215 protein-coding genes, 3 tRNA genes and 5 pseudogenes (2 of these 223 running past the window's edge) are annotated in these 223706 nt (G+C 64.8%); 105 read left to right on the forward strand and 118 right to left on the reverse strand.

Going from position 1 to position 223706, the window contains the following annotated elements:
* Positions 1–951 carry the 3' portion of a hypothetical protein gene (locus tag ACXMDY_RS12170; RefSeq protein ID WP_259702631.1) on the forward strand. Its footprint begins 117 nt before the window's first position, so the window shows 951 of its 1068 coding nt (coding positions 118–1068); the start codon falls outside the window, past its left edge; the stop codon is at positions 949–951.
* On the opposite strand, the gene ACXMDY_RS12175 is transcribed toward ACXMDY_RS12170, so the two are convergent.
* From ACXMDY_RS12175 to ACXMDY_RS12220, 10 genes are all read right to left on the reverse strand, one after another.
* Positions 943–2157: a hypothetical protein gene (locus tag ACXMDY_RS12175; RefSeq protein WP_259702632.1), complete on the reverse strand. Its 1215-nt coding sequence runs from the start codon at positions 2155–2157 to the stop codon at positions 943–945. The genes ACXMDY_RS12170 and ACXMDY_RS12175 overlap by 9 nt on opposite strands.
* Positions 2158–2541: 384 nt before the next feature.
* The gene (locus ACXMDY_RS12180) at positions 2542–4104 is read right to left on the reverse strand and encodes an asparagine synthase-related protein (protein ID WP_259702633.1); all 1563 of its coding nucleotides are present in this window, start codon (positions 4102–4104) and stop codon (positions 2542–2544) included.
* A 41-nt stretch (positions 4105–4145) separates the two neighbouring features.
* A complete protein-coding gene (locus ACXMDY_RS12185) occupies positions 4146–4466 on the reverse strand; it encodes a lasso peptide biosynthesis protein (protein WP_259702634.1) in 321 nt (106 codons plus the stop codon).
* 83 nt (positions 4467–4549) lie between these two features.
* On the reverse strand, positions 4550–4870 hold the full coding sequence (locus ACXMDY_RS12190; RefSeq protein WP_259702635.1) for a PqqD family protein: 321 nt from the start codon (positions 4868–4870) through the stop codon (positions 4550–4552).
* 6 nt (positions 4871–4876) lie between these two features.
* Complete coding sequence (locus tag ACXMDY_RS12195) at positions 4877–5869, reverse strand: phosphoenolpyruvate carboxykinase (ATP) (protein ID WP_259702679.1); 993 nt, start codon at positions 5867–5869, stop codon at positions 4877–4879.
* On the reverse strand, positions 5829–7058 hold the full coding sequence (locus ACXMDY_RS12200) for a nucleotidyltransferase family protein (protein WP_457767630.1): 1230 nt from the start codon (positions 7056–7058) through the stop codon (positions 5829–5831). The genes ACXMDY_RS12195 and ACXMDY_RS12200 overlap by 41 nt, the downstream gene beginning before the upstream one ends.
* A 5-nt stretch (positions 7059–7063) precedes the next feature.
* Entirely contained in the window at positions 7064–8608 is a 1545-nt protein-coding gene (locus tag ACXMDY_RS12205; RefSeq protein ID WP_259702637.1) for an ATP-binding cassette domain-containing protein, read from the reverse strand.
* Positions 8609–8743: 135 nt separating this feature from the next.
* Positions 8744–9802 (reverse strand): threonine synthase, encoded by a 1059-nt coding sequence (thrC, locus tag ACXMDY_RS12210; RefSeq protein WP_259702638.1) that lies wholly within the window; start codon positions 9800–9802, stop codon positions 8744–8746.
* 140 nt (positions 9803–9942) lie between these two features.
* Entirely contained in the window at positions 9943–10527 is a 585-nt protein-coding gene (locus tag ACXMDY_RS12215) for an alpha/beta hydrolase (protein WP_259702639.1), read from the reverse strand.
* A gap of 33 nt (positions 10528–10560) precedes the next feature.
* The gene (locus ACXMDY_RS12220) at positions 10561–12486 is read right to left on the reverse strand and encodes an ABC1 kinase family protein (protein WP_259702672.1); all 1926 of its coding nucleotides are present in this window, start codon (positions 12484–12486) and stop codon (positions 10561–10563) included.
* A 76-nt stretch (positions 12487–12562) separates the two neighbouring features.
* On the opposite strand from ACXMDY_RS12220, the gene recN reads away from it, so the two are divergent.
* Complete coding sequence (recN, locus tag ACXMDY_RS12225; protein WP_259702673.1) at positions 12563–14251, forward strand: DNA repair protein RecN; 1689 nt, start codon at positions 12563–12565, stop codon at positions 14249–14251.
* 50 nt (positions 14252–14301) lie between these two features.
* Positions 14302–17292, forward strand: a complete 2991-nt coding sequence (gene uvrA, locus ACXMDY_RS12230) for an excinuclease ABC subunit UvrA (protein WP_259702640.1) — start codon at positions 14302–14304, stop codon at positions 17290–17292.
* A 9-nt stretch (positions 17293–17301) separates the two neighbouring features.
* On the opposite strand, the gene ACXMDY_RS12235 is transcribed toward uvrA, so the two are convergent.
* Positions 17302–17787 carry a hypothetical protein gene (locus ACXMDY_RS12235; RefSeq protein ID WP_259702641.1) on the reverse strand — a complete coding sequence of 162 codons (486 nt, stop codon included), beginning with the start codon at positions 17785–17787 and terminating at the stop codon, positions 17302–17304.
* Between the two features lie 121 nt (positions 17788–17908).
* Here ACXMDY_RS12235 and ACXMDY_RS12240 point away from each other — a divergent pair, with 121 nt between their 5' ends.
* On the forward strand, positions 17909–19453 hold the full coding sequence (locus tag ACXMDY_RS12240; RefSeq protein WP_259702642.1) for an alpha/beta hydrolase family protein: 1545 nt from the start codon (positions 17909–17911) through the stop codon (positions 19451–19453).
* Positions 19454–19501: 48 nt separating this feature from the next.
* Here ACXMDY_RS12240 and ACXMDY_RS12245 read toward each other — a convergent pair whose 3' ends face one another.
* Together ACXMDY_RS12245 and purT are read right to left on the reverse strand one after the other, a co-directional pair.
* Complete coding sequence (locus ACXMDY_RS12245) at positions 19502–20491, reverse strand: LCP family protein (protein WP_259702643.1); 990 nt, start codon at positions 20489–20491, stop codon at positions 19502–19504.
* A gap of 55 nt (positions 20492–20546) precedes the next feature.
* Positions 20547–21734, reverse strand: coding sequence for a formate-dependent phosphoribosylglycinamide formyltransferase (gene purT / locus ACXMDY_RS12250; protein ID WP_259702644.1), 1188 nt, complete (start codon positions 21732–21734; stop codon positions 20547–20549).
* An 89-nt stretch (positions 21735–21823) separates the two neighbouring features.
* Between purT and ACXMDY_RS12255 the strand changes: the two genes are divergently transcribed.
* On the forward strand, positions 21824–21997 hold the full coding sequence (locus ACXMDY_RS12255; protein WP_259702645.1) for a cytochrome B6: 174 nt from the start codon (positions 21824–21826) through the stop codon (positions 21995–21997).
* Positions 21998–22008: 11 nt separating this feature from the next.
* On the opposite strand, the gene ACXMDY_RS12260 is transcribed toward ACXMDY_RS12255, so the two are convergent.
* From ACXMDY_RS12260 to ACXMDY_RS12270, 3 genes are read right to left on the reverse strand one after another with little or no spacing between them, the layout of a single operon-like run.
* Positions 22009–22251 carry a hypothetical protein gene (locus ACXMDY_RS12260; RefSeq protein ID WP_259702646.1) on the reverse strand — a complete coding sequence of 81 codons (243 nt, stop codon included), beginning with the start codon at positions 22249–22251 and terminating at the stop codon, positions 22009–22011.
* Between the two features lie 38 nt (positions 22252–22289).
* Positions 22290–23381, reverse strand: a complete 1092-nt coding sequence (mraY, locus tag ACXMDY_RS12265; RefSeq protein ID WP_399242211.1) for a phospho-N-acetylmuramoyl-pentapeptide-transferase — start codon at positions 23379–23381, stop codon at positions 22290–22292.
* Between the two features lie 6 nt (positions 23382–23387).
* Positions 23388–23639, reverse strand: a complete 252-nt coding sequence (locus ACXMDY_RS12270; protein ID WP_259702647.1) for a DUF3134 domain-containing protein — start codon at positions 23637–23639, stop codon at positions 23388–23390.
* 83 nt (positions 23640–23722) lie between these two features.
* On the opposite strand from ACXMDY_RS12270, the gene ACXMDY_RS12275 reads away from it, so the two are divergent.
* Both ACXMDY_RS12275 and ACXMDY_RS12280 read left to right on the forward strand, forming a co-directional pair.
* Positions 23723–23959 (forward strand): hypothetical protein, encoded by a 237-nt coding sequence (locus ACXMDY_RS12275; protein ID WP_259702648.1) that lies wholly within the window; start codon positions 23723–23725, stop codon positions 23957–23959.
* A 4-nt stretch (positions 23960–23963) separates the two neighbouring features.
* A complete protein-coding gene (locus tag ACXMDY_RS12280) occupies positions 23964–25193 on the forward strand; it encodes an argininosuccinate synthase (RefSeq protein ID WP_259702675.1) in 1230 nt (409 codons plus the stop codon).
* Here ACXMDY_RS12280 and ACXMDY_RS12285 read toward each other — a convergent pair.
* The 4 genes from ACXMDY_RS12285 to ACXMDY_RS12300 all read right to left on the reverse strand — a co-directional run bounded on the left by ACXMDY_RS12285 (position 25190) and on the right by ACXMDY_RS12300 (position 28114).
* A complete protein-coding gene (locus ACXMDY_RS12285) occupies positions 25190–26155 on the reverse strand; it encodes a RodZ family helix-turn-helix domain-containing protein (protein ID WP_259728361.1) in 966 nt (321 codons plus the stop codon). The two genes, ACXMDY_RS12280 and ACXMDY_RS12285, sit on opposite strands and share 4 nt — an antisense overlap.
* A 114-nt stretch (positions 26156–26269) precedes the next feature.
* The gene (gene rpsF, locus ACXMDY_RS12290; protein ID WP_259702650.1) at positions 26270–26638 is read right to left on the reverse strand and encodes a 30S ribosomal protein S6; all 369 of its coding nucleotides are present in this window, start codon (positions 26636–26638) and stop codon (positions 26270–26272) included.
* Between the two features lie 94 nt (positions 26639–26732).
* On the reverse strand, positions 26733–27197 hold the full coding sequence (locus tag ACXMDY_RS12295) for a Tic20 family protein (RefSeq protein WP_259702651.1): 465 nt from the start codon (positions 27195–27197) through the stop codon (positions 26733–26735).
* Positions 27198–27220: 23 nt separating this feature from the next.
* Positions 27221–28114, reverse strand: coding sequence for a shikimate dehydrogenase (locus tag ACXMDY_RS12300; RefSeq protein ID WP_259702652.1), 894 nt, complete (start codon positions 28112–28114; stop codon positions 27221–27223).
* A 145-nt stretch (positions 28115–28259) separates the two neighbouring features.
* Here ACXMDY_RS12300 and dnaK point away from each other — a divergent pair, with 145 nt between their 5' ends.
* The gene (gene dnaK, locus ACXMDY_RS12305) at positions 28260–30176 is read left to right on the forward strand and encodes a molecular chaperone DnaK (RefSeq protein ID WP_259702653.1); all 1917 of its coding nucleotides are present in this window, start codon (positions 28260–28262) and stop codon (positions 30174–30176) included.
* 74 nt (positions 30177–30250) lie between these two features.
* Here the strand turns inward: dnaK and ACXMDY_RS12310 are convergent, their stop codons facing one another.
* Both ACXMDY_RS12310 and psbQ read right to left on the reverse strand, forming a co-directional pair.
* Entirely contained in the window at positions 30251–31306 is a 1056-nt protein-coding gene (locus tag ACXMDY_RS12310; protein WP_259702654.1) for an NAD(P)/FAD-dependent oxidoreductase, read from the reverse strand.
* Between the two features lie 65 nt (positions 31307–31371).
* A complete protein-coding gene (psbQ, locus tag ACXMDY_RS12315; protein ID WP_259702655.1) occupies positions 31372–31851 on the reverse strand; it encodes a photosystem II protein PsbQ in 480 nt (159 codons plus the stop codon).
* 93 nt (positions 31852–31944) lie between these two features.
* Here psbQ and purU point away from each other — a divergent pair, with 93 nt between their 5' ends.
* Together purU and ACXMDY_RS12325 are read left to right on the forward strand one after the other, a co-directional pair.
* Positions 31945–32799 (forward strand): formyltetrahydrofolate deformylase, encoded by an 855-nt coding sequence (gene purU / locus ACXMDY_RS12320; RefSeq protein WP_259702656.1) that lies wholly within the window; start codon positions 31945–31947, stop codon positions 32797–32799.
* Between the two features lie 31 nt (positions 32800–32830).
* Positions 32831–34099: an O-antigen ligase family protein gene (locus ACXMDY_RS12325; protein WP_259702676.1), complete on the forward strand. Its 1269-nt coding sequence runs from the start codon at positions 32831–32833 to the stop codon at positions 34097–34099.
* Here ACXMDY_RS12325 and ACXMDY_RS12330 read toward each other — a convergent pair.
* Positions 34080–35672, reverse strand: coding sequence for a B12-binding domain-containing radical SAM protein (locus ACXMDY_RS12330; protein WP_259702677.1), 1593 nt, complete (start codon positions 35670–35672; stop codon positions 34080–34082). The two genes, ACXMDY_RS12325 and ACXMDY_RS12330, sit on opposite strands and share 20 nt — an antisense overlap.
* Before the next feature lie 126 nt (positions 35673–35798).
* Here ACXMDY_RS12330 and ACXMDY_RS12335 point away from each other — a divergent pair, with 126 nt between their 5' ends.
* The 5 genes from ACXMDY_RS12335 to ACXMDY_RS12355 all read left to right on the forward strand — a co-directional run bounded on the left by ACXMDY_RS12335 (position 35799) and on the right by ACXMDY_RS12355 (position 41069).
* A complete protein-coding gene (locus ACXMDY_RS12335) occupies positions 35799–36725 on the forward strand; it encodes an integron integrase (protein WP_259702657.1) in 927 nt (308 codons plus the stop codon).
* A gap of 299 nt (positions 36726–37024) precedes the next feature.
* Positions 37025–37639 (forward strand): PIN domain-containing protein, encoded by a 615-nt coding sequence (locus ACXMDY_RS12340; protein WP_259702658.1) that lies wholly within the window; start codon positions 37025–37027, stop codon positions 37637–37639.
* Positions 37640–38006: 367 nt separating this feature from the next.
* Positions 38007–38249: a type II toxin-antitoxin system RelE/ParE family toxin gene (locus ACXMDY_RS12345; RefSeq protein WP_399244288.1), complete on the forward strand. Its 243-nt coding sequence runs from the start codon at positions 38007–38009 to the stop codon at positions 38247–38249.
* A 37-nt stretch (positions 38250–38286) separates the two neighbouring features.
* Positions 38287–39321, forward strand: a complete 1035-nt coding sequence (locus tag ACXMDY_RS12350) for an IS5 family transposase (protein WP_457767360.1) — start codon at positions 38287–38289, stop codon at positions 39319–39321.
* 1472 nt (positions 39322–40793) lie between these two features.
* Positions 40794–41069, forward strand: coding sequence for an HNH endonuclease (locus tag ACXMDY_RS12355; protein WP_457767664.1), 276 nt, complete (start codon positions 40794–40796; stop codon positions 41067–41069).
* A gap of 177 nt (positions 41070–41246) precedes the next feature.
* Here the strand turns inward: ACXMDY_RS12355 and ACXMDY_RS12360 are convergent.
* A pseudogene (locus tag ACXMDY_RS12360) lies at positions 41247–42835 on the reverse strand (IS3 family transposase).
* Between the two features lie 33 nt (positions 42836–42868).
* Here ACXMDY_RS12360 and ACXMDY_RS12365 point away from each other — a divergent pair.
* The 5 genes from ACXMDY_RS12365 (at position 42869) to ACXMDY_RS12385 (ending at position 46619) form a co-directional block, all read left to right on the forward strand.
* On the forward strand, positions 42869–43756 hold the full coding sequence (locus ACXMDY_RS12365) for a hypothetical protein (RefSeq protein WP_457767665.1): 888 nt from the start codon (positions 42869–42871) through the stop codon (positions 43754–43756).
* Between the two features lie 1016 nt (positions 43757–44772).
* Positions 44773–45327: a cold-shock protein gene (locus ACXMDY_RS12370; RefSeq protein ID WP_457767631.1), complete on the forward strand. Its 555-nt coding sequence runs from the start codon at positions 44773–44775 to the stop codon at positions 45325–45327.
* 312 nt (positions 45328–45639) lie between these two features.
* Positions 45640–45966 carry a hypothetical protein gene (locus ACXMDY_RS12375; RefSeq protein ID WP_457767632.1) on the forward strand — a complete coding sequence of 109 codons (327 nt, stop codon included), beginning with the start codon at positions 45640–45642 and terminating at the stop codon, positions 45964–45966.
* 189 nt (positions 45967–46155) lie between these two features.
* On the forward strand, positions 46156–46356 hold the full coding sequence (locus ACXMDY_RS12380) for a hypothetical protein (protein WP_457767633.1): 201 nt from the start codon (positions 46156–46158) through the stop codon (positions 46354–46356).
* Positions 46353–46619 (forward strand): ParE family toxin-like protein, encoded by a 267-nt coding sequence (locus ACXMDY_RS12385; protein WP_457767634.1) that lies wholly within the window; start codon positions 46353–46355, stop codon positions 46617–46619. Before ACXMDY_RS12380 ends, ACXMDY_RS12385 begins: the two co-directional genes overlap by 4 nt.
* A 236-nt stretch (positions 46620–46855) precedes the next feature.
* Here ACXMDY_RS12385 and ACXMDY_RS12390 read toward each other — a convergent pair.
* A pseudogene (locus tag ACXMDY_RS12390) lies at positions 46856–48444 on the reverse strand (IS3 family transposase).
* A 219-nt stretch (positions 48445–48663) separates the two neighbouring features.
* Here ACXMDY_RS12390 and ACXMDY_RS12395 point away from each other — a divergent pair.
* Positions 48664–49698: an IS5 family transposase gene (locus ACXMDY_RS12395; RefSeq protein ID WP_457767360.1), complete on the forward strand. Its 1035-nt coding sequence runs from the start codon at positions 48664–48666 to the stop codon at positions 49696–49698.
* 186 nt (positions 49699–49884) lie between these two features.
* Positions 49885–51105, forward strand: a complete 1221-nt coding sequence (locus ACXMDY_RS12400; protein WP_457767635.1) for a hypothetical protein — start codon at positions 49885–49887, stop codon at positions 51103–51105.
* 885 nt (positions 51106–51990) lie between these two features.
* Here ACXMDY_RS12400 and ACXMDY_RS12405 read toward each other — a convergent pair.
* Both ACXMDY_RS12405 and ACXMDY_RS12410 read right to left on the reverse strand, forming a co-directional pair.
* Positions 51991–53025 carry an IS5 family transposase gene (locus ACXMDY_RS12405; RefSeq protein ID WP_457767360.1) on the reverse strand — a complete coding sequence of 345 codons (1035 nt, stop codon included), beginning with the start codon at positions 53023–53025 and terminating at the stop codon, positions 51991–51993.
* Positions 53026–53131: 106 nt separating this feature from the next.
* Positions 53132–53794, reverse strand: a complete 663-nt coding sequence (locus tag ACXMDY_RS12410) for a hypothetical protein (RefSeq protein ID WP_457767636.1) — start codon at positions 53792–53794, stop codon at positions 53132–53134.
* Positions 53795–54142: 348 nt separating this feature from the next.
* Here ACXMDY_RS12410 and ACXMDY_RS12415 point away from each other — a divergent pair, with 348 nt between their 5' ends.
* The 5 genes from ACXMDY_RS12415 to ACXMDY_RS12435 all read left to right on the forward strand — a co-directional run bounded on the left by ACXMDY_RS12415 (position 54143) and on the right by ACXMDY_RS12435 (position 56520).
* Positions 54143–54370, forward strand: a complete 228-nt coding sequence (locus ACXMDY_RS12415) for an addiction module protein (protein ID WP_259702705.1) — start codon at positions 54143–54145, stop codon at positions 54368–54370.
* Entirely contained in the window at positions 54367–54669 is a 303-nt protein-coding gene (locus ACXMDY_RS12420) for a type II toxin-antitoxin system RelE/ParE family toxin (RefSeq protein WP_399236118.1), read from the forward strand. The genes ACXMDY_RS12415 and ACXMDY_RS12420 overlap by 4 nt, the downstream gene beginning before the upstream one ends.
* Positions 54670–54814: 145 nt before the next feature.
* Positions 54815–55069: a type II toxin-antitoxin system HicA family toxin gene (locus ACXMDY_RS12425; RefSeq protein WP_259702704.1), complete on the forward strand. Its 255-nt coding sequence runs from the start codon at positions 54815–54817 to the stop codon at positions 55067–55069.
* Positions 55066–55401 carry a type II toxin-antitoxin system HicB family antitoxin gene (locus ACXMDY_RS12430; RefSeq protein WP_259702703.1) on the forward strand — a complete coding sequence of 112 codons (336 nt, stop codon included), beginning with the start codon at positions 55066–55068 and terminating at the stop codon, positions 55399–55401. Before ACXMDY_RS12425 ends, ACXMDY_RS12430 begins: the two co-directional genes overlap by 4 nt.
* Before the next feature lie 645 nt (positions 55402–56046).
* Positions 56047–56520 carry a VOC family protein gene (locus tag ACXMDY_RS12435; RefSeq protein WP_259702702.1) on the forward strand — a complete coding sequence of 158 codons (474 nt, stop codon included), beginning with the start codon at positions 56047–56049 and terminating at the stop codon, positions 56518–56520.
* A 32-nt stretch (positions 56521–56552) separates the two neighbouring features.
* Here ACXMDY_RS12435 and ACXMDY_RS12440 read toward each other — a convergent pair whose 3' ends face one another.
* The gene (locus tag ACXMDY_RS12440; protein ID WP_259702701.1) at positions 56553–56999 is read right to left on the reverse strand and encodes a hypothetical protein; all 447 of its coding nucleotides are present in this window, start codon (positions 56997–56999) and stop codon (positions 56553–56555) included.
* Between the two features lie 109 nt (positions 57000–57108).
* On the reverse strand, positions 57109–59766 hold the full coding sequence (acnB, locus tag ACXMDY_RS12445; RefSeq protein WP_259702700.1) for a bifunctional aconitate hydratase 2/2-methylisocitrate dehydratase: 2658 nt from the start codon (positions 59764–59766) through the stop codon (positions 57109–57111).
* A 104-nt stretch (positions 59767–59870) separates the two neighbouring features.
* On the opposite strand from acnB, the gene ACXMDY_RS12450 reads away from it, so the two are divergent.
* Positions 59871–60944, forward strand: a complete 1074-nt coding sequence (locus ACXMDY_RS12450) for a 3-deoxy-7-phosphoheptulonate synthase (RefSeq protein WP_259702699.1) — start codon at positions 59871–59873, stop codon at positions 60942–60944.
* A gap of 128 nt (positions 60945–61072) precedes the next feature.
* A complete protein-coding gene (locus tag ACXMDY_RS12455) occupies positions 61073–61414 on the forward strand; it encodes a hypothetical protein (RefSeq protein ID WP_259702698.1) in 342 nt (113 codons plus the stop codon).
* Here ACXMDY_RS12455 and ACXMDY_RS12460 read toward each other — a convergent pair.
* From ACXMDY_RS12460 to arsS, 8 genes are all read right to left on the reverse strand, one after another.
* Positions 61405–62106, reverse strand: a complete 702-nt coding sequence (locus tag ACXMDY_RS12460) for a diacylglycerol/polyprenol kinase family protein (protein WP_457767637.1) — start codon at positions 62104–62106, stop codon at positions 61405–61407. The genes ACXMDY_RS12455 and ACXMDY_RS12460 overlap by 10 nt on opposite strands.
* Positions 62107–62112: 6 nt before the next feature.
* Positions 62113–63090, reverse strand: a complete 978-nt coding sequence (locus ACXMDY_RS12465) for an RpoD/SigA family RNA polymerase sigma factor (RefSeq protein WP_259702696.1) — start codon at positions 63088–63090, stop codon at positions 62113–62115.
* A gap of 159 nt (positions 63091–63249) precedes the next feature.
* Positions 63250–65385 carry a polyphosphate kinase 1 gene (gene ppk1, locus ACXMDY_RS12470; RefSeq protein WP_259702695.1) on the reverse strand — a complete coding sequence of 712 codons (2136 nt, stop codon included), beginning with the start codon at positions 65383–65385 and terminating at the stop codon, positions 63250–63252.
* Between the two features lie 42 nt (positions 65386–65427).
* A complete protein-coding gene (locus ACXMDY_RS12475) occupies positions 65428–66687 on the reverse strand; it encodes an MFS transporter (RefSeq protein ID WP_259702694.1) in 1260 nt (419 codons plus the stop codon).
* Between the two features lie 44 nt (positions 66688–66731).
* Positions 66732–67007, reverse strand: a complete 276-nt coding sequence (locus ACXMDY_RS12480; protein WP_259702693.1) for an aromatic acid exporter family protein — start codon at positions 67005–67007, stop codon at positions 66732–66734.
* Between the two features lie 27 nt (positions 67008–67034).
* Entirely contained in the window at positions 67035–67610 is a 576-nt protein-coding gene (locus ACXMDY_RS12485; protein ID WP_259702692.1) for a cysteine hydrolase family protein, read from the reverse strand.
* A gap of 29 nt (positions 67611–67639) precedes the next feature.
* Entirely contained in the window at positions 67640–68386 is a 747-nt protein-coding gene (locus ACXMDY_RS12490; protein WP_259702691.1) for a TVP38/TMEM64 family protein, read from the reverse strand.
* A complete protein-coding gene (gene arsS, locus ACXMDY_RS12495; RefSeq protein WP_259702690.1) occupies positions 68383–69369 on the reverse strand; it encodes an arsenosugar biosynthesis radical SAM (seleno)protein ArsS in 987 nt (328 codons plus the stop codon). Before arsS ends, ACXMDY_RS12490 begins: the two co-directional genes overlap by 4 nt.
* A gap of 183 nt (positions 69370–69552) precedes the next feature.
* Here arsS and ACXMDY_RS12500 point away from each other — a divergent pair, with 183 nt between their 5' ends.
* From ACXMDY_RS12500 to ACXMDY_RS12510, 3 genes are read left to right on the forward strand one after another with little or no spacing between them, the layout of a single operon-like run.
* Positions 69553–70272 (forward strand): class I SAM-dependent methyltransferase, encoded by a 720-nt coding sequence (locus ACXMDY_RS12500; RefSeq protein ID WP_259702689.1) that lies wholly within the window; start codon positions 69553–69555, stop codon positions 70270–70272.
* A gap of 25 nt (positions 70273–70297) precedes the next feature.
* Entirely contained in the window at positions 70298–70810 is a 513-nt protein-coding gene (gene moaC / locus ACXMDY_RS12505) for a cyclic pyranopterin monophosphate synthase MoaC (protein ID WP_259702688.1), read from the forward strand.
* A 13-nt stretch (positions 70811–70823) separates the two neighbouring features.
* Positions 70824–72089: a molybdopterin molybdotransferase MoeA gene (locus ACXMDY_RS12510; RefSeq protein ID WP_259702687.1), complete on the forward strand. Its 1266-nt coding sequence runs from the start codon at positions 70824–70826 to the stop codon at positions 72087–72089.
* Positions 72090–72132: 43 nt separating this feature from the next.
* Here ACXMDY_RS12510 and ACXMDY_RS12515 read toward each other — a convergent pair whose 3' ends face one another.
* Both ACXMDY_RS12515 and ACXMDY_RS12520 read right to left on the reverse strand, forming a co-directional pair.
* On the reverse strand, positions 72133–72606 hold the full coding sequence (locus ACXMDY_RS12515) for a molybdopterin synthase catalytic subunit (protein ID WP_259702686.1): 474 nt from the start codon (positions 72604–72606) through the stop codon (positions 72133–72135).
* Between the two features lie 5 nt (positions 72607–72611).
* Entirely contained in the window at positions 72612–72863 is a 252-nt protein-coding gene (locus ACXMDY_RS12520) for a MoaD/ThiS family protein (RefSeq protein WP_311133951.1), read from the reverse strand.
* A gap of 191 nt (positions 72864–73054) precedes the next feature.
* On the opposite strand from ACXMDY_RS12520, the gene ACXMDY_RS12525 reads away from it, so the two are divergent.
* The 4 genes from ACXMDY_RS12525 to ACXMDY_RS12540 are packed head-to-tail and all read left to right on the forward strand — an operon-like array spanning position 73055 to position 77332.
* Positions 73055–74359 (forward strand): YegS/Rv2252/BmrU family lipid kinase, encoded by a 1305-nt coding sequence (locus tag ACXMDY_RS12525; RefSeq protein WP_259702684.1) that lies wholly within the window; start codon positions 73055–73057, stop codon positions 74357–74359.
* A 4-nt stretch (positions 74360–74363) separates the two neighbouring features.
* Positions 74364–75941, forward strand: coding sequence for a metallophosphoesterase family protein (locus ACXMDY_RS12530; protein ID WP_259702683.1), 1578 nt, complete (start codon positions 74364–74366; stop codon positions 75939–75941).
* Between the two features lie 42 nt (positions 75942–75983).
* The gene (gene moaB / locus ACXMDY_RS12535) at positions 75984–76514 is read left to right on the forward strand and encodes a molybdenum cofactor biosynthesis protein B (protein ID WP_259702682.1); all 531 of its coding nucleotides are present in this window, start codon (positions 75984–75986) and stop codon (positions 76512–76514) included.
* Positions 76511–77332 carry an MOSC domain-containing protein gene (locus ACXMDY_RS12540; RefSeq protein WP_259702681.1) on the forward strand — a complete coding sequence of 274 codons (822 nt, stop codon included), beginning with the start codon at positions 76511–76513 and terminating at the stop codon, positions 77330–77332. Before moaB ends, ACXMDY_RS12540 begins: the two co-directional genes overlap by 4 nt.
* A 101-nt stretch (positions 77333–77433) precedes the next feature.
* On the opposite strand, the gene ACXMDY_RS12545 is transcribed toward ACXMDY_RS12540, so the two are convergent.
* The gene (locus tag ACXMDY_RS12545; protein ID WP_259702680.1) at positions 77434–77685 is read right to left on the reverse strand and encodes a hypothetical protein; all 252 of its coding nucleotides are present in this window, start codon (positions 77683–77685) and stop codon (positions 77434–77436) included.
* A gap of 1640 nt (positions 77686–79325) precedes the next feature.
* Positions 79326–80360, reverse strand: coding sequence for an IS5 family transposase (locus ACXMDY_RS12550; RefSeq protein WP_457767360.1), 1035 nt, complete (start codon positions 80358–80360; stop codon positions 79326–79328).
* A 156-nt stretch (positions 80361–80516) separates the two neighbouring features.
* Here ACXMDY_RS12550 and ACXMDY_RS12555 point away from each other — a divergent pair, with 156 nt between their 5' ends.
* The gene (locus tag ACXMDY_RS12555; RefSeq protein WP_259702708.1) at positions 80517–82655 is read left to right on the forward strand and encodes a molybdopterin oxidoreductase family protein; all 2139 of its coding nucleotides are present in this window, start codon (positions 80517–80519) and stop codon (positions 82653–82655) included.
* 23 nt (positions 82656–82678) lie between these two features.
* Here the strand turns inward: ACXMDY_RS12555 and ACXMDY_RS12560 are convergent, their stop codons facing one another.
* The 6 genes from ACXMDY_RS12560 to ACXMDY_RS12585 all read right to left on the reverse strand — a co-directional run bounded on the left by ACXMDY_RS12560 (position 82679) and on the right by ACXMDY_RS12585 (position 89393).
* Positions 82679–83512 carry a nitrate ABC transporter ATP-binding protein gene (locus tag ACXMDY_RS12560; protein ID WP_259702709.1) on the reverse strand — a complete coding sequence of 278 codons (834 nt, stop codon included), beginning with the start codon at positions 83510–83512 and terminating at the stop codon, positions 82679–82681.
* Between the two features lie 12 nt (positions 83513–83524).
* Complete coding sequence (locus ACXMDY_RS12565) at positions 83525–85552, reverse strand: ABC transporter ATP-binding/substrate-binding protein (protein ID WP_259702710.1); 2028 nt, start codon at positions 85550–85552, stop codon at positions 83525–83527.
* A gap of 4 nt (positions 85553–85556) precedes the next feature.
* On the reverse strand, positions 85557–86387 hold the full coding sequence (ntrB, locus tag ACXMDY_RS12570; protein ID WP_259702711.1) for a nitrate ABC transporter permease: 831 nt from the start codon (positions 86385–86387) through the stop codon (positions 85557–85559).
* 16 nt (positions 86388–86403) lie between these two features.
* Positions 86404–87720, reverse strand: a complete 1317-nt coding sequence (locus tag ACXMDY_RS12575) for a CmpA/NrtA family ABC transporter substrate-binding protein (protein ID WP_259702712.1) — start codon at positions 87718–87720, stop codon at positions 86404–86406.
* 180 nt (positions 87721–87900) lie between these two features.
* On the reverse strand, positions 87901–88368 hold the full coding sequence (locus ACXMDY_RS12580) for a nitrate reductase associated protein (protein WP_259702713.1): 468 nt from the start codon (positions 88366–88368) through the stop codon (positions 87901–87903).
* Positions 88365–89393, reverse strand: a complete 1029-nt coding sequence (locus ACXMDY_RS12585; protein WP_259702752.1) for an anthranilate phosphoribosyltransferase — start codon at positions 89391–89393, stop codon at positions 88365–88367. Before ACXMDY_RS12585 ends, ACXMDY_RS12580 begins: the two co-directional genes overlap by 4 nt.
* Positions 89394–89513: 120 nt before the next feature.
* Between ACXMDY_RS12585 and ACXMDY_RS12590 the strand changes: the two genes are divergently transcribed.
* Positions 89514–91097 (forward strand): ferredoxin--nitrite reductase, encoded by a 1584-nt coding sequence (locus tag ACXMDY_RS12590; RefSeq protein WP_399242406.1) that lies wholly within the window; start codon positions 89514–89516, stop codon positions 91095–91097.
* Here the strand turns inward: ACXMDY_RS12590 and ACXMDY_RS12595 are convergent.
* Positions 91024–91476: a hypothetical protein gene (locus tag ACXMDY_RS12595; protein ID WP_259702715.1), complete on the reverse strand. Its 453-nt coding sequence runs from the start codon at positions 91474–91476 to the stop codon at positions 91024–91026. The genes ACXMDY_RS12590 and ACXMDY_RS12595 overlap by 74 nt on opposite strands.
* 162 nt (positions 91477–91638) lie before the next feature.
* On the opposite strand from ACXMDY_RS12595, the gene ACXMDY_RS12600 reads away from it, so the two are divergent.
* Positions 91639–92970, forward strand: coding sequence for a CbiX/SirB N-terminal domain-containing protein (locus tag ACXMDY_RS12600; protein ID WP_259702716.1), 1332 nt, complete (start codon positions 91639–91641; stop codon positions 92968–92970).
* Positions 92967–93740 (forward strand): uroporphyrinogen-III C-methyltransferase, encoded by a 774-nt coding sequence (gene cobA / locus ACXMDY_RS12605; protein WP_259702717.1) that lies wholly within the window; start codon positions 92967–92969, stop codon positions 93738–93740. Before ACXMDY_RS12600 ends, cobA begins: the two co-directional genes overlap by 4 nt.
* 13 nt (positions 93741–93753) lie before the next feature.
* On the opposite strand, the gene ACXMDY_RS12610 is transcribed toward cobA, so the two are convergent.
* Positions 93754–94620 (reverse strand): CsgG/HfaB family protein, encoded by an 867-nt coding sequence (locus tag ACXMDY_RS12610; protein WP_259702718.1) that lies wholly within the window; start codon positions 94618–94620, stop codon positions 93754–93756.
* 286 nt (positions 94621–94906) lie between these two features.
* Here ACXMDY_RS12610 and ACXMDY_RS12615 point away from each other — a divergent pair, with 286 nt between their 5' ends.
* Positions 94907–95383, forward strand: a complete 477-nt coding sequence (locus ACXMDY_RS12615) for a redox protein (RefSeq protein WP_259702753.1) — start codon at positions 94907–94909, stop codon at positions 95381–95383.
* Positions 95384–95536: 153 nt separating this feature from the next.
* A pseudogene (locus ACXMDY_RS12620) lies at positions 95537–95659 on the forward strand (TetR family transcriptional regulator); the annotation flags it as partial.
* A gap of 412 nt (positions 95660–96071) precedes the next feature.
* Here ACXMDY_RS12620 and ACXMDY_RS12625 read toward each other — a convergent pair.
* From ACXMDY_RS12625 to ACXMDY_RS12640, 4 genes are all read right to left on the reverse strand, one after another.
* A complete protein-coding gene (locus tag ACXMDY_RS12625) occupies positions 96072–97640 on the reverse strand; it encodes a DHA2 family efflux MFS transporter permease subunit (RefSeq protein ID WP_259702719.1) in 1569 nt (522 codons plus the stop codon).
* Positions 97637–98797, reverse strand: a complete 1161-nt coding sequence (locus ACXMDY_RS12630; protein ID WP_259702720.1) for an HlyD family secretion protein — start codon at positions 98795–98797, stop codon at positions 97637–97639. The genes ACXMDY_RS12625 and ACXMDY_RS12630 overlap by 4 nt, the downstream gene beginning before the upstream one ends.
* Before the next feature lie 106 nt (positions 98798–98903).
* Positions 98904–98976: transfer RNA gene (locus ACXMDY_RS12635), tRNA-Ile, on the reverse strand.
* A 9-nt stretch (positions 98977–98985) separates the two neighbouring features.
* Positions 98986–99630: an occludin/ELL family protein gene (locus ACXMDY_RS12640; RefSeq protein WP_259702721.1), complete on the reverse strand. Its 645-nt coding sequence runs from the start codon at positions 99628–99630 to the stop codon at positions 98986–98988.
* 46 nt (positions 99631–99676) lie between these two features.
* Here ACXMDY_RS12640 and pyrE point away from each other — a divergent pair, with 46 nt between their 5' ends.
* Positions 99677–100258, forward strand: coding sequence for an orotate phosphoribosyltransferase (gene pyrE, locus ACXMDY_RS12645; RefSeq protein WP_259702722.1), 582 nt, complete (start codon positions 99677–99679; stop codon positions 100256–100258).
* A gap of 413 nt (positions 100259–100671) precedes the next feature.
* Positions 100672–101118: pseudogene (ygfZ, locus tag ACXMDY_RS12650) on the forward strand (CAF17-like 4Fe-4S cluster assembly/insertion protein YgfZ); the annotation flags it as partial.
* Positions 101119–101177: 59 nt separating this feature from the next.
* On the opposite strand, the gene ACXMDY_RS12655 reads toward ygfZ, so the two are convergent.
* Positions 101178–102770, reverse strand: coding sequence for a TM0106 family RecB-like putative nuclease (locus tag ACXMDY_RS12655; protein WP_259702723.1), 1593 nt, complete (start codon positions 102768–102770; stop codon positions 101178–101180).
* A 104-nt stretch (positions 102771–102874) separates the two neighbouring features.
* Here ACXMDY_RS12655 and ACXMDY_RS12660 point away from each other — a divergent pair, with 104 nt between their 5' ends.
* Genes ACXMDY_RS12660 through ACXMDY_RS12670 form a run of 3 tightly spaced genes read left to right on the forward strand, consistent with a single transcriptional unit; the run spans position 102875 to position 105245 of the window.
* A complete protein-coding gene (locus ACXMDY_RS12660) occupies positions 102875–104344 on the forward strand; it encodes a phosphohexomutase domain-containing protein (protein ID WP_259702724.1) in 1470 nt (489 codons plus the stop codon).
* Positions 104345–104346: 2 nt separating this feature from the next.
* A complete protein-coding gene (gene rdgB / locus ACXMDY_RS12665) occupies positions 104347–105021 on the forward strand; it encodes an RdgB/HAM1 family non-canonical purine NTP pyrophosphatase (protein ID WP_259702725.1) in 675 nt (224 codons plus the stop codon).
* Between the two features lie 59 nt (positions 105022–105080).
* Complete coding sequence (locus ACXMDY_RS12670) at positions 105081–105245, forward strand: Nif11-like leader peptide family natural product precursor (protein WP_259702726.1); 165 nt, start codon at positions 105081–105083, stop codon at positions 105243–105245.
* A gap of 12 nt (positions 105246–105257) precedes the next feature.
* Here ACXMDY_RS12670 and ACXMDY_RS12675 read toward each other — a convergent pair whose 3' ends face one another.
* From ACXMDY_RS12675 to fabI, 4 genes are all read right to left on the reverse strand, one after another.
* Positions 105258–105680 carry a DUF1499 domain-containing protein gene (locus tag ACXMDY_RS12675; protein WP_259702727.1) on the reverse strand — a complete coding sequence of 141 codons (423 nt, stop codon included), beginning with the start codon at positions 105678–105680 and terminating at the stop codon, positions 105258–105260.
* Between the two features lies 1 nt (position 105681).
* Entirely contained in the window at positions 105682–107190 is a 1509-nt protein-coding gene (locus ACXMDY_RS12680) for a carotenoid oxygenase family protein (RefSeq protein WP_259702728.1), read from the reverse strand.
* A 97-nt stretch (positions 107191–107287) separates the two neighbouring features.
* On the reverse strand, positions 107288–107902 hold the full coding sequence (gene hisB / locus ACXMDY_RS12685; protein WP_259702729.1) for an imidazoleglycerol-phosphate dehydratase HisB: 615 nt from the start codon (positions 107900–107902) through the stop codon (positions 107288–107290).
* A gap of 100 nt (positions 107903–108002) precedes the next feature.
* Complete coding sequence (gene fabI, locus ACXMDY_RS12690) at positions 108003–108785, reverse strand: enoyl-ACP reductase FabI (protein WP_259702730.1); 783 nt, start codon at positions 108783–108785, stop codon at positions 108003–108005.
* 45 nt (positions 108786–108830) lie between these two features.
* Between fabI and ACXMDY_RS12695 the strand changes: the two genes are divergently transcribed.
* Positions 108831–109604, forward strand: a complete 774-nt coding sequence (locus ACXMDY_RS12695; RefSeq protein WP_259702731.1) for a 4'-phosphopantetheinyl transferase family protein — start codon at positions 108831–108833, stop codon at positions 109602–109604.
* Here the strand turns inward: ACXMDY_RS12695 and ACXMDY_RS12700 are convergent.
* Positions 109528–110070, reverse strand: a complete 543-nt coding sequence (locus ACXMDY_RS12700) for a hypothetical protein (RefSeq protein WP_259702732.1) — start codon at positions 110068–110070, stop codon at positions 109528–109530. The genes ACXMDY_RS12695 and ACXMDY_RS12700 overlap by 77 nt on opposite strands.
* 81 nt (positions 110071–110151) lie before the next feature.
* Here ACXMDY_RS12700 and ACXMDY_RS12705 point away from each other — a divergent pair, with 81 nt between their 5' ends.
* Complete coding sequence (locus tag ACXMDY_RS12705) at positions 110152–111378, forward strand: DegT/DnrJ/EryC1/StrS family aminotransferase (RefSeq protein ID WP_259702733.1); 1227 nt, start codon at positions 110152–110154, stop codon at positions 111376–111378.
* A gap of 83 nt (positions 111379–111461) precedes the next feature.
* Here the strand turns inward: ACXMDY_RS12705 and ACXMDY_RS12710 are convergent, their stop codons facing one another.
* From ACXMDY_RS12710 to folK, 3 genes are read right to left on the reverse strand one after another with little or no spacing between them, the layout of a single operon-like run.
* The gene (locus ACXMDY_RS12710) at positions 111462–112958 is read right to left on the reverse strand and encodes an FAD-binding domain-containing protein (RefSeq protein WP_259702734.1); all 1497 of its coding nucleotides are present in this window, start codon (positions 112956–112958) and stop codon (positions 111462–111464) included.
* Between the two features lies 1 nt (position 112959).
* Entirely contained in the window at positions 112960–113520 is a 561-nt protein-coding gene (locus ACXMDY_RS12715) for an NUDIX domain-containing protein (protein ID WP_259702735.1), read from the reverse strand.
* Complete coding sequence (gene folK / locus ACXMDY_RS12720; protein ID WP_259702736.1) at positions 113498–114145, reverse strand: 2-amino-4-hydroxy-6-hydroxymethyldihydropteridine diphosphokinase; 648 nt, start codon at positions 114143–114145, stop codon at positions 113498–113500. The genes ACXMDY_RS12715 and folK overlap by 23 nt, the downstream gene beginning before the upstream one ends.
* Positions 114146–114198: 53 nt before the next feature.
* Between folK and bchD the strand changes: the two are divergent.
* Positions 114199–116327 (forward strand): annotated as a pseudogene (gene bchD, locus ACXMDY_RS12725) (magnesium chelatase ATPase subunit D).
* A 30-nt stretch (positions 116328–116357) separates the two neighbouring features.
* Here the strand turns inward: bchD and ACXMDY_RS12730 are convergent.
* Complete coding sequence (locus ACXMDY_RS12730) at positions 116358–117311, reverse strand: MlaD family protein (RefSeq protein ID WP_259702738.1); 954 nt, start codon at positions 117309–117311, stop codon at positions 116358–116360.
* A gap of 6 nt (positions 117312–117317) precedes the next feature.
* Entirely contained in the window at positions 117318–118139 is an 822-nt protein-coding gene (locus ACXMDY_RS12735) for an ABC transporter ATP-binding protein (RefSeq protein ID WP_259702739.1), read from the reverse strand.
* Positions 118140–118285: 146 nt separating this feature from the next.
* Between ACXMDY_RS12735 and ACXMDY_RS12740 the strand changes: the two genes are divergently transcribed.
* Entirely contained in the window at positions 118286–119620 is a 1335-nt protein-coding gene (locus tag ACXMDY_RS12740) for a gluconeogenesis factor YvcK family protein (RefSeq protein ID WP_259702740.1), read from the forward strand.
* 12 nt (positions 119621–119632) lie between these two features.
* Here the strand turns inward: ACXMDY_RS12740 and ACXMDY_RS12745 are convergent, their stop codons facing one another.
* From ACXMDY_RS12745 to ACXMDY_RS12755, 3 genes are read right to left on the reverse strand one after another with little or no spacing between them, the layout of a single operon-like run.
* Positions 119633–120211 carry an NAD(P)H-quinone oxidoreductase subunit J gene (locus ACXMDY_RS12745; RefSeq protein WP_259702741.1) on the reverse strand — a complete coding sequence of 193 codons (579 nt, stop codon included), beginning with the start codon at positions 120209–120211 and terminating at the stop codon, positions 119633–119635.
* Complete coding sequence (locus ACXMDY_RS12750; RefSeq protein WP_259702742.1) at positions 120204–120968, reverse strand: NADH dehydrogenase subunit K; 765 nt, start codon at positions 120966–120968, stop codon at positions 120204–120206. Before ACXMDY_RS12750 ends, ACXMDY_RS12745 begins: the two co-directional genes overlap by 8 nt.
* A gap of 13 nt (positions 120969–120981) precedes the next feature.
* On the reverse strand, positions 120982–121344 hold the full coding sequence (locus ACXMDY_RS12755; RefSeq protein ID WP_259702743.1) for an NAD(P)H-quinone oxidoreductase subunit 3: 363 nt from the start codon (positions 121342–121344) through the stop codon (positions 120982–120984).
* Between the two features lie 126 nt (positions 121345–121470).
* Here ACXMDY_RS12755 and ACXMDY_RS12760 point away from each other — a divergent pair, with 126 nt between their 5' ends.
* From ACXMDY_RS12760 to ACXMDY_RS12785, 6 genes are all read left to right on the forward strand, one after another.
* Positions 121471–121896 carry a rubredoxin gene (locus ACXMDY_RS12760; RefSeq protein WP_399235735.1) on the forward strand — a complete coding sequence of 142 codons (426 nt, stop codon included), beginning with the start codon at positions 121471–121473 and terminating at the stop codon, positions 121894–121896.
* A gap of 5 nt (positions 121897–121901) precedes the next feature.
* Positions 121902–122897, forward strand: coding sequence for a photosynthesis system II assembly factor Ycf48 (locus tag ACXMDY_RS12765; protein ID WP_259702745.1), 996 nt, complete (start codon positions 121902–121904; stop codon positions 122895–122897).
* Between the two features lie 88 nt (positions 122898–122985).
* Positions 122986–123234: a cytochrome b559 subunit alpha gene (gene psbE / locus ACXMDY_RS12770; protein WP_255088494.1), complete on the forward strand. Its 249-nt coding sequence runs from the start codon at positions 122986–122988 to the stop codon at positions 123232–123234.
* Between the two features lie 4 nt (positions 123235–123238).
* Positions 123239–123376, forward strand: a complete 138-nt coding sequence (gene psbF / locus ACXMDY_RS12775; RefSeq protein WP_071800397.1) for a cytochrome b559 subunit beta — start codon at positions 123239–123241, stop codon at positions 123374–123376.
* Positions 123377–123385: 9 nt separating this feature from the next.
* Positions 123386–123505 carry a photosystem II reaction center protein L gene (locus ACXMDY_RS12780; RefSeq protein ID WP_071800396.1) on the forward strand — a complete coding sequence of 40 codons (120 nt, stop codon included), beginning with the start codon at positions 123386–123388 and terminating at the stop codon, positions 123503–123505.
* A 48-nt stretch (positions 123506–123553) separates the two neighbouring features.
* Positions 123554–123754, forward strand: coding sequence for a photosystem II reaction center protein J (locus ACXMDY_RS12785; RefSeq protein WP_259702746.1), 201 nt, complete (start codon positions 123554–123556; stop codon positions 123752–123754).
* Here ACXMDY_RS12785 and ACXMDY_RS12790 read toward each other — a convergent pair.
* The 9 genes from ACXMDY_RS12790 to gcvT all read right to left on the reverse strand — a co-directional run bounded on the left by ACXMDY_RS12790 (position 123730) and on the right by gcvT (position 134765).
* Positions 123730–124752, reverse strand: coding sequence for an NAD-dependent epimerase (locus ACXMDY_RS12790; RefSeq protein ID WP_259702747.1), 1023 nt, complete (start codon positions 124750–124752; stop codon positions 123730–123732). The two genes, ACXMDY_RS12785 and ACXMDY_RS12790, sit on opposite strands and share 25 nt — an antisense overlap.
* Positions 124753–124781: 29 nt before the next feature.
* Positions 124782–126218, reverse strand: coding sequence for a nucleotide sugar dehydrogenase (locus ACXMDY_RS12795; protein WP_259702748.1), 1437 nt, complete (start codon positions 126216–126218; stop codon positions 124782–124784).
* Positions 126215–127519 carry a histidine--tRNA ligase gene (gene hisS / locus ACXMDY_RS12800; RefSeq protein ID WP_259702754.1) on the reverse strand — a complete coding sequence of 435 codons (1305 nt, stop codon included), beginning with the start codon at positions 127517–127519 and terminating at the stop codon, positions 126215–126217. The genes ACXMDY_RS12795 and hisS overlap by 4 nt, the downstream gene beginning before the upstream one ends.
* Before the next feature lie 40 nt (positions 127520–127559).
* Positions 127560–128504: a UDP-glucuronic acid decarboxylase family protein gene (locus ACXMDY_RS12805; RefSeq protein WP_259702749.1), complete on the reverse strand. Its 945-nt coding sequence runs from the start codon at positions 128502–128504 to the stop codon at positions 127560–127562.
* Between the two features lie 58 nt (positions 128505–128562).
* Complete coding sequence (locus tag ACXMDY_RS12810; RefSeq protein ID WP_259702750.1) at positions 128563–129225, reverse strand: 7-carboxy-7-deazaguanine synthase QueE; 663 nt, start codon at positions 129223–129225, stop codon at positions 128563–128565.
* Complete coding sequence (locus ACXMDY_RS12815; RefSeq protein ID WP_457767638.1) at positions 129226–130872, reverse strand: CTP synthase; 1647 nt, start codon at positions 130870–130872, stop codon at positions 129226–129228. It abuts the gene before it with no gap.
* A 173-nt stretch (positions 130873–131045) separates the two neighbouring features.
* Entirely contained in the window at positions 131046–131531 is a 486-nt protein-coding gene (locus ACXMDY_RS12820) for a Dps family protein (protein ID WP_259700837.1), read from the reverse strand.
* Between the two features lie 163 nt (positions 131532–131694).
* A complete protein-coding gene (gene aspS / locus ACXMDY_RS12825; protein WP_259700838.1) occupies positions 131695–133518 on the reverse strand; it encodes an aspartate--tRNA ligase in 1824 nt (607 codons plus the stop codon).
* An 86-nt stretch (positions 133519–133604) separates the two neighbouring features.
* On the reverse strand, positions 133605–134765 hold the full coding sequence (gene gcvT, locus ACXMDY_RS12830; protein WP_259700839.1) for a glycine cleavage system aminomethyltransferase GcvT: 1161 nt from the start codon (positions 134763–134765) through the stop codon (positions 133605–133607).
* A 168-nt stretch (positions 134766–134933) separates the two neighbouring features.
* On the opposite strand from gcvT, the gene ACXMDY_RS12835 reads away from it, so the two are divergent.
* Positions 134934–135182: a hypothetical protein gene (locus ACXMDY_RS12835; RefSeq protein WP_259700840.1), complete on the forward strand. Its 249-nt coding sequence runs from the start codon at positions 134934–134936 to the stop codon at positions 135180–135182.
* Positions 135183–135379: 197 nt separating this feature from the next.
* A complete protein-coding gene (locus ACXMDY_RS12840; RefSeq protein WP_259700841.1) occupies positions 135380–135739 on the forward strand; it encodes a cyclic nucleotide-binding domain-containing protein in 360 nt (119 codons plus the stop codon).
* Here the strand turns inward: ACXMDY_RS12840 and speB are convergent.
* Positions 135733–136635, reverse strand: coding sequence for an agmatinase (speB, locus tag ACXMDY_RS12845; protein ID WP_399235718.1), 903 nt, complete (start codon positions 136633–136635; stop codon positions 135733–135735). The two genes, ACXMDY_RS12840 and speB, sit on opposite strands and share 7 nt — an antisense overlap.
* A gap of 36 nt (positions 136636–136671) precedes the next feature.
* The gene (gene speE, locus ACXMDY_RS12850; RefSeq protein ID WP_259700842.1) at positions 136672–137562 is read right to left on the reverse strand and encodes a polyamine aminopropyltransferase; all 891 of its coding nucleotides are present in this window, start codon (positions 137560–137562) and stop codon (positions 136672–136674) included.
* A gap of 110 nt (positions 137563–137672) precedes the next feature.
* Here speE and arfB point away from each other — a divergent pair, with 110 nt between their 5' ends.
* Complete coding sequence (arfB, locus tag ACXMDY_RS12855) at positions 137673–138107, forward strand: alternative ribosome rescue aminoacyl-tRNA hydrolase ArfB (RefSeq protein ID WP_457767639.1); 435 nt, start codon at positions 137673–137675, stop codon at positions 138105–138107.
* On the opposite strand, the gene mazG is transcribed toward arfB, so the two are convergent.
* Both mazG and ACXMDY_RS12865 read right to left on the reverse strand, forming a co-directional pair.
* On the reverse strand, positions 138086–138958 hold the full coding sequence (mazG, locus tag ACXMDY_RS12860; RefSeq protein WP_259700844.1) for a nucleoside triphosphate pyrophosphohydrolase: 873 nt from the start codon (positions 138956–138958) through the stop codon (positions 138086–138088). The genes arfB and mazG overlap by 22 nt on opposite strands.
* A 42-nt stretch (positions 138959–139000) precedes the next feature.
* Positions 139001–139519 carry a metal-binding protein gene (locus ACXMDY_RS12865; protein ID WP_259700855.1) on the reverse strand — a complete coding sequence of 173 codons (519 nt, stop codon included), beginning with the start codon at positions 139517–139519 and terminating at the stop codon, positions 139001–139003.
* 59 nt (positions 139520–139578) lie between these two features.
* Between ACXMDY_RS12865 and ACXMDY_RS12870 the strand changes: the two genes are divergently transcribed.
* From ACXMDY_RS12870 to ACXMDY_RS12890, 5 genes are all read left to right on the forward strand, one after another.
* A tRNA-Val gene (locus tag ACXMDY_RS12870) sits at positions 139579–139650 on the forward strand.
* A gap of 152 nt (positions 139651–139802) precedes the next feature.
* Positions 139803–140990 (forward strand): site-specific integrase, encoded by a 1188-nt coding sequence (locus tag ACXMDY_RS12875; RefSeq protein ID WP_259700845.1) that lies wholly within the window; start codon positions 139803–139805, stop codon positions 140988–140990.
* 432 nt (positions 140991–141422) lie between these two features.
* Positions 141423–141938, forward strand: a complete 516-nt coding sequence (locus ACXMDY_RS12880; protein WP_259700846.1) for a DUF2335 domain-containing protein — start codon at positions 141423–141425, stop codon at positions 141936–141938.
* 458 nt (positions 141939–142396) lie between these two features.
* Entirely contained in the window at positions 142397–142627 is a 231-nt protein-coding gene (locus ACXMDY_RS12885) for a hypothetical protein (RefSeq protein WP_259700847.1), read from the forward strand.
* 188 nt (positions 142628–142815) lie between these two features.
* Complete coding sequence (locus tag ACXMDY_RS12890; protein ID WP_259700848.1) at positions 142816–143547, forward strand: AAA family ATPase; 732 nt, start codon at positions 142816–142818, stop codon at positions 143545–143547.
* A gap of 291 nt (positions 143548–143838) precedes the next feature.
* On the opposite strand, the gene ACXMDY_RS12895 is transcribed toward ACXMDY_RS12890, so the two are convergent.
* Complete coding sequence (locus tag ACXMDY_RS12895) at positions 143839–144270, reverse strand: EamA family transporter (protein WP_259700849.1); 432 nt, start codon at positions 144268–144270, stop codon at positions 143839–143841.
* Positions 144271–144853: 583 nt separating this feature from the next.
* A complete protein-coding gene (locus ACXMDY_RS12900) occupies positions 144854–146191 on the reverse strand; it encodes a calcium-binding protein (protein ID WP_259700850.1) in 1338 nt (445 codons plus the stop codon).
* 372 nt (positions 146192–146563) lie between these two features.
* Between ACXMDY_RS12900 and ACXMDY_RS12905 the strand changes: the two genes are divergently transcribed.
* Positions 146564–147331 (forward strand): DUF3598 family protein, encoded by a 768-nt coding sequence (locus ACXMDY_RS12905; protein WP_259700851.1) that lies wholly within the window; start codon positions 146564–146566, stop codon positions 147329–147331.
* Between the two features lie 279 nt (positions 147332–147610).
* Here the strand turns inward: ACXMDY_RS12905 and ACXMDY_RS12910 are convergent, their stop codons facing one another.
* From ACXMDY_RS12910 to ACXMDY_RS12925, 4 genes are all read right to left on the reverse strand, one after another.
* Positions 147611–148486 (reverse strand): alpha/beta fold hydrolase, encoded by an 876-nt coding sequence (locus ACXMDY_RS12910; RefSeq protein WP_259700852.1) that lies wholly within the window; start codon positions 148484–148486, stop codon positions 147611–147613.
* A gap of 255 nt (positions 148487–148741) precedes the next feature.
* Positions 148742–149272, reverse strand: a complete 531-nt coding sequence (locus ACXMDY_RS12915; RefSeq protein ID WP_259700853.1) for a hypothetical protein — start codon at positions 149270–149272, stop codon at positions 148742–148744.
* 82 nt (positions 149273–149354) lie between these two features.
* The gene (locus tag ACXMDY_RS12920; protein ID WP_457767360.1) at positions 149355–150389 is read right to left on the reverse strand and encodes an IS5 family transposase; all 1035 of its coding nucleotides are present in this window, start codon (positions 150387–150389) and stop codon (positions 149355–149357) included.
* Positions 150390–150692, reverse strand: a complete 303-nt coding sequence (locus ACXMDY_RS12925) for a RelA/SpoT domain-containing protein (RefSeq protein ID WP_457767666.1) — start codon at positions 150690–150692, stop codon at positions 150390–150392.
* A 63-nt stretch (positions 150693–150755) separates the two neighbouring features.
* Between ACXMDY_RS12925 and ACXMDY_RS12930 the strand changes: the two genes are divergently transcribed.
* The 5 genes from ACXMDY_RS12930 (at position 150756) to ACXMDY_RS12950 (ending at position 156903) form a co-directional block, all read left to right on the forward strand.
* The gene (locus ACXMDY_RS12930; RefSeq protein WP_457767360.1) at positions 150756–151790 is read left to right on the forward strand and encodes an IS5 family transposase; all 1035 of its coding nucleotides are present in this window, start codon (positions 150756–150758) and stop codon (positions 151788–151790) included.
* Between the two features lie 705 nt (positions 151791–152495).
* The gene (locus ACXMDY_RS12935; RefSeq protein ID WP_259701707.1) at positions 152496–153452 is read left to right on the forward strand and encodes an IS30 family transposase; all 957 of its coding nucleotides are present in this window, start codon (positions 152496–152498) and stop codon (positions 153450–153452) included.
* Between the two features lie 517 nt (positions 153453–153969).
* Entirely contained in the window at positions 153970–154869 is a 900-nt protein-coding gene (locus ACXMDY_RS12940) for a DNA adenine methylase (protein WP_259701708.1), read from the forward strand.
* Positions 154866–155969 (forward strand): ParB N-terminal domain-containing protein, encoded by a 1104-nt coding sequence (locus ACXMDY_RS12945; RefSeq protein ID WP_259701709.1) that lies wholly within the window; start codon positions 154866–154868, stop codon positions 155967–155969. Before ACXMDY_RS12940 ends, ACXMDY_RS12945 begins: the two co-directional genes overlap by 4 nt.
* 1 nt (position 155970) lies before the next feature.
* On the forward strand, positions 155971–156903 hold the full coding sequence (locus ACXMDY_RS12950) for a hypothetical protein (protein ID WP_259701710.1): 933 nt from the start codon (positions 155971–155973) through the stop codon (positions 156901–156903).
* A gap of 253 nt (positions 156904–157156) precedes the next feature.
* On the opposite strand, the gene ACXMDY_RS12955 is transcribed toward ACXMDY_RS12950, so the two are convergent.
* From ACXMDY_RS12955 to ACXMDY_RS12965, 3 genes are all read right to left on the reverse strand, one after another.
* A complete protein-coding gene (locus ACXMDY_RS12955) occupies positions 157157–157288 on the reverse strand; it encodes a hypothetical protein (RefSeq protein WP_259701711.1) in 132 nt (43 codons plus the stop codon).
* 86 nt (positions 157289–157374) lie between these two features.
* Entirely contained in the window at positions 157375–157968 is a 594-nt protein-coding gene (gene dcd / locus ACXMDY_RS12960) for a dCTP deaminase (protein WP_259701712.1), read from the reverse strand.
* 3 nt (positions 157969–157971) lie between these two features.
* Complete coding sequence (locus ACXMDY_RS12965) at positions 157972–158514, reverse strand: cob(I)yrinic acid a,c-diamide adenosyltransferase (RefSeq protein ID WP_259701713.1); 543 nt, start codon at positions 158512–158514, stop codon at positions 157972–157974.
* Between the two features lie 234 nt (positions 158515–158748).
* Between ACXMDY_RS12965 and ntcA the strand changes: the two genes are divergently transcribed.
* From ntcA to ACXMDY_RS12980, 3 genes are read left to right on the forward strand one after another with little or no spacing between them, the layout of a single operon-like run.
* The gene (gene ntcA, locus ACXMDY_RS12970; RefSeq protein ID WP_457767640.1) at positions 158749–159474 is read left to right on the forward strand and encodes a global nitrogen regulator NtcA; all 726 of its coding nucleotides are present in this window, start codon (positions 158749–158751) and stop codon (positions 159472–159474) included.
* A gap of 57 nt (positions 159475–159531) precedes the next feature.
* Complete coding sequence (locus ACXMDY_RS12975) at positions 159532–160794, forward strand: DUF3084 domain-containing protein (protein WP_259701715.1); 1263 nt, start codon at positions 159532–159534, stop codon at positions 160792–160794.
* Positions 160791–161255 (forward strand): RuvC family protein, encoded by a 465-nt coding sequence (locus tag ACXMDY_RS12980; RefSeq protein ID WP_259701716.1) that lies wholly within the window; start codon positions 160791–160793, stop codon positions 161253–161255. Before ACXMDY_RS12975 ends, ACXMDY_RS12980 begins: the two co-directional genes overlap by 4 nt.
* Here ACXMDY_RS12980 and ACXMDY_RS12985 read toward each other — a convergent pair.
* The 5 genes from ACXMDY_RS12985 to ACXMDY_RS13005 all read right to left on the reverse strand — a co-directional run bounded on the left by ACXMDY_RS12985 (position 161252) and on the right by ACXMDY_RS13005 (position 165994).
* A complete protein-coding gene (locus ACXMDY_RS12985; RefSeq protein WP_259701717.1) occupies positions 161252–161509 on the reverse strand; it encodes a DUF3146 family protein in 258 nt (85 codons plus the stop codon). The genes ACXMDY_RS12980 and ACXMDY_RS12985 overlap by 4 nt on opposite strands.
* Positions 161510–161546: 37 nt before the next feature.
* Entirely contained in the window at positions 161547–162173 is a 627-nt protein-coding gene (pth, locus tag ACXMDY_RS12990) for an aminoacyl-tRNA hydrolase (protein ID WP_259701718.1), read from the reverse strand.
* 50 nt (positions 162174–162223) lie between these two features.
* Complete coding sequence (locus ACXMDY_RS12995) at positions 162224–162622, reverse strand: TatA/E family twin arginine-targeting protein translocase (RefSeq protein ID WP_259701719.1); 399 nt, start codon at positions 162620–162622, stop codon at positions 162224–162226.
* Between the two features lie 46 nt (positions 162623–162668).
* Positions 162669–162869 carry a photosystem II reaction center phosphoprotein PsbH gene (gene psbH / locus ACXMDY_RS13000; protein ID WP_259701720.1) on the reverse strand — a complete coding sequence of 67 codons (201 nt, stop codon included), beginning with the start codon at positions 162867–162869 and terminating at the stop codon, positions 162669–162671.
* Between the two features lie 101 nt (positions 162870–162970).
* Complete coding sequence (locus tag ACXMDY_RS13005) at positions 162971–165994, reverse strand: alpha-mannosidase (RefSeq protein WP_457767641.1); 3024 nt, start codon at positions 165992–165994, stop codon at positions 162971–162973.
* 100 nt (positions 165995–166094) lie between these two features.
* Here ACXMDY_RS13005 and ACXMDY_RS13010 point away from each other — a divergent pair, with 100 nt between their 5' ends.
* Together ACXMDY_RS13010 and ACXMDY_RS13015 are read left to right on the forward strand one after the other, a co-directional pair.
* Complete coding sequence (locus ACXMDY_RS13010; protein WP_071800827.1) at positions 166095–166214, forward strand: photosystem II reaction center protein I; 120 nt, start codon at positions 166095–166097, stop codon at positions 166212–166214.
* Between the two features lie 80 nt (positions 166215–166294).
* Positions 166295–169396 carry a DUF3769 domain-containing protein gene (locus tag ACXMDY_RS13015; protein ID WP_259701723.1) on the forward strand — a complete coding sequence of 1034 codons (3102 nt, stop codon included), beginning with the start codon at positions 166295–166297 and terminating at the stop codon, positions 169394–169396.
* A gap of 57 nt (positions 169397–169453) precedes the next feature.
* On the opposite strand, the gene ACXMDY_RS13020 is transcribed toward ACXMDY_RS13015, so the two are convergent.
* From ACXMDY_RS13020 to ACXMDY_RS13045, 6 genes are all read right to left on the reverse strand, one after another.
* A complete protein-coding gene (locus ACXMDY_RS13020) occupies positions 169454–170077 on the reverse strand; it encodes a 3-isopropylmalate dehydratase small subunit (RefSeq protein ID WP_259701724.1) in 624 nt (207 codons plus the stop codon).
* Positions 170074–171546 carry a 3-isopropylmalate dehydratase large subunit gene (gene leuC, locus ACXMDY_RS13025; protein ID WP_457767667.1) on the reverse strand — a complete coding sequence of 491 codons (1473 nt, stop codon included), beginning with the start codon at positions 171544–171546 and terminating at the stop codon, positions 170074–170076. Before leuC ends, ACXMDY_RS13020 begins: the two co-directional genes overlap by 4 nt.
* 43 nt (positions 171547–171589) lie before the next feature.
* Positions 171590–172852 (reverse strand): competence/damage-inducible protein A, encoded by a 1263-nt coding sequence (locus ACXMDY_RS13030; protein ID WP_259701725.1) that lies wholly within the window; start codon positions 172850–172852, stop codon positions 171590–171592.
* Positions 172852–174012: an MraY family glycosyltransferase gene (locus ACXMDY_RS13035; RefSeq protein ID WP_259701726.1), complete on the reverse strand. Its 1161-nt coding sequence runs from the start codon at positions 174010–174012 to the stop codon at positions 172852–172854. Before ACXMDY_RS13035 ends, ACXMDY_RS13030 begins: the two co-directional genes overlap by 1 nt.
* A 39-nt stretch (positions 174013–174051) precedes the next feature.
* Entirely contained in the window at positions 174052–175341 is a 1290-nt protein-coding gene (glyA, locus tag ACXMDY_RS13040) for a serine hydroxymethyltransferase (RefSeq protein ID WP_259701727.1), read from the reverse strand.
* A gap of 207 nt (positions 175342–175548) precedes the next feature.
* Positions 175549–175622 (reverse strand) — tRNA-Arg (locus tag ACXMDY_RS13045).
* Between the two features lie 107 nt (positions 175623–175729).
* On the opposite strand from ACXMDY_RS13045, the gene ACXMDY_RS13050 reads away from it, so the two are divergent.
* From ACXMDY_RS13050 to ACXMDY_RS13060, 3 genes are all read left to right on the forward strand, one after another.
* Positions 175730–175984 carry a hypothetical protein gene (locus ACXMDY_RS13050; protein WP_259701728.1) on the forward strand — a complete coding sequence of 85 codons (255 nt, stop codon included), beginning with the start codon at positions 175730–175732 and terminating at the stop codon, positions 175982–175984.
* Between the two features lie 22 nt (positions 175985–176006).
* Entirely contained in the window at positions 176007–176297 is a 291-nt protein-coding gene (locus ACXMDY_RS13055; protein WP_259701729.1) for a DUF3181 family protein, read from the forward strand.
* Positions 176298–176375: 78 nt separating this feature from the next.
* On the forward strand, positions 176376–176642 hold the full coding sequence (locus tag ACXMDY_RS13060; RefSeq protein ID WP_259701730.1) for a cytochrome-c oxidase: 267 nt from the start codon (positions 176376–176378) through the stop codon (positions 176640–176642).
* Here ACXMDY_RS13060 and murJ read toward each other — a convergent pair.
* Positions 176626–178239: a murein biosynthesis integral membrane protein MurJ gene (gene murJ, locus ACXMDY_RS13065; protein WP_259701731.1), complete on the reverse strand. Its 1614-nt coding sequence runs from the start codon at positions 178237–178239 to the stop codon at positions 176626–176628. The two genes, ACXMDY_RS13060 and murJ, sit on opposite strands and share 17 nt — an antisense overlap.
* Before the next feature lie 76 nt (positions 178240–178315).
* Here murJ and sfsA point away from each other — a divergent pair, with 76 nt between their 5' ends.
* From sfsA to ACXMDY_RS13085, 4 genes are all read left to right on the forward strand, one after another.
* Complete coding sequence (sfsA, locus tag ACXMDY_RS13070) at positions 178316–179080, forward strand: DNA/RNA nuclease SfsA (RefSeq protein ID WP_259701732.1); 765 nt, start codon at positions 178316–178318, stop codon at positions 179078–179080.
* Between the two features lie 128 nt (positions 179081–179208).
* The gene (locus ACXMDY_RS13075) at positions 179209–180669 is read left to right on the forward strand and encodes an ammonium transporter (RefSeq protein WP_259701733.1); all 1461 of its coding nucleotides are present in this window, start codon (positions 179209–179211) and stop codon (positions 180667–180669) included.
* A 110-nt stretch (positions 180670–180779) separates the two neighbouring features.
* Complete coding sequence (locus tag ACXMDY_RS13080; RefSeq protein ID WP_259701734.1) at positions 180780–181976, forward strand: 4-hydroxy-3-methylbut-2-enyl diphosphate reductase; 1197 nt, start codon at positions 180780–180782, stop codon at positions 181974–181976.
* Positions 181977–182081: 105 nt separating this feature from the next.
* Positions 182082–182720, forward strand: a complete 639-nt coding sequence (locus ACXMDY_RS13085; RefSeq protein WP_399235799.1) for a DUF1997 domain-containing protein — start codon at positions 182082–182084, stop codon at positions 182718–182720.
* An 81-nt stretch (positions 182721–182801) separates the two neighbouring features.
* Here the strand turns inward: ACXMDY_RS13085 and ACXMDY_RS13090 are convergent, their stop codons facing one another.
* Positions 182802–183260, reverse strand: coding sequence for a DUF4079 domain-containing protein (locus ACXMDY_RS13090; RefSeq protein WP_259701735.1), 459 nt, complete (start codon positions 183258–183260; stop codon positions 182802–182804).
* Between the two features lie 55 nt (positions 183261–183315).
* Complete coding sequence (gene purH, locus ACXMDY_RS13095) at positions 183316–184869, reverse strand: bifunctional phosphoribosylaminoimidazolecarboxamide formyltransferase/IMP cyclohydrolase (protein ID WP_259701736.1); 1554 nt, start codon at positions 184867–184869, stop codon at positions 183316–183318.
* Between the two features lie 68 nt (positions 184870–184937).
* On the opposite strand from purH, the gene ACXMDY_RS13100 reads away from it, so the two are divergent.
* Positions 184938–185549 carry an alpha/beta hydrolase gene (locus ACXMDY_RS13100; protein WP_259701737.1) on the forward strand — a complete coding sequence of 204 codons (612 nt, stop codon included), beginning with the start codon at positions 184938–184940 and terminating at the stop codon, positions 185547–185549.
* A gap of 24 nt (positions 185550–185573) precedes the next feature.
* Here the strand turns inward: ACXMDY_RS13100 and ACXMDY_RS13105 are convergent, their stop codons facing one another.
* Positions 185574–185945 carry a DUF3155 domain-containing protein gene (locus tag ACXMDY_RS13105; RefSeq protein ID WP_255088098.1) on the reverse strand — a complete coding sequence of 124 codons (372 nt, stop codon included), beginning with the start codon at positions 185943–185945 and terminating at the stop codon, positions 185574–185576.
* Positions 185946–186318: 373 nt separating this feature from the next.
* On the opposite strand from ACXMDY_RS13105, the gene ACXMDY_RS13110 reads away from it, so the two are divergent.
* Positions 186319–187449 (forward strand): sensor histidine kinase, encoded by a 1131-nt coding sequence (locus ACXMDY_RS13110; protein WP_259701738.1) that lies wholly within the window; start codon positions 186319–186321, stop codon positions 187447–187449.
* Here ACXMDY_RS13110 and ACXMDY_RS13115 read toward each other — a convergent pair.
* A complete protein-coding gene (locus ACXMDY_RS13115; RefSeq protein ID WP_259701739.1) occupies positions 187441–188217 on the reverse strand; it encodes an adenosylcobinamide-GDP ribazoletransferase in 777 nt (258 codons plus the stop codon). The two genes, ACXMDY_RS13110 and ACXMDY_RS13115, sit on opposite strands and share 9 nt — an antisense overlap.
* 89 nt (positions 188218–188306) lie before the next feature.
* Between ACXMDY_RS13115 and tgt the strand changes: the two genes are divergently transcribed.
* Positions 188307–189440, forward strand: coding sequence for a tRNA guanosine(34) transglycosylase Tgt (gene tgt, locus ACXMDY_RS13120; protein ID WP_259701740.1), 1134 nt, complete (start codon positions 188307–188309; stop codon positions 189438–189440).
* A 50-nt stretch (positions 189441–189490) separates the two neighbouring features.
* A complete protein-coding gene (locus ACXMDY_RS13125) occupies positions 189491–189625 on the forward strand; it encodes a photosystem II reaction center protein K (protein ID WP_399235825.1) in 135 nt (44 codons plus the stop codon).
* A 16-nt stretch (positions 189626–189641) separates the two neighbouring features.
* On the opposite strand, the gene ACXMDY_RS13130 is transcribed toward ACXMDY_RS13125, so the two are convergent.
* Complete coding sequence (locus ACXMDY_RS13130; RefSeq protein ID WP_399243904.1) at positions 189642–190409, reverse strand: WecB/TagA/CpsF family glycosyltransferase; 768 nt, start codon at positions 190407–190409, stop codon at positions 189642–189644.
* Positions 190410–190557: 148 nt separating this feature from the next.
* On the opposite strand from ACXMDY_RS13130, the gene ACXMDY_RS13135 reads away from it, so the two are divergent.
* Positions 190558–193854 (forward strand): glycoside hydrolase family 15 protein, encoded by a 3297-nt coding sequence (locus ACXMDY_RS13135; RefSeq protein ID WP_259701743.1) that lies wholly within the window; start codon positions 190558–190560, stop codon positions 193852–193854.
* Here ACXMDY_RS13135 and ACXMDY_RS13140 read toward each other — a convergent pair.
* The 4 genes from ACXMDY_RS13140 to psaC form a co-directional block, all read right to left on the reverse strand.
* Complete coding sequence (locus ACXMDY_RS13140) at positions 193815–194822, reverse strand: Gfo/Idh/MocA family protein (RefSeq protein ID WP_259701744.1); 1008 nt, start codon at positions 194820–194822, stop codon at positions 193815–193817. The two genes, ACXMDY_RS13135 and ACXMDY_RS13140, sit on opposite strands and share 40 nt — an antisense overlap.
* A 61-nt stretch (positions 194823–194883) precedes the next feature.
* Positions 194884–196170 carry a hemolysin family protein gene (locus ACXMDY_RS13145; protein WP_259701745.1) on the reverse strand — a complete coding sequence of 429 codons (1287 nt, stop codon included), beginning with the start codon at positions 196168–196170 and terminating at the stop codon, positions 194884–194886.
* A 29-nt stretch (positions 196171–196199) separates the two neighbouring features.
* A complete protein-coding gene (gene glmS, locus ACXMDY_RS13150; protein ID WP_259701746.1) occupies positions 196200–198110 on the reverse strand; it encodes a glutamine--fructose-6-phosphate transaminase (isomerizing) in 1911 nt (636 codons plus the stop codon).
* Positions 198111–198372: 262 nt separating this feature from the next.
* Positions 198373–198618, reverse strand: coding sequence for a photosystem I iron-sulfur center protein PsaC (psaC, locus tag ACXMDY_RS13155; protein WP_259701747.1), 246 nt, complete (start codon positions 198616–198618; stop codon positions 198373–198375).
* A 152-nt stretch (positions 198619–198770) separates the two neighbouring features.
* Between psaC and acpP the strand changes: the two genes are divergently transcribed.
* The 9 genes from acpP (at position 198771) to ACXMDY_RS13200 (ending at position 208031) form a co-directional block, all read left to right on the forward strand.
* Positions 198771–199013, forward strand: coding sequence for an acyl carrier protein (gene acpP / locus ACXMDY_RS13160; protein WP_071800803.1), 243 nt, complete (start codon positions 198771–198773; stop codon positions 199011–199013).
* 8 nt (positions 199014–199021) lie between these two features.
* Positions 199022–200269, forward strand: coding sequence for a beta-ketoacyl-ACP synthase II (gene fabF, locus ACXMDY_RS13165; RefSeq protein WP_259701748.1), 1248 nt, complete (start codon positions 199022–199024; stop codon positions 200267–200269).
* 53 nt (positions 200270–200322) lie between these two features.
* Positions 200323–202338: a transketolase gene (gene tkt / locus ACXMDY_RS13170; protein ID WP_259701749.1), complete on the forward strand. Its 2016-nt coding sequence runs from the start codon at positions 200323–200325 to the stop codon at positions 202336–202338.
* Between the two features lie 80 nt (positions 202339–202418).
* Complete coding sequence (locus ACXMDY_RS13175) at positions 202419–203426, forward strand: ABC transporter ATP-binding protein (protein WP_259701750.1); 1008 nt, start codon at positions 202419–202421, stop codon at positions 203424–203426.
* A gap of 15 nt (positions 203427–203441) precedes the next feature.
* Positions 203442–204608 (forward strand): ABC transporter substrate-binding protein, encoded by a 1167-nt coding sequence (locus ACXMDY_RS13180; RefSeq protein WP_259701751.1) that lies wholly within the window; start codon positions 203442–203444, stop codon positions 204606–204608.
* The gene (locus ACXMDY_RS13185; protein ID WP_259701752.1) at positions 204601–205482 is read left to right on the forward strand and encodes an ABC transporter permease; all 882 of its coding nucleotides are present in this window, start codon (positions 204601–204603) and stop codon (positions 205480–205482) included. Before ACXMDY_RS13180 ends, ACXMDY_RS13185 begins: the two co-directional genes overlap by 8 nt.
* Positions 205479–206255, forward strand: a complete 777-nt coding sequence (locus ACXMDY_RS13190; RefSeq protein ID WP_259701753.1) for an ABC transporter permease — start codon at positions 205479–205481, stop codon at positions 206253–206255. The genes ACXMDY_RS13185 and ACXMDY_RS13190 overlap by 4 nt, the downstream gene beginning before the upstream one ends.
* 37 nt (positions 206256–206292) lie before the next feature.
* Positions 206293–206910 (forward strand): molybdenum cofactor guanylyltransferase, encoded by a 618-nt coding sequence (locus tag ACXMDY_RS13195; RefSeq protein ID WP_259701754.1) that lies wholly within the window; start codon positions 206293–206295, stop codon positions 206908–206910.
* Between the two features lie 44 nt (positions 206911–206954).
* The gene (locus tag ACXMDY_RS13200) at positions 206955–208031 is read left to right on the forward strand and encodes a GTP 3',8-cyclase MoaA (protein WP_259701755.1); all 1077 of its coding nucleotides are present in this window, start codon (positions 206955–206957) and stop codon (positions 208029–208031) included.
* Positions 208032–208044: 13 nt separating this feature from the next.
* Here ACXMDY_RS13200 and ACXMDY_RS13205 read toward each other — a convergent pair whose 3' ends face one another.
* On the reverse strand, positions 208045–208671 hold the full coding sequence (locus ACXMDY_RS13205) for a cysteine hydrolase family protein (protein WP_259701756.1): 627 nt from the start codon (positions 208669–208671) through the stop codon (positions 208045–208047).
* A gap of 25 nt (positions 208672–208696) precedes the next feature.
* Here ACXMDY_RS13205 and ACXMDY_RS13210 point away from each other — a divergent pair, with 25 nt between their 5' ends.
* The 3 genes from ACXMDY_RS13210 (at position 208697) to ACXMDY_RS13220 (ending at position 212306) form a co-directional block, all read left to right on the forward strand.
* Positions 208697–210121: a type I glutamate--ammonia ligase gene (locus tag ACXMDY_RS13210; RefSeq protein WP_259701757.1), complete on the forward strand. Its 1425-nt coding sequence runs from the start codon at positions 208697–208699 to the stop codon at positions 210119–210121.
* Positions 210122–210123: 2 nt separating this feature from the next.
* On the forward strand, positions 210124–210789 hold the full coding sequence (locus ACXMDY_RS13215; RefSeq protein ID WP_259701758.1) for a transglutaminase-like domain-containing protein: 666 nt from the start codon (positions 210124–210126) through the stop codon (positions 210787–210789).
* A gap of 131 nt (positions 210790–210920) precedes the next feature.
* Positions 210921–212306 carry an APC family permease gene (locus ACXMDY_RS13220; protein ID WP_259701759.1) on the forward strand — a complete coding sequence of 462 codons (1386 nt, stop codon included), beginning with the start codon at positions 210921–210923 and terminating at the stop codon, positions 212304–212306.
* Here the strand turns inward: ACXMDY_RS13220 and ACXMDY_RS13225 are convergent.
* Positions 212251–214605 (reverse strand): FdhF/YdeP family oxidoreductase, encoded by a 2355-nt coding sequence (locus ACXMDY_RS13225; RefSeq protein ID WP_457767642.1) that lies wholly within the window; start codon positions 214603–214605, stop codon positions 212251–212253. The genes ACXMDY_RS13220 and ACXMDY_RS13225 overlap by 56 nt on opposite strands.
* 52 nt (positions 214606–214657) lie before the next feature.
* Between ACXMDY_RS13225 and ACXMDY_RS13230 the strand changes: the two genes are divergently transcribed.
* Complete coding sequence (locus tag ACXMDY_RS13230) at positions 214658–215173, forward strand: YqhA family protein (RefSeq protein WP_259701761.1); 516 nt, start codon at positions 214658–214660, stop codon at positions 215171–215173.
* On the opposite strand, the gene ACXMDY_RS13235 is transcribed toward ACXMDY_RS13230, so the two are convergent.
* The 3 genes from ACXMDY_RS13235 to ACXMDY_RS13245 are packed head-to-tail and all read right to left on the reverse strand — an operon-like array spanning position 215170 to position 217450.
* Positions 215170–216117 carry an RluA family pseudouridine synthase gene (locus tag ACXMDY_RS13235; RefSeq protein WP_259701762.1) on the reverse strand — a complete coding sequence of 316 codons (948 nt, stop codon included), beginning with the start codon at positions 216115–216117 and terminating at the stop codon, positions 215170–215172. The genes ACXMDY_RS13230 and ACXMDY_RS13235 overlap by 4 nt on opposite strands.
* On the reverse strand, positions 216114–217067 hold the full coding sequence (ylqF, locus tag ACXMDY_RS13240) for a ribosome biogenesis GTPase YlqF (RefSeq protein WP_259701763.1): 954 nt from the start codon (positions 217065–217067) through the stop codon (positions 216114–216116). The genes ACXMDY_RS13235 and ylqF overlap by 4 nt, the downstream gene beginning before the upstream one ends.
* The gene (locus ACXMDY_RS13245; RefSeq protein ID WP_259701764.1) at positions 217067–217450 is read right to left on the reverse strand and encodes a universal stress protein; all 384 of its coding nucleotides are present in this window, start codon (positions 217448–217450) and stop codon (positions 217067–217069) included. The genes ylqF and ACXMDY_RS13245 overlap by 1 nt, the downstream gene beginning before the upstream one ends.
* Before the next feature lie 105 nt (positions 217451–217555).
* Between ACXMDY_RS13245 and ACXMDY_RS13250 the strand changes: the two genes are divergently transcribed.
* Complete coding sequence (locus tag ACXMDY_RS13250) at positions 217556–218761, forward strand: phosphoglycerate kinase (RefSeq protein ID WP_259701765.1); 1206 nt, start codon at positions 217556–217558, stop codon at positions 218759–218761.
* A gap of 14 nt (positions 218762–218775) precedes the next feature.
* On the opposite strand, the gene ACXMDY_RS13255 is transcribed toward ACXMDY_RS13250, so the two are convergent.
* The gene (locus ACXMDY_RS13255; protein WP_259701766.1) at positions 218776–219186 is read right to left on the reverse strand and encodes a hypothetical protein; all 411 of its coding nucleotides are present in this window, start codon (positions 219184–219186) and stop codon (positions 218776–218778) included.
* Between the two features lie 82 nt (positions 219187–219268).
* On the opposite strand from ACXMDY_RS13255, the gene ACXMDY_RS13260 reads away from it, so the two are divergent.
* Positions 219269–220153, forward strand: a complete 885-nt coding sequence (locus ACXMDY_RS13260; RefSeq protein WP_259701767.1) for an NAD(P)-dependent oxidoreductase — start codon at positions 219269–219271, stop codon at positions 220151–220153.
* Here the strand turns inward: ACXMDY_RS13260 and ACXMDY_RS13265 are convergent.
* Positions 220143–220892 (reverse strand): hypothetical protein, encoded by a 750-nt coding sequence (locus tag ACXMDY_RS13265; RefSeq protein ID WP_259701768.1) that lies wholly within the window; start codon positions 220890–220892, stop codon positions 220143–220145. The genes ACXMDY_RS13260 and ACXMDY_RS13265 overlap by 11 nt on opposite strands.
* A gap of 71 nt (positions 220893–220963) precedes the next feature.
* Here ACXMDY_RS13265 and ACXMDY_RS13270 point away from each other — a divergent pair, with 71 nt between their 5' ends.
* Positions 220964–222037, forward strand: a complete 1074-nt coding sequence (locus ACXMDY_RS13270; RefSeq protein WP_259701769.1) for a UDP-N-acetylglucosamine--N-acetylmuramyl-(pentapeptide) pyrophosphoryl-undecaprenol N-acetylglucosamine transferase — start codon at positions 220964–220966, stop codon at positions 222035–222037.
* A gap of 8 nt (positions 222038–222045) precedes the next feature.
* On the opposite strand, the gene ACXMDY_RS13275 is transcribed toward ACXMDY_RS13270, so the two are convergent.
* Positions 222046–223143, reverse strand: coding sequence for a pyridoxal phosphate-dependent aminotransferase (locus ACXMDY_RS13275; RefSeq protein WP_259701770.1), 1098 nt, complete (start codon positions 223141–223143; stop codon positions 222046–222048).
* Between the two features lie 70 nt (positions 223144–223213).
* Between ACXMDY_RS13275 and ACXMDY_RS13280 the strand changes: the two genes are divergently transcribed.
* Positions 223214–223706, forward strand: the 5' portion of a protein-coding gene (locus ACXMDY_RS13280; protein ID WP_457767643.1) for an AAA family ATPase. It continues 386 nt past the right edge of the window; the window shows 493 of its 879 coding nt (coding positions 1–493); it begins with the start codon at positions 223214–223216; its stop codon lies beyond the right edge, outside the window.

Below are 223706 nucleotides of genomic sequence, written 5' to 3' on the forward strand. Positions count from 1 at the left end.
GGGATCAGCTGGGAAGAGCGATCAGATCGTTTGGTTCTGATCACATCTCCTGATCGATTGAGCCCCGTTCAGTGTGAGTTGCTGGATCTCCACATTGAGCTTTACAACGCAACAGGCAAGCTGCCATGGTTTCTGTTGAATCATCCAGATGTCCTGCTTCAAGAATCCCCTTCAATTCTCTCTGCCGTGGGCAGATTGCGGCCTGGGAAGAAAGTTGCCTGGACCACCCATGCAGCTGCTTTCCTCAAGACACGAATGTGTAAATTTCGCCCAACTCCTAAAAATGTGTTAGAAGCACTCGAAGGAGAAATGTCCCAGGAAAGCCAAGGAATTGTTCCGATTATTGATCTCCTTAACAACAAGTATGATGCGCCACGTTTTGCTTTTTATGATCATGGTGGCATCAGTGTGAGGGTGGATCCGTTGCGAGCCTCGTCAGAATGCTTTGCTCACTACTACAAAGGCCGTCACGACGTCCTGGATCTTGCCCTTGGCTCTGGTTACCTGGATCAAAACACCCCCTTTGCCCACTCCGCTCCGGTTGAGGTTCGTGTGCCCGGGTATGGCAGCCTGGCGGTGGAGGGGGTGACAGCCAACAAGCCAACCCATCTGCTGGACCCCCCCCGGGTTCAGTTCACGGATGCTGGATTGAGCCTCAGTCACCTCACCTGCAACATCCACAAGCCACAGGGTCTGCGGGTGGCCCTGGCCCTTGCTCTGCAGGGAGCTTTCCGCGGCAAAGGGCTTCAAGGTTCTGCAGCAGTTGAGCCCATACCCATTGCCGGCTTCCTGGAGGCCTTGGTGGAAGCGAATCAGGCCTTGTTGGCTGATCTGGAGCAGGCGGCTGCCCCCCTCACGGAGCAATGGCCCTCTGCGGATCTGCTGATCCGGGCCTGCAGGCGTCAGGCAGACCTGTTCGAGAAGGGGATGGCTGTTGTCCAGTCAGCCTGAAACTTCGGTGATCAGCTGGGGCTCCAGCAGGGAAAAGCCGCTGTTTCCCTCAAGAAGCATGGGCCCACAGGCTGCGGGAATCCAATCCCAGGCCACCTGATCGATGGGTGGCAGCCTTTGATGCATGGCCACCGAAAGGGAAAGGCAGCTCTGAATCAGGGGAGGCGGATCAGCCAGCAGGCTTTGCCATGCCACCAACTCCCCATGCTCCACGGAGCTTCGAATCGGTTCGGGGGTGGGTAGGGCGATTCCATTCAGGGTCACCAAGGCAAGGGATCCTTCGGCCAAAGGCAGTTCAACCCAGGCGCACTGCACTGTGATCGGAGCGTTGAGGTGATTCTGTTGCGTGATCACCCGAACCACAACGGTGGGAGATGTTGGGGGCAGAATCGATGCTCCTTGCAGGTAGGGCATTGCCAATGCTGGCTCGTTGGACTGCGTCAGGGTGCGCCAGTGATGGAGCAGGGCCCTGGGGTCTTCGCCGTGGGGATCGGCGCCAGAAGACCTGGGTTGAGCTCGGAAAAGCACATGGCTTTGCAGTTGACCGTTGATGGATTGAAACCGCACAACATCCCGGCATGCTGAACCACGCGTTGGCTTGAGAACCACGCCGGAACCATGCAGGGCCTCGGCCCACCAGGGATGGTCTTCTTCTCGGTACGGGAGTTGTGAGTTTTCATCGTCCAGAACCAGGAAGGGAACCCGCCAGCTTGCGTCCGCGAGATCGAGAAGGGCAGCTTTGTCGGCGAGCAATCGGGAGGCAGAAGCGCATTGCTCTGGCCACAAGGCCCGTCGCCGTTGATGCACGGCACTGCTGTGAATTCTGGGAATCCGCTGCTTCAACTGACTCCAGTCCGATACTCCGCAGGCCATCCAGGTTCGGACCTCATCGGGAGCAAAGGCGTTCAGCCAACAAGCCGGCAAGGAAAGCCTTCGAGGCAGGTGAGGTTGTGGTTGATCCAGTTGTGGTTGCCAGAGCTTCCTGGCAGCCAGAAGGGGTGGACGCAAGATCCACCAACCCAGTTGTTGCAGAACCAATGCGCTTGCCTTTGCCAGGCACCAGATGAAGCTGTGTTGCTTTGGTGGTTGAGGAAGACCGTACAATCGAATGGACAAAAAAGACCCGCCACCCATCCAGAGAACGGGTGGCGGGTTGTAAGGAATGCTGACAAAAAAAGCACTAATTCGGAGAAGAATCCGAAACATATCACTTCACGTTTATACCAAAAGAAGTGATGATGAAAAAAGAAAAGCTTTCAAACAAAAAATAAAACCAGTAGCAATGTAATTATGCTACTGGTTTTATTGAAACTGGTTTTTAGAATCCAAAGATTCTTGATTAGGATTTAGGCTTAGCTAGGGCTCTTGACAATTGTTTCACCCGCATCGGCCAAGCCTTTTCCGCCTTCAGTCTGATTGAAGTCGATCGTCTGGATCTGGGGCTTGATCCAAGCAAGCTTATCTGAATTGATGGAGTTAGCTTTTTCCATTGCCTAGGTAGGAGAGTTCTTATTATACATACTCTCCAAATGGCTTCCTGTCAAGCCCTCTCCATCATAGATCCTGAATTCCGCATCAATGGCAGCCTGCTCAGCCAGCAGACAGCTCTGAGCGCTCGCCCTCCAACCACCGCAACCAGAGGGAAACCTTGCGAAGTGCATCCGTTTGATACAATAGAATAATAACTGCTTCGATCCCCTCCGGGGAATCATCCGCATGGACGGCCTCTTCAGCAAGTCGCCAGGCCTCGTCAAGATGCCACCAGCGGTCCAGCAGGGGGTGATGCTCAGCCCGCAGCCTGCTGATCAGTGAGGCCAAGACCCGCTGGCGGATCAGGTGAACCTCCCTGCTCTGCGAGCTCTGCAGGTCGCGCCGCTTCGAGGGATCGCCGCACAGCAATGGCGGCAGAAACGGCCCGAAGGCTTTTCTGGCAACCAGGCGCCCTTGGCCGGCCCGGATGGCATGGCGGAGTGGATCCTGGGCCATCATCGTGGCGATCAGCTGCTCGTTCAACAGGGGGAACTGCTTGCGGATGCCCAGCGCCGCCGCCATGCGGGTTTCCTCTTCGGCTCGCACCGTCACCCAACTGGCCAGGGATCGCCGCCGAATCGACTCCCGCTGGGTCAGGTAACGGTCCCCCTCATAAAAGTAGTCAAGACGCAGGTGGGGCCCGAACAGGGTCCGCCCCTCTTCGCTCAACAGGGCTGCCAGCCAGCCATGAGGTCCCTGCCTCGTTCGGTAGGCGAGCAGGCGTTCGGTTTTTGCTTCGGCCCAGCGGCGGGAGATCAGCCCGGGGGCACGCCCGGCCAGGGCACGAAGGGCCAGCCTGTGGCCACCGCTCCATTGAACCAGGCAGCGCCAACGCCCTGTGGCCACCAGATCGCTGGCCACATTGGCACCGTTGTGACTGAGCCCCTGGTCGCCGCCGAAGCCACTGAACAGCAGCATGCCTTCAGCGATCGTCGGGTCCTTGGAGTGGGAATTGAACTCACCCCGCTGGGGTGGTGCGGAAAGCTGCCCGATCGTCAGGAGCAGCTCGTCGTCGCTGGGCAAACTCCCAACCTGCCAGCCCGGCAGGATCGGGTGAGCCTGATTGGCATCAAGGCCATGGAAATGGCGAAACTCGTTGATCAGGCCATCCTCGCCATAGCCTTCAACGTTGAAGGTATGAAGCCGATCCGGAGTGATGCCCAGGCCTTGGCGCAGGGCTCCGACAATGGCATTGGAATCGATACCACTGCTGTGCTCGCAGCCGATCGGGCCTGAATGATCTTTCAGGGAGCGGCGCAGGCTGCTCAACAGCCCGCCGCGGATCAGGGCATGGAGTTCCTGTTCGGGCAGCGGGCCTGCGCCGCCTGATAGGGGGTCGTAGGCCGTGGCGTTGTAGTGGCCATCGGGGCCCACCACCACCCAGTGGGCCCGTGGCAGCCGTTCGATGTGCCGGTAAGGAGAGCTGGCGGCGGTGATGCTGCCGCTGATCAATCTGCCCAGCCAGGCTGGATTGATGTCATCGATGTGCGGCTTGCCGTGCAGGGCCAGTGCCTCGTCCCAGCTGCGCACCAGCAGGGCTGGACGATCGCTTGAATGGCCGGGTGGCCGGACGGCAAAGATCGGCTTGCGATGAAACGCATCCGTGCGGTAAGTGCCTTCCACAAGGACATCGGAATCCTGAGAATCTGGCGAATGCCCTTCCACTACAAGATCATGAAGTTGCAACCATCTCCTGCAAGCATTCCTGGCGTAAATTCTCTGTTCTCGGCCATCAGCCAGGCATGGGGAACTTTCCCTCTTCCGATGAGGGTATTCATGCCGATATGGATCTGGTTTGGCACATCAATCAGATCAAGCAGGATGCGACCCAGCAGGGCTCTGCTCAGGCAGCTGGAGCCGATCCGCGCCTGATGGCTCCGCTCGATCAGCAGGCTGCGGATTCGGGGAACCAACAATGCCACCGTCTGAGGGGGAAGATTCAGACGAAACCCCTGCCAGGGACGTGTTCTGATCAAGGCGATCAACGAAGATCCTGGCAGCAGTTTCACTAGAATCCAGATGGCATGGTCGGCCAGCTTGATCAGGAAGGAACTGAGCCAGCGCCACCTCACAAAGGATGCACCTCTACCATGCCCTTTTCCAAAGCTTCATTGAGAAACTCTCGTACCTCAGAATGGCAGACGGCTTCATCCACATCGTAGGCATCGAGCAAGGCGGCGAGGATTTTCTCTTCGTTGGTTTTAGAGGCAATCAGATTCCAGATTGCCGAAGCTGAACCATTCAGATTGAGATAGGTTGCCGTTGAAGGATTGAACAGACAGATTTCACCATCAAGCTCTGCAGCGCAAATTGAAGGACTTTGAAGATAGGTATAAAGGCGCTTTGCTTGGCCATCTTCATTGGCGTCTGAAGCTGAACTGTTGGACATTTTTGTTCAAGGAATGGTTGGGTTGAGAAAGTCAAAATCAGCGAGTCTTTCAGGTAGATTGACGATGCCGTGAGGTATGTTAAGTCGAAGATGGGGGATTTTTCTCAGTAATGTGGTGATCGTAAGAAAGTTGCCGCCCTGCATTCCAAGACCTTTCACGAAGAGGGGCCTGTAGACGTTGGCCAACAGCTCAGCCATGACTTGACGATCAGAACCCAGCGGGCTGGAGCTGATGCTGCCCTCGTCAGATCGATCTGCCGGTGCCTCGTCGGGAAGGACATAACAGACTTTGAGGGGAACTCCGGATTGTGCGGAACGGATGAACGATCCCGCGAGCTGAAACTTTTCCACGCCTGCCAGAATGGCGGTCAGTTCGGAATGGTCAAGCCGAAACGCCTCTACCGCATCCTTCCAGAGCTTAATCCGTTGCACGCCAGGTAGCACAACTCCTGCCGGAGTGATGGCTACAAGATCATCTGCAAGGAGATCCCAGCCGGCGCGCATCAATGCAAAAGCCAGGGTGGATTTCCCTGCTCCCGAGTGCCCGAGACAGATGATCGCTTCTCCATTTTTTGTCAAGGCATTGCCATGCATCACCAGCATCTCACGCTGAATCAGAAGCGCTCCCAGTGCTGATCCAAGCAAGAAGGAGCGAATGTCCTGGTCCTGAACATTTGGTGACCAGCGGCTCCAGGCAATCTTGTTGCCATGGCTGATTCGAAAGTAGCCAATATCCTCAATTTCGAGGTGTAGTTCTCCTGGTTGAGCCCTGATTTGTGGCAACTCTGCCCGGATGGGAGCCAATTCTGGCCACTGATCAGGATCCCCTTCTTCGATCACGACGTCAGCCGATACAGGTTCGCATTGAGGTGATGAACCTGAGGCCATTATCGGTAATTCTGGAAGTTCTAGATTGAGGCTCTGGAAGCTCAATCCAAAGGCAAAGTAGATCATTTTCCTATGCTTTGGTGATAACTTCACGCAGATCGTTGGCTGCATTCAGTAGCGTTGAGTTCAGGAGCTCGGGTCTGTTGTGCATGGGTATCTGCAGCGCCAAAGTGAGCCGCTCCCAAAGCTGGGTCTGTAATCCAGGTCGCAAAACCATGGCGGGTGCCTTCCTGGCGATTCTCAAGGCCCCAATCAAGTGACGACCTTTGCTTCCAGGCAGGGAGGTCCATGTCCCTCCCAACCACTGAATTCTAAGCCACATCATCACTCGCCTTCGGATTGATCTCCTTGTTCTGTAGATGAATTGATTTTGCTCGGCCGTCAGAAAAATCAGAGGCATCCATTTGACAAGTTCATCCTCGACTTCGGCACCATTATAGATTTCAACCAGATGGCGGGCAACCCGATCTAAAGAGGGGGCTCCCATGGTGTTCAGCTCGTCCATCACTTCGGTACAGTTGATGCTGGGAGATGTTGAGAGCAAGCGAATATCATGGAGCCCAAGCGGGCCAACTCCCAAATGATGCTTGTAGATATGATGGACAAGAATGTGCAAGTACCGGTAGGTTTCGGATAGATATCGAATTCCTTCGACCCAGCAAAAATAGCGACTTTCAAGATCCCAGAAATCAGTGCGTAGGCTGAAGTCTTCGACTCCCCTTTCAACAGCAAAATACCAGAGTGCCCGATGCAGTTCAATGATAATGCCTAGCGGGTGAAGAAATTTGACTTCATAATTGGCCCAATCGATCGGATCTCCTGGGCTGATTGTATTTGCGATGACCTTACAACCAATGCCTTGAAGCAGTTTTGTGCAATCGGCAAGACGAGCCTCTGGGACCAGAATGTCAAGATCTCGAAGTGGGCGTTGACTCGGATGAGCGTAGACGTGCCATGCCAAGTATGAACCCTTGAGAGCAACCGCTGGGATTCCTGCTGATTCAAATTGCTGACAAACCTGGCACAGGGCCAACCGCTGCAACCTCGCTGTATTGGTCCACAGGACGCGCTGCTTCTCTAGAAAATCCTGTAAATGCTGAGAGCAGTGGCCAAGTGCTTGCTGGCTTGCAAGATTGAATGCCACAAGTGGTCCCAGCCGGTGCTGACCAAGGACGTGAGTTAGTTTTGCTTCGTCGAGAGGGCTCAGGGCGCTGAGCCTGTTCAGTGCCTCCGTCAGAGGCTCACCTCCCGAGGAAAGGCCCATGACAAGTTGTTCGGTTGGCCCCAGTGGCTCAGGCATCAGAATCAAGTCGAGACATTCATGGGATGATTCGCTATTGAATGTCCGAAAAACTCGCTGATGTTGTAAACTTTATCGCAGAGTGCGGCCAGCTCCTTGTCATGACAGGCGATCAGAACCGTTCGTTCGCTGGCCCGTTCGCGAAGAATGGTTCGCACAACATCTGCGGAGCCCTCGTCAAGACTCGCTGTCGGTTCGTCGAGAACCTCGATCGGCCGATCCATCAGCCAGGCCCTGATCAGTCCTAATCGACGTATCTCCCCGCCTGAAAAGCAATCCAGCGAGAGTTGGAGGTCGCAGTCCAGACCCTCCGGTCGTTGAAGCAGACTTTCGAGCCCCAGTCGCTCGAGCCAGGTTTCGATTTCCTTCGTGGCTGGAGGTTTTAGCTGATCGAGTCCGAGCAGGAGATTTTCCCGCAGAGTCCCTTCGAACAGGAGGGTTTCCTGCGGTGCGTAGGACACCAGCGATCTCCACTCGTTCACAGATCGCGGTCCCCAGACGAGAGAATGTCCTTTGTTATCCCGCAACACCCACTGGCTTTCTTCACCGACAAGCAGGCCACTGAACGAGTCAAGCCAGGTGGTTTTTCCGGAACCTGATGCTCCAACGAGCCCGGTAAGGGCATGGCTTTTCAATTCCAGGCTGTTTTCTCCGATCCGCTTGCTGTCCGAACGAACGGAAACCGATGCGATTGAGAGGAGTGACGGCCGTGGGGATAGCTGGGACAACACTGGGTTCGCGGGCTCGGGTGGTTGGCCCAATTGCTTGCGAATCCTGCAGAGTTGTTCATACCCCGGAAGTTGCCCCAGGAACATGCGCCTGGCTTCAATGACGGCACTGGCTGCACCGGCCGCCCGGTAGGTGAGCAGCAATGTCGTGACCGTATCCCGTTGGCCCAGGTCAGAGCGAAACAACACCAGCCAGATCCCAACCACAAGCACCGCCAGCACGTCTTTCAGGCTGCTGAAGATTGTCTGCCGCTGGGTGATTTCAAGCACCAACCTCTGAGCCTGTTCCGTGTCCCTGACGAACCTCTGCATCCACCAGCTCTCTGCGCAGGCGGCGCGAACGGCCTTCAGCCCGTGGAGGCCATCGCCAACGGTCCTCATCAGCACATCGTTGAGCCGGGTTTGCAGCTCCCCCAGCCTGACCGCGTCGGAACGCTGAAATAGGGCCGCCAGGCCGGTGGCCGCCAGACCGAACAGCAGTGGGAGAGATCCCTTGGAGCCAATAGCCAGCACACTCCCGATGTAAACGATCAAGGCGAGAGCGGCCTGAACGGCATCCGTTCCCTTTTGCAAGGCAAAGGTGGTTCGATCAATGTCTTCCACCATCAATCCAAGGATCTCTCCCCGTCCCACATTCTGCAGACGGACGGCTGGCGCATGAAGCACCTGATCCAGAAGGCTGATTCGCAGTTGATCGCCGAACTTGATCAACAGCCGCTGGCGGCTGATCGTCACGAAGGCCTGCAGCACGGCTCTTGCGATCAACACACCCACCAGCAGAACCACAGAAAGCCGGGTCACCTTGTCCTGGGAGAACAGCACCGTGAGTCCGAGGCCGATGCCGGTGACATCCAGCAGGCTCGTGAGTCCCCCCAGCACTGCCAGGGAAAGCAGGCGATGGCGGCCGGCATCCTGGATCAGGGAGTGGATGGAGGCGCTGATCAGCTTCATGCCGGCTCAGAAGCCCATCACGTCTGCCACCACAGCCACTTCGGGTGCCAGACCGGCATGAAACACACCGTCGCTGTTGTCGATGGCGGTGCCGGGATCCTTGAGGCCGTTGCCGGTGAGCACGCAGACCACCGTGGCTCCGATTGGCACCTTGTCGGCCTGCTGCAACAGGCCGGCCACCGACGCCGCGCTGGCCGGCTCGCAGAACACGCCCTCCTCGCGGCCCAGCAGCTTGTAGGCCTCCAGAATCTCCTGGTCGCTCACGGCGTGAAAGGCGCCTCCGCTTTCCTGCCGCACCTTGAGGGCCTTTTCCCGGTTGGCCGGGTTGCCGATCCGGATCGCCGTGGCGATGGTGTCCGGCTGCTCAACGGTGTGGCCGAGCACGAGTGGCGCGGAGCCGCTGGCCTGAAAACCCATCATCCGGGGCAACAGCCGACTGTGGCCGGCGGCCCGGTACTCCTGGAATCCCATCCAGTAGGCGCTGATGTTGCCGGCATTGCCCATTGGAATGCAGAGCCAGTCGGGGGCTTCACCGAGGGCATCCACCACCTCGAAGGCAGCGGTTTTCTGGCCCTGCAGCCGAAAGGGATTGAGTGAATTCACCAGGGTGACGGGATAGCGATCGGCCACCTCCCTCACGATCGCCAGGGCCCGGTCGAAATTTCCCTTCACCGCAAGCACTTCGGCTCCGTACACCAGGGCCTGGGCCAGCTTCCCCTGGGCGACGTAGCCATCCGGGATCAGCACGAAGGCCCGCATCCCGCCGCGGCGGGCATAGGCGGCGGCAGCGGCTGAGGTATTGCCCGTGCTGGCACAGATCACCGCCGCCGCACCGGCCTCCTTGGCCTTGCTGACCGCCATGGTCATGCCCCGGTCCTTGAAGCTGCCGGTGGGATTGAGACCGTCGTACTTGAGGAACACCCGCACGCCGCGGCCGATCCGCGCCGCAATCGACGGGGCAGGGATCAGGGGTGTCGCACCCTCCCGCAGGGTGACAACCGGGGTGCTGTCGCTGACCGGCAGCCAGCGGCGATAGGCCTCGATCAGACCTGGCCAGTCCTGCATCGTTGGCTTCGCGCCCAGACGTCTGAGAGCGGAGAGCACGGGCACGATGGCAGCGAAGGAGCTGCGTCGAATCTACGCGCCCGTCCTGAAGCGGGAACCAGAGCCCGTTGCCACGACCCTGGGGTTCAGGGCATTTCCGTTCAGGGCGTTTTCGGGGCTGGCTTGGCTTCCGGTTCACTGCGCAGCCCGTCCAGGGGGGACTCGGAGAAGAAGCGCACCAGATCGGAGATCGAACTGGCCTTGCTGGCCAGGCTGACCAGTGCCGGGATGCTGATCGCCAGCTCATTGACGGGATAGGCCTTCAGAAAACCGACGGCTGTGAGGCTTCCCTTGCCGTCATTGAGTCCGACGATCACGGCGGAGCGCAGGGCGGCCACACCGGTCTGAGGTGCGCCGAGCGGGGCGATGATGCGGGCCAGTCGCTCCAGCAGGGCCTCACCGATCCGGGTGGTCAGCAATCGGCTGGTGAGCACCAGGGGAAGGGTCACCTGCTGGTTGAGCAGCTTGGAGACTTCAGCAGGGTTCTGACGGCTCACGCTCAGCAGGTTGCCGAGCAAGCCGCGCGCTTCACCCGTTTCAGCCAGGTGCGCGAGATCAGCGACCGGAATCGAGCGGCGGAAAGCACCGCTGACCAGGACGATCTGCTCAGCGGCCTGCAGGCCAGGCGCGGCGATGCCGAGGGAGAGTCCCAGCAGGGCTCCCCAGAGTTTCGAGCTTCTGGCCAAGGATCGCTCCGGTTCGATGCGGAACTCTAGAAGTTACTGAGCAGGAGCAAATCCGGCACTGAGGCGGAGGTCAGGGGCCACCAGCACATCCCGCAGCAGCCGCACGACGCTGCGCTCGGCCAGGCCCTGGGCCACCTGCAGGCCCATGCGGCGGAGGTCGGGTTCCGCCAGCAGCCGCGGCAGCCGGTTGAGCAGCAGCTGGGGCTCGAAACCAGGCAGGGCGCGGAGAATCTCCAGCAACGGCGCGATCGGCTCCAGGCCGAGCAGTGGATCCTCGAGCGGCAAGGGCCGCTGGGGGGCCCGCAGCCCCGGTGGTTGAAGCCGCTTCGGCAGGCGGCGGCCCAGGTTCTGAAACGCCTTCCAGCCCATCGCATCGACCCGGTCCACCAGACCGTCCACCAGTTGCTGGCGCAGCATCCCTCCCCTGGGTGAGAACAGGAAGTCGAGCACCTGATCAAGCAGGCCCTCCACATCGAGCTGATCCTGGAGCGAGGCGCTGCTGATCAGGTTCTCCAGGCGCTGCCAGCGGAAGTCGTCGCCTTCGAAGAGCATCTCGCGCAGGCTGCGGCGCAGGGCGGGATCGGGATCCTCCATCAGGCGCCGGGCAAAATAGGGGTAGGCGGCACCGAGGATCTTGAACTCAGGGTCCACGCTCAGGGCGATGCCCTCGAGGGTCACCAGCGAGCGGATGATCAGGGCGTAATAGGGCGGAACCTGGAAGGGAAAGCGATACATCACCCCCGAGAGGTCGTCGGTGACGGCCTTGAAATCCATCCGGCTCACCCCCATCTCCAGGGCCTGGCCGAACACCGTCTCGAAGGCGGGCACGATCGGGCGCAGGTCCACCTGTTCGCCGAGAAATCCCAGGGTGACGAAGTCGGTGGAGAGGGCGTCGAAGTCGCGATTGACCAGGTGAACCACCGCCTGGATCAGCCCGGTGCGGGATTCGCGGCTCACCTGGCTCATCATGCCGAAATCCAGGAAGGCCAGTCGGCCGTCCGCCATCGCCAGCAGGTTGCCTGGATGGGGATCGGCGTGGAAGAAGCCGTGCTCCAGCAGCTGTTCCAGGCTGCAGTTCACCCCCACCCGCACCATCTCATCGGGATCGATTCCCAGTGCTTCCACCGCCTTGAGATTGGTGAGCTTGACGCCGTCGATCCATTCCATCGTCAGCACCCGTCGGCTGGTGGCCTGGTGGTAGATCGCCGGTACGGCGATGCGGGGGTTGTGGCGGTGCAGCCGGGCGAAGGTTTCGGCGTTGTCGGCTTCATGGAGGTAGTCCATCTCCTCGAACACCCGCTGGCCAAGCTCATCGATCAGGGCGACGAGATCGCTGCGGATCAACCGCACATGGCGGTTCAGCCAGGCGGCGATGTTCCGCACGATGTAGAGGTCGAGGGTGATCTGCTCCCGCAGGCCCGGTCGCTGCACCTTGACCGCAACGGCCTGCCCGCTCAGGAGCCGGCCGCGGTGAACCTGGCCGAGGGAGGCCGCTGAAATCGGTTCCCGATCGAGTTCGGCGAAGATCTCCTCCACCGGGGCGCCGAGGTCTTCCTCGATGCAGGCCATGGCCAGGGCACTGTCGAAGCCCGGCAGCTGATCCTGCAGTTCAGCCAGTGCTTCCAGCAGGACCGGTGGAACGATGTCGGGGCGGGAGGAGAGCGCCTGTCCCGCCTTGATGAAGGCTGGCCCCAGGCTGGCCAGCAGATCGGCGCATTCGGTCGCCCGCGCCCGCGCCCGTTCCGGGTTGGCCAGCAGACCGGTGAAGCGCTCGAAACCCACCCCGACCAGAAACAGTCCGATCGGCACCAGGGTCTGCCAGAGCCGCCTGAACAGCCGCTGGGGGTGGCCGGCGTAGATGCGGCTGATCGCCTCCGGGTCGTAGCTCAGCAGGCCCGCCGCCTCGATGAAGTCGCTGAGTTCGGGCGGGGGGGTGGCCCCGGGATCGGAGCGAACCATCGTGGAGAGCGGCACTTCCCCCTCTTCTAAACGAATCCCAGCGCCGCTACGGTCGGGCCACTGACCGGAGACCGTGGTGCTCACGGGTCTGCGCCTCGAGAACATCGCCCTGATCGACGGCCTGGAGCTCAGCTTCGACCGGGGTTTCACGGTGCTCACCGGCGAAACCGGTGCGGGAAAGTCGCTGTTGCTTGACGCCCTCGATGCCCTGCTCGGCGGCGGCCAGGGCAGCCAGGGGGCGCGGCTGGTGCGGCAGGGTTGCTCCCGGGGCCTGATCGAGGCCAGTTTCGACCTGTCGCCACCGGTGCGCGCCTGGCTGGTGGATCAGCAGCTCGACCTCGATGAACCGGAGCTGCTGCTCAGCCGTGAGTGGCGGTTGACGGCGGACCGGCTGCAGAGCCGCAGCCGGCTGAACGGGGTGGCGGTGAATCGCGCCCAGCTGCTGGAGCTTCGGCCCCTGCTGCTGGAGCTCACCGCCCAGGGCCAGACCAGGGAACTGGCCCGCCCCGGCCAGCAGCGCCGCTGGCTCGACCGCTTCGGTGGTGATCCACTGGCGGCCGCTGCAGCACCGGTGCGCTCGCTCCATCGGGCCTGGAAGGAGGCGGCGCAGGCCCTGGCGCAGGCCCGCTCCGACCAGCAGCGGCTGGAGGCTGACCGCCAGCTGGCTCAGCAACGGCTCGATGACCTCGAAGCCGCCCGGCTCGACGATCCCCTGGAAAGGCAACGCCTCCAGGAGGAGCAGGATCGCCTGTCCCATGGGGTGCGTCTGCAGCAGGGAGTGACGACCCTGCTGGGTCGCCTTGTCGAAGGCGAGGAGGGCACTCCTTCGGCTCTGGACCATCTCGGCGCCTGTGACCAGGAACTGCAGCTGATCGGTGCCCTCGATGCCAGCCTTGAGCCGCTGCGGCAGCGCTGCGGTGATGTTCTGCAGCAGGTTCAGGATCTGGCCCGTGAACTGGATCGTTACGGCGCCCGGCTCGACAGTGATCCGGAGAGCCTGGCGGCGTTGCAGGAGCGGATCGCCCAGCTCAAGGCGCTCGAACGCCGGCATGGCCAGGAGCTGGCCGGCCTGATCGTGGTTCGCGACCGGCTCCGCCAGCAGCTGGCCCCCGGCGCCGCCGGGGATGCTCTGCAGGACCTGGAGAAGGCCGAAGCCGCCGCCCGCCACGCCCTTGAGGTCGCCTGCGCCAGGCTCCGGGAGCTGCGGATCCTGGCGGCCGAGGCCCTGCAGGGCCAACTGATGGCCTCGCTGCGTCCCCTGGGGCTGGCCAATGTGCGGTTCTGCGTAGCCGTGGAACCAACTGAGCCGAAAGAGGACGGCGCCGACCGGGTTGTGTTTCTGTTTTCGGCCAATCCCGGCCAGCCGCTCGCCCCACTTCAGGAGGTGGCCTCCGGTGGTGAGATGAGCCGCTTTCTGCTGGCGCTCACCACCTGCCTGGCGGCGGCCGATCCCCACGTCACCCTGTTGTTCGATGAGATCGACAGTGGCGTCAGCGGCCGCGTCAGCGGGGAGATCGCGGCCCTGTTGCGGCGTCTCGCCAAGCAACGCCAGGTGTTCTGCGTCACCCACCAGCCCCTGCTCGCCGCCGCGGCCGACCATCACTTCCAGGTCAGCAAGAGGGTGGAGCAGGGCCAGACCCTCACCCGGGTGTCCGCCCTGCGGGACGCCGAGGAGCGTCAGCGGGAGCTGGTCGAGCTGGCCGGTGGGGATTCCGGTGAAGCCCGCCGCTATGCCGCCAGCCTGCTGGGTCGGGGAGCGGCCTGAACCTGAACCTGGTCCTGCTTCGTACACTCGTTGGCTGACGGACAGAAGGCATGGGTCGCTTGGCCGGCGTCAACGGGCAGGGGAAAGCGGCAGGCAGGGCTCCGGCGGGTGATGGCAGCCTCAACCTGGAGGGGAGCCTTGAGGATGTGATCCGGGTGCGGGGCGCCCGCCAGCACAACCTCCGCAACATCGACCTCACCATCCCGCGCAACAGCCTGGTGGTGTTCACCGGCGTGAGCGGCAGTGGCAAGAGCTCGCTGGCCTTCGACACGATCTTCGCCGAAGGGCAGCGCCGCTACGTGGAGAGCCTCTCCGCCTACGCCCGCCAGTTCCTCGGCCAGGTGGACAAGCCGGATGTGGACGCGATTGAGGGGCTTTCCCCGGCGATCTCGATCGATCAGAAATCCACCAGCCACAACCCCCGCTCCACCGTCGGCACGGTGACGGAAATCCAGGACTACCTGCGACTGCTCTACGGCCGCGCCGGTGAACCCCACTGCCCGCAGTGCGATCGCTCGATCCGGCCCGAGAGCATCGACGAAATGGTCGACCGCATCTCTGCGTTGCCGGAGGGCACCCGCTACCAGTTGCTGGCGCCGGTGGTGCGGGGCAAGAAGGGCACCCACGCCAAGCTGCTGAGCGGCCTGGTGGCGGAGGGCTTCGCCCGCGTGCGCATCAACAGCGAGGTGCGTGAACTCTCCGACAACATCGAACTCGACAAGAACCACGCCCACAACATCGAGGTGGTGGTGGATCGGCTGGTGGCGCGTGAGGGCATCAGCGAGCGGCTCACCGACTCCCTGCGCACCTGCCTGAAGCGCGGCGATGGCCTGGCGCTGGTGGAGGTGGTGCCCAAGACCGGCGAGGAGCTGCCGGAGGGGGTGGAGCGGGAGCGGCTCTATTCGGAGAACTTCGCCTGCCCGGTGCATGGCGCCGTGATGGAGGAGCTCTCCCCCCGCCTGTTCTCGTTCAACAGCCCCTACGGCGCCTGCCCCGATTGCCACGGCCTCGGCCATCTGCGCACCTTCACCTTCCAGCGGGTGGTGCCCGATCCCAGCCTGCCGGTGTATGCGGCCGTCGCCCCCTGGAGCGACAAGGACAACAGCTACTACTTCTCACTGCTGTTCAGCGTGGGGGAAGCTTTCGGCTTCGAGATCAAGCAGCCCTGGAACCTGCTCACCGCAGAGCAGCAGGCGATCCTGCTGCATGGCAGCCCCGAGCCGATCGCTGTTCAGGCCGACAGCCGTTATGCCAAGGGCCCTGGCTACCTGCGGCCCTTCGAGGGGATCCTGCCGATCCTGGAGCGTCAGCTGCGTGACGCCAGCGGTGAGGCGGTGCGTCAGAAGCTGGAGAAGTACCTGGATCTGGTGCCCTGCGGCACCTGTCACGGCCTGCGACTTCGGCCTGAGGCCCTCGCCGTCAAAGTGGGTCCCTACGGCATCACCGAGCTCACCAATGTCAGTGTGGCCGACACCCTGGAGCGGATCGAGGCGCTGATGGGGGTTGGGGTTGCCGAAGGCTCCAGACCCCTGCTCAATCCTCGCCAGATCCAGATCGGCGATCTGGTGCTGCGCGAGATCCGGATGCGCCTGAAATTCCTGCTGGATGTGGGCCTCGATTACCTCAGCCTGGATCGCCCGGCCATGACGCTCTCCGGCGGAGAGGCGCAACGCATCCGCCTGGCCACCCAGATCGGCGCCGGGCTCACCGGCGTGCTCTACGTGCTCGATGAGCCGAGCATCGGCCTGCACCAGCGCGACAACGACCGCCTGCTCGCCACGTTGTTCAAGCTGCGGGACCTGGGCAACACCCTGATCGTGGTCGAGCACGACGAGGACACGATCCGTGCAGCCGATCATCTGGTTGACATCGGTCCGGGGGCCGGCGTGCACGGCGGTCACATCGTGGCGGAGGGGTCGCTGCAGAACCTGCTCGATTCCGAGACCTCACTCACCGGCGCCTACCTGAGCGGACGCCGCTCGATTCCCACCCCGGCCGAGCGCCGTGAGGCCGGCAGCCGCAAGCTCACCCTGGTCAATTGCCGTCGCAACAACCTCCAGGGGCTTGATGTGGATATTCCCCTCGGTCGGCTGGTCTGCGTCACCGGGGTGAGCGGCAGCGGCAAGAGCACCCTGGTGAACGAGTTGCTTCATCCCGCCCTCGAGCACAAGCTTGGCCTCAAGGTTCCCTTCCCGGCCGGCATGGAGGAGCTGCGGGGGATCAAGTCGATCGACAAGGTGATCGTGATCGATCAATCCCCGATCGGCCGCACGCCCCGCTCCAATCCAGCCACCTACACCGGCGCCTTCGATCCGATCCGCCAGGTGTTCGCCGCCACGGTGGAGGCCAAGGCTCGCGGGTACCAGGTTGGCCAGTTCAGCTTCAACGTCAAGGGAGGTCGCTGCGAGGCCTGCAGTGGCCAGGGGGTGAATGTGATCGAGATGAATTTCCTGCCCGATGTGTATGTGCAGTGCGATGTCTGCAAGGGGGCGCGCTACAACCGCGAAACCCTGCAGGTGGCCTACAAGGGCCACACGATCGCCGATGTGCTGCAGATGACGGTGGAGCAGGCCGCCGAGGTGTTCTCCGCCATCCCCCAGGCGGGCGAGCGGCTGCGCACCCTGGTGGATGTGGGGCTTGGCTACATCAAGCTCGGCCAACCTGCTCCCACCCTCTCCGGCGGCGAGGCCCAGCGGGTCAAGCTGGCCTCCGAGCTTTCCAAGCGTGCCACGGGTAAAACGCTCTATCTCATTGATGAACCCACCACCGGCCTGAGTTTCTATGACGTCCACAAGTTGATGGACGTGATGCAGCGGCTGGTGGACAAGGGCAATTCGATCGTGGTGATCGAACACAACCTCGATGTGATCCGCTGTGCCGATTGGCTGATCGATCTGGGGCCCGAGGGCGGCAACAGGGGGGGCGAAATCGTGGCGGCCGGCACCCCCGAACAGGTGGCGGAGCATCCCTCCAGCCATACAGGCCGCTACCTCAAGACCGTGCTGGCCCAGCATCCCGCCGTGGCGGTCGCGATGGCTTGACCCCCGGCTTCAGAGGCAGCCCTGAACGGAGATGCGGTAGCTGAAGCCCGTGGCGCCCGGGTCCGAGCTGGTGCCCACCTTGAAGTTCATCTGACTGGCCTGTTTGCCCGGTACCGCCGGGAAGGGTCCGAACATGCGGCCCGTGCCGATCGGGGGAGCCATCACTTCATTGATCACCTGCAGATTGCTGCCATCGCTGAACTTCATGAAGCCGCTCACGGGATACTTGGCGCTGGCATCCGAGGAAATGGCGGTGAAGAAGAATTTGAAGCGGTTGTAGGGCTGATCCACACTGAAATCGGTGTTCCAGTTGGTTTGACCCAGCGCTATGCCGAGCGGAGACACCCTTGGACGCTGCACCCGCTTTGTGACGATCGGCGTGGTTCCGTTGCCGCCGATCGGCTGCAGGAAGGTGCAGCGTTCGGCGGCGAGAGCTGCTCCGCCGCTGAGCAGGAACGAGGCCGTGGCCGGCAGCAGGAGGGCAGACAGGTTCATGGGTTGATCGCGGCAATGGGTGAATGGAACGAAGCAAACCGTTCATCTCACAGTCCATGAACGGGCCAGAGCTGGATGGGGAACAGCATCGGGGATCATGGAAGCATTCCGAGTCCCTGTCGTGCGCGCATCCCGACCTTTCCAGCCCCCCCACGCCCTCCTGGCGGCGCTGCTGATCGGCCTTCCTTTTCTTCCCCAGCCGGCGGCGGCTCTGGAGCGGATTGATCTGCGCCTGCCCCTGCTGGAGACCAGCTTCAGCATCAAGCTCTCGGAATTCCAGAAACCCGGCGGTTTGTTGAGCGGCAACAGTGATCTCGCCGAACTGGATCGGGCCACCGATGGGGCGGTGGGTCGGAAGATCGCGGAATTCCTCAACTACCGCCTGCCCCTGCAGACCAAAGCGGTGGTGGGCGAGGTGGCGGGTTCGGCCCTGTTCAACCAGGCGATGCTGGTGGTGTCAGCCATCGGCGGCGTCGATGGGCTGCCCGCCAATCTCGACGGCCAGGAAATCTCTGCCGTCCTGGAACGGGCCGCCGCCAGGGGGCCGCTCACCATGTTCAGCATCCTGCAGGCCCTGCCTGGTCAGACAGCATCGGTGGACCTGGAGGTGGCCCTGTTCGCCGTGCAGCGCCTGGCCACCCAGCTGCAACCGGCGGATCGCCTGATCGCCGCCAGCCCGGCGGCAACGGTGGATCCTGCCCTCAGCCAGCCTGGCCCCCTTCCGGTGGAGCGCCGCGAGACGAGCCTTGTGGTGAGCCATCGCCCCGAGCCGCTGCGGCTGGTGGTGATCGGCCCGAGCCGCCAGGCCAATGGCCGGCTGGTGCTGATCTCCCATGGCCTCTGGGACAGTCCGCTGAGTTTCGAAGGCTGGGCGAAACACCTGGCCAGCCACGGCTACACGGTGTTGATGCCCTTCCATCCCGGCAGCGATCAATCCCAGCAGCAGGCCATGCTCTCCGGCAAGGTGCCACCCCCGGACCCGGCCGAGCTCAAGTTGCGGCCCCTGGATCTGTCGTCCCTGATTGATGGGGCGGCCTCCGGCAAGCTGGGGCTGCCTGCCGGTCTGAACACCGACTTCGTGGCGGTGCTGGGTCAGTCCTGGGGTGCCACCACCGCCCTGCAGCTGGCCGGGGCCCAGCCCAGTGCGGTGCGGCTGAACGAACGCTGCCAGGACATCAAGGATCCGTCCCGCAATCTCAGCTGGGTGCTGCAGTGCAGTTTCATCAGCGTGGCCGACAACGCCGGCCTGGCCGATCCCCGGGTCAAGGCGGCGGTGGCGGTGAGTCCGCCGATGTCGCTGCTGTTCAACACCGGTGCCGCCCGTGCCATGAACGCCCGGGTGCTGCTGGTCAGCGGCAGCCGTGACTGGGTGGTGCCGGCCGGGCCGGAGGCGATCACGCCGATGCAGTTGAACTCCAGGTCTGTAGGGGGTGGTCATCGCCTCGTGCTTGCCAAGGGCGGCGATCACTTCAACCTTGGCTCCCTCTACGCCGAGGAAGGTGGCGCCCTGCGGGGCCTTCTGCTCGCCTGGGTGAATGGCGCCTTCACAGCCGGTGCCGCCGCCGCCCCTGGGCCGAACGCTCCCGACCTGCTGCCGGCGGGCGGCTGGGGCAGCGCCACCGTTCCCCTGGTCGATGTGAGCGGCGGGTTGAAGGGAGCGCCCTGAAGCCCTGAATCGCTCTGATCGGCCTGATTCAGGGGGTGAACATCAGGCTCAGAGGCTGGGCTCCGGGCTCTCCCGATCTGCGTAGTGGCTGTTGAGATCGGGCATCCAGTAGCTCAGATCGCCATGCCAGTAGAGCCGACCCCCCAGGCGGCTGGTGCTGAGTTTGGTGGTCCCCATCGCCGTGAGCAGGGAACCCAGTTCGACCGGAGAGAGGTCGGTGTGGATGTCCTTGCCGGCGATCGCCAGCAGCGAAGGCAGCTTGCTGATGGTTCCGGGCTGAACAAGGGTGCGGAACACTTCCCGCAGCACCAGTTGCTGGCGTTCCATCCGACCCAGGTCGCCGAGTTCGTCGTTTCGATAGCGGAGGAAACCCTCCAGATCTTTGCCCTTGAGCAGCTGGGGGCCCGGCAGCAGGTCGATGTAGAGATCCTGGCGGCTGTCGACGTAGTACATCCTCTTGGGCACGTCGATCTCGACGCCGCCGAGGGCTTCCGCCAGGTTCTGCACCGCTTCGATGTTGATGATCAGGTAGCGGTCGAGCGGCTCGGTGAGCAGGCTGGAGAGTTCCTGTTTCACTTCGTTCACCCCTCCCAACGCATACAGGGAGTTGGCCTTGACCACCCCGAACGCCTCCGATTCGATGAAGGTGTCCCGCGGAACCTGGGTGATCCGGGTGGTGCCGTCCTTGACCTGGACGGTGAACATCACATCGGTGCTGCCGCTGATCTGGTCGGTGCCCAGCACCAGAATGCGGCGCTGCTCCAGCCCCAGGGGATCCACCAGGGAGGTGAGGGCTGGAGCGGCCTGACGCAGGCCAGCCAGGGTCGAAGCCAGCAGCGAGGGCAGGGGGCCGGCCAGGCCGTAGCCGAGTCCCAGGCCACAGCAGAAGCCAATCAGCAGGGAGCGTCTGGAGAGGGGCCGGCCTTTTCTGCCGCCGTCGGGTGATTCCTGTGGTGGCGGCGCACTCCGGCGACGGCGGTTCAGGTCGGCAACGGGGGCGGGGCGAGAGGAGCGACGACGGGGTTGAGCCTGGGCCATGAAAAATCCTGCTGGGCGCACCATAAAACCCATTTCCGGCCGGGGCCAGCCTCGGTCAGACCCTCGTCATCACCTGCACCCGGCTGGCTGCCCGGTCCGCCCGCGTCCTGGCCTCGGCCAGATCACAGCCGCCCGAGACGACGACCCCCATGCGCCGCAGCGGACGGGCCTCCGGCTTGCCGAACAGCAGCAGCTGGGTGTCGGGTTCGGCCAGGGCTTCCGCCACTCCGGAGTAGGCAACTGGGGTGCAGTCGGCCGGGGCCAGGATCACCCGGCTGGCGGCGGCGCCGCTTGAGCGGATGCTCGGGATCGGCAACCCCAGCACCGCCCGCAGGTGCAGCTCGAACTCGCTGAGGTTCTGGCCCCTCAGGGTGACCAGGCCGGTGTCGTGGGGGCGGGGCGAGAGCTCCGAGAACACCACCACTTCCTGGCCGGGTGGCCCGCAGAGAAAAAACTCCACACCGAACAGACCGGCTCCACCGAGCTGGTCGGTGACGGCCAGGGCCATCGCTTCGGCCGTCGCCAGAGCCGCGGCGCCCAGTTCCGCCGGCTGCCAGCTGCACTGGTAATCCCCCCGCTCCTGGAGGTGGCCGATCGGTGGGCAGAACAGGGTGGGCCCGTCCCACTGCTTCACGGTCAGCAGGGTGATCTCCTGCTCGAACCGCAGGAACTCTTCCACGATCACCCGATCTCCGGCGCCGCGGGCGCCGGCCATGGCTGCCTGCCAGGCGGCGGCGATCTCCTCAGGGCCTTCCACCATGCTCTGACCCTTGCCGGAGGAGCTCATCACCGGCTTCACCACCACCGGCCAGCCGAGCGGTGCGGCGGCTTCGGCCAGTTCGGTGGGGCTGCTGGCGTAGGCGAAGCGGGCGGTGCGCAGGCCCAGCTCATCGGCGGCCAGATCCCGGATCCGATCGCGGTTCATCGTCACCGCCGTGGCGCGGGCTGTGGGAATCACGGTGAAGCCTTCCGCTTCCAGCTCCAGCAGCGCCTCCACCGCCAGGGCTTCGATCTCCGGGATGAGCAGATCCGGCCTGTGGTGACGCACCACGGCCTTGAGGGCTTCCGGATCGGTCATGGCGATCACCTCGGCGGCATCGGCCACCTGCATGGCGGGGGCGCCGGCATACCGGTCGACGGCGATCACCCGGCAGCCCAGTCGCTGGGCGGCGATGGCCAGTTCCTTGCCCAGCTCGCCGCTGCCCAGCAGCATCAGGGTGCGGGGAAAGAGGGCGTCGGTCATGGCGCGCAGCTCGGCGAAGCCCTTGATCCTGCTGCCTGGTGGGCCCTGCTAGAAGTGCAGGTCGATCCGTCCCGCTGCAACGCCCACCCGTGTCGATCACCACCACGGCCGTTCTGGCCTTTTCGACCGCCGGCGATGTGGCCAACGGTCTGCCGTTCGGCTGGAGCGTCGCCGGGCTGCAACGGGGGGTGCTGATCTATCTGGGCCTCTCGTCTCTGGCCTTCGTGGTGGTCTGGGGTGTCGGCTTTCTGCGCCGTTCCTGAGACCGCTGGATTCACGGCTCCGCGATCAGGTCGAGCTGCCGAACCGGCGGTTCCTCGCTGATGAACCCGTACGACTCGAAAACGCTGTTGTCGGAATGGGTGATGTGCTGGCCATCGCTGTGGCGCTCAAGCACGAAGCCCTCGCCGTCCATGCGCCGCATCAGGGCTGCCGCTTCCTCGAAGCGGGCGGCCATCGCCGCGAGGCTGGCGCAATCGGCCGTGAGTCCTTTTTCCTGCCAGGTGAAGTAAGCCATCTCTCCTGCTTGCCCTGACATTCCAGCTTGCCCTGAAATCAGGGAAGCAGCGCCAGGGCGATCAGCACCAGCAGCACGCTGACCATCCAGAAGCCCACCACCACCTGCTGTTCCGGGTGTCCGGCCAGTTCAAAGTGGTGATGCAGCGGGGCCATTCGGAACAGGCGGCGACCCTGGCCATCCGCTCCCTTGGTGGCCTTGAACACCCAGACCTGAAGGATCACCGAGAGGGATTCGGCCAGGAACACACCACCCATCAGCAACAGGGGCCAGAGGCTGTTGCTGAGCAAGGCGACCGCACTCAGGGCTGCTCCCATCGCCAGCGAGCCGGTGTCGCCCATGAACACGCTGGCTGGATGGCGGTTATGGGCCAGGAATCCAAGCCAGGTGCCGGCCATGGCGGCCGAGAATCCCGCCAGCACCGGATCACCGAGGTGGCCCCTCAGCATCAGCTGCAGGGCCAGGCCGCAGAACACGACCGCGCCGCAACCTGCCGCCAGGCCATCGAGCCCATCGGTGAGGTTGGTGGCGTTGCTTTCGGCCAGAAACACGAACAAGCCGAGCGGCAGGATCAGCAGTCCGAGCGGCAGGGCCAGACCGAACGGCAGGGCAACCGTGGCGCCGATCCAGTCGTTCCAGGCGGCCCAGGCCAGGAAGAGGGCCGCCGCCAGGGCCTGGAGCAGCAGCTTGCCCCTGGGGCTGAGGCCAGTGTTGGTGCGGCGGGTGAGGCTGCGCCAGTCGTCGAAGCCGCCGATGGCCAGGAAGGCCAGGGTGATCGCGGCCACGGCAAGCAGGCGGGGGTCGGAGGGGGCGATCAGGCCACCCACGATCACTCCCACCGGCACCACCAGCAGCCCGCCCATGGTCGGCGTGCCGGCTTTGCTGTGGTGAGCCTGGGGCCCTTCCTGGCGAATCACCTGGCCCAGTTTCAGGGCCCGCAGTTTCGGCACCCCCCAGCGGCACAGGGCCCAGCTCAGCAGCGCCGCCACCAGCAGCGGCGGGGTGAGTTGAGCCGCCCGCGTCAACCCGTCACTGAGCAGGCAGGCGCCAAGCACAAGCAGGCCAAGCCAGAAGGCCGGAGAACGGCCGGCCGGAGAGAGGGACGCGGGAACCTGCAGAGATCGGCTCACAGGGGCTCAGTCTTCCCAGTTTTCCTCGGAAGGCTCATCGGCGGGGATGTACTCCTCCTTCTCGCCCATCAGCGCTGAGAGCTCCTCCTCCTCCACGGTGCTCACATCGGGAGCGGCGGTTTCCTCGTCGGCCACCAGGCGACCGCTGCTCTCCAGCCAGCTGAGCAGATCGGGCTCATCGCGCAGTGGCAGCACCGGGGCAGGCTCATCCCGCCGGTAGCGGGTCAGGGAGGGGTTGATGCTGTCGAGGGTGCTCATGGACGGCCTCAGGGCGGGCGAAGTCAGCGAAGCGCAAAGCACGCCAATCCATCACCATAAACCAGCTCGCCCAGCACATCCCCTTGACCTCCTCCAAATCGGTTCAGCTGCTGATCGCCTGGGGGGCGGCCCTGCTGCTCAGCAGCCTGCTGGTGATGGCGGGGCAACGCTGGCCCGATCCCCTGCCGATTCGTCCCGTCCTGCTCTGGTGCCTGCTGCTGGGCCCGCCGGGGCTGCTGGGCGCCTGGCTGGCTTCCCGCTGGCGCCGCTGCGACGACGAGGAGGGACAATCCTCGGAAGAACCTCATGAGCAGGCTTGAGCGCATGGCAGAGCAGCAGTTGGTCCGGCCGGGCCCTCGCGCCAGAAAGGTGGTGCTCGCCTACTCAGGCGGAGTGGATACCAGTGTCTGCATTCCCTACCTGCTCCAGGAGTGGGGGGTGGAGGAGGTGATCACCTTCGCCGCCGACCTCGGCCAGGGCGATGAGCTCGAGCCGATCCGGCTCAAGGCCCTCGAGGCCGGCGCCAGCCAGTCGCTGGTGGGGGATCTGATCGAGCCGTTCATCACCGAGTTCGCCTTTCCCGCCATCCGGGCCAATGCGCTCTATGAGGGTCGCTATCCCCTCTCCACCGCCCTGGCCCGGCCGTTGATCGCCAGGGAGCTGGTGGCTGTGGCCCGCCGGGTGGGGGCCGACGCCGTGGCCCACGGCTGCACCGGCAAGGGCAATGACCAGGTGCGTTTTGATGTGGCGATCGGCTGTCTGGCACCCGAACTCAAGGTGCTCGCCCCGGCGCGGGAGTGGGGGCTGAGCCGGGAGGAAACGATTGCCTATGGGGAACGTTGCGGCATCCCGGCGCCTGTGAGCAAGGCCAATCCCTATTCGATCGATCTGAACCTGCTGGGCCGCAGCGTTGAGGCGGGCCCACTCGAGGATCCGATGGTGGAGCCGCCCGAGGAGGTGTTTGCGATGACCCGTTCGATCGCTGCGGCACCCGATCAACCCCAGGTGGTGGAGATCGGCTTCGAGCAGGGATATCCGGTCAGTCTCGATGGAGTGAGCCTCGATCCGGTTGAGCTGATTCGGCAGGCCAATGCCCTGGCGGGCAACCATGGTTTCGGTCGGCTCGACATGATCGAGAACCGGGTGGTTGGCATCAAGTCGCGGGAGATCTACGAAACCCCCGGACTGCTGCTGCTGATCCGGGCCCACCAGGAACTGGAAAGCCTCACCCTGGCGGCCGATGTGCTGCGTTACAAGCGCCAGGTCGAGGCCAGCTGGGCGGATCTGGTGTATCAGGGTCTCTGGTTCGGGCCGCTCAAGTCGGCCCTTGATGGCTTCATCGAGGCCACCCAGGCCACGGTGAACGGCACGGTGCGGATCCGCCTGCACAAGGGCAATGCCACCGTGATCGGTCGCGCTTCCAGCGACAGCCTTTACGTGCCCACGATGGCCACCTACGGCGGTGACGATCGCTTCGATCACCGCGCCGCCGAAGGATTCATCTATGTCTGGGGTCTGCCGGCCCGGCTGTGGGCCGCCTCCCGCAAGCCCTAGGGAAGCGCAGGGGCGGCTGGCGGCCTGAAGCTGAACCAGCTCAGCTGATCGATCCGCCCGAGTTGTTTCGGCCTGGCGCTTCCCTGGCGGACGGTGAGCAGGTCGGGGCGGCCGGCCAGCACCTGGAGCCCCTGGCCGAGCGACAGTGTTTTCTGGCCCTTGAGCATGCCTTCATAGACGGGTTGCCGGTTCAGGGTCCGGACCTGGACCCAGTTCGGTCCTGAGCTGTTGAGCACCAGCAGGTTCGCTGCCGGTTGGGCGGAAGGCGCTTTGGTGACGGCCGGTTTGGTGGCAGCGACTTTGGATGGCAGAGAGGCGGTGTTCTGCTTCTGCGGCGGGATGCTCGCCTGGGGCTTGGCTGGTGTCTGCGCCGTTTGTGGTGGCTGTGGTGGCAGAAGCCTGGCCGCTGGCGCTGGCGTTGCTGGTGCCGGCATTGCTGCGGGCTTGGGTTCCGGGGCCTGGCCCACCAGGCTCTGACGCACCGTGCCGAGGGCTGCGCCCAGGGCGATGAAACCGAGCAGGATCGCCAGCCCCTTGGCGGCCAGGGCCACTGGAAAGGCCTGAAGAAGGTTTTGTTTCGCTGGCGCCGGGCTGGAAGGAGCGGGATCCGGACGGCTGGGTTCGGCGGGAATGGGAGCTGAGGCCGGGACCGGCACGGCGGGCGTCAGGGCGGCGGCAGGCGGCGGTGCGGCAGGGCGATGACGCGCTGTTCGCACGATCTCCCGCAACGACTCATTCTCCTTGGCCAGTAACTGCTGTTGCAGTTCAAACGGCTGTTGACGCTGCAGATACTTCCGCTCAAAAATGCCGGGCAGCTCGCCCAGCAGAGCCTCGTAATCGGCCAGTTGGCTGCGAATCTGCTCCAGTTCCTGACGGGTGACGTTCAGCTCTTTTTCGGCCGCCTGGAGACTCTCCATGGCATGCCGGCTGTCATCGGAGCTGGCCGCGTCGCCTTTGCTCAAGTGGTGTTCACTGAAGCCCCCTATCTCACCATCGGCGAGGGGAGGCCTTCCTGGCTGGCATCTGTGAATTGCCTGTGAGTTGGCTGTGAATCACGCCATGACGGCGTGATCGCCTCAGGCTTCGCTGGCCACACTGGGCGCGGGCTCGGCCTCAGCGGAGCCCGCGGCGTTGCGGGGCGCTGGCAAGGGGCCGTCCTGCTTGACGGTGAGATAGCGGATCACATCTTCACTGAGGCGCATGGCCCGCTCCAGGGCCGCCACCTGCTGGCCATCGCCGTTGTGGTTCAGCTGCACGTAGATGCCTTCGCGATGCTTGGCGATCGGGTAAGCCAGGCGCCGCTTGCCCCGCATCTGGGTGTCGAGCACCTCAGCGCCGGCCTCGGTCACGAGGTCGCGGTACTTGTTGACATGGCCTTCGACTTCCTCCTCCGCGATGTCGGGGCGAAGGATGTACATCGTTTCGTAGTAGGGCTGCTGCGACATGACGGGCGGATCACTCCGTGACGGGCTCAGGTGAGGCCGGCTGCCAAGGGCTGCCAGCGACGGACTCAACACCCTATCGCGCAGGCGGATCGGCTCAGTAGAGCTGGATGCGCACAGCCTCGGACACGGTCGGGATGTCGGCCTCCTTGCCGCGGATGCACTGCACCACGGCGAACAGCACCAGCAGCAGCGTGCCGAGGAACACCGTGTTGCTGAGGGTGCGCAGGGCGAAGCCGGCACCCAGCGGAGCGAGCAGCACCCGGAAGGCCAGGGACAGCAGGATCAGCACGATGTCGAGCAGGATCGCCTGGAGCACGTTGAAGCGGATGAAGTAGGGCACTTTCTGGTTCCGCACCACCCCCAGGAACAGGGCGAGGAACAGCAGGAAGCCGCCGAACGGCACCAGTCGCTGCAGGGTGAGCAGCGGCAAGGCGGGAAGCACCAGCCACTGCAGCGCCGGGAAAATCCCGAACAGCGACTCCCCGAACATCACTCCGTCGCTCCAGGGCAGGAGATAGGCGAGCAGGGCCAGCAGCCGTTGCCAAAATGGAATCTGCATGGTCATGGCTTCGTTTCCAAAGGCTAGAGGGCCTGCCCCAGCTGCTCGAGTGCCGCCCGCCGCATCGCCGCCACGGGAATCTCGGCTCCGCCGGTGGCGGCGCTGCTCCAGAGCCGCAGGGACGCCGCTCCTTGCTGGATCAGCATCTCGAGGCCATCGAGGCCACGGCAGCCCCGTCGGCGGGCCTCCTGCAGCAGGCGGGTCGGCCGCGGCGTGTAGATCAGGTCGTAGACGAGCGCTCCCGGCTGGAGCGCCTCCAGCTCCTGCGGGTCGAGCGGGCAGGCTTCAGACCGGTTGCCCGCGCTGGCCATGCCCACCGGCGTGGTGTTGACAACCAGATCGGCCCGACCCAGGGCCTCCAGCAGGTCGGCGGAGTTCCACGGCAGGCCGCGCAGTTGCGGGGCCCAGGGACGGCAGCCGGCCACGAAGGCTTCGCGCCGCCGGGGTTCGCGGCCGACCAGTTCGATCCGCTCCAGACCCCGTTCCACCAGTCCCGCCACCACGGCCCGGGCGCTGCCGCCGCAACCGAGCACCAGGGCCCTTGATCCCGTCGGCTCCTGCTGCAGCGGGGCCAGAAAGCCAGCCACATCGGTGTTGGTGCCGAGCCAGCCGCCCGCCTCCCGTCGGATCAGGGTGTTCACGGCTCCCAGCCGCCGGGCCAGGGGCGTGAGTTCAGCGGCCAGGGCCGCCACCGCCTGCTTGTGGGGCAGGGTGATGTTGAGACCGCGACAGTCGAGTGCCTCGAGGCCGCGGACCGCCACGGCCAGATCCGCCGCCGCCACGGGCAGGGCCAGGTAAATCCAGTCGAGGCCCAGCTCGCGCAGGGCCGCATTGTGCATCGCCGGCGAGAGCGAATGGCGCACCGGATCCCCGAGAACACCCACCAGGGCTGTCTGGCCTGAAATCGAAACGGACATGGACCCTGGCACCGTGCCTCTGCCGATCGGCGGCACCGTAGGGGGCCTGTACGGCAGCTGTTCGGAAACCACCCCTCGCCTGGTCAGGCCCCAGCTGATGAGGATGCATCAGGAAGAACACATTCGTTTCAGGAGGCAAGAACCCATGGGCAAGGTTGTCGGCATCGATCTGGGCACAACCAACAGTTGCGTGGCGGTGATGGAGGGGGGCAAGCCCACGGTGATCGCCAACGCCGAAGGTTTCCGAACCACCCCCTCGGTGGTGGCCTACACCAAGAACCAGGACAAGCTGGTGGGGCAGATCGCCAAGCGCCAGGCGGTGATGAACCCCGAGAACACCTTCTATTCGGTGAAGCGGTTCATCGGTCGCCGTGTGGACGAGGTGAACGAGGAATCCAAGGAAGTGAGCTATGGCGTCGAGAAGGCCGGCGCCAACGTCAAGGTGAAGTGCCCGGTGCTCAACAAGCAGTTCGCCCCTGAGGAGGTGTCCGCCGAAGTGCTGCGCAAGCTGGCGGAAGACGCCGGCAAGTATCTGGGTGAAACCGTCACCCAGGCGGTGATCACGGTGCCCGCCTACTTCAACGACTCCCAGCGCCAGGCCACCAAGGATGCCGGCAAGATCGCCGGCCTTGAGGTGCTGCGGATCATCAACGAACCCACCGCTGCGGCCCTGGCCTATGGCCTTGATCGCAAGAGCAACGAGCGCATCCTGGTGTTCGACCTGGGCGGCGGCACCTTCGACGTGTCCGTGCTCGAAGTGGGCGATGGCGTGTTCGAAGTGCTCTCCACCAGTGGCGACACCCACCTGGGCGGCGACGACTTCGACAAGGTGATCGTCGATTACCTCGCCGCTTCCTTCAAGGCCAACGAAGGCATCGACCTGCGCCAGGACAAGCAGGCTCTGCAGCGCCTCACCGAAGCGGCCGAGAAGGCCAAGATCGAGCTCTCCAGCGCCACCCAGAGCGAGATCAACCTGCCGTTCATCACGGCCACGCCGGAAGGCCCCAAGCACCTTGATCTCACCCTCACCCGGGCGAAGTTCGAGGAGTTGGCCAGCACACTGATCGACCGCTGCCGCGTGCCGGTGGAGCAGGCGCTCAAGGACGCCAAGCTCGCCAGCAGCGAGCTGGATGAGGTGGTGATGGTGGGTGGTTCCACCCGCATCCCCGCCGTGCTGGAGCTGGTCAAGCGGGTCACCGGCAAGGACCCCAACCAGACGGTGAACCCCGATGAGGTGGTGGCCGTCGGTGCCGCCATTCAGGGCGGTGTGCTGGCCGGTGAGGTGAAGGACATCCTTCTGCTCGACGTCACCCCGCTGTCGCTGGGCGTGGAAACCCTGGGCGGCGTGATGACCAAGATGATCACCCGCAACACCACCATCCCCACCAAGAAGTCGGAGACCTACTCCACCGCCGTCGACGGCCAGACCAACGTGGAGATCCACGTGCTCCAGGGCGAGCGGGAGCTGGCCTCCGACAACAAGAGCCTCGGTACCTTCCGCCTCGACGGCATTCCGCCGTCCCCCCGTGGCGTGCCCCAGATCGAAGTCACCTTCGACATCGACGCCAACGGCATCCTCAGCGTGACCGCCAAGGACAAGGGCAGCGGCAAGGAGCAGAGCATCTCGATCACCGGGGCCTCCACCCTCAGTGAGAACGAGGTGGAGAAGATGGTCAAGGATGCCGAGTCCAACGCCACCGCCGACAAGGAGAAGCGCGAGCGCATCGACCTCAAGAACCAGGCCGAAACCCTGGTGTACCAGGCCGACAAACAGCTCGGTGAACTGGAAGGCAAGGTGAGCGCCGAGGACAAGGCCAAGGTGGAGGGTTTCTCCACCCAGCTGAAGGAGGCGATCGCCCAGGAGGACTACCCGACGATCAAGACCGTGCTGGAACAGCTTCAGCAGGCCCTCTACGCCGCCGGTGCCTCCGTGTACCAGCAGGCCGGAGCGGCGGGTGCGGATGGACCCGCCGCCAACGGCGCCGGATCCAACGGATCGTCGGCTGGCACGGCCGGTGGCGCCGAGGATGTGATCGACGCCGAGTTCACCGAAAGCAAGTAGGCGGCTCGGTTTCTCCGCCTGGCCCCCAGGCTGCTGCATCGGCAGGCCCTCCGTCCGGGGGGCTTTTTTCATGGTCAGGAGGGGGCCCCTGCCTCAATCTGGCTGGCCACCCATTCGGCACTGGCCGGTGCCAGCAGGACACCGTTGCGGTAGTGCCCGGTCGCCAGCACCAGGCCTGGTTCGAGCTGCTCCAGCAGCGGGGCCGGGCGGCCGACGGGCCGGGCCCGCAGACCCTGCCAGTGGCGGCGCTCCACCGACTCCCTGAGCCAGGCCGGTGCGTCTCCCCCCAGCTCTCGCAGCGATTCAAGCTGGCCTGGATCGGCCACTCTGCCGGGCTCGAGCGTGGCGCCCAGCCAGAGACGCCCTTCGGGCCGCGGCACCAGGTTCCAGCCTCGCCAGACCAGGCTTGCCGGCCAGTTCAGCTCAGCCCCTGCCGGTCGTTGCAGCTCCAGGGCCTGGCCCAGCACCGGCTCCAACTCCCGCCTGTGGCCCGCCGTCTCCAGCAGCGCCGCGCTGGAGAGGCCCGCTGCCACCACCACCCAGGCGCTGCTCAGCAGGGAGCCTCCCCCAAGTGCAAGCTGCCAGCCTGCTGTGCGCCGCTCCAGCCGGATGGCAGGGGCAGCCAGCAGCTGCATCCCTTGCCGCTGGCCATCGGATCGCAGGGCGGCCATGGCCCCCAGTGGATCAAGTTGGCCGTCTTCCGAGGAGAACAGGCCCAGCTCGGCATCACCCGGCAGCTCAGGCTGCAGCTGCCGCAGGGCGGTGCGATCCCAGAGCTCGATGGCCATGCCCTTACCCTGCCTGGCCTCGGCCAGCCATTCGAGTCGCCGGCGCTCGTCAGGGTCAGCGGCCAGCAGCAGCAGGCCGGAGCGAAAGGGAATCGGTTCGCCGGCCATGGCCAGTTGCTGGCGCCACTGGCGCCAGAGCTGCAGCGAGCGTTGACGCAACCGCCAGCCCCTGCCGCTGCTTCGGTGGAACACCTGACCCATCAGCACGCCGAGGGCCGCGCCGCTGCCGGCATCCTGCGGCTGGCGACCGAACACTCCGGGATCCAGCACGGTGACGTGATGGCCACGGCCCTGGAGCAGCCAGGCACAGGCCAGGCCGACAATCCCGGCCCCGATCACCACGATCGACTGGGGATCGCAGCTGCGCTCCGGGCGGTCGGCCGGAGCGGATCGAGCGGTGATCAGCGTCAGGCGATCCCGTCGGAATGGAGCACTTCGTCGTAGTTCCCGAAGCCGCTGGCCACCTTGATGTAGGCCTTGCGCAGCCGCTCGCCGTCCTGGAGCCTGGCGGCCTCATCCAGTTCAGCCAGGGCGGCCTTGAGCTGGTTGGCCCGCTTGCTGGCCTCGGCCCGATCGGCGGGCAGCAGCCGTTGATTGATGTAGAGCATCTGCCTCCCCACCTCCTGCATCGGGCCGTGGATCAGGTTGCGGGTGAACACCCAGTTGCGCTCGTTCACCAGTTCGGCCAGCTCTGGCAGGCGATCCTTGGCGGCGAGAAAACCTTCGGCCTGTCGCTGAATGGTCGCCAGATCGGCTGCGCTGATCGTGGGGGGTTTGGCCTGCGTGCCGTCACAGGCGGTGAGGCCGAGTGACAACACCGCCGCCAGGCAGAGCAGGGCCAGGCGCTTCAAGGCAGGACGGAGCGCGGAAACCAGCTGTGCGGCCATGGGGTGGGAAACAGGCGCTCGAAACTGTAGGTCTGATGCTCTTCCGGCGCTGCAGCGGCCACAATGCCCCGAATGGCTGTGCAAGGCGGCGCGATGAGCATCCCCACAGCGATCCTGCAGGTGATCTGTCCGGATCGCCCTGGCCTGGTCAGCGAGCTGTCCGGCTGGGTGGCGAGCCATGGCGGCAACATCCGTCACGCCGATCACCACACCGATGCTGGGGCGGGTCTGTTCCTCAGTCGGATCGAGTGGGAGCTGGATGGCTTCGGCCTGACCCGCGAGGCGATGCGGCCGGAGGCGATGGCCCTGGTGGAGCGACTGGGTGGCGAGGGTCAGCTGCGTTTCTCCGCTGACATCCCCCGGGTGGCGATCTTCGTGGGCCGTCAGGACCACTGCCTGCTTGATCTGCTCTGGCGCACCCGCTCCGGCGAGCTGCCGATGCAGGTGCCGCTGGTGATCTCGAACCATGCCGAGCTGCGGACGCTGGTTGAGGACTTCGGTGCCCGCTTCGAGCATCTGCCCGTCACGGCCGCTGCCAGGGAGTCGGCCGAGGCGGCCCAGCTGCAACTGCTCCAGGAGCACGGCATCGAGCTGGTGGTGCTGGCCAAGTACATGCAGGTGCTCAGCCCCTTCTTCCTGGCCCGGTTTGCGCAGGTGATCAACATTCACCACTCCTTCCTGCCCGCCTTCCAGGGAGCCCAGCCTTATCAGCGGGCCTGGGAGCGGGGCGTCAAACTGATCGGTGCCACCGCCCACTACGTGACTGAAGACCTCGATGGCGGACCGATCATTGAGCAGGCCACCGTGCCGGTGAGCCACCGGGATGAGGTGGAAGACCTGATCCGCAAGGGGCGCGACACCGAACGGCTGGCGTTGGCCCGGGCCCTGAGGCTGTGCCTGCGCCGCCAGGTGATGGTGTATCGGGGCCGCACCGCGGTGTTCTCCTGACCATGGTGCTGTCGCGGAGGATCTGGTCGTGCTGAGCAGCCGTGCCCTGGTTCAGCTCAATGCCGAGCGCCCCGTTGACGCCGCTCCGCTGGGCTGGCGCTGTTTCCAGCTCGGGGTGTTCGTCCTGCCCAGCAGCGCCCTGATCGCCGGGGTGCTGTTGCTGGTGGCTCTGCTGCTCGGCAGCCGCGGCCGGCCCCAGCCCCTGGCCGATCCGGCCAATCGGGTGCTGGTGGTGGTGGCCGCCCTGATGGTGCTGGGTTGCTTTCGTGCCACCAGCGGCTGGCTGGCCTGGGTGGGGATGGGCAACTGGCTGCCGTTCTTCTGGGCCTTCTGGGGCTTCCAGCCCTATCTGATCACCCCGGCCGCCCGGCGGCGGGTGGCGCTCTGGCTGGTGGCCGGCACGGTTCCGGTGATCGTCACCGGCTTCGGCCAGCTGTGGTGGGGCTGGGCCGGGCCCTTCCAGGTTCTGGGTGGAGCGATCATCTGGTATCTCAACGCGGGGGGCAATCCAACCGGGCGGCTCTCGGGCCTGTTCGACTACGCCAACATCGCCGGCTCCTGGCTCTCCCTGGCCTGGCCCCTGGCCCTGGCGGCCGTTCTGCAGCCGCAGCAGGGCTGGAAAGGCCGGCTGCCGGCCCTGGCGATCGCGGTTTCCCTGGTGGCTGCTCTCTACCTCACCGATTCCCGCAACGCCTGGGGCGCCCTGGTGCTGGCCCTGCCGATCGTGGCCGGGCCTGGGGCGTGGCTCTGGCTGCTGCCGTTGTTGGTGCTGCTGCTGATTCCGGTTGTCCTGGCCAGCCTGCCGGGGGTGGCTCCCTTCCTGCAGCAGCCGGCGCGTGAGCTGATCCCGGAGGCGATCTGGGGCCGGTTGAGCGACCTGGAGCAGGCCGGCCGCAGGCCCCTGGCGATCACCCGGCTGAGCCAGTGGGGTGTGGCCCTCGGCCTGGTGGCGGAGCGGCCCTGGCTGGGCTGGGGGGCGGCGGCCTTCAGCGTGATCTATCCGCTGCGCACCGGTAAATGGCATGGCCATCCCCACAACCTGCCGATTGATCTGGCCGTGAGCCACGGCCTGCCGGCGGCAGTGCTGCTGGTGGGGCTGATCCTGTTTCTGCTGGTCCAGGCGTCCGTCAGGGGGATGGCCGCCGGCCGCCTGTTCGATCGCGCCTGGTGGGCTTCGGTGCTGGTGCTGGTGGCGCTCCACGCCACTGACATGCCCCTCTACGACAGCCGCATCAACATTGCCGGCTGGATTCTGCTGGCGGGGGTCCGGGCCTTCCTGCTCAACCCGCCACCGCCGTGAGCGGGTCGGCCGGACCGGGCGGATGGGTGCTCAGCGCTTCTTCGTGGTGTCTGGCCAGGGTGGAGGCCGGCAGTGGACCCTCCAGGTGCACCCAGGGCAGCACCCGCTCGGGGCTCCAGCTGGCGTGGATCACCTCCTGCCAGGGCGGCGGTGGCGGCAGCGCGCCGGCTGGGGCAGCCAGCGCCTCGCGGTAGGCGGCCTTCCAGCCGCCCAGTTGGCCGTGGCGGCCGCGCACGGCGGCGATCACCGGGGCGAGGCGCCTGTCGCTGCGGGAGAGCAGGGCCTGCACCACGCTCCAGCCGTAACTCTCGGGCCGCAGCTCGATCCCCTTGGGCTGCAGACGGCGGGCCAGCCGCTTGAGCCGCTTCTCCGCTTCCGGCCGCACTCCTTCCCACTGGAAGGGGGTGTGGGCCTTGGGCACAAAGGTGCTCACCCCCAGGCTGAGCCGCAGGCCTGGCGTGGCGGCTTTGATCGCCAGCAGCAGATCAGCGGTGGCTTCGATGTCGGCGTCGTCTTCGCTGGGCAGGCCGGCCATGCCGTAGAGCTTGAGGCCGCTGAGCCCGCCTTCCTTGGCGTAGCGGGCAGCGGCGAAGATCTCTTCGGTGGCGAGCTTCTTGTTCACCACCCGGCGCAGGCGCTCGCTGCCGCTTTCGATCGCGATCGTAAGCGACCTGCTGCCCCGCTTGGCCAGGATCCGGCCGAGCTGGGGGGTCACGGTGGCGGCCCGCACCGAGCTGACGCTCAGGCGCGTGCCCTCGAAGCGGTCGTGATCGAGCCAGCTGAGCAGCTCGGCGAACTGCGGATGCTGGGTGACCGAGGCCCCCAGCAGGCCGAGCCGCTGGGTGGCGGTGAGGCCTTTCTCCACGGCGGGGATCAGGCCGTCGTCAAGCGACGGGGTGCGGAAGGGCAGGGTGAGGTAGCTGGCCAGGCAGAAGCGGCAGAGCTCCGGGCAGCTGCGCACCACCTCCACCATGTGGATCGAGGGCCAGGCCGCCTCCGGGGTGATCACGGTGGAGTGGCTGAGGGTGTTGCCGCGCCAGGTCTGCTTGGCGATGGTGGCCGGCAGGCCCGGCTCGATCGGCCCGACGCCCAGCAGCTCTCCGGCGGCGCCGTAGCGGGGGGCATAGAGCGCGGGCACATAGATTCCCGGCACCTGCGCCAGCGCCCGCAGCCGCTCGGCTCTTGGCGCCTGGCGACCGGCCTGGACGGCGTCGATGAAGGCGGGCAGCAGCAGCTCGCCATCGCCCAGCAGCACCACATCGAAGAAGGGCGCCAGCGGTTCGGGGTTGGCGGTGAGCACCGGGCCGCCGCCGAACACGATCGGATCGTGATCGCCACGCTCATGGCTCCAGAGCGGGATGCCCAGCGGCTCCAGCAGATCGAGCAATACGGGGCCATCGAGCTCCCAGCTCAACGACAGACCGAACAGATCGAGCTTGCGGTGGGGCGGATCGCCCTGATCGGTGAACAGCCGCCGCACATCCACATCGCTGCGGCCCGCCAGGCTGGCCCACACCACCTGAAAGCCCAGGCTGGTGATGCCCACTGAATAGGTGCTCGGAAAGGCCAGCACCGCCTTCAGGGCACCGGCCGCCGGCACGGCGGGCTCAAACAGCAGGGTTTCCTGATTCAGGGGTGGAGGTGCCGGCCGGGAGTGGTCAGTCTGGAGCTTGAGCGGCCGGGCGGGCTGCCATGGCCCATGGGGGAGGAACTGCAGGTGCGGCACTACGCCCGTCGCACGGTGAAGAGCTATGTGCTCTGGTTGAGGCGGTTTCTTCGCTTCCACAGCCTGCGCCATCCACGGGAGATGGGTAGCGCCGAGGTGAACGCCTTTCTGAGTGATCTGGCCGTGGGGCAGCAGGTGAGCGCCTCCACCCAGAACCAGGCGCTGGCCGCGCTCTTGTTTCTCTATCGCGAGCTCCTGAAGCAGGATCTGGAACTGGAGGGGGTGGTGAGGGCTCGCACCCGTCAGCGGCTTCCGGTGGTGCTGAGCCGCGAGGAAGTCAGGGCGGTGAGGGAACAGCTGGATGGAACACCGTCGCTGGTGGTGGGGTTGCTCTATGGAAGTGGATTGCGGTTGATGGAGGCCTTGCGGCTGCGGGTGAAAGATGTGGACGTCACCCGGCGTGAACTGCTCGTCCGGGACGGCAAGGGCGGCAAGGATCGCGTCACCCTTCTGCCTCAAAGCCTGATCACCGCACTGGAGCAACAGCTTGGGACAGTCAAACGCCTGCATCAGCGCGATCTGGAGGCGGGCTGGGGAAGGGTCATGCTGCCCGGAGCCCTGTCCAGAAAGTATCCGAGGGCGGATCAGGAATGGGCCTGGCAATGGGTGTTTCCACAGGCGCGGCGATGGCGGGATCCTGCCAATGGCCATGAAGGACGGCATCACCTGGATCCTTCAGTGATCCAAAAGGCTGTCAAACAGGCGATGGCCGTAGCGGGTGTGAGCAAGGCAGCGAGTTGTCATACGTTCCGCCACTCCTTTGCCCCCCACCTGCTGGAGGGGGGACAGGACATCCGCACGATCCAGGAGTTGCTGGGACACCGTGATGTGAGCACCACGATGATCTACACCCATGTGCTCAACCTTGGCCCCCTGGGCGTGCGAAGCCCGGCCGACTGAATGTATCCGCTCTAACAGTGGTTTGCAGACCTCCAAACCTGGGCACTGGCCTGAGGTGAGGCAGCAAATCCGCTGCGAGCGTTAACCTTTCAAGGCTTTTCCAGGAAGGCCTACCGTGTTCAGCGGAAGTGAGACGATGCCTTGAGCTGGTTCTCAGAACTGTCGAAGAACAAGTTAGGCATTCAGTAGGAGCTGGATATGCCTGGACATGCCGCGGATGGTGCCAAGCTCAGTGACTTGGCGGTATCAGCCTTCCATACCTAGACTCATCTCCACAGTTCTTGAATCTGAAGTTATCCATGTCATCCACGACGAAGAGAATCAATTATGTCTTAATTGACTATGAAAGCGTTCAGCCGAATCAGCTTGAACTGCTCAATAGGGATGGGTTTATCGCCTATGTCTTTGTGGGCAAGGGGCAGACAAAACTCTCTTTTGAGACCGTGTCGGCAATACAGGATCTTGGTGAGCGTGCTAAGTATATAAAGATCTCGGGAGCAGGCCCGAACGCATTAGACTTTCATATTGCATTTTACATTGGTAGAATTGGCGCGACCGATCCCAATGCGTTTTTTCATATCATTTCTAAGGACAAAGGGTTTGACCCACTGATCGAGCACCTAAGGGAAAGGAAGATATTTTCAGTAAGGAGCGAGACAATTGGCGAGATCCCTTTAATACGTGCATCAAACGCCAAGACACCCAAGGAGCGCATGACCCTAGTGGTGGATCGCTTAAAGTCTGGGTCATCTCGTCCACGGACGTTGTCGGCTCTCAAGTCATCAATCGACGCTATCCTCTACAAGCAAGTCGTTGATACAGACGTCCTGGCTGTGATTGATCAGATGGTCAAGGCAAAGTTCATCACTGTGACAGACGAGAAGGTTGCGTACAAGCTGACAAATTATGCCTAACCCTGCCATGCACCTGTGCCGCCGCCAACTAGTCCTTCGTGGCCGCTCTGGCTTTTTGCGGCCAGGTGATGGCAAGCGTTAGAAGGATCAAGGGAAAGCCAGGCCCTTCGACGTCTTGACGTTCTGACGTCAAAGGGCTAGTGTCGAGTCATGGATGAAACGAAACGGGCCACCATCTACTTTGACGCAGCAGTTCATCGTGCACTTCGCCTAAGAGCTGCTGCATGTAGCCGGTCGATATCGGACATGGTCAATGAAGCAGTGAGAATGACATTGGCCGAAGATGCTGATGATTTGAGAGATGCCGATCAGAGGCAAGATGAGACAAGCTCTAGCTTCGAAGAGCTTGTCGCAAGCCTGAGGAATAGTGGACGACTATAGTCTCTCGATTAAGCTATCAGCCGCCAAAGAACTACAAGCTATATCAGACAAGTCGACGCTCAAGCGATTGATTGAGAAGATCAGAATACTAGCCAATCAGCCACGCCCGCCTGGCGCTGAAAAGCTCGCGGGCAGACCTAGGCTCTATCGAGTTCGCCAAGGGAACTATCGCGTCATTTATTCTGTCGGGCACCTCGAAAAATCTACGTCGCTCCCTGACAGACTTTGAAATAAGCAATAGAATTGGTTCAGTTCAATACAGCTGAATGGGACAGCGTGGATTCTGGGATGAGGAGAAGCGCATCCACAGGCTTCAGCAGAAGAAGCCTACGTTAGCGACCCTATCCGAGACGATTCCTTGGGAAGCCTTCAGGCCCCTGCTGGAGCAGGGTTACAGCCATGAACGGAAGAGCAATGCTGGCAGGAAACGGATTGATCCGCTCATCCTCTTCAAGATGCTGGTGCTTCAGCAGCTGTTCAACCTCAGCGATGAAGAGCTGGAATTCCAGGTCAATGACAGACGCTCATTCGAGGAATTTGTCGGACTGGGAGTGATGAACACCATTCCTGATGCCACCACGATTGCCTTCTTCCGCGAGCGTCTCCGCAAGGCGGGCGTTATCGATGAGCTCTTTGACCGGTTCGAGGAGCACCTGCGGTCCGAGGGACTGGAGGCCCGTGGAGGGCAGATCATCGATGCGACACTGGTCCCTGTTCCCAAACAGCGAAACTCAAGGGAGGAGAACAAGACCATTAAGGATGGAGCCATCCCAGAGAAGTGGCTGAACAAGCCAAACCGACTGCGCCAAAAGGACACTGACGCCCGCTGGGTCAAGAAGAATGGCATCAGCCATTACGGATACAAGAACAGCATATGCATTGATGCCACTCACGGCTTCATTCGAAGATTTTCCATTACCCCAGCCAACATTCACGACAGCCAGATGCTTACACAGGTGCTAGACCCTGAGAACAGGGATGACTTCGTCTGGGCTGATTCTGGCTACGCCGGCGTGCGGTATGAGGATCTGCTGGATATGGCTGGTTTTGAGAGCAGAATTCATGAAAAGGGCTCACGCTGCCATCCATTGAGCGAAGAAGCCCAGGAGCGCAACAAGGCACGATCTAGTGTGCGGGCAAGGGTTGAGCACGTCTTTGGTGCAATCACAACTTGGATGCGCGGCAAGCTGACGAGGCGGATTGGATTGGCCAGAACGAGAGCTTGGTGGGGACTGCGTAATCTGACTTACAACTTTCTTCGATACCTGCATAGCAACTCAAAGGCAACGCCGGCCTCCTGATCATTCGACAGGGAGATAAACGACTCGACTTAAAGTAATTGATGCCAGTCGTCAGGAGCATCTGCACGTGCAGAGGATTTCCTTGCAGCGTCTCAATATTGCCTCAAAAGTGGCAATATTTCGAGGTTCCCTGTCGATGATGAGACGCGAGTTGTCGACGTTGTGAAGGTTGGCCACAGAAGAGATGTCTACAGATGAGTGGACCTTCTAACATCAAGATACAGAAGACGGGAGCACAGGTCGTTGTCGATGCCAAATTCCCTGCCCGCTTCTGATCTTGAGCGTTAGACGCATCAACTTCGTTCAACCTAAGGACAATAAACCCTCTTCAGCCAAAATCTATTTAGTCTGTTGTCGCTCCTAAATGAGTATGCTTGATCCGCTCTCGTTGTTAAGAACAGAACTTGCGAGAGTCGAGCATTCAGGGTTGTTCGATGGCAAAGAGTATCCTGATCCTCTTACTGTCTTCCCATGGCCTTTGACTGGACGTGGATTTTTCCCTGGTGGTGATGGATTATGGCGCGACCCCACACCCTCAGGAATCACAGGCCCTGCGACTATCCCATTCCCAGAAAATGGGGTTATGTTTGTAGGCCAAGACTTTGGAACGGTTGACAAGTATCCTCCACAGTCGCGCCCATGGGAACTAGACAATGTCGCGACTTGGCGATTTCTTGTTAAACGAATCATAGAGTCAGGACTGCCCGGAAGCGAATGCTTCTTTACGAATGCATTGCTAGGCTTGCGGAAGCAAGGTTCAACAATTGGCCAGAATGAATGCGTATCGATACCTTTATACGCAGATATCTGCCGCAAATACCTGGCTTACCAGATTCAAGTTCAGAATCCTAGGATGATAGTTCTCTTTGCAAGCGTAAATAAGAACATTTACTCTTCAGTAATTTCTAAATCATACACTCTAGACTCCCTTAACAAAGTAAGCACTATCAATTGCTTGGGTCGCGAGCGAATCGTCTTCGTCACACAGCATCCAAGTTCTGATCATGGGGTGATAAGTAGGTCTCCCTCTAACTACAAGACTCGCTACAATGTGCTTTCAGAGGGTTGGCAGCGTGCAAGCCTTTTAGCATGATTCTTCTGAGTGTCTAACATCAAGATCCAGCGGGCGGGGCCACACACTTCAATTGTGTGCCTTCAGCGAGTTGCCGCCGCTGATCTTGAGCGTTAGGTGTGTCCAAGGCAGCAGCGGGAAATCGAAATCGTGTATGCTTTAAGAGCCGCTACCAAGAGTAGGGGTGCCGGACCCTTCAGTGGTTCAACCGGCCTCGGGGGTACCCGCCTCCGACCTTACGTTTAAGCGCAAGTCATGCGGGATTCAAACGATCGTTCGTTGAGTCACCATGCCTTCCAAAATGAAGCGCCTTCGCGAGAAGTCAGCATTAGCGCAGTCGAATCGCTGCTATTACTGTGGACTTCCTGTTTGGGAACGAGAACCAGAAGAATTTGCCTCAATGTATAAGTTAAGCCTTCGCCAAGCAAGGCTGTTGCGGTGCACGGCTGAACACCTTCAAAGCCGCTCCGAAGGCGGAGCAGACAGTACGAAGAACATCGCGGCAGCATGTACTTACTGCAATGGTCATCGACACAAGAGAAAGAGAGCTCCAGATCCCAGCGCCTATCGGCAAACCGTTAGGCACAGAATGCGGAAAGGAAAATGGCTCTTTGCAGTCCTGCCAAAGCAGTTTGTGATTCGCGAAGCAGTATCACTTACCACAAGGAACACCTAACATGCCAATTCAGCGGCCGGGCCTTTGAAGTTGCTGTTCTCGGCGCCAATTTCATGCCCGCCGCTGATTGGCAGCGTTAGGCATACTGGATGAAATCTCCTTAAGACCCTATGGCCCCACTGAAATACGCCAAGCCAGAACGGTGACTGCCAGAAAAGATGACGCCCCTGCCGCCAATCAGACGGCGATCGACAAAGTAGCCGGACCGTTGGCGTTTTCTGGAGGCGGTGGATTGATCCAGACCACCTCCGGTTGATGCCAGCTGCGGGTGCAGCGGCTCCAGCGGCGGGGGTGACACTGCCGGGCCTGCTCATAGACGCGGGAACGGTGGCGGCAGATTTCCTCGGCCTGACCGCTGTGGCGCTGGTGGGGCGTCACGAATCGGATGGCGCTGTGGCGGTGCTGGTGGTTGTACCAGCTCACGAACGTGGCCACCCAGGCGCAGGCGTCGTCCTTGCTTTGGAATGGCCGCCTGGGGTAGTCCGGTCGGTACTTGACCGTTCGGAACAGCGACTCCGAGTAGGGATTGTCGTTGCTGACCCTGGGCCTGGAGAAGGATCTGAGCACCCCCAGCTCCTCCAGCCGGGCTTCCAGGGTGGCAGCGCGCATGGCGTTGCCGTTGTCGGCATGGAGGACCAGCGGCTGGCGGCGGCCCTTACTGATCCGCTCCCGCAGACAGCCACGGCCGACCAGATCAGCGGCGATCTGGGCGTCTTCCCGCTCGGCCACATCCCAGGCCACCACCTTGCGACTCCAGACGTCGATCACCAGATAGAGGTACAGCCACACCCCCCGAACGCTGGTGGGCAGGTAGGTGATGTCCCAGCTCCACAGCTGATTCGGCCCCCTGGCCTGCAGCCGTGGCACCGGACGGGGCTCTTGGGGCGGACGGGCCCGCCCGCGGCGGTGGGCCTGGCCGTGGGCATGGAGCACCCGGTAGAAGCTCCGCTCCGAGCCGATATAGAGGCCCCGATCCGCCAGGACCGGCACGATCTGCCCCGGCGGCAGCGCCGCGAATTCCGTCTGGTTGCAGGTGAGCAGAATTCGCTGGCGCTCCTCCTCACTCAGGCGATGGGCCACATGGCGGGGGCTTCCTCTGCGGCGATCGCTGCCGTCCCCATCACCAGCGAACTGACGCCGCCAGCGCTGCAGGGTGGTGAGCCCCACACCAAGCAAAGCGGCCACCTCACGGGCCCGTGCGCCCGCGGCCATGCCGGCCTCGAGGATCCCCAGGGCCTTGCGGCGATCAGACGGTGAGGTCAGTCGCCCCCGTCCTCTCCCCAGAAGGCCTGGATCTTTTTTGAGGCCATCAGCAGCGCCGCCGCCTCCGCCAGGGCCTTGTCCTTGCGGCGCAGCTCCTGCTGCAGCCGCTTGATCTCCCGCTGATCGGCCTGGTGGCGCTTCTCCAGGTCCTTCTGCTCGGCCATCGTCACCAGCGGCTGTGCGTTGGCATCCTGGGCGGCCTGGCGCCAGCGATCCACCTGCTCGGGGAACAGACCCCGCTCGCGGCAGTAAGCGCCGAGTTCGGTGGCGTTGAACCCAGCAGTCTCCAGGACCACCGTGAACTTGTCAGTTGGGCCCCAACCCTCGGGGTCCTTCTGGGTAGCCGGCACCACCTCCCCCTGCAGACGCCAGGCCTTGCGCCATTTGTAGAGGGTGATCACGTGGATGCCCAGCTCCTGGGCGATCTCCGTCACGCTCTGGCGATGGGGAGGCCCCATCCGCCGGCGGACATCAGCTTTGACAGCCTCGCTGTAAGGACGCATTGATCGGTTCCATCAGGCCCCCTGGTGGTGGAAATGGTCGAGATGGAGAGGCGTCAACTTTCCTGGCAGAGGGGGGAACGGATTTGGCTTAAAGCTAATCCCGAGCTTGATGAGAAGTGGCTTCAGGAAAGGATTGGTGAAGATCCGGCAATTCTTGGCCTAGGCGACCTTGTTTTGAAGGATCGCGAAAGGCCGCAGCCCAGGGCGGGAAGACTTGATCTTCTCCTCCAAGAAGGAGATAGCAACCGCAGGTATGAGGTTGAGATCCAACTCGGCAAAACCGACGAAGCGCATATCATTCGCACCATTGAATACTGGGACATTGAGCGGAAGCGCTATCCCCAGTACGAACACACAGCTGTTATCGTAGCCGAGGATATAACAACAAGATTCCTGAATGTCATCGGGCTTTTCAATGGCTCAATCCCATTGGTGGCTATTCAGCTAAACGCTATTCAGCTTGGCGAGGCGGTCTCTCTGGTTTGCACAAAGGTGCTTGACGAGGTTCGCTTGGGATTAGTGGATGAAGATGAAGAGGTCCAAGCCGTCACAGATAGGTCGTTCTGGGAAGCTCGTGCAAGCAAGCAAACGCTAGCAATGGCCGATGAGATCCTTAAACTCGTCAAAGCCTTCGACTCGGGTTTAGAGTTAAAGTACAACAAGTTCTATATTGGGATTGCCAAAGGAGGCCAGCCAAATAACTTTGTCATCTTTCGGCCTAAAAAGGACTGGCTTCGTCTTGAAGTCCGCCTAGAAAAGTCAGAAGAAACGCAGGCCGAGCTTGATGACTCGGGTCTAGATGTTATGGATTACGACTCAAGGTGGGGGCGCTACAGGCTACGTCTTACACCAGCGGATGCTTCCAAGCATCGGGAATTTATCGTTGCTTTCCTGGAAAAGGCGTTTAAAGCAGCTGCCTAACAAGCCCCTCGAGTGGACAGGCCACCACCAGCTCTTTGCTGCGCCTCCCTCGACTCCCTGCCTGCCACTCAGGGGCAGCGTTCGCTGCACTCTGGGAAGATATAAGTATAATTAGTAACTATCAGTCGCAAGCTGGATGGCTCCATATGGATGCGTTGGCATTTACAACCTGGAAGCAACTCAGTCTGTTTTTGAAATGGCTTGCGAAATCTTCCTGTTCATTAGTGCGTAATCAAGGCATCTGGCAAACCAAGAACCTCTGGTTCCATGGCTGGATGCTTGTCGGAGTCGGAGGTTCTGGGCTTCTTATTCTTTCCGAAAGGAATAGAGTTCCATTCCTGGTAACAACTCTATATGTGGCTATCTCTATACTGGCTTACTGGTTAAACGAGGTGTTGTTTATTCGGAGCGGTGCTTCACGCAGGCTTTGGAAAAAGCATGTGATTGACCCCCGTAGAAATCGCATCGTAGTTGCAATTCGAGTCAGAATTCAAGATCTAGGTTATGTCATACTAATGTTCTTTGGGTGGTTCTTGATCGCAGGGAATATCATATATCTGAAAACCGGCTCAATCATTACTCGGGACTGGTGTAGAGCGGTTCTTCACATGATTCACTCTGCAGGAATCCACACAAATCGAAGTTATCAGGCTGAGGGTATGCTCGGAGTCTCTTTAACAATAGTCACCTCAATGGCCGGCCTAGTATTTGTAGGCGTCTGGGTCGCAATCTTCATCAGTGACTTTGCCATTATCTTTGGTAAAGATGATGATGAAAGGGCAAGGAGACTGCGGGCTGTCGTTGGCCGGCATCGAACAAGCAGATTGAGGCGGACAAGGCGGCGTGGACTGTAATCTCGCTAAGTTGTCAGCAAAACGCCTTGCCGTTCATCTGCAGCGTTGGGCTGCTTCGTGTATCATGCACTGATCTTAATAATTCAGACAGAAGATCCTGGTAGACTGGATATTGCTAATGTTTCAACCAGTAGTTCTAGAGTGGTAATGACGCATTCTTGGATGACTGGAAAGCTCGTTAAATGGAATGATCAAAGAGGCTTTGGCTTTGTTAGGCCTGAAGGAGAAGCCATAATAGTTGAAGCATTTGTACATATAAGTGACATACAGGAATGTGGTAGACGCCCCACAAATGGGGACCGACTTCGGTTTACTATCAAAGCTGGTACTGATGGGCGCGTCCGAGTATCGCAGGCTCAGATACTAGGAGCTGTAGGCATGTCTCGATCTCAGATCTCATCCAAGAGTTCATGCCGTATGGCCAGCAGAAGGCAGAACTCATTGTTGCAAAGAATCGGTATGGTAGCGCTCATTGGAGGATTTCTTGCCCTTGGGGTGCAATTTTGCTCAGGGTATTTCCCAGGGATAATTGAATCAACATCAAAGCCAGGCTGCCTTGTGAAGGGGAATGTATCGTTTGACTCTGGCAGGAAGGTTTACCATGTAGTTGGCATGGAAGATTATGAAATCACCAAGATTAGTCCCGAGAAGGGAGAACAGTGGTTCTGCACCGAACAGGAGGCGGTCTCAGCTGGATGGATCAGAGCACCCAGATAATGCGAGCAGCCCAACATCCCACTGCAGCCGACGGGATCCATGAGCTCCTAATCGAGGAGTCTCTTTATACTCAAATTACTGCCCGCGGCTGAGTGGGAACGTTAGATGCGCTGGCCTTGCACCCCAGCTCGGCAGAGTGCATACTTAGAAAAGTGCCGCAACAAAGATGCTCGATCAAATTTGGAAGCTCATAACATGGATCCTCGGGTTATGGAGAGAAATTCCTCAACCAATCAAGGATAAAATAATCGAACTCGCAACCGAGTGCTTCGATCACATCTTCCGTGCTTACTATCGTAAATTTAAAAGTCCATGAGCAACGACGAAAGCTTCAAGGAATTCTTCAATTCCGACGATAATCCAGATAAAGCACTACCCCCTAAACTCCAGTCCTTCTCGGTAGGCTCTACAGCAATTTCAGGGAGTCTAGTTGGGGCAATGCTTTCTACAGGGCTCCCATTTCCTGAAGCATCAAGAGAAGAGTTCGCAGAGAAGGTAGCATCCCTTCCTCAAAGCGAAGAATTCATATCTGAGCTGAGTGATGATATTGGTGTCCCTCTTAATGACGAGACTGAAGATGAGTTCGTGGCAAGGGCTAAAAGCGCTATGGCAAAGCTTTTGCGGCGGAAGCTGGGGTAGAGAAACTTGGTGATGACATTTCCTCTGACAGGACATCTAACATCGCAATCCACCTGAGCCGCCGCCATCAGCCCATGTTGGCCTGCAACGGGTTCTCGCCATTGCACATTGCGGCCAGGTGATTGCGAGCGTTAGGCCTATCCGGGATGTGCCACGTCTCAGCCGGACAACTCAGCTACCATGGCTCTCATGAGCACCCTTGAAGAGATTGAGGCTGCGGTTCAGCAGCTGCCGCCGGCCAAGCGGGCCGAGTTCCGGACCTGGTACCTGTCGTTCGACGCATCGGACTGGGACCAGCAGATGGAGGATGACATGAGCGCAGGCAAGCTGGACTGGCTCGCAAATGAGGCAATCAGCGACAGTCAGGCTGGGCGATGTTCTGAGTTATGAGGCATCGCGCCAGTCCGCGCTTTTGGGCTTGTTATCACTGCCTTCCGTCAGAGGTCAAGCTCCAGGCTGATCGCTGCTTCGAACTCCTTAGGTCCGAGCCACGTCACCCTTCGCTCCATTTCAAGAGGATCGGCAAGTTTTGGTCGGCGAGAGTTGGCTTACGTTTTAGAGCTTTAGCAGTTGAAGGCGGCGGCGATGACTTGATTTGGGTGTGGATTGGTAGTCATGCAGACTACGATCAACTGCTTCGCTCGAAGGCCTAACATCAAGATGCAGCGGTCGGGCAGCCCAGCATGCCTGTTGGATTCACAGAGCTAATCCCCGCCGCTGATCTTGAGCGTTAGGTGGCACGCAGAGAGGCACGTGACACCTACATCATCATCTCGGCCACTGCCGTTGGCTTTCAGACATGGAATGTCTGAAAGCACCACGAGTAAAAGCACTTACAATGCACAGCAGCGACGGTGACTGCCAGAAAAGATGACGCCCCTGCCGCCAATCAGACGGCGATCGACAAAGTAGCCGGACCGTTGGCGTTTTCTGGAGGCGGTGGATTGATCCAGACCACCTCCGGTTGATGCCAGCTGCGGGTGCAGCGGCTCCAGCGGCGGGGGTGACACTGCCGGGCCTGCTCATAGACGCGGGAACGGTGGCGGCAGATTTCCTCGGCCTGACCGCTGTGGCGCTGGTGGGGCGTCACGAATCGGATGGCGCTGTGGCGGTGCTGGTGGTTGTACCAGCTCACGAACGTGGCCACCCAGGCGCAGGCGTCGTCCTTGCTTTGGAATGGCCGCCTGGGGTAGTCCGGTCGGTACTTGACCGTTCGGAACAGCGACTCCGAGTAGGGATTGTCGTTGCTGACCCTGGGCCTGGAGAAGGATCTGAGCACCCCCAGCTCCTCCAGCCGGGCTTCCAGGGTGGCAGCGCGCATGGCGTTGCCGTTGTCGGCATGGAGGACCAGCGGCTGGCGGCGGCCCTTACTGATCCGCTCCCGCAGACAGCCACGGCCGACCAGATCAGCGGCGATCTGGGCGTCTTCCCGCTCGGCCACATCCCAGGCCACCACCTTGCGACTCCAGACGTCGATCACCAGATAGAGGTACAGCCACACCCCCCGAACGCTGGTGGGCAGGTAGGTGATGTCCCAGCTCCACAGCTGATTCGGCCCCCTGGCCTGCAGCCGTGGCACCGGACGGGGCTCTTGGGGCGGACGGGCCCGCCCGCGGCGGTGGGCCTGGCCGTGGGCATGGAGCACCCGGTAGAAGCTCCGCTCCGAGCCGATATAGAGGCCCCGATCCGCCAGGACCGGCACGATCTGCCCCGGCGGCAGCGCCGCGAATTCCGTCTGGTTGCAGGTGAGCAGAATTCGCTGGCGCTCCTCCTCACTCAGGCGATGGGCCACATGGCGGGGGCTTCCTCTGCGGCGATCGCTGCCGTCCCCATCACCAGCGAACTGACGCCGCCAGCGCTGCAGGGTGGTGAGCCCCACACCAAGCAAAGCGGCCACCTCACGGGCCCGTGCGCCCGCGGCCATGCCGGCCTCGAGGATCCCCAGGGCCTTGCGGCGATCAGACGGTGAGGTCAGTCGCCCCCGTCCTCTCCCCAGAAGGCCTGGATCTTTTTTGAGGCCATCAGCAGCGCCGCCGCCTCCGCCAGGGCCTTGTCCTTGCGGCGCAGCTCCTGCTGCAGCCGCTTGATCTCCCGCTGATCGGCCTGGTGGCGCTTCTCCAGGTCCTTCTGCTCGGCCATCGTCACCAGCGGCTGTGCGTTGGCATCCTGGGCGGCCTGGCGCCAGCGATCCACCTGCTCGGGGAACAGACCCCGCTCGCGGCAGTAAGCGCCGAGTTCGGTGGCGTTGAACCCAGCAGTCTCCAGGACCACCGTGAACTTGTCAGTTGGGCCCCAACCCTCGGGGTCCTTCTGGGTAGCCGGCACCACCTCCCCCTGCAGACGCCAGGCCTTGCGCCATTTGTAGAGGGTGATCACGTGGATGCCCAGCTCCTGGGCGATCTCCGTCACGCTCTGGCGATGGGGAGGCCCCATCCGCCGGCGGACATCAGCTTTGACAGCCTCGCTGTAAGGACGCATTGATCGGTTCCATCAGGCCCCCTGGTGGTGGAAATGGTCGAGATGGAGAGGCGTCAACTTTCCTGGCAGAGGGGGCGAAAGCCTTGAGATGCATAAGCATCCACTGAGCCCATGAGAAAGCTAATTTAAGCTAGCCTTAAGGGCACCTCGAAAAATCTACGTCGCTCCCTGACAGACTTTGAAATAAGCAATAGAATTGGTTCAGTTCAATACAGCTGAATGGGACAGCGTGGATTCTGGGATGAGGAGAAGCGCATCCACAGGCTTCAGCAGAAGAAGCCTACGTTAGCGACCCTATCCGAGACGATTCCTTGGGAAGCCTTCAGGCCCCTGCTGGAGCAGGGTTACAGCCATGAACGGAAGAGCAATGCTGGCAGGAAACGGATTGATCCGCTCATCCTCTTCAAGATGCTGGTGCTTCAGCAGCTGTTCAACCTCAGCGATGAAGAGCTGGAATTCCAGGTCAATGACAGACGCTCATTCGAGGAATTTGTCGGACTGGGAGTGATGAACACCATTCCTGATGCCACCACGATTGCCTTCTTCCGCGAGCGTCTCCGCAAGGCGGGCGTTATCGATGAGCTCTTTGACCGGTTCGAGGAGCACCTGCGGTCCGAGGGACTGGAGGCCCGTGGAGGGCAGATCATCGATGCGACACTGGTCCCTGTTCCCAAACAGCGAAACTCAAGGGAGGAGAACAAGACCATTAAGGATGGAGCCATCCCAGAGAAGTGGCTGAACAAGCCAAACCGACTGCGCCAAAAGGACACTGACGCCCGCTGGGTCAAGAAGAATGGCATCAGCCATTACGGATACAAGAACAGCATATGCATTGATGCCACTCACGGCTTCATTCGAAGATTTTCCATTACCCCAGCCAACATTCACGACAGCCAGATGCTTACACAGGTGCTAGACCCTGAGAACAGGGATGACTTCGTCTGGGCTGATTCTGGCTACGCCGGCGTGCGGTATGAGGATCTGCTGGATATGGCTGGTTTTGAGAGCAGAATTCATGAAAAGGGCTCACGCTGCCATCCATTGAGCGAAGAAGCCCAGGAGCGCAACAAGGCACGATCTAGTGTGCGGGCAAGGGTTGAGCACGTCTTTGGTGCAATCACAACTTGGATGCGCGGCAAGCTGACGAGGCGGATTGGATTGGCCAGAACGAGAGCTTGGTGGGGACTGCGTAATCTGACTTACAACTTTCTTCGATACCTGCATAGCAACTCAAAGGCAACGCCGGCCTCCTGATCATTCGACAGGGAGATAAACGACTCGACTTAAAGTAATTGATGCCAGTCGTCAGGAGCATCTGCACGTGCAGAGGATTTCCTTGCAGCGTCTCAATATTGCCTCAAAAGTGGCAATAGTTCGAGGTTCCCTTAAGAGACTCATAGAAAGATGTCGGCTCGAACTGATTGGCGGGATTCAAAGGGGATGAGCGCACAAGAGCTTGTCAGAGAAACTTGCGCATTACTGTCATCCTCGGGAGGCAATGGCATCACATACCTAGACCACAATCTTTTTAAGGTCTACCTAGATATTCTCTGTGGGCTCTTTAGGTTCAATGATGAGATCCCCACGGAGACCAGACAGGCTGCGATGTCAAAGTGCATTCTGGGGATTGCGAGATCTGGACCCAAAAGCGATATCCATTTGGCACGGCTACTACGACAAGAAGAACAAGTTTATCTTCAAACGACCAAGACTTCATTCGTCCTGCTCTCGTCTGTCTCACTGAAGTATAATCAGCAGATCAAACGAGTCTCAGCTCCAACAGCCACGCTTACATTCTATCCAGCTCGGCCAAGTTCATTTCCTCTTCCCGATGGTGGTAGTGTTCGTGTTAAGGATGCGACACCAAGTGGCTACTCGTATGTCAAGGCTCACGTTCAAGCAAGAGATCATTGGGGCGCAGCCGAGGCAGCATTGCATTCTCTTGATTTGCTGAGAAGCCTCTGGAATCTCTATTACAATAGACGAATTAGTATTAGGGAGACTTGGATATCTGACGGAGGATGGACGCCAGTAAATGCAGTTCCCCCTGGCCCCATTCATACACTGCACACACATGCTGGGAAGCTAGCTCTTGATGGTGTTTGGTGGACTTCTTATATGCCCAAGGAGACCAAGCCGAAACCTATTGGCAGCGAGTACGTGAATCTTAAAAAGTTTGAGAGGTTTGTACGAAATCAGATACGAAACTCACATTATGGCCATAAGCTTGAAAAGTTTCTGGTTAGATATGTCAGAGCTTTGGACTCATACGATGCAACGACTACATTGATAAATCTATGGAGTACTCTTGAAGAGATTGCGGGAGTAAAGAGCGTGGGTGATTCGAGTAAACTGATCAAAAGGGCAACCTTCCTCGACTATAAGCCTAAGCAGGGCAGGCTTTTGCTTGAGTTTATTCGAGATCACAGAAATATGATTGCCCACGCCGGGGCAACGCCTGACGAGATCGAGCGTCTTATCTATATCCTAAAATTCTATGTTGAAGGGCTGCTCTGGTACGTTATTCGCAATGCACAGAAGCACATTTGCCATGAAGATCTCCTTGGAGTGCTCGATCTTTCTGTTGACCCAGATGAAATTCGTGCGGACATGCAAAGGCTAAAAGATGGTTTGCAGCTTCGGCTTCAAGCGTCCACCTAACATCCCCATTCACCAGAGCCGCCGCCGAATAGTTCGTATCTTGATCTCAGCTTCACTGCGGCCAGGTGATGGTGAGCGTTAGAAAGACTACGTACTAAACCATGGAGCAGATATCCATAAGATGCGTGAAGATAATGCTGATTTCGAAAGGCTGGATTAAGATGCCTTTGGAAGCACTTAGGCAATGACCAATGATTACTGATTTACGCTCGCAAGGCATCCTAGCCATTCCCACAGCTCTATTTTCAGCATTGCTAGTCAGCACGTCTACTCTTCCATCAAAAGCAGCAGCGCTTTATTTCTATAAAACCGCTGTCAAGACCACCTCTGAGAAGACTTGCTATAGATTTGCAAATGATGCAGCAAGAAGTCTAGGTTTTTCGAATATATAGGTCTAACAATTTAGAAGTTGCTGGCGTGAAAGACGGAGCTTATGTTTCTATTACTTGTGTTGGCAGGGGGGGTGGCCTTCAGGCAGTTGCAGTCGTAATGAGTGTTGCTGATACCTTTGAGGTGGCTAAGTCTGCTGGTAACCTAGCTGGTGAGAAGATCAAGGGAATTAGTTGTTTTGATTCACCTTGCTAGAGGGTGAACTCACAGCTAGTTTTGTGTTGAGCGTATGCTGGACAAGGAATAATGAATTATTTGCTTTCTAACACCAAGATCCAGCGGGCGTGCCCAATAAAGTTCGATGAATGCATTGGGCTCCTGCCCGCCACTGATCTCAAGCGTTATGCGCAGGAAAGTCTATTGAGGGAACCTCGAAATATTGCCACTTTTGAGGCAATATTGAGACGCTGCAAGGAAATCCTCTGCACGTGCAGATGCTCCTGACGACTGGCATCAATTTCTTTAAGTCGAGTCGTTTATCTCCCTGTCGAATGATCAGGAGGCCGGCGTTGCCTTTGAGTTGCTATGCAGGTATCGAAGAAAGTTGTAAGTCAGATTACGCAGTCCCCACCAAGCTCTCGTTCTGGCCAATCCAATCCGCCTCGTCAGCTTGCCGCGCATCCAAGTTGTGATTGCACCAAAGACGTGCTCAACCCTTGCCCGCACACTAGATCGTGCCTTGTTGCGCTCCTGGGCTTCTTCGCTCAATGGATGGCAGCGTGAGCCCTTTTCATGAATTCTGCTCTCAAAACCAGCCATATCCAGCAGATCCTCATACCGCACGCCGGCGTAGCCAGAATCAGCCCAGACGAAGTCATCCCTGTTCTCAGGGTCTAGCACCTGTGTAAGCATCTGGCTGTCGTGAATGTTGGCTGGGGTAATGGAAAATCTTCGAATGAAGCCGTGAGTGGCATCAATGCATATGCTGTTCTTGTATCCGTAATGGCTGATGCCATTCTTCTTGACCCAGCGGGCGTCAGTGTCCTTTTGGCGCAGTCGGTTTGGCTTGTTCAGCCACTTCTCTGGGATGGCTCCATCCTTAATGGTCTTGTTCTCCTCCCTTGAGTTTCGCTGTTTGGGAACAGGGACCAGTGTCGCATCGATGATCTGCCCTCCACGGGCCTCCAGTCCCTCGGACCGCAGGTGCTCCTCGAACCGGTCAAAGAGCTCATCGATAACGCCCGCCTTGCGGAGACGCTCGCGGAAGAAGGCAATCGTGGTGGCATCAGGAATGGTGTTCATCACTCCCAGTCCGACAAATTCCTCGAATGAGCGTCTGTCATTGACCTGGAATTCCAGCTCTTCATCGCTGAGGTTGAACAGCTGCTGAAGCACCAGCATCTTGAAGAGGATGAGCGGATCAATCCGTTTCCTGCCAGCATTGCTCTTCCGTTCATGGCTGTAACCCTGCTCCAGCAGGGGCCTGAAGGCTTCCCAAGGAATCGTCTCGGATAGGGTCGCTAACGTAGGCTTCTTCTGCTGAAGCCTGTGGATGCGCTTCTCCTCATCCCAGAATCCACGCTGTCCCATTCAGCTGTATTGAACTGAACCAATTCTATTGCTTATTTCAAAGTCTGTCAGGGAGCGACGTAGATTTTTCGAGGTGCCCTTGAGCAATAATCATGGCACAATTCTGTTAATGACCTTTTACAGTTGAAATAATTGCCTCCAGATTTTCCTTGACATCCACGATTAGTGTATTAGGATTCCTAGACACCTTGTCAATCTCTCCCACAACTTCACTAGGGAGAGACTTGCTTATTGGATCACTGCCGGTAATTTGGCGTAGCATTGGTTCAACGAAATATGCGTATGGGTTTTGCTGCAAACCAGGCTCTGTAGGGTTTTCCTGAAGGACGCTGACTTGCAGGTGCGGCTGAAAAACTGCAAGTCTCTCTAATAGTTCATCTAGCCTGTTAATTGCCATCTGCCTTCCTAGCGCCTTGACGTCATCTTGGGACTGGCAGAAAGAGTTAAGGGTTTCCCCAAGAACTGCTCCAGGAATTCGGCTCCCAACTAGCCTATCGATGAGCAGGATAATGTTCTTGATCTCTTCGGAGCTGCCTTTCCTCAGATCTGGCATGAAATCACGAATTACTTCAAGCGCCTTAATCCGAGTTGCCGTTTCCTGGTTTGCAACATCTTCCTGCCTCAGTTGATTCTGTCGCTGATTATACTGTTGTGTAAGGATGATGCCGATTCCTCCAATAAACACCCCAGTCACAAGGCCAGAGACTGCACTTAGGATGTCCCAAATGTCCTTGGGCTTCGAGAGTTGCTTCTCTACTCTACGTTCCAAGGATTTAATTCGATCAACCAGCTCAGTTGTACTCACCGAATGGGCGTCCGGCGCCGCATCCGCAAGAACTGGATGCGAGGCAAGGCAAGTACTAACAGTTCCTGTGAGTAACATCGCTGCGATACTATGCTTGGATATACGCATTGCATGCAATCAAGTTGAAGGCAGTTTAACTGCATATGTCAACTATGATGCGCGCATAACACACCCCTTGAGTGGTCAGGCCACCTATTTCTCTCTGCTACGCCACCCCAGACTCCTTGCCTGCCACTCAGGGGCAGCGTTAGCGGTACCCAACACCGGATGAAACAGAGTAGATTTACTGATCAGACATCTTGGTTGAGTGCCATGTCAGCCTTGCTTAAGAACATTGAGGAGCAGGCACGCGCCCTAAGCGCAGAGGATCGGGCAAGGCTTGCTGAGAGCATGCTTGAGTCACTCCACACCTCAATCACTGAAATTGAGGCAGCCTGGGCCGATGAGGTTGAAGAGCGTGTCAGTGCATTTGACCGTGGCGAGATTCCTTCTTACTCGGCCGAAGAAGTATTTGCTGAAGCTTATCAAAGCCTGCAGTGAGGCGCGCACTCTTTGTTGCTCCTGCTAGGCGCGAGCTTCTTGCAGAAGTTGCCTACTACAACAACAAAGAGTTGGGGCTTGGTAGTCGGTTCCTTTCTGCCGTTGAAGATGCCACTGCTCGCGCCCTCGCCTACCCTCTCACAGGGACACTAGCATCGGAAAATACTCGGCGAATGTTCCTCAAGGACTTTCCTTTTTCGCTTGTGTATCGACCGGATGACAATGGAATAGTTGTCTTTGCACTTCCTCATCATGCACGCCGCCCAGAGTACTGGCGGGAACGCATAGATGACCGCTAACAATGCCATTCACCTGAGCCGCCTCCGGGATCTCTCTGGTTCCTGCCTGAGCTCACGGCGGCTAGGTGATGGCAAGCATTATCCGTATCCAGCAAGCCGATGACCGGAAGTTGCATCTAGTACCGAATTGCAGTACCATGCATGGATGAAGCGGAAGCACCAGCGCACCCTTGAGCTGATCTTCTCCCGTCCTGTAAACGCCAGCTTGCCGTGGAGGGACATTGAAGCCCTGTTTCAGGAGCTTGGTGGGGATGTCAGTGAGAGGTTGGGCAGCCGAGTTTCGGTCGTTCTGTTTGGCGAAGTCAGGGTCTTTCACAGACCCCACCCATCGCCTGATACAGACAAGGGTGCTGTTGCTTCAATCCGCAAATGGCTTGAAGAACACGGAGTGTCACCATGATGAATCTCATGAAAGTGGATGGCTACCACGCCAAGATTGAGTACGACGAGGAAACAGATCAATTCCGAGGGGAAATTCTTGGGCTTTCTGGAGGAGCGGACTTCTATGGCACGAGTCCAGATGAGCTTCGCCGTGAGTTCAAAAAGTCATTGGACGTCTTTCTAGATGTTTGTAAAGAGCAAGGAATCGAGCCCCGTAGAAGCTTTTCAGGAAAGTTCAATCTTCGGATTCCGCCAGAACTTCACGAGAAATTGGCAATAACTGCGGAGGTGCAGGGAAAGAGTCTCAACACGCTCGCTCAGGAGACACTCCAGAGAAGTGTCACGGCATAGAGGAACGGATAACAAGCCCCTCGAGTGGACAGGACACCACCGAATTCCGGCTAGCGCTCTAAAGTCCTTGCCTGGCACTCAAGGGCAGCGTTGGACCGTCCAGAAAGCAGGGCCCCTGAACCAGACCGCGGCTATGCAGTTTCAGTGGCTGGGGAGGTGGCTTGAATGTCCAGACAGTTTGATGTAGTCGTCGAAATGGATTCAGAAGGGTTCTTCGTGGCGACCGCCCCTGCTCTATCCGGTTGCCATATGCAAGCTCGAACGCTGGATCAATTGATGGAGCGAATCACGGAAACCATCGAGCTTTGCCTTGAGGTTGCAGGCACTGAACCTGAGTCACCTCACTTTGCAGGCGGAAAGCGAGTTACCGTAGAAGTGATAAGAGATCTTCTGCGGTTTCAGGAAAAACCCTCATCGCAGTCTTGAAGGGAATTGATTCCGATGAAATCAGGCCAAGAGGGAGCCACCGTTTCCTGATGCACCTGGACGGAACAATGACAATTGGTCCCGTTCATCCGAACCATTCTTCAGGGCTTGGTCTCTCGGTAAGCATCCCTTTCCTGCTCCACCTTGCCGGCTGGTTCAGGTTGCATGCTTGCGTTGCTGATCATGCTCCAGTAGAACCATCATCAACAAGGAAGCAAGATGGTCAAACACCTTGATCACGTCACGATTGTTGTTCGGGATGTGGAGGCCGCCAGCCGATTCTTCAATCTGCTTGGCTTTGAGCACGAGAAGACGGTCGTGATAACGGGCGAAATCTTCTCGAACTACATGGGGGTGGCGGGAATTGAGGCTGAGCATGTGACGCTGGTGCTCGCCGGCGCAGTTCCACGCATGGAGGTGCAGTTGCTGGGCTACCGGCAGCCGCAGCCTGCCTTGGACCCGAGCATCAGCGACTTGAGCAAGCTCGGCTACAACCACATCTGTTTTGCTGTCGACGACCTGGACGGCGAGTTGCAGCGGTTGCGAGCGGCCGGAATCAGGACCCGCAACGAGATCCTCAACTTCCACGGCCGCAAGCTTGTCTTCCTTTGCGGGCCGGAAGGGATCACAGTGGAACTCTCGGAGCGCTGCGACATGTCCGATGGCGCTCCGATCACTCCCCCCAACGAATGAGGGCAGGGCCGCTGGCGGCCCTGTGGCTGGGTTTACTTGCCGATCAGGGCTGAGAGGGGGGCCATCAGCCCGCCGATCGCTGCGCTGGCGCCGGCTGCATCCGGCGTGCCGCCACCGAAGGTGCTGATCAAGGTGTTGGCTGCCGTCTCGATGGCGGGGTACTTATCACCGGCCAGGGGTTTGATCACAGGGCCGGCCTTTTCCCAGAGCCCCTTGAAGCCGCCCATGGTGGCGGCAGCGGCGGCCAGATTGCCGTTGCTCACTTCGCCCTGCCCTTTTTTGAGCAGATCAAGCACCGGGTTGACGGCAGGTGCCAGGGCTGTCTGGGTCGCGCCATCAACAGCGGTGCTGGCCGCATCCCCCATGCCTGAAGCCGCTTCCTTCATGCCTTGCTTGGCGCTGTTGCAGCCGGTCAGGCTGAGCGTTGCGGCTGCCATCACGGCCACACCGGTGCCGAGCAGCTGGGGGAATCGGGGCATCAGTTGGAGCAGCGAACTGTCAGGTTGACCTTATCGATGGCAGCGGAATCAGCCCGCCAGATCCACGATTTGTAACTTCAGACACAGTTTCCAGCCAGGAAGCAGCGGCTCACACCCCCGCCAGCACCTTCTCCTCCTCCTCCACACTCACCACGCGGCCGGCGTCGCTGAAGCCGTCGATCTGGTCGAAGTTGAGGTAGCGGTAGAGCTGATCGGAGAGGGGATCGATCTTGGCCGCCGCAATCTCCAGGTACTCGGCCGGGCTGGGAATGCGGCCCAGCAGGGCGCACACCGCCGCCAGTTCGGCGCTGCCCAGATACACCTGGGCGCCGTTGCCGAGGCGGTTGTTGAAGTTGCGGGTGCTGGTGGAGAACACGGTGGTGTTGTCTTCCACCCGGGCCTGGTTGCCCATGCACAGCGAGCAGCCGGGCAGCTCCATGCGGGCGCCGGCGGTCTCGAACTTGGCGGTGTAGCCCTCGGCGCGCAGCACCTCGTCGTCCATGCGGGTGGGGGGGCAGACCCACAGCCGCGCGGCGCTGGTGCCGGCCCCGTCGAGCACGGTGGCCGCGGCACGGTAGTGGCCGATGTTGGTCATGCAGGAGCCGATGAACACCTCATCGATCCGGTCGCCCGCCACCTCACTCAGCAACTTGACGTTGTCGGGGTCGTTGGGGCAGGCCAGCACCGGTTCGGTGAGTTCATCGAGGTTGATCTCGATCACTTCGGCATACTCCGCGTCGGCATCGGCGCTCAGCAGCTGCGGATCCGCCAGCCAGGCCTCCATCGCCTGCAGGCGGCGGGCCATGGTGCGGGCATCGCTGTACCCCCTGGCGATCATGTTCTTGAGCAGCGCCACATTGCTGCGCAGGTATTCCGCCACCGTCGCTTCCGAGAGCTTGATCGTGCAGCCGGCGCAGGACCGTTCAGCAGAGGCGTCCGTGAGCTCAAACGCCTGTTCCAGCTTGAGATCGGGCAGGCCTTCGATTTCGAGAATGCGGCCGGAGAACACGTTGATCTTCCCCGCCTTCGCCACGGTGAGCAGACCCTTCTGGATCGCCACCCACGGGATCACGTTCACCACATCGCGCAGGGTCACGCCCGGCTGCAACGACCCCGTGAAGCGCACCAGCACCGACTCGGGCATGTCGAGCGGCATGGCGCCGATGGCGGCGGCGAAGGCCACCAGGCCCGAGCCGGCCGGGAAGGAGATGCCCAGCGGGAAGCGGGTGTGGCTGTCACCGCCGGTGCCCACCGTGTCAGGAAGGAGCATGCGGTTGAGCCAGCTGTGGATGATGCCGTCGCCGGGGCGCAGCGCCACGCCGCCGCGCGACGCCATGAAATCGGGTAGCTCGGCGTGGGTTTTCAGATCCACCGGCTTCGGGTAGGCGGCGGTGTGACAGAAGCTCTGCAGCACCAGATCGGCGGAGAAGCCCAGGCAGGCCAGTTCCTTCATCTCGTCGCGGGTCATCGGCCCGGTGGTGTCCTGAGAGCCCACGGTGGTCATCAGTGGTTCGCAGCTGGTGCCCGGCCGCACCCCCGCCAGGCCGCAGGCCTGGCCCACCATCTTCTGGGCCAGGGTGAAGCCCTTGCCGGTGTCGGTGGGGGCCACGGGGCGGATGAACAGATCGGAGGCGGGCAGACCCAGACGGGCGCGCACCTTGTCCGTCAGGGAACGGCCGATCAGCAGCGGGATGCGACCACCGGCGCGCACCTCATCGGTGATCGTGCTGGGCTTGAGCTCGAAGCGGGCCACGATCTCGCCGGCGCCGGCTTCCCCCGCCGCGCGCTCGATCGTGCCGGCGTAGGGGCGGATCGTGATCACATCGCCGGTGGCCAGCGCCGCCACATCGCACTCGATCGGCAGGGCGCCGGAATCCTCGGCCGTGTTGAAAAAGATCGGTGCGATCTTGCCGCCCAGGATCACCCCGCCGGAGCGCTTGTTGGGCACATGGGGAATGTCGGTGCCGGTATGCCACAGCACCGAGTTGATCGCTGATTTGCGCGAGCTGCCGGTGCCCACCACATCGCCCACATAGGCCACCGGATGGCCCTTGGCCTTGAGGGCGGTGATCTGCTCGAGGCCGCCGGGCTGGCGGGTTTCGAGCATCGCCATGGCATGCAGGGGGATGTCCGGGCGGGTGGTGGCGTGGGTGGCCGGTGAGAGGTCGTCGGTGTTGGTTTCCCCCTCCACCTTGAACACCGTGACCGTGATCGCTTCGGCCAGCTCCGGCTTGGCGGTGAACCATTCAGCCTCGGCCCAGCTCTCGACCACCTGCTTGGCCCACGGATTGGTCTGGGCCAGCTCCAGCACATCGTTGAAGGCGTCGTAGACCAGCAGGGTGCGGCTCAGCCCCGTGGCGGCCTCAGCCGCAATGGCGGCATCGGCGTGGCTCAGCAGCGTGATCAGCGCCCCCACGTTGTAACCGCCGATCATCGTGGCCAGCAGCCGGGTGGCCGCGATCGGCTCGAGCAGCGGACTGGTGGCCAGCCCCTGGGCCACGGCACTCAGCCAGCCGGCCTTCACATAGGCCGCCTCATCCACCCCCGGCGGAATGCGTTCGCTCAGCAGATCCAGCAGGAACGCCTCCTCGCCGGCGGGCGGCCGCTCCAGCAGCTCGGTGAGAGCCTGGGCCTGGGGCGCCGAGAGCGGCAGCGGCGGCACGCCGAGGGCCTCCCGTTCCGCAGCGGCCTGGCGGTAGGTGGCCAGCAGGTTGGAATCGGAGAACGGGGCGGCCACCATGCCTGAATCAATCGAGCGTTTTTCCATTCTCCCGCCCGCCGCCGACCCCGTGGTCACGACTGTTGCCAAAGCGAGGGTGTTCTGACTGTTTAGGGTGATGAATTCGTTTTCGGTTCTCGACCGCGACCGGCATGAACCCCACCTCCGATCTCCATGTGGTGGAGACCCGGCCGCTCGTCGCCCCTGCTGTTCTGCACCGCGAACTGCCCCTCTCCGCAGCCGCCGCGGCCACCGTTGTTTCCACGCGGGATCGAATCAAGGCGATCCTGCATGGCCGGGATTCACGCCTGCTGGTCATCGTCGGCCCCTGCTCGGTCCACGACCTCAAAGCGGCGCGGGAATACGGCGACGCCCTTGTGGAGCTCCAGCAGAAGCATCGGGGTCAGCTGGAGGTGGTGATGCGGGTCTACTTCGAGAAACCCCGCACCACTGTGGGCTGGAAGGGCCTGATCAACGATCCCCATCTCAACGGCAGCTACGACATCAACACCGGGTTGCGGCTGGCCCGCAGCCTGCTGCTCCATCTCAACGAACTGGGCCTGCCCGCCGCCACTGAGCTGCTCGACCCTGTGGTTCCCCAGTACATCGCTGATCTGATCAGCTGGACGGCGATCGGGGCCCGCACCACCGAAAGCCAGACCCACCGCGAGATGGCGTCCGGTCTTTCGATGCCGATCGGCTTCAAGAACAGCACCGATGGCAGTGCCCTCACGGCGATCAATGCCATGGAGGCAGCGGCACGGCCCCACCATTTTCTCGGCATCAGTCAGCTCGGCCATGCCGCGATCGTGTCCACCACCGGCAACCCGGATGGACACCTGGTGCTGCGAGGCGGCAAGGGCGGCACCAATTACCACCCCGAAGCGGTGGCGGCGGCGGCCGCCTCCCTGGCCCGGGCCGCTCTGCCAGCTCGGCTGATGGTGGATTGCAGCCATGGCAACTCCAACAAGGACTACCGTCGCCAGGCCGACGTGGCGGCCCAGGTGGGCGCCCAGCTCGGCGAAGGCTCCCGTCATGTCATGGGGGTGATGATCGAGAGCCATCTGGTGGCCGGCAACCAGGCGATTTCCGCCGATCTGTCCCAGCTGACCTACGGCCAGAGCATCACCGATGCCTGCATCGACCTGGCCACGACCCGGGAGGTGCTCGATCGGCTGGCAGAGGCCGTGGCCGGGGTTCAGGCCACGGCCATGGCGCCGGTCTGAACTCTGCTCTGGCACTCCATTCCTTCGAGTGCCAGATTCATTATCAGGCCCGGAACTGTTCTGGCTGAACATCAGCCCGGGCGGGAGTGTCTACGTTGCCGGAGTCACTGCACCTGGGTGATTCTGACATGGCCTATCTCCTTCAATTCTGCGGTCTTTCTGAGCCGCTCCAGATGTTCTATCTGCAGCAAAGTACGGAATCCGCTCAGGAGCCTGGTCCTCTTTTTGCCGGGTTCCGGCCCTTTCAGCTCGATGATCTGCTGGGCTGGGCCTATGCCGCCTCGCGGCAGCGGGGCTGGGATCCGGAGGGGATCCAGCGCACGGTGCTGAACGTGTGGATGGAGCGGGCCGAGGTGATTCGCCAGTGGCAGATCCGGCTGCGGCAGGAGCCCAGTTCCCGCCTGCTGGTGGCGGGCCTCGGCACCCACGACGACTGGCAGCAGCGCTGCGAACGGATGCTTCAGGCCTGAGTGGAGAGCAGCCTCCAGAGCAGTCCGGTCACGATCGGCACGGTGAGATTATCCAGCCCGAAGACGGCCAGCTGCTCCAGCGCCGTGGCCACCAGGGCAACCCCAACCAGGCCACCGGGCGCCAGCCCAGCCGCCTCGCCGGTGGCTGCCTGCAGACTGACCAGAACAATCCAGCCCACCAGCCCCATCGTGGCGGTGCCCAGCAGGGATTTCCGCTGGCCCCAGATCTGCCAGCTCGGCGAAGGGATCGCCGCTCCGAGCACCCCGGCCAGTCCATCCCCCAGGGCCATCACCAGCACGCCTGCCGCCACGGCGTCAGGGTGCCGGGGCCAGAACAGAATCAGGAGCACGGTGATGGCGGCGCCATAGGCGATCGTGCCGTAGCTGGCGCGGCCGACATCCTCGATGGCCGGCAGCAGCCGGATCCGATGGTTGAGCGCCGCAATCGCGGTGATCAGGGCCGCCGCTCCCACGGCGAGCGGGCGATCGATGCCGACGATCCAGGCGATCACAACGACGGGACCGGTGCCGATGTGGACGAGCTTGCGACTCCATTCCCGCTGCCCGGGCCAGCGCCGCCGCAGCCAGAAGGCTGCCAGCAGCAGCAAGCCGAGCCAGAGAGCCACGGCTGCAACCCCAGCCGCCTGCTGGCTGGCTCCGCTGAGGCCACTCCATCCGCTCAACGTTGCCAAGCCGGCTCAGGCGGCCTGCTGGTAGCTGCTCATCAGCCGCAGTTTCATGATCGCTTTGGCCTCCAGTTGCCGCACCCGCTCACGGGAGACGTTGATCGTGCGGCCGATCTCGGCGAGGGTGAGCGGCTCGGTGCCCTCCAGGCCGAAACGCAGCTTGAGAATCTTCTGCTCGCGTTCATTGAGCTGGGACAGCCAGGAGCCGAGGTGCTCCTTCTGGATGCTGCGGTCCATCGAATCCATCGATTCGTTGCTGGCCGGATCCGGAATCAATTCCCCCAGGGTGCTGCGGTCTTCTTCACCGCGGGCATGGGCATCGAGAGAGGCGCAGGGGGCGCTCTGGGTGATCAGATCCTCGAGATCCTTGGGCTCGATGCCCATTGCATGGGCCAGTTCAAGCCGGTTGGGCTGGCGCCCGAAACGATGGGAGAGCTCACGGGTGATGCGCCGCATCTTCGAGAGCTTTTCACTGACGTGAATCGGCAGGCGGATGGTGCGGGCGCTGTTGTCGATCGCCCGGGTCATGCCCTGGCGGATCCACCAATAGGCGTAGGTGGAGAACTTGTAGCCCATGGCCGGATCGAACTTGTCGACGGCGCGCTCCAGACCGATCGCCCCTTCCTGGACGAGATCCAGCAGTTCAAGACCCTGGTTCTGATACTTCTTGGCCACACTCACCACCAGCCGGAGATTGGCGGCCATCATTCGATCGCGGGCTCTGGTGCCCATCCGGATCTGATGCCGTTGGCGTGGGGTGAGCGAATCGGCCGGCAGGGCGTGAAGAATCTTCATCCCCTGCACGTGGTGGGCGAGCTCGATTTCCTCGGCGGGAGTGAGCAAAGGAACACGTCCGATCGTGCTCAGATACCACCCGATCGAGTCTGCGCTCAGACGGCCGCTGGTTCGTTGCTGACCCACTCTGGGGGACGGCTTTGAACCATCCCCCTGAACTGCAGACGCAGCCGTGGATCGCGGAGGTGTCCCCATCACCTCGGCCTCCCATAAGTTATTGGCGGAACTTAGCAGAACCAGTGGCCGTTCGACGTTGCGAAATCCAGAAAATTTCGAAAATGCTCCACACTTCCGCTGAAATCCAAAGATTTCATCTGGCCGCACTGTTCCCAGCTTGTATCCGAGAAGACAAACTTATGGCCCCGTCAGTAAGCCGGTTCGCCACTTCTTGATCAGATCGAGCTGGGCGCAGTGCAGCTCGCCTTCCGGCTGACGCTGGATGAAAGTGCCGTCACTCTGCATGTCCCAGGCGGCGCAGTTGTCGTTGACATAGGCGTCCAGGAGCCTCTCCAGCTGGGCTCTGAGCTTCGGATCATCCACCGGTGCCACCGCCTCCACACGCCGATCCAGATTGCGCGGCATCCAGTCGGCGCTGCCGAAGAACATCTCCGGCTCGCCGTTGTTGCCGAACCAGAACAGCCGCGAGTGCTCCAGGAAGCGACCGATGATGCTCTGGACACGAATGTTCTCGCTGACTCCGGCCAGGCCGGGCCGCAGGCAGCACATGCCGCGAATCACCAGGTCAATCGTGACCCCCGCCTGGGATGCCTCATAGAGCAGGGCGATGATCGCCGGATCCACCAGGGCATTCATCTTGGCCCGGATCGCTCCAACGCCACCAGCGCGGGCGTGGCTGATCTCGCGTTCAATCAGGGCCTCCATCCCTTTGCGCAGGGTCACCGGTGCCACCAGCAACCGGCGGAAGCTCTGCTGCTTCGAGAAGCCGGTGAGGTAGTTGAACAGTTCCACCAGATCCTGGCCCAGCTCCGGCCGGGCCGAGAGCAGGCCGATGTCGGTGTAGAGGCTGGAGGTTTTGGAGTTGTAGTTGCCGGTGCCGATGTGCACGTAGCTGCGCAGCTTCTCCTTTTCCTTGCGCACCACCAGCATGATCTTGGTGTGGGTTTTCAGGCCCAGCACCCCATACACCACATGCACGCCGGAATGCTCGAGCTGGCGGGCCCACTGGATGTTGTTGTCCTCGTCGAAACGGGCCTTCAGCTCCACCAGGGCCATCACCTGCTTGCCGTGCTCGGCGGCCCGGATCAGGGCCGAGATGATCGGCGAATTCTTGGAGGTCCGGTACAGGGTCATCTTGATGGCCAGCACCGAGGCGTCGTCGGCGGCCTGGTTGATGAACTCCTCGACGGAGGTGGCGAACAGCTCGTAGGGGTGGTGAAGCAGCACATCGGTGCGGCGAAGCACCGAAAAAATGCTCTGGAATTCATCGGGTTTGATCGAGCCGTCTTCCAGCTGGCTTTTCTGGGCACGCACCAGGGCGGTTGGCGTACGCCCCTGGTGGGGTTTGTCCTTGAGCTCCGGCAGGGGGAGCGCCATCAGGCTCATCAGGTCATCGAGGCCGAGCGGGCCATTGATCCGATAGAGATCACCGGGGTCCACATCGGTGCCTTCGAGCAGTTGCTCCACCACCAGATCGGGCATTTCATTGGCCACCTCCAGGCGCACCACCTCACCGCCACGACGCCGTTTGCGCAGCCCCTCCTGCAGGGCCTCCATCAGGTCGTCGGCTTCCAGGTCGCGCAGTTCCAGGTCGGCATCACGGGTGACGCGGAAGAAGTAATGCCCCTCGATCGTCATGCCGGGGAAGAGCAGCTGCAGGTTGAAGGCCACCACCTGCTCCAGGGGAACGGCGGTGAACACCGGCGTGGGCTCGCGGCTGCTCAGTTCGGCGGGGATCTCCACGAAGCGGGGCAGGATCTTCTGGGGAACCTTCACCCGGGCGAATTGCTGCTGCCCGGTTTCCGGGTCGAGAATGATCGCCGCCACGTTCAGGCTGAGGTTGCTCATGAACGGGAAGGGGTGGGCCGGATCCACCGCCAGGGGAGTGAGCACAGGGAAAATGGCGGTCTGGAAGTAGTGATCCGTCCATTCCTTCTGCTTCTTGTTGAGCCGCTCGTAATCAGCCAGGTGGACGCCCTGCCCGGCCAGTTGCTGCTTGAGGTGCTGGCGGTAGTGAACCTGCTGTTGTTCCAGCAGTGGCCGGAGTTTCTCCTGAATGGCCAGCAACTGTTGCTGGGGGGTGAGATTGTCGTCGCTGAGCACGGTGACGCCCGCATCCACCTGGGACTTGAGCGAGGCCACCCTCACCATGAAGAACTCATCGAGGTTGTTGCTGAAGATCGCGCTGAACTTCGCCTGCTCCAGCAGCGGCGTGCGGGGATTGAGTGCCTGGGCCAGCACCCTGCTGTTGAAGGCGATCCAGCTCTGTTCCCGGTTGATGTAAAGCTCGGGGGCCACCACTGGATCGCTCATTGCCCTGACACCGCGCAGTTCTGGCCGTCCGCAAGGTAGCAATCAAGGCTGGATCGTTTCGGTATGGGGCTTGCTTGCCTCCTTGCCACCCTGTGTGGGAAAACCTCCGGCCACCAGCACCGCCACCCCGAGCAGCAGGGTGATGCCGAGCCAGAAGGGACTCTTCTGCCCCGCCAGGTCGTAGGCGAGGCCGGCCAGGGGTGGGCCGATGAAGCTGCCGAGGCTCTGCAGGCCCTGCAGGCTGCCGAGGGCGGCACCCTGGCCGCTGCTGTCGAGCCGCCGGGACACGAGGCTGCGCAGGCAGGGGGTGACCAGGCCAGTGCCTGCCGCCAGGATCGCCACAGCGCTGAACACCACCGGCTGGGCATTGGCGGCGTTGGCGGCCGGCACCAGCAGGCAGCCGGTGATCACCAGGCCGAGGCCGGCGAGGGTGAGGCGCCATTCACCGAAGCGTTGCACCAAGGGGCCGATCAGGCCTCCCTGCACCACGGTGGCGACAACGCCCACCACCAGGAAGGCGGCGGCAGAGAGGCCCGGTCCCCAGCCGAACGCCTGCTTGAAATAGAGCACCAGCACGGCGGTGAAGCCGTTGAAAGCCAGGAAGAAGAGGAAGAAGGCCAGGCTGAGGCGCCGCACCTGGGGGTTGGTGAACACCTTCCGCAGCTGGCTGAGCGGGCTGAGATCACGCTTGCGGGGCAGTTGCCGGCGCGCCGCTGTCGGCAGGGTTTCAGGCAGCACCGTGAGCACCAGCACCAGGTTCACGGCCGCCACGGCCACCGCCAGCAGCAACGGCAGGGTGATGCTCACGCCGGCCAGCAGGCCGCCCAGGGCCGGCCCGAGGATGAAGCCGAGCCCGAAGGCCACGCCGATCAGCCCGAAGGCCTTGGCCCGCTGCTCCGGGGGGCTGATGTCGGCCAGCACGGCGCCGGCTGTGGCGGCGGTGCCGCCGCTGACGCCATCGATCAGCCGGGCGGCGAACAGCAGCGGTAGCGGCCATGCGCTGCCGGCCGGCCAGGGCACGGCCAGGGTGAGGGCAAAACCGCCCAGGCCCAGCACCGAGCCGGCCACGCAGGCACTGATCACCGGCTTGCGCCCGAAGCGATCGCTCAGCGCGCCGATCAGGGGGGTGAACAGGAACTGGGCCAGGGCGTAACTGCCGGCCAGCAGGCCGAGGGTGCGGCCATCACTGGTGAAGCTGGCCAGCAGGAACGGCAGCAACGGAAACACGATGCTCTCGCCCAGCCGGTCGTTGAGCAGGGTGAGAAAGGCGCAGAACCGCGTGGAAGGGCGCGTCCAGCCCATGGCATCAACGCGCGGCAATGTCCATACCTTCCCATGGGAGGCCGCTACCGCTCTCGCAGGCCGCTGATCCACGCGGGCGTCCGGCCCGCCAGTTCCACGAGGACCAAAGCGACTGTTCCGCCCAGCACCACCAGCACGAAGCGATCGAGGCCTTTGCGCCGCGACGCTGTGACCTCCCCGGTGGCCACGCTGGCCGATGACCAGATCCACCACTGCCCGAAGGGAAGCTGCCAGACGCTCACCGCCAGGGCAGAGAGCGTCACCGCCAGGGCGCGGAGCAGCGCCTGACGCCCCAGTTGACGCCGCTGCTCCGGCGGCACGGGCCAGCTCCGCTCAGGCAGGGGTGCTCAGCACAGGGCGGCGAGATCGCCGAGCCCCACCAGGCGGGCCAGGCGGGCCAGGGAGTTGATCGCCTGGACGTGCTCTGTGCTGGTGGAGGCGGCACAGGCCTCCTCCACCAGCACCACCCGGTAATCCCGGTCATGGCCTTCCCGCGCCGCCGCCTGCAGGGCCCAGCAGGTGCTGACGCCGCCAAGCACCAGCTGCTCGATGCCGCCGGCCCGCAGCACCGGCTCCAGGGCCGTGCCGTGGAACGGACTCAATCGCGGCTTGACCAGCACCAGATCGGCCGCCTCCACCGCCAGATCCGGATGGAACTCCGTTCCCCACTGACCGAGCTGGAGGGCGCCCAGCTCCCGGGCGCGGCCGAAGATCGGGGCGTGGCTGGGAAGCTCGGGGTAACCACGAGCGAAACCCACCTTCACCAGGATCGTCGGCCAGGCGCGGCTCCGGGCCAGCTCAAGCGCCCGGTTGGCTGCAGCCAGCACCTGCCGCCGCTGCACTTCGGCAGCGCAGGTGGGGATCGCCCCGTCCTGATGGGTGATGTCGTTGATCAGATCGATCAGCACCAGCGCTGTGCGCATCGGCCGGCCTCAACCGCGCTCGTGGCCCATCATTGCCCTGCCCGCCAGAGCTTCCAGCGCTCCAGGGCCAGCCGCGCGATCCAGGGGAAGACGCCCAGCAGCGCCAGCGACAGCAGCAGCGGCGGCGTGAGGATGCCTTCGAGGCTGCGCAGCTGCCCCAGCTGCGTGCCGGCGTTCACGTAAACGAGGGTGCCGGGCAACATGCCGATCTGGCTGGTGACGTAAAAGGAGAGCGTGCGGATCGGGGTCAGCCCCATCACCACATTCACAAGGAAGAACGGAAACACAGGCACCAGCCGCAGGCTGAGCAGGTAGAGCACCCCGTCGCGGCGCAGGCCCGCCTCGATCGGGGCCAGCCTGGCGCCGAAGCGGTTCAGCATCGGCTCGCGCAGCAGGGTGCGGGCCAGCAGGAAGGCGATGGTGGCGCCGGCGCTGGAGGCAAATGAAACCAGCAGGGTGCCGAGCCCCAGCCCGAACACCGCGCCTCCGGCCAGGGTCATCACCGCCGCGCCGGGCAGGGAGAGCCCGGCAACCAGCACATAGGCCAGGCCGTAGAGGGCCGCGGCACGGACAGGCGTCTGCTGGCGCCAGGCCAGCAGGCTGGTGTGGGCGTCGCGCAGGGCGTCGAAGCTGAGCTGCCGGGGCAGATCCAGGAGGAAGAACAGCGCCACCAGTGCGGCCACCGCCAGCAGCAGCAGCCAGCGTCTGGAGGCTGGGCTGGAGTCAGGGCTGGAGGCTGGGCTGGACGGCACGTCTTCCTCGGGGTCTGGCGTCATGCGGCCAGCGCCCCGCCGCAGCTGGAGCCGCTGCCGGCGGTGCAACCAAAGCAGTGGTCGGCCACCTGGATCGGATCGCCGCTGGGGTCGCGCCCCAGCAGATCCCGCAGGTGGGGACGGTTACCGGGTCCCGCTGCCACCAGCCCCAGCTGCTGGTTGAAATCGCAGTCGTAGAGAAAGCCCTGCCAGTCGACGCTGATCAGCTGGCGGCACATCACCTGCTCCAGGTTGGCGTCGCGGTGGCTGCGGCGCAGCAGCTCCTGGTAGCTCTCCAGCTCCCCCTGGGCGCTCAGCACCGCCGCGAAGCGCTGCACCGGCATGTTGGCCAGGGCATAGAGCCGGTTGAACACCACGCCGTGATCGGCCGCCAGCACCCGGTGGTAGTCGGCCTCCAGCGGCCCCTGCGCCGGTGGCAGCGCCGCCCCCTGGGGGTTGTACACCAGGTTCAGCTCCAGACCCGAGCCCAGCTGGCCGTAGCCGAGCGCGTTGAGCTGGCGCAGGCCGTCGATGCTGCGTTGGAACACCCCGGAGCCCCGCTGACGCTCCACGTTGTCCTGCAGGTAGCAGGGCAGCGAGGCCACCACCGTGACCCCCTGGCCGGCCAGAAAGGCGGCCAGATCCTCCTGGCCCGGCTCCTGCAGGATCGTGAGATTGCAGCGATCGATCACCTCCACCCCCAGGGCTCGGACCCGTCGCACCAGTTGCCGGAACCCGGGGTGAAGCTCCGGCGCGCCGCCGGTGAGATCGAGGCAGCGCAGCTTCCTGGCGGCCAGCACCGCCGGGATCAGGGCCAGGACGTCTGCCGCCATGCTTTCGGTGCGGGTGGGCCCTGCGTTCACGTGGCAGTGCACACAGGCCTGATTGCAGCGGTAGGTGAGGTTCACCTGCAGGGTTTCCAGGCGGCTTCGCCGCAGCGGCGGGAAGATGTTGCCGGGTTCCAGGCGGTCGCGTCCAGGGGTGGTGCGCTGGGGGGCGATGGTCACGGGGTGATCAGGGTCGTACTGGTGGGAACGCGCCGGCCGGCGGGGGACTGCCAACGGGGGCATTGCCAACAGGGGCATTGCCAACGGGCCCAGACCCTTCTAATCGGCCCTTTCCAGCAGCTGAGGCCGGTTGCCTCGGGTGAGCAGGGGTCGACACTGGCTTGCCTCTGCTGCTGGCTGGCCATGGAGCTGGAATTCAGGCGGGTCGTTTTCTTCGGCCGCAGCGCGGCTGAATGCCTGGAGATGTACGGCCTCGCACCGGCCCAGTGGCTGGGCGCCTCCGTGCTCGATTGCCCGGGTGGGCCGGGTTCGCTGGCCGCAGTCCTGGGGGAGGCGGGACTTGATGTCACAGCGGTGGATCCCTGGTACGGGGCATCCCCCGATTGCCTGGATCGTCAGGCCCGCGGCGACATCGCCCTGGCCATGGAGCAGATCGCCGCTGCCGATCACCTGGCCGCCGGCTTCGACCTGAAGGCCTACCGCACCGAGAAGCATCGGGCGCTGGAGGCCTTCCTCGCCGACTACGGCCGCCGGCCCCAGCGCTATGTGCAGGCGGCCCTGCCGGTGCTTCCTTTCGCCGATGCCAGCTTCGATCTGGTGCTGAGCGGGCACCTGCTCTTCTCCTATGCACCTCTGGATGTGGGGGGCCTGATGCCGACAGGGGGCTTCGACTTCGCCTGGCATCGCCGGGCCATCGCTGAGCTGATGCGGGTCTGTCGCCGGGAGGTGCGGATCTACCCCGCCCACACCCTGCAGGGCCTGGCCCGGCGCCATCCCTACGCCGAGGCTTTGCTGGCAGAGCTCCCCGCCGGCTGGGCGGGCAGGTTTCAGCCGTCCCGCTACGTCCAGGGGCACATCGGCAGCACCGAGGGCCTGCACCTGGAGCGCCTGACCCCGGCTTAGCGTTCGCAGATTCGCGTGGGATCCCGTGCCGGAGGTCCGCAGGCCCGATCCGTCACTCAGCCACCTCAACGCCAGCGGCGAGGTGCACATGGTGGAAGTGGGCGATCGCCCCGCCACCGATCGCCGTGCCGTGGCCGAGGGCTTCATCGCCATGGACCCGGCGGTGCTGGCGCTGGTGCTCGACGGCCGCGCCGCCAAGGGGGATGTGCTGGCGGTGGCACGGGTGGCGGCGATCCAGGGCGCCAAGCGCACCTGGGAGCTGATCCCCCTCTGCCACCCGATCGCGCTCACGGGCCTGGAGGTGCGCATCGAGCCCAGCGCCGATGGCGGCGGCCTGCGCATCGAGGCGATGGCCCGCACCACCGGCCCCACGGGGGTGGAGATGGAGGCGCTCACCGCCGTGCAGATCGGCCTGCTCACCCTCTACGACATGGTGAAATCCGCCGATCCGGCCATGACGATCGGCCCGGTGCGGTTGTTGAGCAAAACAGGCGGACGCCATGGCGCCTGGTCCCATCCCGGCGCCGTGCCCTCCTGAGCCGAGAGTCCTGATGAGCAGCCGCGCTGCAGCGTTTGAGCCCTACCCCCGCGAGGGCCTGCCCCTGGAGGAGGCCCGCCGCCAGGTGCTGGCCGCGCTCACGCCCCTGGCCGGCAGCGAGCGGCTGCCGCTGCCGCAGGCCCTGGGCCGGGTGAGCGCGGCGCCGGTGCTGGCCGCGGAGGCGGTGCCAGGCTTCCGCGCCTCGATCATGGATGGCTATGCCCTGGCGGTGGCGAGTGTCCCGCAGCCGGGACACTCCTGGCGCCTGGTGGGCCGCTCGGCGCCGGGCGCCCCCTATGCCACGCCGCTGCTGGCGGGGGAAGCGATCCGCATCCTCACCGGTGCTCCCCTGCCGGAAGGGGCCACCCGGGTGCTGCCCCAGGAGCTGGTGGAAGCCGAGGGAGAGCGCCTGAGCCTGATGCGTGAAGCGGGGTCCAACCCCTGGATCCGCGCCGCCGATGAGGAGGCCGCTGCCGGCCAGGAGCTGCTGGGAGCCGGGGTGCGGCTGGGCCCGGCCGATCTGGGCCGGCTGGCCAGCTGCGGCGTTGCGGAGCTGGTGGTGCGGCGGCGGCCGCGGCTGGGATTGCTGATCACGGGCGATGAACTGGTGCCTGCCGGCAGCCGGCGCGGCCCGGGCCAGATCTGGGAGAGCAACGGCACCCTGCTGGCGGCGCTGCTGGCGCGGCTGGGGGTGGAGGTGGCCGAGCAGCGGGTGGTGGCCGATGCACCGGTGCAGCTGCGCGCAGCCCTGCTGGAGCTGGCGGCCGGCTGCGATCTGGTGGTGAGCACCGGCGGGGTGTCGGCGGGCGACAGCGACTGGATTCGGCCATTGCTGGCCGAGCTGGGGCAGGTGAGCTTCTGGAAGCTGTTCCTCAAGCCCGGGCGCCCGTTCGCCTTCGGGCGGCTGGGGGCTGGGGGCGCTGGCACGCCATTGTTTGGCCTGCCGGGCAACCCGGTGGCGGCCGCGATCACCGCCCTGCAGCTGCTGCTGCCGGCGCTGCAGCTGCTGGAGGGGGCGCCGGTGCAGCCGCTGCCGCGCCTGAAGGTGCGGCTGGCGGCGGAGCTCAAGCGCGGCGCCGGCCGCCCCGAGCTGGCCCGCGCCCGGCTGCAGGTGGGCCCTGATGGCGAGCTGCTGGCGCTGGTGGAGGGCAGCCAGGCCTCCTCACGGATCGGTTCGCTGCAGGGTGCCGACCTGCTGCTGGAGATTCCGGCCGAACTGGGCGCGCTGGCGGCCGGCACGGAGCTGTGGGCCCAGCTGCTGCGGCTGCCGATCTTCTGAAGGCTGTCGCTGCGTTGAACAAACTTCTGCATGACGCTGCTGCTCAGAACGCCGTGTTGCCCTCCACCCAGGCGCCCACGCCGCCGCTCCACTCCCGCTTCCAGAAGGGAGCCTCATGTTTGAGGGCTTCAAGCAGCTCCTGGCCACCGCGCTGGGCCGGGCCGCGCCGGTCGGCGGTCACCGCCACCAGCACGATCGCTTCACCGGGCAGCACCCGCCCCACGCGGTGATCCACCCGCACGGCCCGCAGGCCATGGCGCTGGGCGCAGTCGGCGGCGAGGCGGGAGATCTGCGCTTCGGTCATGCCGGGGTAGTGCTCCAGCTCCAGGGCCTCCAGCGGCACTCCCGCCGCCGTGACACCCCGCACCCGGCCGATGAAGTGGGCTTCGGCGGCGGCGGGCTCGGCGCCGCTGGCCGCCAGGCTCCGCTGCCACGCCGCAAGGGCGACGAGCGGATCGAAGCGTTCGGGGTGCAGCTGCAACTGCAGGGCGATGTTGCCCGGAAGCGGATCAGCCATCGCCCTCAGCCCCCACTGATCGGTGGCAGGAAGGCCACTTCCGCGCCCGCCTCCAGCCGCTGGTCGGCGCTGGCGAACACCTGGTTCACCGCCACCCGCACCTGCGCCGGCAGTGTGTCCCCCAGACCCAGCTGCCGCCACAGGCTGGCCGGGGTGGGGGCAGGGGCGCCTACGGGGAGCACCACCTGGCGCTCCGCCCAGCCGGCCCGCTCCCGGAGCGCGGCGAACAGCCGCACGGTGATCGATGCGGTGATCACGGCGCTGAAGGAGGCAGTAAGGAGAAGTCATCCTGCCGCTCCTGTGATTCAGCCGGAGAGGCGCAGCAGCAACAGCAGCAGCAGCAGCAGTGGCCCCTCCTCCTGGTTCGGGAAAGAAATCTGGCTTGGCTGAGCCGGCCTCTGCTCCATAGGATCAGGGCCATCCACCATGAAGGCCGCTTCCAGGCGCGATGTCCCAGACCCTCGCCCTGCTGGCCCATCCATCCGAGCTGGAAGCCCTGCTCACCTGGGTGGGTCAGTACAAGCCTGCCCTGGCCGCTTTCCAGGTCATCACCACGCCGGAGCTGGCCCGGTCGTTTCGACTTGACGGGCGGACGGCGTCTCTGGAGCTGGCGGAACTGAAGCCACTCGAAGCCGGCGGTGATATCGAGCTGGCCGCCAGGGTGATGGCGGCTGAGCTGTCGGCGATCATCTATTTCGTGAGCGCCGAGGCCTTTCTTCACGCCACCGCCGATCTGCTCCTGCTGATCAGGGCCTGTGCGATCGAGAACACGCCCCTGGCCCTCAATGAAGCCACCGCCGACCTGGCGATGCGTGGATTGGCCCACAGCCGGATCGCCTATCTGATCTTCAATCCGGTGGCTGGCCAGGGCAACTCCCAGCAGGAGCTGGCGATGATCCGCTCGATTCTGGAGCCCCAGATTCTCCTGAATGTGGTGATCACCAAGCCTGATCTGGATCCCGCCGATCAGGCTCGCGCCATTGTCGCCACGATTCAGGCCCAGCCCGAGAGTGATCCCGGCACCACGATGATCCTGGCTTCGGGAGGCGATGGAACGGTGTCGGCGGTGGCTGGTGCCGTGATCGGCACCGGCATCCCGATCGGGATCATTCCGCGGGGCACCGCCAATGCGTTTTCCCAGGCACTCGGCATCCCCATCGATCTGCGGGGCGCCTGCAACACGATCCTGGCGGGCCACAGCCGGGTGATCGACGCGGCCCGGTGCAATTCGATGCCGATGATCCTGCTGGCCGGCCTGGGCTTTGAGGCGGGGATGGTGAACCGTGCCACCCGGGAACTCAAGAATCTGCTTGGCCTGCTCGCCTATGTGCTGGCCGGTGCCCAGCAGCTGGCCAATCAGGCTGCCTTCGAGGCCACCCTCGACATCGACGGCAGACGAATCGACCTTCAGGCCGTGGCGATCACCGTGGCGAATGTGGCGCCACCCACCTCCGTGCTGGCCCAGGGATTCGGTCAGGTGATTCCCGATGATGGACAGCTGGAAGTGACGATCGGCACCCCCGCCAACCGCCTGCAGGGTTTGAATGCGCTGGCCTCACTGGCGGCTTCGGCGATCGTTCAGTCCCCCACCGACCGCGATGATCTGCTTTGCTTCCGCGCTTCCACGATTCGCATCCTGACCAATCCACCGCAGCTCCTGGTGATCGATGGGGAGATCGTGGAAGCCAACCCGATCACCTTCGAGTGCTTGCCCGCCAGTCTCACTGTCTTCACGCCGCTGGTCGGGATCTGAACCCATGGGTTGGACCATCGAGCCTTCGATTGCCGTCAAGATCGGCTGCATGAAGGAGCGGGTGCGCTGGCGGCATCCTGCAATCACCTCCCGGCAGATCGATCAGACGCGGTTGGTGTTTGATTCGGGGCTCGATGCTGATGCGGCCTTTGCCTTTCTGGTGCTGGGGGACAGCGGCACGGGTCGGCATCGCCGCCAGCGGCCCCAGCGTCAGGTGGCTGAATTGATGCTCCGCCACGGCCAGGGGGCGAGCTTCATCCTGCACACCGGCGATGTGGTGTATCAGGTTGGCTCCAGCGAGCAATATCGCAACAACTTCATTGTTCCCTACCGCGAATGGTTGGTGGATGGCGATCATCCCGATCGCATCGCCTACGACCGGATGATTTTCAACACTCCCTTCTTTCCGGTTCTCGGCAACCACGACTACTACGATCTGCCTCCACCCCTGGGGCTGCTCTCCGGTCTGACCGCCCCGCTCAGGCAGCTGTTGAGCCCCCTGCTCGATCTGGATGTCGGCTGGCATGGATCCCGCCGCGGCGAAGCCTATGCCTGCGCATTTCTCGATGTTCTCCAGCACCTCCCGGAAAGTGAGCTGGGCAACCACCTTGATCAGTGCTACGCCAGTGAGCTGGATGGGGAGCGCTGCCTCAGCTACCGGCCTTCCCGATTCACCCGCCTGCCCAATCGCTATTACAGCTTCAGGGTGGCCGGGCTGGATGTCTTTGCGCTGGATTCCAACACCTTCAATCAGCCCCTGGCCGGACCCCGCTCGGATCCAGCGGCCGGCCAGGCCGAACTGGGCGCCCTGCGGCAGCGATTGATCCTGGAGCGAACCCGCTTGCGCCTCTCCCTCGGGGGCAGCTGGACGGCTTCCCTCGATCCGGATGATCAAGGCGACAGGGCCGATGACCTGGCCGGAGAGCTGGAGGCGATCGAGGAGCAGCTCAACGACATCGAGAAGCAGCTGGACCGTGATGAGGCGGCCCAGACGGTCGACCATGAACAGCTGGGCTGGCTGAAGGATCGGCTGGTGGCGTCCTGGCGCAATCCGGCGGTGCGGGGCAGGGTCCTGGTGCTTCACCATCCGCCCTATGTCACGGAAGCCACCAAGTGGTTTCAGGGGCAGACCCTGGCGGTGCGGCACCGGCTTCGCCAGGTGCTCGATCAGGTGGCGGCCGAGCTTGGTCCCGATGACCGTGACCCGCGCCAACCGCTGCTCAGCCTGGTGCTGATGGGCCACGCCCATTGCCTGGAGGTGCTCCGCACCGGCGCCACCGGCCACGGTGATGCCCACATCCCCTGGGTGATCTGTGGCGGCAGTGGCTACAGCCTGCGCCGTCAACGGCCGGAGGGCGCCGATCTGGGCGGCAGCGTCGGCGGGCAGCCGGCCACCCTGGCCCGCTCCGAGCTGTTCGTCGGCCGCAGCGGCCAGGGGGCACGGCTGCGGCGGCCCTACTCAGCGTTGCGGGTGGAGGTCGGGGCAGGGCGGCCACTGCGGCTCAGGCTGATCCCCCTGGTCACCGAGCGGCTGAACAAGCAGTGGCAGCAGACCCAGCTGGCGCCGATCCTGCTCTGTTGACGGCCTCCCTAGGCTCCTGCCAGTGAATCGTGATTGCTGCCCTTGAGCCTTGCGATAGCCCTGCTCACCGTTTCCGATCGGCGCAGCGCCGACCCTGGTCTGGCTGACCCTTCCGGTGATCGTCTGCTCGACCGGCTGGGTGAGGCGGGCCATCGGTTGCAGGACCGCCAACTCGTGGCCGACAACCGCTACGCCATCCGTGCGGTGGTGAGCGGCTGGATCGCCGATCCCGCCGTTCAGGTGGTGATCAGCACCGGCGGCACCGGGCTGACCGGCCGGGACGGCACGCCGGAGGCGGTGCGTCCGCTGCTCGACAAGACGATCGAGGGGTTCGGCGAGCTGTTCCGGGTGCTCTCCTTCGAGACGATCGGCACCAGCAGCCTCCAGAGCCGCTGCCTGGCCGGGGTGGCCAACGGTACGGTGCTGTTCGTGCTGCCGGGATCGCTGGATGCCGTGACCACGGCCTGGGACCGCCTGATCCGCGCCCAGCTCGATGGCGACACCCGCCCCTGCAACCTGGTGCAGCTGCTACCGCGGCTCACCGAGGATTCGCTGCGGCTGGTGGAGCGATGAGCGGCCAGCTGGTGGGCCTGGTTGAGGCGCTGTGGCGTTATCCGGTCAAGTCGATGCTGGGGGAGTCGCTGCAGCAGGTTCCCGTCACCGAGCGCGGCCTCTGCGGCGACCGGGCCTATGCCCTCTGGGATCACGCCACCGATCGAGTGGCCAGCGCCAAGAATCCGCGCTTGTGGCGGGGCCTGCTGGGCTGCAGGGCCCGCTTCGAGGCCATGCCCCTGCCGGAGGCGCCGCCGCCGCCGGTGCGGATCGAAGCGGCGGGATCAGAAGCCATCCTCAGCAGTGATCCAGCCATCAACACCACCCTCTCCGGCTGGTTCGATCGCCGCGTCAGCCTGCTGGACCGACCACCCGAGGGGGCCAGCCTGGATCAGTACTGGCCCCCGATCGAGCAGCGGGCCTTTCAGGATGTTGTGAACGAACTGGTGATGCCGGCCGGCACCTTCTTCGATTCCAGCCCGATTCACGCCATCAGCACCGCCAGCCTGGAGCGGTTGCGCCAGCTTGAGCCCCAGCTGGATTTCGCGGTGGAGCGGTTCCGCCCCAACCTGCTGATCGCCGCTGCGGGCGGGGCCAGCGGCTTCGTGGAGGAGGGCTGGATCGGCCGCCGGCTGCGCCTGGGCGCCAGCCTGGAGCTGAAGGTGGAGCAGGGCTGTCCCCGCTGCGTGGTCACCACCTTGGCGCAGGGGGCCATCCCCGAGCAGATCGAGATCCTGCGCGCCACAGCCCGCCACAACAGGGTGGTGGCGGGGGTCCTGCTGTCGGTGCTGCAGCCCGGCGCCGTGGCGGTGGGAGATGCGGTGACCCTGCTGGAGTGAATTCAGGCGGCGGCAGCCTGCCGCTCATCTGCCCTGAACCAGCCCAGAGCAACGCAGACGCCACAACCGCGTCGTCGAATACGTCTCAGTCGATGCACAGATCATTGGCGACCTGGGGCCCCACAGAACGCCACGACCAGCGAAGTCCATGCTGCAGCCGAGCCAATCACGATGATCAAGCCGTTGCCAAACGGGCCGAAGCCAGCACCAAACAACAGTGACCCGTTGAGTGCCGAGTACATCGCGACACCTGGAAGAAGGATGAACGAGAGGCCCGTACCGATGGCTCCTTGCAATGGCATGAGCAGGTAGATGCCGCTTGTAAGCAGGGCGAAGCCTGCGAAGACAACCAACAGCAAACGTAGGCGCGGTTTGAATCTCACGAGTAGCTGTGGTTGTTTATTTGGGCCTGAACGTTCAAGATCAGCGGCGGGCGGCATTCTGGGACTTTGAAGAGAAATCCAATTCTCGTCCGCTGCATCTTGATGTTGGAGGGCGAAGATGACGAGATCAGCGAAGTCGCAGCTCGTTGCACTAGACGAAGAACTGATTTGAATCACCCATAAGTTGCAACCGCAAGATGCACGTCAAGCATTAGCTTGCAAAAGACATATTCTCATCTGAGAAAAAGCTTCCAGCTTTGAGCCCAGTAGAAACAGCAGGTGCTGATCATTGGTTCCAGTCGCGCCCTCTGATTCACGCTTCTTAAAACTCCAAGAGGAGTGTTTTCCCAAGACATGCTATAGCTTAAGGCGTTGTGACATGATTAGTACGCCGATTCCGGTGCCTACAAGCAACCCTTGAAGTCCACCGAAGAGAAGCCCAGTCAATATAATCAGTATCGCGAATACTGCTTGAAGTCTTCGTATATCACGATTGAGTCGGCTGGTTTGCTCTTCACGTATTCTTCGTCTCGCATTTCGTTTCAATCGGTATTTCTCGGATGTCTCAGGGCTTGGTATTCTTGACTTCGGTGAAGTGGATTGTTGTCGTTGGGACTCAGACCAGTTGTTCTGAAGATTAAATAGTCGCTTACGAAAGAGTTGCACATTTGCGCTCTTTGCAAGCTCATCGCCACTTGTTCCGGTGGGTTGCTCAGCTCTAGAATTTATAGAATCACTCTCCTTGGTGTCATCACGATGAGTCATATTGAAGTCGGATATCCACCAACGGGGGACATTGTGCCCCCACTTCATGCGTCGGTTGCGATCCTCGGATGTCATGTCTAATCTTTAATCTGATGGCTATGTTAGATTTAGCATGTCTCGATACATCTTAAAACAAGATTCGAGGAATGTCAACATGGATTGCGACTCCATTCTAATTCATGATGCTTGATCCGATTTCACCGGAAAGGACCGCAGCTCTTTGCCTCGGTCCATTCCCTTACTCCTGCTGGGATATTCAATGGCCTTGTAGACCCTCAAGCTGCACATATGCAGGTCCGATATCTACCTCCCTCCAGGTGCTTGTTGCCGCATAAGAGTCAGAAGGCTTCTTGGCGAGAAGTCCTGATCCTTTCCAGCATAGGGCCTTTGCTGATGTTGAGCCATCGGCGTCTCCGCGTCATAGTGTCCAGGCAATTTTTGGGCCCAGCAATTCTTGGCACCAGCTCTGGAATGGAAGATCAACAAGGAGCCAAGGGGCCTTCCAGATCCATACATCAAGCGCCGATGTTCCCCGCGCTGCGAATGAACTCCTCGATCTGCAGCCGCACACGGCAAAGGGGATTCCGCCAGTCGCTCTGGCTGGGGCCCAGCAATGATTTGCTCGTCAGTGGGCTGCCGGTTCCCTGGGGCGCAGAGGAAATCCAGCAGGAGGGCCCCAGCTGCAAGGCCTGGCTGAAGGCCGTCTTCGTTAAAGGGAACCTCGAAATATTGCCACTTTTGAGGCAATATTGAGACGCTGCAAGGAAATCCTCTGCACGTGCAGATGCTCCTGACGACTGGCATCAATTACTTTAAGTCGAGTCGTTTATCTCCCTGTCGAATGATCAGGAGGCCGGCGTTGCCTTTGAGTTGCTATGCAGGTATCGAAGAAAGTTGTAAGTCAGATTACGCAGTCCCCACCAAGCTCTCGTTCTGGCCAATCCAATCCGCCTCGTCAGCTTGCCGCGCATCCAAGTTGTGATTGCACCAAAGACGTGCTCAACCCTTGCCCGCACACTAGATCGTGCCTTGTTGCGCTCCTGGGCTTCTTCGCTCAATGGATGGCAGCGTGAGCCCTTTTCATGAATTCTGCTCTCAAAACCAGCCATATCCAGCAGATCCTCATACCGCACGCCGGCGTAGCCAGAATCAGCCCAGACGAAGTCATCCCTGTTCTCAGGGTCTAGCACCTGTGTAAGCATCTGGCTGTCGTGAATGTTGGCTGGGGTAATGGAAAATCTTCGAATGAAGCCGTGAGTGGCATCAATGCATATGCTGTTCTTGTATCCGTAATGGCTGATGCCATTCTTCTTGACCCAGCGGGCGTCAGTGTCCTTTTGGCGCAGTCGGTTTGGCTTGTTCAGCCACTTCTCTGGGATGGCTCCATCCTTAATGGTCTTGTTCTCCTCCCTTGAGTTTCGCTGTTTGGGAACAGGGACCAGTGTCGCATCGATGATCTGCCCTCCACGGGCCTCCAGTCCCTCGGACCGCAGGTGCTCCTCGAACCGGTCAAAGAGCTCATCGATAACGCCCGCCTTGCGGAGACGCTCGCGGAAGAAGGCAATCGTGGTGGCATCAGGAATGGTGTTCATCACTCCCAGTCCGACAAATTCCTCGAATGAGCGTCTGTCATTGACCTGGAATTCCAGCTCTTCATCGCTGAGGTTGAACAGCTGCTGAAGCACCAGCATCTTGAAGAGGATGAGCGGATCAATCCGTTTCCTGCCAGCATTGCTCTTCCGTTCATGGCTGTAACCCTGCTCCAGCAGGGGCCTGAAGGCTTCCCAAGGAATCGTCTCGGATAGGGTCGCTAACGTAGGCTTCTTCTGCTGAAGCCTGTGGATGCGCTTCTCCTCATCCCAGAATCCACGCTGTCCCATTCAGCTGTATTGAACTGAACCAATTCTATTGCTTATTTCAAAGTCTGTCAGGGAGCGACGTAGATTTTTCGAGGTGCCCTAAAGTTGGTTGTTGGCTTTCGCCGGCTGGAGCGTCTGGCCAGCGGTGATCGCGAGCGGTTGTCTGCGACCTGTTGAGTGCTCCATCCTGCCCGCGCCCAATGCCCCTACTGCGGCGTGGGTTGCGGCCTTGAGCTCAAACCGGCGGTGGCGACCGTTGCGGCGGCGCCTGGCGGCCAGGATCCCTGGACGGTGCGGGGCGACCGGCAGCATCCCTCTTCCCTGGGGCAGGTGTGCGTGAAGGGGGCCACGGTGGGGGAAACCCTGCACCACAACCGCCTCTCCACACCGCTGTTCCGTGAGCGGATCGATCAACCTCTGCGGCCGATCAGCTGGAATGAAGCCCTCAGCCGCATCGTGGCGCAGATGGAGCAGGTGCTGGCCGAACGCGGGCCGGCGGCCCTGGCGATGTACGGCTCCGGTCAGTTCCTGACCGAAGACTATTACCTGGCCCAGAAGCTGTTCAAAGGCGCCCTGGGCAGCAACAACTTCGATGCCAACTCGCGCCTCTGCATGAGTTCGGCGGTGTCGGGATACGCCCGCAGCCTCGGCAGCGATGGCCCCCCCTGCTGCTACGACGACTTCGACAGTTGCGACACCGTGATGTTGATCGGCACCAACACCGCCGACTGTCATCCGGTGCTGTTTCAGCGGCTGCTCAAGCGCAAACGCAAGGAGAAGGCAGCCCTGCAGCTGATCGTGATTGATCCACGCCACACCGCCACCGCGGACGTCGCTGATCTGTATCTGGCGATTCAGCCCGGCACCGATCTGGTGCTGCTGCACGGCATCGGCCACCTGCTGCTCCAATGGGGCCAGTTCGATGCGGCGTTCATTGCCGCCTCCACCGAGGGTTATTCCGAGCTGGCCGCCCTGCTGGAGGGCTGGACACCCGAACGGGTGTGCGCCCTCTGCGGCATCGAGGAGCAGCAACTGCAGATGCTCGCCGCGCTCTGGGGCCGCAGCCGCGCCCTGCTCAGCCTCTGGTCGATGGGGGTGAACCAGAGCGTGGAGGGCACCGCCACGGTGTCGGGGATCATCAACCTGCACCTGCTCACCGGCCAGATCGGCCGCCCCGGTGCCGGCCCCTTCTCGCTCACCGGCCAGCCCAATGCCATGGGTGGCCGGGAGGCGGGCGGGCTGGCGCCCCTGCTGCCCGGCTACCGCTTCGTGGCCGATGCCGCCCACCGCGCCGAACTGGAGCGCCACTGGGGCTTCGCCGCCGGTGCCATCGCCGCGCAGCCGGGCCTGGATGTCTGGGGACAGATCGAAGCGATGGAGCGCGGCGAGCTGGGCCTGTGGTGGGTGGCGGCCACCAATCCGCTGGTGAGCCTGCCCTCTCTGGATCGGGTGCGGGCGGCCGTGGCCCGCTGCCCGCTGGTGGTGCTGTCGGAGGCGTATGCCGGCAGCGAAACCGAGGCGGTGGCCCACCTGGTGCTGCCGGCCGCCCAGTGGAGTGAGAAGGCCGGGGTGATGACCAATTCCGAGCGGCGCGTCACCCTCTGTGCGGCCTTCCGGCCGGCGCCGGGCCAGGCCCGCGCCGATTGGGCCGTGTTCGCCGAGATCGGCCGGCGCCTCGGCCATCCCCAGGCCTTCAGCTACGGCTCCAGCGCTGAGGTGTACGCCGAATTCGCCGCGATCACCGCCGGCCGCATCTGCGACCACAGCGGCCTCAGCCACCGGCTGCTGGCCGAACACGGCCCCCAGCAGTGGCCGTTCCCGGCCGGCACCGCCCCCGGCGGCGGCCAGCCACGCCTGCACACCGAGGGCCGCTTCCCCACCGCCAGCGGCCGGGCGCGGCTGATCGCCGAGCAGCCGCTGGGGCTGGGCGAACCGCCCGATGCCACCTACCCGCTGGTGCTCACCGTGGGCCGCTACCTCGGCCACTGGCACACCATGACCCGCACCGCCCATGTGGAGCGGGTGCGCCGCCAACATCCGGAACCGCTGCTGGAGGTCAATCCCGGCGATGCCAGCCGCTACGGCCTGGCGAACGGCGCCTGGGCCCTGGTGAGCTCGCGGCGGGGCCGCCTCACAGCGAAGGTGCTGGTCACCGATCGCATCCGGCCCGGCACCGTGTTCCTGCCGATGCACTGGGGCGCCGCCCAGGCCGATGCCTGCGAAGCCAACCGGCTGATGCATGCCCTGGCCTGCCCGATCTCCAGGCAGCCTGAATTGAAGGCGGCGGCGGTGAACCTGGAGCCCGCCCAGGCCTGAGCCGCCCGCCGCTCACTCGCCGCTCATTCGTCGTCGTGGGCGTAGCGGCGGTAAAGGAAATCGAGGGCGCGATTGCGCAGATCGAAGTACTCCGGCTGCTCCATCAGGCGGGCCCGATCCCGTGGGCGCGCAAACGGCAGCTCCAGCACCTCGCCGATCGTGGCGGATGGGCCGTTGGTCATCATCACGATCCGGTCGGCCAGAAACAGGGCCTCGTCGATGTCGTGGGTGATCATCAGCACCGTCACCCTGTGGTCGGCCCAGATCCGCAGCAGCTCTTCCTGCAGTTCCTCCCGGGTGATCGGATCGAGGGCGCCGAACGGCTCATCGAGCACCAGAACCTTGGGCTTCAGGGCCAGGGCCCGGGCAATCGACACCCGCTGCTTCATCCCCCCCGACAGGCTCGCCGGCTTTTTGTGGGCCGCTTCAGTGAGCCCCACCATGGCCAGGCTCTGCTCCACCAGCTGCCGGGCCTGGCCATTGCGCTTCAGCTCCGGGAACACATTGTTCACCGCCAGGGCGATGTTGTCGTAGGCGCTCAACCAGGGCAGCAGCGAATAGTTCTGGAACACCACCATGCGATCCGGCCCCGGTTCCTCGATCGCCCTGGACTCCAGCCGCACCTGGCCGCTGCTGGGCTGGCGGAATCCAGACACCATGTCGAGCAGGGTGGATTTGCCGCAACCGGAATGGCCGATCAGACAGACGAACTCACACTCGGCAACGCTGAGCTGAATGTTGTCGAGCACGGTGTACGGCCCCGCCTTGGTGGGATACACCTTCGAGACGCCATCGATCACCAGGAAGGGTTCCCGGGTCTGTTCGGCCAGCGGCGCCTTGGCGGTCTGGGTCTGCATGGGCGTGGCGATTCAGCGGTGAGGGGAGGACGGGGAGACCGGCAATGGGCCGGCTCTGGGTGGTAAGGCCACCGTTCGGCGGCTGATCGCACCGTTGCCGCCGAGCGCCTCGAGGTAGCCCAGCGGGTCGCCGGGGTCGAGCAGTGGCGCGCCGAACGGCTGCAGCCCCCTGGGGGCCCGGCTCTCGATCGGCAGCCCCAGCGACTCGGCGGCTGTGGCGTAGAGGTCGGGGCGTTGCACCCGCTCGATCACCTCCTCCCAGTTGAGCGGGAAGGGGCTGATGCCCCAGCGGGCCAGCTGGGTGAGGATCCAGACCGCGTCGCTGCGGTCGGGTGGGTTGATCTGGGCCCCGTAGAAGCGGATGAACTCCGGAATGGGCTGCGGCTCTGCGAACCCCCGGTCGAACGGGCCGATCAGGCCGGGCCGCAGCAGGGCAGCCTCGGCGCCCACGTACTCCCTGCGGGCCAGCAGCTCGCAGAGATCGGCGCGATTGGCGGGTTCGTCGCAGTAGCGGCAGGCTTCGATCAGAGCCTGAATCAGGGCCTGGTGGGTGAGCGGATGGGCGGCGGCCCAGTCTTCACGGACACCGAGCACCTTTTCGCAGTGGCCGTTCCAGAGCTCCCGGTCGGTGGCGATCACCGTGCCCAGCCCCTCCTGAACGGCGCGGCTGTTCCAGGGTTCCCCGACACAGAAGCCATCGATGCTGCCGGCCTTCAGCGTGGCCACCATCTGGGGCGGCGGGATCACGATCAGTTCCACATCACGGCCGGGTTCAAGGCCGCCGGAGGCCAGCCAGGCCCGCAGGATCAGGTTGTGCATCGAGGCGGGATGCACCATCGCCAGCACAGGCCTGCGGCCAGGGTTGGCAACGGTCCAGTCCTTCAGGTCGGCCAGGCTGTGCACCCCGGCCTCGGCAAAGCGGCGATGCAAGGTGATTGCATTTCCGTTGCGCGAGAGGGTGAGCGCCGAGATCATCGGCGCAGGTGGCTGCCCGCCGCCACCGAGCGTCATGGCGAAGGGCATCCCCGCCACCATCTGGCCCGCATCGAGCACCTTCTGGCGCACGTTTGTTTCGAGGGTCTTCCAGTTCGTTTCGCGGCGCAGAGTCACCTGGTCGAGGCCGTGTTTGGCGAAGAAACCCCGCTCCTGGGCCACCACCAGGGGGGCGCAATCGGTAAGCGGGATGAAACCGATCTCCAGATTCACCTTCTCCAGCCGGTTGGCGGCAATGGCGGTGGCGGGGTTGAGGCGCTGGCGCCGGGCCAGCCGCTGCTGGTTGAGGAACTGAACCACCTCTCCCCGCTGGGCGTAGTAGGTGGGATGGGCCGCCGCAGAAAGATGGGTGCGGGGCCGGGGCAGATCGACCTCCATGATCTGGCCGATGTAGGCCTCCGGACCGTTGGTCATCAGCACGATCCGATCGGAGAGCAGCAACGCCTCATCCACGTCGTGGGTGACCATCACCGTGGTGACCTTGGCCTCTTCGCAGATGCGCATCAACTGTTCCTGCAGGTTGCCGCGGGTAAGGGCGTCGAGGGCGCCGAACGGCTCATCGAGAAGCAGCAACTTGGGGCGGAGCGCCAGGGCGCGGGCAATGGCCACGCGCTGCTTCATGCCCCCGGAGATCTGGGCGGGGAACTGATCGGCCGCCGCCTTGAGTCCCACCAGGTTGATGTGGTGCTCGATGATCGATTGCCGCTCGGCTCTGCTGCTCGAAGCCATCACGTTGTCGACGGCCAGGGCGATGTTCTGGCGCACCGTTTTCCAGGGGAGCAGCGAATAGTTCTGAAACACCACCATCCGATCCGGCCCCGGATCGGTGACCTGACGGCCCGCCATCAGGATTCCGCCCTCCGTGGCCTGGGTCAGGCCGGCCAGCAGGTTGAGCAGCGTTGATTTTCCACAGCCGGAGTGGCCCACCAGGGAGACGAACTCGCCTTCGGCGATGTCGAGAAAAACATCCTTCAGGGCGATGTAGCTGCCGCCTCCCTGAAGCGGAAAGCTCTGGGTGACGTTGTCGACCGTGAACAGGGCTCGCATGGTTTCAGTGCGCTCCGGTGTTCACGCGGCTGCCGACATAGGCAACCAGCCGGTCGAGAATCAGGCCCACGATGCCGACGTAGACGATCGCCAGGATGATCTGGCTGGCACTGGAATCACCACCGGCGTTGTAGGCATCCCAGATGAAGTAGCCGATTCCACCATCGGCTTTGAGCATTTCTGCAGCCACGATCGCCAGCCAGGCCAGGCCGATGGCGATGCGCAGACCCGTGAACACATAGGGAACGGTGGAAGGGATCACGATCTCGCGGATGTAGGCGGCTTTGCTCAGCCTCAGCACCCGGGACACATTGGTGTAATCCTGAGGGATCTCCCTGATCCCAACGGCCGTATTGATGATGATCGGCCAGATCGCCGTGATGAAGATCACGAAAACGGCTGAGGTGTTGGCGTCCTGAAACAGCATCAGCGCGATCGGGAACCAGGCCAGTGGCGGCACGGTCCGGAGCACCTGAATGACGGGATCGAATCCCTTGCCGATGAAGCGATTCAGGCCGAGCAGCCCGCCGATCGCGATCCCCACCAGCGCCGAGAGGCTGTAGCCGATGCCGACTCGCTGCAGGGAGATGAGGATCTGCCAGCCCAGCCCCTTGCTGGTGCCGCCATCGTCGAAGAACGGTTGGCTGATGTAGGGGTCCCAGGTGTCGATCACCACGTTGATCGGCCCCGGCAGCCGTGCCGTGCCGAGCACTCCTGAGAGCACTTGCCAGGCCAGCAGGAAGGCGCCGATGCAGGCCAGATAGGGCATCACCCCTTTGAGAAGAGCCGTGCGGCGGGATCTTGGCCGCTTTCCGGCGCTGGCGATGAGGGTCATGGTGTTGGGTCTGGACTCAGGCCAGGGCTTTGATCTTGAGGCTGTCGAGATAGCCTTTTGGATCCTCGGGGTCGAAGACCACGCCATCAAAGAAGGTTTCCTTGCCCCTGGAATCGGAGGCGGGGATGGCCTGCTCCTGGCCGATCGCCCTGGCGGCCTCCTTCCACAGATCAGCCCGGTTCACCTTGTTCACCAGCGCATCGATATCCGTGCTGGCCGGCAGATAACCCCAGCGGATGTCTTCGACCACGAACCACTGGTCATGGCTCTTGTAGGGGAAGGAGGCACCATCGGCCCAGAAGCGCATCTTGAACGGGCTGTCCTTCACCACCCGGCCATCGCCATAGTCCACATCACCGGCCAGGCGGGGCTTGATGTCTTCGACCGTGGCCTTGATGTATTTGTCTTTGGCGAGGATCGTGCACATCTCCTCGAGATTGGCGGGATCATCGCACCAGATCTGTGCTTCCAGCACGCCCTTGAGCAGGGCCTGGGTGGCCATGGGGTTCTTCTCCACCCAGTCGGCGCGCATCGAGAAGGCCTTCTCAGGATGGAGTTTCCAGAGCTCGCCGGTCTGGGCCACGGTGAAGCCCAGCTTCTTGTTGACGAGCCGCTCGTTCCAGGGCTCACCCACGCAGAAGCTGTCCATCGTGCCGGTCTGCATGTTCGCCACCATCTGCGGCGGCGGGATCACCACCAGGTCGGCGTTCGTATTGGGATCGATGCCGTTGGCCGCCAGCCAGTAGCGCATCCAGAGGTCGTGGGTGCCGCCGGGGAAGGTCACCGCCGCCTTGAACTTCTTGCCTTTTGCGGCAGCGGCCGCCACGGCTGATCCGAGCCCTGCCTTGTTGTCGATGGTGAGTTTTTCGGGCAGGAAATCCTTGGAGGCGGAGATGCCCTGGCCCTGCAGATTCAACCGCGCCAGGGTCACCATCGGCAGCGGTTGGCTCGACTTGGTGATCGTTCCGGCTGTGAGCAACAGCGGCATCGGCGAGAGGATGTGGGCGCCGTCGACGCCGCCGCGTTCGGCCCCGAGTTCCAGGTTGTCGCGGGTGGCTGCCCAGGAGGTCTGCTTGACCACCTTCACCTCGGGCATGCCGTGTTTGGCGAAGAATCCCTTCTCCTTGGCGATGATCAGCGGAGCGGAGTCGGTGAGGGCGATGAAGCCGAGCGTGGCGGTCTTGACCTCCGGATCAGCGCCCCCTGCAGCCCCCGTGGCCGGAGTGGTGGTGGTGGTGGTGGACTTGTTGCCGCCGCAGGCACTGAGCCAGAGCGCACCTGCCGTGGTGCCGGCAGCGGTGATCAGAAACTTGCGACGGGAAAGATTCGCCATGAAATCCGGTGGTGCGGGGGATCTGGATGCGCAGAACGCGATCCGGACGGGCTCCACAACGAAGCGCACCGAGCCGGTGAGAATTCGGATGGCGCAAAAGCTGACCAACCCTGTTATGTCACCACGGTGAAAGGTTCGTCGAGCGTGGCGGTTGTTACCAACCGATCCGATCACGTGGGTTCACGAACCGTTCAGTCCGAACTCCCGCAGGGCGCCGGGCAGGTTGCGGTGCTCGTGGCCCGGGTGGCTCAGCTTGATCAGGGCAAAGCGCTGCAACTCATCGAGTGCCGCCCAGGCCTCGGCTGACACCGGCATCAGCGCCAGTTGTTCACAGGAATCGGCCAGCACCGTGGGCACCTGGTCGCCCTGCTGCCAGCTGGTCGCCCGTGCCGGCTCCAGCAGGCTGGCCTGCCCCTGAGGCATCGCTGCGGTGCGCTCGATCAACCAGTGCCCCAGGGCTGCGATCGCCGCGGGCTGATCGGGCCAGCCCAGCAGGCGTTCCCGTTCGGCCACCGACAGACCCTGCCAGTGGTTGAGCCTGAGCTTCACACCGGCCAGATCGAGCTTGCGGCGCACGGCCATCGGGATGCAGCGCAGCTCGCCGACGAAGTCCGCCTCGAAGCCGAAGCAGTGGCTGTGCCGGTTCATCGCGCCAGCTCCTGGCGCAGCTTTTCACCACTGCGGGCATGCAGGAGGGCCCGGGCCAGATCCAGGCCTGCCTGGAGGCTGCCGGCCTGGTCGGCCAGCCAGAGGTAGGCGCCCAGGTTCCAGAGCAGGCCTTCGGCCAGGGGGCCCTCCCCGCCCAGGGCGGCCAGGGCATCCTGGCGCCATTGGTCGAGGCTGACCCAGCCGACCTCCTGGCAGGTGATGCCGTGGTCGCGGGGATGGAGCAGGAGACGGCTCACCACACCGCTGCGCACCCGGGCGGTGATGCCGGCGCGGGATGTGGGCAGATCCGTGGAGCCCTCCAGCCCCTTCACCGTCAGCAGATCGGCTTCGCCCGCCGTGGCAAGGGCCTCCCAGGCCCGGCTCTCGGTGGGAGGGTGAACGAAGCCGCTGATCAGCAGGTGCTCTCCCTGGTGGGGCGTCCAGAGCAGCTCCAGGCTGGCCACCGGTGGCCGTTTGCCGATGGCGTCGCGCACCGGCAGCAGCCGTTCGGCGGCAGGGAAGTGGGCGGGCTGGTGGGTGAGGGCGAGGTTGTGGGTGTCAAGGCGCCGCTGCACTGCGGTCAGGCTGAGGTTTCGCCAGTCGATCCCCAGGGCCGCGAACGCCTCGGCCAGGGTGACGCCGTATTTCACCGGCATCGGTGAGCCGCCATGGAGCACCACGGGCTGGCCGGCGGCCGCCAGCAGCAATGCCAGCAGCGGCAGCAGCGGCGCGGTGCGGCTGCGGCCGTCGTAGGGAACCCCGAAGCAGAGGGCCCGCCGACCGGGGGTGCGCAGCACCGGACCATGGGCGCGGTAGCTGTCGAGCATGCCGCTGAGCTCGATCGGAGCAGGTCGCCGGATGCGGTGGGCGATCAGGAAGGCGCCGAGCTGGGCATCCATCACTTCCCCCTGCAGCATCAGATCCATGGCCGCTCGAGCCTCGATCCTGTTCAGGCCGGTGCTGGTGTGTTCGCCACTGCCGACCTTGGCCAGCAGCTCCCGGAAACGCAGGGCATCGGCCGCCATCACCGGTTGACGCCGGGCGGCTGGGCTGGCCTGCTGAGCCCCGATCTCAGGTAGTGGTTGCAACAAGGAAGCGGGGGGACAGGCGAGAGTGTGGCAGGAATGTGAAGCGCTGGAACCATCATGCCGCTCAGTCAGTCTTCGCCTGAAGCGACCCCCCTGGTGGCCTCCTCCAAGCGCTCCAAGGTGGAGCAGGCCAAGGCCGATTTCTGCGGGTTGGCTCTGGAGCCGAGGCTGGCGGAGCTGGGCCAGGCCGGCTGGGAATCCCTCGATGAAGCCACCCTCACCATCCATCTGAAATGGCTGGGCATCTTTTTCAGGCCGGTGACCCCCGGCCGGTTCATGGTGCGGCTGCGGCTCCCGAACGGGCTGATCCAGGCGGATCAGCTGGATGTGCTGGCCGAGGCGGTGGACCGCTGCGGCGACCATGGCAGTGCCGACATCACCACCCGCCAGAACCTTCAGCTGCGGGGACTTCTGCTCGAAGACATGGGCCCCCTGGTGACTGCGATGGCAGCCGTGGGGCTGACCAGTCGGCAGTCGGGTCACGACAACCCCCGCAACGTCACCGGCAATCCCCTGGCCGGGATCGACCCCGAGGAGTTCGTGGACACCCGGCCGCTCGTGGATGCCATTCAGGATGTTCTGCTCGGCCCGGAAGGCCCGAAGAATCTGCCGCGCAAGTTCAATGTGGCGGTGGGTGGCGCCCCCGACAGCTTCCTGCTTCACAACGATCTGGCCTTCCTGCCCGCCCACCGGGACGGTGACCAGAGCGCTGAACTGGGTTTCACCGTTCTGGTCGGCGGGTTCTTCTCGGCCCAGCGCAACACCCTGGCCATCCCGCTCGGCCTCTGGCTGCGCGGCGATCAGCTGCCAGAGTTCAGCCTCGCGGTGCTGCGTCACTACGAGCGCCAGGGGGATCGCAGCAACCGCAACAAGACCCGCCTGATGTATCTGATCGATGCCCTCGGCATCGAGCGTTACCGCAACGAGGTGCTCGACACCTATGGCGAGTTCGCCGGTGCGGCGGCAGCGGCGGCGGTGTCACGCCACGACGGCTCCCACCTGGTGGACCGGGCCCCCCGCGACATCTGCGGTGTCCATGCCCAGAGGCAGGACGGCCTCCACTGGGTGGGTCTGCATGTGCCGATGGGGCGTCTGGAGGCCTCCGGCATGGCGCTGCTGTCCCGATTGGCCCGCATCTACGGCAGCGGCCAGCTGCGCTTCAGCGAAAGCCAGAACGTGCTGATCTGCGATGTTCCCGGTGAGCGGTTGGAGGCCCTGTTGGCGGAGCCGTTGCTGCAGCGGTTCAGGGTCGAACCCGGCCCCCTGGAGGCCGAGGCCGTGAGCTGCACCGGCAACCGTTACTGCAGCTTTGCCCTGATCCCCACCAAAAGCACGGCCCAGGCGGTTGTGGAGGAACTGGAACGGCGCCTGGAGCTGCCCCAGGCCGTCCGCACCCACTGGACCGGCTGTCCCAACGCCTGCGGCCAGCCGTACATGGGCGAGATCGGTCTGATGGGGGCCAAGGCGCGCCTGGATGGTCAGATGGTGGAAGCGGCCAAGATCTTCCTGGGTGGCTCGATGGCGGCGGAGCCGCGTCTCGGCGAACTGCACGACAAGCCCATACCGCTCAGCCAGCTGTCCGATGTGCTCGAAACGCTGCTGGTGGAGCGTTTCGGGGCCCGCCGCCGCCCAGGGGTCTGACTGCTGCTCTCCCGAGCCAGGCCCAGCGGGACCGGCTCGGGGGACTGGTCGGGAGCGGGGGAGCGGCCGGATCCAGCGCGGCCAGGGCCTGGCGGTCTTCGGGATCCTGGCCTCCGTAGAGCAGGCGGGTGATCCGCTCCGGGTCGATCTCCAGGGCCAGCACTTCCTGCCAGAGCCGCGCGCTCAACACCGGGTCGGCCCGCCTGAACTGGGCCTCGGCCAATTGGCGCACCAACTGGAAGACGAGTTGCTGCTGTTTGCGATCGGTGCAGCTGAGCATCGCTTCCGCCTGGGAGGCCCCCTCGGGCGCCGGGCGTCGCGCCGGGTTCGAACCGCCGGCGCTCCGGCTGGGTCTGGCTGGTGTCACGGTGGCTTGCATCGCCGGTTCCGCAGGGAGGGGTTGGCTTCTTCCTTGCTAAGCCGCTGCCCGGGCCGAACACAGAAACCGGAGAAAACGTATCAACGGCTACGCGTCGATCAGCTGATCCCGCCGTGGTCGGCGGCGGTGCCATCCTGGACATCACCGGCTGTCCCACAGCGCGTGGCAGCACCCTCACCCCTGGAACGCTTGCTGGTTCCCGCCGCGCTGCCGCCACCGGGGAGCCCGGAGCGCTGGCCCTGGCTGCAGCGGCTGCGTCGCCAGGACAACCCGGATTGCGGCGTCTGGATTGAGGCCCTCGAACGGGGCCAGCTTGAGCCGGCAGTCGATCTGCTGGCCGTCCTGGCAGGGCGCCTTGACGGAGCCGGCAGTGATCGGCTGCTGGCCTGGTGGCTGGCCACGGTCGGTGACCCTGACTTGCTGCCGTTGATCGGTCGCGTCCGCACACCCCGGTCGGCCGCCCTGCTGCGCCAGGCCGTGAACGAGCGCACCGCCCCGGAGCAGCGGTTGCCCTTGCTCCCGTTGCTGGGCCATCAGCGCGATCCCATCGACTATCCCCTGCTTGCCCGGCTGAGCCTGGAGGCCGGCCCCCTGCCGCTGCGCCGGGCAGCTCTGGAGGGCCTGGCGCTGGGGTTGAGCGCCTGGCCGCTGGCGGCCCTCCGCCGGCAGCTGTTGAGACTGGCGGGCGACCTCCAGCCCCAGCTGGCAAGCCAGGCCGTTGATCTGCTGGCCAGGCTGCCCCGGGGGCGCTGGGCCCTGTTCCCCCTCACCCGCCGCCCCCTGGATCCGCTGGTGGGGCAACGGCTGCGCCGCCGTTGGGCGGCCCTGCCCCCCAGCCCGCTGCTGCTGATCGTGCACGGCCGGGCCGGCGGTGTGATTCCCGGGGAACTGCAGAACCTGGCGAGCGAACTGGAGCGGCTGCGGGGCCGGCCGGTGCGGATCCAGGCCCTCACGGCTCAGGCGCCGCCATCCCCGGCCAGCTTCGGCACCCCGGCTGGATCCGCGGACCTCCAGCCCTGGCTCACCCTGGTGCCGCTGTTCCTGCTGCCCGGCAGCCACGTCCGCATCGACGTGCCCGCCATCGCCACCGCCTGGCGTGCCCACGGCCCCGTGCGCCGCCTGCCCTTTCTTGGCGCCTGGCCGAGCTGGCAGCGGGCCCTGGCTGCCGAACTGGCCGCCATGGTTCAGGTGCAAGACGGTTCCGCGGACTCCGGCCCCGGGGCACCCCTGCTGCTGCATCATCCGCTTGAGGATGGCCCGGGTGCCCGCTATCTCGTCCATCTCCAGTCGGTCACCCAGGCGCGCTGCCTGCCCACTCCATACACTGCGGCAGATCTGCAGGAGATCAAACTGGCGATCCATCCCGGTGCCCTGCCCCTGGCCCTGGCGGCCAACCGGCTCACCGAAAGCCTTCCCGAGCAGCTCGGAATGCCGTTGGTGGAGAGGCCCCGGTTCCGGCAGCTGTTGGTGCGCGAGCTGGAGGCGCTGCCATGACCGGCAAGGTCTACCTGGTGGGGGCCGGACCAGGGGATCCTGAGCTGCTCACCCTCAAGGCCCACCGCCTGCTGAGCCAGTGCGATGCCCTCGTCCATGACGCGCTGGTGCCCCGGGCCCTGCTCGATCTCACCCCAGAAGGCTGCGAACGGCATTTCGTCGGCAAGCGCCGGGGCCACCACTCGGTTCCCCAGCCCAGCACCAACGCCGTGCTGGTGGAGCTGGCCCAGCGTTGCCGCTGCATCGTGCGGCTCAAGGGCGGCGACCCGTTCCTGTTCGGCCGCGGCGGCGAAGAGGCCGCCCATCTGGTGGCCGCTGGGGTGCCCGTGGAGGTGGTGCCGGGTGTCACCGCCGGAATCGCGGCGCCCGCCTACATGGGGATACCGATCACCCATCGCCGGGCCGGCTCAAGCGTCACCTTCGTGACCGGCCACGAAGAGCTCGACAAGGTCCGCCCGGCCGTCGACTGGCGTGGTCTGGCCCGCAGCAGCGACGGGCTGGTGATCTACATGGGCCTGCACAACCTGCGTCGGATCGGCGAGGAACTGATGGCCGGCGGTCTGGATCCAGCCACCCCTGTCGCCGTTGTCCAGCAGGGAACGGTGCGGGGTCAGCGGGAGCTGGTGGCCAGCCTCGGCGACCTGGCCGACCGGGTGGAGGCTGAGGGCTTCGAATCGCCGGCCATCGTGGTGATCGGCCGGGTGGTGGCGGAGCGGGTGCCGAGCTGTGCGCCCTTGCCGGCGTCGGTTGAGATGCCGATCCCCTTCTGAGCCGATCCCCGGCTCACTCCAGCTTCAGGGACTCGCCGGTGCGCTGGCGTCGCTCCCGGTCCTGGGCATCGAAGCTGGCCATGCAGTCGCCCCGGGGCGCCAGCAGGCAGCTCACATAGCTGGAGGCATCGATCAGGGCGGCGCGGATGGCCTTGGCGGCGGGAGTCCGCTGCGACTGGGCCGTGTTGGAGCCGAAGTTCAAGGTGCCGGCGGCGCCGGTGAGCACCTGTCCGGTGGTGCCCATGTTCGGGGCCAGCAGCAAGGCGCCGACCGCCGCCGGCAACAGGCTGACGCCTTGTTCTCTGGCTTCGGCGGTGTTGGTGGCCCGGCCCTCCACGGTGCGGCGCCCCACCACCTCGCCGGTGCTGCTGTCGACGACGCGGATGTCGATCGCCACATAATCCTTGGTTTCGACCTGCTCCTTGTTGGTGCGGAAACCGAGCAGGCCGAAGTTGCTGCCTGTGCTCTTGTTCTCCACGTTGGAGTCGTAGGAGGAGACAGTGCCCAGCACGATGTAGCGGGCGCCGGTCATCTGACCCTTCTGGGCCGCGTTCGAGCCCTTGCGGACGATGCCGAGCTCGGTGAGCTCCTGTTCGGAGAGCACCTCCTTGAGGTTGCTGCGCTCCACCACCTGCAGATCGCCGGTGGCCTGCAGTTCGTTGGCGAGCATCGCCGCCAGATCTTCCGCCACCGGACCCTGCCACCACCAGGTCCGCTGGGTGACGGTGTTCTTGAAGTTCGGCACCGAAACGGTGGGCCGGCCGACAGGCCGACTGGCCGGCCGACCCGCCTGGGCCTGGGCCTCAAGGCTGCTCAGGCCCAGGCTGACCGTGACCAGAAGGGCTGCCAGGCGGAGAAAGCGGGGTGAACGATCGGTCAAGACAGACGACTCCAGCGGCACGGGGTGCCGTCATTCAAGCAAGGGGAACCAGAGCCACTCCCCCGAAGGCGTACCTGCCGACTTGTACGATCAAATCTTCCCCATCGGCCTCCACCCGGCTTGGATTCCGTCACCCGTGCTGGGTTCCGTAGCGGTTCGCACGGCTCGGACGCGGAAGCCTTCGGTTAGGTGGTTGAACTTTCAGGCGTCACCTTGCGGCCGGCGTTGTTCCATGTCCAGCTCCGTCCTGCAACCCAGCGATTCCAGAGCGCCGAGGCCGGCGCCGATGTTCGAGCTGATCCCCTACGAGAAGTTCCGCGACACGCCCTCGGTCCGCTTCTTCGACATCACGGTTCCCACCTCCAATGCCCGCGACCTGGTGGTGCACACCGGGCCGGCGATCAGCCCTCCCGATGACCCGGAATCCGGGGCCTGGCAGTTCTATCTGCACCCGCACCAGGAAGACAACCTGCTGGCCATGCACGGCGGCCGCACCTTTTTCCTGGTGAATCTGGGCTGGAACTATCCCTTTCACATCGTGCGGCTGGACACCGGCGGCGACATCCTGCGGATCCCGCCGGGCACCTTCCACCGCTCCGTTTCCGACCCTGACGGCTCCCTGGTGCTGAACCAGGCCGTGCGCAAGGCAGGCGTGAGCCTGGTGGAGGAGTTCCGGGTGTACAACAGCCATCGGATCCCGAGGCTGTTCGCCGTCACCAGCCAGACCGCCCCGTTGCCGAAACTGCACGGTGTCAGCTGGTAGGTGCGGAGCCTGGGCCAGCCCAGCTGGATGGGGTTGGCCTCTCCCACAGGCGGAGGGTTTGCGGCAATCGGGCTTTAAAGTGAGTACTCACTTTTTTGAGTCTCTGTGGCCCGGGCCCTTCCCGCTCCTGCCGCCGAGCGCAGGTCCGCTGCCGTGCGCGCCCTGATCGAGCTGGCCGCTTCGATGGCGCCCGATGCGATCAGCACAGCTGCCATCGCCGAGCGCATGGGCCTCAGCCATGGGGCCCTGTTCCGCCACTTTTCCAGCCGGGACGACCTCTGGGCTGAAACTGTTCGCTGGGCTACAGAGGCCCTCTGGCAACGTTTTGATGCCGTCGACTCCGGTGCCCCGGAGCACCCCATGGAGAGGGTTGAGGCCATCCTGCTGGTCCATGTGGGTTTCGTTCAGGAACATCCAGGGCTGCTGCGGATGCTGTTCGCGGAATTGCAACGGCCGGAAACCAGTGCCGCTCGGGAGACCGGCCGAGCGTTCATGGCCCGCTACCGCCAGCGGCTGGCCCGGCTGCTGCAAAACGCCCAGGAGCGGCGGATCCTGGATTCCCAGCTGGATGTTCCAGCCCTGGCCGGCCAGGTGCTCGCCGTCTATCAGGGCCTGATGCTGCAGGGTCTGATCAATGGCAGTCTCGCCGACCTCCCGGCCCGGACCCGCCAGGCCCTGGCTGTGCTGTTCAGGGGGCTGGGGCCACAGCCGGCCGGCCCAGCAGCAGCACCAGGGGGATGGCGGCCAGGAACACCACACCCACCACCTGGAACACGTCGCCGAAGGCCAACAACGCCGCCTGCTGATTCACCTGCTGATTGAGCAGATCCAGGGCCTGGTTCTTTACCTGCCCGGCCGCACTGCCGCGGGATTGCAACCATTGCTGCAGCTCCTGCAGGTGATCCAGCAGCAGGGGGTTGGTGGTGGACAGGGACTCCACCAGGCGGGCCCGGTGCAGACTGCTGCGCTGGTCGATCACCACGGTGAGCAATGCGATGCCGAAGCTTCCCCCCAGCTGGCGGGTGAGGTTGAACAGTCCGCTCCCAGCTCCCACCTCCTCGCGGGGCAAGGAGCCCAGGCTGGCCAGGCTGAGGGGCAGGAACATCATCACGGTGGCAACCCCGCGCAGGATCAGGGGCCAGTAGAGGGAGTCTTCGCCGGTGTTCGGGCTGATGGCACCAATCCAGCCCATCGTCAGCACCATCAGCAGGGAACCCGTCACGATCAGGAGGCGGGGATCGAAGCGGGCCACCTGGCGGCTGAGCAGCCCTATGCTGAGCGCTGAGGCCAGGGCCCCTGGCAGCAGCAGCAGCCCGGTCTGGGTGGCTGTGTAGCCGAGTACGGACTGGGCGAAGATCGGCACAACGAAGACCGTGCCGTAGAGCCCCAGACCCAGCACCATCGAGAACAGGCAGCCGGCCGCCAGGGTGCGGTGGCGAAGCACCCGCAAGTCCACCGCAGGTCGGCGCTGGCTCAGTTCCCAGGCCACGAACACCGGCAGGCTCACCGCCGAGAGCAGGGCCAGCTGAACAATGGCCTTGCTTGCGAACCAGTCGAGCTGGCGGCCCTGCTCCAGCACGATCTGCAGGCTGGCCAGGCAGAGGATCAGCAGGCCGATTCCGATCCAATCGACGCCGCTGCGGCTGCGGGACAGTTCGGAACTCCGCTCCGGGGGCATCACTGCCAGCGCCATCAGCACGGCCAGGATCCCGAAGGGAAGGTTCACGAAAAAGATCCAGCGCCAGCCGAGGGCATCGGTGAGCAGGCCGCCGAGGGTCGGTCCCAGGGCCGGTCCGGCCAGCAGAACCACGCCGAACACCCCCTGGGTCTTGCCCTGCAGCGACGGCGGGACCGCCTGGAACATGATCGATTGGGCCTTGGCCAGCAGCCCGCCTCCGAGCAGACCCTGCAGGATCCGGGCAGCCACCAGGGTCGGCAAGGTAGGGGCCAGGCCACACAGCACCGAGGCCACAGTGAAACCGGCCAGGGAGAAAAGGAAGGTGCGGTTCTGCCCGAAGACATCACCCAGCCAGGCGATCAGCGGGATCATCACCACATTGGCCATGGTGTAGCCGGTCACGACCCAGCCCACTTCCGCCAAGGTGGCGCCCAGGCTGGCCTGGATGCTGGTCAGGGCCACATTGGTGATGCTGGTGTCGAGCACCTCCAGCAGGGCCGCCAGGGAGGCTGTGAGCACCACGCCCCATTGCCGGGCGCTGAGCCGCTCCGGCGAAGGCGCCCCAACGGCGGTGCTCACGGACGCAGCACCCGCACCGAGGCCGAAAGGCCCGGGACCAGTTGCTGCCGGATCCCGGCGGGGAGCTGGGCCAGTTCGGAGTGCTCATCGAGTGCGATCCGCGCTGTCACCCGCTGCACCACCTTGGTGAAATTTCCGGTGGCGTTTTCGGGGGGAAGCAGGGCGAAGCGGGCCCCGGAGGCCGGTGCCAGGCTGACGATCCGGCCAGCGAAGACCCGGCCGGGGAAGGCGTCGAGCCTGATCTCGGCGGCCTGGCCCAGCCGCAGGCCCTCCAGCTGCGTTTCCTTGAAGTGAGCCTCCACCCAGGGATGGATCCCCACCAGCAGCATCAGCGGCTGCCCGGTCTGGACCTGGCGACCCGGTTCCGCCTGGCGAGCACCGATCCGTCCGGGCACCGGCGCGAGCAGGTGCGTGTAAGAGAGCTGCAGGCGCGCCTCAGCCACTGATGCCCTGAATTGGTCGATGCGGGCGCGGGCGGCTGCGGCTTTCTGGGCCTCCACACCCACCTGCCGATCACTGGAGTGGGCCTGCTGGGCGGTGGCCAGACTGCGGGTCTGTTGGCCCAGGGCCTGCCGGAAGGTGGCGCGGGCACGGTCCACGTCCTGCTGGGACACGCCCCCCTGGCTGAGCAGGAACTCCAGGCGTCTGAGCTCCGCGCCGCTGCGGATCAACTCGGCGCTGGCCTCCTCCTGATCGGCCCTGGCCTGGTTTCCGGCCGCCTGGGCGGCACTGGCGGCGCTGCCGGTCTGGGCCGCCAGGGCATCGGCCTGGTGTTCGGCCTCCAGGAGGTTCGCTTCGGCGAGCTGCAGCTGGGTGCGTGCGTCGCGGTCATCGAGTGCCACCAGCAGAGCGCCGGCCGTGACGGCCTGGTTGTCCGAGACAGCCACCCGGGAGATCGTTCCAGGAACACGGCTGGAGATTTCAGTCAGGCTCGCCTGCACCTGCGCGTCATCGGTTTCCACCGCCCCCTTGTGCAGGGCCATCCAGCCACCGATGCCGGCCGCAATGGCCAGGCCCACCCAGGGAATCAGCCAGAGGAGCTTGCCAGCAGCCTGCCGGGAGGGCGGCGGGATGGGGTGTGGGCCAGGGGACGGCTCGGCCTGGGGCGATGCCGCCCGAGGACTGTCGAGGATGGCGGGGAGGGAAGGACGAGCCATAGGAAGTGAGCGCTTGCTTACCCTAATCAGCTTTTGCCCATTCAGGCTGCTGCTCCCGGTTGCTGCGTTTGGCCGGAAGGATTTTCCAGGCCCACACTGTTGAACATGGGGGTCCCGAGGATCGAACTCGGCTCAGGCGGATTATGAGCCCGCTGCATTCACCAGATTGCTAGACCCCCTCTGGCTGGCTACCAGAGCCCACGGATCGGAGCGTCGCCAGGGATGAACTCCCGGCGGGGCAGGCCCTGCATCCCGCCTGATGGCCGATACCCATCCACCTGGGCGATCGGAACCGCGGTTGATTCCGGGCCGCTCTGAAGACTGCTGGTGAATTGATTCGGCAGATCGCCACTGCGCCAGGGGATCGGAGCGCTCTGCTCCTCCAGCAGGGCTGAAGTGGTGTTCTGAATCGCCGAACTGTCCCAGAGGATCGCCTGATCCGGGAAGCCCAGTCCCATCACCGTGTTTCCATCGCTGCCCCCCATCGCGATGCCCAGGATGTCGGTGAACTGGTGGGTGAGGCTGACGCCCCGCGCGAAGCTGGACCGATAGGTGAATGCGCGACGCTCCACCAGGGCCTCCGTGGTTTCCACAACGCCGCAGCGGGTGACCTCCACCGGGCCGGCAGTGCCGAAACGTCCGCCCTGGGGCGGAGCTTCCAGGGTGGTGGTGCAGATCACCGGAGCCGCGAGGGCGGGCAGGCAGGTGATGGCCATTGCCCCGGCCAGCAGTGGCAGGAGACGGAGGCCTGCAGGAAGCGGCTGGAGCTGCCGCAGCGAGAAGATGGGGCCCATGCCGGGCAACTGGCGATCGATACCGAACAATTTAGGCACCGCATCCAGTTCTGCCCAGCCTCCCGACGACCCGTCCCCGCTTCCCATGCAACCGCCCTCCGATCCAGCCGCCCAGCGCGGCGCCCTGCTGGCCCTGCTGGCCAGCCGCTCCTACCGCCACGGCCGGTTCACCCTCGCCTCCGGCCGCAGCAGCGACCACTACATCAATTGCAAGCCGGTCAGCCTGAGCGGGCCCGGCCTGGCCGCCCTGGCGGAGCTGTTGCTGGATCAGGTGGAAGCGGAGGCCGTCGCCGTCGCCGGTCTCACCCTCGGCGCTGATCCACTGGTTTCCGGAGTGGCGATGGCCGCGGCCCTGGCGGGGCGATCGCTGGACGCCCTGATCGTGCGCAAGGAAGCCAAGGGCCATGGCACCGGTGCCTGGCTGGAGGGTCCCCTGCCGGCCGCCGGCAGTCGGATCACCGTGCTGGAAGACGTGGTCACCACCGGCGGTTCCTCGCTCAGGGCGGTTGAGCAGCTGCGCCAGGCCGGCTACGTGGTGGAGCGGGTGGTCACGATCGTCGATCGTCAGGAAGGCGGCCTCGAGGCGATGACGGCGGCGGGGCTGGAGCTGCGCAGCCTGTTCCTGCTCCAGGAGATCGCCGCTTCGGCCCGGGGTTTGCAAGGCTGAGGCCAGCCCATGTTTCAGCTTCTGCCGTGAGCAGCCTTCCCAGCGACGACCCCTGGCAGTGGCAACCGCCTCAGCCCTGCCGCTGGCAGCAGCCGGTCAGCCTGATCCGGCTCGATGGCCCAGGCGTGCTGCGTTTTCTGCATGGCCAGACCAGCCAGGATCTGGAGCGGGCCGTTGCCGGCCAGTGTCTCGCCACCTGCTGCATCACCCCCACCGCCCGGTTGCGGGGACTGGCGGAGGTGCTGGTGGATGCCACCGGTGCCTGGCTGGTGATCACCGCCGGAGATGGCGGCTCGATTCACCAGGCCCTCGATCGCGTGCTCTTTCCAGCCGACCAGGTGGCCCTGGGCGGGCTTGTTGCCGCTGTGATGCACTCCGTGCTGGGGGCGGCCGGGATCCTCGCGGCGGCCGGTATGGGCGCCATCCCGCAGGGGCGATGGACCGCCCTGGGCCCCGAGCCGGGGCAAGGCTGGTTGTTGCCTGATCCCAACCGGATCCTGCTCAGGGCCGATCAGCCCGCCCCGGCCTGGCTGGAGGCTCTGCCGGCCCTGAGCCGGCTGGATCAGCAGCGCTGGCGGCTGCAGCAGGGATTGCCGCAGGAGCCGACCGAGATCAACGAGGATCTCAACCCCTTCGAGCTGGGACTGGCGGAGCGCGTCAGCCTCAGCAAGGGGTGTTATGTGGGCCAGGAAACCCTTGCCAAGCTGGCCACCTACGACGGGGTCAAACAGCAATTGCGGCGCTGGACCTGGAGCCCGGATCAGGATCCGGAGCCAGCCGCCGCTCCTGAAACCCCAGCTCCTGGCACTCCGCTGATCGATCCAGCCGGCCAGCGGGCCGGCTGGATCAGCTCCAGCCTGGAGTTGCCCGCAAGCGCAGGCAGGCCCCGCCGGCTGATCGGCCTGGCCCTGGTGCGGCGTCAGGCCCTCGGGGAAGCCACGCTGCTGGCCGACTCGCTGCCGCTGAGCATCTCCGCTCCGGCCGGGTTCAGGGCTCCGCCGGTGGGGGCCGGTGGAGGCGCCTCCGGCCGGGGATCCTGAGCCAGCAGCCAGGCGGCCACCGCCCAGGTGGCCAGGGTGTCGTCGTGGTTGTAGCGGAGGATGCGCAGCAGGTTGTGGCGGCTGCCCCGGCCGGTGCCGGTGCCATCGCCCCGCCACTGCCGCCACCAGAGCAGGCAACGGGCCCCCTCCACCCCCTTCTGGCTCCACCGGAAGCCGAGCAAGCTCGCCACCGCCTTGAGCCCGTAGCTGTTCACCGGCAGCCGCCAGTGCTGTCGCAGGCGCTGGTGCACATCCACCATTCGGGCCCGCAGCTGGCGCACCTCCTGCTCGCTCGCTCCCTGCCGCTGGGCCAGGCGGCTCAGGCCGATCGATTCGGTTTCGCCGAAATGGAGCAGGGGCCAGCCGGGATGGCGATCCAGCAGAGTGCGGAGCCGCTGCCACAGCCGGGCCTCACCATGCTCATGCAGGGCCAGGACCGGCTGGTAGGTGCTGCCCTCTGCTTGGCTGGGCCAGGAGCCATCGGCATGGCGCCTGAGCCGCAGGAAGCCGTGCAGGAAATCGTCGCGGGCATCGGGATCCGATTCGATGTCGTAGATCAGCACGCCTTCGGCTTCGCTCAGCTCGGGCAGGGCTGATCCCACCACCCCTGGCGCCTGGCAGAGCCGCTCCGCCACACCCTGGCGTTGCACCCGTGCCTGAGCCACCAGCTGGGCCGCCACCTCCCGATGCTGCTCACCGTGCACCTCCAGGCCGTCGGCCAGCGTCTCCGGGTCGGCTTCGGCCAGGTCGCTGAGTCGGTGCAGGCCCAGTTCGATCAGCAGTTCCCGTCGCTTCCCGCCGACGCCGCTCACCTCGCTGAGATGGCCCAGGGCGGCCGCTTCCTGATCGCAGGCGCCCCGCCAGGAGCAGAGCACGCACTTGCGCCGGTCGTTCACCAGGGGCGGGGGCTGCGAGGAATCGAGATCGGCGGCGAGCCTGGGCAGAGCGTCCTCCAGCTGGCGCTGCAGGCCAGGGGTGAGCGGGAGTTGCTCACGTTCCTGGTGGCGGCCGTGGCCAGCGACCACGAGGCCGTGGCTCACCGTCCCCTGCTGGGTTCCAGCCAGCAGACGGCCCCAGAGGGTCAGCACCAGCCGGTGTTCCCGGGTCAGGCGCCTGCCCTGGCGGGCCAGGGCAGGCTGGTAGGCGTAGGAGCCCCAGCGGCTGGTGCCGGCCAGGCGCACCAGCAGGGGTGGATGGCCTTCGAGCTGGAGCCCCCCTGGGGTGCGCTCCACCAGCCGCATTCCCACGACCGCGGGCTCGCCGGCGGCGCAGGCCGCTTCGCCCTTGCCGGGGATCCGGCCGAGCAGGCTGACGAAACAGCGTTGCTGGTCGTCGAGTTGCAGGGTGCGATGGGCGCTCCAGAGGCGTTCTGAAGGATCGCCATGGCGATCCAGCCAGGCGCGCCGTCGACAGCGCAACCAACTGCGCAACAACCGGTCGGTCACGACCTGGGTCTGGGCGGCGATCGGCATGGGGATCAGGCTAAGGCGGCCAGTGGCCTGCCACCAGGCCGGCACCTCCAGGCACCCGCGGGCCTTTCTCCCCTGCTACGAGCTTCTTACCGCTCGCCTGCTCGATGCTTTCCGCACCCCTGCCCCTGGAGCCAGGCCCGATCAAGTTCGGTACCGACGGCTGGCGCGGCATCCTCGGCGTTGACATCACGATCGAGCGCCTGTTGCCCGTGGCGGCGGCAGCCGCCCGTGAACTGGCCCATTCGGCCCCGGAGGGGCTCAGCAGCCGTGAGGTGGTGATCGGTTACGACCGCCGCTTCCTGGCTCCGGAGCTGGCGGCGGCGGTGGCCAGTGCCGTGCGCGGCGCCGGCCTCGAGCCGCTGCTCACTGACAGCCCCGTGCCCACTCCCGCCTGCAGCTGGGCGCTGGTGGAGCGGCGATCGCTGGGGGCCCTGGTGATCACCGCCAGCCACAACCCCCCCGAATGGCTGGGCCTGAAGATCAAGGGCGCCTTCGGCGGTTCGGTGGAGGGTGACTTCACCGCCCGGGTGGAGCGCCGCCTGGAGGCCGGCGGCATCACCGTGCCGATCCCGGGGGAAACCCCCTGTTTCGATGCCTGGAGCGGCTACCTGAACGGCCTGCGCCGCCAGGTGGACACCGCCCGGTTGATCGAAGGGCTTGAAACGATGGGGCTGCAGGTGATCGTCGATCCGATGCATGGTTCGGCCGCCGGTGGTCTGCCGGCCCTGCTGGCAACAGACGCGCCGGGCTCCGGTGCGATCCGGGAGATCCGCTCCAACCGTGACCCCCTCTTCGGTGGCCACCCCCCTGAGCCGCTTGCTCCCTACCTGGGCGAACTGATCGCGGCTGTTCAGGCGTCCGCTGCGGCCGGCCGGCCGGCGGTGGGCATCGTCTTCGATGGCGATGGCGACCGGATCGCCGCGATCGACGAACGGGGCCGCTACTGCAGCACCCAACTGCTGATGCCCCTGCTGATCGACCATCTGGCCCGGGCCAGATGCCTGCCGGGCGCCGTGATCAAGACCGTCAGCGGCTCTGACCTGATGCAGCTGGTGGCGGAGGGCCTGGGGCGGAAGGTGATCGAGAAGCCGGTCGGGTTCAAGTACATCGCGGCTGAAATGCTCACCGGTGAGGTGTTGATCGGCGGTGAGGAATCGGGTGGGGTGGGCTTTGGCCTGCACCTGCCGGAGCGGGATGCCCTGCTCGCCGCCCTGCTGCTGGTCGAGGCGCTCGTTGAGGGCGGTGTGCCCCTGGGTGAGCGCCTCGACCGCCTCCAGGCGGCCCATGGCGGTGTGAGTGCCTACGACCGCCTCGATCTGCGGCTCAAGGACATGGCCAGCCGCGAGCGGCTGGAGGCCCAGCTGGCGGCCGCACCTCCCGGAGAGGTTGCCGGCGCGCCCGTGCTCGAGGTGATCCGCACCGATGGCGTCAAGCTGCGGCTGGGGCCGAGCCACTGGCTGATGCTGCGTTTCTCAGGCACCGAACCGCTGTTGCGGCTCTACTGCGAAGCTCCGTCGGTGGAGAGGGTCGCGGCGGTGCTGGCCTGGGCGCGTGACTACGCCGAGGCGACCTGAACGTGGAGGGCATCGCATCCTCCGCCGGCCCCACCGTCCTGGTGATCGCCAGCGGCAATGCCGGCAAGTTGCAGGAGTTCCGTCGCTTTCTCTGCCCGCCAGCGGCGGACCGTGATCCGGATCTTGAACTCCGCCCCCAACCCCAGGGTCTGGACGTGGAGGAAACGGGCAGCAGCTTCGCCGCCAATGCGCGCCTGAAGGCCGAGGCGGTGGCACGAATCACCGGCGAATGGAGCCTCGCCGATGATTCCGGCCTCTCGGTGGAGGCCCTCGGCGGTGAGCCCGGCATCCGCTCGGCCCGCTATGCCCCCACGGATCCTGAGCGGATCGCCCGGCTGCTGCGGGAGCTGGAGGAGGCCACCACCATGGCCGCCGCCGCCGGCCTGCCCTGCTCCAGAAGGGCACGGTTCACTGCCGCTCTGGCCGTGGCGGATCCCGGCGGACGGATCGCCCTGGAGGTGGAGGGATGCTGTGAGGGTGAGATCCTGCCGGCGCCGAGGGGAACCGGTGGGTTCGGCTACGACCCGCTCTTCTACGTTCCGGAGCTCCGGCTCAGCTTTGCTGAGATGGATTCCGAGCAGAAGCGCAGGGTGGGTCACCGGGGCCGGGCCCTGCGGGCCCTGCTGCCCCGATTGCGGGCCTTGCTGGGCTCAGCCGCCGCCGCCCGGCCTGACTGACCCGGCCTGACTGACCCGGCCCGACCGACTAGGACGGAGGGAGTCTTCAGAGTCCACCCATGTCCAAATCCCAGCTCACCGCCTTCCTGGCCCAGGTTGAAGCCGACCCGGCCCTCAAGCTGAGGGTCGAGGCGGCCACCGATCTCAACGCCGTGGTGGTGATCGGCCAGGAAAGTGGCCATCTGTTCTCCGCAGCCACCCTGGCCCGTCATCAGCGCGGCTGATTCAGCAGGGGTTCAGGGTCTGAGCGCCCCACGCAGCTGCTCCACCCTGGCGCGGTTGACGCCGAGGTCGGAGTCCCCCAGCCGGGAAGCCGAGCGGACCTGCAGCACGCCGGCTTCAGGGTCGGCGGCCAGCTCGAGATCGTCGATGAAGCCGAACAGGCGGCTTTCCGCCGTGGCATGCAGGTAGCTCGGGGATGAGCTTTCGATGCGGGTGCCGGGCAGGCCCGCCAGCACAGGACCGAGTTGCTTCAGGGCCGCTGCTGGATCGGCGAGGCGCCAGTCTTCGCGAACGCAGTGGGCCGGGCTGGGGCAGGCGGCCAGCTGGCCGGCCTGCAGGCCCAGCGACTCCGGCACGGGCCCGGCCAGGTGCAGCAGGGAGGCTTCGGCCGGCAGGGGCAGCCAGAGCAGGGCCAGCAGCAGGAAGAGGTGCACCATCTCAGCTGGCCTCGGCCCAGCTGCCATGCAGGCCGTGGGGGATCGCCAGGGGCAGGGGCAGCACGGCCTGCTCGCTGAGGTCGCCGGCCCGGAGAATCACAAGATCGCTGGAACAGCGGGCTCCGTTCCAGACCACCACCAGCAGCCAGCCATCGTCTTCCTCGCTGCCTTCGGCCCGGGGCACCATCACCGGCTCACTCACGAATCCCCGTGGCGCGGCACTCCACAGCAGGCGCTCGCCGCTCTCCAGGTCGAGTTTCTCAATCGCCTGCAGCGGTGCGTTGCCGCTTTCCTGCTCCGTGACCGCCATCCAGGCATAACGGGCTCTCAACCCCACCCGGGCGGGATTCACGGTGGCGAATTCGCAGCAGCGCTCCTCCAGCAGCTCGGTGGAAACCGTGCCGGCCGCCAGGTCGATCCGGCAACGCTTGAGCTGGCCGATCGGCAGGCTGGCGAAGTCGACGGCGCGGAAGTCCACATCCGGGCCGATCGAGGGGAAATCGGCGTAGAAGATCGAATCCACCACCACCGTGCCCGCTGCTCCCTGGTCGGGTTCCTCCCAGGCGTTGAGGTGATGGAACACGAAACCCTCAGGCGCGGCCACCTGAAGTGGTTTGCCATCGCCGGAACGGGGCAGCAGCCAGAACTCCCCGGGGACGCCTGGCTTCGAATCGAGGCACTGGGCAGCCCCCTTGAGGCCGAACACGAAGCCGAGCGGGTTGAACGACATGGCGTTCTGCAGGAACACGGCCCAGTGGGGTGTGATCGCGAAGTCGTGCAGGAAGGCGAAGCCGCCGAAGCTGTGCTTCTGGTCGGTGAGCAGGGCCCCTGCATCGGCTCCATCGGCACCGAACTCCATCAGCCTGATCGTGCTGCGGGGCCCGGCCTTGACACCGAAGCTGACCATGCGGCGACGGCCGTGGTGGCCAGGATCGAAGCGGGGGTGCGCACTGAAGGCCTCGGCCGGGGCCAGGTTGCCGTCGAGCAGGTCGATCCCGGTTGTTTCCAGTGACTCCGGATCGAGGCTGTGGGGCGAGCTGGCCTCCCACAGGGCCAGCAGCTTGTCGCCCAGCCGCACCACATGGGTGTTGGCGATGTTCTTGAGCCGCAGGTCGAAGGCATTGGCCGCCAGGCCGCCGGGCTTCTGGGTGCCGAACACGCCGCGGTAGGTGAACTTGCCTGCCGCCTCTTCCGCCTGCCAGCCCTCGGTGCGCACGAAGCGATTGGTGAGCCGGGCCTGGCCGGCCTCGAAGCGAAGGGCGGTGATCATGCCGTCTCCGTCGAAGGGGTGGTGCACCCAGCGACCGCCCCGCTCGAGGCGACCAGGCCCGTTGCGGTAGAGGGTGCCCTTAAGCTGGGCCGGGATCGTGCCGGAGCTGGCTTCGAGGCCAACGGCGGTGAGCTCGCTGCCTACGTTGCGGAAGGCACTGGCCCAGTCGGAGCGGTCGTAGGCGGTGGCTGGGCCGGCGGCAGGGCTGCTGGGTTCAGGTCGGCTGGGGGCGACGGTCATCGGATGGCAGCGGAGCGCATTGGGCGAATCCCATCATCACGTAACGAACCATTACGGCGTGGCTGTGGGTCCAGGACCTGCCGGGCCGGGGCCCGCTTCAGCCCCAGCCGCCCGCCTGCTCCAGCAGGCCCTTGCTGCTGGGCACGCCGCTGGCGCGGCGCGGATCGATCTCCACCGCCAGGCGCAGGGCCCGGGAGAAGGCCTTGAAGCAGGCCTCCACGATGTGGTGGGAGTTGGCGCCGCTGAGCTGACGGATGTGGAGGGTGAGGCCGGAGTTGTTGACCACCGCCACGAAGAATTCCCGCACCAGTTCGGTGTCGTAACTGCCGAGCCGCTGGGCCGGGATCGCCAGGTCGTAGCTGAGGTGGGGCCTGCCGGAGCAGTCGAGCGCCACCTGCACGAGAGCTTCATCCAGCGGTGCCGTGAAGTGTCCGAACCGCTGGATGCCGCGCCGCTCCCCGAGTGCCTGGGAAAGGGCCTGGCCCACCGCGATGCCCACATCTTCATTGGTGTGGTGAGCATCGATCTCGAGGTCACCCCTGGCGGTGATCACCAGATCCAGCAGGCCATGGCTGGCCAGCTGATGCAGCATGTGATCAAGGAACGGAACGCCGGTGTTCACCTGGCAGCGACCTGTTCCGTCGAGAGAGAGCTCCACCCGCACATCGGTTTCGCCGGTGACGCGGTGGATCGTGCCGGTGCGTGGGTCCATCTCGATCGGGGCCGCGGTGGTTCTGATACGCCATTGTGATCGCCGCCAAGGCCATCGGCCGCCAGCCAGCGAGCCAGCCATGCTGCCCGCAAGCTGGTGATCACATTCCCGAGATGCCGTAGCCGGCGTCCACGTAGATCACCTGGCCGGTGATGCCGGAGGCCAGCGGACTGGCCAGGAAGGCGGCGGTGGCGCCCACTTCGTTCTGGGTGACGGTGCGGCGCAGGGGGGCCTTCGCTTCCACGGTATGGATCATGTCGAGGATGCCGCCGATGGCGGAACTGGCCAGGGTGCGGATCGGACCGGCGCTGATCGCGTTCACCCGAACCTGCTTGTCGGGGCCAAGCTCTGCCGCCAGATAACGGACCGAAGCCTCCAGGGCCGCCTTGGCGACGCCCATCACGTTGTAGTTGGGGATGGCTCGTTCGGACCCCAGATAGCTGAGGGTGATCACGCTGGCCCCCTCGTTGAACAGGGGCTTGGCCCAGCGGCAGAGCGGGGCGAGGGAGTAGGCGCTCACCTCAAGGGCCCGGGCGAAGCCCTCCGGGCTGATGGCGGAGTAGTCGCCGATCAGCTCCTCCTTGCCGGCGAAGGCCAGGCAGTGCACCAGCACGTCGAGGCTGCCCCATTGCTCCTTGACACGCTCGAACACCGCCTCGATCTGGGCCGGGTCCTGCACGTTCAGGGGCTCGAACAGGCTGGGGTTCAAGGGCGCGGTGAGCTCGCGCACCTTGGCCTCGAAACGGCCCTTCTCATCGGGCAGGTAGGTGACCCCCAGGTCGCAGCCGGCGGCGGCCAGCTGCTGGGCGATCCCCCAGGCGATCGAGCGGTTGTTGGCGATGCCCGTGACGAGAGCTTTCTTGCCGCGCAGATCGAGGAGCATGGACGGGGATCAGGAGAATGGGATTCTCCCGCAGCGTCTGCAACCGTGGTCCTTCAGCCCAGGGCCTTTCGACCAGAGGGTCCCTGGGGGGGGCTTGATCCTTCGCCCGCCGCAGCTCCGGTTCTCTGGTTGATCGATCGCCGCCAGGAGGAACTGGCCCTGCAGCGTCCAGCGCTGCTGAGTCTGCTGGCTCCGGCGGAGCGGGTCCGGCTGGAGCGGTGGCGGCGGGCCGATGATCGCGACCGTTTCCTGCTTGGACGCGCTGCGCTGCGGCTGCTGCTGGGCGGGCTGTGTGGCGAGGATCCGGCCGGACTGGAACTGGAGGCCGGCCCCAATGGCAAGCCCCGCCTGGCGGCCGCCACCACCGCCCGCCTGGCCTCCAGGCCACCCGAGTTCAATCTGGCCCACTCCGGCGATCTGGTGCTGCTGGGTTTCCATCCCAAGCGTCCGGTGGGGGTGGACGTCGAGTGGCATCGCCCAGGCCTGCGCTGGGAGGCGATCGCCGGCCGGTGCCTGACTCCGGCGCTCTGCCAGGAGATCAAGGCGTTGCCAGCCGCGGCCAGGCCGCCGGCCTTTCTGCGGCATTGGTGCCGGCTTGAGGCGGAGCTGAAGGCGCGGGGAACCGGTTTCGCCGTCGTACCGGAACCCCAGCCTGCCCCCCTGCCGGGGGTGGTCCTGCACGATCTCGCCTTGCCACAGGGTTACAGCGGCGCTGCGGCTCTGTGTTGTGATGCCAGCCCTCTCAGCGGGGCGGTTCTTCCTGGGGGGGGATCGGTGCCAGGGACTCTTCCTGCTGACGCACTTCCTCCGGATCGCTGAGCAGGTCCTTTTCCTGCAGCATCGGCAAGGACTCCTTCTTCACCTCCTCAGGGCGGCGGGGCGGTTCGAGCCATTCCCAGCGACTGCGGGGAGCCCTGGCCTTGCACAACGCCTCAAGCTCGCGACCCAGAGCATGGCGCACGTCGCGGCGATCCATCGCGGCGAAGAACTCCGGTCGTGTCGCCAGACTGGAGCTGAACGGGGCGGAACCATTGCCGTTGAACAGCCTGGTGGCGTCGATCAGCCAGCGGGGTCGGCAGACCCCCGACTCCCGGGTGTCCGTCTCGAGCCAGATGTGAAGGCCATAGCCATCGGGCTGATTCACCACCGCCAGGCCGTCGTGGGGTTGGTGGCGCTGCAGGGGAAAGATCCTCCAGCTGGGTCGCTGGTGGGCGGGGGTGCAACCGCTCAGCAGCAGCAGGGCGCCCAGGCCGATGACTGAAAACCGATGCGGGAGCCGCGACAAGGACACAGGTCAGGATCGGCGCCGATCCTGCCGGAACCAGCCTTCGGCGCAACCCCAGCTGAGGGGTTTATGGTTCCCTCCATGCAGGTGCCCCCCTTCGATCTCACCGAGCAACTTCATCAACACGGTGAAGCCCTTGAGGATGCCGTTCTGCAGGTGTTGCGCAGCGGGCAGTACATCGGGGGGCCCACAATCGCTCGCTTTGAGCAACAGTTTGCCGCGGCGATCGGCTGTCCCCATGCGATCGGCTGCAACAGCGGCACCGATTCCCTGGTGCTGGCGCTCCGGGGCCTGGGCATCGGCCCCGGCCATGAGGTGATCACCAGTGCCTTCAGCTTTTTCGCCACGGCTGAAGCGATCAGCGCCGTCGGTGCCACTCCGGTGTTCGTCGATGTCGAGGAAAGCTCTTACCTGATCGATCTGGAACGGATCGAGGCCGCCATCACCCCGGCGACCAGGGCCCTGATGCCGGTCCACCTGTTCGGCCGTCCCGTTGATATGGAGCGTCTCGGCGCGATCGCCACCGCCCACAACCTCCTGGTGATCGAAGACTGCGCCCAGGCCACCGGGGCGACCTGGGCTGGGCGACCGCTCGGCAGCTGGGGAGAGGCCGGTTGCTTCAGTTTCTTCCCCACCAAGAACCTTGGCGGGGCCGGAGATGGAGGGGCGGTCACCTGTCGTGATCCCGACCTGGCTCAACGCATCCGTCAGTTGGCCGTCCACGGCATGCCCCGCCGCTATCTCCACACTTCTCTGGGATACAACAGCCGGCTCGACGCGATCCAGGCAGCCGTGCTCAACGTCAAGCTGCCCCATCTTCAGGGGTGGATCGGTCGCCGCCACCAGCTGGCGGCCACCTACCACCTGGAGCTGGAGGGAACCCCTGGCCTGGTGCTTCCCGAAGCCGGTCCTGAGGGCCATAGCTGGAACCAGTTCGTGGTGCGGGTGCCCCGCTGCCCCGCGGGCCAGGCAAGTTGCGCCGGGCAGTGCACCCCCTCCGCCGACAGCATTGCCCACGGACTGCCGGAAAGCTGCTGCCGCGACTGGCTGAAGCAGGAACTCGCCGCTGCCGGAGTCCAGACGATCATCTACTACCCGATTCCGATTCATCGCCAGCCCGCCTACGCCGGACTTGGCTACGGCCCCGGCAGCCTGCCGATCACCGAGCGGCTCACCGCAGAGGTGCTCAGTCTGCCGATCTTCCCGGAGCTGAGCGCCGCCCAGCAGAACCGGGTCATCGAGATGGTGCGGCAGGTCTGCGCGATGGCCCTGCCGGCCCAGTCACGGACCGCCTCGATCGCCGCCTGATCGGATCCAGTTATCCCGGATCCAGTTATCCCGGATCCAGTCAGCCCCAATCCAATCAGCTTGAACCCAGCCTTGCCGACCCCTCAGCGCAATCTGGCGTGGAGGGCCTTGAAATGGGCCTGCTGCTGACGGTGATCGACGATCGGCTCGGGGTAGCCACGCCGCTCCAGCGGGGCGATTTCGCCCCGGATCAGATCCGCCGTGGCCACGTGGGCGAGCTCCGGCAGCCAGCGCCGGATGTAAACGGCCTCCGGGTCGAAGCGGGCCGCCTGGGTGAAGGGGTTGAAGATGCGCAGTGGCTTCGGGTCCATGCCGCTGCTGGCACTCCATTGCCAGCCACCGTTGTTGGCGGCGAGATCGCCATCCACCAGGCGCCGCATGAAGGCCCGTTCACCCCATCGCCAGTCGCAGATCAGATCCTTGACCAGGAAGGAGGCCACGATCATGCGACAGCGGTTGTGCATCCAGCCGGATTGGTTGAGCTGGCGCATCGCCGCATCCACGATCGGAACACCGCTGAGACCCTCGCGCCAGGCATCGAACCGGCCGGTGTCGTTCTCCCATGGAAAGTGCTGCCACTGGGGGCGGTAGGGGCCACTCGCCAGGGCCGGAAAGTGGAACAGGGCCTGCTGATAGAACTCACGCCAGGCCAGTTCCTGCTCCCACACCGTGATCGCCTGCTCCTGCTCATGGCTGCCGGTGGCGGGGCGCATGGCCTGGGCCGCGGCCCAGGCCATGCGGGGGCTGAGCGTGCCGAACCGCAACGCCGCACTCAGCCCGGACGTTCCCGGTTCGGCGGGATGATTGCGGCCCTGTTCGTAGTCGAGCAGGGCTCTCTGGCTGAAGGCGGCCAGCTGGGCGGCGGCGGCGGTCTCGCCAGGACGGCAGGGGCAGAGGGCTGCTCCAGCAAAGCCGCGTCCCCTGGCGGCCAGCCGCTCCAGTGCCGCCGCCGGATCCGCCTCCAGGCCATCGGCCAGGACGGCCGCCTGGCTGGTGGCCTCGAGATCGAGCAGGCCGCCGGGCGCAGGCCGGGGCGTGAGGGCGGCGGGGGGCAGGCCGTCCAGCCACTTGCGCCAGCTGCGCCAGTAGGGGCCGTACACCCGGTAGGGGTCACCGCTTCCGGTCCGCAGGGCTTCGGGGGGCACCAGCAGCTGGTCCCAGTCCACCAGAACCCTGGTGCCATCAGCCTGCAGGGCGGCCGCCACCGCGCGGTCCCGGTGCCGCTCGGCGGGCTCCACTCCCCGGTTCCAGGTCACCACCTCCGCCTGGATCGCCCGCGCCAGCCTGGGCAGCAGCTCGGTGGCCTCCCCTTCCAGCACCAGCAGACGGCTGCCGGCCTCCTGCCAGCGCTGCCGCAGTTCGCGCAGGCTTTCGGCCAGGAACCACAGCCGGGCCGACGCCTGATCCGACGCCGAAAGCCAGTCGGCGTCGATCACGAACACACCGGTCACGGCCGGGGTGATCCGGGCGGCGGCGGCCAGGCCGAGGTTGTCGGCCAGGCGCAGATCCCGCCGGTGCCAGAACAGCCAGCGTGGCCCACTCCGGCTGGCGGCTGACCCTTCCCTGACCCCTGTCGTCACCTCAGAACCCCAGCTGCTGGCGGGCCCGGAACCAGGCGGTGACACTCTTGCCATCGAGGGCTTCATCGCCGCTGGCGATGGCGCCGTCCAGGTCCGAGGGCGTCAGCAGCAGCACCTCGAGATCTTCGTCGTCGTCGCCGGCGGGTGGCACCTCCAGCCGGGTGAGCCCCCGGGCCAGGAAGAGGTGAATCACTTCATCGGAATAGCCGGGACAGGGCAACATCACACCCAGCTCGTCCCAGCGGCTGGCGCTGTAGCCGGCCTCTTCGCCCAGCTCCCGCTCCATCGAGGCCTGGGGATTCTCCCCCTGCTCCAGGGTGCCGGCTGGAAACTCAAGGATGCGGCGCTGCACGGCGAAACGGTACTGGCGCAGGATCACCACCCGGCCGTCGTCGAGCATCGGCACCGCCAGGGCGGCGCCGGGGTGGCGGATGATCCCGAAGCTGGCTTCGATCCCGATCGGCAGCACGATGCGGTTGAGCTCGAAGCGCAGCTTGCGGGCCTGCAGCACCGCCTCTGTGGCCAGGTGACGCGAGGGCTCAGGGGGTGGCAGCGGCGCCATGGGATGGATCAGGAAGATCCCAGTCTGGCCGTTGCTCCGGCCAGCCGCTCCGGCCGGGCAGGGCCTCGGGGGGGACTTCGCCAGGCCGGTTCAGCAGGGTGGCCAGCAGCAGCGAGGCCGAAGCCCTGGCCCCCTGTGGAACCAGGGCCGGATCGATGGCCGCCAGGGGGGCCAGCACGAAGCTGCGCTGCTGCAGAAGCGGGTGGGGGAGGCTCAGCTCGGCGCTCCGCTGGCGGGCCTCGCCGCACCAGAGCAGATCCAGATCCAGGTGGCGTGGCCCCCAGTGCTCGACGCGGACGCGCCCGAAGCGCCGCTCGAGGGCCTGCAGCCGCTGCAGCAGATCCCGGGGATCCAGGCGGTTCAGGCTGGCCGAGGGGTGGTGCTCAGCTGTGGCCACCAGGGCGGCATTGAGATAGGGCGGTTGACCCGGTGGTCCCCCGACCGGCGCGGTGCGGAACAGCGGTGACCAACGGCAGTGCAGTCGATCGGCGGGCAATCCGGCGGCTTCGGCGGTTGCCGCCAGGCTGGCGGCCAGCAGGGGGCGAACCGCCAGCAGGGTGGTGAGCGGATCGCCGAGATTGGCCCCCAGGGCGATCGCCAGGCTGGCCGGTCGGGGGTTCTTCATCGCCAAAAGCTGATCGGCCAGACTGGCCCCCACCCAAACCGGTCTTTTCCTCCATGGTCGCAAGCGGCGTGCAGCCAGCCCCTCGACCCGGTTCGGGTTCGGTGCGTCAGCCAGCGGCCGGGGCCTTCCCGCTGGTGGCGATCACCGGCCATGGCACCCTCAAGCTGGCTCTGCTGCTGGCCGCTGTCGACCCCGGCCTGGGCGGAGTGGTGATCGCGGGGGGGCGTGGCACTGGCAAGTCGGTGCTGGCCCGGGGCCTCCATGCCCTGCTGCCTCCGATCGATGTGGTGGATTGCAGCCAGAACGCCGATCCCAGACGGCCCGAGGAGTGGGATGCCGCCACCCGTCGGCGCATCACCGAACTGGGCGGGGATGCCAGCGGCGCTGACCCCACCGCCCTGCTGCCTGCCCGGGTGATTCCGGCGCCCTTCATCCAGATCCCGCTCGGCATCACCGAAGACCGTCTGATCGGCTCGGTGGATGTCACCGCATCGCTGGCCTCCGGAACGAGCGTCTTCCAGCCGGGTCTGCTGGCCGAGGCCCACCGCGGGGTGCTCTACGTCGATGAACTCAATCTGCTGGACGATGGCATCACCAACCTGCTGCTGGCGGCGGTGGGCTCGGGGGAGAACCGGATCGAGCGGGAGGGGCTGAGCCTCTGTCACCCCTGCCGCTGCCTGTTGATCGCCACCTACAACCCCGAAGAGGGGCCCGTGCGCGATCACCTGCTTGATCGCTTCGCGATCGCCCTTTCGGCCAATCAGTTGATCAGCACGGAGCAGCGGGTGGAGATCACCCGCTCGGCCCTGCTGCATGGCGAGGCGGCCGCAGCCTTCGTGAGCCGCTGGCAGGATGAAACCGATGCCCTGGCCACCCAGTTGCTGCTGGCCCGCCAGTGGTTACCGGATGTGCGGATCGCCCGGGAGCAGGTGCTCTATCTGGTGAATGAAGCCATCCGTGGCGGCGTGGAGGGCCATCGGGCCGAGCTCTATGCGGTGCGGGTGGCCCGGGCCCATGCGGCCCTCAGTGGCCGAGATCTCGTCGATGCCGACGATCTGCAGGTGGCTGTTCGCCTGGTGATCGCGCCTCGGGCACTGCAGCTTCCTCCCCTGATCCCGACCAGCCCCTGGAGCCGCCGCCACCCCCGGCAGACCCGCCCCCGTCCGATCCGCCTGCGGAGGAGCCGCCGCCACAGGACGATGCCGAGGAGCCGGACCCGCCGGAGCCTCCCGATCAGGACGAGGCCGAAGCCGACCAGGACAGCCCCGATGATCAGGCGCCACCGTCGATTCCCGAAGAGTTTCTGCTCGATCCCGAAGCCACCGCGATCGATCCTGATCTGCTCCTGTTCGCGGCAGCGAAGACCAGGCGCGGTGGCAGCGGCAACCGTTCCGTCGTGATCAGCGACAGCCGCGGCCGCTACGTCAAACCGATGCTGCCCCGCGGGCCGGTGCGGCGGATCGCCGTTGATGCCACCCTGCGGGCCGCCGCTCCCCATCAGAAGGCGAGACGGCAGCGGGAGCCCCACCGCCGGGTGATCGTCGAGGACGGCGACCTGCGGGCCAAGCAACTGCAGCGCAAGGCGGGTGCCCTGGTGATCTTCCTGGTTGATGCCAGTGGTTCGATGGCGCTCAACCGCATGCAGAGCGCCAAGGGTGCCGTGCTGCGGTTGCTCACCGAGGCCTATGAAAACCGCGACCAGGTGGCCCTGATCCCCTTCCGGGGCGAGCAGGCGGAGGTGCTGCTGCCCCCCACCCGCTCGATCACGGCGGCGCGGCGGCGGCTGGAGCAGATGGCCTGTGGCGGTGGCTCACCCCTGGCCCATGGCCTCACCCAGGCGGCAAGGGTGGGGGCCAATGCCCTGGCCAGCGGCGATCTCGGCCAGGTGGTCGTCGTGGCGATCACCGATGGCCGCGGCAATGTGCCGCTGAGCCGCTCGCTCGGTCAGCCGGTGCTGGAGGGGGAGGAGCCGGTGGATCTCCGGGAGGAGCTCCGCCTCGTGGCCGGGCGCTACCGCGCCCTTGGCCTCAAGCTGCTGGTGATCGACACCGAGCGCAAGTTCATCGGCAGCGGCATGGGCAAGGAGCTGGCCGAGGCAGCCGGTGGCCGTTATGTGCAGTTGCCCAAGGCCAGCGACCAGGCGATTGCCGCGATCGCCCTGGAAGCTCTCAACGGCACCTGAAGGCCCAAGGGAGAACCCTCTGAACGGGTCCTACTCCGCTGGTTTGGCCTTGCCGGCCCTGCCCTTTTCTGCCTGGTCCCGGGCCAGGCCCGTCTGGGCCGGATAGAGCTCATCAAACAACTGGCCCAGTCCGATCGCCACGCTGCGGACCCCATCCATGAACATCGGGTCGCTGGTGAGCTTGTTCACATCGCCCCCCACCGCATCGACCCGGGCGGTGAGCCGCTGGGCGTTGCTGACCGTGGTCTTGAGCTCGGCCAGGGTCTTGGGGTTGTCGAGAGTGGCAGTGAGGTTGCGCACGTGCCGGCCGGCGGTGGCGGCATCGGCACTGGCGGCGTTCAGATTGGCAAGGATAGGATCGGCCTTGCCCACGGCCGCGTTCAGCTCCTTCACCAGCCGCTGCGCTTCCTTCAGGAAGACCTGGGCCTCCTTGGAGGTGGCATCGAAGCTGCGGGTGGTGGAGGCGATCTGGGGCAGGATCTGTTCCCGTTCAGCCTGGGCAAGCAATTTCTGCATCAGTTCGGTGACGCTGCTCAGGCTGGCGGCGGCGACACCCTTGAGTTCATTGCCGGCGCAGACCATCACCGCCTTGTCGCAGTTCGGATCGCGGGGGTTCGGGCCATTGGCGGCAAGGGGATTGCCGGTGCTGATCAAGGCGACCTGGGCATCCCCCCCCAGCAGGGAACCGGTCTGCACCTGGGCGATGGTGGGTCTGGCCAGGCGCAGCCTGGGATCGCTGATCTCCAGTTCGGCCAGCACCGCTGCCGAGGTGGTTTTGAGGCTCTTGACGCTGCCCACCTGCACGCCGCGATAGATCACCGGGGAGCGGTCCGCCAGGCCGGCGGCATCCTCAAAACTCGCCTTGACGATCCAGTTGTTCTGACTCAACGAGACCCCTCGCAGCCAGAGCCACAGGCCAAAGCTGCCGACTACAGCGCCGAGCAGGGTGAATCCGACCAGAGCCTCACGCACGCTACGCCGCATGTCGTATCAGAGCTCCGCTGGTTGCATCGGGCCCTGCAGACTACCGCTGCGAAACTGGACCACATAGGGGTTCTGCGTGGTAGTGAAGGCTTCGGTGGGGCCGCACCACTGCACTCTGCCGTCGTAGAGCATCGCCACCCGCTCGGCCGAGCGCAGGATCGTGCTCATCACATGGCTCACCACCACCGAACATCCACCCGCCATCCGGCTGCTGGTGACGATCAGATCCTCGATGCGCGTGCAGGCCACCGGATCCAGGCCGGCGGTGGGTTCGTCGAACAGCAGCACGGGGTGTTGGCCGGTGGAGCGGCTGGGGTCCTCGATCAGGGCGCGAGCAAAGCTCACCCGTTTCTGCATGCCGCCGCTGAGTTCTCCAGGCAACAGGTTTTCGATGCCCAGCAATCCGACGGCTTCCAGCGCCTGATGGACCCTGGCTCGGATGTCCCGGTCGCGCAGGCCGCTGTGTCGGTAGAGGAGGAAGCCCACGTTCTCGCCCACCGTCAGGGAGGCCAGCAGGGCAGGGTTCTGGAACACCAGCCGCACGTCGGGGGGGTGCGGTTGGTCGATGCGCAGGTAGCGCTGGGGGATGCCGTTGACGCGCAGTTCCCCGTCGCTGGGCAGCAGCAGGCCGGCGAGGATGCGCAGCACGGTGGATTTTCCCGTTCCCGATGGCCCCACCACCGCCAGCCGCTCCCCTTCCAGGAGGGTCAGGTTGACGTCGTCGAGAACGGTGTTGGAGCCCCAGCGCATGCTGAGGTTGACCAGCTCCACCACTGGTTGCGAACGGCTGGGGCCCGATGGCGGTGCCGGGTTTTCCTTGTCGTTCATTCGTACAGTTCCATCGACTCCGTGCTGTGGCGTGAAGCCCTGTCGGTTTGAACTCCCAGCGCCCCCATCTGCCCCGACGCCTGAGCGGTCGGTCGGTACGCCGTCCGGGTTGGATCGGTCGGGGAGATCGGCGTCAACAGGATCTGATGAGCCGCTCCAGGCGGGCCGTGCGCTGGCTGCAGCCCGGTCTGGTGGTGAAGCGCTGGGTTTTCACCTCCGGTCTTGGGCTGGTGCTGGCCCTGCTGGGGGCCGCCATCCTCGCCGATCTCAAGCCGATCTACTGGTCACTGGAATCGCTGAACTGGCTGCTCTCTCAGCTCACCCAGGTCCTGCCCAGTGGAATCACCGGCCCCGTGGTGCTGCTGATTGGTGCGGCCCTGGTGATCTGGGGTCAGAGCCGCAGCTTCGACTCGATCCAGCAGGCCCTGGCCCCGGAGAAGGGCACCGTGCTGGTGGATGCCCTGATGGCCCAGCGGCGGCTGAACCGGGGTCCCAGTGTCGTGGCGATCGGCGGCGGTACCGGCCTGGCCACCCTGCTCAGCGGCCTCAAGCGTTACAGCAGCAACATCACCGCCATCGTCACCGTGGCTGACGATGGTGGCAGCAGTGGTGTGCTGCGCCGCGAACTGGGGGTCCAGCCCCCCGGGGACATCCGCAACTGCCTGGCCGCCCTGGCCCGGGAGGAACCGTTGCTGACCCGGTTGTTCCAGTACCGCTTCCAATCCGGCAGTGGGCTTGAGGGCCACAGTTTCGGCAATCTTTTTCTCAGCGCCCTCACGGCGATCACCGGCAGCCTGGAGTCGGCGATCACCGCCAGCAGCCGGGTCCTGGCTGTTCAGGGTCAGGTTGTGCCTGCCACCACGGCGGATGTGCGCCTCTGGGCGGAGCTGGAGAACGGCGAGCGAATCGAGGGCGAATCCAGCATCGGCCATGCCACCAGCCCGATCGTGAGGCTCGGCTGCATCCCGGAGCGTCCACCGGCCCTGCCGCGGGCCCTCGAAGCCATCGCCAATGCCGAACTGATCGTGCTCGGCCCCGGCAGCCTCTACACCTCGTTGCTGCCCAATCTGCTGGTGCCCCAACTGGTTGAGGCGATCAGCCGCAGCAAGGCGCCCCGCCTCTACATCTGCAATCTGATGACCCAGCCCGGTGAAACCGACAGGTTGGACGTGGAGGGCCACCTGCGCGCGATCGAAGCCCAGCTGGCCAGCCTGGGTGTGGAAGAGCGACTGTTCACGGCGGTGCTCGCCCAGGAGACCATCGCCGACAATCGCCTGATCGACCACTACCGGGCCCGGGGGGCGGAACCGGTGATCTGCGACGGGCCGAAGTTGCGGAGCCAGGGCTATGAGGTGATGCAGGCTGCCTTGCAGGGCACCCAGCCCACAGCCAGCCTCCGCCATGATTCCCGCAGCCTCGCCCAGGCGGTGATGCGCTTCTACCGCAGGATGAAGGGAAACAGGGGACAGGAGTTCAGCTGAGCGGCGGCCGGCTCAGTAGGCATCCTGGAGTTCGTAGAAATCGGGCTGCACGTAGTCCTTACGGAGCGGGAAGCCCTTCCAGTCTTCGGGCATCAGCAGGCGCTTGGGGTGGGGATGCCCCACGAATTCAACCCCGTACATGTCGAAGGTTTCGCGCTCCTGCCAGTCGGCGCCGCGGTAGAGGCCATAGAGGCTGGGGATTCTGAGCGCTCCGTCCCTGGCAAGGAACACCTTCAGGCGCACCTCTTCGGGCCGGCTGCCCGGAGCGGGAGCTGGATCAGCCGCCGCACCCAGCTTGACGAGGTGATAGAAGCTCACCAGCCGTCCACCGGCCCCTTCGTCGTAGCCGCCCTGACATTGCAGGTAATCGAAGCCCGTTGCCTTCAGGGCCGTGGCCAGCAACGGCAGGGCTTCCGGTTCCACACCGATCAGTTCGACGCCGACATGGTCGGTCCCGAGGCAGTCGTGATCAAAACCCTGGGAGCTGAGCCATTGGCTGACCGGGCCCGGAGTGGCGGCAACGAGCTCAGCGGTTGCGGGCTGCCTGGCTGGCTCCTGGGCAGGAGCTGAATCGGAGCTGGGATCAGGCATCGGTGTTGACGCTGGTGGCGGGGATCGGCTCGGCTGTGGGGGCAGGGTCGGCTGTGGCCGTGATCGGCAGGCCGGAGGATTCGGCCAGGGCCGCCACCTGGGTTTCCGCCTTGAGATAGGCGCCGGTGATGATCGGCTCGACGGCTTTGAGCTGGTGGCTGATCGTCAGATAGCGGTGGGTGGGGAGCAGGTTGCCTCGCTCGGCCAGAGCCTCATTACCCACTTTCTTGCGCAACTTGATCACGGCGTCGAAGATCGCCTCAGGCCGAGGCGGGCAGCCGGGGATGTACAGATCCACAGGGATCAGTTTGTCAACGCCGCGCACGGCAGTGGTGGAGTCGGCGCTGAACATGCCGCCGGTGATCGTGCAGGCACCCATGGCGATCACGTACTTGGGTTCCGGCATCTGCTCGTAGAGGCGGACAAGGGCCGGGGCCATCTTCATGGTCACCGTGCCGGCGGTGATCAGCAGGTCGGCCTGGCGGGGACTGGAGCGGGGCACAAGGCCGAAGCGGTCGAAGTCAAAGCGGGAGCCGAGCAGGGCGGCGAACTCGATGAAGCAGCAGGCCGTTCCATAGAGGAGGGGCCAGAGGCTGCTGAGCCTCGCCCAGTTGTGTAGGTCGTCGAGGCTGGTGAGGATCACGTTCTCGGATAGATCCGAGGTGACCGTGGGAGCTCCGATCGGGTTGCAGGTGGCGGCGCGCAGATCGCGCAGGGCCTCGATCGATGGGGAAACAGGGGAAGGGGTGATCGTCATCGTGAGAGACCGGTTAGCTCCATTCGAGGGCGCCCTTGCGCCAGGCGTAGGCCAGGGCCACCACCAGGATCGAGATAAAGATGAGGGCCTCGATGAAGGCCAGCAGGCCGAGCCGGTTGAACGCCACGGCCCAGGGGTAGAGGAACACCGTTTCCACGTCGAAGATCACGAAGACCAGCGCGAACATGTAGTAGCGGATGTTGAACTGGATCCAGGCCCCGCCGATCGGCTCCATGCCCGATTCGTAGGTGAGCCGCCGCTCGCCGCTGCGGGATTTCGGAGCAACGAGCTTGTTGGTGACAAGGGCCAGCACCGGAACCGCCGCTGAGATCAGCAGAAAGCCCAGGAAGGCGTCATAGCCGGGGAGAACGAACATCAGCCGACCGAACCTGGCGGGAAGTCTGGCATCCACCGGCGGAAATCGAAGGATCCAGCCCAGCCATCAGGCTGCTGATCGGAGGGTCTCGATAGAGTTGGCGGCATCGGCAGGGTGTCCATCGCCATGGTCAGTGGTCAGGACAACGAGCCGCAGAACGATCTGCCCCCTGAAACCGTTGCCACCGAGCCGGTGACGGCACCTGCCATCGAGCCGGTGACGGCGCCTGCCACCGATCCCGCCAGCCATCGCTTCGAGTGCCGCAGCTGCGGCTTCGTCTACGACCCCGATGAGGGCATTCGCAAGCTGAAGATCGAAGCAGGCACCCCCTTCAGCGCCCTTGACCCGGTGGGTTTCCGCTGTCCGGTCTGCCGCAGCCGGGTCGGCGCTTTCCGTGACATCGGTCCGCGCAGTCAGGCGAGCGGCTTCGAGCAGAACCTCGAGTTCGGCCTCGGCGTCAACAAGCTCACCCCGGGCCAGAAGAATGTGCTGATCTTCGGGGGCTTCGCCCTCGCTTTCGCCTTTTTCCTTTCCCTCTATTCCCTTCGTTGAGCCCCGTGAACCGTCTGCTCTCCTCCCTGCTCTCCCTTGTGCTTGCCGTTGGCCTCAGCTTCGGGCTCACTGGCTGCGTCACCTCGGGTCTGGCCTTGACGGCAACGAGCCCCTGGCAGCCGCTGCAGCTGAACACCACCTCCAGCCCCCTCGATCTGGCCTTCAGCGATGATCGGCATGGCTTCCTGGTGGGCAGCAACCGCCTGATCCTGGAAACCGACGATGGCGGATCCAGCTGGCAGGAGCGGGCACTGGCTCTGCCGGAAGGCGATAACTACCGTTTGATCAGCGTCGATTTCAACGGCCGCGAGGGCTGGATCGCCGGCCAGCCTGGTCTGCTGCTGCACAGCACTGATGCCGGCCAGAACTGGGAGCGCCTCCTGCTCGACACGAAGCTACCCGGCGAGCCCTACCTGATCACGGCTCTCGGAGCCCAGCAGGCCGAGCTGGCGACCGATGTGGGAGCCATCTACCGCACAGGTGATGGCGGCTCCAGCTGGCAGGCGGAGGTGAGCGATGCGGCCGGAGCCGTCCGCGATCTGAGACGCTCGCCTGATGGTGCGTACGTGAGCGTCTCGAGCCTGGGCAATTTCTTTGCCACCTGGGTGCCGGGACAGGAGATCTGGCAGCCCCATCAGCGGATCAGCAGTCAGCGGGTGCAGAGCATGGGATTCCAGCCTCAGGGGACCCTCTGGATGGTCACCCGGGGAGCCCAGCTCCGCTTCAATGCCGATGCCTCCGACCTTGATCAGTGGAGCAAGCCTGTGATTCCGATCACCAACGGCTTCGGCTATCTGGATATGGCCTGGGACCCCACCGGGGCGATCTGGGCTGGTGGGGGCAGCGGCACGTTGCTGGTCAGCCGGGATCAAGGCGCCAGCTGGCAACGGGATCCGGTGGGGTCTGAGCAACCGACCAATTTCAACCGCATCGTCTTCACCCCTGATGGCAAGGGCTTCGTGCTGGGTGAGCGGGGCAACCTGTTGCGCTGGGTGGCCTGACCGTCGCCGCTGTGTAACCAACCACCCGATCCCTTCCCGATGCTCCCGGGTCGACCCTTAAGATTCAGCAGCTGAATTGCCCGCTGCCATGGCTGCCGGCTCCACCGGGGAACGCCCCTTCTTCGAGATCATCACAAGCATCCGCTACTGGGTCATCCATGCGGTCACCTTGCCTGCCATCTTCCTGGCCGGCTTTCTGTTCGTGTCCACCGGGCTGGCTTACGACGCCTTCGGAACGCCGAGGCCTGATGCCTATTTCCAGGCTCAGGAGGCCAAGGCGCCTGTGGTTAGCCAGCGCTACGAAGGCAAGAGCCAACTTGATCTGCGCCTGAAGTGATTCCATGAGCCAATCGCCAACCGCCACCACGCCACGCAACTACCCGATCTTCACGGTGCGCTGGCTCTCTGTTCATGCCCTGGGAGTTCCAACGGTGTTTTTCCTGGGCGCCCTGGCCGCCATGCAGTTCGTCCGTCGCTGATTCAGAACCATGGAGCGCAACCCCAATCCGAACAACCTGCCCGTTGAGCTGAACCGCACCAGCCTTTATCTGGGCTTGCTGCTGGTCTTCGTGATCGGCGTGTTGTTCACCAGCTACTTCTTCAACTGAAATTCAGCATCAGCTGAATTCTGTTCAACGCAATCCCGACATCTCGCCATGAGCGGTAAGAAATCAGGCCTCCCCGATGGCCGCATTCCAGATCGTCTCCCCGACGGCCGGCCCGCCGTTCCCTGGCGCAGCCGTTGGACCGAAGGGGCCCTTCCCCTCTGGTTGGTGGCCACAGCCGGCGGAATCGCCGTGATCTTCGTGGTCGGTCTCTTCTTCTACGGCTCCTACGTCGCGGTCGGCTCAGCCTGAATCCAGCTTCGATACCAATCGGCAAAGCGCCCCACTCCTTCGGTGAGGGGCGTCTGGGGGGCAAAGCCAACCCAGCTCTCCAGGGCTGAGGTGTCAGCCGCCGTGGAGGTCACGTCGCCTGGCTGCATCGGCTCCAGTTGCTGAATCGCAGCGCGACCCAGGCATTTCTCCAGCACGGTGATGAACTCCAGCAGCGCAACGGGCTGGCTGTTGCCGATGTTGAACAGTCGATGGGGCACCGCCGCCGTGGCCGGATCCGGCGCCATGGGATCGAAATCGGTTGCTGCCGTTGCCGGCTTGTCGAGGCAGCGCACCACCCCTTCGACAATGTCGTCGATGTAAGTGAAATCACGCTGCATCAGGCCCCGGTTGAACACCCGGATCGGCTCGCCCGCCAGGATCGCCCGGGCGAACAGCATCGGCGCCATGTCTGGTCGTCCCCAGGGGCCGTACACGGTGAAGAAGCGCAGGCCGGTGGCCGGCAAGCCATAGAGGTGGCTGTAGGTGTGGGCCATCAGCTCATTGGCCTTCTTGGTGGCGGCATACAGGCTGACCGGATGGTTCACGGCGTGCTGTTCCGAGAACGGCAGGAGCTGGTTGCCGCCATAGACCGAGCTGCTGGAGGCATAGACCAGATGGCTGATGCCGTTGTGCCGGCAACCCTCCAGAATTGAGAGAAACCCCACCACGTTGCTGTTCACGTAGGCGAGGGGATTCTCCAGCGAGTAGCGAACCCCCGCCTGGGCGGCGAGGTGCACCACCCGGTCGGGGCGCTCGCTGGTGAACAGCTCCGCGATCGCGCTGCCGTTGGCCAGGTCCAGCTGCTGGAACTGAAACGAGGGCTCCAGCAGCAGCCGCTGCAGCCGGGCCTGCTTCAGGGCCGGGTCGTAGTAACTGTTCAGGTTGTCGAGGCCGATCACCCGCTCCCCGCGTGCGAGCAGTCGCTCAGCCACGGCGGCGCCGATGAAGCCCGCTGCTCCGGTGACCAGCACACTCATCGGTCGGGTCCGTTGTGTGGTTCAACCATTCAGCTGCCCTCCCCGACCCGCCAGACCTTCAGCCCGGCTGCCCGGGCCGCTGCCGCATCGGTGATGGCGCGGGCATCGAACAGCCAGGCGGGGCGGCGCATCCGTGAGGCGATTGCCGACCAGTCGAGCTCGCCGAAGGCGCTCCATTCGGTGAGGACCACAACGGCATCAGCGCCGGTGACAGCCTCCAGCACGGAGGTGCTGCTCTGCCAGCTGCCATCGCCGCCAGGGCCACTGCCATCACCTGCCGCTTCCGGGCGGCCAAGGTCGCGGCTGATCTGACCGCCGCCCACCTTGGGGTCGTGAATCGCCAGATGGGCGCCCTCTTCGAGCAGGTCGCGGCAGATCCGGATCGCCGGCGCTTCCCTGGTGTCATTGGTGTCGGCCTTGAAGGCGAAGCCGAGCACGGCGATCCGTTTGCCGCTCACCGTGCCGAACAGGCTGGCCACCACCAGCCGGGCGATCCGCTGCTGCTGCCAGCTGTTGAGCTCCACCACCTGCTGCCAGTAGCGGGCCACTTCTTCGAGGCGGTAGTGGCGGCAGAGGTAAACCAGGTTGAGGATGTCCTTCTGGAAGCAGCTGCCGCCGAAACCAGGCCCCGCGGCCAGAAAGCGGCTGCCGATGCGCGAATCCGTGCCGATCGCCCGTCCCACCTCGCGCACATCGGCACCGGTGGCCTCGCAGAGGGCGGCGATCGCATTGATCGAGGAGATCCGCTGGGCCAGGAACGCATTGGCGGTGAGCTTGGAGAGTTCGCTGCTCCAGAGGTTGGTGCGCAGGATCCGCTCCGGTTTCACCCAGTGGCCATAGACCGAGGCGAGCGCCTCGATCGCGGCGGCTTCATCGCCGCCGATCAGCACCCGGTCGGGGTTCTCCAGATCCTTGATCGCGGTGCCTTCCGCCAGAAACTCGGGATTGGAGAGGACTGCGAAGGATTTGGCGCCGTTGGATGAAGGTTCGGAGCCGGGTTGGCCCTGGGCGGCACTGAGGATCGCCTGGACGGTTTCGGCCGTGCGCACCGGCAGGGTGCTTTTCTCGACCACGATCGTGTGACCCTGGGCCGAGGCGGCCACCTGGCGGGCGGATGCCTCGATCCAGCGCAGATCGGAGGCTTCTCCGGCGCCGATTCCGCGGGTTTTGGTGGGGGTGTTCACCGAGAGGAACACCATGTCCGCGGCGGCGATCGCCCCATCCACTGCAGTGCTGAAGTGCAGGTTGCGGCCCCGGCAACGCTCCACCACGGCGGCCAGGCCAGGCTCGTAGACGGGCAGCTGGCTGGTGTCGGGGTCGTTCCAGGCGGCGATCCGGGCCACGTTGAGATCCACCACTGTGACCTGGATGTCCGGGCAGTGGTCGGCGATCACCGCCATCGTGGGTCCCCCCACGTAGCCGGCGCCGATGCAGCAGATGGTGCGGATCTCCAGAGTGGTGCTCATCGGGTTAAGGGAGCCAGGCAATCCGACTGAGCATCGCAGAGATCACTCAGCAGGAGCCGAACCGTGTCCGATGGAGCAAGGCGCTGTTCGACGGCGTTGCGGAGATCCTTGAGGATCACCATCCCCTGGTCGCTTTCGCCCTCACCGATCAGCACCGCCCAGGGCGCTCCTGAGCGATTGGCCCGTTTGAGCTGTTTAGCGAAGGCGGCTCCGGAAAGGTCCAGTTCCACCGCGCAACCGCCCCGCCGCAGCTGCTGGGCCAGGGCCAGGGCCTCCAGTTCGGCCGTCTCCCCGCGGCTGACGAGATAGACATCGGCTGCCTTCGCCCCAGCCAGCCCCTTGGCTGCTTCCTTGCTGCTGAGCAGAAGCACAAGCCGCTCCAGCCCGATCGCCCAGCCCACCGCCGGGGTGGCCGTGCCGCCCAGTTCCTCGACCAGGCCGTCGTAACGGCCTCCCCCGCAGACCGTGGCCTGGGCTCCCAGCTCACCGCTGGTGATCTCGAAGGCCGTGTGGGTGTAGTAATCCAGGCCCCGCACCAGCCGGGGGTTGAGCCGGTAGGGAATCTCCAGTTGGTCCAGCGCCCGACGGACCCGCTCGAAGCGTTGCCGGCTGGCTTCACTGAGACAGTCGCCGAGCAGGGGGGCGCCGGTCAGGATGGCCTGGGTGTCGGGCGACTTGCTGTCGAGGATGCGCAGGGGGTTCGTGTCGATCCGCGCCTGGGCCTCGGGATCGAGCTGGTGGCGGCGTGCATCCAGCCACTCGACCAGCACGGCCCGGTAGTGGGCCCGGTCGGTGGCATCGCCCAGGGAATTGAGCTCCAGGGTCAGCGCCTGGATTCCCAGCGCAGCGAGCAGATCCCAGGCGATCGCGATCGCTTCGGCATCGCTGCGGGGATCGGCGAAGCCGAGCAGCTCGACGCCAAGCTGGTGGAACTGGCGCTGACGCCCCGCCTGGGGACGCTCGTAGCGGAACATCGGCCCGCCGTACCAGAGCCGCTGCGGCCCCAGGTTGAGCAGGCCGTGCTGCAGCACCGCTCGCACCACCGATGCCGTGCCCTCCGGCCGCAGCGTGCAACGGCGCTGGCCGCGGTCTTCGAAGCTGTACATCTCCTTGCCCACCACATCGGTGGCGGCGCCGATGCCACGGGCGAACAGCTCGGTGGCCTCCAGCAATGGTGTGCGGATCTCCGTGAGTGCGGCCCGGTGGAACTGGCGCTGGGCGCAGGCTTCGATGGCCTGCCAGAGCGCCATTTGCTCCGGCAGCAGATCCACCATGCCCCGAAGGCTCTGCAGTTTCTCCACACCGACGTTCAGCACTGCGCCCAGTTTGCGGGAGCGCCGCTCAGGCCTCCAGGCGACGCCTGAAGTCGGCGATGGTGCGATCCAGACCCTCGCTCAGATCCACGCTGGGCTCCCAGCCCAGTTCCTGCTGAGCCAGGGTGATCACCGGCTGCCGCTGGAGTGGATCGTCCTGGGGCAGTGGCAGGGTGACCAGGGGGAGTGACGGATCGATCCGCTCACGTACCAGCTCGGCCAGCTGACGAATCGTGAATTCGCCGGGGTTGCCGATGTTGATCGGGCCGGGGTGATTCCCGTTCATCAGGCGGATCAGGCCCTCGACCAGGTCGTCGACGAAACAGAAACTGCGGGTCTGGCTGCCATCGCCATAGAGGGTGAGCGGCTCGCCGCGCAGGGCCTGCACAATGAAATTGCTCACCACACGGCCGTCGTCCGGCAACATGCGGGGACCGTAGGTGTTGAAGATCCGGGCGATGCGGATTTCGGTGTCGTGCATGCGGTGGTAGTCGTAGCAGAGGGTTTCCGCCACCCGCTTGCCCTCGTCGTAGCAGGCGCGGATGCCATGGGTGTTGACGCAGCCCCGGTAGCTCTCCGGCTGGGGGTGAACATCCGGATCGCCATACACCTCGCTGGTGCTGGCCATCAGCAGCCTGGCGCCGACCCGGCGGGCCAGGCCGAGCATGTTGTAGGTGCCGAGGAAGCTCGTCTTGGCGGTCTTGATCGGGTTGTGCTGGTAATGCACCGGCGAGGCGGGACAGGCCAGGTGCCAGACCCGGTCCACCTCCAGCCGGATCGGTTCGGTGACATCGTGGCGGACCAGCTCGAAGCGTGGATGGCCGATCCAGCCGGCGATGTTCAGCTTGCGGCCGGTGAAGTAATTGTCGAGGCAGATCACCTCGTCGCCCGCCTCCATCAGCCGGTCGACCAGATGGGATCCGACGAAGCCGGCACCACCGGTGACGAGATGGCGCCTTGGCGTGGTGCTCACACGAATCGGTCAGGGTTTCGTGAGTGTATGGCTGCTGCCATGGCTGTGCTTCCGGCGCTCAGCGCAGGCCCAGCCATTTGTGGGTCTGCAGACTGAGCCGCCAGCCAGGCTGGTGGTGTACGAAGCCGATCGCCGCCGCCAGGCCCGCCGGGCTCTCCCAGCCGGGCTGCAGCAGCAGCAGGGGCGGAGCGGCCGTTGGCGCACCAGTGGCGCTCCGGCGTTCCTGGATCGCCGCGGCCGCCATCGCTTCGGCGAAGGTGAGATCAGCGGGGCCGTGAACCACCACCTTGAGCTCGTCGCAACGGGCCAGGGCCTCGCGGCTCGGGGGGAGATGGGGCTTGGGGGAGAGGGTGATCCAGGCAAAGCGGCCCGAGAGCGGATCCACGCCGCTGGTTTCGAGATGGATCGGCAGCGGGTGCAGGGCGGCACAGAGGGCATCGAGCTGGTGGTGAAGCGGCTCTCCGCCGGTGATCACCACAAAGCCGGCGCCAGCATCGGCTGCCGTTTGCGCCAGGGCGGCCAGCTCCGCTGTCGATTGGTTCGGATGCACGCCTGCAGGCCAGGAGTGCTTGGTGTCGCACCAGGAGCAACCCACGCTGCAACCACCCAGTCGGATGAAGAAGGCGCTGCGGCCGGCGTGCGCCCCCTCGCCTTGCAGGGAGTGAAAGGTTTCGACCACCGGCAGCGAAACGGGATCGTTTGCGAAGCTTGATTCGGCCATTCAACGGGAGACCGGCACCCCACAGGGCTGGGCTGCGCTCAGCTCCAGAGCCTCCCGCTGCTGGGCCGCTTCGATCAGGCCGCGGCAGAGGGGGTGGGGTTTGCCGGGGCGGGAGAGGAACTCGGGGTGGAACTGGCAGGCGGTGAAGAAGGGATGATCGCCCAGTTCAATCAGTTCCACCAGGCGGCCGTCCGGAGACGTGCCGCTGATCGTGAAGCCTGATTCGAGGAACAGGTTGCGGTAGGCGTTGTTGAACTCGTAGCGGTGCCGGTGCCGCTCATAGACCACTTCTTCCCCGTAAAGACGGGACGCCAACGTGCCGGAAGCCAGGCGGCATGGGTAGACCCCGAGTCGCATCGTGCCGCCCAGGTCGACCACATCCAGTTGCTCCGGCAGCAGGTGGATCACCGGGTGGAGGGTCTCGGGGTCGAGTTCGGCACTGGTGGCCTCCGGGAGCCCCGCCAGGTTGCGGGCCCACTCGATCACGGCGCACTGCATGCCGAGGCAAAGACCAAGAAAAGGCACCCTGTGCTCCCGTGCCCAGCGGATCGCCGTCACCTTGCCGTCGACTCCCCGGTTGCCGAATCCGCCCGGCACCACCACCGCGTCCATGCCCTCCAGCAGGGCATCAGGCCCCTGGGCTTCGATCTGCTCTGCGCAGACCCAGCGCAGGTCGAGGGAGGCGTCGCGATCGATGCAGGCGTGGCGCAACGCCTCCACCACCGAGAGGTAGGCATCGTTGAGGCTCACGTACTTGCCCACCAGGGCCACCTTCACCGTGGGCCCCGGATTGCGCAGTTTCCGTACCAGCTCCGCCCAGCGGGCCATGTCGCTGGCGCGATCGTCGAGCCCCAGCACGTCGAGAACTTCGCGGCAGAGGCCCTCGCGCTCCAGGGCGATCGGCACCGCGTAGATGCTGTCGGCATCGAGGGCGGGGATCACCGCCCTGGTGGAAACGCCACAGAAGCCGCCGATCTTGGCCTTGAGCTCGTCGCTGATCGGTCGGTCGCTGCGGCAGACGAGCAGATCGGGCTGGATGCCGATCGAGCGCAGCTCCTTGACCGAGTGCTGGGTGGGCTTGGTCTTGATCTCGCCGGAGGTGCCGATGTAAGGCAGCAGGGTGACGTGCACGTAGGCGAGGTCGCGACGACCCACATCGCCGCGGAATTCCCGGATCGCCTCCAGGAAGGGCAGCGATTCGATGTCGCCGACGGTGCCGCCGATCTCGGTGATCACCACATCAACGCCGCTGTCGGCGGCGACCCGATGGATGCGTTCGCGAATCTCCCGGGTGATGTGGGGGATCACCTGGACCGTGCCGCCGTTGAAGTCGCCGCGGCGTTCCTTGTTGATCACCGCCTGGTAGATCGAGCCGGTGGTCACGCTGTTGAGGCGCGACATGGCGGTGTCGGTGAAGCGTTCGTAGTGGCCCAGGTCAAGGTCGGTTTCAGCGCCGTCCTGGGTGACGAACACCTCGCCGTGCTGGTAAGGGCTCATCGTGCCCGGATCCACGTTCAGATAGGGATCGAGCTTGAGGATCGAAACGCTGTAGCCCCGGCTCTTCAGCAGCCGGCCCAGGCTGGCAGCCACGATCCCCTTGCCGATGCTCGACACCACCCCACCGGTCACAAAAACGAACTTCGCCATGGGTGGTGGAGCCTGAGGCGTTGGCGGACACACCAATCTATCGACCTCCCATCAGTAAGAAATCCCTCTCATAAATCCTCCAACCCCGCCCCCAACCCCTGACGCCCTCGGGTCTGGCTGCGGCCGTTGCGCCCGCTACGCGGGCAACACGGCCTGCGCCGGACCCGAGGGCGTCAGCCCTCCAGCAGGCTGCGCAGCATCCAGGCGGTTTTTTCGTGGATCTGCAGGCGCTGGGTGAGCAGGTCGGCGGTGGGTTGGTCGTTGGCCGCATCGGCCAGGCTGAACACCGATCGGATCGTGCGGGCCACGGCTTCATGGCCCTGCACCAGTTCATGCACCATGGCGAGGGCGGCGGGGACGCCTTCGGTTTCAGGAATCGAAGACAGGCCTGCGTAGGTGGCGCCGCCGTAGGGGGCCGGGAAACCGAGGGCGCGGATCCGCTCGGCGATCAGGTCGAGGGCCGTCCACAGCTCGGTGTACTGGTCCATGAACATCAGATGGAGCGTGTTGAACATCGGCCCGGTGACGTTCCAGTGAAAGCCGTGGGTCTTGGCGTAGAGCACGGTGCTGTCGGCCAGGACGCGGCCGAGCCCCGCGGCGATCTGCTGCCGCTGAGCTTCGGGGATGCCGATGTCGATCGGGGGCGCGGTGATGGCCATGGGGGATTCGCGGGAGAAGGGTGGACCTCGTTCTAGCCGTGGGGATGCGGCCAGTGGCACCATCGCCACGGCCCGTGGCAAACGTTGGCTGGGGCGGTGGTGCGCTCAGCGGTGATGGCTGGGGCTGGAGGGCTCATCTGCCGTGGCTGCGGCTGGAGCTCGCTCAGACTTCCTCTTCCACCCAGGTGCTGGCCACGTGCAGCTCCTGCAGTTGCTTCAACGACACATCAGCCGGGGCCTGAGTGAGCAGGCAGCGGGCCTGCTGCGTCTTGGGGAAGGCGATCGTGTCGCGGATCGACTCCTCACCGGCCAGCAGCATCACCATGCGATCAAGGCCGAAGGCGATACCGCCGTGGGGCGGGGCGCCCATGTCGAGCGCTTCGATCAGGAAGCCGAACTGCCGCTCGGCTTCTTCCAGCGGCAGGCCGATGGTCTGCAGCACCTGCTTCTGCAGGGCCGCATCGTGAATGCGCAGCGAGCCGCCTCCCAGTTCCAGGCCGTTGAGCACCAGGTCGTAGGCCTGGGCGCGGGCGGTGGGCAGGCTGGTGGGCCAGCCCGTGGGGTCGGCGCCGAGATCGGCGGCGTTGGGCGCACAGAAGGGATGGTGCAGGGCCTCCAGGCGGTTCTCCTCGGCGTTGAACTCGAACATCGGAAAATCCACCACCCAGAGGAAGTTCCAGGCACCACCGGCGCCGCTGGCGGGCACCAGAGCCAGCTCACGGGCCAGGAACTGGCGCACCCGATCGAGCGCCTTGTTCACCGTGGCGGTGTCGCCGGCGCCGAACAGCAACAGGGTGCCGGGCTCAGCGCCGGTGCGACGCAGCAGTTCGGCCTTGCCCTCGGCGCTCAGGTTGTCCTTGATGGCGCCGATGCTGTCGATCTCGCCGCCGTCGCGCACGCGGATGAAGGCCAGGCCCCCAGCGCCGGCGGTGGTGGCTTCAGAGAACACGTCGCCGCCGGGCTTGATGCGCACGTTGCTGATCGCGTCGTTGCCGCCGGGGATCGCGATGCACTTCACCGCTCCGCCCGCCGCCACGGCGCCGGAGAACACCTTGAAGCCACTGGTGGCCACGATGTCGCTCACATCGACGAGCTCCAGGCCGTAGCGGGTGTCGGGCCGGTCGGTGCCGTAGCGGTCCATCGCCTCCTGCCAGGTGAGCCGGGGGAAGGGGCTGGGCAGCTCGATTCCCTTGGCGGCGCGCCAGATGGTGGCGATCAGCCGTTCGTTGAGCTGCAGGATCTGCTCCTGCTCCATGAAGCTCATCTCCAGGTCGAGCTGGGTGAACTCCGGCTGGCGGTCGGCGCGCAGGTCTTCGTCGCGGAAGCAGCGGGCCACCTGGTAGTAGCGCTCGATGCCGCCCACCATCAGCAGTTGCTTGAACAGCTGGGGCGACTGGGGCAGAGCGAACCACTCGCCGCCACACACCCGGCTGGGCACCAGATAGTCGCGGGCGCCTTCAGGGGTGGAGCGGGTGAGCACGGGGGTTTCCACCTCGATGAAGCCCTCGTCCTCAAGGAAACGGCGGGCCGCCTGGATGGTCTGGGCGCGCAGGCGCAGGTTGCCGTTCATGCGCTCACGGCGCAGATCCAGATAGCGGTGGCGCAGGCGCAGTTCCTCCCGCACCGGCGTGTCGTCGTGCACCGACACAGGGAAGGGCAGATTGCCGCGCACCTCATTGAGCACCTCGATCGCGGCAGCCAGCACTTCGACGCCGCCGGTGGCGAGCCGCTCGTTGCGGGATTCGGCGGGGCGATCGCGCACCGTGCCTGACACCTTCAGCACGGTTTCATTGCGCAGCCGCTCGGCCGCGGCGAACGCGGCGGGGGAAAGATCGGGGTCCACCGTGATCTGCACGGTGCCGCTGCGGTCGCGCAGATCGATGAAGATCACGCCGCCGTGATCACGCCGCCGGTCCACCCAGCCGCACAGGTCCACTGCCTGACCCGTGGCATCGCTGCGCAGGTCGCCGCATCCGTGGCTGCGCATGGGGGAAATCGAGGGGAAGGGCGAGTTTCCCACAGGGGGCAGGAGCCACGGCCTCAGCGGCTCAGGGGCGCCAGGGCCTGGGCGGCTCAAGGGCGCCGGTAGAAGGGCCGCTTCACCACCACCGCCGGGTGCGTCCGCCCGCGAACCTCCACAGCCAGCTCCGTGCCGGGCCTGGCGGCGGTGGCGGGCACATAGGCCAGGGCGATCGCCTCCTCCAGGGTGGGCGACCAGGTGCCGCTGGTGACTTCTCCCACCACCTGGCCGTCCTGCAGCACCGGGTAGCCGTGGCGGGCGATCGCCCGGCCCTGCAGCTTCAAACCCACCAGCCGTCGGCTCACGCCAGTGGCTGTCTGACTTTCGAGAGCGGCGCGGCCGATGAAGTCGGCGGGCATCTCCAGGTGGACCAGCCAACCGAGCGAGGCCTCCAGTGGGGTGGTGGTGGCATCCATGTCGCTGCCGTAGAGATGCATGGCCGCCTCCAGGCGCAGGGTGTCGCGGGCGCCGAGACCGCAGGGGCTCACCCCCTCCGCCAGCAGTTGCTCCCAGAGGTCCAGGCCCGCCTGCCGGTCCAGCAGCAACTCGAAGCCGTCTTCGCCGGTGTAGCCGGTGCGGGCCACGAACACGGAAGTCCCGGCCGCGGCGCCGCCGGCGCTGCCCGCCAGCACCAGGTCGCGATGACCGAAACGGGGCAGCCCGGCCAGGCTTTCGCCGGCCAACGCCTCCAGCCGGGCAGGCGCTTCGGGGCCCTGCAGGGCGAGCAGCACACCATCCACCTTGCGATCCTCGATGGCCACGCCATCGGCAGCCAGCTGGCTGCGGATCCAGGCGGTGTCGGCTTCGGCGCAGCCGGCGTTGATCACCAGCAGCAGGGTGTCGGTGGGTCCGGCAGCCGCGTCGACTCGGCCCTTGTCGTAGACGATCAGATCGTCACGAATGCCGCCGGCATCGTTGAGCAGCACTGTGTAAAGAGCTTCACCTGGCCCGATCCGACCGAGATCGCTTGGAACAAGACGCTGCAGGGATTCCTTCACGCCATCGCCCTGCAGCAACAGAACTCCCATATGGGAAATGTCGAACACCCCGCAGTGCCCCCGCACGGCCTTGTGCTCCTCGATCAGCCCCTTGAACTGAACCGGCATCTCCCAACCCTCGAAGGGCACCATCCGCCCTCCGTGTTGCTGGCAGAGCGCCGCCAGGGGGGTGCGCCTCAGCGGCTGGGCCGCCGCTGGCGCTGAAGGAACGGCCATGGCAGAGAGAGGGCATGCGTGGATCGGGGGATCCTATGGAGACCGGCGGGCTGCCTGGCCGTTCCAGCCCCGGTGGGGCTCAATCCCGAAGACTTCCGGGAGGTTCGGTTCTTACCTCGCTCAATGGTCTCCACGTTCTGTACTTTGTGGATCATCCCTGGATCAGTCATGGGCCAGCGCCCAAGTTGTCGAAGCTGCAGTCACTGCCTCCCCCCTGCTGGGAGCGAGGCGGGCTGGTGCAAGCTCCGACGGCTGGCGATCCATGCCGAATGGAGTGGCGAACTGTCTTGCCACCATTGGACCCTGCCGGTGAATGGCGGCAATGAAGGGTCCCATCAACGCTTTCCAGTGCTAGCTCAGGCCCGCGCTGATCAGCAGCTCTGCCTGGCTGACCTGCTCGATCCGGTTCCCGCCTGATCCCGGGAGGGCAGGCTCAAAGGGCCCTCGAAATCGCCTATTATTTTCTGCTGGCTCTTTGGCCTGCGAACATGTCTCTGGCCAGTGGCCAGGGAGCTGGGAACAGCGCACCATGGGCCTGGTTCACACGTTGCTTTTCTGTTCTGCAAGGAGGTAGATGATTGGTCAAATCCGCGACAGCGCTTCCGGTTGAGTTGTTGGCCTCCCAGGTGGATGGCGAAACCTTCACTCTGCCCACCGGCACCCTGATCTTTCGAGAAGGCGACCACGCCAATGAGATCTACGGGCTGCGAAAGGGAATCGTCGAGTTGATCGATAAATCGGGGGAGCGGGTCTGCTATCGCCCCGGTGAACTGTTCAGCTACTTGGACATCCTCTGGCGCGGTGGTTCTTTCCGCACTGATGCCGTGGCTCGAACGCCTGTCGAGGTGGTGAAGCTAGGGCGACTGAGTTTTCTGAACCTGCTCCACAACCATCCAACCCTGGCGGTGGCGTTGATCTCCCAGCAGCACCTGCGCCTGCGGGAGCAACGAGCCAGCGGCTCCTACTGCTACTGAGTCCGGCCAAGGAGCAGCAGCAGGCTGCGGGTCACCTTGGCGGCCAGAACAGCGCTGCAGCCTGTTGCATCGAGCATCGGGGCCAGTTCCACCACATCCGCCGCCACCAGTGCGTGGTGGCGGAGTTCTTCGAGCAGGCCACTGAAGTGGCCCCAGAGAAATCCTCCCGGCTCCGGCGTGCCCGTGCCCGCCATCACCGCAGGATCGAACCAGTCGAGATCCACCGTGAGGTAGATCGGCCGGCCCCGCAGCGGGGCCAGGGCGGCCACCAGGTCGGCCTGCAGGCGTTCGGGGGCCAGGGCGAGCCCCTGGCCTGCCCCCACCAACCGCCCACTGCTGCGCAGTTCGGCGAATTCAGCCCGGGTGCCACTGCGGATGGCGATCTGCAGGAGGTCGCCACTCGGCAGGACCTCCAGGCAGCGGCGCATGGCACAGGCATGGCTGTGGCGTGAGCCCAGCCAGCTCTCGCGCAGATCGGCGTGGGCATCGAGTTGCACCAGCACCAGGTCGGGATGATGGGCTGCCACCGCAGCCACGGCGCCGCTGCTGATCGAGTGCTCCCCTCCCAGCATCAGGGGGCGGAGCCCCAGGGCCAGCACCCTTTCGGTGGCCAGGCGCACGGCCTCGATGACGGGCTCAGGGGCTCCCAGCGGGATCGCCACCGCCCCGAGATCGGCAAAGGGCAGATCCTCGAGATCCAGATTGAGCTGGGGGTCGTGGGTTTCCAGGCCGGCACTCACCTCCCGGATCGCCGCTGGCCCGAAGCGGGCGCCGGGACGGAAGGAGGTGGTGCCGTCGTAAGGCACACCGAACAGCCCGACCCGGCAACCAGCCGGATCGCGGCGGCTGGCCATGAACACGGCTCCATCGGTGTCGAACAGATCGGGGGTGGTCACGAAGGCTGGAAACGGGGTTGTCAGGGCCGGAGACGCTCAGCTGTCGAGCTCCCGCTCGATCGCGGCGGGGACGGCCTCGAACGCTCCACCCTGCCAGCGGGGGCTCCAGATCTGACAAGCCGGCGCCACGGCGGCGGCCCGTTCCGGGTCGGGGTGCCGGTAGCGGGGTCCATCGGTGGCGGCAAAGGTCCAGCTCCACCAGCCGCTCGGGTACATCGGCACCCAGCCGTAGAGCGGATCGGCATGGCCGAACACCTGGCGCAACAACCGTACCGTCTCGAGATGAACGCTGCGGAAGGCCTCCGGTGATTCGCTCTGGGTGGCGAAGACGCCGCCGGGTCGCAGCAGCCGGCGGCAGTGCTCGAAAAAGACACGGTTGAACAGCCCTGTCGCCGGGCCGGCCGGATCGGAACCATCCACGAACACCACGTCGTAGCTGGCGGTGGCGGCAGCGGCCACCCAGGCGATCCCATCACCGATGGTGAGGTGGAAACGGGGATCGCTCCAGGCGCTTCCTCCCAGGGAAGGAAGGTGCTCTCGGCACAGCTCCACGACCAGGCCGTCGATCTCGACCATGTCGAGCCGGGCCACCCCGGCATGGCGCAGGCATTCGCGGGCCGTGCCGCCATCGCCGCCGCCGATCACCAGCACCCGCTCGATCCGCTCGGCACCGCAGAGGGCGGGATGCACCAGCGATTCGTGATAGTGCCGTTCCTGGTGCTCGGCTGTCATCCAGCAGCCATCGAGCAGGAGGCCCTTGCCGTAGCGCTGGCTGTCGATCACGCAGATCTGCTGAAAGGCGCTCTGTCGCTCCAGCACCACCTTCGCTTCGAGGCCATAGCGCACCCCTTCATGGATCTCATCCACCCAGCCCGTGCTGGGCTGGCCCGGCCCCTCGGCGGGGCTGTCGGCAGGAGTGGTGCTCACGCGGGGACAGGAACGAACCGATCCAGCTAAGCGCCTCGCCCCCGTCGGCTGGAACACAGGCCAGCGGAGTGCGCTCCAGGCCCAGAGTGGCCACCTGTCAGCCTGAATCGATGGCAGCTGATCTGGCCATCACGGCAGCGTTGACCATTCCCGCCACGGAGCTGGGCTGGCGCTTCTCGCGCGCCGGCGGCCCCGGCGGCCAGGGGGTGAACGCCACAGCCTCCCGCGTTGAGCTGGTTTTCCCCCTGGCCACCTCCCCCTCCCTGCCACCCCTGTTGCGGGAGCGGGCTCTGCGGCGCCTTGGCGGCACGCTGGTGGATGGGGCTGTGGTGATCGTGGCTGCGGAACACCGCTCCCAGTGGCTCAATCGCCAGGCTGCCCTGCGGCGGCTGAAGGCGCTGCTCGCCGAAGCGATCGCCCCGCCACCGCCGCCCCGTCGGCCCACCCGGCCCACGGGCGGCTCGGTGCAGCGGCGGCTGGCCGCCAAACGCCGCCGCGCCCAGGCCAAACAGCAGCGGCGGGATCAGGGCTCCCCTGACGACTGATCCACCCCCTTTGGCCTGGCCTGCTCGGCGCGGATCTCTGCCTTCGCCTGGCGCCAGAGCAGTTCGAGTTGCTCGAGATCCTGGCCGCTGAGGTCGCCGCCGAGGGCGGCCTCCACCCGGGAGAAGCGTTCCAGGAAGCGGTGGTTGGTGCCCGCCAGGCCCTCCTCCGGGTTAAGGCCGCACCAGCGGGCCACATTCACCAGGGTGAAGAGCACATCCCCGAGCTCCGTCTCGGCGTGGACCCGATCGCCGCTGGCCACCGCCTCGCGCAGCTCGGTCAACTCCTCGTCGAGCTTGGCCCACACCCCTTCGATCGTCTCCCACTCGAAGCCTGCCGCAGCGGCCTGGCGCGAGATCGTCAGGGCGCCAGCCAGGGCCGGCTGGCCGCGCACCTGCCGCCCCAGCTGCGCGCTGAGGCTGTCATCCCTGCCCCCTGCGCCGCGGGCGGCCCGCTCCTCGGCCTTGATCGCCTCCCAGCTGGGGTGAACCGCCGATCGATCGCCGAAGACATGCGGGTGGCGGCGCACCAGCTTGGCGGTGATGGCGCGGGCGATCGTGTCCAGATCGAAGCGTTGCTGTTCGGCGGCGATCCGGGCATGGAGCACCACCTGCAGCAGCAGGTCGCCCAGCTCCTCGGCCAGGTGGTCGTCGTCGCCATGGCGGATCGCGTCGGCCACTTCGTGGGCTTCTTCCAGAACGAAAGGCACCAGGGAGGCATGGGTCTGCCGCAGGTCCCAGGGACAACCGCCGCCTGGATCGCGCAGCTGATCCACCACCGCGACCAGCCCGGCGAGGGCGGTCGCGGCGGAGCGGCTGATCCCAGGGGTGTCGCGCTGCTCGGATGGGGGCATGGCAAGACCTGGCTGCAAGCCAGAACCACAGGGCGATGGGGCTCAGCGTTGGTTGCGCCTGCGGCGCCGCCAGCCTGGACGCAGCCAGCGGGGACGCCGTGGCAGCGGATCCCCATCCTGGATCAGATGCAACCAGCTGCTCGATTCCACCCCGATCAGCGCGGCCAGCAGCAGGGGCCGCTGCCGGTCCCAGAGCCCGGTGGCCAGGGCCAGCAGGCGGGCTGGTGGGGGCGCACCCAGCGGCTGCAGGATCAGGCTCAGCACCAGGGCCACCGCGGCGAGGTAGGCCAGGCGGCCGGCGGTGCCGAGCCCAGGGCTGTGGGAGAGCAGGGAACGGTGGCGCAGCAGCCGGCGATAGGGCAGCCAGAGCAGGGCCAGCGGCCCCCAGCGGCGGGTGGGGTTGGAGGCGGTGTCGAGATCCGGAGAGAGCCACAGCCCACCGATCAGAAAACCCGCCGCACCACTGGCCAGACCGGCCGCCCCGAGCCAGGGCCAGCACAGCAGCCCGAACGGAAGGCACAGCAGCCAGCTGGCACGGTCGTGGCTGCGGCCACTGGCCATCAGGGTGCAGGCGCCGGATGGTTGCCAGCATGGGGGCATGGACCCCAGAGTGGGGCGAAGGGCGATTAGCTCAGCGGTAGAGCGCCTGCCTTACAAGCAGGATGTCGCTGGTTCGAAACCGGCATCGCCCATTCTCTGAAAACCCAGTCCCAGACAGGAGAAATGCCAGTCAGGATAGGTCTTTTCAGTGGTCTCCATTTCACGCCGCCGGGTGAGGAAAGGCCCCGAAAACCCCCAAACGTGCCAAGATTTCACGCGGATTTCACGCGCCGCGTGAAAAGTGATGGCATCTCCCCCTTGGCTTCGCAACCTGAGCAGCGCCTTCAAGGCCCACCGCCTTGGGCGCACCGGCTGGTATCTGGAGATCAACCGCGAACGGCTGCGGGTGGTCTCCGCTGAGCTGCCCCCGAGGCCGGGTGAGCCGGCCGAAGCTGGTGCCGGAGTCCGTCGGGCCTTCACCCTCCAGACCCCTCCCGGCCCGGCAACATCTGCCGCCGCCCTCGGCGAAGCCTGCGCGATCTTCGATGCCGTGATGGCCGGCACCTGGAGCTGGCCCGACCCGGACGCCACCCCAGCAGCCGATGACCCCGGGCACCTGGGCCCCGGCGCCTTGGAGCGGCTGATCGATGGACTTCGCGCCCAGCTGGTGGGTGAGGTGATGGCCCCCGGAACCTGGGGGCGCACCTGGGCCCCCTACCTGGCCCGCCTGGTAGCAACAGCAGCTGAGCGCCGCTGGGCTGATGACTCAGCCCTCCTGTCCGCCTACCTGCGGGGCTGGCCACCGAACAGCAGGGCCCGGCAGATGGCCTACGACCGGGCCCGCCGGCTGTGGAAGGAGGTGGGCTGGGGCTGGCCTGATGAGCTGGCGCCGCTTCGGGGCAACGGCAAGGCCGCGGCCGATCCCGAGGGGGTGCGATCATTCACTGATGAGGAGGCCCAGCAGCTGCGGGAGGCGATCCGGCGGAGCAGGCTCACTCCTGCCGATCTGGTGGCCTGGGATGCGTTGATCTGTTTCGGGCTTCGGCCGAAGGAACTGCAGGCCCTAGAGCTGCAGTTCCGTGATGGTGTGCTACGGGCGGTGGTGAGCCGCAGCAAGCAGAGCAGCCGCGGGAACAGCGGCGCCCGAATCATCCCAGCCGTCCCGCCTGCCAGGTGGCCTGCCGACTGCCACGGGCTTCTGGAACGATGGCAGCAGCACGGCCTGCCGTCGGCACTACTGGCGGCGCGATCACCTGGGCAGGTGCTGACCCAGCAACTTCGCCGCCTTCACCTGCTGAAGCAGCTGACCGCCTACGGGCTGCGGCACGCTTTCGCCTTGCGACTGGGCCTCGATCTCGGGCTGCACGTGCGAGAGGCGGCTGAGCTGATGGGGCACTCCCCCGCTGTGCATCTGGCCACCTACGGAAGGCGGCTAGACGGGCCTGGGCTTCTGGCCAAGGTCGCGGGGTTGACAGCCAGGCGGAGCATCTGATGGGATTTCAAACCTATGGTTTGGAAATGCGACATGTGGTCAGGGATGCGGTTATCCACCTGTAGCGTCCAGCATATGTGCGTTGCACCACTGCTAGTGGGTTGCGTTAGTGCCTGAGAGACGCGAAAGTCCGGTCGGGTAAGCTTTCACGCTCTGCGGTCCGGCCAAGGGTGACACCAGACTACAGTTATGACATTGGAATTGTCTTATGAAGACTCGCTTGAGAATCACACGGACATCGCCATTCGAAGCGCTGGAGATGGGCTTTGCACGTCTGGCTGACATCACAGGATCTGCTCTCGTGTCGCCTACCGTCGACGACAACCCTGGGCAGAGTGATGCAGCGGCAATCGCATCTGACTGGCTGCATGTTGGGAGTGATCTCCGCAAGGCTTGTCGCAAAGCGGATAAGCAGGGTCTAGCCAAATAGCCGTGGAAATTGGGCCAGACAAGCCGAAAGCCGGCATTCCCATCAATCAGCCGCAAAGTCTAGATCAAGATGACGAGGCCGATCTTTCGGTTGACCCAACTCTTGATACAGAGGTTTTAGGCAATGATAATGCTGGCCAACTTGGATACCGTGAGGTTTCAGTCAGTAGCTGGGAAGGCCCGCTTCCGCATCCGGACATATTAGCAAAATACAACCAAGTAATCAGCAATGGCGCAGATCGCGTCATGGCCATGGCCGAAAAAGAACAAACCCATCGACATGATCTTGAGGAGAAAATAACCAATAGTGTGTCATCTGAAAACAGCCGTGGACAATGGTTCGCTTTCATCATTGCCTGTGCGTCCCTATGTTTGGCTGCATATCTCTTTGCCGTTGGCAAAAACTCAATCGCAGTGTGCATGGTATTGGGTGACTTCTTGATTATTGCAGGCGCATTTATCGGTGTTCGCATCCTAAAGAGCAGGGATGGCGTCAAGGAGGAAGACCCTCGCGCATAGCCAAATATCTTTCGCAAGAAGGCCAATAACTGAGGCAAACAATTATCTTGCACATTCTGATAGGCCAGTGTTGGCAGATAGGGTGGTCATTAAAGCCAACTGGGTTCTTTCGGATCCATTGCCGGCTGGCAGGCTCGGGCAGCTGCATGCGCGTCGCAGCTTCACCCTGCGGCTGGTCCTCGATTTGAATACCCGCGCCCAGAAAAGGCGTCCAGCTAATTGGGCACACGATGGCTGTCCATCAAGCGTCCTAGAAGGCCTCGTCTTCAGGCGTAGGTGGCCGGGCTGGCGAGGGTTCGAACCAGTTCCTGATTGATACTCCGGACCCAGTCTGCGATCTGGCAACAAATGGAACGGACCGCAGAAACGAGTCCATTAGGGATCCCTTCACACCAGCAGTTCTAGACCATAGAGTTACGCCATGGGACAACTAGTCCCTAAGTTTGCTCTTTTCTCCAATGGCTTTTCCCTTCACCACAGGTGAGGTGCAGGCCGCGCTGCGCATTACCAAGAACACGCTCACGCGACTCCGTGCCGCTGACATTCTGCGCCCCGGTGTTCATTTCACCGCCCACGGTGTTGGCCTTGTCCGGCCGAATCTGCGCTGGGATCTCGACGCAGTCGAAGCGACCCTGGCCCGACGCGGTAAGCAGATTGCACGTCCCAAAATGGAAGCAGGGCGGCAATGAAAACCCCCGCCAGCCCAGGCACGGGCAAGCGGGGAAAGTCGAGTCCTTTCAGATCCCGGTCTAAGAATCTCCGCTTGCCTCAGCAAGCGCCCCGCCGGCATCACCGACCCCAGCCGCACACAGCAGGCCAGCGGGCCATGGGTGCGGCTGGCCCTGGCCGCTGCTGGCAGCGTCGAGGGGCAAGGCTGATGGCCTCCGCCGAGATGGCCGCATGGGAACGGCTGAGCCTGCTGGGCGCGATCCCGCCCGAAGAGCGGTTCAGCCCGTTGAAGGCCCGGGATGGGTTCTACACCGCGCGGCTGAAGGAGGTGTTGCCGAAGGATCTTCCTGCTGAAGCTGGCGATGTAACGGCCTCACCGAAGCCGACCACCCCAGAGGCCAAGCTCGAAGCCCTGGCCACCACCGCCGGGGAACTGCTGGCCGGCAGGGTCGCGTACGCGGCACGCCTGCCGCTGCTCAGAGCCGCCGCCGAGAAACTGGACTTCACGATCCCGGATCAGGAGCTGCTGGCCCTGCTGACGGCAGCCAGGCGCCGCAGAGCCAACAACGGCGACGACGACATGGTTCAGCCGGGCAAACGCCTGGACCTGACACCGGAACCCTGGGCATGGGACGGCATAGCCCTGCGCGGTGCCATGAACCTCTGGGTCGCCCTGCCGAAGATCGGGAAAACCGCCCTGGCCCTGGCCTGGCTGAACGCCTGTCATCGGCGGGAGCCCGCCTTTCTCGATCGGGCCCTGATCGGCCCATGCCCGCCGGTCCTGATCGTTGGCACCGACCAAGGCCAGGCCGACTGGGGCCGGATTTTCCAGGCGGTCGGCTGGGTTGATCCTGCAGGAACATCGGCGGCCCGCTGGTGGGTCTGTTTCATGCCAGCCCAGCACTTTTCTCTCGACCCGATGGCGTCGGCGTTCACCTGAGTCCCCCCCACCTGCCGGGGTACCCCCAGGAGAGTCCTCCCGGCCCCGGTGGGAGGAAGATCATTCCCTGCCAGGCAACCACAGCTGAGCAGCTGGCTTGGTTGCCTGACTGGAGCGCTGGGGCCACCACCAGCATCCAGCCCGCGAGACCGTGGCGGAGTGAGCCGGGCTCTTGCTGGTTTCCTTGAAGGACAGTTTTCCTCACACTGCTGACTCATCAGTTCAACGTTGGAATGACTGTGGCCATCGCTAGTCTGCTGCGATTGCGGGTTATCCGAACCGACGTGAGATTCACCGCTTGACCGCCAGGACAAGAACGCCACCAGCGACCAATGTGATGCCCAGCCAATCCTGCACAGACGGGCGCTCACCGAGAAAGGCGAACGCGAACACTGCGACCAGAACCAGGCTGAATTTATCGACGGTTGCAACCTTGGAAGCTTGCCCAAGCTGGAGCGCACGAAAGTAGCAGACCCAGGAAGCCCCAGTCGCCAGCGCAGATAGGCTGAGAAAGAACAAGGTTTTGGAGGAGAGCGCAAGCGGATTGCTCCACTTTCCTGCAAATCCCACGAAGGCCGCGAGTACGAAAACGATGATGATCGTCCGAACGAGCGTTGCCAGATCAGAGTCAACGCCTTGAATCCCCACCTTGGCAAAGATCGCAGTCAGCGCTGCGAAGACCGCCGAGAGTACAGCCCAATAAAACCAATGTGTCGAGATCATTGCCCTTCAATAGCTAATGTCTACATAGCGGAATCTGTACAATACCCATGGAATCGTTTTGCTGGCCAGACTGTGCTTATTTTAGCCGGTTCCCCATCAGCCGAGGTAGCGGATTGCGAATCCGGTATGCACTGGATTTGAGCCTGTTGGAGGTGCCCCACCAGCACTGCCATGTTTTCGTCTCCAGCACGTCAAAGGCTCATTGCCCGTAGACGACTCGTTGAGCGGCAGTTCGCTCCAGGTAGCCCTTCAGCACTGTTCCTCCTGTTGCTGCGTCGACCAGTGTTCTCGGCTGCAACCCCCGTCCGAGCTTCCCTGATTGGCATACTGATCGCTTGCACTGCGGTATTTTCGATGGCCTGACTCCACCGAGTTCCTTACCCCCTGGTTTCTTCAACTCGGCCTTGAGTGGGAAATGGCAGCTCTGATGACCTGGCTGAACCAATGCATTCCAGACCTATTGCAGTCACCCAGCCCTGTGGAGTGCCGTGACCCACGCGACCCGCATCGCGTTGAAGTGATTCAATGGTGACTTTGCCCATTTTGGGGAGAACACCAACGGCTGATCGATATGTCCATAAGATCAAGCAAACACGGTACGGGATTGGACATCTGATGCCAATGTATTTGTAGCGTAGCAATAATATGAACCGCTCCCCACTCCCAACATAATGATCGTGTCTGCGCCGTATTGATAGAAGGTTGTCGAAGTAGAATATGCACTTGGGAGAACAATTGTATCAGCATATCTGATGCCGAAGCGGAGTGCGTTGGTATCTTTTGTTGCTAATTCGCCAATGTAATCATGTTCTCCATTCCTTGCGTCATTTCTGAGATCAAAGACATCTGCGCCCCAGCCACCGTAGAGGACATCATTGCCCCCATTGCCTTGCAAGTAATCTGCTTCATTATCAAAGAAGCCATCTCCTCCAAACAGGACATCAGCTCCACTGCCGCCAATGAGGGTATCAAAGCCTGAGTTGCCGTACAAAATCACTGAATTTGATGATGTTCCATAAAGTAAATCATTGCCATAGCCGCCAAAAGCTATATCCTTGCCGTTGCAGATAATCGTATCATTGTCCCACCATCCCTGTGCAAAGGAGCTGCTGGGGGCGTCGGAGAAAGCAGAGGCAGTAAAGCTAGTATAAATAAAATCATTACCCTCTCCACCATCGAAATAATCATTGCCAGTGCCACCGAACAGCTTGTCATCGCCCTCATCGCCAGCTAGAAAGTCGTCGCCATTGCCGCCATCAATGAAATCATTGCCTGTCCCGCCAAAAAGTCCTGGAGTTCCGCTCCAGGCTCGATCACCGGCTCCAAAAGCAAAACTAAAGGCACTGCCGCTTTGGCCGTCGTCTCCATCGCCTCCATAGAGCGTATCGTCATCCTCGCCCCCGATTACTAGGTCACGGCCTCCGCCACCATAAAGCTGATCTCTGCCTGCGTTCCCGAAAAGAAAATCGTTTCCTTGCCCACCTTCAAGGTAATCATTGAGGCCGCCACCAATGATTCCATCATTGCCGTCTCCGCCGTAAAGGCTGCCATATGCACCGAGCCCATCGATGATGAAGAGGCTGTCATCTCCTCTTCCGCCTTCGATAACGTCAAGTCCAGTTCGATTGGACTCAAGTATGTCATTGCCGTCAGCCCCGTATAGATAGTTATAGTTGGCTACGGCGAGAACAACGTCGTCAGTACTTGTCCCAATGAAGCTAGCCATAGCAGTGCTCCCGATTGAATCGAGTCTAGGCAAGCTGTTTTCCTGCACTCCTTTCGTTGCATTGGTTCTTGACAATGGCTTCATTGCTGCTTCAGGGCTGAATTCAACGTGTCTCGCCTTCACTTTGATCTGAACAACTGACTTGCTTTGGGTCTGGAACGTGAATTGCCAGCTCTGATGACCTGGCTGAACCAATTCTCATCAGACCTACTGCAGCCACCCAAGCCACTGGAGCACTGCGACTCGTGAGACTCGCGGACTTGGGCTCTGGGCTGGGTGGATGAGGCTTGATCAGAAGGCTCTCAAAACTCCTGGAGCAGGCAGCGGCTTGCCACAGCACAATTCCGCTAAAAATTCCGCTAAGTCAGCTTGCGAAATCAATAAACCCTTGTTCTTGCAATGCTTTTGCCCATCTTTTGCCTGCCTTACAAGCAGGATGTCGCTGGTTCGAAACCGGCATCGCCCATCAGCAACATCCGGGCGCCCGCCAGGCTGGAGCTTGCCGTGGCTGGTGGAGATAACCCAGTCAGGCACTGCCTAGGATCATTTCCTGTCTGCTCAGGATTGATGCCCGGCCAGTGGCAGAACTTTCTGTGCAACCTCGGCGAATGGCGGGGCAGCTTCACCAGCATGGCCGCCGATGGCGTCCTGGGCGCGAGCAGCCCGTCCGTGCTCACGCTGGCCAGTGACGATGACGACCGGCTGGTGCGCTTTGGGCTGCGGCGCTGGCCGGCGGGAACGGCGATGGCGGTCGGTGGTGGGCCAGCAGATGGGGCAGGCGAACCCAGCTACGCCGTGGAGCAGGACTACCGCAGCCTGGGCCGGCAGGTGGTGTTCTTCCCATCGGGAGCGTTCAACAAGGGCTCGTTGCAGGTTGCCCCGCAGACGGCGTTCGGCGGTGAGTTCGGCTTCATCGGGGACAACCGCCGCCACCGCCTTGTGCCGCTGTACAGCGAGGCCGGCAGCTTTGAGCAGCTGGTGCTGATCCGTGAGTTCCGTGCCGGCAGCGCCGCAGCGGAGCGCCCCGCCACCCGTGCCGACCAGTTGCTCGGCAGCTGGATTGGCCAGGCGGCCACGATCAGTGCCGACTGGTCAGAACCCGTCCAGTGCGACTGCCGGCTGGAGCTGGGCAGTGCCGAGCTGGAGGGGCTGCGGCTTCTCCCCGATGGTGGGTTCTGCCATTTGCCGGAGCAGGTGAGCCACCGCGAGGCGTTTGTGCTGGAGGGCGGTTGGCTGCCATCTTCCGGCCGTATGGAGCGGCTGATCCGCCGCTACGACGCCAGTGGCGCCTGGATCTCGGCGACCCATGCGGTGCTCAGCAAAGCTCCGGCCTGAATCCAGTTGGCGTTCCATCCATCAGCAACGGCTTCGGGAGGTTTCGTGCTCCGCTGCCTTCACCTGAGCGCCGAGAGCCTGGGAAATCAGCAAAGATCATCTCGCCATCCTGAAAGGCATCGTCCTCGCCCGGATGGGCAGCCTCAGCCTTTGCCATGGCATGAATTGAGGAACTTCCACAAGCAAGGACCCTCGAGTTCGCACTCCATCATGAAAATCATGTTCACCTCCCAGCTGATGCCACTGTGGGCAGAAGCCAGGCGAGAGTGCATCCCTTTCTCACGCCTTCTGGGCCAGTTCCTCGGCGGCGATTCCGAACACTTCCTCTGCCGAACCGATTGCCACGAAGTGACCGGCCCCCGACACCGGATGCCACACCGCTCCAGGCATCTGGTCGGCAATCTCCTTGTTGATCACAGCGGGCACAAGCCGGTCGTCAAGTCCTTGCCAGAGGTGAACGCGTCGTCCGATTTGGCGAACATCAAAATCCCAGCTCCGGTAGAGCAATTCGGAATCGCGAACCAGACCCTCGCTTCCATGGGCAAAGCATTCGGCACTTGCTTCGCAGAAGGCGTTTGCGAAGTCCGGGCGTCGCACGATCTCCTGGTCGTACGCATTGATGGCATGCAACAGTTGCTGGATATAGGACTCACGGAAATCCACGGCAGTCTTGGCGAGGGCCGCATACATGAGTCGGAAGCCCGGCTCAAAATGCAGTGCGAGAAATCCCCCTAGCGCATCAACCGCTGAAAGGTGCTTCTTTGCCCAGTTGTCGCCGAAAGCTCCGTAACTGCCGCCGGCGATGCTGGTCACGTGGCGCAGTCGAGTGGGGTCGATGTAAGCCGCGGCTGCCAACGCCCACGGGCCACCCTCCGACCATCCTGTAACTCCGAATTCGCGGTATCCCAGCGCGTCGGCGATCGCCGTCATGTCGTCAGCCCATCCTGAGTAGCTGCGTGCTTCCTGGGGACTGGACTGTCCGATGCCTGGCCGGTCGACGCAAACGAGCCGAAGCCCATGCTTTGACGCCGCATCCGCAAAGAGCCGCGCCTCAAGTCTGCTACTCGGCCCGCCATGATTATGGATAATCAGCGGACCATTAGGATCTCCGACTTCGAGATAGGCAAGACGACGGGAATCTTTGGTTACCAGCATTGATTTGCTCGGTGGGGACTGTGCTTTCAGCCGTTCATTTCAGGTCGTCGTCTGGCGGATTGGCGTACAGCTCGCAGAGATACGCGCCAACCTCAACAACGGAGTAGAGCTGCCCTGCGAGCATACGCCACGATCGCTACAATCTCGCCATTCCAGGAGGCCCAACGCTCGCCATCACCTGGCCGCAAGGTGTGCTCGGCGAAGTAGATAGCCTTGTGGTGGCGGCTCAGGTGCATGGCGGTGTTCGATAGCCTCTCACTTTGCAATGGCAGTGCGTAGCGCTTTTAGAAATTCAGTGGTATCCAAGAAGTAGTTTGGATACGCCCTCTTCAACGAAGAAATTGACTCAACAGACACAAGAACAGCCTCTGCACCAAAGGAGTTTTGAAGATCTTTCTCAATTCTTAAGTACTCGAAAGTGGCAGTATCAAGATCTGATTTTGCAAATCCAACAATTGACACACTGTTATCAGCTGGCCTAAGGGCCATAAGAAAGTAATGTGCATCTCCCACGTTTGCGTCTTCAAGAGTCCGAATTGCTGAACCATAAGCAAGAAGTCTATTTATGACATCAAGCTCGACCGATACGCGTCTAAGCTCGGCAACCAGCTGATGGCGCTCGACAGGAGTATTTGGTACAAGCGGCAAGTTCTCGCGTAGTGCAATTGCCGATCCCATTAGAGCAAAGAAGTAGAGCCAGTCATCATGGCCTTCACTATGGCCTTCACTTGACTTAAGGGAACCTCGAAATATTGCCACTTTTGAGGCAATATTGAGACGCTGCAAGGAAATCCTCTGCACGTGCAGATGCTCCTGACGACTGGCATCAATTACTTTAAGTCGAGTCGTTTATCTCCCTGTCGAATGATCAGGAGGCCGGCGTTGCCTTTGAGTTGCTATGCAGGTATCGAAGAAAGTTGTAAGTCAGATTACGCAGTCCCCACCAAGCTCTCGTTCTGGCCAATCCAATCCGCCTCGTCAGCTTGCCGCGCATCCAAGTTGTGATTGCACCAAAGACGTGCTCAACCCTTGCCCGCACACTAGATCGTGCCTTGTTGCGCTCCTGGGCTTCTTCGCTCAATGGATGGCAGCGTGAGCCCTTTTCATGAATTCTGCTCTCAAAACCAGCCATATCCAGCAGATCCTCATACCGCACGCCGGCGTAGCCAGAATCAGCCCAGACGAAGTCATCCCTGTTCTCAGGGTCTAGCACCTGTGTAAGCATCTGGCTGTCGTGAATGTTGGCTGGGGTAATGGAAAATCTTCGAATGAAGCCGTGAGTGGCATCAATGCATATGCTGTTCTTGTATCCGTAATGGCTGATGCCATTCTTCTTGACCCAGCGGGCGTCAGTGTCCTTTTGGCGCAGTCGGTTTGGCTTGTTCAGCCACTTCTCTGGGATGGCTCCATCCTTAATGGTCTTGTTCTCCTCCCTTGAGTTTCGCTGTTTGGGAACAGGGACCAGTGTCGCATCGATGATCTGCCCTCCACGGGCCTCCAGTCCCTCGGACCGCAGGTGCTCCTCGAACCGGTCAAAGAGCTCATCGATAACGCCCGCCTTGCGGAGACGCTCGCGGAAGAAGGCAATCGTGGTGGCATCAGGAATGGTGTTCATCACTCCCAGTCCGACAAATTCCTCGAATGAGCGTCTGTCATTGACCTGGAATTCCAGCTCTTCATCGCTGAGGTTGAACAGCTGCTGAAGCACCAGCATCTTGAAGAGGATGAGCGGATCAATCCGTTTCCTGCCAGCATTGCTCTTCCGTTCATGGCTGTAACCCTGCTCCAGCAGGGGCCTGAAGGCTTCCCAAGGAATCGTCTCGGATAGGGTCGCTAACGTAGGCTTCTTCTGCTGAAGCCTGTGGATGCGCTTCTCCTCATCCCAGAATCCACGCTGTCCCATTCAGCTGTATTGAACTGAACCAATTCTATTGCTTATTTCAAAGTCTGTCAGGGAGCGACGTAGATTTTTCGAGGTGCCCTTAAGAGATTGCTTTAGAAAAGTTCCAACAGTTTCTACGGCAGTAGCCCAAGCATGCTGTAGTGGAGAGCGAATCTGGACCTCCAGAAGTAAACCGTTATAGGTTTCACTCTTGTTGCTCCGATATCGGTAGATCAGGTGAATACCACGATAGCCAGAAGGCTTTGGCTCAGCCTGATAGTTGTCAACTCTTAGAAGCTTGTGCTTGAGGGCACCTCGAAAAATCTACGTCGCTCCCTGACAGACTTTGAAATAAGCAATAGAATTGGTTCAGTTCAATACAGCTGAATGGGACAGCGTGGATTCTGGGATGAGGAGAAGCGCATCCACAGGCTTCAGCAGAAGAAGCCTACGTTAGCGACCCTATCCGAGACGATTCCTTGGGAAGCCTTCAGGCCCCTGCTGGAGCAGGGTTACAGCCATGAACGGAAGAGCAATGCTGGCAGGAAACGGATTGATCCGCTCATCCTCTTCAAGATGCTGGTGCTTCAGCAGCTGTTCAACCTCAGCGATGAAGAGCTGGAATTCCAGGTCAATGACAGACGCTCATTCGAGGAATTTGTCGGACTGGGAGTGATGAACACCATTCCTGATGCCACCACGATTGCCTTCTTCCGCGAGCGTCTCCGCAAGGCGGGCGTTATCGATGAGCTCTTTGACCGGTTCGAGGAGCACCTGCGGTCCGAGGGACTGGAGGCCCGTGGAGGGCAGATCATCGATGCGACACTGGTCCCTGTTCCCAAACAGCGAAACTCAAGGGAGGAGAACAAGACCATTAAGGATGGAGCCATCCCAGAGAAGTGGCTGAACAAGCCAAACCGACTGCGCCAAAAGGACACTGACGCCCGCTGGGTCAAGAAGAATGGCATCAGCCATTACGGATACAAGAACAGCATATGCATTGATGCCACTCACGGCTTCATTCGAAGATTTTCCATTACCCCAGCCAACATTCACGACAGCCAGATGCTTACACAGGTGCTAGACCCTGAGAACAGGGATGACTTCGTCTGGGCTGATTCTGGCTACGCCGGCGTGCGGTATGAGGATCTGCTGGATATGGCTGGTTTTGAGAGCAGAATTCATGAAAAGGGCTCACGCTGCCATCCATTGAGCGAAGAAGCCCAGGAGCGCAACAAGGCACGATCTAGTGTGCGGGCAAGGGTTGAGCACGTCTTTGGTGCAATCACAACTTGGATGCGCGGCAAGCTGACGAGGCGGATTGGATTGGCCAGAACGAGAGCTTGGTGGGGACTGCGTAATCTGACTTACAACTTTCTTCGATACCTGCATAGCAACTCAAAGGCAACGCCGGCCTCCTGATCATTCGACAGGGAGATAAACGACTCGACTTAAAGTAATTGATGCCAGTCGTCAGGAGCATCTGCACGTGCAGAGGATTTCCTTGCAGCGTCTCAATATTGCCTCAAAAGTGGCAATATTTCGAGGTTCCCTTGAGATCGCTCTCTCGATACAAACGAAGCATATTGGTTACAGCGCTAGCATTTTTTAAAACTGCACGGCATCCACCAATATCCTGCATCTGGGAAAGATTGAGACCAAGAAACCGTCGCAGTTTCGCGTCAATTGAAGACAGTCTCTTAATGCGTTGGGCTACAAGTGCGTTCCCGTCAAGCTGCTTGGCATATCTCCTGAGTCCGACTTGAAACGTGTTAAGGGGGAAGCTATGAGATGACCTCCAATTATTAATGACGAGCAAGCACTCTTCGATTGCATCCTGTGGACTTGAGGAATCGACCAGTGCCCTGCCAGCACGATCAACAGCCCTGCGCGAGAATTGTGGCGAAGCCCATGCCATCAGCTTATCTTATGAGTTTGGCCTATCGAACGCTCAAGATCAGCGGCGGGCACGTCAATCGGAAGATGCTCGATTGAGTCTGCTCCCGTCCGCTGCATCTTGATGTTGGGCAGCGCGGATTCACAAAGAAAGTGCAACAGGCAGCCCATCAAACACTCCTCTTGAAGGCCTGAAAGCATCAGACTCCTCTTCAGCAAAGGGATGGACTGATGAATAGGTATCAACATCTGACAGCGGATGAGCGACATCAGATTACAGCTATGAGACGTCTTCATTACTCCCAGGCTGAAATTGCCAAGACGTTATCACGCTCGCCAAGCACAATCAGTCGCGAACTAAGGCGCAATGTTACTCATCACGATGGGTGGTACAGGGCTCAGAAGGCGCATAGCTATGCGACGGCACGCAGATCGAGCAGGCGTCGGGGGTCATGGTTCAGCGCCAACCAGTGGCATCACGTCGAGATCCTGCTGAAACGCAAGTGGAGCCCCGAGCAGGTCAGCTTCACGCTTAACGAGCAGGGTATCTGCATCATCAGCCAGGAGACGATCTATCGGTACATTCTGAAAGACAAGAAGGCTGGTGGAAATCTCTATCGGTTCATGCGGATCATGCCAAAGAAGCGCAGGAGGCGGTACAACAGCAAAGATTCCAGGGGAGTGCTGAGGGGCAAGCGCCACATCTCTGAGCGTCCTGCCGAGGTCGAGCTGCGTCAGGAACCAGGGCACTGGGAGGGAGACACTGTCATGGGTGTCGACAAGCGCTTCAGCATCTTGACTCTGGTTGAGAGGCGATCCGGTTTCGCGATCATCAAAAAACTAAAAGCTCGCACAACGCTCGAGGTCAATGCAGCTGCCATTAACGCGATAGCCGAACACAGAAGGATGTTTAATACGATCACTTTTGACAACGGCACGGAATTCCATGACTACAAGCAACTTGAGTCGAGGTTTTCAGTCAATTGCTACTTTGCAACACCGTATCATTCTTGGGAGCAAGGATCGAATGAGAGCCTAAACGGTTTGATCAGGCAGTACGTTCCGAAAGGAGCATGCATGAAACTGTTGACTCAGGAAAGATGCGATGAGATCGCAGAGGATCTCAATACTCGGCCGCGAAAGCGACATGGATTCAAAACACCGTCAGAGTTGTACTATGTGTCTTGACCACCATTGCACCTCAACGTTGAAACTACGCAGCGCTGGCTGTATCTGATGTGCGTGTATTGGAGCTACCAGTAGCTGAGCAGCATTCAGGCAGACTGTTAACTTCAAATCTTTGGCTACTGCACTACCGAAATCCGATGTCATCAAGCATTAACATGAGCACTACTCTTCGGCTACAAACTGGGTGGCCTCAGCCATCGATGCTATGGATTGCCAGATTAGCTTGATCCGTGGTGTTATCATGTTAACATGAGCGCAAGCCAAGAGGCTTTCCTTTTATGCAAGTGGCCTTACCAAAAAAGCAACGCGCTTCAAGCACCGGCAAGCTAGTCGGAACCCGTTTCCAGACTGACTTGCTTGAAGCAATTGATCAATGGCGAAGAGGGCAGCCTGACCTACCAACACGACCAGAGGCTGTTCGTAGATTAGTGGAGAAGGGCATATTCGACAAATCTATTACCCACGAAATCTCCATTAACAGTGCGGATCGTTCATCGCATCGCACAGGCGAATAGGAATGAAGCTTCTTAGTCCCCTCCGCTACCCTGGTGGCAAAGCCGGCTTGACCCCTTTTCTAACAGACGTTCTGGACTTAAATGACCTTCGTGGCGTCGACTATTTTGAGCCCTACGCAGGTGGTGCTGGTGCTGCCTTGGGCTTGCTTAGCGATAATGTAGTAAATACAATATCAATTAACGACGCAGACTTTCGTATTTATGCCTTCTGGAAGACAGTATTGAACGAGCCGCAGTGGTTCGCGGATAAGATACTTACTGCACAACTTGATCTGGCCGAATGGCGCGAATGCAGGGAGACATGTGATTCTCCCAGGAATAAACCGCTTCGAGAGATTGGATTTGCCTCGTTCTACATGAATCGCTGCAACCGTTCTGGTGTCATAAATGCTGGCCCAATCGGCGGATACGAGCAACAGGGCGAGTGGCGCCTTGACGTACGTTTCACTAGATCTGTTCTCGCTGAGCGCGTTATTCGAATCTCTCGGCTTCGAGAGCGCATCTTTGTAAGCAACTCAGATGCGATCGATTTCCTAAAAAGCACACTCCCAAGGGGAAGGAGTAGACAGAGAGCTTTTGTCTACCTGGATCCGCCTTACGTCATTAATGGGAAAAGACTTTATCTAAAAGCCTACTCGAAAGATGAGCACACAGCAATAGCTCGCCATATGTGTCGTCAAAGACTTGTTCCATGGGTCATGTCTTATGACAATTCCGAGGTGGTAACAGGTTTGTACGCTTCGGAACAAATTGCTATTTTGCCTATTCATTACTCCTTGCAGGATAAGCGCTCAGCGAACGAACTGGTAATAGCACCACATCGCATACGACTCCCACGAACGCTACGAATTGGAGCCAGGCGATTTGACTTTAAAGAGATTAACAAGAGGAAGGTAGCATGACCAGGCCGGTTGCTATTACTCAAATTGACACTGAGGAGCTCCACTTTGACCATAATAATCCTCGCTTGGCTGAATATGGGATAGCTCAATCTACTCCTGAATCGGAGATTCTGAAGATTCTCTGGGACGCGATGGATGTTCGCGAACTTGTCCAGTCAATCTCTGCCAGTGGCTTCTTTCCGCAAGAAGCTCTTATTGTTGCCGAGGAGAGTAATCAAAAAGTCGTAATTGAAGGGAATCGTCGACTCGCTGCAGTCAAAGTTCTTTTGGCAGGCACTTCAGGTACGGAGGGCGGGTGGCCTATACCTGAAATTACCCCAGAAGAACGAGTTTCACTCCAAGCTTTACCCGTAATCTTTTCCTCGCGTGAAGATGCTTGGCGTTTTCTAGGCTTTAAACATGTTAATGGGCCAGCAAAGTGGAGCAGTTACGCAAAGGCCAAATACATCGCATCAGTGCACAGCTTATTCGGTATTTCCCTTTCTGATATTGCGAATCAAATTGGAGATAGACACAATACAGTGCAGAGGCTATACAGGGGGCTAATGGTGCTTGAGCAAGCAGAACGCGAAGATGTCTATCGTCAAGATAGAGTGTTTAATAGCAGGCTTGCATTTTCTCATCTTTACACTGGCTTAGACTATGAGGGAATCCGCGACTTTATTAACGTAGAGCCTAAAGAACGAGAGACTTCTAGCCCTGTACCACAAGACCGGCTAAAGGAGCTAGGGGAGTTACTTGTTTGGATGTACGGCAATAAGGCGGAGAGCCGAAAGCCAGTTGTACAGTCGCAAAATCCGGACCTACGGTTGTTAAATGCCGTAGTTGCCAGCCGTGAAGCGATTGCGGCCCTCAGAGCCGGAGAGGATCTTAGTGAAGCCTATGAAATATCTAGACCAGCAGACTCAGTATTTGAAGAAGCACTACTGGCCTCAAAACGAGAGTTAACTACAGCTAGAGCATCACTGTCAGGCGGATACGATAACTCTCAGGAGCTATTAAAAATTGCAGGAACAATCGCTAATCTTGCTGAGGACCTTTATATAGAAATGGAACGCAAGGCGAATCCATCTCAGCAGCGCTCCCGCATCGCGGAGTGAAATGTTTAAACTCCCTTCTTTGCCAACTCCAAATGCTGAAGTTCATGAATTGGCAGACTTTGCTGAATTGCTAGCTCAGCATAATGGTTCGGTTTCCATTCGTGAAATCTTAGCCTACCTTGGTAGGGTAAGTGAAAATGACCCCAATGAAGGAATCGACGACGAGGACGACTTGAATGCTGCCTTATTAGATGACGTCTTTGATGAGATAAATAGGCGGAGCAGTTCTTGCGATACCGGTTACCCTTTTCGGCTTGAAATGAACGGCACAGTTCTTCGTCACAACTCAGCAGACGAAACAGTTCGCGCAGATGTATATCGGTATTTACTGCTCAGTACAAGGTTGAATATGACACGGGATAAATTCCAAGATGGCCTTGATGGGACATGCCTCCTTGAAGAGCTTGCCGCATTAGTCATACGTTGCTATCTAGGGTATGACAGAGCAAGGTCGTTTGTCTTCGGTACTGCGGTTGCTGGAGGGTTTTCAGATAAAGTCAATAGGCTTTGTGATGAGCTAGGTGAAGGCGTGAGATATGAAAGCATTGACCCAGCCCCTACACATGCGAACGATGACAAGTTAGATGCTGTCGCCTGGATTCCATTTACAGACAGCAGAGGAGATCAACTGGTAGTTTTCTGCCAATGTAAAACAGGAACAAACTGGAGAGATTTAACGACTCAATTGCAACCAAGCACCTTTATTCAGCGTTGGACTTCAGCTAGAAAGTTTATTTTCGATCCGCTCAGAGCTTTCTGTATATCAGAAGCGCCAAATCCTAGCCGTTGGAATGGGCTCGCAGTTTATGCCGGTTTGCTATTTGATCGACTACGCATCATAGACTTTCTGGACAGGTCAGATGTGGATTTGCATGTACGCATTAGGCGCTGGAATGCTGGTGCAATCAGGGTCTTTGAGCAGGCTTTAGGCTGACTCGACAATGAATTTCTATCAACTCTTTCTAAGCAAAGCGTTTCGATAATTATGGGTCAGGTTATACTCATGTGGTCATCTTTGACTCTTGAGCTTTGATTATTTACATCAACTAGATTTCAGCGATTTTCGTCCGCCCAACTTGTTCTTGGACAGTTCCGCAAACTACACCCCATAGACATTCTCCTTCTGCAAACCACAGGAACAAGGCCTTTACAAGCATCGCGCCAGCCATGTGCTGGAGGGGTTTTGGTCAGTCTGCTGAGATGAGCCACTGTGGATCGCGGGTCAGATAACCACTGTTCAGCATGATACAAAGCATGCTGGCCTCTTCTAAAGGAAAGGCCTCTTGAGCCACACGTTTGAAGCCATTGAATTCGGCCAACCCTCTCAGCTTCTGTGCCCATCAACAGAACGAAGACTCAAGCCCCTTCAGCCTGCTCCACAACTCTCCACTTCCCTCCATCCAGATCAAACCTTCGCCAACGTCACCCGCTCCGGCTGGTGCTGATATTTGCCGGCACGGTCGCTGTAGGTGGTCTGGCAGGGTTCGCCTTCGAAGAACAGCAGCTGGCAGATGCCTTCGCTGGCGTAGATGCGGCAATCAGCGCCGGAGGAGTTGCTGAACTCCAGCGTGAGATGGCCCTCCCAGCTGGCTTCAGCCGGGGTGGTGTTCACGATGATGCCGAGGCGGGCATAGGTGCTCTTGCCCAGGCAGATCACGGTGATGTTGGCCGGCACCCGCAGCAGCTCCAGCGCCACCCCCAGCCCGTAGGAATGGGCGGGCAGGATGAAGTAGTCACCGTCGTCGTCGTGGTGCAGCGGTGCCGGCTCCAGGTTCGCCGGGTTGAACCGCTTCGGGTTCATCACCGTGCCCGGCACATGCCGGAAGATCAGGAATTCCTTCGGCGAGAGCCGTAGGTCGTAGCCGTAGGAGGAGCAGCCATAGCTCAGCACCGGCGCCGTGCGGTTCTCGGCATCGAGGTGGCGCACCAGCGTGGCCTGGAACGGTTCGAGCATGCCGCTCGCGGCCTGTTCGTTGATCCAGCGGTCGCACTTGAGCATGGTTCAGCAGTTGCGGCGGAGCTGGGTGACCTGATCCGCCATCGCCAGCAGCCCCTCGGGAATCGAGGGGCCCGTGAGGATCACATCGAGGTTGGGCGGGCGTTGGCGCAGGCTGGCCTCCACCTCCGCCGCTTCCAGGTAGCCGAGGCCGATCGCCAGGCCCAGCTCATCGAGCACCAGCAGGCTGAGTTCGCCGGTGAGCAACTGCCGGCGGCTGAAGGCCCAGACCTGCTCGACCGCAGCCCGTTCCGCCTCGCCGTCGGCTGGTTCGGTCAGGCAGGCGGGCACCGCCGGACGCATCCACTGCAGCCGGCCGCAGAGCCAGAGGCTGTGCTCCGGCCCCTGGTCGACACCGCCCTTGAGGAACTGGCTGATCAGCACCCGGCTGCCGAGCCCCGCGGTCCGCAGGGCCTGGCTGAACACCCCGTCGAAGCTGCCGCGGAACGGGGCCGTGTGCACCTGCAACAGGCCCTCCGTCTGGGCCAGGCCAGGAACGGAGCGGAGCGGGCGCACCTCGACGCAAGGCTTGATCAGGCTGGCCGTCATCAACACCCTTCAGAACCGCGATGCTGAATGTAGCGGCGCCGTCCGCCGAAACAAGCTGCTTGCCACCACCCCTAGTGCAAACAGATGTACCAGCCAGCGGGTGTCCAGCTCATGCCCGCCGCCTCGCCGCTGCGCCCAGCCAGGCCCTGACAGGCCGGAAGCGGGTGGTTAGTGTCATCGGATACAGGGAGCACCCGGGGCGCTCCGTAGCTTCCAGCCACTTGTTCCGCCGTCATGGTCGGCGCTATGCGCGGATTCAGCCGCACCAGCACCACCCCTCCCCCAGCTCCGGCGGACTGCCCCCCCGCCAATGGGCCGGCCACCCTGCTTGAGGTGATGCGTGGCCTCAACGGCAGCACGCTCGAAACGGTGGAGCGGGGAAAAACGATCTTCTTCCCGGGTGATCCGGCCGAGCGTGTCTACCTGCTCCGCCGTGGTGCCGTCCGGCTTTCCAGGGTGTATGAATCGGGCGAGGAGATCACCGTGGCCCTGCTGCGGGAGAACAGCCTGTTCGGTGTGCTCTCCCTGCTCACCGGCCAGCGCTCCGATCGCTTCTACCACGCGGTGGCCTTCACCCGTGTCGAGATGGTGGCGGCACCGGCCACCTCGGTGCGGCGGGCGATCGAGCAGGACGCCAGCGTCGGTCTGCTCCTGTTGCAGGGGCTCTCCTCCCGCATCCTCCAGACCGAAACCATGATCGAAACCCTCACCCATCGCGACATGTCCTCGCGGCTGGTGAGCTTTCTGCTGGTGCTCTGCCGTGATTTCGGCGTACCGGGCACCGATGGCATCACCATCGACCTGCGGCTCTCCCACCAGTCGATCGCTGAAGCGATCGGCTCGACCCGGGTCACCATCACCAGGCTGCTCGGTGACCTGCGCCAGGCCGGGCTGGTCCAGGTGGACCGCAAGAAGATCACCGTGTTCGATCCGGTGGCCCTGGCCAAGCGCTTCAGCTGATCTCCCCCTGGCTGGGCGGAGGTCCGCCGTCGATACTGGATTCCCCTGCACTGGGCCGTGTCCGGCTGGCTGCTGATCCTTGCCCTTCTGGTGCTGGGTGGTGTGCTCGCCACCCTGGGGGATCGGCTGGGCAGCCGCATCGGCAAGGCCCGGCTCAGCCTGTTCAACCTCAGGCCGCGCAACACGGCCGTGCTGATCACCGTGCTCACCGGCAGCCTGATCAGCGCCATTTCGCTGGGATTGATGCTCGCGGTCAGTGAACGCCTCCGGGTGGGCCTGTTCGAGCTCGATGCCTTGCAGCTGAAGCTGCGGGAAGGGCGCACGGCCCTGGATCGCAGCACCGCAGCGCTCGGGGCCAGCGAAAGCGCTCGCCTGCGCAGCGCCACGGCCCAGCGCCAGGCGCAGCAGGGCGTCGTGCGGGCCGAGCAGGGTCGCGCCCAGGCCCGGCAGCAGCTGGCCTCGGTGGAGGTGCAGGCCACGCAGCTGCGGCGGGAGCTGCAACCGCTTCAGGCCCAGCGTCAGGCCCTGCTCAGCCAGCGGGATCGGCTCACGGCGGAGATCAGGGGCCGCGATCGCGACATCCGCAGCACCGAAGCGGAGCTGGCCCGGGTCAGGCAGCAGATCAAGGCTGGCGAAGCCGAGCTCAAGGGGCTGGAAACCAAGCTGATCGCCCTGCGCCAGGGGGATGTGGTGATCACCAGCGGCCAGGCCCTCGCCACCGCCAAGGTGGCGCTGAAACGACCGGCCGAAGCCAGGCCGGTGATCGAGGCCCTGCTGCGCCAGGCCAACCTCAAGGCTTTTGAGCGGGTGCTGCCCGGCCAGCCCGCCGACAGCCAGATCCTGCTGGTCCCCCGCGCCGACATCGTCAAGCTGGAGGGGTTGCTCGGCAAAGGCGGCTCCTGGGTCGTGAGCATCCTCTCGGCCGCCAATGTGCTGCGGGGGGAGCGCCAGGTGCTGGGCTTCCCCGACCTGCGGCAGAACCGCACGGTGATCCGTCAGGGGGATGTGATGGCCACCACGTCCCTGGAGGGCGACGAGCTCTCCGCCATTCAGGTGCGCAATCGCCTCAACCTCCTGCTCACCGCCTCCTTCGCCAGGGCCCAGCGGCAGGGGTCGGTGGCCGATGGGGTTCAGTTCGATGTGAATCTGTTCAACCGGCTGGGCCGCGAGCTCAGCGAGCGCCCCGGCGGGCAGAGCGTCAGGCTCGAAGCCGTGGCGGTGCGGAATTCAGACACCCCTGATCCGATCTTCCTCGAACTCCGTCGGGTCGGGGGCACCGCCGCTGGAACAGCTGCTTCCGTGCAACCTCGGCGGCCATGAGCGAGCTGCCAGCCCAGGGGCCCCTGGCCGGCCTTGATCCCGGCCGCAGCAAGTGCGGTCTCGTGCGCACCGATGCCAGCCGCCACCGGATCGAAGCGGCCCTGGTGCTCAGTCCGGATGAAACGCTGCAGCAGCTGAGCAGCTGGATTCGCTGCCGCCAGGTGTCTGCTCTTGTGCTCGGCAACGGCACGGGCAGCCAGGCCTGGCTGCAGCGGCTGCAACCGCTCTGCCCGGTGCTGTTGGTCGATGAGCGGGGCAGCACCCTGGCCGCCCGGCCGCGCTACTGGCAGCTCCATCCCGCCCGGGGCTGGCAACGCCTGCTTCCCCTCGGGCTCCGGCAGCCACCGCGACCCTGGGATGATGTCGTCGCCCAGGTGTTGCTGGAGCGAACACTCGGCTATCGCCTCGACTGTTGCCTCGATCGCCCCTCCCCTGGCCCAGGCGTCGCCCCATCCCCCTAAAACTTGGCCCGCACGGTGAAGGCATAGTCGCTGCCGGGTTCCAGCTGGTAGTCGGCCTTGAGCAGAAAGCGCAGCAGCGCGTCCTGGATCAGGGCGCGGCCGAGCGAGGGCTCCACGCTCAGCTCGCCGCGATCGAAGGCCCAGCGGAAAGTCCACTGAAATCCGCCGGCGACCACCTCGCCTTCGAGCAGCTTCTGGCTGAAGCTCTGTTGCAGGACCCGCAGCTGGGCGGTGGTGGCGGGCAGGCGACTCACGGCGACAACGTACGGGGCAGGCTGGGCAGGGTGCCGTTCAGGCAGGGGCGGCCTGAAAAGCGTTGATCCGGTTGCCGGCACGCTCGTAGCCAAGCGCCTGGATCAGGGCCACCCCGTCGAGCACCTCGTCGAGCACGGCATCAAGCACCGACTGCTCGGCAGGGCTGAAGCGGCCGAGCACATGGGACACGGTGCGTTCCTTGCGCAGGCCGGGCTCCGTGGCCGGAGCGCCGATGCCGATCCGCAGCCGGGCGAACCGTTGGGTGCCGAGTTGCTCGATCGTGCTGCGCAGGCCGTTATGGCCGCCGGCACTGCCCTCGCGGCGCAACCGCAGCCGGCCCAGGGGTAGATCCATGTCGTCGACGAGCACGAGCACCTGGTCAGGTCCCAGGCCGAACCAGTCGAGCGTGGCACGAATCGAGCCACCGCTTTCGTTCATGAAGGTGCTGGGCATCAGCAACCGCAGACGGCGCTCGCCCTGCCGCAGGTCGGCGAGCTGGCCCCTGAGCTTGCCGTTCTGGCGAAAGGTCACCCCCTCACGGCGGGCCAGTCGCTCCAGGGCCATGAAGCCCACGTTGTGGCGGGTGCTGGTGTACGCGCTGCCGGGATTGCCAAGCCCGACCAGCACCTGGAGATCCCCATCCCGGGGCGGCGTGGTGGTCATGACGGGTCGACGGAGCGGGACCAGCGAATCCTCGGCCAGGACGGCTGCGATCAGCCGGGCGGGGTGGAAGCGATCGGATCTGCGGCCTGCTCCGGTTCGCTCGACACCGGCGGAGCCGGTGCCTCTGGTGTGGCTTCGGAAGCCGCTTCAACGGCCAGAACCGGGGCGCCAGTGGCCGCCTGGATCGGCAGGTCGTTCTGGACCGGCAGGTCGTTGATCACGGGCTGCTCTCGCTCCACCAGCTCCCGCTCCGTCGTGGTGACCCTGACCGTTTCGGTATCGATGGCCTGGCGAAACTCCTGCTCAAACTCCCGGGAAGCGGACTGAAAGCCCTTCAGGGTGCGGCCCAGGGTGCGGCCCAGCTCCGGCAACCGCTTCGGGCCGAACACAAGCAGGGCGATGGCGGCAATCACCGCCATTTCCGGCAGACCGATCCCGAAGACGTTCATGGGCAGTGCGATCGCCAGGTTGGCGGTGAATCAGCTTGACGGTGAATCAGCCGAGGCCGTTCCAGTTCACAGTGATGCCATCAAGCAGCAACGACTTGTTGTACAGCTGCAGGATCACCAGCAGGAACACAAGGAACAGCAGCATGATCACTCCCATCACGGGTGTCGTTCCCCAGCCGGGCACGACCTTGCCGTACTCGGAATTCAGGGGACGAAGCAGGTCTCCCAGGCGGGTGCGTTGGGCCATGGCGGCTGAACCTCTCTGGCACGGGGATCGGAATCACTACTGTAAAGGTCTCGATGCTGCACCGGGCCGCCATCGAAGGGGCTCACCGATCCATTCGACGATCACGACGACTGAGGCCGGGCCGAGTCACGCCGGGCCGATTGACGCCGGATCCGCCAGCTGGCCAGCTGCCAGGGCCCGAGGCGGCCCAGCTCGCCATCAGGGCCCTGATCCGTCGCCGTCGCCAGGCGCTCCAGCAGCTGCCAGGGCTGGCTGAGCCTCAGCTGTCGGCGGCAGGGCGAAAGGTTCTGCACCGTGAGCTGCAGCACCCCCGCTTCCGGATCAGGTCGCAGGCCGATCAGTCGAAGATCAGAGTGGCCCAGGTCCAGAATCGGCAACCAGGATCCCTGGCCGCCGCCGCCCGGCCGCCGCCAGAGGGGCTCGCGGAACCGCACGGCCTCGGCGGCAACCGCCGCCTGCCGCCAACCCCCGGCGCAGGGGAGAAGGGCGAGCCGCAGGCGTTGCAGGCCGCCATCCGCGCCTGGATCAGGCCAGCACGGTCCGCGCAGCAGGGACACCCCCAGCCGATCCGGCCCGGCCGACACGCCCTGGGGACCGTCGAGCAGCACCGCCAGGCCACTGGAGGCAGCCTGGCTGGCCACCCAGCTGATCGCCGGCACTTCCCAGCGGCTCGCCTCCCGCGCGGTGCAAACCTCAGCAGGCCGCTCCAGCACGCCCCCGGCGGTGTCCGCCGCCCAGCGCCGGGCTCTTTGGCCGAGCGGCAACTCCAGCCGCAGCAGTTCATGGCGCTGGCGCCAGTCCACGCTCAGGGTCAGCTCCAGCCAGGGGCTGCCGGCGCGCAGCTGGATGTCCAGTCGCAGCCGGCTGGCCCCGGCCTGCCCCCGCCAGACCAGACGAGAGCAGAGCGGCCCCTGTTCGGCCAGCTCGGGGCCTGGTTCCCAGCTCAGCGGCAGCGGGTGATCGCGGTGGTCGCCGGCCAGGTCCCAGGCATCCCAGAACTCGCCGCGATCGCCCCAGCGGCACCAGGTCAGGGGGGCGGAAAGCTGCGGCAGGCCATCGGCGCCCTGGAGCTGCTCGAGTCCGGCCGGCCCCAGCTGGGCCAGGATCCGGCCATTGCCGAGCAGCCACCCCGCGCCGTTCTCCGCATCGCGCCGCTTCAGCTGGACCGGTCCATCGATCGCCAGGGGGGGCAGGGGGTTGACCGGGCTGCGGCGACGGCGGAGGGCCAGCGCCGCCGCTCCCGGGCTGCCGGCCAGCTGGACCCACCGCCCTCCCCCCGGTGCCTGCTGCTCGGGCAGTCGCTGGGGCCCCTGCCACCACGGACCGGCTGGCAGGCGCACGGTGAGGGGGGCCGCCGGCAGCGGCTGGAGCCCGATCAGCCACCAGTTGTTGCTTTGCTCTTCTGATCCCGTCCCGCTGCCGCCCGGCAACCAGGCCTGCAGGGCGCGGTCGCGCTGGCGCCGTGCCTGGCGCCTGGCGCGGCGCCATTCCGGCTCGGCCTGCTCGAACACATCGGCGATCGAGGTGCCCGGCAGGATGTCGTGGAACTGCTGAAACAGCAACGGCCGCCAGTCGACGCGGCCGTCCTGGTTGCCGCCCTGGTTGCCTGTTGGGTCGGAGCTGGGCTCGGGACTGGGCTCGGAATCCGCCCAGAGCAGCCCCGTTGCCAGGTCCGCCTCCCGCAGCAGCCGCTCGAGGCTGCGGTTGTGGCGTTTCTGATCCGGCCGGCTGGTGGCGCAGCCGCGGTGCAATTCCAGGTAGAGCTCGTCGCGCCAGACCGGCAGCTGGTCGCGATGCTCCTCCAGCTGGGCCAGGTGGGCCCGCAGGCTGCCGTGCTGCTGGGGCGCCGTTGTCGGCTGGTCCTGCCAGAGCTCCAGCTGCGCCAGCATTTCGGCGGTGGGACCGCCACCGTGGTCCCCCACCCCGGGCAACCACAGAACCGTGGCCAGTCCGGTGGCCAGCTCCCACTCCAGCCGATGCCGCTCCATGGCCACCGGATCGCCGTCACTGCCGATCGGGCCAGTCATCAGGGTCAGCACCTCGGCGCCACAGCGGCCGCGCCAGCGGAACAGCCGGTGCGGGAAGGGGTTGGTGGCATTCCAGGCCAGCTTGTGGGTGCAGAACCAGCGCACACCAGTGGCCGCGGCCAGGCTCGGCAGTCCGGCCGCGAAGCCGAAGCTGTCGGGCAGCCAGGCGAGGGCGTGGCTCCACTCCGGAAAGGTGCGACGGCTGTAATCCTGTCCCTCCTGGAACTGGCGCAGCAGGGACGCGGTGCTGATCAGCACGCAGTCGCTTTCGACCCACGGCCCGTTGAGGGGCTCCCAGCGGCCGCTGCGCATCATCGCCCGGATCTCGCCGAACAGGGCGGGCCGGTGCCGCTGCAGCCAGGCGTAGAGCGCCGGCGTGGAATGGCCGAAGTGGAGCTGGGGATGGCGCTGCATCAGCGCCAGGGCCGAGCGGAAGGTGCGCTCGGCAGCCAGCCAGCTGTCGGCCACCGGCCACAGCCAGGCCAGATCCAGATGGGCGTGGCTGAGCACATGGAAGCCGGCGTCGGGCGCCATCGGTTGCGGAGGGCCAACCGGGGCGCTCTGGCGCAGCTGCTCCAGCTCCAGGGCCGTGGCGGTGAGCAGGCCATCGGGGTCGGCTGCTCCCAGCGGCTCCAGCTCGATGCGGCTCAGGATCAGGGCGCCGTCGTCATGGAGGGGGCTGCGCAACTCCAGCTCCAGCTCCAGCGGCTCGCCCTGCCACCAGCTTTCCGGCAGTGGCCAGCGGCAAGATGAATCGTAGAGATCTCCCTGATGCACCGGCTTCCCGTTCACCCGCAGCACCGCCTCGATGGCCCACCAGCGCAAGGCCAGCCGCGCCCGGCAGAGGCCCCCCTGCCGCCAGGCCGGTGGGCAGGCCAGCGCAAGCACCAGCGTCAGCTCAACCCCTCCCCGGGGCCAGATCAGCAGTCCCCGGCGATGCCAGTCGGGTCGATGAAGGCGGCCCCAGGGGTCGGCGAGGGCCCGATCACCGGCCACGTCGGCGTCGCGCCGCCGCCACAGCGGCAGCAGATCCAGCCTCGAACGTGATCGAAACGTTTCAATCGAGGGGGGATGCACGCTCTGGTGGCCTTGCGGCATGGGTGGAGGCCACGGGGGACCCATAGGATGATGCCGCTGCCGCAGGGTCACTCAGGGCCCACCTGGCGCCTGTCACTCCCTGTCACCCGCCGGACGGACCATGCTCGCTCTCAAGATCTCGGTTTACTCGGTCGTCTTCTTCTTCATCGGTATCTTCGTATTCGGCTTTCTGGCCAGCGATCCCACCCGCACACCCAGCCGCAAGGATCTCGAAGACTGAACCCCAGGCTCGCAAATCCATGCCGTTGATCGGGTCAGTCGATCTGACGTGGCAGGATCGGCGGCTGCTCAGGATCTGCGGTGCCCCCGGCGAACCCCATCCCCTGGACGATCGGGTTGATCGGCACAGCCAGCCTGCTGGGGTGCTGGGGACCTGTTCAGGCCCTTCCCCTGGCTGACGATCCAGCCTCGATCGAGCTGGAAGCCGAGGCACCATCGCCGCAGCCGTCTGAACCCCAGCCATCCCAACTCCAGCCGGCTGCACCCCAGCCATCTCCACCGCAACCCCTTCCTCCCCCGCCAGCGCCTGCGCCAGCTTCAACTCCCACCCCCAGCCCGGATCCCGCCCCGCCCCAATTCCTCGAGATCAGCGCTGATCAGCAGGGATTCGATCAGCTGATCCAGCGCTACGTCGCCACCGGCAATGTGCAGGCAGCCGTGGCCGGCGGGCGTTTGCTGGCCGAGCGGCTCGAATACGACACCACCAACCGCACGGTTTATGCCAGTGGCAGTGTGCGCTTTGCCCGGGGTGCCCAGGCTTTCCAGGCCAGCCGACTGCGGTTCAGCCTGATCGAGGCCACCGGCGAGCTGGAGGACGTCTATGGGGTCCTGGATCTCTCCACCAGCGAACTGGACCTCAATCCCGAGCTGCCGCCTTCGCTGCCCCTGCCACCGCCTGAGCCGATCGCCTGCCCACCGGCCCTGCCACCGATCCCCGACTGGCATCCCCATCCCTGGGCCGGCACCCTCTGGGGGGGACAGCTTTTTGATGCGAATTTCGGCGATACCTTCCTCTTCAACGGTCAGTTCCGCCAGGAGACCCTGGTCGGGGCAGGCCTGCAGCGAAGGGTGTGGCGATCGGGCCCATTTGCTGTGGAACTGGATTTCAACGCCCTCGGTCACTGGGCCTCCGCCCAGAAGGGAAGCGGTTTCAGCGGCCGTTTCACGAGGGGCGACAGCTCAGGGCTCGACACCGCCGCCCAGGGTTTCGGCGAATTCACCGCCGGCATCGGTCTGCGGGCCTGGCTGCGGCCCTGGCTGAGCCTGGGGGTGGTGCAGGGCGTGAGCCTGCTCACCAGCCCCAGCAACTTCGAGAGCACCTACCGCGACCGGTCTTCCCAGCTGCTCAATTACCTGGGCTTCGAAGTGGAGGCTGCTGTTTCTCCGCAGTGGTCGTTGGTGGGGCGCATTCATCACCGCTCGGGTGCCTTCGGCACCTACAACGGCGTCAATGAAGGCAGCAATGCCTATCTGCTGGGGTTGCGCCACCGCTTCGGAGCGGCACCCGCCAGCAAGCCTTCCCCCCAGGCCGCCATGCTTCCCGCCAAGGGCTGCGCCAACCGCGGCGCCGAGCCTCCCGATCGACCCCGTTCGCTCTCTGAGGCCCTCGAGCAGACGGCGATGGGCGGAGAGGCCCCTGATCCGGTCCCGCCGCTCGCGCCAGCCACCCAACTCCCCGCCCCCGCTGCGGCGACCGCGTCACCCCCAGGCCGCAGCTTCGCTGAGCTGCGCCAGCAGGAGCGGGCCCGGGAGGCGGCGATCGCCACCGTCGAGCAGCGAGTCACCGATGTCCAGGCGCGGGAGGGGCTGCGATCCGAACGCCGCTTCGGTCTTCCCGGTGGCACCGACCTGACCGACACCCAGCAGAACAATGACTTCGGCCCGGCTTCCCCACCCCAGGTGCGGCGCCTGCGGGGTCTCAACAACCAGGGTCTGGTGCAGGGGACCCTCACCCGCCTGCGTTTCCAGGCTCCTCGCATCACGATCACCCGCTCCGGCTGGAGGGCGACCCGGGCCAGCTTCAGCAACGATCCCTTCACCCCCGCCCAGGTCTGGATGGACGCCGACGATGTCGTGGCGGTTCAGGAGAAGAACGGCGACATCGTGATCCGCTCGAATCGCAATCGCCTCAAGTTCGAGGATCGGTTGTCGATTCCGGTGACGACCCGCACCCGCATCCGCAAGGAACAGGAGGTGGAGAACCGCTGGGTGCTCGGCTCCGACCAGAGGGATCGTGACGGCTTCTACATCGGCCGCCGCCTCAAGCCGATCGGCATCGGTGCCAGGGGCATCCTGCAGCTGGAGCCCCAGTTCCTGCTGGAGCGGGCCTACCAGGGCACCACCGACAGTTACCCCCTGCCTGGAACCTCCGCCGGCTCCTCCACGGTGCAGCAGAACACCACCCTGGCGGATCTGTTCGGCCTTGAGGCACGCCTGAGCATGCCGCTGCTGGGCTTCGAGACCGACTTCAATCTCGACATCTCCACGTTCAATCCCGACAACATCGCCAATGGCACCCGCAGCTGGGCGGATCTGCGGCGCAGTCTGCGTCTGCCCCTGGTCGGTGACACGGTGGCGCGGCTGTTCGCCGCCTACCGCTTCCGGATCTGGAATGGCTCGCTCGGCGAACAGGATGTCTATTCCGCCTATGGCACCTCCCTGGAGCAGAAGGGTGTGCTGCCGGCGTGGGGCAGGCTGTACAACAGCTATTTCTGGCGGGTCGGGGTCGGCAATTACCAGAGCAACACCTTCGTGAACGGCAGTGAGCAGGACAACTTCGCCCAGCTCTGGCGGGCCAATGCCTACGGCGCGATCAACAGCTCCATTCCGCTCTGGACCGGAACGGCGTTGCCTTCAACCCGTGATGCTGCCCTGCGTTATTCGCCTGTGCCGATCGTGCCCGGCCTCACCATCAACACGAACCTGTCCGCCAACCTCGCCTACTTCGGAGATGGCACCAACCAGAACGTGCTCTCGTTCTCCGGCGGGCCCACGCTCACCCTGGGCCATTTCAGCAAACCTTTCCTTGATTTCACCCAGCTGACGATCACCGGAGGCATCGGCGTCCGTCAGGGCCAGAGCCCGTTCGGCTTTGACCAGGCCGTTGACCTCGGCACCGTGGGAATCGGTCTCACGCAGCAACTGGCCGGCCCCCTGCTCTTCAATGGCGGCATCGGCCTGAACGTGGATGGTTCCTCCCCGAACTACGGCGATGTGACGGGGTCGTTCGTGGAGCTGCGCTGGCAGCGCCGCGCCTATTCCTTCAGCGTGTATTACAGCCCCTACGAAGGATTGGGAGGCGTGCGGGTGACCCTGGGTGATTTCGGCTTCAAGGGCACCGGAGTGCCGTTCGTTCCCTATCAGCCGGTCACCCCCGGTCAACCGCGCGGCGGCCTGTTCTGAGCGGCATTTCGGGCCTGATTTGCATCAGCCACACCTTCCACCAGCCCAGGGCAAGCCTCAGGCAGAAGCAAATCCGTTCAGGTAGGGAAGCCGCTCCGCCGTATCGCGCAGCTCCTGATCGTGGGCCACGAGCTGACCGGTGGCATCCCACTGGCCGCTCCGCAGCATCTGGCTTGGCCCGGGTCCCAGCTCCAGGGGCCAGGCTGCGCCGCCGTCGCTGTGCAGGCCGGCGGTGTCCACCTCCAGGCGGAACACAGTGGCTGGCTGGGCTTCGACCAGGGCCTGCAGGGCCCTGATCTGGTCGTGGGAACCCTGCAGGCAGGGGATGCCGAGGGCCAGGCAGTTGCCGAAGAAGATCTCGGCGAAGCTCTCCCCCACCACGGCCCGGATCCCCCAGCGCATCAGGGCTTGGGGAGCATGTTCCCGGCTGGATCCACAGCCGAAGTTGCGATTCACCAGCAGGATCCGCGCTCCCCGGTGCTCAGGCCGATCGAGGGGATGGGCTCCGGCTCGCTCGCTGCGGTCATCGGCGAACACCTGCTCGCCGAGGCCCTCGAAGGTGACGCATTTGAGGAAGCGGGCCGGAATGATCCGGTCGGTGTCGATGTCGTCGCCGTTGAGTGCCACGGCGGTGCCAGCCACGGAGCGCACCGGACCGAACGGGAAACTGGGGGAGGTCATGGCGGGCAGGCCGCGGAGAGCACGGCTTCAGGATTCGGCGAAAGAGAGCGGGAGGCGGGAGTTTCCAGCAGCTTGCGCACGTCGGCCACATGGCCGCTGACCGCAGCGGCCGCGACCATCGCCGGGCTCATCAGCAGGGTGCGGCCACTGGCCGAACCCTGGCGCCCCTTGAAGTTGCGGTTGCTGGAGCTGGCGCTGATCTCTCGACCCTCCAGTCGGTCGGGGTTCATGGCCAGACACATCGAGCAGCCGGGTTCGCGCCACTCGAAACCGGCGGCCCGGAACAGCTGGTCGAGTCCCTCGGCCTCGGCGGCGCGGGCCGCCTGCTCGGAACCCGGCACCACAAAGGCGCGGATTCCCGCCGCCACCTGCCTCCCCCGGGCCACGGCGGCAGCGGCGCGCAGATCACTCAGCCGGCCGTTGGTGCAGCTGCCGATGAAGCACACATCCACCGGCAGGCCGACGATCGGCATCCCTGGCTGCAGGTCCATGTAGCGGTAGGCCTCTTCGGCGATCGGTCGCTCGTCGGCGTGGAGCTGATCCGGGGTCGGCACCGCCTCGTCCACGGCGATGCCCTGGCCTGGCGTGATGCCCCAGGTCACCGTTGGGGCGATCTGGGCGGCATCGAAGCGAACCTCGTCGTCGAACACGGCATCGGCCCCGCTGCTCAGGCTGCTCCACCAGGCCACAGCCCGCTCCCAGGCCAGGCCGGCCGGCGGGGCGAAGGGACGGCCCTGGAGGTAGGCGAAGGTGGTGGCGTCCGGGTTGACGTAGCCGCAGCGGGCCCCCCCCTCGATCGCCATGTTGCAGAGGGTCATGCGTTCCTCCATCGAGAGGCCATCGATGGCGGGCCCGGCGAATTCATAGGCAAAGCCGACACCGCCCTTGACCCCGAGGCTGCGGATGATGTGCAAGACCAGATCCTTGGCGTAGACACCGCTCTGGAGCTGGCCATCCACCCAGATCCGGCGCACGTTGAGCTTGTTCATCGAGAGGCTCTGGGACGCGAGCACGTCGCGCACCTGGCTGGTGCCGATCCCGAAGGCGATCGCGCCGAAGGCACCATGGGTGGAGGTGTGGGAATCGCCGCAGGCCACGGTCATGCCCGGTTGGGTGAGACCCAGCTCCGGGGCGATCACGTGCACGATTCCCTGGCGGCCGCTGCCGAGGCCGTGCAGGGGGATGCCGTGTTCGCCGCAGTTGCGCTCCAGGGTGGTGAGCATCTGCTCGGCCAGGGAATCGGCAAAGGGCCTGGCCTGGGAGGTGGTGGGCACGATGTGATCCACCGTGGCAACCGTGCGCTCCGGGTGCCGCACGCCGAGGCCCAGGTCGCGCAGGGCTGCGAAGGCCTGGGGGCTGGTGACCTCGTGGATCAGGTGGAGGCCGATGAACAGCTGGGTGGAACCACCGGGGAGCTCTGCCACCCGGTGCTGTTCCCAGACCTTGTCGTACAGCGTTCCGGCGCTCACCGTGACTCCCGTGGATGCAAACACCCTAAAACCGGGTGATCCATCAGCCCAGTTCCAGGCGCAGCCGATTCAGGGCCTCACCCACCGTGAGGGTCTGGATCCAGGTGCGCCCCCGCTGCGCACCGAAACGCACCGCTTCACTGCGGCCGCCCCCAGGGCCGACCACGGCGATGTGGACCAGCCCGACCGGTTTGTCGGCACTGCCGCCGCCCGGGCCGGCGATGCCGGTCACGGCGATGGCCCAGGTGCTGCCGGTGGCGGTGCGGGCCCCTTCGGCCATGGCGATCGCCACTGGGTCGCTCACGGCTCCATGGCTGGCGAGCTGCTCGGCAGGAACCCCGAGCAGGCCTGCTTTCACGGTGTTGGCATAGGCGATCACGCCACCGAGAAACCGATCGGATGCGCCGGGCACCGCCGCCAGGGCGGCCCCGATGCCGCCACCGGTGCAGGATTCCGCCACTGACAGCGTCTCTCCCCGCTGGCGCAGCCGCTCCAGCACCACCGAGGCCAGGCTGTCGGAGTCGGTGCCGAAGCAGAGCCGGCCCGTGCGGGCCCGCAGTTCCGTTTCCAGCGGCCCCAGCAGTGCCCTGGCCGCATCCGCCGTGGCGGCCCTGGCGGTGAGCCGCAGCTTCACTTCTCCGGCCCCGGCATAGGGGGCCACGGTGGGATTGGCCAGCTCCAGCAGATCGGCCACCTGCTCGGCCAGGCTCGATTCACCGATTCCCCAGAAGCGCAGCAACCGGCTCTCGAACACCGACCCCGCCATCGCCTGGCTGCGCAGCCAGGGCACCGCCGTGCCGTTCCACATCGCCCGCAGCTCGGCCGGCACACCCGGGAAGCTGAGCACTGTGAAGCCCGGCCGGGGGCTCCAGATCACTCCCGGTGCCGTGCCGGTGGGGTTGGGAAGCAGCGCGGCCCCTTCCGGCAGCAGGGCCTGCTTGCGGTTGCTGGCGGCGACTGGCCGCCCACGACCCGCCAGCTTGGCCTGGATATCGGCCCAGACCTCCGGCCGTTCCTGAAGAGGAGCGCCGAAGGCGGCGGCGAGGGCCTCGGTGGTGAGGTCATCGGGAGTGGGGCCCAGGCCACCGGTGCAGATCAGCAGGCGGCAGCGCCCGGCCGCTTCCCGAACCACTTCGATCAGCCGCTCGCGGTTGTCACCGACCACGGTCTGGCGATAGTGGGGGATGCCGAGTGCCGCCAGCTCCTCAGCCAGCCAGCGGGCGTTGCCGTTGACGATGTTGCCCAGCAGCAGTTCGGTGCCGATGCAGAGGATCTCGGCGGCGCCTGAGTGGTTGCTCTCCCCCATCACGGCTGGGGGTGGTCGATCGGGGCGGCACTCCCCCGCTCCCCGGCCAGCAGGCAGGCCGCCGCCTCCCTCTCCCGGCCGTGACGGCGGCGGGAACCGGTCACGGCTCCGATCAGCACCGCCGTGGCCAGGGCAAGCCAGAGAAAGCGCATCTCCACGTTGGCCGCCACCTGGGCCAGGGCCGCCAGCCACTGGGTGAAGGCATAGATCAGCAGCACCGTGCGGCGATGGCTGAAGCCGGCCCGCAGCAGCCGGTGGTGCAGGTGGCGCCGGTCGGGATAGAAGGGGGAATGGCCCTCGCTCAGCCGTCCCATGATCACCGCCGACATGTCGGCCAGGGGCAGCGACAGGATCAGCACCGGAAACAGCAGGCTGACGGTGGTCAGTCCTTTGGCGGGTCCCACGATGCTGATCGCCGCCAGGGTGAAGCCGAGGAAGTAGGAGCCGCCATCGCCCATGAAGATGCGGGCGGGGTTGAAGTTGTGACGCAGAAACCCGAAGCACGCTCCGGCCAGGGCGGCCGCCAGCAATCCGGCGGCGCTCTGCTGAAGGCTGAAGCTCACCGACAGCAGGCCGATGGCGGCAATGCCGCCCACCCCGGCGGCGAGCCCATCGAGGCCATCGATCCAGTTGATCGCGTTGGTGATCCCCACCAGCCAGATCAGGGTGGCCAGCAGGCTGAGCCAATCGGGAAGGACGAGACTGGCAGGTGGCTGGCCGAACAGACCGAAGGGCAGATCAATCGCGCCGATCCGCACCCCCTGGCTCCATACGGCCATCGCCACGGCCACCTGGCCGGCCAGGCGTGGCAGGGGCGGCAGGGCGAAGAGATCGTCGGCCAGGCCGATCACGAAGAAGCAGAGTGCGCCTGCCAGGGTGGTCCAGATCAGCTGATCCTTGGCGGGCTCCAGGTTGCCGAATCCACCCAGGGCCCAGATGATCGCCAGGGCCAGGGAAAAACCGGCCACCATCCCCACCCCGCCGAGCCGCACCATCGGCACGTCGTGCTGCTTGCGTGGATCGGGAGGATCGATCAGACCGTAGCGAAGGCCAAGCTTCCTCACCAACGGCACGATCAGAGCCGTGAGCAGGGCGGCGATCCCGAACGTGACTACAGCAACTTTGAGCGGACTGCTGAAAAGGTCGGCCGGGCTGACCATGAACGGTCCGGTGGTGCAGACGAGCTTAGGGAGCCGAGGTCAGGCCGGCTGGGGGACCCGGGACGGTCCGTAGAGCGGGAAGCGGGCACAGAGTGCCTTGACCCGCTCGCGGCAGCGCAGCTCGATCACCGCGTCCTCGGGCTTGAGCAGCCGATCGGCGATCACATCGGCCACTTCGGTGAAGGCCGCTGCATCGAACCCCCGCGTGGTGAGGGCGGCACTGCCGATCCGCAGCCCGCTCGTCACGAAGGGAGATTCCGGGTCGAAGGGAACCGTGTTCTTGTTGGCGGTGATGTTCACCTCGCTCACCAGACGGTCAGCCGCTTTGCCGGTCAGGCCGACCGAGCGCAGATCCAGCAGCACGATGTGATTGTCGGTGCCGCCGGAAACCACCCGGATCCCCCGCTCCATCAGCCGGTCCGCCAGGGCCCGGGCATTGATAACCACCTGCTGGCTGTAGGTGCGGAAGGCGGGCTGAAGGGCTTCACCGAAGGCCACCGCCTTGGCGGCCACGACGTGCTCCAGGGGGCCCCCCTGGCTGCCGGGAAAAACGGCCTTGTCGAACTGGCGGCCGAAGTCGGCGTCGCCGGTGAGAATCAGGCCGCCGCGGGGGCCGCGCAGGGTTTTGTGGGTGGTGGTGGTGACAACATGGCAGTGGGGGATCGGGCTGGGATGCACCCCTGCCGCCACCAGGCCGGCGATGTGGGCCATGTCGGCCAGCAGGTAGGCGCCCACCTCATCGGCGATGGCGCGGAAGGCGGCGAAATCGATCGTGCGGGGGTAGGCGGAATAGCCGCAGATGATCAGCTTGGGGCGGTGCTCCAGGGCCAGCTGACGAATCAGCTCGAAATCGAGCTGTTCGGTGTCGGGGGAAACGCCGTAGTGAACAGCCTTGAACCACTTGCCCGACACGTTCACGGGAGAGCCGTGGGTGAGGTGCCCGCCGTGGGAAAGATCCATGCCCAGGATCGTGTCTCCCGGCTGCAGCAGGGCCAGGAACACGGCGAAGTTGGCCTGGGCGCCGCTGTGGGGCTGCACGTTCGCCCAGGCGGCGCCGAACAGCTGGCGGGCGCGGGCGATGGCCAGTTCCTCGATCGCATCGACGTGCTCGCAGCCGCCGTAGTAGCGCTTGTGGGGCAGCCCTTCGGCATATTTGTTGGTGAGCACCGAACCCTGCGCTTCCATCACCGCCCGGGAGGTGAAGTTCTCGCTGGCGATCAGCTCCAGATGGGCGCGCTGCCGATCCAGTTCCTTGCCGATCAGGGCGGCGATGGCGGGATCACCCGCCGCCAGGGTCTGGTTCAGGGCCACATCGGGGAGAGCCGTCATCGCTTCGCACGGAGCCAAGGCCCTCAATCGTAAGAAACCGCTTGCCCCTTCAGGGTTCAACCTGATCCGAAACCAAGCTGATCCGGGATCAGGCTGATCCGGAACCAACCCAGCCCTCAGCCTTCCGGTCCCGGCCCCCTCTCTGCACACACCCTGAGCCTGGAGCGGAACCCCAAAAAAAACCGTCCCGGAGGACGGTGAAGAAAACGCGCCTGGAGAGATTCGAACTCCCGACCCTCTGATCCGTAGTCAGATGCTCTAATCCGCTGAGCTACAAGCGCTTGAACCGTCATTCTCACCGCATGGGGGGCCCATCCGTCAACTCTCGGCGGCAAGAGAGAGCGAAGGTCAGAATCAGCAGAGCCCTTCCGGGTCCAGCCTCTTCCCCATGCCCATTCGTTGGTACGGACCCGCCGACCCCGCCGATCCCACCTATCGCCACTTCGAGCGCGTCGTCAACCTCTGCGTGCACGGAGGACTGTTCGCCGCAATCAACAGCGGCCTCTGGTTCGTCCAGGGGTTGCGACATCCCTGGCACCATCTGGATTGGCTGACCCTGGGCTGGGCGGCCGGGCTGTTGCTTCACCTGGTCATCGTCTGGCGGTTGCGTGGATCAGCCGCATCCGGTGGTGCGTCATCGTGATGGCTGGATCGGAGCTCGGACCTTGACCTTGAAGGCAGAGCAACTCAAGGAGCTGGCCGTTGCGCTGGCCGATCGGCTCTATGTCCAGGTGGCCGGCTGGCATCTGTATCTCGGCGATGCCGGGCTGGCCGATGCTCTGGCCATCGAGTGCGCCGCCCGACTGGATCAGGGCGCGGGCATCTGTGCCCGCCAGGCCCTCGAAGCGGTCCAGGTGCCGATCGGAGGGGGCCCCGGGCGATTGCCCCTGGCCCGGTTGATTCCGCCAGGCCAGCTGCAGGACCTCGAAGACGTGCTGGAACCCTTCTGCCCCTGAGGCGAGCCCACACGATCGGCAACAAGCCGACCTCGAAAGCCCAACCGCGCATAGTGTTTGCCTTGCCGCAGGCGCTGGATGTTGGTCATCGAGGTCACCAACGCCCGTGAGGTGGTCCGCCAGCGCATCGGCCGGTTGGGCGGCCGGCTGATCGGCAAGGTGGTGGACGCTGAGGCGCAGGTGGAGAAGGCGTTGATTCAGGAACTGGAAACGGCCTTTCGCGAGTTCGGCATCGAGGCGAGGATCTTCTCGATCGACGGTCCCCAGATGCTGGGCCGCAGTCACATCGAGATCCCCGTTCAGGTGAGGGAGGAAAGGCAGGTGCGTCTCAGGGACGGCGACTGAAACGTGCCTGAAGCTGCCGTCCCATGGCGATCGCCTCCGGTACCCCCGCCGCCGTGGCCAGCAGTCCGTAGATCCCGAACGCCAGGGTGGAACTCAAGCCGCACTGCAGCAACTGGCCGATCAGTCCGGCCGGCCATTGCACCCCGATCGAGAGCAGCCAGGCCGCCACTCCGGCCCCGATCGCGGCCAGCAGCAGCAGCAGGCTGTCGCGGCCCCATTCCAGCAAGGGCAGCGTGCCCAGACGTCGTTGCAGGGCGAGCAGCAGCCCGAGGCAGGTGAGCACATTCACCGCCACCGTGGCCATCACCAGCCCGGCGGCGCCGAAGTTGAACCCCGGGAGCTGAAGTCCCCAGGGGGTGGGGCCCCCGACGAACAACCAGCAGAAGATCACGTTGAAACCGATCCCGGCCAGGGAGAAGCGGAATGGCGTGTTGCCATCACCCAGGGCATAGAAGACGCGCACGATCACGTCGCGGCCGAGGTAGGCGGGCATGCCGATCCCGTAGGCGATCAGCAGGCTCGTCACCAGCTGGGCCGCACCCAGGTCGAAGGCCCCCCGCTTGTAGATCAGGGACACGATCGGACCGGCCAGACCCACCATGAGGGCCCCCAGCGGCAGCATGCTGGCGTTCGAGAGCATCAGACCCTGGCGGATGCGGCCGACCAGGGCAGATCGGTCGGCTGGGGCCGTCAGCCGGGAGAACACCGGCAGCAGCGGCACGAGCAAGGCGTTCGAGATCAAGCCCAGCGGTGTCTGCACCAGCAGGTTGGCGTAACCCAGGCCGGCCGCCGCACCCACCATCCCCGAGGCGAAGAACAGACTGGTGAACACATTGATCTGGAGCATCCCCGAGGAGAGCGTGGCCGGACCCATCACCTGAAGCACCTCCCTGACGCCAGGGTGCTGCCAGTCCCAGACGAGCTGGAACCGATTCAGCCCCTCCTTCGCCAGGGCGGGCAGCTGGATCAGCCACTGCAGCAGCGCCCCCAGGGTGGTGGTGAGTGCCAGCACCACGCCGCCGATCACCGCCGTGGCGGGCAGGGTGATCGCCGGGCCCAGCTGCCACCAGAGAATGCCGATGCCGCCGATCATCGCCACGCTCGATACCAGCGGGCTCACCGAGGGCAGCCAGAACACGTCGGCGGCATTGAGAGCCCCGAAGCCCAGGCCGATCAGGCCGGAGAACAGGGCCATCGGCGCCATCCAGCGCAACTGCAGCACGGCGATGGCGTGGCGCTCGTCGGTCAGCCCCGGCCCCACCAGGGAGATCAGCGGATCGGCTGCGATCACCAGCAGCACGGTCACACCAAGCAGACCAATCCCCACCAGGGTGTTGATCGCTGCCAGCACATGGGCCCCCTCTTCACGGGGGCGGCGGGCCAGCACGCTCACCATGGCGCTGTGGAACGGGCCGTTGATGCCCCCCAGCAGGATCAGCAGGAAACCGGGCAGCACATAGGCGTAGTTGTAGGCGTCGTAGGCGGCTCCCACCCCGAAGGCGGCGGCGATCACCAGTTGGCGGAGCAGACCGGCCACCTTGCTCAGGGCCGTGGCCAGCGCCACGATCAGGGCGATGCGCCGCAGGGATTTCGCCATCCAGTGGGTTCCGAAGCCGGGTCGATCGGCTGATTCTCCCCTTCAGCCCGGCAGGATGGCCCCCCGGCCGCTGCCCATGCCAACCCAGATCCTGAGCCTGGAGAACCTGGTCGAGGGGGTTTTGCTGAAGCGCTACAAGCGCTTCCTGGCCGACGTCCGCCTGGCCGACGGGAGGGTGGTCACCGTTCATTGCCCCAACACCGGGCCGATGACCGGCGTCCTGCATCCCGGTGGTCTGGTGCGGCTGCGCCACGATCCGCGGCCCGAGCGGAAGCTCGACTGGACCTGGGAGCAGGCCCGGGTGATCGGCGCCGATGGCGAACCCGGCTGGGTCGGGGTGAACACGGCACTGCCGAACCGGCTGGTGCGGGCCACGATCGAGGCCGGCTGCCTGGAGGCCTGGCTGGGGCCGATCGCCTCGATCCGGGCAGAGGTGCCCTATGGAGCCGGCCGCCGCAGCCGGATCGACCTGCTGCTCACTCCGGCCGAACAGGCTGAGGATCCCCGACCGATCTTCGTGGAGGTGAAGAACACCACCTGGAGTTGCGGGGACCTCGCCCTCTTCCCCGATACGGTCACCGTGCGGGGCCAGAAGCATCTGATCGAGCTGGCAGCCCTGCCGCCCGACGCCCGCGCCGTGCTGCTGCCTTGCCTGAGCCGCTGGGATGTCAGTCGCTTTGCGCCAGGTGATTCCGCCGATCCCCTCTATGGCGAGCTGTTTCGCTCAGCGCTGGCGAAAGGGGTGGAGGTTTTGCCCTGTCGCTACCGCTTCGAAGCCCATGCCATCACCTGGCTGGGGCTTGCCTCGGTGGAGGAAAGAGGCCCCGATCCTCAGCCTTGAGGAACGTTTTGAGCTTTTTGTAGCGGATGCCACCGGGTAATGGTTCAACACCATGCACTTTGAGCCACGAAGGAACGCTTCCTGCGTCGCCAAGGTCCCATCACCGTCCTTTCCTCTTTGATCGCCCCATGACCGTTGCTACCCAAGCTCCTCGCCGCGCCAAGCCGCGGCGAATTCTGGAGGCCAGCCTGCTTGAGGCCCCTGGCCTTCTGGCCAGCCGCTTCAGGGGACTGAAGAATGAGCGCACCCTCACCTGGTTGGCCTGTATTCCACTGGCCCTGTTCGGTCTGGGTCTGTTCAATCTTTCAGCCCATGCTGCCGAGTTGCCGGAACTCACCCCGGCCTTCCTGATCAACAACCTCTGGCTGACGATCGCCGCCATTCTGGTGATCTTCATGAACGCCGGCTTCGCCATGGTGGAGGCCGGGATGTGCCGCCAGAAGAACGCCACCAACATCCTTGCCAAGAACCTGATCGTCTTCGCCCTGGCCGTGACGGCCTACTGGGTGATCGGCTTCTCGCTGATGTACGGCGAGGCGGTGGTTCCTGGTTGGCTCTTCTACGGCAAGGGTGGTCCGCTCGGGCTTTTCTTCGATCCTGCCGTCACTCCGGAGATGGTCAAGGACGGTCTGCTCGTCCCCAGCGTTGATTTTCTGTTCCAGGTGGCCTTCGCCGGCACCTCCGCCACGATCGTTTCCGGCCTCGTAGCCGAGCGCATCAAGTTCGGAGAATTCGTTGTTTTCTCTCTGGTTCTGGTGGGCTTCGTCTACCCGATCGCAGGCAGCTGGAAGTGGAACGCCGCCGGCTGGCTCAACCAGCTCGGTTTCATCGACTTTGCCGGCTCCACCCTGGTGCACTTCGTCGGTGCCTGCGCCGGTCTGGTCGGCGCCATCATCCTCGGCCCCAGGATCGGCAAGTTCGTCAACGGCAGGCCCCAGGCCATTCCCGGTCACAACCTTTCGATCGCCACCCTCGGTTGCCTGATCCTCTGGATCGGCTGGTACGGCTTCAACCCCGGCTCGGTGCTGGCGATGAATGAAACCGTTCCCTACATCGCTGTCACCACGTCCCTGGGAGCCGCTGGTGGCGGCATCGCAGCCACCTTGGTTTCCCAGCTGAAGTCGGGCAAGCCCGACCTCACCATGACCATCAACGGCATCCTGGCCGGCCTGGTCGGTGTGACTGCCGGTTGCGATGGCTTCTCGATGCCGGCCGCCTGGGTTGTGGGCTTCATCGCCGGAACCATCGTGGTCTATTCGGTGAGCATTGTTGATGGTCTTGGCATCGACGATCCCGTCGGCGCCTGGTCGGTTCATGGCACCTGCGGCTTCTGGGGAACCCTTGCCGTCGGCCTGTTCAACACCGACAAGGGCCTCCTGTTCGGCCATGGCTTCGCCCAGCTCGGCCTGCAGATCCTTGGTCTGGTCGCCTACGGCATCTTCGTGGTGGTCTCTTCCTGGATCATCTGGTCGATCCTTGGCAGTCTCTCCGGTGGCATCCGCGTCACCGAAGAAGAGGAAATCGAAGGTCTCGATATCAGTGAGCATGGGATGCAGGCCTATCCAGACTTCGTCTCGACGGCCGGCTGATCCCTTAGAAGCGCTTCTTCAATCCCCAACCCACGGCTGCGGCCGTGGGTTTTTTTGTGCCAGTGGCCTGGTCTCGCCCATAGAGTCGGGAGGAGATTCCAGGCGACGCGATGGACACCCGTGCTTTCAAGCGTTCGCTGCACCACTCGGAGCGCTACAACCGCCGAGGCTTCGGCCGGGCAGAGGAGGTGGCCAGCCATCTCGAGCAGGCCTATCAGAGCGAGCTGATCGCCAGCATCCGCGAGAACGGCTACGAATGGCGCCACGGCCGGCTCACGGTGCGCCTGGCCGAAGCTTTCGGGTTCTGCTGGGGCGTTGAGCGGGCCGTGGCGATGGCCTACGAAACCCGGCGCCACTACCCCACAGAGCGGATCTGGATCACCAACGAGATCATCCACAACCCCTCGGTGAACGACCACCTGCGTGAAATGAATGTGCTGTTCATTCAGGTGGAAAATGGGGTGAAGGATTTTTCAGAAGTGGACACCGGTGATGTGGTGATCCTGCCGGCCTTCGGGGCCACCGTGCAGGAGATGCAACTGCTCAATGAGCGCGGCTGCCACATCGTGGACACCACCTGTCCCTGGGTGTCGAAGGTGTGGAACACGGTGGAGAAGCACAAGAAGCATGCCTTCACCTCGATCATCCACGGCAAGGTGAAACATGAGGAAACCCTGGCCACCAGCTCCTTCGCCGGCACCTATCTGGTGGTGCTCGGTCTGGTTGAGGCCCAGATGGTCTGTGACTACATCCTCGGCCATGGCGATCGCCAGGCCTTTCAGCAGCATTTTGCCAAAGCCTGCTCCCCAGGCTTTGACCCCGACCGAGACCTGGCCAGGGTTGGTGTGGCCAATCAGACCACCATGCTCAAGAGCGAAACCGAGGAAATCGGCAGGATGTTCGAGCGCACCATGCTGCAGCGCTATGGCCCGGTGGAGCTCAACGAGCACTTTCTCGCCTTCAACACGATCTGCGATGCCACCCAGGAACGCCAGGACGCCATGTTCTCCCTGGTCGATGAACCACTCGATCTGATGGTGGTGATCGGCGGCTACAACTCCTCGAACACCACGCACCTGCAGGAGATCGCCATCAGCCGTGGCATCCGCTCCTTCCACATCGACACGCCCGAGCGGATCGGGCCCGGCAACCGGATCGAGCACATGCCCCTAGGAGGGGAACTCGAAACGGTTGCCTCCTTCCTCCCCGATGGGCCGCTGCGGGTGGGGATCACCTCCGGGGCCTCCACTCCCGACCGCGTCGTGGAGGATGTGATCCACCACCTCATGGAGCTTTGCGACAGCTGAGCGCTGTCACAGCAGCGGCAGTTTCCCAGGCTTGCCGCACCTAGATTTCGTTCACATCCCTTCGATCTGCAACCCCTGCCCGGCAGGGGGGCAAAGCTGAGCCGTTTGACCATCACCCAGCCACCGAACCTTTCCGCCGCCGCCACCACGGCCCCACTCAGGAGTGGGGCCGACACCCGGGTTCGCTGCTACAGCAGCCAGTTCACCGATCTGATGGAAATGGCGGCTCCGGCGACCGTGGTGGGTGACTACCTCGACCATCACGACGGCTGGTTCCGCCGCTGTGCTGCGCCGATGCGGGTGTTGGCGCTGGGGCACAACAGCTACGCCCTCACCCTCGGTCGTTTCGGCAACTTCGGCTTTGAAGTGGAGCCAACGATCGCTCTGGAGCTTCTGCCCCAGAGCGAAGGGGTCTATCGCATCGGCACCGTCCCCCTGGCCGATGACGCTCCCTCGCGCCAGCAGGTCTACGACGTTGACTTCAATGCCTCCCTGAGGCTGGAGTCCTGGAACGGCGAGCTCGGACCGGCCACCCAGGTGTGCTGGGATCTGGATCTCCGCGTCTGGATCCGTCTGCCGGCGGTGATCGGGTTGTTGCCGGAAAGCCTGGTGCAGTCGAGCGGCGATCATCTGCTCCGCCAGATCGTCAGGCAGGTATCCCGCAAACTCACCTGGAAGGTGCAGGAGGATTTTCACGCCACCCATGACCTGGTCTGCCCGCCGCGCCGCCGCGCCGCCTTCTGAGCCTTCCTGCCAGCCATCCGGATCGAGAAGCTTCAACTGGAGGCCGGGCGGCTGAGCTTCAGCTTCGGATTGTCGCCTTGTTCAGCGGTTGGTCCAGATCTTGTTGACGATCTCGATGCCGCTCACCGCCTGCCAGAGAAACAGGGTCATCACCGTCATGTTCAGACCGACGTGGGCCTTGCGGGCGATCAGGTTGCCTCGCTGCATCAAGGGTGAGAGGGAAGCCGCCAGGGCGATCAGGCAAACCATCGCAATGCCGGCCAGCAAATGGGGGCCGACGAAGAGCTTGCCGTTGTTCAGGTAGGTGACAGCCATGCCCCCGAAGCTGCCCACCACCATGATCACCAGCACGAGGCTGCCGATCAGGTAGTGGCGCTGGGCGTACTTGCCCTTGATCAGCTCCTTGCGCTGTTCAGGTTCGGCCGTTCGGGTTTTCTTGGCCTTGATCCCCAGAAACAGGGCGTAACCGGAGAGGGCCAGCAACGACCACATCAGCAGCGGATGGAGGAAGTTGAGGTTGAAGGCGAGGGCGTCCGGCATGGATCGGTCGGTGCGTTCAGAGCGAAGCTACAACTTGTGGCTGTTCCGACGCCATTCAGTGAAGAAAATGGCGACGGCCGGTGCAGATCATCGCCAGGTCATGCTGATCGCAGGCGGCGATCGATTCAGCGTCTCGCTTGCTGCCCCCCGGCTGAATCACCGCCGTGATCCCACAGCTGGCGGCCAGTTGCACCGTGTCACCGAACGGGAAGAAGCCATCGCTGGCGAGCACGGCTCCGGCCGCCTGCGCTCCGGCCGCCTCCAGGGCCAGCCGGGCCGAGCCCACCCGGTTCATCTGGCCTGCTCCGATCCCGAGGCTGACGCCGCCCCTGGCCACAACGATCGCGTTGGAGCGCACGTGCCGCACCAGGCGCCAGGCAAAACGCAGATCCTCCAGCTCCGTTTCGCTCGGTTGGCGGCGGCTGACCACCTGCCAGGCCTCCTCCGTGACGAGCTGGTCGTCATAGTCCTGCTGCAGCACGCCGCCGAGCACACTGCGCAGCTGCAGGCGGGAGGCCTGCTCCAGCATCGTGGCGGTGAGTTCCAGCACCCGCAGGTTGGCCTTGCCGGCGAGCTGCTCGATCGCCTCGGCGCTGTAGGCGGGGGCAACGACGCACTCCAGGAACAGACCGGTCAGCAGGCTTGCCGCCGGGCCGTCCACGCTGGTGTTCAAGGCCACGATGCCACCGAAGGCTGAAACCCGGTCGGCGTCAAGGGCCCGCTCCAGGGCCTCGGCGACGCTGCTGCCGATCGCGACGCCACAGGGGTTGGTGTGCTTGACCACGACGGCGGCAGGCTGGCCCTGGCCCGGGGTGCTGTCGCCGTAGCCGAATTCGCGGACGGTCGCCAGGGCGGCCTCCAGATCCAGCAGGTTGTTGGTGCTGAGTTCCTTGCCCTGCCATTGCCTGGCGGCGCCCCAGCCGGCCTGGGGTGTGCTGAACCAGCGGGCGCTCTGGTGGGGATTCTCCCCATAGCGCAGGGTTTGCCTGAGCGGCAGCCGGAGATCCAGGCTCGGCTCCGAGCTGCTCAGACGGGACTCCAGCCAGTGGCTGATCGCAGCGTCGTACGCAGCCGTGTGGCGAAAGGCCTCCAGGGCCAGCTGGCGCCGGAACGGCTCATCCAGGCTCCCCGCGGCCAGGGCGGCGAGGTAGTCGCCGTATTGAGCCGGGCTGGTGAGCACGGCCACATCGGCACTGTTCTTGGCCGCAGCCCGCACCATGGCCGGCCCGCCGATATCGATGTTCTCCATGGCCTTCTCCCAGCTCACGGCCGGATCGGCGACGGTGGCGGCGAAGGGATAGAGGTTCACCACCACCAGATCGATCGGCTCGATGGCGTGGGTCTTCAGGTCCGCCTGGTGCTCGGGGTTCTGGCGTCTGGCCAGGATGCCCCCGTGGATGCGGGGATGCAGTGTTTTCACGCGCCCGCCCAGGATCTCGGCGGATCCGGTGTGCTCGGACACCCGGGTGACGGGCAGACCCGCCGCCGCCAGCACAGCTGCGGTGCCTCCGCTCGAGAGCAGGTGAAAGCCGTGGGTGTGATGGAGCGCTTCGGCCAGCGCCACCACCCCCTCCTTATCCGACACACTCAGGAGCGCCGTGGGTGCCATCGCGATTGCGGGACGGAATCGTCACAACCTACCCAGCGCAGCTTCGCCATCCCCCCATCACTTCCGCCATGACCTCAGACCAACTCCGCCAAGGACCGACCCAGGCCGAACACCGTCTGGTGCTGCTGCACGGCTGGGGAGCTGACGCCGATGACCTGCTGGATCTCGGCGAGCAGCTGGCCGGTCCGGAGATCGCCCTGGTGGCCCTGCGAGCGCCTGAACGCCATCCCCTCGGCGTGGGCAGACAGTGGTATGACCTGCAGCAACCGGAGTGGCCCGGCCTGCCGCCGGCCCGGGACGCCCTGCGTCAGAGGTTTCTGGAGCTGAATGACAGCCTGCCCCTGGAGCGCACGGTTGTGCTGGGATTTTCCCAGGGAGCGGCGATGGGCCTCGACGTGGCCAGTGCATTGCCGATCGCCGGGTTGATTGCCTGCAGCGGGTACCCGCACCCCGGCTGGGCGCCCGAGGCCCCACTCACCCGGGTGCTGCTGACCCATGGCGATCAGGATCCGGTGGTTCCACCTGCCGCCAGCGTGGAAGTGCTTCGGCTGTTGCGGCAGGCCGGAGCCAGGGCGGATCTGCTTCGTTTCAAGGGGGGACATTCGATCGATGCCTCCCTCTTCCCCTCCCTGCAGGCCTTCCTGGCCGATCAGTGGCAGGAGACCCCCGGGTCGCCTTGAGCGCAGCCGGGGGAGAGGAGGGGTTCAGACGAAGGCGTATTCGTACTCTTCCATTTCCTCCCAGTCGTCGGATCCGGTGGACTCAAGGCCCGCGAACAGGGCTTCTTCACCGATCTGATCGACGATCAGCCGCAGGGATGGAAAGAGGAAATGGTTCTCTTCCGCGTACTGGGCGCTGAACAGGCCCTTCTCGCCCCAGAAGAAGCGATCGGTGGTGTGCTCATTGCGGCGCACGTTCAGCAGGGCCGGAGCAAGCAGGCCGCTCTCGGCAATGAAGCGACGGGCCGCCGTGACCGGCTTGTGCTCTCCGGTTTCGAGGTTGTGGGTGGGGATGTGGGCAAGCACGCGCTGCCCGGCGAGACGACGACGGCTGATCCGCTTGCGCTTCTTAGACATGGAACCACTCCCTGGGGGAGGTGGAGAAGGGTGGGGTTGAGGGTGTGACGTGCGTTGGCAAGCCAAGGTGGCCAGAAGCCTCTCGGTTGGAGGACCTGGCAACTCCCAAACAACTTTCAGCCGAGAACTTCTGAACCCAGTGGAGCAACGACGCGATGGCGCTGAAAACAGACCATCGAACAGCGGAGGGACGTGCCTGCCTCTGCTGTAGCCTCCGTTGCAAGGAAAGAGCAACCGATGCCGCCATTGCTTCGCGTTGGGTTCCGGCTCGCGGATTGCGAAGTATTGGTCGATACTCAAATCTTAAGGCTTTTCCACGGATTTCCAACGTCGGTTAGGAAATTCCTTTCCTGCGGTTGAAGGCCAGTCGCTGATGGAGATCTCGGCCCGCTTCCAGTCGCTGCTCGGCCATCAGCTCGCCCAGTTTGCCGACCGTCCCGAGCTCAGTGCTCTCGTCGTCTATCTCGCCCTGCCTCTCAACGACGGAAAACCCGGGCTGATCCCCGTCGGCAGGTGGCCGATCACCACCCTGGCCCTGCCGGCGCTGGAGGAGGATCCCAGCCTGCTCAAGCCCAGTGCCGAACGCGCCTGGTTCCCATTGCGGCAGGAGAGCACGTTGCTGGGGGCCCTGAGAGTGGAAACCACCCAGTTGCCCTGGTCACCAACCCTGACCACTCGACTGCAGGAGGTGGCGCACTGCCTGAGCGAGGCTCTGCGCCTCGATCTGGAACAGCAGCGGCTCGAACACCGTCTGGAGCTTCAGAGCCAGCAGTTGCGCCTGCTGGTGCATCAGCTCCGCAACCCTCTGGCCGCCTTGCGCACCTTTGGTCAGCTGCTGAAGCGACGCCTGGAGGGCGATGCCACCAATCGCTCCCTTGTCGAGGGTCTGCTGGCGGAGGAACGGCAGCTCAATCAATACGTCGATGCGATCGACAGCCTCGATCAACGTCCCGGCATCGGCCCCGGCGCGGTGGCTCCCATGCCCTTGCTGCTGCCCCCGACCCTGAGTTCCATCGAGCCGCAACCGCTGCAGGAGCGGCTGGAGCCCCTGCTGCAGCGGGCCGCGGCCACGGCCTCGCTGCAGGGCCGTTGCTGGTCTGGTCCTGGCCAGAGCCCCGCCTGGTGTGGAGACAGCGCCGCCGTGGCTGAGATCCTCGCCAATCTGCTGGAGAACGCCTTCCGTTACAGCCCCGAGGGCACTCCGGTCGGGCTGCGATGTCGGCAGGATCAGGGCGAGCCGGCCAGCCTCCAGATCTGCGTCTGGGATGGCGGTCCGCCGATCGCCGCCGCTGAGCGGCAAGCGATCTTCGAGCCGGGTGTGCGCGGTTCACGGTCCCGGGACCGTCCCGGCTCGGGGCTCGGGCTGGCTCTGGCGCGGGAGCTGGCCCGCAACCTCGGCGGTGAGCTGCGCCTGATCCAGCCGCCAGCTGGTTTTGATCCCGGCCTGCCGGGAGAAGGCAATGCGTTCTGCCTGGAGTTGCCCCCGGCCCTCCCTTCAGCCTGAAAGGGCCAGGGCCGTCAGCAGCAGGCCCAGGCCTTCGGTCCACTCCACGCAGGCTCCGTAGGTGTCCCCGCTGTGGCCGCCCAGCCGTCGGCCCAGCCAGAGTGGCACCAGCACAGCGGGGAGCAGGCCCAGCCAGCCCTGCCAGAACCAGCCTCCACCCACCAGGCTCAGCAGCCCCAGCAACAGGATTGATGGCCGCAGTTCCCGGGCCAGGCCATGCCAGTGCCGACGGTGGAAGCCGGCCGTCCCCCCTGGCCTGAGATAGGGGAACCAGGCGATGGCCAGCAGCGGGGCGATCCGGCCCCATACCGCCGCCCAGATCAGCGCGAGGGCCACCGCGCCGGCTGGAGCCAGCCCCGCCAGGCAGAGCAGGCCGGCGCCGCGCAGCAACAGCAGCACCGCAAAGGCGATCACTCCGCTGGCCCCCACCCGGCTGTCCTCCATCGCCTCCAGGGACCGGTCGCCGGCGGCGAGCCCGTCGGCGGTGTCCATGACCCCGTCGCTGTGCAGGCCACCGGTGAGCACGAGGCCGAGGGCCAGCACCAGGGCAACCACGGCGGCCGGTGCCAGCCGGCTTTCGGTGAGCACCCAGAGGAGGGCCTGAAACCCGCCCAGGCCAGCGCCGATCCAGGGCGCAAAACGGGCGATCCGCTCGAAGCGTGGCGTCAGCCACGGCCAGGCCGGCAAGACGCTGTAGAACACCCAGGCGCCGGCCAGGTCGCGCAACCAGCCGGGCGACCGCTCAGGTCCGGGGGATGGGGAGCTCACGGGTGGATCGCCGCTGGACGGCACCTCTTAAGTTCAACCCACAGTGGACCGAGCCCAGCCTTGTTCCAAGCCGGTGCAGACGCCGACCCTTGAGCGAGCCCACTCCATTCCATTTCGAGCGCACCGCCCATTGCCCGCGCACCAACGCCCGTTGCGGGCGGTTTCACACCCCCCACGGTGTGATCGAGACACCACGGTTCATGCCGGTGGGCACGGCTGCCACCGTGAAGGGGGTCACAGCCGCTCAGCTGGCGGCCACCGGAGCCCAGATGGTGCTGGCCAACACCTATCACCTGCATCTGCAGCCCGGTGAACAGGTGGTGGCCGAGGCAGGAGGGTTGCACCGTTTCATGGGGTGGTCGGGGCCCCTGCTCACCGACTCCGGCGGTTTTCAGGTTTTCAGCCTCGGTGCCATCAACCGCATCGATGACGAAGGTGTGGTGTTTCGCTCCCCTCGCGACGGGGCGCGCATCACACTCACGCCGGAACGCTCGATCGAGATACAGATGGCCCTGGGGGCCGATGTGGTGATGGCCTTTGATCAATGCCCCCCCTATCCGGCCACTGAGGCGGTCGTCGAAGCCGCCTGCCGTCGCACCCATGCCTGGCTTGAGCGTTGCCTGGATGTGCACGCCCGCTCGGATCAGGCGCTGTTCGGCATCGTGCAGGGGGGCACCTATCCCCACCTTCGGGAGCAATCGGCACGGGCGGTTGCGGCGCTCGATCTGCCAGGCATCGCCATCGGTGGGGTCAGTGTCGGCGAACCGGTCGAGGCGATGCACCGGATTGTCCGCCAAGTCACCCCCCTGCTGCCGGAGCACATCCCCCGCTACCTGATGGGGGTTGGCAGTCTGCCTGAAATGGCGATTGCCGTGGCCCAGGGCATCGATCTGTTCGATTGTGTGCTCCCGACCCGGCTCGGACGTCACGGCACCGCCCTGGTGGGAGGGGAGCGCTGGAATCTGCGCAATGCCCGCTTTCGCCACGACCACTCCCCCCTCGATGCCAGCTGCCATTGCCCGGCCTGTGTCCACCACAGCCGCGCCTATCTGCATCACCTGATCCGCAGTGGCGAAATGCTGGGGCGCACCCTGCTGAGCCTCCACAACCTCACCCACCTGATCCGGTTCACAGCGGCGATGGCCACCGCGATCCGCGATGGTTCTTTTGCAGAGGATTTCGCTCCCTGGGAGCCCGGCTCTCAGGCGGCACACACGTGGTAGCGTCCAGGCAAATCTTGTTTTCAGCACCAGGAATGGCCGTTTTTTCCGGGATGCCTGTTCTCAACCTGGCCCAGCTTCCCGAGGCTTACCAGGCGTTCGGTCCACTCGTGGATGTGCTGCCGATCATCCCCCTCTTTTTCCTGTTGCTCGCCTTCGTCTGGCAGGCATCCGTCGGTTTTCGCTGATTCCAGAGCCGGCTGGTCAGCGTTTTCGCTTCAGCGGATTTTCTCCGCTTCGGATCACGGCCCAGGCGAAGGCTGGCAGCGACAGCATTCTTCTCCAGCGGTGGGGTTCCTGATAGAGCCGGAACAACCACTCGATCTGCAGAGCCCCCATCCAGTTGGGGGCTCTTTTTTTTGTGCCGGCCCAGACATCGAAGCTGCCGCCCACGCCCATCCAGAGGCCCGGCTGCCCCTGATGCAGCCTCTGAATCCAGATTTCCTGGCGCGGCACGCCGAGGGCTGCCAGGACCAGATCAGGGCGGGCCGCCAGCAGGTCGCGCTCCAGAGCATTCCAGGCTTGATCGCTCTGGTAGCCATCGACCGCCAGAACGAGATTCAGATCAGGCTGTTCCCGCTGCAGCCGCCCCACCAGGGAGGTCATCACTTCTGGGCTGGCCCCCACCAGGGCGACCCGCCAGCCGGCCCCGGCGGCATGGCTCAACAGCCGGTGGGCCAGCTCGATGCCAGGGCTGCGCCGCACGCGATAGCCCTGCAGCCCCAGGGCCCAGACCACCCCCGCTCCATCGGGAATGACCAGCGCGGCGGTTTCCATCACGGCGCCCAGGGCGGGATCCTCCCGGGCGGCCATGGTCATCTCGGCGTTGAGGGTGACGATCTGGCCGCCTCCGCGGCCCTGCAGGGCGATCGCGGCGGCGAACACATCGGGGCAGACATCCACGGGAATGCCCAGCACCTGACTCCTCCCGGAGGATCTCCCGGATGAAGTCCGCACCGATTCAGTCGCCATCGCTGCTGAAGACCCTCGGGGCCGCTGGGAGAATGGAAGGAGAGTACCGACGTGATGTGATCTGCGGCGACTCCATCGGCGGATCCAGCTGGACTTTCCGGTCAATGGCCCGATCAATGGCCCGGTTAGCGGCCCGGTCAACGGCAGGATGGCCAGCATTGTGAGTTTCAACCCGTTGGACAGCGCCGGTCAGGGCCTCGGATGGCCGGAGCAGCCCCCGCTGCAGGCACCGCGGACCCTGCCGGAGGCGGAAGCCCAGGATCTGCTGCGACGTCTCGATTCCCAGATCGCCAGGGTCGTCCTGGTGCGACAGCATCCGATCAGTGGTCTGCTGCCGGCCAGCACCGCCCACACGGTGCACGGAAACTACGGCGATGCCTGGGTTCGCGATTGTGTCTATTCCATTCAGTGCGTCTGGGGGCTCGCCCTGGCCCACCGCCGGCTGAATGGAGCGACCACCAGGGTCTTCGAGCTGGATCAGCGGGTGCTTCAGCTGATGCGCGGTCTGCTGGTCGCGATGATGCGCCAGGCCCACAAGGTGGAGCGTTTCAAGAACAGCCTCCACCGCCTCGACGCGATTCACGCCAAGTTCGACACCTCCAGAGGCGATCCGGTGGTGGCCGATGAGGCCTGGGGCCATCTGCAACTCGATGCCACGGCGCTCTACCTGCTCCAGCTGGCCCAGCTCACCCGCGCTGGCCTTGTGGTGGTTCAGAGCCACCATGAGCGGGATTTTCTGCAGAATCTGGTGTACTACATCGCCCGGGCCTACCGGGTCGCCGACTACGGCATCTGGGAGCGGGGCGACAAGGGCAACCATGGCGAACCGGAGCGCAATGCCAGTTCGATCGGTCTGGTCAAGGCGGCGCTCGAAGCTCTCGATGGCCTCGACCTGTTCGGGGGCCATGGGGATGGCAGCCATGTGCTCCACATTCCCCAGCCGCCGGTGATTCGGTTGCGTCGGGCCCTGCAGGCCCTGCTGCCGCGGGAATCGGCCAGCAAGGAGGTCGACAGCGCCTGCCTGGCGGTGATCGGCTACCCCGCCTGGGCTGTGGAGGATCCTCAGCTGGTGGAGCGCACCCGCAGCAAGATCCGCCGCGACCTGGGTGGGATCTACGGCTACAAGCGCTTCCGCCGCGATGGCCATCAGACGGTGATGGAGGACCACCGTCGTCTTCATTACGAGCGGGAGGAGCTGGCCCAGTTCGAAGCGATCGAGTGCGAATGGCCCCTTTTCTTCGCCTACGAACTGGTCACAGCCTGTTGTGAGCTGCGCTGGGAGGAGGCCTGGGGCTGGCGGCAGCGTCTGGCCTCGGTGAGTGTGGAGGTGGAGGGAGTCCCCCTCCTGCCGGAGCTCTATCTCGTGCCGGCTGCCGCGATCGAGGCGGAACGGCGTCAGCCAGGCAGCCAGGCCCGCGTCGCCAATCCCAACGTTCCCCTGCTCTGGACCCAGAGCCTCACCTGGCTCGGGGAGCTCCTGCTCAACGGCCTGATCACGCCGGCGGACATTGATCCCTGCGGCCGCCGAGAACCCATGGCGCCGGGGACGGATCGGGTGCTGGTGGCCCTCGCCCCGGCCAACCCGGCGATCGCAGCGGCCCTGACGGCGGCGGGCCTGCCGGTGAGTGGTGAGGACAGGGTGGTGCGACAGGCCAGTTCCCAGGAGCTGGCCTCCCGCATGGCCAGGGTGGGCGCCAACGCCGCGCTCGGGCTCAGTGGCCATCCCCCCGTGCGGATGGAAAGCATGGCCACGGCTCGGCTGTACCACGATGCCGATGGACCGATCGCGTTCCTGCCGGCGGCCCTCGAGGAGGGCACCTTCTATCTGGTTGATGACCCTGACCAGCTGGCGGACACGGTGCTGAGCGAGCTGCGCCTGTTGCAGCGCCACTGGCGTGGCGCCGGCCACCCCCTGTTGGTGATTCCGGTGGGTGCCGGACCCTTCCAGCGCGATCCCGACGCCGTGATCCGGCTGGGCCAGGCCCTGGCGAGCGGCTGTTTCGAGGGCGTTCCGGTACGGCTCGACCAGCTCGATGCCCTCACGGATCAGGCCTGCTGGGTGAGGTTGCCCGATCCGCTGACCGGCACCGCCCCTGAGCAAGCCAGCCCAGCGCCGATCCTGCTCAGCAGCACCAATCAGCAACCACTCACGCTGCAGCAGGAACAGGAGCTCGAAGAGATCCCGATGGCCGATCTGGCCGAACGGCTCTGGGAGAGCACCTCCTTGAGCGAGCAGGCGGAGCTCCTCGATCAGTTGATGCGCCGGCTCGGCCAGACCGCCATCCTGCAGGGGCCGTCCCGAACCGGTCCGGTGACCTTGCTGGCTCTGGTGGAGGAGGTCTATCGCCGCAGCCTGGCCGAGTCCAACTGGTCGGTGGTGCGGCGTTGCGCCGGCCTGATGCGCCTGGTTCACCCCCAGCTCGAGGATGCCCTCACCGACCTGCTGGTGCTGCAGAAGCAGCTGGTGGTCGGCCGCAACTACACCCGCGATTCCCTGATCACCCAGCCGCAGGGGAGTGGGGCGATCGGCGCCATGATCCAGCGCTTCAGTGGCGAGGATGGCCGTGAGTGGATGGTGCAGCAGGAGCTGCTGCTGGGCCTCGATGGCCTGGCCAGGCAGGAACCGGGTCTGCTCAGGGGCAGCCTCACCCTGCAACTCGGCCAGCTGCTGCTCCTGCTCACCGGAGAGCTGGCCGCGGAGCGTGATCTCACTCCCGATGACGCCTTCGAAACACTCTGCAGCCTCCCTCCCCATGCGATCCGTCGCCGCCTGCGGGCCGTGCTGGCCGATGTGGACCATGCCCGGGAGGCCCTGCGCCGCAAGGAGCAGCTCCACATCAGCGGCCGGGTGCGCTGGGATGTGCCCGATCCTCTCGAAGATCTGCCGGTCGGGAAGGTCTGCTGGTTGCAGCACCGCCAGCGGCTCGGAGCCCTGCAGCGGGTTCCAAGGGATTTCTATGCCGGCATCTGGGACCTGCTGCACCACTGCCAGGGTCTGGTCATCGGCGACAAGCTGGAGCGCCGCAACCGCCTGGACAGTGCCCCATTGATCTCTGAGAAGACCCCCGGAGAGCGCAATTTCGCCTCCCTCGTGGATCACCTGCTCAGCAAGATCGAAGCCTCCGAGTATCGGCAGCTCTGCTCCGAAACCCTGCTCTCCCTGGTGGCCTTCGTCGGGGCCAACCCCTCCGCCCGCTTCGATGATTATCTGGCCCTCGACGTGGTGATCGGCCACGCCGTCCGGGTGGGCTGGCAGCTGGGCCACCCGGATCAGTCGGCCGAGGCGTATGCCCTCCACAAGGCGGAAGCCTGGGATCGCTTCTACCGAGCGTCGCCGGCCAGCTGCCGCCGCTGGCAGATGCTCGCCCTGCGCGAGCTCACCGAAAGCCCAGGGCCGGTGGCAGTTCAGATCGGGGCGTCGAGGGTCATGCAGAGCGACGGCTGATCGACGGCCTGCTCGATCAGGTTGGCGAGCACGAGAGCGCGGGAGGCCTGCTGGCCATTCACCGCGGGGATCTCACAGCCGCGCACGCACTGCAGAAAATGCTCCAGCTCGGCATAGAGGGGTTCGATCGATGTGGTGCTCACCTCTTCGATGAAGCCGTCGTTGCGGTAAAGGAGCTCGCCTTGATCGGCCGACACCCACTCGTGGGCCCGGCGGTGGATGTGAAGGCTGCGGTTGAGGAAGTCGGTTTCCACCAGGCTTTCCCGGCAGTGGGCGCTGAGGCTGCGGATCTTGCGATGGGCCATCTTGCTGGCCGTGAGGCTGGCCACCACGCCGTTCTCGAACCCCAGGGTGGCATTGACGTAGTCGATCGGACCTTCGGCACTGCGTCCACCCACCGCCGCCAGACGCACCACCGGAGCCTGGGCCAGTTCCAGCACCAGGTCAATGTCGTGGATCATCAGGTCGAGCACCACCGAAACGTCGTTGGCGCGATCGGCATGGGGACTGTGACGGCGTGCCTCCAGCACCATCACCTCTTCGTTGGCCACCACCTTGAGCAGCTCACGGAAGGCTGGATTGAAGCGTTCGATGTGACCCACCTGGAGCTGGCGGCCGGCCAGCTCGGCGGCCTGAATCAGTTCGGAGGCCTCGTCCTGGTTGGCCGCGATCGGTTTTTCGATCAGCACGTGCACGCCAGCCCGCAGGCAGGCCATGCCGACGCGGTGGTGCAGGAGGGTCGGCACGGCGATGCAGACCGCCTCCACATGGGGCAGGAGGTCCTGGAAGTCGGCGAACCAGCGGCAGCCGAACTGCTCCACCGCCAGTTCACCGCGGTGGGCATTGAGGTCGGCGACGCCGACCAGTTCGCCATCGCGCAGCAGGCTGAGAACACGGGCGTGATGCCAGCCCATGTTGCCGATGCCGATGACGCCCACCTTGACCGGCGCGATGGGATCGCTGGTCATCGCTTCACGCGTACACGGATCAAAACGAACGTCCATCCACCGGTGTGGTCATTATCAACGATCAGGCACTCGGCTCAGCGGTCGGCTCGTCGGAGGCTCGCCGGGTGATCTGCACCCGCTCGATGCGTGGGCCATCCATGACGCTGATCACGAACTGATCACCTTTCCAGCGCAGGCTCTCACCGGGGGCCGGGATGTGCTGCAGGCGCTCTAGGAGAAAGCCGGCCAAGGTGTGGTGGCCATCCGCCTCCGGCAGCTTCAACCCCAGCTGACGATTCAGATCGAAGATTTCCAGATCGCCAGCCACCAGCCAGCTGTCGTCTTCGATCTGTTGAACATCGGCCTGGCCTGATTCCAGGCTGTCCTCGTCGCCGACGATCTCGCTGGTGAGGTCGGCGACCGTGACCAGTCCCTCGGTGCCGCCGTGTTCATCAACCACCACCAGCAGGGGCTGGCCGCTGCGGATCAACGGAAGCAACTCGGCCAGGGAAGCCGTTTCCTGCACGCTGGCCACTGCCGAGATGAACGGGGCCAGGGGGGTGTCACCCTGCAGCTGGCCCCTGGCGATCGGTTCGGCCAGCCGGCGCAGATCCAGAACGCCCCGGATGTCATCAAGGGACTGGCCGATCACCGGGAAGCGGGCGTGATGGGTGGCGTGCACCGCATCCATCATCTCGGCGAAACACACGTCGAGCGGCAGGGTCACCATGCCGGAGCGGGGAACCATCACTTCGCGAACCGGCGTGTCGCGGAGTGAGAACACACCTTCGAGGATGTTGCGTTCATCGGGCAACAGGCCGGTGACGCTGTTCGATTCGATCAGGGTTTCCAGCTCACCGGCCGAGAGGGCCGGCACCAGGGCATCCCAGTTGCGTGGCAGGCCGAGCAGCCGCAACAGAGCATCGGCCAGGTGCTCCAGCACCGAAAGCAGGGGGGCCAGCGTGCGGTTCACCGACTCCAGCAGCGGGGCCAGCCGCAGGGCTGAGGCTTCCGGCCGATGCATCACCCAGGCCTTCGGCAGCAGGCCGCCCAACAGGGTGGCCAGGCAGACCAGCAGCAGAAACACCAGCACGTCGATCCAGGGGCGGCTGGTTTCGGGATCCAGCCGCACGGCCAGGCCCCTGCCGGCCCAGCCCAGGGCGACCAGGGCGAGGGCCGCCCCCAGCTGGGTGGAGAGCAGGGCGCGGCGCAACCGGCCCTGCAACCGCTCCACCGCCATCGCCCCGCGGAATCCTTCGGCCGCCAGCACCTTGACGCGGCTCGGCCGCAGCCGGATCAGGGCAAATTCTCCAGCGGCAAAGAAACCCAGCAGAGCGATCAGGGCGGCCAGCAGGGCAAGCAGGCGCATGGAGAGGAACGGGGGTAGGGAGGAGGCGATCACTCCACGGTCACGCTCTTGGCGAGATTGCGGGGCTGATCGACATCAAGGCCGCGGTGAGCGGCGATGTGATAGCTCAGCAACTGCATCGGGATCACGGTCAGCAGGGGCGAGAGCAGTTCGTCCACGGCCGGGACCGGCAACAGCACGTCGAACAAGGCGGTGTCGGGGCCCTCAGGGGCCACGCCGATCAGCTGGGCATCGCGCGCCTTCGCTTCCTGGGCGTTTGAGAGCACCTTCTCGAAGACCCGACCAGGCATGGCGATCGACACCACCGGCACTCTCGAATCCAGCAAGGCGATCGGACCGTGTTTCATCTCCCCGGCTGGATAGCCCTCGGCGTGGATGTAGCTGATCTCCTTCAGTTTGAGGGCTCCCTCCAGGGCAATGGGGTAGTTGATGCCACGGCCCAGGAAAATCACATCCTGGGTATCGGCGAACAGATGGGCCAGCTCGGCACAGCGTCGATCGTGCTCCTCCACCAGCTCCTTCAGCTGGGCAGGCAGTGCCCGCAAACCCCTCACCAGCTCCTGGAGCTGGGCGGGGCTGCGGCTGGAGCGCCTCTCGGCGAAGGCCAGAGCCAGGCCGTAGAACGCCAGCAACTGCCCCAGGAAGGTTTTGGTCGCCGCCACCCCCACCTCGATGCCGGCGCCGATGTCGAGCAGGTGGGGCACCAGCCGGCCGAGCGAACTCTCGGCGCGGTTGGTGATGCCCAGCAACCTGGCGGCATAGGCGGGGTCGGCGATCAGGCCGCGCCGCTCTTCCTCCATCACGAGGGCGGCGAGGGTGTCGGCCGTTTCCCCCGACTGGGTCACCCCGATCGTGAGCGTGTGCGGGGCCAGGGGTGGGGGTGCGTAACGGAATTCGCTGGCATGGAAGACGCTGGTGGGAATGCCGGCCAGCTGCTCCAGCAGGTAGGCGCCGACCAGCGAAGCGTGCCGGCTGGTGCCACAGGCCAGGATCTGGATCTGCTCCACCCCCTCGAACACTTTTGCCGGCAGGGGAAGAGCCACCAGTGAGGGGGAGCCGGGAGCATCGCTCGGCAGGGGAAGGTGACGGGCCACCCAGAGTGCAGCCGTTTCGGGCTGCTCATGGATTTCCTTGTGCATGAAGTGGCGGAAGCTGCGCTTGTCCGCCACGTGTTCGGTGCCCGTGAGCAGGCTGGGTGTGCGCTGCACCCGGTTCCCCAGCGCGTCGTGGAGCTCGATGCCGAGGGGGGTGAGCAGGGCGACTTCGCCGTCCTCCATCGGCAGGATCGTGCGGGTGAAGCCTGCCAGCGCCGGCGTGTCGCTGGCGCAGAGGAATTCCCCTTCCCCAAGCCCGATCAGCAGGGGCGCCTGGCGGCGCGCCACCACGAGGGCACCGGGGGTTTCGCCCCAGACAACGGCCAGGGCATAGGCGCCTTGCAGCTCGGGTAACACCTGCTGCACGGCCTCAAGCAGCAGGCTGCCGCTGGCCGCCCGGCCGCCGGAGCGCAGCCGGGCGAGGCACTGGCCGATCAGATGTGGGATGACTTCGGTGTCGGTGTCGGAGAGGAAGACGACACCACTGGCCTGGAGCTGCTCCCGCAGGCTGCGGTGATTTTCGATGATGCCGTTCTGGACCACCGCCAGTTGGCCGCTGCCATCGAGATGGGGGTGGGCGTTGCGCTCCTCCGGTTTGCCGTGGGTGGCCCAGCGGGTATGGCCGATCCCGCAATGCCCGGCGGCTGCGTGTTGCTCGTAACGCTGCTGAAGATTGACGAGCTTGCCCTCGGCCCGCAGGCAGGTGAGCTGCCCCGGCCCGGCTGGGGTGGCCTCGACGGTGGCCAGGCCGGCGGAATCGTATCCGCGGTACTCCAATTGGCGGAGGCCTTCGAGCAACAGGGGAGCTGCCTCCCTGGAACCGATCACCGCGACGATGCCACACATGGCCGATGGGCAGCAGTTGAGGGTGTTTCTAAAGGATCATCCCGTTGCTGGCACCAAGAGAGGTCCAGTCCGCCCATGGCGTCTATCCGTTGCCGGAGTCCGTCGAGCCTGGCACCAGCTGGGGCCTGAACCGGAACGGGACCTGGAATGGGCTGCAAACCAGAACGCAATCCGGCCAGCAAAAACCCGGCCAGCAAAAAACCCGGCCTGGGCCGGGTCTGGATGCAGGTTGCGGTGTGAATGGAGGGTCCGGAGCGCAGCTTCAGTAGGCGAGGCCCATGCTGCGGCTGGTCTCGTCACCGAGATAGACCCGGACGCTCAGGAAATCGGTGGGACAGGCGGTTTCGCAGCGCTTGCAGCCGATGCAGTCTTCGGTGCGGGGTGATGAAGCGATCTGGGCGGCCTTGCAGCCATCCCAGGGGACCATCTCGAGCACGTCGAGGGGGCAGGCACGGACGCACTGGGTGCAACCGATGCAGGTGTCGTAGATCTTGACGGAATGGGACATGCCCTGCCAGGAAGCGAACGGCGTGGGGCCAAAGTACCGAGACCGGTCGCTCCGGCGACCAGAGCAGCCCTCGGCCGTCATCCTTTTTCATAGTGTCGGTTCCGGAGACGGTGCGGGGCGACCCGTAGGATGCGGCCTCCCACACATCGGTCATGTCACAGGAAGCGATCTTCGAGAAAGTGCGCTCGATCGTTGCCGAGCAGCTCAGCGTCGATGCCGCCGAGGTGAAGCCCGAATCGAATTTCCAGAACGACCTGGGTGCCGACTCGCTTGACACCGTCGAGCTGGTGATGGCCCTGGAAGAAGCCTTCGACATCGAGATCCCCGACGAGTCCGCGGAAGGGATCACCACCGTCGGCGATGCCGTCACCTACATCCAGGACAAGCAGGCCTGAGGTTGTCGATGGTGGAGGGTCTCCGCCGCGTCGTGGTCACGGGCCTCGGCGCGGTCACACCGATCGGCAACAGTGTCTCCCAGTTCTGGGAGGGCTTGAGCACGGGTCGCAACGGCGTCGCAGCGATCACCCTGTTCGATGCGTCCCGCCATCCCTGTCGCTTTGCGGCGGAAGTCAAGGATTTTGATCCCAGTGGCAGCATTGAGCGCAAGGAGGCGAAGCGCTGGGATCGTTTCTGTCAGTTCGCCGTTGTGGCCGCCAAGCAGGCCGTGGCCCAGGCGGGGCTGGACATCGAAGCTGTCGGGCCTGGGCGGGTCGGGGTTTCGATCGGCTCCGGGGTGGGGGGTCTGCTGATGATGGAGACCCAGGCCCATGTGCTTGCCGCCAAGGGACCGGATCGGGTCAGCCCCTTCTGTGTGCCGATGATGATTCCCAACATGGCCACCGGGCTGACGGCCATCGCCCTTGGGGCCAAGGGGCCCAGCACGTCGGCCTCCACCGCCTGCGCCGCCGGTTCCAATGCGATCGGCGATGCCTATCGCCTGATCCAGCTCGGGCTGGCAGACGCCATGGTGTGCGGCGGAGCCGAATCGGCCATCACGCCGCTGGGGGTGGCTGGTTTTGCCAGCGCCAAGGCTCTTTCTTTCCGGAATGATGACCCGGCCACGGCCAGTCGGCCGTTCGATCTGGAACGCAACGGCTTCGTGATCGGCGAGGGCGCCGGGGTGCTTGTGCTCGAAAGCCTCGACCATGCCAGGGCCCGAGGGGCCGGGATCCTGGCTGAGGTGGTGGGTTACGGCATGTCCTGCGACGCCTATCACTACACCCTGCCCTCGCCAGAGGGGGTGGGAGCGGCGGAGGCGATCCGCCTGGCTCTGGCCGATGCCCAGCTGGAGCCGGAAGAGGTGGATTACGTCAACGCCCACGGCACCAGCACCCAGGCCAATGACAGCAACGAAACCGCTGCGATCAAGTCTGCGCTGGGTGCCCGTGCCATGGCCATTCCAGTCAGTTCGACCAAATCGATGACCGGCCACCTGCTTGGAGGCAGTGGCGGCATCGAGGCTGTGGCCGCCGTGATGGCGATGGCCCACAATCTGGTCCCCCCTACGATCAATTACCACACTCCAGATCCGGCCTGTGATCTGGATGTCGTGCCCAACCAGGCGCGGGAACAGACAATGAACGTCGTGCTCTCGAACTCCTTCGGGTTTGGCGGTCACAATGTTTGCCTTGCCTTCCGCCGGATGAGCTGAACGTCCGTTCCGCTCCCCCAGAGGAAACCCTCTCCACCCCACCCCTCTTCGCCATGGTCGCCGCCCCCGCAGTGGACACCCTGTCCATCGACACGCTCTGCATCAACAGCATTCGCTTCCTGGCGATCGATGCGGTCAACAAGGCCAATTCCGGCCATCCCGGCCTGCCGATGGGTGCGGCGCCGATGGCCTACGCCCTCTGGGACAAGGTGCTGCGCCACAACCCCAGCAATCCCAAGTGGTTCAACCGGGATCGCTTCGTGCTCTCGGCCGGCCACGGTTGCATGCTGCTTTATTCGCTGCTGCACCTCACCGGCTATCAGAGCGTTGGCCTGGAGGACCTCAAGCAGTTCCGGCAGTGGGGCTCGAAAACACCGGGGCACCCGGAAACCTTCGAAACCCCTGGCGTGGAGGTCACCACCGGCCCCCTCGGCCAGGGCATCGCCAACGCCGTTGGTCTGGCGATCGCCGAAGCCCATCTGGCGGCGAAATTCAACAGGCCCGGTGCCCAGATCGTTGATCACTTCACCTACGTGATCATGGGCGATGGCTGCCATCAGGAAGGCATCTCCAGTGAGGCGGCCTCCCTGGCCGGCCACCTTGGCCTTGGCAAGCTGATCGCTCTCTACGACGACAACCACATCACCATCGATGGCGACACCGGCGTGTCGTTCACCGAGGATGTGATCAAGCGCTATGAGGCCTACGGCTGGCATGTTCAGCATGTGGCCGACGGCAACACCGATGTGGCGGCGATCACCCGGGCGATCGAGGCGGCCAAGGCCGTCACCGACAGGCCCAGCCTGATCAAGGTCACCACCACGATCGGTTACGGCTCCCCGAACAAGGCCAACACCGCCGGAGTGCACGGCGCGGCCCTCGGCGCCGATGAGGCCGAGCTCACCCGGGCGGCGCTGGAGTGGACCTATGGCACCTTCGAGGTGCCCCAGGCGGCCTATGACCACTGGCGCGAGGCGATCAGCCGAGGTTCAGCCGCCGAGGCGGAATGGACGAGCGGCCTGGAGACCTACCGCAGCCAATACCCCACTGAGGCAGCGGAATTTGAACGGATGCTGCGTGGCGAGCTGCCCCAGGACTGGGATGCCAATCTGGCCAGCTTCACTCCTGCCGACAAGGGCCTGGCCACCCGCCAGCATTCCTACAACTGCCTCAATGCGATCGGACCCAACCTCCCCGAGCTGATCGGTGGTTCGGCCGATCTCACCCACTCCAACCTCACCGACATCAAGGGTGAAGCCAGCTTTCAGAAAGGGGGTGAGGCCAACCGCTATCTGCACTTCGGTGTGAGGGAGCACGCCATGGCGGCCATTCTCAACGGCCTCGCTTATCACGGCAGCGGACTGATCCCCTACGGCGGCACCTTCCTGGTGTTCGCGGGATACATGGTGGGGGCGATGCGCCTCTCGGCCCTCAGTGAACTGGGTGTGATCTACGTGCTCACCCACGACTCGATCGGCCTTGGCGAAGATGGCCCCACCCACCAGCCGGTGGAAACCCTCGCTTCGCTCCGCTCGATTCCGAATCTCCTGGTGATCCGCCCCGGTGACGGCAACGAGACCAGCGGCGCCTATCAGGTGGCGGTCACCAACCGCAAACGCCCCACGGTGCTGGCGCTCAGCCGCCAGGCGATGGCCAATCAGGCCAACTCTTCAGCGGGGCAGGTGGCCAAGGGGGCCTACATCCTTGAAGACAGCGACGGCGCCCCCGAGCTGATCCTGATCGGCTCAGGCACCGAGCTCGACCTCTGCGTTCAGGCTGCAGCGGTGTTGCGGGCCGAAGGTCGCAACGTGCGGGTGGTTTCGATCCCTTGCGTGGAGCTGTTCGAGGAACAGGATGCCGCCTACCGCGAGTCGGTGATTCCCGCTGCGGTGCGCAAGCGCCTGGTGGTGGAGGCCTCGGGCTCGTTTGGCTGGCACAAATATGCAGGCCTCGACGGTGACACGATCTCGGTGGATCGCTTCGGTGCCTCAGCTCCGGGTGGCGTTTGCCTTGAGAAGTTCGGCTACACCGTCGACAACGTGGTGGCGAAGGCGAAGGCTCTGGGCTGATAGCTCGCCTCAGCGGGTCAGCTTTTCTGAACCGCAACCGCCGCGATCGCCGGCTTCCGCCAACCTGCAGCGAGCAAGGCTTGCTTTCCCTGGATTCCGTCATCTCCCTTGAGCAGGTTGGCAAGCACTTCGGCGCCACCCGTGCCGTGGAGGGGATTGATCTGAGCGTCGGGCGCGGCGAGTTCTTCGCCCTGCTCGGTCCTTCCGGCTGCGGCAAGTCCACCACGCTGCGGATGATCGCCGGTTTCGAGCAGCCCAGCCAGGGCACGATCCGGCTGGAAGGGGTGGATGTGACGGCAACTCCTCCCCATCGCCGCAACGTCAATACGGTGTTTCAGCATTACGCCCTCTTCCCTCACCTCAGCGTGTGGGACAACGTGGCGTTCGGACCCCGCTCGCGCCGCCTGGCCGAACCGGAGGTGCGGCGTCAGGTGGGGGAGATCCTGGAGCGCGTCCGCCTGTCCGAGCTGGCGGCTCGACGCCCCGGGCAGCTTTCCGGTGGGCAGCAGCAGCGGGCGGCGCTGGCTCGGGCCCTGGTCAATCAACCGGCGGCGCTGTTGCTCGATGAGCCGCTTTCCGCCCTCGATCCCGGCCTGCGCAGCACCTTGCAGGAAGAGCTCAAACGCATTCAGAGGGAGTGCGGCATCAGCTTTCTGATCGTCACCCACGACCAGGAGGAGGCCCTGGCCCTGAGCGATCGGCTGGCGGTGATGAATGCCGGTCGGATCGAGCAGATCGGCCCGCCCCGCCAGGTGTACGACGCCCCCAGCTCCTCCTTCGTGGCCCGCTTCATCGGCCGCGCCAACCTGCTGGCGGGCGGCGACGGCCGCAGCCAGCTGCTGCTGCGGCCTGAACAGCTGCGGCTGCAGGCCGATCCCCTGCCCTCGGATCCGGCTGAGCAGGCTGTCAGGGCCCGCGTCACTGCCGTGACCTTCCAGGGTCCGTCGCTGCTGGTCGAGCTGGATGCCGCCGATGGCAGCCCCTTAGTGGTCAGGCTGAACCGTTGGGATGCGATGGCGTCGGTACGGTCGGGCGAAAGCCTCTGGGTGGTGTGGCAGACCGCTGCCGCCCACCGGCTCACCGTCTGACCGATCAGCCCAGCCATGCCCCTGCCCCTGAGTCCCCGCCTGACGCGCCGCACCATGCTGCGCCGCCTCACCCTTGCGGGCGCCGCAGCCGCGGTGGGCCCTGGTCTGCTGGCGGCCTGCCGTGGTGGCGGTGGTCCGGGCGCCACTGACGGTGACGCCCGCGGGTCGTTGGTGATCTCCAACTGGCCCATTTACATCGATCCCAGTCAGGACGGGGTGCCCGGCACGGTGGAGCGCTTCACAAAGCAGACCGGCATTCCGGTGACCTACAACGAGGATTACAACGACAACGATGCGTTCTTCGCCAAGATCCAGCCAGTGCTGGCTGCAGGCAAGACCATCCCCCAGAACATTTTCGTCACCACTTACTGGATGGCGCAACGATTGATCGATCTGGGCTGGGTGGAGGCGCTGCCCCTCGACGCCGTGCCGAATGCCGCAAACCTGATCCCGACCCTGCGCAAGCCATCCTGGGATCCCACCGGAGCGTTCAGCCTGCCCTGGCAGTCGGGCATCGCGGGGATCGCCTACAACAGCGAAGTCACCGGGCGTGAGCTCGACTCGATGGACGATCTGTTTGATCCGGCCTTCAAGGGGAAGGTGGGCTTCCTCACCGAAATGCGTGACACGATCGGCCTGCTGATGCTGGCCGATGGCAAGGATCCAGGCCAGCCCAGCTACGCCGCCGCCGAACCTTCGTTCAAACGGCTTGAGCAGGCCAAACAGAACGGTCAGATCCGCGCCTTCACCGGCAACGACTATCAGGACGATCTGCTGGCGGGAAATTTCGCCGCCTGTGTGGCCTGGTCGGGCGATGTGGCCCAGCTGGCGCTCGAACAGCCGAAACTTCGCTTCGTTGTGCCTGAGAGCGGCGGGATGCTCTTCACCGATGTGATGGTGATGCCCAAGGGTGCTTCCCATCCAGCCGCTGTCGCCGAGTGGATGAATTTTGTCTACACCCCCGCCGAGGCAGCGCGGATCGCGGCGGCGGTGCAGTACATCACCCCGGTTGAGGGCGTCCAGCAGCTGCTGGCGAAGGATCCCGCCACCAGGGCCCTGGCCGCCAATCCCCTCAACTTCCCCGATGCGGCCCTGGAGGCACGGTTGAAGATCTTCGGTCCGCTCACGCCCAGCGAGGAGGTCCGGTTCAATGAACGCTTCGCCACGATCATCAGTGGCTGAGGCACGTCCGAGTTGGCCGTGGGCGCTGCTGGCCCCTGGTCTGCTCTGGCTGTTGCTCTGGTTCGTGGCGCCTCTGGCGAGCCTGGTGCCGATGTCGCTGTCGGAGCCACGCGACCGCTTCAGCCTGGCGGTGAACTTCACAGGACGCCTCGACAACTACGCCGAGGTGATCGGTCAGTACGCGCCGATCCTGCTGCGCTCCCTGCAGATCGCCGGCAGCGCCAGCCTGATCGCCCTGCTGATCGCCTATCCCCTGGCTTGCTGGATCAGCTTTCGCGGTGGCCGCTTCAAGGGGTTGCTGCTTGGCCTGGTGGTGGTGCCCTTCTTCACCTCCTATCTGGTTCGCACCATCGCCCTGACGACCCTGCTCGCCGATCAGGGGCCGGTGCTGAGCCTGGTCCGGGCCCTGGGCCTCGACGGCGGCCTGGAGAGCATCGGCCTGCTCAGTGATGGCCGTCTGCTCAACACGGCTGCGGCTGTGGTGATCGGCCTGGCTTACAACATGCTTCCTTATCTGGTGCTGCCCCTGGTGGTGAGCCTGGAGTCGATCGAGCCTCAATGGCTCGAAGCCGCCGCCGACCTGCACGCCGGTGGGTTCAGCACGTTTTATCGGGTGATCTGGCCCCTCTCGTTGCCGGGGCTCAGTGCCGGTGTGGTGCTGAGCCTGATTCCGGGGCTGGGGGATGTGGTGAATGCCCAGTTCCTCGGCGGTCCGAACGACCGGATGATCGGCAACGCCATCTCGAACCTGGTGCTGGTGCAGGGCCAGGCTCCGAAGGCGGCCGCCCTGGCGCTGCTGCTGATGACGCTGATGACCGGGGCTGTGCTGGCCCAGGTGCGGCGGCATGGCAGCAGGGAACTGACGGCGTCATGAGCAGGATCGCCGCACGCCTGCTCACTCTTTGGGCCGGTCTTGCCTATGGGCTGCTGTTCGCGCCGATCGTTGTGATCGTGCTGTTCAGCTTCAACCTCCCCTCCGGCCGCTTCAACCTGATCTGGCAGGGCTTCACGCTGGAGAACTGGCTCCATCCATTCCGGGACAGGGCCCTCACCGATGCGTTCCTGACCAGCCTCAGCCTTGCCCTCGCCGCCAGCCTGATCGCCACGGTGCTCGGCGGCCTGATGGCGATCGGCCTGAGCCGTTCCCAGGGGCGGGCCCATGGGGCGATCGAGCTGCTCCTGGTGTTGCCGCTGACAAGCCCGGAGATCGTGCTGGCCGCCTCACTGCTGAACCTGTTCGTGCAGATCAACCTGCCCCGCGGTTTCGGCACCCTGGTGCTGGCCCACAGCCTCTTCTGCCTGAGTTTCGCGGCCCTCACCATGAAGGCCAGGCTGGGCGGGGTGGACTGGAGCCTGGAAGCCGCCGCCCAGGACCTCGGCGCAACCCCGCTGCGCACCTTCGGGCAGATCACCCTGCCACTGCTGGCTCCTGGATTGCTGGCGGCCTTCCTGCTTTCCTTCTCCCTTTCCCTGGATGACTACATCATCAGCGCCTTCACCGCCGGCCAGGTGATCGTTTTCCCCCTCTACATCGCCGGGGCATTCCAACGGGAAATCTCGCCCCAGATTCATGTGATGGCCACCATGGTGCTGCTGGTGAGCATCGGGTTGCTCGGGCTTGGTCTTGGCTCGAAAGACGGGGAATGAAGGCGCTGATGCGTTCTGTTTCTGACAGCCTGGAGCCATGGCCTCTCCCCCACCGCTTCGTCCCTGCCTGCTCAGCGGTGGGCAGAGCCGGCGGATGGGCACCGACAAGGCCCTGCTGGCCCATCCCTGCGGCGGCACCTGGCTGGAGCACAGTCTGGGGCTGCTGGGCCGATTTCAGCAGCCGGTCACCCTGCTGAGCCGCCATCCCCAGCACGGCGAGCTGGCGCTTCAGTGCGCTGAGCGCGAAGGCTTCCGCCTTGAGGTGCTGCTGGAGCCGCCGCCCTGGGAGGGGCCCCTGCTGGCTCTCAGGCGCCTGATGCTTCACCACAGGGGTCAGCGGCTGTTGCTGACCCCGGTCGACATGCCCTGGCTTCGCCTCGAGGCCCTGCAGGAGCTGGTGGAGGCAGCCGACCATGACCCGGCCAGGATCCAGGTTGCCCATGACGGCCAGCGCCTTCAACCCCTCGTTGGGATCTATCCCGCCAGCTTGAACCACTGCGATTCACTCGACGACTTCACCGCCCGTGGCGGCCGCAGCCTGCTGCGTTGGCTGCGCCAGGAACGCAGCTTCCGTGCCGTCGCCCTGGATCCGCTCCAGCTGGTCAACGCCAACACTCCGGCCGACTGGCCGGCCAGCCGCAACCAATCGGGGTGAAGCTGCGCCAGGCTTGGCGGGCGGCGCCATCCCACCCCCTGCCGATGCTCGGACCGGCCTTGCTCCGTGATCGCCTCGGCCGCCCGCCAGGGGTGCTGCGTCTCTCCCTCACCGCCCGCTGCAACCTCGCCTGCCCCTACTGCTGCCCGGACAGCCAGGACCCGCCGGAGCTGCTGACCCAGGCGGAGCGGCTCCGGCTGGTGGGCGCAGCGGCGGAGCTGGGCTTCAGCAGGTTGCGGCTGACCGGCGGTGAGCCCCTGCTGCACAGGGGTCTGGAGGAGCTGGTGGCGGCCCTGCGGCCCCTGCGCGGAGCGCGGGACGGCTCAGGTTCGCCGGGGCTGAACGAGATCGCTCTCACCACCAATGGGGTGTTGCTCAGCGCCGAGCGGGCCCGGGAACTGCGGGCAGCGGGCCTGGATCGGATCACCGTGAGCCTCGATGGCACCGATGGCGCCAGCGTGGCGCGCATGGCGGGCCTCGCCGGTGGGGCCATGGCTGGAGAGGCGGTGCTCGAGAAGGTGCTCAGGGCCCTCGACCATGCCTCTGGCGCTGGTTTCGATCCCGCCAGGGGCGCTCTCAAGCTCAACGCCGTGATCGCCCGCGGCCGCAACGAGGATCAGCTGCTGCCCCTGGCGGAGCTGGCCCGGCAACGGGGAATCGAACTGCGGCTGATCGAGTTCATGGACGTGGGCAACCGCAATGGCTGGCAGCCGGATCTGGTGCTGCCCGCTGCCGAGATGGTGCGCCGGATCGGCGCCCACTGGCCGCTTGAGCCCCTGGGTCGGCAGGCCCATGGCACGGCCGGCCGCTGGCGCTACCGCGATGGCGGGGGGCATCTCGCCGTGGTGGCTTCGATCTCGGCCCCCTTCTGCGGCGACTGCGACCGGCTGCGCATCACCGCCGACGGGGTGGCCTATACCTGCCTGTTTGCTTCCAGTGGCCTGGATCTCAAGCCCTGGTTGCGCTCGCCTTCAGCCGCTGGGGAGTCCCTGAGCGGGGCGATGCGGAGTCTCTGGAGCCGACGCCACGACCGTTACAGCGAGGAGCGTGCCGAAGAGCATTCTTCAGGGCCTGCCCCAACCCAGCGCTCCCATGCAGAAATGGCCTACCTGGGGGGGTGAATGAGGCTGGGATTCAAGCCAACGTGCTGATGAACTCAGCCACGCAGAGCTGCCGGCAGTAGCCCCGAAAGCAGCTGAGGGCTGCCCGGTGGCGCTCGGCTGATTCGGCCATACAGGCATCGATCAGGCAGATCACGTGGTAGCCGCGATCGGCCGCATCCTTGACGGTGTGATCGATGCATTGATCGCTGAGCAGGCCTGCCACCACCAGCTCGGTGATGCCGATGTTGCGCAGCAGGTAATCGAGGCTGGTGGAGTTGAAGGGGGAGGAGGAACTCTTCGGCAGCACCAGTTCATCGGGCCGGGGAGCAAGGGCTTCGATCACCCGGGCCTCCCAGCTGCCCGGGGCAAAGCCCAGGCCGGAGCGCTTGTAGTCGAGGCTGCGGTCGCGGCCGTCGGCGGTGAGGTTGGCGATCACGGTGTGGATCACCTCCAGGCCGCTCGAGCGGGCGTGGCCCAGCGCCTGCTCCAGCCGGGGCAGGACCGCCGCCTGGAAGTGGGCGTCGAAGCCGGGCGGCCGAGCTGGCTGCGGCGGTTGCGGCAGCGTGGCGAGTGGAGTGGCTCCAGCGCTGCCGGTGGGACCGGCCGGTCCGCAGGTGCCGTTCTGGATGTCAACCAGGAGCAGGGCCGTGGGAGCCAAGGGAGCAGGGACCGCGGCCTCCACCATGGCCTCTGTCACCGAATCGGGCAATGATTTCCGGGCCCGTGGCTGCCTTGCCGTGCCGGACCTCCCCAGCGCCACTGCCCAGACCACTGCCCAGACCACCGCACTGCTGGAGCGCGGCCTGCGCCGGCTGGCGATCACCTTCGTGAATCACGCCGGATCGGTGCTGGTGAAGGGGGTGCCGCTGGATCGGTTGGCGCTGGTGGCAAGCCAGGGAGTGGGCTTTTCACCGGTGGCCGATGCCTTCGGGGCCACGGGCCTGATCGATCCGCAGCAGAGCCTGGCCCGCCCTGATGGCGACCTGCGCCTGAAGCCCGATCTCACAGCGCTGCGCCCGCTCGACCCTGCCTCAGGCTGGGCCTGGGCTCCGGGCGTCCGCCATGGCCGCGATGGTGAGGTCTATGGCCTGGATCAGCGCGGCTTCTGCGCCCGGCAGCAGGCGGCTTTCGCGGCTGCCGGCCTGAGCGCCCTGGCTGGCTTCGAGATCGAGTGGATGGTGGGGCTGCCCCAGCCGGTTGGCAGTGCCGGGGGCTGGAGTCCGGCGGTGGTGGGCGGCCCCTACGGCGCTGATCGCCTGGTGCAGGGGCTCGATTACCTCACCGCCGTGGCCGAGGCCCTCGATGCGGCCGAGCTGCCCTGGCTGCAGCTGCACCCGGAGTACGGCGCCGGCCAGTTCGAGCTGTCGCTGGCGCCGGCGCCGCCGCTTGAGGCCGCCGATCGCCTGGTGGCGGCGCGCCTGTTGATCCAGCAGGTGAGCCGTCGCTTCGGCTGGATCTGCAGCTTCGCCCCTCTGGTGACGGCTGATCTGGTGGGCAATGGCGGCCACCTGCACCTGAGCGTGGCGGACCAGGGTGTGCCCCTTCTCGGTGGCGGCACGGGCCCCGCTGGCCTGACGACCCGCGGAGAAGCGCTGCTGGCGGGTCTGCTGGAGCAGCTGCCGGCTCTGATGCCCCTGGCCTGCGCCCTGGCGGTCTCGTACAAGCGGCTGGCCCCGGGTCGCTGGGCGGCACCTTTCCAGGTCTGGGGGGTGGAGAACCGGGAGGCGGCCCTGCGTCTGGTGCCGGCCGGCGGGGGCGAGATCGGCCACCTTGAGCTCAAAGTGGCCGATCTCAGCGCCAACCCCTATCTGCTGGTGGGCGCGGTGCTGGGGGTGGCGCAGAACGCCCTGCAGCAGCCCAGGCCCCTGCCGCCGCCGCTTTCGGGCGATCCCGCTGCCGCGTCTGCCGCCGTGGCCCCGCGGCTTCCCCAGACCCTCTCGGAGGCGGTGCAGGCGTTCGAGGCCAGCCCGGTGCTGAGGGAGGCGATGGGGGAGGCTCTGCAGCGCACCGTGGCGGAGTCACGCCAGGCTGAGGTGCGCCGCAGTGATGCCCTCCCCGAGGAGGCCTTGATCGCCTCCACCCGCGCCTGGCCCCTCACTGGTCTTTGAGCATGAACGAGCCGAGCCCCACTGCCAGCTGGAGCCCAACGACCCCACCAGCCGAAGACCATCTGGCCAGCAGCGCGATCGTTGACTGGCACACATCCGTCGTGCGGTCACTGGCGGGGCAATTGGGCGATGGCACCCAGCTGCAGGTGGCCGAGCGTTGCTTTCTCTGGGTCCGCGACCGTGTGCGCCACAGCTTCGACATCGTCGGCGCAGGCCCCACATCCATGGGCACCACCACTGCCACCACTGCCACTGCCGCCACACCAGTGACCTGCACGGCCTCGGAGGTGCTGGAGCAGCGCAGCGGCATCTGCTTCGCCAAAAGCCATCTGCTGGCGGCCCTGTTGCGGGCGAACGGGATCCCGGCTGGCTTCGGGTATCAGCGCCTCTCACTCAACGACAGCGGCCCGCCCTTCGCCCTGCATGGCTTCAACTGGGTGGCGCTGCCCGGTTTCGGCTGGCATCCACTCGATGCTCGCGGCGATCGCGAGGGAGTGGCGACCCGCTTCGAGCCACCGGCATTTTCTCTGGCCTACTCGGCGCGCCTCCCCGGCGAGCGCACCGATCCGCAGGTGTTCGCAGAGCCCCTGGCCGCGGTGGTGACGGCCCTGCGCCAGGCCCCGGACCTGGCTGCCCTGCGCCACTCCCTGCCCGACTGGCAGCCATGAACCACGCCTGGTGGGTGGTGCACTAGCTGGGGGAGGTGTTCCGCAGCCAAGACGGACGGCATCCTCACCAGCGAGCAGACTCGCCCATGGCGGGAGCCGGTTCGGATCCCGCGCTGATCGCCAGGTGCTCGATGTCCCCTCCCGACCAGGCTGCGGCCCCACCGGCACCGCCGTCCACCCTGCTGCACATCCTGGGGGTGAGCTTCGGGATCGCCGGGGCGGTGGGGGGCACCGTGGGTGCCGGCATCCTGCGCACGCCAGGGCTGGTGGCTGCGCAACTGGGCAGCGGCCCGTTGATCGTGGCTGCCTGGGTGGCGGGGGCGCTCTATGCCCTGCTCGGTGCGCTCGCGGTGGCTGAGCTGGGCGCCAGCCTGCCCCGTGCCGGCGGCTGGACCGTGTATGCCCGGCGGGCCCTGGGGGATCAGGCCGGCTTCACCGTGGGCTGGATCGACTGGGTGGGGCACTGCGCCGGGCTGGCCTGGGTGGCCGTGACCATCGGCGACTACACGATCGGTCTGCTGCCGGCCCTGCCCGTGGGCAGCAAAGTGGTGGCCCTGCTGGTGCTGCTGGCCTTCGCCCTGATCCAGCAGCTGGGCCTGGAGGCCGGCAGCCTCAGCCAGAAGATCCTCAGCCTCGGCAAGGCCATCGCCTTCCTCGGCCTGATCGTGGCCTGCTTCCTGCATGCCCCGGCCAGAGATCTGGCGGGCCTGGCCGAACCGCTGCTGGATGCCACAGGCTCCGCAGAGCCGATCACGGCCCCAGGCATCAGCCTCGGCATCGGCGTGGTGTTCGCCATGCAGGCCGTGATCACCACCTACGACGGCTGGCACAGCCCGATCTATTTCGCCGAGGAATTCGCCGAGCCCAGCAAGGATCTGCCCCGCTCCCTGGTGGGTGGTGTGCTCAGCGTGGCGGGGCTGTATCTGCTGGTGAATCTGGCGCTGTTGCAGCTGCTGCCGGTCTCACGGATCGCCGGGTCGGTGCTGCCTCTGGCCGATGCGGCCGAGGTGATCTTCGGGGCCTGGAGCGCTCAGCTGATCGTGGTGCTGGCCCTGATCTCTTCGTTCGGGCTCGTCAATGCCGTGGTGATGGGCGCGCCGCGCATCCTCTTCGGCCTCAGCCGCGATGGCCTCTTCCTGCCCCAGTTCGCTGCGGTGAGCGCCAGCGGCACCCCCGTGCTGGGGCTGGTGGTGACCACCGCCAGCGCCGGCCTGCTGGTGATCTTCGGCGATTTCACGATCCTGCTGGGCATTGCCTCCTTTCTCTATGTGCTGCTCTACCTGAGCGGGATCACCGCCCTGGTGCTGCTGCGCTGGCGGGAGCCGGATCTGGAGCGGCCCTTCCGCGATCCGGGCTATCCGATCAGCGCCGCGATCGTGTGGCTGGGGTCCTTCGCCTTCCTGATCGCCGCCATCCGCAACGACACCGCCAACAGCGCCGGCGCCCTCGGCCTGATCCTGCTCAGCTTTCCCCTGCACCGGCTGACGCGGCGCCTGACGCCATTGCCGCCGGCCTGAGCCCGCCCCGCACCAGCACCGGCACCCGTTTGAAGGCGGGAGTGCCGCTGCGGGGATCCACCGGGGCTCGGATGATCGCATTCACCTCCGGGTAAAACATCAGGGCGGCGCCCTCGCGGATCTCGCCGGGGATGATCTCGATCCCCTCCAGGCTTCCGGCTTCGCCCTGCACTGTCACGCGCTGGTGGGCGCTCAGGCCTGAGCGGGCCAGATCGGCCCGGTTCATCAGGATTGTCTGGCGGTGCGGCATGCCCCGGTAGGCATCGCCCTGCTTGTAGACAACAGTGTTGTGCTGGGAGTAGCTGCGGGCGGTGATCAGGGCCAGCACCAGGCCGGCTTCTCCCGGCGCCAGGCCGCCGAACTGGTCCGGCTCAGGCAGCGTCAGCGCCGGCAGGGGTGTGGGGGCCATCCGTGCTTTCCCTGATGGGGTCGGGAAGTTGGGCCGCTCGAACAGCCGTCCTTCCACACTGAACTCGCGTCTGGTGGCATCGATCGTGGCGATCGGGCCGTAGCCGGGCACGGTGCGGGCGATCAGCTGGCGCACATAGACGGGATCCTGCAGGCGGCCCCAGTCGATCGGGTCTGCGCCCATCAGCCGCCGGGCCAGCTCGGCCAGGAAGCCCACCTCGCTGATCAGATCGGCTCGTTTCAGGTGGGTCTGGCCCGGTTCGTTGAGGCGCACGAAGTTGTTGCCCGCTTCGGTGGTGGTGCGGTGCGGTGTTTCGAAGCGGTTGAACACCGGCAGCACCAGGGTCTGGCGGGTGCCAAGCCCATGGAAATGCCCCTGGTTGGGCTTGGTGGCCAGGTACATCACGGTGTCGATACGGCCGAGGGCGCGGCGGGCCTGCTCCGAATCCGGGTTGGCGCCCCAGAGGTTGCCGCCCAGGCAGAGCAGGGTGTCGACCGCACCGGCTTCGGCGGCCCCGATCAGGGCGCGGGTGTCGTAGCCGGGTATGCGGCTGAGCGGGCGGCCGAGCAGCGCCTCCAGTGCCTGCTGCATCTCGGCGCGCAGCTTCACCGTGACGCCCATCGAGCCGAAGCCTTGCACGTTGGAGTGGCCGCGGATCGGCATCGTGCCCGCTCCGCTCCGGCCGGCGTTGCCGCTCAGCAGGGCCGTGTTGGCGATGGCGTGCACGTTGTTGGTGCCGTTGGCGTGATGGGTGATGCCCATCGCCCAGGCGAACACCACGCCCCTGGCGCGGGCGATCACAGCGGCGGCGTGCTCGAGCTCCTCACGGCTGAGGCCACAGCAGGCGGTGATCGCCTCCCAGGCGGTGGCGCGCAGCTGCTCCAGCACCGCCTCGGACCCTTCGGTGTGGGTGGCGAGGAAGGCGTGGCGCACCTGGCCGGTTTCCAGCAACGCCTTCTGGATCCCCACAAACACGGCCGTGTCGCTACCCGGCACCGGCTGCAGGAACAGCGAGGCGATCTCCGAACCCCGCAGCATCGATCTGATCGGGAAGGCTGGCGAGCCGAACTTGAGCAGGCCCACCTCCAGCACCGGGTTGATCACGATCACAGTTCCGCCGCGCTCGCGCAGGCGGATCAGCTCGTTCATCAGCCGCGGGTGGTTGGCCGGCGCGTTGGAGCCCACCAGCACCACGCAGTCGGCCTGCTGCAGGCTCTCCAGGCTCACCATCGAGGTGCCCGAGCCGAACACCTCGCCCAGCCCCACGGTGGAGGGGGCGTGGCAGAGATCGGAGCAGTCGGCCAGGTTGTTGGAGCCCAGCGCCCGCAGCAGCAGCTGCAGCAGGTAGGCGGCCTCGTTGGAGGAGCGGCCGGAGCTGTAAGAGGCCAGCCGCTCCGGCGGCACCTTGAAGGCGGCCTCGGCCAGCTCGAAGACGTCGTCCCAGCGGAGGCGTTCGTAGTGGCTGCGGCCCTCGCGCAGGATCAGGGGATGGCTGAGGCGCCCCAGCCGGTCGGCCTCCAGGGAGCTCAGGCGCTGGAGCTCGCTGATCCTGCGGCCGGAGAAGACGGATTCCGGCACCGCCGCCTGCAGTTCGGCGCTGATCGCCTCGACGCTCTTGAGGCAGCGCTGCAGCGGCTCACCCAGCTCATCGACGAAGCCGCCGTTCTGACCGCCCGTGCCCCAGGCGCAGGAGAGGCAGGCGCTCTTGTGCAGCAGGGTCTGCCACAGCACCGGGCCGCGGGGGGAGAGGGTGGCTTTGGCCCAGCCGTCGATCACGGGCCAGCCGCCGCCCAGGCTGGGGGTGCCCGGGCCAGCAGGGGAATTGGACTCGGGGGGGCTGAATCCGGCCGGCGCTGCGTCGCCCATCGCTGCGACGAACAGCAGAGGCAATCAAACTAAGGATCTTCTCCCTTGATCTGTCGGCTTCGCTGACCGCCACCCCATGATCCATCGCTTCCTGCCGAAGGCGCGTTTTCTGATCGTCGTTGCCGTTCTCGGGCTGCTGGCCGCGACGGCGGCCACCTACCTGATGGGAGCCCATCTGGTGGTGGACCAGCTGGATGAGGCCTTCTGGGGGAATTTCGAGAAGTTGAGCCAGTTCGAGGTCCAGATCCTGCAGGCCATCGATCTGTTCCTGGTGGGCAGCGGCTGCCTGACCCTGGCCATCGGCATGTTCTCCCTGTTCGTGCGCGAACTGAACCTGCCGGAGCCGATCCGGGTGCGCAGCTTCCATGAGGTCAAGAGCATGTTCGCCAATTTCCTGATCCTCTCGATGGCTGTTTCCTTCCTGGAAACCTTCAGCCATCTGGAGAGCTCGATCAAGGGCCAGCAATCCAATGGCATCGAGCTGCTCTACTCCGGCGCTGGAACGGTCCTGGTGACCGCCGCCCTGCTGGCTTTCAAGCTGTACGGCGGCGAAAACCAGGCCGGGCCCACCCAGGCTGGCGCGGATGGTTAGCCCCGGCTCCTGAGCAGGTCCAGCAGGGTGGCGAAGCGCTCCGGCAACGGCGCCTCGAACAGCAGCCGCGCGCCAGTGATCGGATGGTCCAGGCCCAGCCTCTCCGCATGGAGGGCCTGGCCGGGCAGGGCCAGGGGCAGCTTGCGGCAGCGCCCGTAGGTGGCATCGCCCACGATCGGATGGCCGAGGTGGGCGCAGTGCACCCGGATCTGGTGGGTGCGGCCGGTGTCGAGCTGGAAGCGCAGCAGGGAATAATCGCCGAGCCGCTCGATCAGTTGCCACCGGGTGGAGGCATGGCGCCCCTTGCTCTCCTCCACCACGGCGTACTTCTTGCGATCGATCGGGTGACGGCCGATCGCCGCTTCGATCGTGCCGCTTGCCGTTTTCGGCACCCCATGGATCACCGCCAGGTACTCCCGGGAGGCGATCCGTTTCTGGATCTGCACCTGCAGTTTCACCAGCGCCTCCTGGCTCTTGGCCACCACGATGCAGCCGGTGGTGTCCTTGTCGAGCCGGTGGACGATGCCAGGCCGCCGTTCGCCGCCGATCCCCGGCAGATCAGGGCAGTGGTGCAGCAGGGCATTGACCAGGGTGCCGTCCCTGTTGCCTGGAGCAGGGTGGACGGTGAGCCCGGCCGGCTTGTTGAGCACGATCAGGTGGGCGTCCTCGTAGAGCACATCCAGGGGGATGTCCTGGGGGAGCAGATAGGCCAGGGGCTCGGGCGGTGGCATCCAGAGCTCCACCGCATCCCCCGGGCGCAGGGGGGTCTTGGCGCGGCCCGTGTCGCCGTTCACCCGCACCAGGCCCGCCTCGATCAACTTCTGAATGCGGGCGCGGCTCTGCTCCGGTCGCTGGCTCACCAACCAGCGGTCCAGTCGCATCGGCAGAGGCCGGGGGTAAACCAGACAGATCAGCTCGCCTTCCCCCTCGCCGAATGGCGTCACGGTGGCGCAGCGGCTGGGGGCAGCTCCAGGGCGATCGCCCCCAGCAGGGAGCGGCGGAAGTCGTCGAGCAGCCGCTGGGCCATGCGGGCGGTGTCGCCGCTGGTGTGACGGCCGGCGGCCGACTCCAGCCAGGCCGAACCATCCACGGCCGTCTGGGGATCGGCGGGGTTGAGCCTCGGTACCGCCACGCCGTAGCGCTTTTCCACCAGGGAGAGGCTGAAGTCGGCCGCTGGACGCCGGGCCAGCTCATCGAGCAGGCGAAGAAAGGCCATGGCCACCGCCTCACCGTCATAGGCAGCCTGGCCGATGTCGTCGCAGAGGGCCAGGAGCAGGGCGGCGCGCTGGTCATCGAGCCTGGGCGGCAGGACACCGGGGGCATCGAGCAGGTCGAGCTCCTGCCCCAGCCGCACCCAGCGCAGCGTGCGGGTCACGCCGGCACGGCGGGCACTGTCCACCACCTTCCGGCGCACCAGACGATTGATCAGGGCTGACTTGCCCACATTGGGGAAGCCGAGCATCAGGGCACGCACCGGCCGGGGCCGCATGCCGCGGCCGCTGCGGCGGGCGTTGAGCTGGCTGCCGGCCCGGATCGCCGCCTCCTGCAGCTGCTTCACACCCGTTCCCACCTTGGCGTCGCACCACCAGGGAGTTTCCCCCTGGTCCCGCAGCCAGCGGTCCCAGGCCAGCCGGGCGGTTTCATTCACCATGTCGCGGCGGTTGATCACCAGCAGCCGCTGCTTGCCCTGCATCCAGCGCTGCAGACGGGGGTGGCCGGTGGCCCGGGGGATACGGGCATCCCGCACCTCGATCACCAGATCCACCTTGCTGAGCTGATCCTTGAGCTGGCGTTCCGCCTTGGCGATGTGGCCCGGATACCACTGGATCGAAGGAGCGGAGACGCTGAGACCATGGCCCGCCGGGGTTGGTCCACCAGTGGCGACAGCCTCCATCAGGGCACCACCAGCACCGGGCAGGGGGCCAGCTGGATCACCCGGGAGGCGGTGCTGGGTTCATCGGCCGCGAGGGTGAGGCCACGGGTGCCCATCACGATCACATCGGCGTTGATTTCATCGGCCACATCCCCGATCACGAAGGCGGGCTTGCCCTCCCGTTCGATCACCTCGCAGGCCATCCCGGCCTGCTCGAAATGCTGGCGGGCCTGCTCCAGCAGTTCAGCCACGGCGGCGGCGTCATGCATGGCGCCCTGCTCAGGCTCCACCACCGAGAGCACCACCAGCCTGCTGGCGTGACGCTGGGCCAGCTCCAGGGCCACGGCGGCGGTTTCCATGGTCTGGCGGCTCTGGTCGATCGGAAACAGAACTGTGCTGAACATCGTTCACGGTCCTGAGGGGAGGAAGGGCCAGGGGGCCCTGCTCTTGTCCTAGCGCCTGACGGGCTGCGGGCTAACCTCTGCCATCGTTTTGTCTCGCCCCCTGCCATGCCGAAGCGCACCCTGGCCAGCCTCTCCACCGCCGAGCTGAGTGGCAAGCGTGTCCTGGTTCGGGTCGATTTCAACGTGCCGGCCGATGACGCCGGGGCCATCACCGATGACACCCGCATCCGTGCCGCCCTGCCCACCATCACCTATCTGACCGGCCATGGCGCCCGGGTGATCCTGGCGGCCCATTACGGCAGGCCCAAGGGCCAGGTGAACGAGGGCATGCGGCTCACCCAGGTGGCGGCTCGGCTGAGCGAACTGCTCGGGGTGCCGGTGGAGAAATCCGACAGCTGCATCGGCCCCGATGCCGAGGCGAAGGTGGCCGCCCTGGCCGATGGCGGTGTGGTGCTGCTGGAGAACGTGCGGTTCTTCGCGGAGGAGGAGCAGAACGATCCCGGCTTCGCCCAGAAGCTGGCGGCCCTGGCCGAGGTGTACGTGAATGACGCCTTCGGTGCCGCCCACCGCGCCCACGCTTCCACCGAAGGGGTGACGAAATTTCTCAGCCCGAGCGTGGCCGGCCACCTGATGGAGAAGGAGCTGCAGTACCTGCAGGGCGCCATCGATGAGCCGAAGCGTCCCCTGGCGGCGATCGTGGGCGGCTCCAAGGTGAGCAGCAAGATCGGCGTGCTCGAAGCCCTGATCGACAAGTGCGACAAGGTGCTGATCGGCGGCGGCATGATTTTCACCTTCTACAAGGCCCGCGGCCTGTCGGTGGGCAAGAGCCTGGTGGAAGAAGACAAGCTCCCGCTGGCCAGGGAGCTGGAAGCCAAGGCGGCCGCCAAGGGGGTGCAGCTGCTGCTGCCCACCGATGTGGTGCTGGCCGACAACTTCTCCCCCGACGCCAACAGCCAGATCACCGCGATCGATGCCATCCCTGACGGCTGGATGGGCCTCGATATCGGCCCCGACTCGATCAAGGCGTTCGAAGCGGCCCTGGCCGACTGCAAGACCGTGATCTGGAACGGCCCGATGGGCGTGTTCGAGTTTGACAAGTTCGCCGCCGGCACCGATGCGATCGCCCATACCCTCGCCGGCCTGACCGCCACCGGCACCTGCACGATCATCGGCGGCGGAGACTCCGTCGCCGCGGTGGAGAAGGTGGGTGTGGCCGAGCAGATGAGCCACATCTCCACCGGCGGTGGCGCCAGCCTGGAGCTGCTGGAAGGCAAGGTGCTGCCTGGCGTCGCCGCCCTCAACGACGCCTGAGCCGCTGCAGCGGCTCAGAGGCTCTTGTTGCGAGCTCCCCAGCGACCGCCCGGCATCGACAGCCCGAGACGCTGATAGGCGGTTCGCAGCTCCTCCCGGTTGCGTTCCATCAGCTCACGGCGGGTGTTCGACTCCTCCTGCCGGCAGGCACTGAGTTCCTGAAGATCCCTGGCGCCGCTGAGGCAGCGCTCGCCCTTCTGGAGGATGGCGATCTGGGCGGGATAGCTCTTCAGTCCGATGCTGCGACGGGCACTTAACAGTTCCTGCTTCTGGCTGTCGGTGAGTTTCTGGAGCTGCTCCATGCGCCGACCAGCTTCCGGTGATTTCTGGGGGATGGGTGCCGTCTGGGCCTGGCCGGCTCCCACCTGCAGGGCGAAGGCCAGGGCGGCAGTGGCGGGCGGCAGCAACCAACGCTGCAGTGTCATCGATCGTGTCATCGGATTCCCTGTGAACACTCCCATGCTGGCCTTAACACCCGTCTGAGTCCTGACTGGCTCCGCCCCACCCATGACCAGATCCTCACGGCCCGCTGTGTCCTTCATCGGCCTTGGGGCGCTCGGCGCTCCGATCGCCATGAATCTGCTGGCGGCCGGCTTCCCGCTCACCGTTCACAACCGGAGTCGGCAGCGGGAGCAACCTCTGGTGGCGGCTGGTGCGACAGCGGTGGCCAGTCCGGCGGAGGCGGGGGCAGCCGCCGAGTGGCTTTGCCTCTGTGTCAGCGACGGACCGGACGTGGAGGCCGTGCTGTTCGGCGCGGGGACGGCATCCGCCTCGGCGGGACTGCGGCCCGGGTCGGTGGTGATCGACTTCTCGACGATCGATCCCGGCATCAGCCGCTCCCTGGCGCGGCGCCTGGAGCACCAGGGTGTTGCTTACCTCGATGCCCCGGTCACCGGTGGCACCGAGGGCGCCAGGGCCGGCACCCTCTCGGTGCTGGTGGGCGGCGGCGCGACCGACCTGGAGCGGGTTCGCCCCCTGCTGGAGGTGGTGGGCGGTTGCATCACCCACCTGGGGCCGGTTGGGGCAGGACAGCAGGCCAAAGCCGTCAACCAGGTGCTGGTGGCCGGCAGCTATGCAGCCGTGGCCGAGGCGATGGCACTGGGGCAAAGGCTGGGGCTGCCGATGGCAGCGGTGCGCCAGGCCCTCGCCAGCGGAGCGGCCGGCTCCTGGGCCCTGGAGCACCGCGCCGAGGCCATGCTTGCGGGATCCTTTCCGCTCGGCTTCAAGCTCGCCCTGCACCGCAAGGATCTGGCCATCGCCCTGGCGGCCGCTGCCGCTGAGGGGCTGGCACTGCCGATCACGGCCCAGGTGGCGGCGATCGAGGACAGCCTGATCGCCGCGGGGCACGGCGGCGAGGATGTGGCCGCCCTGGCTCGCTGGTTCAGGGGATGAGGGCCGCTTTGTCGGCCACGACCCGCACCCGTTTGGTGGTGCTCACGATGCCTTGCGGGTGCACCAGCAGCACCGCCCAGGTCTGGCTGCCGGGTTGAAAGGGGGCCTGAACGGTTTTGAACACCCCGCCGCCGCCCAGGGCCGCCAGTTCCAGGTCAGGGCTCTGGGATTGGTTGATCTGGGCGGTGGTGATCGCGGCGATTCCTCCCGCCGCCACCGCACCGTCGAGGGGATCATCCAGCACCACGTCCACGTCGTAGCGCTGGCCGGTGAGCACGGCGTCCGGGATCAGCACGCTGATCGGCAGATCGGTGGAACCGCTGCGCAGGGTGCTCGTTTCCTGGATCACTTCCTCGCCGGTCAGGCGGCCCTCGCCGCTGGTCAGGGCCAGCAGCTGTTCGGCCTCGAGCCGGTAGCGATAGGGCCCCTCCTGGCGGCTGCCGCTGACCTTGATCTGAACCGTGCTGCGGCCATCCTTGAGCGGGCTTCCCGGACTCACCTGCCAGCGGGCATCTGGAAAGCGGGAGCGCAGGGCGCCGTAGCGGGCCTCCAGCTGGACCGGGTCGAGCCCGGGGCCGGCCTTCAACAGGCCTGACAAACTGCTCGACGACCCACTGTTGAGGGCGGTTTCGAGGCTCAGGAGCAGCGCCGCGCTCGGGGCTGCGGCCCAGCTTGCCGGAGTGAAGCTCAGCGCTGTTGCCGCCAGCACGGCAGGCAGGCTGGAGCGGAGCAGCGACATCAAAGCGGCCGGACGGGCTCTCATAAGTTAGGCGCTCTCTGGTTGGGCGCCCGGCGCGTCAGAAACGGCCCATGACCCGGCTCCTGATCGCCGCCAGCGGCACCGGCGGACATCTCTTTCCGGCCCTGGCGGTGGCTGAGGCCCTGCCGCCCGACTGGTCGGTGCAATGGCTGGGGGTGCCCGACCGGCTGGAGCGCGAGCTGGTGCCGGCCCGATACCCCCTGCACACGATTCGCGCCGGTGGGTTGCAGGGCCGGGGTGTGCGCAAGCTGCTGCAGCTGATCCAGCTGGTGGCCGCCACCGGCAAGGTGCGCCGGCTGATCCAGCGCGAGGCCATCGAAGTGGTGTTCAGCACCGGCGGTTACATCGCCGGCCCCACCATCCTGGCGGCCCGCTGGTGCGGTGTTCCAGTCGTGCTGCATGAGTCCAATGCCATCCCCGGGCGCGTCACCCGGCTGCTCGGGCGCCTCTGCAGCCGGGTGGCGGTGGGCCTGCCTGCCGCGGCGGTGCTGCTGCCCCGTTGTCGCCCACTGCTTTGCGGCACCCCGGTGCGCCGTGCCTTCCTGGAGGCGGCGCCTTTGCCTGACTGGGTGCCCAGGGGGGAGGGCCCGCTGCTGCTGGTGATGGGCGGCAGCCAGGGTGCCGTCGGCCTGAACCGGATGGTGCGTCCCCTGGTGCCCAGGCTGCTGGCGGCGGGCTGCCGGGTGGTGCATCTCACCGGATCGAACGATCCCGAGGCTGGGGCGGTTTCGTCTCCCGGCTATGTCGAGCGACCGTTCAGTGATGAACTGGCGGGCCTGCTGCAGCACACCGACCTGGCGATCAGCCGTGCCGGGGCCGGCAGCCTCAGTGAACTGGCCGTGAGCGGCACACCGGCGGTGCTGGTGCCTTTCCCGCAGGCGGCCGACCGGCACCAGGACGCCAACGCCGCCGCTGCGGCCGAACTCGGCGCGGCGGTGGTGGTGACCCAGCAGGGCCCTGCTGATCCAACCCTGGCGGACACCCTCTGGCAGTTGCTCGGTGTTCGGCTGGGGGGGGGCGTCGCGGCGGTCGATCCCCTGCTGGCCCTGCAGGCGGGGATGGGACGACTGGCGGTCCGGGACGCGGACCAGCGGCTGGTCCAGCTGCTGCAGCAGCTGGCCTGAGCGGCCACCTACCGGACCGCCTCGGTGCGCAGGGCCCGCAGAATGCGCTGATTGCCCCGCCGGTCCTGGAGGCCGATCCGCAGCCACTGCTCACCGAGCCCCTCAAAGGAGCGGCAATCGCGCAGCAGAACCCGCTGGTGGCGCTCCAGCCGTTCGCGCAGGGCAACCAGGGAGCCTTCGCCGCGCACCAGCAGGAAGTTGGCCGCCGAAGGCAACGGCGTCAGGCCGGGCAGCCCCTCCAGCTGGCGATGGAACCAGGGCCCCTCGCTCGCCACCCAGCGCTGCACCCGCTTCTGCCAGCGTCGATCCACCACCACCACTTCACCCACGGCGGCGGCCAGGCCGTTCACCGGCCAGGGATCGCGCCAGGCCGCCCAGCGGCTCAGCCGCTCCGGCGCCGCCAGGGCATAGCCCAGGCGCAGGCCGGCGATCGCGAACAACTTGGTGAGGCTGCGGATCACCACCAGCTGGGGATGTCCAGCCAGCAGCGGAATCAGCGACTGGTCCTCACCGCCGGGCACGAGAGGCAGGAAGGCCTCATCGACGATCACCAGCGCGAAGCGCTCCAGCAGCGGCTCGAGCTGGGCGCGGCTCCAGAGCTGGCCGGTGGGGTTGTGGGGATTGGTGATCCAGAGCACGCCGCCGGCAGTGGTGGCGGCAGCAGTGGCGGCATCGGTGGCGGGGAATTCCCCGCCCAACGGCAGCGGCAGGGGTTGCCAGTCGCCGCTCCAGCAGGCCAGGGCGCGGCGATAGTCGGCGAAGCCGGGGGTCGGCAGCAGGCTCAGGCCGGCCGCAGCCGCATCCCGCGCCGCCCAGGTGAACAGCTCGGCGGCTCCATTGCCCGGCAGCACAGCGGCCGGATCCAGGCCATGACAGGCCGCGATCGTCGTTCGCAGCCCGGTGTAGCCGCGATCGGGGTAGTCCCGCAGGGGGGAGGGACAGCCGGCCCGGGCGCCAAGGACACTGCCCAGCCGCCGCCGCACCGAGGCCGGCGGGCCGAACGGCACCAGGGAAGCGCTGGCGTCGAGCAGCTGGTCGGGGCGGCAACCCAGCCGCCGGGCGGTGGCCACCAGGTTGCCGCCATGCCGGTGGTCGCCCCCTGTCATGGTCTGATTTCCTCCCTTAGGGTCGGCTGAAGTGTTTCCAACAGTGGACCAGCGAGCCTTGCCGCAGCGGGTGGTGGAGCATATCGGCCGGGTTCTGCTGGGCAAGGACCGTGAGATCCGCCTGGCGGTGGCCTGCCTGCTGGCCCGGGGCCATCTGCTGATCGAGGATCTGCCCGGGATGGGCAAGACAACCCTGGCCGAGGCGCTGGCCCGCAGTTTCGGACTCGGCTTCAAGCGGGTGCACTTCACCAGTGATCTGCTGCCGGCCGACCTCACCGGCATCGGCGTGCTGCAGCCGGCCAGCGGCAGCTTCCGGTTCCAGCCCGGCCCGCTGTTCAGCCAGGTGCTGCTGGCTGATGAGATCAACCGGGCCAGCCCCCGCACCCAGAGCGCCCTGCTCGAAGCGATGGCCAGTGGCCGGGTCAGTGTCGATGGCGTCAGCCATGAGCTGCCCCGGCCGTTCTGCGTGATCGCCACCCAGAATGGCCAGGATCAGTCGGGCACCGCCCCCCTGCCGGAATCCCAGCTGGATCGCTTCCTGATGCGGATCAGCCTCGGCTTTC

It is taken from the genome of Cyanobium sp. ULC082, from assembly GCF_977927535.1.

Coding starts and splice junctions, on each gene's coding strand:
- ACXMDY_RS12175 (WP_259702632.1), bottom strand. CDS start 2,157: ATGTTTCGGATTCTTCTCCGAATTAGTGCTTTTTTTGTCAGCATTCCT.
- ACXMDY_RS12190 (WP_259702635.1), bottom strand. CDS start 4,870: ATGTCCAACAGTTCAGCTTCAGACGCCAATGAAGATGGCCAAGCAAAG.
- ACXMDY_RS12195 (WP_259702679.1), bottom strand. CDS start 5,869: ATGCAGCCAACGATCTGCGTGAAGTTATCACCAAAGCATAGGAAAATG.
- ACXMDY_RS12200 (WP_457767630.1), bottom strand. CDS start 7,058: ATGCCTGAGCCACTGGGGCCAACCGAACAACTTGTCATGGGCCTTTCC.
- thrC (WP_259702638.1), bottom strand. CDS start 9,802: ATGCAGGACTGGCCAGGTCTGATCGAGGCCTATCGCCGCTGGCTGCCG.
- ACXMDY_RS12220 (WP_259702672.1), bottom strand. CDS start 12,486: ATGGTTCGCTCCGATCCCGGGGCCACCCCCCCGCCCGAACTCAGCGAC.
- uvrA (WP_259702640.1), top strand. CDS start 14,302: ATGGGTCGCTTGGCCGGCGTCAACGGGCAGGGGAAAGCGGCAGGCAGG.
- ACXMDY_RS12235 (WP_259702641.1), bottom strand. CDS start 17,787: ATGAACCTGTCTGCCCTCCTGCTGCCGGCCACGGCCTCGTTCCTGCTC.
- ACXMDY_RS12245 (WP_259702643.1), bottom strand. CDS start 20,491: ATGGCCCAGGCTCAACCCCGTCGTCGCTCCTCTCGCCCCGCCCCCGTT.
- purT (WP_259702644.1), bottom strand. CDS start 21,734: ATGACCGACGCCCTCTTTCCCCGCACCCTGATGCTGCTGGGCAGCGGC.
- ACXMDY_RS12260 (WP_259702646.1), bottom strand. CDS start 22,251: ATGGCTTACTTCACCTGGCAGGAAAAAGGACTCACGGCCGATTGCGCC.
- ACXMDY_RS12270 (WP_259702647.1), bottom strand. CDS start 23,639: ATGAGCACCCTCGACAGCATCAACCCCTCCCTGACCCGCTACCGGCGG.
- ACXMDY_RS12280 (WP_259702675.1), top strand. CDS start 23,964: ATGGCAGAGCAGCAGTTGGTCCGGCCGGGCCCTCGCGCCAGAAAGGTG.
- rpsF (WP_259702650.1), bottom strand. CDS start 26,638: ATGTCGCAGCAGCCCTACTACGAAACGATGTACATCCTTCGCCCCGAC.
- ACXMDY_RS12295 (WP_259702651.1), bottom strand. CDS start 27,197: ATGCAGATTCCATTTTGGCAACGGCTGCTGGCCCTGCTCGCCTATCTC.
- ACXMDY_RS12300 (WP_259702652.1), bottom strand. CDS start 28,114: ATGTCCGTTTCGATTTCAGGCCAGACAGCCCTGGTGGGTGTTCTCGGG.
- dnaK (WP_259702653.1), top strand. CDS start 28,260: ATGGGCAAGGTTGTCGGCATCGATCTGGGCACAACCAACAGTTGCGTG.
- psbQ (WP_259702655.1), bottom strand. CDS start 31,851: ATGGCCGCACAGCTGGTTTCCGCGCTCCGTCCTGCCTTGAAGCGCCTG.
- purU (WP_259702656.1), top strand. CDS start 31,945: ATGAGCATCCCCACAGCGATCCTGCAGGTGATCTGTCCGGATCGCCCT.
- ACXMDY_RS12335 (WP_259702657.1), top strand. CDS start 35,799: ATGGGGGAGGAACTGCAGGTGCGGCACTACGCCCGTCGCACGGTGAAG.
- ACXMDY_RS12340 (WP_259702658.1), top strand. CDS start 37,025: ATGTCATCCACGACGAAGAGAATCAATTATGTCTTAATTGACTATGAA.
- ACXMDY_RS12350 (WP_457767360.1), top strand. CDS start 38,287: ATGGGACAGCGTGGATTCTGGGATGAGGAGAAGCGCATCCACAGGCTT.
- ACXMDY_RS12355 (WP_457767664.1), top strand. CDS start 40,794: ATGTATAAGTTAAGCCTTCGCCAAGCAAGGCTGTTGCGGTGCACGGCT.
- ACXMDY_RS12365 (WP_457767665.1), top strand. CDS start 42,869: ATGGTCGAGATGGAGAGGCGTCAACTTTCCTGGCAGAGGGGGGAACGG.
- ACXMDY_RS12370 (WP_457767631.1), top strand. CDS start 44,773: ATGACTGGAAAGCTCGTTAAATGGAATGATCAAAGAGGCTTTGGCTTT.
- ACXMDY_RS12375 (WP_457767632.1), top strand. CDS start 45,640: ATGAGCAACGACGAAAGCTTCAAGGAATTCTTCAATTCCGACGATAAT.
- ACXMDY_RS12380 (WP_457767633.1), top strand. CDS start 46,156: ATGAGCACCCTTGAAGAGATTGAGGCTGCGGTTCAGCAGCTGCCGCCG.
- ACXMDY_RS12385 (WP_457767634.1), top strand. CDS start 46,353: ATGAGGCATCGCGCCAGTCCGCGCTTTTGGGCTTGTTATCACTGCCTT.
- ACXMDY_RS12395 (WP_457767360.1), top strand. CDS start 48,664: ATGGGACAGCGTGGATTCTGGGATGAGGAGAAGCGCATCCACAGGCTT.
- ACXMDY_RS12400 (WP_457767635.1), top strand. CDS start 49,885: ATGAGCGCACAAGAGCTTGTCAGAGAAACTTGCGCATTACTGTCATCC.
- ACXMDY_RS12405 (WP_457767360.1), bottom strand. CDS start 53,025: ATGGGACAGCGTGGATTCTGGGATGAGGAGAAGCGCATCCACAGGCTT.
- ACXMDY_RS12415 (WP_259702705.1), top strand. CDS start 54,143: ATGTCAGCCTTGCTTAAGAACATTGAGGAGCAGGCACGCGCCCTAAGC.
- ACXMDY_RS12425 (WP_259702704.1), top strand. CDS start 54,815: ATGAAGCGGAAGCACCAGCGCACCCTTGAGCTGATCTTCTCCCGTCCT.
- ACXMDY_RS12430 (WP_259702703.1), top strand. CDS start 55,066: ATGATGAATCTCATGAAAGTGGATGGCTACCACGCCAAGATTGAGTAC.
- ACXMDY_RS12435 (WP_259702702.1), top strand. CDS start 56,047: ATGGTCAAACACCTTGATCACGTCACGATTGTTGTTCGGGATGTGGAG.
- ACXMDY_RS12440 (WP_259702701.1), bottom strand. CDS start 56,999: ATGCCCCGATTCCCCCAGCTGCTCGGCACCGGTGTGGCCGTGATGGCA.
- acnB (WP_259702700.1), bottom strand. CDS start 59,766: ATGGAAAAACGCTCGATTGATTCAGGCATGGTGGCCGCCCCGTTCTCC.
- ACXMDY_RS12450 (WP_259702699.1), top strand. CDS start 59,871: ATGAACCCCACCTCCGATCTCCATGTGGTGGAGACCCGGCCGCTCGTC.
- ACXMDY_RS12455 (WP_259702698.1), top strand. CDS start 61,073: ATGGCCTATCTCCTTCAATTCTGCGGTCTTTCTGAGCCGCTCCAGATG.
- ACXMDY_RS12465 (WP_259702696.1), bottom strand. CDS start 63,090: ATGGGGACACCTCCGCGATCCACGGCTGCGTCTGCAGTTCAGGGGGAT.
- ppk1 (WP_259702695.1), bottom strand. CDS start 65,385: ATGAGCGATCCAGTGGTGGCCCCCGAGCTTTACATCAACCGGGAACAG.
- ACXMDY_RS12475 (WP_259702694.1), bottom strand. CDS start 66,687: ATGGGCTGGACGCGCCCTTCCACGCGGTTCTGCGCCTTTCTCACCCTG.
- ACXMDY_RS12485 (WP_259702692.1), bottom strand. CDS start 67,610: ATGCGCACAGCGCTGGTGCTGATCGATCTGATCAACGACATCACCCAT.
- ACXMDY_RS12490 (WP_259702691.1), bottom strand. CDS start 68,386: ATGACGCCAGACCCCGAGGAAGACGTGCCGTCCAGCCCAGCCTCCAGC.
- ACXMDY_RS12500 (WP_259702689.1), top strand. CDS start 69,553: ATGGAGCTGGAATTCAGGCGGGTCGTTTTCTTCGGCCGCAGCGCGGCT.
- ACXMDY_RS12510 (WP_259702687.1), top strand. CDS start 70,824: ATGAGCAGCCGCGCTGCAGCGTTTGAGCCCTACCCCCGCGAGGGCCTG.
- ACXMDY_RS12515 (WP_259702686.1), bottom strand. CDS start 72,606: ATGGCTGATCCGCTTCCGGGCAACATCGCCCTGCAGTTGCAGCTGCAC.
- ACXMDY_RS12525 (WP_259702684.1), top strand. CDS start 73,055: ATGTCCCAGACCCTCGCCCTGCTGGCCCATCCATCCGAGCTGGAAGCC.
- ACXMDY_RS12530 (WP_259702683.1), top strand. CDS start 74,364: ATGGGTTGGACCATCGAGCCTTCGATTGCCGTCAAGATCGGCTGCATG.
- ACXMDY_RS12540 (WP_259702681.1), top strand. CDS start 76,511: ATGAGCGGCCAGCTGGTGGGCCTGGTTGAGGCGCTGTGGCGTTATCCG.
- ACXMDY_RS12550 (WP_457767360.1), bottom strand. CDS start 80,360: ATGGGACAGCGTGGATTCTGGGATGAGGAGAAGCGCATCCACAGGCTT.
- ACXMDY_RS12560 (WP_259702709.1), bottom strand. CDS start 83,512: ATGCAGACCCAGACCGCCAAGGCGCCGCTGGCCGAACAGACCCGGGAA.
- ACXMDY_RS12565 (WP_259702710.1), bottom strand. CDS start 85,552: ATGCGAGCCCTGTTCACGGTCGACAACGTCACCCAGAGCTTTCCGCTT.
- ntrB (WP_259702711.1), bottom strand. CDS start 86,387: ATGACCCTCATCGCCAGCGCCGGAAAGCGGCCAAGATCCCGCCGCACG.
- ACXMDY_RS12575 (WP_259702712.1), bottom strand. CDS start 87,720: ATGGCGAATCTTTCCCGTCGCAAGTTTCTGATCACCGCTGCCGGCACC.
- ACXMDY_RS12580 (WP_259702713.1), bottom strand. CDS start 88,368: ATGAACCGGCACAGCCACTGCTTCGGCTTCGAGGCGGACTTCGTCGGC.
- ACXMDY_RS12585 (WP_259702752.1), bottom strand. CDS start 89,393: ATGGCGGCCGATGCCCTGCGTTTCCGGGAGCTGCTGGCCAAGGTCGGC.
- ACXMDY_RS12590 (WP_399242406.1), top strand. CDS start 89,514: ATGCCGCTCAGTCAGTCTTCGCCTGAAGCGACCCCCCTGGTGGCCTCC.
- ACXMDY_RS12595 (WP_259702715.1), bottom strand. CDS start 91,476: ATGCAAGCCACCGTGACACCAGCCAGACCCAGCCGGAGCGCCGGCGGT.
- cobA (WP_259702717.1), top strand. CDS start 92,967: ATGACCGGCAAGGTCTACCTGGTGGGGGCCGGACCAGGGGATCCTGAG.
- ACXMDY_RS12615 (WP_259702753.1), top strand. CDS start 94,907: ATGTTCGAGCTGATCCCCTACGAGAAGTTCCGCGACACGCCCTCGGTC.
- ACXMDY_RS12630 (WP_259702720.1), bottom strand. CDS start 98,797: ATGGCTCGTCCTTCCCTCCCCGCCATCCTCGACAGTCCTCGGGCGGCA.
- pyrE (WP_259702722.1), top strand. CDS start 99,677: ATGCAACCGCCCTCCGATCCAGCCGCCCAGCGCGGCGCCCTGCTGGCC.
- ACXMDY_RS12655 (WP_259702723.1), bottom strand. CDS start 102,770: ATGCCGATCGCCGCCCAGACCCAGGTCGTGACCGACCGGTTGTTGCGC.
- ACXMDY_RS12660 (WP_259702724.1), top strand. CDS start 102,875: ATGCTTTCCGCACCCCTGCCCCTGGAGCCAGGCCCGATCAAGTTCGGT.
- ACXMDY_RS12670 (WP_259702726.1), top strand. CDS start 105,081: ATGTCCAAATCCCAGCTCACCGCCTTCCTGGCCCAGGTTGAAGCCGAC.
- ACXMDY_RS12675 (WP_259702727.1), bottom strand. CDS start 105,680: ATGGTGCACCTCTTCCTGCTGCTGGCCCTGCTCTGGCTGCCCCTGCCG.
- ACXMDY_RS12680 (WP_259702728.1), bottom strand. CDS start 107,190: ATGACCGTCGCCCCCAGCCGACCTGAACCCAGCAGCCCTGCCGCCGGC.
- hisB (WP_259702729.1), bottom strand. CDS start 107,902: ATGGACCCACGCACCGGCACGATCCACCGCGTCACCGGCGAAACCGAT.
- fabI (WP_259702730.1), bottom strand. CDS start 108,785: ATGCTCCTCGATCTGCGCGGCAAGAAAGCTCTCGTCACGGGCATCGCC.
- ACXMDY_RS12705 (WP_259702733.1), top strand. CDS start 110,152: ATGCAGGTGCCCCCCTTCGATCTCACCGAGCAACTTCATCAACACGGT.
- ACXMDY_RS12715 (WP_259702735.1), bottom strand. CDS start 113,520: ATGGCGCCGCTGCCACCCCCTGAGCCCTCGCGTCACCTGGCCACAGAG.
- folK (WP_259702736.1), bottom strand. CDS start 114,145: ATGAAGAACCCCCGACCGGCCAGCCTGGCGATCGCCCTGGGGGCCAAT.
- ACXMDY_RS12730 (WP_259702738.1), bottom strand. CDS start 117,311: ATGCGGCGTAGCGTGCGTGAGGCTCTGGTCGGATTCACCCTGCTCGGC.
- ACXMDY_RS12735 (WP_259702739.1), bottom strand. CDS start 118,139: ATGAACGACAAGGAAAACCCGGCACCGCCATCGGGCCCCAGCCGTTCG.
- ACXMDY_RS12740 (WP_259702740.1), top strand. CDS start 118,286: ATGAGCCGCTCCAGGCGGGCCGTGCGCTGGCTGCAGCCCGGTCTGGTG.
- ACXMDY_RS12745 (WP_259702741.1), bottom strand. CDS start 120,211: ATGCCTGATCCCAGCTCCGATTCAGCTCCTGCCCAGGAGCCAGCCAGG.
- ACXMDY_RS12750 (WP_259702742.1), bottom strand. CDS start 120,968: ATGACGATCACCCCTTCCCCTGTTTCCCCATCGATCGAGGCCCTGCGC.
- ACXMDY_RS12755 (WP_259702743.1), bottom strand. CDS start 121,344: ATGTTCGTTCTCCCCGGCTATGACGCCTTCCTGGGCTTTCTGCTGATC.
- ACXMDY_RS12760 (WP_399235735.1), top strand. CDS start 121,471: ATGGTCAGTGGTCAGGACAACGAGCCGCAGAACGATCTGCCCCCTGAA.
- psbE (WP_255088494.1), top strand. CDS start 122,986: ATGGCTGCCGGCTCCACCGGGGAACGCCCCTTCTTCGAGATCATCACA.
- psbF (WP_071800397.1), top strand. CDS start 123,239: ATGAGCCAATCGCCAACCGCCACCACGCCACGCAACTACCCGATCTTC.
- ACXMDY_RS12780 (WP_071800396.1), top strand. CDS start 123,386: ATGGAGCGCAACCCCAATCCGAACAACCTGCCCGTTGAGCTGAACCGC.
- ACXMDY_RS12785 (WP_259702746.1), top strand. CDS start 123,554: ATGAGCGGTAAGAAATCAGGCCTCCCCGATGGCCGCATTCCAGATCGT.
- ACXMDY_RS12790 (WP_259702747.1), bottom strand. CDS start 124,752: ATGAGTGTGCTGGTCACCGGAGCAGCGGGCTTCATCGGCGCCGCCGTG.
- ACXMDY_RS12795 (WP_259702748.1), bottom strand. CDS start 126,218: ATGAGCACCACTCTGGAGATCCGCACCATCTGCTGCATCGGCGCCGGC.
- ACXMDY_RS12810 (WP_259702750.1), bottom strand. CDS start 129,225: ATGGCCGAATCAAGCTTCGCAAACGATCCCGTTTCGCTGCCGGTGGTC.
- ACXMDY_RS12815 (WP_457767638.1), bottom strand. CDS start 130,872: ATGGCGAAGTTCGTTTTTGTGACCGGTGGGGTGGTGTCGAGCATCGGC.
- ACXMDY_RS12820 (WP_259700837.1), bottom strand. CDS start 131,531: ATGGCCATCACCGCGCCCCCGATCGACATCGGCATCCCCGAAGCTCAG.
- aspS (WP_259700838.1), bottom strand. CDS start 133,518: ATGCGCAGCCACGGATGCGGCGACCTGCGCAGCGATGCCACGGGTCAG.
- gcvT (WP_259700839.1), bottom strand. CDS start 134,765: ATGGCCGTTCCTTCAGCGCCAGCGGCGGCCCAGCCGCTGAGGCGCACC.
- ACXMDY_RS12835 (WP_259700840.1), top strand. CDS start 134,934: ATGGGCCAGCGCCCAAGTTGTCGAAGCTGCAGTCACTGCCTCCCCCCT.
- arfB (WP_457767639.1), top strand. CDS start 137,673: ATGGCAGCTGATCTGGCCATCACGGCAGCGTTGACCATTCCCGCCACG.
- mazG (WP_259700844.1), bottom strand. CDS start 138,958: ATGCCCCCATCCGAGCAGCGCGACACCCCTGGGATCAGCCGCTCCGCC.
- ACXMDY_RS12865 (WP_259700855.1), bottom strand. CDS start 139,519: ATGGCCAGTGGCCGCAGCCACGACCGTGCCAGCTGGCTGCTGTGCCTT.
- ACXMDY_RS12875 (WP_259700845.1), top strand. CDS start 139,803: ATGGCATCTCCCCCTTGGCTTCGCAACCTGAGCAGCGCCTTCAAGGCC.
- ACXMDY_RS12885 (WP_259700847.1), top strand. CDS start 142,397: ATGGCTTTTCCCTTCACCACAGGTGAGGTGCAGGCCGCGCTGCGCATT.
- ACXMDY_RS12890 (WP_259700848.1), top strand. CDS start 142,816: ATGGCCTCCGCCGAGATGGCCGCATGGGAACGGCTGAGCCTGCTGGGC.
- ACXMDY_RS12895 (WP_259700849.1), bottom strand. CDS start 144,270: ATGATCTCGACACATTGGTTTTATTGGGCTGTACTCTCGGCGGTCTTC.
- ACXMDY_RS12905 (WP_259700851.1), top strand. CDS start 146,564: ATGCCCGGCCAGTGGCAGAACTTTCTGTGCAACCTCGGCGAATGGCGG.
- ACXMDY_RS12910 (WP_259700852.1), bottom strand. CDS start 148,486: ATGCTGGTAACCAAAGATTCCCGTCGTCTTGCCTATCTCGAAGTCGGA.
- ACXMDY_RS12920 (WP_457767360.1), bottom strand. CDS start 150,389: ATGGGACAGCGTGGATTCTGGGATGAGGAGAAGCGCATCCACAGGCTT.
- ACXMDY_RS12930 (WP_457767360.1), top strand. CDS start 150,756: ATGGGACAGCGTGGATTCTGGGATGAGGAGAAGCGCATCCACAGGCTT.
- ACXMDY_RS12935 (WP_259701707.1), top strand. CDS start 152,496: ATGAATAGGTATCAACATCTGACAGCGGATGAGCGACATCAGATTACA.
- ACXMDY_RS12940 (WP_259701708.1), top strand. CDS start 153,970: ATGAAGCTTCTTAGTCCCCTCCGCTACCCTGGTGGCAAAGCCGGCTTG.
- ACXMDY_RS12945 (WP_259701709.1), top strand. CDS start 154,866: ATGACCAGGCCGGTTGCTATTACTCAAATTGACACTGAGGAGCTCCAC.
- ACXMDY_RS12950 (WP_259701710.1), top strand. CDS start 155,971: ATGTTTAAACTCCCTTCTTTGCCAACTCCAAATGCTGAAGTTCATGAA.
- dcd (WP_259701712.1), bottom strand. CDS start 157,968: ATGCTCAAGTGCGACCGCTGGATCAACGAACAGGCCGCGAGCGGCATG.
- ACXMDY_RS12965 (WP_259701713.1), bottom strand. CDS start 158,514: ATGACGGCCAGCCTGATCAAGCCTTGCGTCGAGGTGCGCCCGCTCCGC.
- ntcA (WP_457767640.1), top strand. CDS start 158,749: ATGGTCGGCGCTATGCGCGGATTCAGCCGCACCAGCACCACCCCTCCC.
- ACXMDY_RS12980 (WP_259701716.1), top strand. CDS start 160,791: ATGAGCGAGCTGCCAGCCCAGGGGCCCCTGGCCGGCCTTGATCCCGGC.
- pth (WP_259701718.1), bottom strand. CDS start 162,173: ATGACCACCACGCCGCCCCGGGATGGGGATCTCCAGGTGCTGGTCGGG.
- ACXMDY_RS12995 (WP_259701719.1), bottom strand. CDS start 162,622: ATGAACGTCTTCGGGATCGGTCTGCCGGAAATGGCGGTGATTGCCGCC.
- psbH (WP_259701720.1), bottom strand. CDS start 162,869: ATGGCCCAACGCACCCGCCTGGGAGACCTGCTTCGTCCCCTGAATTCC.
- ACXMDY_RS13005 (WP_457767641.1), bottom strand. CDS start 165,994: ATGCCGCAAGGCCACCAGAGCGTGCATCCCCCCTCGATTGAAACGTTT.
- ACXMDY_RS13010 (WP_071800827.1), top strand. CDS start 166,095: ATGCTCGCTCTCAAGATCTCGGTTTACTCGGTCGTCTTCTTCTTCATC.
- ACXMDY_RS13020 (WP_259701724.1), bottom strand. CDS start 170,077: ATGACCTCCCCCAGTTTCCCGTTCGGTCCGGTGCGCTCCGTGGCTGGC.
- ACXMDY_RS13030 (WP_259701725.1), bottom strand. CDS start 172,852: ATGGGGGAGAGCAACCACTCAGGCGCCGCCGAGATCCTCTGCATCGGC.
- ACXMDY_RS13035 (WP_259701726.1), bottom strand. CDS start 174,012: ATGGTCAGCCCGGCCGACCTTTTCAGCAGTCCGCTCAAAGTTGCTGTA.
- glyA (WP_259701727.1), bottom strand. CDS start 175,341: ATGACGGCTCTCCCCGATGTGGCCCTGAACCAGACCCTGGCGGCGGGT.
- ACXMDY_RS13050 (WP_259701728.1), top strand. CDS start 175,730: ATGCCCATTCGTTGGTACGGACCCGCCGACCCCGCCGATCCCACCTAT.
- ACXMDY_RS13060 (WP_259701730.1), top strand. CDS start 176,376: ATGTTGGTCATCGAGGTCACCAACGCCCGTGAGGTGGTCCGCCAGCGC.
- murJ (WP_259701731.1), bottom strand. CDS start 178,239: ATGGCGAAATCCCTGCGGCGCATCGCCCTGATCGTGGCGCTGGCCACG.
- sfsA (WP_259701732.1), top strand. CDS start 178,316: ATGCCAACCCAGATCCTGAGCCTGGAGAACCTGGTCGAGGGGGTTTTG.
- ACXMDY_RS13075 (WP_259701733.1), top strand. CDS start 179,209: ATGACCGTTGCTACCCAAGCTCCTCGCCGCGCCAAGCCGCGGCGAATT.
- ACXMDY_RS13080 (WP_259701734.1), top strand. CDS start 180,780: ATGGACACCCGTGCTTTCAAGCGTTCGCTGCACCACTCGGAGCGCTAC.
- ACXMDY_RS13090 (WP_259701735.1), bottom strand. CDS start 183,260: ATGCCGGACGCCCTCGCCTTCAACCTCAACTTCCTCCATCCGCTGCTG.
- purH (WP_259701736.1), bottom strand. CDS start 184,869: ATGGCACCCACGGCGCTCCTGAGTGTGTCGGATAAGGAGGGGGTGGTG.
- ACXMDY_RS13100 (WP_259701737.1), top strand. CDS start 184,938: ATGACCTCAGACCAACTCCGCCAAGGACCGACCCAGGCCGAACACCGT.
- ACXMDY_RS13105 (WP_255088098.1), bottom strand. CDS start 185,945: ATGTCTAAGAAGCGCAAGCGGATCAGCCGTCGTCGTCTCGCCGGGCAG.
- ACXMDY_RS13110 (WP_259701738.1), top strand. CDS start 186,319: ATGGAGATCTCGGCCCGCTTCCAGTCGCTGCTCGGCCATCAGCTCGCC.
- ACXMDY_RS13125 (WP_399235825.1), top strand. CDS start 189,491: ATGCCTGTTCTCAACCTGGCCCAGCTTCCCGAGGCTTACCAGGCGTTC.
- ACXMDY_RS13130 (WP_399243904.1), bottom strand. CDS start 190,409: ATGGCGACTGAATCGGTGCGGACTTCATCCGGGAGATCCTCCGGGAGG.
- ACXMDY_RS13135 (WP_259701743.1), top strand. CDS start 190,558: ATGGCCAGCATTGTGAGTTTCAACCCGTTGGACAGCGCCGGTCAGGGC.
- ACXMDY_RS13140 (WP_259701744.1), bottom strand. CDS start 194,822: ATGACCAGCGATCCCATCGCGCCGGTCAAGGTGGGCGTCATCGGCATC.
- ACXMDY_RS13145 (WP_259701745.1), bottom strand. CDS start 196,170: ATGCGCCTGCTTGCCCTGCTGGCCGCCCTGATCGCTCTGCTGGGTTTC.
- glmS (WP_259701746.1), bottom strand. CDS start 198,110: ATGTGTGGCATCGTCGCGGTGATCGGTTCCAGGGAGGCAGCTCCCCTG.
- psaC (WP_259701747.1), bottom strand. CDS start 198,618: ATGTCCCATTCCGTCAAGATCTACGACACCTGCATCGGTTGCACCCAG.
- acpP (WP_071800803.1), top strand. CDS start 198,771: ATGTCACAGGAAGCGATCTTCGAGAAAGTGCGCTCGATCGTTGCCGAG.
- fabF (WP_259701748.1), top strand. CDS start 199,022: ATGGTGGAGGGTCTCCGCCGCGTCGTGGTCACGGGCCTCGGCGCGGTC.
- tkt (WP_259701749.1), top strand. CDS start 200,323: ATGGTCGCCGCCCCCGCAGTGGACACCCTGTCCATCGACACGCTCTGC.
- ACXMDY_RS13180 (WP_259701751.1), top strand. CDS start 203,442: ATGCCCCTGCCCCTGAGTCCCCGCCTGACGCGCCGCACCATGCTGCGC.
- ACXMDY_RS13190 (WP_259701753.1), top strand. CDS start 205,479: ATGAGCAGGATCGCCGCACGCCTGCTCACTCTTTGGGCCGGTCTTGCC.
- ACXMDY_RS13195 (WP_259701754.1), top strand. CDS start 206,293: ATGGCCTCTCCCCCACCGCTTCGTCCCTGCCTGCTCAGCGGTGGGCAG.
- ACXMDY_RS13200 (WP_259701755.1), top strand. CDS start 206,955: ATGCTCGGACCGGCCTTGCTCCGTGATCGCCTCGGCCGCCCGCCAGGG.
- ACXMDY_RS13210 (WP_259701757.1), top strand. CDS start 208,697: ATGGCCTCTGTCACCGAATCGGGCAATGATTTCCGGGCCCGTGGCTGC.
- ACXMDY_RS13215 (WP_259701758.1), top strand. CDS start 210,124: ATGAACGAGCCGAGCCCCACTGCCAGCTGGAGCCCAACGACCCCACCA.
- ACXMDY_RS13220 (WP_259701759.1), top strand. CDS start 210,921: ATGTCCCCTCCCGACCAGGCTGCGGCCCCACCGGCACCGCCGTCCACC.
- ACXMDY_RS13230 (WP_259701761.1), top strand. CDS start 214,658: ATGATCCATCGCTTCCTGCCGAAGGCGCGTTTTCTGATCGTCGTTGCC.
- ylqF (WP_259701763.1), bottom strand. CDS start 217,067: ATGGAGGCTGTCGCCACTGGTGGACCAACCCCGGCGGGCCATGGTCTC.
- ACXMDY_RS13245 (WP_259701764.1), bottom strand. CDS start 217,450: ATGTTCAGCACAGTTCTGTTTCCGATCGACCAGAGCCGCCAGACCATG.
- ACXMDY_RS13250 (WP_259701765.1), top strand. CDS start 217,556: ATGCCGAAGCGCACCCTGGCCAGCCTCTCCACCGCCGAGCTGAGTGGC.
- ACXMDY_RS13255 (WP_259701766.1), bottom strand. CDS start 219,186: ATGACACTGCAGCGTTGGTTGCTGCCGCCCGCCACTGCCGCCCTGGCC.
- ACXMDY_RS13260 (WP_259701767.1), top strand. CDS start 219,269: ATGACCAGATCCTCACGGCCCGCTGTGTCCTTCATCGGCCTTGGGGCG.
- ACXMDY_RS13265 (WP_259701768.1), bottom strand. CDS start 220,892: ATGTCGCTGCTCCGCTCCAGCCTGCCTGCCGTGCTGGCGGCAACAGCG.
- ACXMDY_RS13270 (WP_259701769.1), top strand. CDS start 220,964: ATGACCCGGCTCCTGATCGCCGCCAGCGGCACCGGCGGACATCTCTTT.
- ACXMDY_RS13275 (WP_259701770.1), bottom strand. CDS start 223,143: ATGACAGGGGGCGACCACCGGCATGGCGGCAACCTGGTGGCCACCGCC.